This is a genomic window from Bacteroides fragilis, from assembly GCF_019583405.1.
Lineage (GTDB): Bacteria > Bacteroidota > Bacteroidia > Bacteroidales > Bacteroidaceae > Bacteroides > Bacteroides fragilis_B.
This window is the reverse complement of sequence record NZ_SZUU01000001.1, coordinates 346,029-576,714: the sequence shown is the minus strand read 5'-3', so window position 1 is coordinate 576,714 and position 230,686 is coordinate 346,029. Positions and strand designations below refer to the sequence as shown.

At 41.7% G+C, this 230,686-nt stretch carries 205 protein-coding genes, 3 tRNA genes and 4 pseudogenes (1 of these 212 running past the window's edge); 90 read left to right on the top strand and 122 right to left on the bottom strand.

The window, feature by feature from the left end; all coding sequences use genetic code 11:
• A protein-coding gene (locus FDF36_RS02480) for a hypothetical protein (RefSeq protein WP_220390203.1) crosses the window boundary here: on the bottom strand, positions 1-211 show its start. Its footprint begins 344 nt before the window's first position; 211 of the gene's 555 nt are visible here — the first part of the coding sequence; the start codon lies at positions 209-211; its stop codon lies beyond the left edge, outside the window.
• Positions 212-213: 2 nt separating this feature from the next.
• Complete coding sequence (locus FDF36_RS02475; protein ID WP_220390202.1) at positions 214-966, bottom strand: hypothetical protein; 753 nt, start codon at positions 964-966, stop codon at positions 214-216.
• Between the two features lie 240 nt (positions 967-1,206).
• Between FDF36_RS02475 and FDF36_RS02470 the strand changes: the two genes are divergently transcribed.
• The 17 genes from FDF36_RS02470 (at position 1,207) to FDF36_RS02390 (ending at position 8,124) form a co-directional block, all read left to right on the top strand.
• On the top strand, positions 1,207-1,446 hold the full coding sequence (locus tag FDF36_RS02470) for a ribosomal large subunit pseudouridine synthase B (RefSeq protein ID WP_220390201.1): 240 nt from the start codon (positions 1,207-1,209) through the stop codon (positions 1,444-1,446).
• Between the two features lie 36 nt (positions 1,447-1,482).
• Entirely contained in the window at positions 1,483-1,728 is a 246-nt protein-coding gene (locus tag FDF36_RS02465; RefSeq protein ID WP_220390200.1) for a hypothetical protein, read from the top strand.
• 301 nt (positions 1,729-2,029) lie between these two features.
• Positions 2,030-2,236: a DUF3873 family protein gene (locus FDF36_RS02460; protein WP_220390199.1), complete on the top strand. Its 207-nt coding sequence runs from the start codon at positions 2,030-2,032 to the stop codon at positions 2,234-2,236.
• Positions 2,237-2,284: 48 nt separating this feature from the next.
• A complete protein-coding gene (locus FDF36_RS02455; RefSeq protein ID WP_220390198.1) occupies positions 2,285-2,668 on the top strand; it encodes a hypothetical protein in 384 nt (127 codons plus the stop codon).
• 19 nt (positions 2,669-2,687) lie between these two features.
• Positions 2,688-3,827: a hypothetical protein gene (locus FDF36_RS02450; protein WP_220390197.1), complete on the top strand. Its 1,140-nt coding sequence runs from the start codon at positions 2,688-2,690 to the stop codon at positions 3,825-3,827.
• Positions 3,828-3,999: 172 nt separating this feature from the next.
• On the top strand, positions 4,000-4,905 hold the full coding sequence (locus tag FDF36_RS02445) for a hypothetical protein (RefSeq protein WP_220390196.1): 906 nt from the start codon (positions 4,000-4,002) through the stop codon (positions 4,903-4,905).
• 18 nt (positions 4,906-4,923) lie between these two features.
• Positions 4,924-5,118 (top strand): hypothetical protein, encoded by a 195-nt coding sequence (locus tag FDF36_RS02440; RefSeq protein WP_220390195.1) that lies wholly within the window; start codon positions 4,924-4,926, stop codon positions 5,116-5,118.
• An 87-nt stretch (positions 5,119-5,205) separates the two neighbouring features.
• Positions 5,206-5,466 (top strand): hypothetical protein, encoded by a 261-nt coding sequence (locus FDF36_RS02435; protein ID WP_220390194.1) that lies wholly within the window; start codon positions 5,206-5,208, stop codon positions 5,464-5,466.
• Positions 5,454-5,813, top strand: a complete 360-nt coding sequence (locus FDF36_RS02430) for a hypothetical protein (RefSeq protein WP_220390193.1) — start codon at positions 5,454-5,456, stop codon at positions 5,811-5,813. Before FDF36_RS02435 ends, FDF36_RS02430 begins: the two co-directional genes overlap by 13 nt.
• A complete protein-coding gene (locus FDF36_RS02425; protein WP_220390192.1) occupies positions 5,806-6,039 on the top strand; it encodes a hypothetical protein in 234 nt (77 codons plus the stop codon). The genes FDF36_RS02430 and FDF36_RS02425 overlap by 8 nt, the downstream gene beginning before the upstream one ends.
• Positions 6,040-6,051: 12 nt before the next feature.
• Positions 6,052-6,378, top strand: coding sequence for a hypothetical protein (locus FDF36_RS02420; RefSeq protein ID WP_220390191.1), 327 nt, complete (start codon positions 6,052-6,054; stop codon positions 6,376-6,378).
• A gap of 385 nt (positions 6,379-6,763) precedes the next feature.
• Positions 6,764-6,973, top strand: a complete 210-nt coding sequence (locus FDF36_RS02415) for a hypothetical protein (protein WP_220390190.1) — start codon at positions 6,764-6,766, stop codon at positions 6,971-6,973.
• A gap of 2 nt (positions 6,974-6,975) precedes the next feature.
• On the top strand, positions 6,976-7,242 hold the full coding sequence (locus tag FDF36_RS02410; RefSeq protein ID WP_220390189.1) for a hypothetical protein: 267 nt from the start codon (positions 6,976-6,978) through the stop codon (positions 7,240-7,242).
• A complete protein-coding gene (locus FDF36_RS02405; protein ID WP_220390188.1) occupies positions 7,235-7,408 on the top strand; it encodes a hypothetical protein in 174 nt (57 codons plus the stop codon). The genes FDF36_RS02410 and FDF36_RS02405 overlap by 8 nt, the downstream gene beginning before the upstream one ends.
• 19 nt (positions 7,409-7,427) lie before the next feature.
• A complete protein-coding gene (locus tag FDF36_RS02400) occupies positions 7,428-7,649 on the top strand; it encodes a hypothetical protein (RefSeq protein WP_220390187.1) in 222 nt (73 codons plus the stop codon).
• 17 nt (positions 7,650-7,666) lie between these two features.
• Positions 7,667-7,864 carry a hypothetical protein gene (locus FDF36_RS02395; protein WP_220390186.1) on the top strand — a complete coding sequence of 66 codons (198 nt, stop codon included), beginning with the start codon at positions 7,667-7,669 and terminating at the stop codon, positions 7,862-7,864.
• 17 nt (positions 7,865-7,881) lie between these two features.
• Complete coding sequence (locus FDF36_RS02390) at positions 7,882-8,124, top strand: hypothetical protein (protein WP_259281352.1); 243 nt, start codon at positions 7,882-7,884, stop codon at positions 8,122-8,124.
• Positions 8,125-8,163: 39 nt separating this feature from the next.
• Here FDF36_RS02390 and FDF36_RS02385 read toward each other — a convergent pair whose 3' ends face one another.
• From FDF36_RS02385 to FDF36_RS02250, 28 genes are all read right to left on the bottom strand, one after another.
• Positions 8,164-9,231, bottom strand: coding sequence for a structural protein (locus FDF36_RS02385; protein ID WP_220390185.1), 1,068 nt, complete (start codon positions 9,229-9,231; stop codon positions 8,164-8,166).
• Positions 9,232-9,240: 9 nt separating this feature from the next.
• Positions 9,241-10,647 (bottom strand): phage portal protein, encoded by a 1,407-nt coding sequence (locus FDF36_RS02380; RefSeq protein WP_220390184.1) that lies wholly within the window; start codon positions 10,645-10,647, stop codon positions 9,241-9,243.
• Between the two features lie 13 nt (positions 10,648-10,660).
• Positions 10,661-12,250 carry a hypothetical protein gene (locus FDF36_RS02375; protein WP_220390183.1) on the bottom strand — a complete coding sequence of 530 codons (1,590 nt, stop codon included), beginning with the start codon at positions 12,248-12,250 and terminating at the stop codon, positions 10,661-10,663.
• Complete coding sequence (locus tag FDF36_RS02370) at positions 12,237-12,809, bottom strand: hypothetical protein (protein ID WP_259281351.1); 573 nt, start codon at positions 12,807-12,809, stop codon at positions 12,237-12,239. Before FDF36_RS02370 ends, FDF36_RS02375 begins: the two co-directional genes overlap by 14 nt.
• A gap of 1 nt (position 12,810) precedes the next feature.
• Complete coding sequence (locus tag FDF36_RS02365) at positions 12,811-14,058, bottom strand: radical SAM family protein (RefSeq protein WP_220390182.1); 1,248 nt, start codon at positions 14,056-14,058, stop codon at positions 12,811-12,813.
• 27 nt (positions 14,059-14,085) lie between these two features.
• A complete protein-coding gene (locus FDF36_RS02360) occupies positions 14,086-14,634 on the bottom strand; it encodes an AAA family ATPase (protein ID WP_220390181.1) in 549 nt (182 codons plus the stop codon).
• Positions 14,631-15,305: a hypothetical protein gene (locus tag FDF36_RS02355; RefSeq protein ID WP_220390180.1), complete on the bottom strand. Its 675-nt coding sequence runs from the start codon at positions 15,303-15,305 to the stop codon at positions 14,631-14,633. Before FDF36_RS02355 ends, FDF36_RS02360 begins: the two co-directional genes overlap by 4 nt.
• A gap of 4 nt (positions 15,306-15,309) precedes the next feature.
• Positions 15,310-16,095, bottom strand: coding sequence for a hypothetical protein (locus tag FDF36_RS02350; RefSeq protein ID WP_220390179.1), 786 nt, complete (start codon positions 16,093-16,095; stop codon positions 15,310-15,312).
• 82 nt (positions 16,096-16,177) lie between these two features.
• Complete coding sequence (locus FDF36_RS02345) at positions 16,178-16,681, bottom strand: hypothetical protein (protein WP_220390178.1); 504 nt, start codon at positions 16,679-16,681, stop codon at positions 16,178-16,180.
• Between the two features lie 182 nt (positions 16,682-16,863).
• Positions 16,864-17,217, bottom strand: a complete 354-nt coding sequence (locus FDF36_RS02340; RefSeq protein WP_220390177.1) for a hypothetical protein — start codon at positions 17,215-17,217, stop codon at positions 16,864-16,866.
• The gene (locus FDF36_RS02335; protein WP_220390176.1) at positions 17,214-17,627 is read right to left on the bottom strand and encodes an ASCH domain-containing protein; all 414 of its coding nucleotides are present in this window, start codon (positions 17,625-17,627) and stop codon (positions 17,214-17,216) included. The genes FDF36_RS02340 and FDF36_RS02335 overlap by 4 nt, the downstream gene beginning before the upstream one ends.
• A 135-nt stretch (positions 17,628-17,762) precedes the next feature.
• Complete coding sequence (locus FDF36_RS02330; RefSeq protein ID WP_220390175.1) at positions 17,763-18,521, bottom strand: hypothetical protein; 759 nt, start codon at positions 18,519-18,521, stop codon at positions 17,763-17,765.
• A complete protein-coding gene (locus FDF36_RS21115) occupies positions 18,518-18,865 on the bottom strand; it encodes a hypothetical protein (RefSeq protein ID WP_259281350.1) in 348 nt (115 codons plus the stop codon). The genes FDF36_RS02330 and FDF36_RS21115 overlap by 4 nt, the downstream gene beginning before the upstream one ends.
• Positions 18,856-19,773: a DNA (cytosine-5-)-methyltransferase gene (gene dcm / locus FDF36_RS02320; protein ID WP_220390174.1), complete on the bottom strand. Its 918-nt coding sequence runs from the start codon at positions 19,771-19,773 to the stop codon at positions 18,856-18,858. Before dcm ends, FDF36_RS21115 begins: the two co-directional genes overlap by 10 nt.
• Positions 19,770-20,534: a TIGR02757 family protein gene (locus FDF36_RS02315; protein ID WP_220390173.1), complete on the bottom strand. Its 765-nt coding sequence runs from the start codon at positions 20,532-20,534 to the stop codon at positions 19,770-19,772. The genes dcm and FDF36_RS02315 overlap by 4 nt, the downstream gene beginning before the upstream one ends.
• 21 nt (positions 20,535-20,555) lie before the next feature.
• Positions 20,556-21,290, bottom strand: coding sequence for a P-loop NTPase family protein (locus tag FDF36_RS02310; RefSeq protein ID WP_220390172.1), 735 nt, complete (start codon positions 21,288-21,290; stop codon positions 20,556-20,558).
• 2 nt (positions 21,291-21,292) lie between these two features.
• Entirely contained in the window at positions 21,293-22,246 is a 954-nt protein-coding gene (locus FDF36_RS02305; protein ID WP_220390171.1) for a hypothetical protein, read from the bottom strand.
• A gap of 3 nt (positions 22,247-22,249) precedes the next feature.
• A complete protein-coding gene (locus tag FDF36_RS02300; RefSeq protein WP_220390170.1) occupies positions 22,250-23,404 on the bottom strand; it encodes a DEAD/DEAH box helicase in 1,155 nt (384 codons plus the stop codon).
• Between the two features lie 232 nt (positions 23,405-23,636).
• Positions 23,637-24,389 carry a hypothetical protein gene (locus FDF36_RS02295; RefSeq protein ID WP_220390169.1) on the bottom strand — a complete coding sequence of 251 codons (753 nt, stop codon included), beginning with the start codon at positions 24,387-24,389 and terminating at the stop codon, positions 23,637-23,639.
• Positions 24,390-24,425: 36 nt separating this feature from the next.
• Positions 24,426-24,866 carry a hypothetical protein gene (locus tag FDF36_RS02290; protein ID WP_220390168.1) on the bottom strand — a complete coding sequence of 147 codons (441 nt, stop codon included), beginning with the start codon at positions 24,864-24,866 and terminating at the stop codon, positions 24,426-24,428.
• Between the two features lie 66 nt (positions 24,867-24,932).
• Positions 24,933-25,478, bottom strand: a complete 546-nt coding sequence (locus tag FDF36_RS02285) for a hypothetical protein (protein ID WP_220390167.1) — start codon at positions 25,476-25,478, stop codon at positions 24,933-24,935.
• Between the two features lie 176 nt (positions 25,479-25,654).
• Entirely contained in the window at positions 25,655-26,626 is a 972-nt protein-coding gene (locus FDF36_RS02280) for a YqaJ viral recombinase family nuclease (RefSeq protein ID WP_220390166.1), read from the bottom strand.
• A gap of 1 nt (position 26,627) precedes the next feature.
• Positions 26,628-26,906, bottom strand: coding sequence for a hypothetical protein (locus FDF36_RS02275; protein ID WP_220390165.1), 279 nt, complete (start codon positions 26,904-26,906; stop codon positions 26,628-26,630).
• Positions 26,907-26,942: 36 nt separating this feature from the next.
• Positions 26,943-27,812, bottom strand: coding sequence for a hypothetical protein (locus FDF36_RS02270; RefSeq protein ID WP_259281349.1), 870 nt, complete (start codon positions 27,810-27,812; stop codon positions 26,943-26,945).
• 180 nt (positions 27,813-27,992) lie between these two features.
• Entirely contained in the window at positions 27,993-28,166 is a 174-nt protein-coding gene (locus FDF36_RS02265; RefSeq protein WP_220390163.1) for a hypothetical protein, read from the bottom strand.
• A complete protein-coding gene (locus FDF36_RS02260) occupies positions 28,163-28,312 on the bottom strand; it encodes a MerR family DNA-binding transcriptional regulator (protein WP_259281357.1) in 150 nt (49 codons plus the stop codon). Before FDF36_RS02260 ends, FDF36_RS02265 begins: the two co-directional genes overlap by 4 nt.
• Before the next feature lie 598 nt (positions 28,313-28,910).
• On the bottom strand, positions 28,911-29,489 hold the full coding sequence (locus tag FDF36_RS02255) for a hypothetical protein (RefSeq protein WP_220390161.1): 579 nt from the start codon (positions 29,487-29,489) through the stop codon (positions 28,911-28,913).
• A 4-nt stretch (positions 29,490-29,493) separates the two neighbouring features.
• Positions 29,494-29,883, bottom strand: coding sequence for a helix-turn-helix domain-containing protein (locus tag FDF36_RS02250; RefSeq protein ID WP_220390160.1), 390 nt, complete (start codon positions 29,881-29,883; stop codon positions 29,494-29,496).
• 207 nt (positions 29,884-30,090) lie between these two features.
• On the opposite strand from FDF36_RS02250, the gene FDF36_RS02245 reads away from it, so the two are divergent.
• Together FDF36_RS02245 and FDF36_RS02240 are read left to right on the top strand one after the other, a co-directional pair.
• The gene (locus FDF36_RS02245) at positions 30,091-30,546 is read left to right on the top strand and encodes a hypothetical protein (RefSeq protein WP_220390159.1); all 456 of its coding nucleotides are present in this window, start codon (positions 30,091-30,093) and stop codon (positions 30,544-30,546) included.
• A complete protein-coding gene (locus FDF36_RS02240; protein ID WP_220390158.1) occupies positions 30,519-30,800 on the top strand; it encodes a hypothetical protein in 282 nt (93 codons plus the stop codon). The genes FDF36_RS02245 and FDF36_RS02240 overlap by 28 nt, the downstream gene beginning before the upstream one ends.
• Positions 30,801-31,854: 1,054 nt before the next feature.
• Here FDF36_RS02240 and FDF36_RS02235 read toward each other — a convergent pair.
• On the bottom strand, positions 31,855-32,568 hold the full coding sequence (locus FDF36_RS02235; RefSeq protein ID WP_220390157.1) for a tRNA1(Val) (adenine(37)-N6)-methyltransferase: 714 nt from the start codon (positions 32,566-32,568) through the stop codon (positions 31,855-31,857).
• Positions 32,569-32,752: 184 nt separating this feature from the next.
• Here FDF36_RS02235 and lon point away from each other — a divergent pair, with 184 nt between their 5' ends.
• The 3 genes from lon to FDF36_RS02220 are packed head-to-tail and all read left to right on the top strand — an operon-like array spanning position 32,753 to position 37,450.
• Positions 32,753-35,221: an endopeptidase La gene (gene lon, locus FDF36_RS02230; RefSeq protein WP_220390156.1), complete on the top strand. Its 2,469-nt coding sequence runs from the start codon at positions 32,753-32,755 to the stop codon at positions 35,219-35,221.
• Entirely contained in the window at positions 35,218-36,348 is a 1,131-nt protein-coding gene (gene tgt, locus FDF36_RS02225; protein WP_220390155.1) for a tRNA guanosine(34) transglycosylase Tgt, read from the top strand. The genes lon and tgt overlap by 4 nt, the downstream gene beginning before the upstream one ends.
• A 4-nt stretch (positions 36,349-36,352) precedes the next feature.
• On the top strand, positions 36,353-37,450 hold the full coding sequence (locus FDF36_RS02220; RefSeq protein WP_220390154.1) for an LptF/LptG family permease: 1,098 nt from the start codon (positions 36,353-36,355) through the stop codon (positions 37,448-37,450).
• 167 nt (positions 37,451-37,617) lie between these two features.
• Here FDF36_RS02220 and FDF36_RS02215 read toward each other — a convergent pair whose 3' ends face one another.
• Positions 37,618-38,127 carry a redoxin domain-containing protein gene (locus FDF36_RS02215; RefSeq protein ID WP_220390153.1) on the bottom strand — a complete coding sequence of 170 codons (510 nt, stop codon included), beginning with the start codon at positions 38,125-38,127 and terminating at the stop codon, positions 37,618-37,620.
• Positions 38,128-38,398: 271 nt separating this feature from the next.
• On the opposite strand from FDF36_RS02215, the gene serB reads away from it, so the two are divergent.
• Both serB and FDF36_RS02205 read left to right on the top strand, forming a co-directional pair.
• Positions 38,399-39,622, top strand: coding sequence for a phosphoserine phosphatase SerB (gene serB / locus FDF36_RS02210; RefSeq protein WP_220390152.1), 1,224 nt, complete (start codon positions 38,399-38,401; stop codon positions 39,620-39,622).
• Positions 39,623-39,701: 79 nt separating this feature from the next.
• Positions 39,702-40,958 (top strand): DEAD/DEAH box helicase, encoded by a 1,257-nt coding sequence (locus FDF36_RS02205; protein WP_220390151.1) that lies wholly within the window; start codon positions 39,702-39,704, stop codon positions 40,956-40,958.
• A 69-nt stretch (positions 40,959-41,027) separates the two neighbouring features.
• Here the strand turns inward: FDF36_RS02205 and FDF36_RS02200 are convergent, their stop codons facing one another.
• From FDF36_RS02200 to rfbC, 3 genes are all read right to left on the bottom strand, one after another.
• Positions 41,028-41,831 (bottom strand): DUF4738 domain-containing protein, encoded by an 804-nt coding sequence (locus tag FDF36_RS02200; RefSeq protein WP_220390150.1) that lies wholly within the window; start codon positions 41,829-41,831, stop codon positions 41,028-41,030.
• A 140-nt stretch (positions 41,832-41,971) separates the two neighbouring features.
• The gene (locus FDF36_RS02195) at positions 41,972-43,285 is read right to left on the bottom strand and encodes a UDP-glucose dehydrogenase family protein (RefSeq protein ID WP_220390149.1); all 1,314 of its coding nucleotides are present in this window, start codon (positions 43,283-43,285) and stop codon (positions 41,972-41,974) included.
• Positions 43,286-43,308: 23 nt separating this feature from the next.
• Complete coding sequence (rfbC, locus tag FDF36_RS02190) at positions 43,309-43,857, bottom strand: dTDP-4-dehydrorhamnose 3,5-epimerase (RefSeq protein WP_220390148.1); 549 nt, start codon at positions 43,855-43,857, stop codon at positions 43,309-43,311.
• A 158-nt stretch (positions 43,858-44,015) separates the two neighbouring features.
• Between rfbC and FDF36_RS02185 the strand changes: the two genes are divergently transcribed.
• From FDF36_RS02185 to FDF36_RS02150, 8 genes are all read left to right on the top strand, one after another.
• Positions 44,016-45,077 (top strand): HU domain-containing protein, encoded by a 1,062-nt coding sequence (locus tag FDF36_RS02185; RefSeq protein ID WP_220390147.1) that lies wholly within the window; start codon positions 44,016-44,018, stop codon positions 45,075-45,077.
• Positions 45,078-45,087: 10 nt separating this feature from the next.
• The gene (locus FDF36_RS02180) at positions 45,088-45,621 is read left to right on the top strand and encodes an FHA domain-containing protein (protein ID WP_005793935.1); all 534 of its coding nucleotides are present in this window, start codon (positions 45,088-45,090) and stop codon (positions 45,619-45,621) included.
• Positions 45,622-46,012: 391 nt separating this feature from the next.
• A complete protein-coding gene (uxaC, locus tag FDF36_RS02175; RefSeq protein ID WP_005815898.1) occupies positions 46,013-47,419 on the top strand; it encodes a glucuronate isomerase in 1,407 nt (468 codons plus the stop codon).
• Between the two features lie 148 nt (positions 47,420-47,567).
• Positions 47,568-48,956 (top strand): MFS transporter, encoded by a 1,389-nt coding sequence (locus FDF36_RS02170; protein WP_220390146.1) that lies wholly within the window; start codon positions 47,568-47,570, stop codon positions 48,954-48,956.
• Positions 48,957-49,034: 78 nt separating this feature from the next.
• Positions 49,035-49,838, top strand: coding sequence for an MBL fold metallo-hydrolase (locus FDF36_RS02165; protein WP_220390145.1), 804 nt, complete (start codon positions 49,035-49,037; stop codon positions 49,836-49,838).
• A gap of 88 nt (positions 49,839-49,926) precedes the next feature.
• Positions 49,927-49,999, top strand: a tRNA-Lys gene (locus FDF36_RS02160).
• A gap of 256 nt (positions 50,000-50,255) precedes the next feature.
• On the top strand, positions 50,256-51,467 hold the full coding sequence (locus FDF36_RS02155) for an MFS transporter (protein ID WP_220390144.1): 1,212 nt from the start codon (positions 50,256-50,258) through the stop codon (positions 51,465-51,467).
• A gap of 202 nt (positions 51,468-51,669) precedes the next feature.
• Entirely contained in the window at positions 51,670-53,028 is a 1,359-nt protein-coding gene (locus FDF36_RS02150; RefSeq protein WP_220390143.1) for a transposase, read from the top strand.
• Between the two features lie 315 nt (positions 53,029-53,343).
• On the opposite strand, the gene FDF36_RS02145 is transcribed toward FDF36_RS02150, so the two are convergent.
• The gene (locus FDF36_RS02145; protein WP_220390142.1) at positions 53,344-54,486 is read right to left on the bottom strand and encodes an OprO/OprP family phosphate-selective porin; all 1,143 of its coding nucleotides are present in this window, start codon (positions 54,484-54,486) and stop codon (positions 53,344-53,346) included.
• A gap of 521 nt (positions 54,487-55,007) precedes the next feature.
• Between FDF36_RS02145 and FDF36_RS02140 the strand changes: the two genes are divergently transcribed.
• The 4 genes from FDF36_RS02140 (at position 55,008) to FDF36_RS02125 (ending at position 57,868) form a co-directional block, all read left to right on the top strand.
• Positions 55,008-55,080 (top strand) — tRNA-Lys (locus tag FDF36_RS02140).
• Between the two features lie 585 nt (positions 55,081-55,665).
• Positions 55,666-56,193 carry a hypothetical protein gene (locus tag FDF36_RS02135; protein ID WP_220390141.1) on the top strand — a complete coding sequence of 176 codons (528 nt, stop codon included), beginning with the start codon at positions 55,666-55,668 and terminating at the stop codon, positions 56,191-56,193.
• Between the two features lie 561 nt (positions 56,194-56,754).
• A complete protein-coding gene (locus FDF36_RS02130; protein ID WP_005806070.1) occupies positions 56,755-57,192 on the top strand; it encodes a DoxX family protein in 438 nt (145 codons plus the stop codon).
• Positions 57,193-57,313: 121 nt separating this feature from the next.
• Positions 57,314-57,868, top strand: a complete 555-nt coding sequence (locus FDF36_RS02125) for a DUF3332 domain-containing protein (RefSeq protein ID WP_044300861.1) — start codon at positions 57,314-57,316, stop codon at positions 57,866-57,868.
• Positions 57,869-57,949: 81 nt separating this feature from the next.
• Here FDF36_RS02125 and tamL read toward each other — a convergent pair whose 3' ends face one another.
• Positions 57,950-60,262, bottom strand: a complete 2,313-nt coding sequence (gene tamL, locus FDF36_RS02120) for a translocation and assembly module lipoprotein TamL (RefSeq protein WP_220390140.1) — start codon at positions 60,260-60,262, stop codon at positions 57,950-57,952.
• 120 nt (positions 60,263-60,382) lie between these two features.
• A complete protein-coding gene (locus FDF36_RS02115) occupies positions 60,383-60,901 on the bottom strand; it encodes an energy transducer TonB (RefSeq protein WP_220390139.1) in 519 nt (172 codons plus the stop codon).
• Positions 60,902-61,210: 309 nt separating this feature from the next.
• Here FDF36_RS02115 and FDF36_RS02110 point away from each other — a divergent pair, with 309 nt between their 5' ends.
• A complete protein-coding gene (locus FDF36_RS02110) occupies positions 61,211-61,972 on the top strand; it encodes a TrmH family RNA methyltransferase (RefSeq protein WP_220390138.1) in 762 nt (253 codons plus the stop codon).
• Here the strand turns inward: FDF36_RS02110 and FDF36_RS02105 are convergent.
• The 5 genes from FDF36_RS02105 to ileS form a co-directional block, all read right to left on the bottom strand.
• Positions 61,926-62,258: a hypothetical protein gene (locus FDF36_RS02105; protein ID WP_220390137.1), complete on the bottom strand. Its 333-nt coding sequence runs from the start codon at positions 62,256-62,258 to the stop codon at positions 61,926-61,928. The two genes, FDF36_RS02110 and FDF36_RS02105, sit on opposite strands and share 47 nt — an antisense overlap.
• Positions 62,259-62,266: 8 nt before the next feature.
• Positions 62,267-63,313: a DUF4296 domain-containing protein gene (locus FDF36_RS02100; protein WP_220390136.1), complete on the bottom strand. Its 1,047-nt coding sequence runs from the start codon at positions 63,311-63,313 to the stop codon at positions 62,267-62,269.
• 10 nt (positions 63,314-63,323) lie between these two features.
• Entirely contained in the window at positions 63,324-63,956 is a 633-nt protein-coding gene (locus FDF36_RS02095; RefSeq protein ID WP_220390135.1) for a lipoprotein signal peptidase, read from the bottom strand.
• Between the two features lie 113 nt (positions 63,957-64,069).
• Positions 64,070-64,450: a TraR/DksA family transcriptional regulator gene (locus FDF36_RS02090; RefSeq protein ID WP_005777736.1), complete on the bottom strand. Its 381-nt coding sequence runs from the start codon at positions 64,448-64,450 to the stop codon at positions 64,070-64,072.
• 35 nt (positions 64,451-64,485) lie between these two features.
• Positions 64,486-67,911 carry an isoleucine--tRNA ligase gene (gene ileS / locus FDF36_RS02085; protein WP_220390134.1) on the bottom strand — a complete coding sequence of 1,142 codons (3,426 nt, stop codon included), beginning with the start codon at positions 67,909-67,911 and terminating at the stop codon, positions 64,486-64,488.
• 224 nt (positions 67,912-68,135) lie between these two features.
• Here ileS and FDF36_RS02080 point away from each other — a divergent pair, with 224 nt between their 5' ends.
• Positions 68,136-69,185, top strand: a complete 1,050-nt coding sequence (locus tag FDF36_RS02080) for a DUF2776 domain-containing protein (protein ID WP_193684130.1) — start codon at positions 68,136-68,138, stop codon at positions 69,183-69,185.
• A gap of 66 nt (positions 69,186-69,251) precedes the next feature.
• Here FDF36_RS02080 and FDF36_RS02075 read toward each other — a convergent pair whose 3' ends face one another.
• Positions 69,252-70,517 (bottom strand): S41 family peptidase, encoded by a 1,266-nt coding sequence (locus FDF36_RS02075; RefSeq protein ID WP_220390133.1) that lies wholly within the window; start codon positions 70,515-70,517, stop codon positions 69,252-69,254.
• 270 nt (positions 70,518-70,787) lie between these two features.
• Between FDF36_RS02075 and FDF36_RS02070 the strand changes: the two genes are divergently transcribed.
• From FDF36_RS02070 to FDF36_RS02060, 3 genes are read left to right on the top strand one after another with little or no spacing between them, the layout of a single operon-like run.
• The gene (locus tag FDF36_RS02070; RefSeq protein ID WP_220390132.1) at positions 70,788-71,663 is read left to right on the top strand and encodes a cytochrome c biogenesis ResB family protein; all 876 of its coding nucleotides are present in this window, start codon (positions 70,788-70,790) and stop codon (positions 71,661-71,663) included.
• Positions 71,660-72,445 carry a cytochrome c biogenesis protein CcsA gene (gene ccsA, locus FDF36_RS02065; protein WP_220390131.1) on the top strand — a complete coding sequence of 262 codons (786 nt, stop codon included), beginning with the start codon at positions 71,660-71,662 and terminating at the stop codon, positions 72,443-72,445. The genes FDF36_RS02070 and ccsA overlap by 4 nt, the downstream gene beginning before the upstream one ends.
• Before the next feature lie 15 nt (positions 72,446-72,460).
• Positions 72,461-73,852, top strand: coding sequence for a cytochrome-c peroxidase (locus tag FDF36_RS02060; protein ID WP_220390130.1), 1,392 nt, complete (start codon positions 72,461-72,463; stop codon positions 73,850-73,852).
• Positions 73,853-73,924: 72 nt separating this feature from the next.
• On the opposite strand, the gene FDF36_RS02055 is transcribed toward FDF36_RS02060, so the two are convergent.
• The 3 genes from FDF36_RS02055 to FDF36_RS02045 form a co-directional block, all read right to left on the bottom strand.
• Entirely contained in the window at positions 73,925-74,170 is a 246-nt protein-coding gene (locus tag FDF36_RS02055; protein WP_005777722.1) for an RNA recognition motif domain-containing protein, read from the bottom strand.
• Positions 74,171-74,380: 210 nt separating this feature from the next.
• Positions 74,381-75,013, bottom strand: a complete 633-nt coding sequence (locus FDF36_RS02050) for a peroxiredoxin (RefSeq protein ID WP_220390129.1) — start codon at positions 75,011-75,013, stop codon at positions 74,381-74,383.
• A 115-nt stretch (positions 75,014-75,128) separates the two neighbouring features.
• Positions 75,129-76,670, bottom strand: coding sequence for a carbon-nitrogen hydrolase family protein (locus FDF36_RS02045; RefSeq protein ID WP_005777718.1), 1,542 nt, complete (start codon positions 76,668-76,670; stop codon positions 75,129-75,131).
• 105 nt (positions 76,671-76,775) lie between these two features.
• Between FDF36_RS02045 and FDF36_RS02040 the strand changes: the two genes are divergently transcribed.
• Complete coding sequence (locus FDF36_RS02040; protein ID WP_220390128.1) at positions 76,776-77,984, top strand: alkaline phosphatase family protein; 1,209 nt, start codon at positions 76,776-76,778, stop codon at positions 77,982-77,984.
• Positions 77,985-78,539: 555 nt separating this feature from the next.
• Here the strand turns inward: FDF36_RS02040 and xylE are convergent.
• The 4 genes from xylE to FDF36_RS02020 all read right to left on the bottom strand — a co-directional run bounded on the left by xylE (position 78,540) and on the right by FDF36_RS02020 (position 83,751).
• Entirely contained in the window at positions 78,540-79,988 is a 1,449-nt protein-coding gene (gene xylE / locus FDF36_RS02035; RefSeq protein WP_220390127.1) for a D-xylose transporter XylE, read from the bottom strand.
• A gap of 65 nt (positions 79,989-80,053) precedes the next feature.
• On the bottom strand, positions 80,054-81,373 hold the full coding sequence (gene xylA, locus FDF36_RS02030; protein WP_220390126.1) for a xylose isomerase: 1,320 nt from the start codon (positions 81,371-81,373) through the stop codon (positions 80,054-80,056).
• A gap of 89 nt (positions 81,374-81,462) precedes the next feature.
• Positions 81,463-82,968: a xylulokinase gene (locus FDF36_RS02025; RefSeq protein ID WP_220390125.1), complete on the bottom strand. Its 1,506-nt coding sequence runs from the start codon at positions 82,966-82,968 to the stop codon at positions 81,463-81,465.
• Between the two features lie 51 nt (positions 82,969-83,019).
• Complete coding sequence (locus tag FDF36_RS02020; protein ID WP_005803481.1) at positions 83,020-83,751, bottom strand: NUDIX hydrolase; 732 nt, start codon at positions 83,749-83,751, stop codon at positions 83,020-83,022.
• A gap of 341 nt (positions 83,752-84,092) precedes the next feature.
• Here FDF36_RS02020 and thiD point away from each other — a divergent pair, with 341 nt between their 5' ends.
• From thiD to FDF36_RS01995, 5 genes are all read left to right on the top strand, one after another.
• Positions 84,093-84,926 carry a bifunctional hydroxymethylpyrimidine kinase/phosphomethylpyrimidine kinase gene (gene thiD / locus FDF36_RS02015; RefSeq protein WP_220390124.1) on the top strand — a complete coding sequence of 278 codons (834 nt, stop codon included), beginning with the start codon at positions 84,093-84,095 and terminating at the stop codon, positions 84,924-84,926.
• Positions 84,927-85,029: 103 nt separating this feature from the next.
• Positions 85,030-85,917, top strand: a complete 888-nt coding sequence (fabD, locus tag FDF36_RS02010) for an ACP S-malonyltransferase (RefSeq protein WP_005793967.1) — start codon at positions 85,030-85,032, stop codon at positions 85,915-85,917.
• A gap of 205 nt (positions 85,918-86,122) precedes the next feature.
• Entirely contained in the window at positions 86,123-87,271 is a 1,149-nt protein-coding gene (gene sucC / locus FDF36_RS02005; protein WP_005777701.1) for an ADP-forming succinate--CoA ligase subunit beta, read from the top strand.
• Entirely contained in the window at positions 87,268-88,137 is an 870-nt protein-coding gene (sucD, locus tag FDF36_RS02000) for a succinate--CoA ligase subunit alpha (protein ID WP_220390123.1), read from the top strand. The genes sucC and sucD overlap by 4 nt, the downstream gene beginning before the upstream one ends.
• Positions 88,138-88,177: 40 nt before the next feature.
• Positions 88,178-88,348 carry a hypothetical protein gene (locus FDF36_RS01995; protein WP_005777697.1) on the top strand — a complete coding sequence of 57 codons (171 nt, stop codon included), beginning with the start codon at positions 88,178-88,180 and terminating at the stop codon, positions 88,346-88,348.
• Between the two features lie 74 nt (positions 88,349-88,422).
• Here the strand turns inward: FDF36_RS01995 and FDF36_RS01990 are convergent, their stop codons facing one another.
• Both FDF36_RS01990 and FDF36_RS01985 read right to left on the bottom strand, forming a co-directional pair.
• Complete coding sequence (locus tag FDF36_RS01990) at positions 88,423-90,099, bottom strand: IS1182 family transposase (RefSeq protein WP_220390122.1); 1,677 nt, start codon at positions 90,097-90,099, stop codon at positions 88,423-88,425.
• A 775-nt stretch (positions 90,100-90,874) separates the two neighbouring features.
• Positions 90,875-92,323, bottom strand: a complete 1,449-nt coding sequence (locus FDF36_RS01985) for an IS1182 family transposase (RefSeq protein ID WP_220390113.1) — start codon at positions 92,321-92,323, stop codon at positions 90,875-90,877.
• Positions 92,324-92,650: 327 nt separating this feature from the next.
• On the opposite strand from FDF36_RS01985, the gene FDF36_RS01980 reads away from it, so the two are divergent.
• On the top strand, positions 92,651-92,860 hold the full coding sequence (locus FDF36_RS01980) for a winged helix-turn-helix domain-containing protein (RefSeq protein ID WP_005777689.1): 210 nt from the start codon (positions 92,651-92,653) through the stop codon (positions 92,858-92,860).
• Between the two features lie 82 nt (positions 92,861-92,942).
• Here the strand turns inward: FDF36_RS01980 and FDF36_RS01975 are convergent, their stop codons facing one another.
• The 4 genes from FDF36_RS01975 to FDF36_RS01960 all read right to left on the bottom strand — a co-directional run bounded on the left by FDF36_RS01975 (position 92,943) and on the right by FDF36_RS01960 (position 96,693).
• On the bottom strand, positions 92,943-93,536 hold the full coding sequence (locus tag FDF36_RS01975; protein ID WP_005777688.1) for a phosphatase PAP2 family protein: 594 nt from the start codon (positions 93,534-93,536) through the stop codon (positions 92,943-92,945).
• Positions 93,537-93,739: 203 nt separating this feature from the next.
• Positions 93,740-94,453: an SDR family NAD(P)-dependent oxidoreductase gene (locus FDF36_RS01970; protein ID WP_005806030.1), complete on the bottom strand. Its 714-nt coding sequence runs from the start codon at positions 94,451-94,453 to the stop codon at positions 93,740-93,742.
• Between the two features lie 71 nt (positions 94,454-94,524).
• A complete protein-coding gene (locus tag FDF36_RS01965) occupies positions 94,525-95,103 on the bottom strand; it encodes a Crp/Fnr family transcriptional regulator (RefSeq protein WP_220390121.1) in 579 nt (192 codons plus the stop codon).
• 87 nt (positions 95,104-95,190) lie between these two features.
• On the bottom strand, positions 95,191-96,693 hold the full coding sequence (locus tag FDF36_RS01960; protein WP_101604317.1) for a glutamine synthetase family protein: 1,503 nt from the start codon (positions 96,691-96,693) through the stop codon (positions 95,191-95,193).
• A 222-nt stretch (positions 96,694-96,915) separates the two neighbouring features.
• Between FDF36_RS01960 and FDF36_RS01955 the strand changes: the two genes are divergently transcribed.
• The 4 genes from FDF36_RS01955 (at position 96,916) to FDF36_RS01940 (ending at position 101,863) form a co-directional block, all read left to right on the top strand.
• A complete protein-coding gene (locus FDF36_RS01955; RefSeq protein ID WP_220390120.1) occupies positions 96,916-98,124 on the top strand; it encodes an MFS transporter in 1,209 nt (402 codons plus the stop codon).
• Positions 98,125-98,304: 180 nt separating this feature from the next.
• Positions 98,305-99,105, top strand: coding sequence for a patatin-like phospholipase family protein (locus tag FDF36_RS01950; RefSeq protein WP_005806024.1), 801 nt, complete (start codon positions 98,305-98,307; stop codon positions 99,103-99,105).
• A complete protein-coding gene (locus FDF36_RS01945; RefSeq protein ID WP_220390119.1) occupies positions 99,096-100,154 on the top strand; it encodes a Gfo/Idh/MocA family oxidoreductase in 1,059 nt (352 codons plus the stop codon). The genes FDF36_RS01950 and FDF36_RS01945 overlap by 10 nt, the downstream gene beginning before the upstream one ends.
• Before the next feature lie 11 nt (positions 100,155-100,165).
• Positions 100,166-101,863 carry an alpha-amylase family protein gene (locus FDF36_RS01940; protein WP_220390118.1) on the top strand — a complete coding sequence of 566 codons (1,698 nt, stop codon included), beginning with the start codon at positions 100,166-100,168 and terminating at the stop codon, positions 101,861-101,863.
• Between the two features lie 75 nt (positions 101,864-101,938).
• Here FDF36_RS01940 and FDF36_RS01935 read toward each other — a convergent pair whose 3' ends face one another.
• The 11 genes from FDF36_RS01935 to FDF36_RS01885 all read right to left on the bottom strand — a co-directional run bounded on the left by FDF36_RS01935 (position 101,939) and on the right by FDF36_RS01885 (position 117,186).
• On the bottom strand, positions 101,939-103,951 hold the full coding sequence (locus FDF36_RS01935) for an alpha amylase C-terminal domain-containing protein (RefSeq protein ID WP_220390117.1): 2,013 nt from the start codon (positions 103,949-103,951) through the stop codon (positions 101,939-101,941).
• A gap of 72 nt (positions 103,952-104,023) precedes the next feature.
• Entirely contained in the window at positions 104,024-104,689 is a 666-nt protein-coding gene (locus FDF36_RS01930) for a DUF2461 domain-containing protein (RefSeq protein ID WP_220390116.1), read from the bottom strand.
• 287 nt (positions 104,690-104,976) lie between these two features.
• Positions 104,977-105,573: an aminotransferase class IV family protein gene (locus tag FDF36_RS01925; protein ID WP_220390115.1), complete on the bottom strand. Its 597-nt coding sequence runs from the start codon at positions 105,571-105,573 to the stop codon at positions 104,977-104,979.
• Positions 105,557-106,540: an aminodeoxychorismate synthase component I gene (locus FDF36_RS01920; RefSeq protein WP_220390114.1), complete on the bottom strand. Its 984-nt coding sequence runs from the start codon at positions 106,538-106,540 to the stop codon at positions 105,557-105,559. Before FDF36_RS01920 ends, FDF36_RS01925 begins: the two co-directional genes overlap by 17 nt.
• A gap of 265 nt (positions 106,541-106,805) precedes the next feature.
• A complete protein-coding gene (locus FDF36_RS01915; RefSeq protein ID WP_220390113.1) occupies positions 106,806-108,254 on the bottom strand; it encodes an IS1182 family transposase in 1,449 nt (482 codons plus the stop codon).
• 161 nt (positions 108,255-108,415) lie between these two features.
• Complete coding sequence (locus FDF36_RS01910) at positions 108,416-109,153, bottom strand: hypothetical protein (protein ID WP_005787597.1); 738 nt, start codon at positions 109,151-109,153, stop codon at positions 108,416-108,418.
• A 593-nt stretch (positions 109,154-109,746) separates the two neighbouring features.
• Positions 109,747-109,944 carry a hypothetical protein gene (locus tag FDF36_RS21110; protein ID WP_259281346.1) on the bottom strand — a complete coding sequence of 66 codons (198 nt, stop codon included), beginning with the start codon at positions 109,942-109,944 and terminating at the stop codon, positions 109,747-109,749.
• 401 nt (positions 109,945-110,345) lie between these two features.
• Positions 110,346-110,419: transfer RNA gene (locus FDF36_RS01900), tRNA-Arg, on the bottom strand.
• Between the two features lie 90 nt (positions 110,420-110,509).
• Complete coding sequence (locus FDF36_RS01895) at positions 110,510-111,964, bottom strand: AbgT family transporter (RefSeq protein WP_220390112.1); 1,455 nt, start codon at positions 111,962-111,964, stop codon at positions 110,510-110,512.
• Complete coding sequence (locus FDF36_RS01890; RefSeq protein WP_220390111.1) at positions 111,954-112,682, bottom strand: DUF5932 domain-containing protein; 729 nt, start codon at positions 112,680-112,682, stop codon at positions 111,954-111,956. The genes FDF36_RS01895 and FDF36_RS01890 overlap by 11 nt, the downstream gene beginning before the upstream one ends.
• Before the next feature lie 28 nt (positions 112,683-112,710).
• Positions 112,711-117,186: a DUF5113 domain-containing protein gene (locus tag FDF36_RS01885; RefSeq protein WP_220390110.1), complete on the bottom strand. Its 4,476-nt coding sequence runs from the start codon at positions 117,184-117,186 to the stop codon at positions 112,711-112,713.
• Between the two features lie 130 nt (positions 117,187-117,316).
• On the opposite strand from FDF36_RS01885, the gene FDF36_RS01880 reads away from it, so the two are divergent.
• Entirely contained in the window at positions 117,317-118,255 is a 939-nt protein-coding gene (locus FDF36_RS01880) for a ribose-phosphate pyrophosphokinase (protein ID WP_005787587.1), read from the top strand.
• An 81-nt stretch (positions 118,256-118,336) separates the two neighbouring features.
• On the opposite strand, the gene FDF36_RS01875 is transcribed toward FDF36_RS01880, so the two are convergent.
• The 5 genes from FDF36_RS01875 to FDF36_RS01855 form a co-directional block, all read right to left on the bottom strand.
• Positions 118,337-119,497, bottom strand: a complete 1,161-nt coding sequence (locus FDF36_RS01875; protein WP_220390109.1) for an MORN repeat-containing protein — start codon at positions 119,495-119,497, stop codon at positions 118,337-118,339.
• Between the two features lie 50 nt (positions 119,498-119,547).
• Entirely contained in the window at positions 119,548-120,834 is a 1,287-nt protein-coding gene (locus tag FDF36_RS01870; protein WP_220390108.1) for a M16 family metallopeptidase, read from the bottom strand.
• 62 nt (positions 120,835-120,896) lie between these two features.
• Positions 120,897-121,265 carry a 2-amino-4-hydroxy-6-hydroxymethyldihydropteridine diphosphokinase gene (locus FDF36_RS01865; protein ID WP_005787582.1) on the bottom strand — a complete coding sequence of 123 codons (369 nt, stop codon included), beginning with the start codon at positions 121,263-121,265 and terminating at the stop codon, positions 120,897-120,899.
• 12 nt (positions 121,266-121,277) lie between these two features.
• Positions 121,278-123,611 (bottom strand): transglycosylase domain-containing protein, encoded by a 2,334-nt coding sequence (locus FDF36_RS01860; RefSeq protein WP_220390107.1) that lies wholly within the window; start codon positions 123,609-123,611, stop codon positions 121,278-121,280.
• Between the two features lie 211 nt (positions 123,612-123,822).
• Complete coding sequence (locus FDF36_RS01855; RefSeq protein WP_005787578.1) at positions 123,823-124,290, bottom strand: HU family DNA-binding protein; 468 nt, start codon at positions 124,288-124,290, stop codon at positions 123,823-123,825.
• Positions 124,291-124,984: 694 nt separating this feature from the next.
• Between FDF36_RS01855 and kdsB the strand changes: the two genes are divergently transcribed.
• Entirely contained in the window at positions 124,985-125,815 is an 831-nt protein-coding gene (kdsB, locus tag FDF36_RS01850) for a 3-deoxy-manno-octulosonate cytidylyltransferase (protein WP_220390106.1), read from the top strand.
• Positions 125,816-125,829: 14 nt separating this feature from the next.
• Positions 125,830-126,525: pseudogene (locus tag FDF36_RS01845) on the top strand (histidine phosphatase family protein); the annotation flags it as partial.
• A 188-nt stretch (positions 126,526-126,713) separates the two neighbouring features.
• Here FDF36_RS01845 and FDF36_RS01840 read toward each other — a convergent pair.
• Positions 126,714-127,202, bottom strand: coding sequence for a PepSY-like domain-containing protein (locus tag FDF36_RS01840; protein WP_220390105.1), 489 nt, complete (start codon positions 127,200-127,202; stop codon positions 126,714-126,716).
• A gap of 336 nt (positions 127,203-127,538) precedes the next feature.
• Here FDF36_RS01840 and FDF36_RS01835 point away from each other — a divergent pair, with 336 nt between their 5' ends.
• The 3 genes from FDF36_RS01835 to FDF36_RS01825 all read left to right on the top strand — a co-directional run bounded on the left by FDF36_RS01835 (position 127,539) and on the right by FDF36_RS01825 (position 134,075).
• On the top strand, positions 127,539-130,808 hold the full coding sequence (locus FDF36_RS01835) for a SusC/RagA family TonB-linked outer membrane protein (RefSeq protein WP_220390104.1): 3,270 nt from the start codon (positions 127,539-127,541) through the stop codon (positions 130,806-130,808).
• A 16-nt stretch (positions 130,809-130,824) separates the two neighbouring features.
• A complete protein-coding gene (locus FDF36_RS01830) occupies positions 130,825-132,909 on the top strand; it encodes a RagB/SusD family nutrient uptake outer membrane protein (protein WP_220390462.1) in 2,085 nt (694 codons plus the stop codon).
• 215 nt (positions 132,910-133,124) lie between these two features.
• A complete protein-coding gene (locus FDF36_RS01825) occupies positions 133,125-134,075 on the top strand; it encodes a Dyp-type peroxidase (protein ID WP_220390103.1) in 951 nt (316 codons plus the stop codon).
• Positions 134,076-134,078: 3 nt separating this feature from the next.
• Here the strand turns inward: FDF36_RS01825 and FDF36_RS01820 are convergent, their stop codons facing one another.
• Both FDF36_RS01820 and FDF36_RS01815 read right to left on the bottom strand, forming a co-directional pair.
• Positions 134,079-136,250 (bottom strand): fimbrial protein, encoded by a 2,172-nt coding sequence (locus tag FDF36_RS01820; protein WP_220390102.1) that lies wholly within the window; start codon positions 136,248-136,250, stop codon positions 134,079-134,081.
• Positions 136,251-136,429: 179 nt separating this feature from the next.
• Positions 136,430-137,386, bottom strand: a complete 957-nt coding sequence (locus FDF36_RS01815; protein ID WP_005777627.1) for a hypothetical protein — start codon at positions 137,384-137,386, stop codon at positions 136,430-136,432.
• A 241-nt stretch (positions 137,387-137,627) separates the two neighbouring features.
• Here FDF36_RS01815 and FDF36_RS01810 point away from each other — a divergent pair, with 241 nt between their 5' ends.
• Together FDF36_RS01810 and FDF36_RS01805 are read left to right on the top strand one after the other, a co-directional pair.
• Complete coding sequence (locus tag FDF36_RS01810) at positions 137,628-139,007, top strand: Mfa1 family fimbria major subunit (protein WP_022012783.1); 1,380 nt, start codon at positions 137,628-137,630, stop codon at positions 139,005-139,007.
• Positions 139,008-139,030: 23 nt separating this feature from the next.
• Positions 139,031-139,948 carry a FimB/Mfa2 family fimbrial subunit gene (locus FDF36_RS01805; RefSeq protein WP_220390101.1) on the top strand — a complete coding sequence of 306 codons (918 nt, stop codon included), beginning with the start codon at positions 139,031-139,033 and terminating at the stop codon, positions 139,946-139,948.
• Here FDF36_RS01805 and FDF36_RS01800 read toward each other — a convergent pair whose 3' ends face one another.
• Positions 139,949-140,569, bottom strand: a complete 621-nt coding sequence (locus FDF36_RS01800) for a LysO family transporter (protein WP_005777622.1) — start codon at positions 140,567-140,569, stop codon at positions 139,949-139,951. It abuts the gene before it with no gap.
• The gene (locus tag FDF36_RS01795; RefSeq protein WP_005777620.1) at positions 140,566-140,844 is read right to left on the bottom strand and encodes a LysO family transporter; all 279 of its coding nucleotides are present in this window, start codon (positions 140,842-140,844) and stop codon (positions 140,566-140,568) included. Before FDF36_RS01795 ends, FDF36_RS01800 begins: the two co-directional genes overlap by 4 nt.
• A gap of 431 nt (positions 140,845-141,275) precedes the next feature.
• Between FDF36_RS01795 and pyrB the strand changes: the two genes are divergently transcribed.
• The 6 genes from pyrB (at position 141,276) to FDF36_RS01765 (ending at position 146,340) form a co-directional block, all read left to right on the top strand.
• Positions 141,276-142,202, top strand: a complete 927-nt coding sequence (gene pyrB, locus FDF36_RS01790) for an aspartate carbamoyltransferase (RefSeq protein ID WP_005777613.1) — start codon at positions 141,276-141,278, stop codon at positions 142,200-142,202.
• A gap of 4 nt (positions 142,203-142,206) precedes the next feature.
• Positions 142,207-142,668, top strand: a complete 462-nt coding sequence (gene pyrI, locus FDF36_RS01785; RefSeq protein ID WP_220390100.1) for an aspartate carbamoyltransferase regulatory subunit — start codon at positions 142,207-142,209, stop codon at positions 142,666-142,668.
• A gap of 88 nt (positions 142,669-142,756) precedes the next feature.
• Positions 142,757-143,326, top strand: a complete 570-nt coding sequence (locus FDF36_RS01780) for a flavin reductase family protein (protein WP_005805957.1) — start codon at positions 142,757-142,759, stop codon at positions 143,324-143,326.
• A gap of 4 nt (positions 143,327-143,330) precedes the next feature.
• A complete protein-coding gene (locus FDF36_RS01775) occupies positions 143,331-144,059 on the top strand; it encodes a porin family protein (protein WP_193683855.1) in 729 nt (242 codons plus the stop codon).
• 107 nt (positions 144,060-144,166) lie between these two features.
• Positions 144,167-145,447, top strand: coding sequence for a serine hydroxymethyltransferase (glyA, locus tag FDF36_RS01770; protein WP_005805953.1), 1,281 nt, complete (start codon positions 144,167-144,169; stop codon positions 145,445-145,447).
• A 182-nt stretch (positions 145,448-145,629) separates the two neighbouring features.
• Positions 145,630-146,340 (top strand): TapB family protein, encoded by a 711-nt coding sequence (locus FDF36_RS01765; protein WP_005820180.1) that lies wholly within the window; start codon positions 145,630-145,632, stop codon positions 146,338-146,340.
• Positions 146,341-146,427: 87 nt separating this feature from the next.
• Here the strand turns inward: FDF36_RS01765 and FDF36_RS01760 are convergent, their stop codons facing one another.
• Together FDF36_RS01760 and FDF36_RS01755 are read right to left on the bottom strand one after the other, a co-directional pair.
• Positions 146,428-148,095, bottom strand: coding sequence for a formate--tetrahydrofolate ligase (locus FDF36_RS01760; RefSeq protein ID WP_220390099.1), 1,668 nt, complete (start codon positions 148,093-148,095; stop codon positions 146,428-146,430).
• Positions 148,096-148,390: 295 nt separating this feature from the next.
• Complete coding sequence (locus tag FDF36_RS01755) at positions 148,391-150,502, bottom strand: outer membrane beta-barrel family protein (protein ID WP_220390098.1); 2,112 nt, start codon at positions 150,500-150,502, stop codon at positions 148,391-148,393.
• Between the two features lie 657 nt (positions 150,503-151,159).
• On the opposite strand from FDF36_RS01755, the pseudogene FDF36_RS21105 reads away from it, so the two are divergent.
• The 3 genes and pseudogenes from FDF36_RS21105 to FDF36_RS01745 all read left to right on the top strand — a co-directional run bounded on the left by FDF36_RS21105 (position 151,160) and on the right by FDF36_RS01745 (position 153,407).
• A pseudogene (locus tag FDF36_RS21105) lies at positions 151,160-151,391 on the top strand (hypothetical protein).
• A gap of 190 nt (positions 151,392-151,581) precedes the next feature.
• The gene (locus tag FDF36_RS01750; protein WP_220390097.1) at positions 151,582-152,709 is read left to right on the top strand and encodes a GyrI-like domain-containing protein; all 1,128 of its coding nucleotides are present in this window, start codon (positions 151,582-151,584) and stop codon (positions 152,707-152,709) included.
• On the top strand, positions 152,706-153,407 hold the full coding sequence (locus tag FDF36_RS01745) for an epoxyqueuosine reductase (RefSeq protein ID WP_220390096.1): 702 nt from the start codon (positions 152,706-152,708) through the stop codon (positions 153,405-153,407). The genes FDF36_RS01750 and FDF36_RS01745 overlap by 4 nt, the downstream gene beginning before the upstream one ends.
• A gap of 236 nt (positions 153,408-153,643) precedes the next feature.
• Here FDF36_RS01745 and FDF36_RS01740 read toward each other — a convergent pair.
• The 5 genes and pseudogenes from FDF36_RS01740 to FDF36_RS01715 all read right to left on the bottom strand — a co-directional run.
• Positions 153,644-153,904, bottom strand: a pseudogene (locus FDF36_RS01740) (DapH/DapD/GlmU-related protein); the annotation flags it as partial.
• A gap of 29 nt (positions 153,905-153,933) precedes the next feature.
• Positions 153,934-154,494, bottom strand: coding sequence for a flavin reductase family protein (locus tag FDF36_RS01735; RefSeq protein ID WP_220390094.1), 561 nt, complete (start codon positions 154,492-154,494; stop codon positions 153,934-153,936).
• Positions 154,495-154,500: 6 nt separating this feature from the next.
• Positions 154,501-155,037, bottom strand: a complete 537-nt coding sequence (locus FDF36_RS01730) for a flavodoxin (protein WP_220390093.1) — start codon at positions 155,035-155,037, stop codon at positions 154,501-154,503.
• A 565-nt stretch (positions 155,038-155,602) separates the two neighbouring features.
• Positions 155,603-156,631, bottom strand: a complete 1,029-nt coding sequence (locus FDF36_RS01720; RefSeq protein ID WP_220390092.1) for an alpha/beta hydrolase — start codon at positions 156,629-156,631, stop codon at positions 155,603-155,605.
• 61 nt (positions 156,632-156,692) lie between these two features.
• Entirely contained in the window at positions 156,693-157,238 is a 546-nt protein-coding gene (locus FDF36_RS01715; RefSeq protein ID WP_220390091.1) for a flavodoxin family protein, read from the bottom strand.
• Between the two features lie 266 nt (positions 157,239-157,504).
• On the opposite strand from FDF36_RS01715, the gene FDF36_RS01710 reads away from it, so the two are divergent.
• The 5 genes from FDF36_RS01710 (at position 157,505) to FDF36_RS01690 (ending at position 162,063) form a co-directional block, all read left to right on the top strand.
• Positions 157,505-159,082: an ATP-binding protein gene (locus FDF36_RS01710; RefSeq protein ID WP_220390090.1), complete on the top strand. Its 1,578-nt coding sequence runs from the start codon at positions 157,505-157,507 to the stop codon at positions 159,080-159,082.
• A complete protein-coding gene (locus tag FDF36_RS01705) occupies positions 159,079-159,774 on the top strand; it encodes a response regulator transcription factor (protein ID WP_220390089.1) in 696 nt (231 codons plus the stop codon). Before FDF36_RS01710 ends, FDF36_RS01705 begins: the two co-directional genes overlap by 4 nt.
• Before the next feature lie 11 nt (positions 159,775-159,785).
• Entirely contained in the window at positions 159,786-160,577 is a 792-nt protein-coding gene (locus tag FDF36_RS01700; protein WP_220390088.1) for a hypothetical protein, read from the top strand.
• A gap of 62 nt (positions 160,578-160,639) precedes the next feature.
• The gene (locus FDF36_RS01695) at positions 160,640-161,161 is read left to right on the top strand and encodes a hypothetical protein (protein ID WP_005777571.1); all 522 of its coding nucleotides are present in this window, start codon (positions 160,640-160,642) and stop codon (positions 161,159-161,161) included.
• 11 nt (positions 161,162-161,172) lie between these two features.
• Positions 161,173-162,063: an SDR family oxidoreductase gene (locus tag FDF36_RS01690; protein WP_005777569.1), complete on the top strand. Its 891-nt coding sequence runs from the start codon at positions 161,173-161,175 to the stop codon at positions 162,061-162,063.
• A 112-nt stretch (positions 162,064-162,175) separates the two neighbouring features.
• Here FDF36_RS01690 and FDF36_RS01685 read toward each other — a convergent pair whose 3' ends face one another.
• Genes FDF36_RS01685 through FDF36_RS01675 form a run of 3 tightly spaced genes read right to left on the bottom strand, consistent with a single transcriptional unit; the run spans position 162,176 to position 165,381 of the window.
• Positions 162,176-163,180 carry an ABC transporter ATP-binding protein gene (locus FDF36_RS01685; protein WP_220390087.1) on the bottom strand — a complete coding sequence of 335 codons (1,005 nt, stop codon included), beginning with the start codon at positions 163,178-163,180 and terminating at the stop codon, positions 162,176-162,178.
• Positions 163,181-163,186: 6 nt separating this feature from the next.
• Positions 163,187-164,224 (bottom strand): iron ABC transporter permease, encoded by a 1,038-nt coding sequence (locus FDF36_RS01680; protein ID WP_220390086.1) that lies wholly within the window; start codon positions 164,222-164,224, stop codon positions 163,187-163,189.
• Positions 164,225-164,232: 8 nt separating this feature from the next.
• Entirely contained in the window at positions 164,233-165,381 is a 1,149-nt protein-coding gene (locus FDF36_RS01675) for an ABC transporter substrate-binding protein (protein ID WP_220390085.1), read from the bottom strand.
• Between the two features lie 113 nt (positions 165,382-165,494).
• On the opposite strand from FDF36_RS01675, the gene FDF36_RS01670 reads away from it, so the two are divergent.
• Both FDF36_RS01670 and FDF36_RS01665 read left to right on the top strand, forming a co-directional pair.
• Entirely contained in the window at positions 165,495-166,202 is a 708-nt protein-coding gene (locus FDF36_RS01670; protein ID WP_220390084.1) for a precorrin-2 C(20)-methyltransferase, read from the top strand.
• 148 nt (positions 166,203-166,350) lie between these two features.
• Positions 166,351-168,096 (top strand): SGNH/GDSL hydrolase family protein, encoded by a 1,746-nt coding sequence (locus tag FDF36_RS01665; protein WP_220390083.1) that lies wholly within the window; start codon positions 166,351-166,353, stop codon positions 168,094-168,096.
• Between the two features lie 243 nt (positions 168,097-168,339).
• Here FDF36_RS01665 and FDF36_RS01660 read toward each other — a convergent pair whose 3' ends face one another.
• From FDF36_RS01660 to FDF36_RS01635, 6 genes are all read right to left on the bottom strand, one after another.
• Positions 168,340-169,014 (bottom strand): MarC family protein, encoded by a 675-nt coding sequence (locus tag FDF36_RS01660; protein ID WP_005787510.1) that lies wholly within the window; start codon positions 169,012-169,014, stop codon positions 168,340-168,342.
• Between the two features lie 183 nt (positions 169,015-169,197).
• Positions 169,198-170,535 carry a sensor histidine kinase gene (locus FDF36_RS01655; protein WP_220390082.1) on the bottom strand — a complete coding sequence of 446 codons (1,338 nt, stop codon included), beginning with the start codon at positions 170,533-170,535 and terminating at the stop codon, positions 169,198-169,200.
• 17 nt (positions 170,536-170,552) lie between these two features.
• Positions 170,553-171,227 (bottom strand): response regulator transcription factor, encoded by a 675-nt coding sequence (locus FDF36_RS01650; protein WP_005787506.1) that lies wholly within the window; start codon positions 171,225-171,227, stop codon positions 170,553-170,555.
• Positions 171,228-171,261: 34 nt separating this feature from the next.
• Entirely contained in the window at positions 171,262-174,387 is a 3,126-nt protein-coding gene (locus FDF36_RS01645; protein WP_008660143.1) for an efflux RND transporter permease subunit, read from the bottom strand.
• A 15-nt stretch (positions 174,388-174,402) separates the two neighbouring features.
• Positions 174,403-175,494, bottom strand: a complete 1,092-nt coding sequence (locus tag FDF36_RS01640) for an efflux RND transporter periplasmic adaptor subunit (RefSeq protein ID WP_220390081.1) — start codon at positions 175,492-175,494, stop codon at positions 174,403-174,405.
• Positions 175,495-175,507: 13 nt separating this feature from the next.
• The gene (locus tag FDF36_RS01635; RefSeq protein WP_220390080.1) at positions 175,508-176,770 is read right to left on the bottom strand and encodes a TolC family protein; all 1,263 of its coding nucleotides are present in this window, start codon (positions 176,768-176,770) and stop codon (positions 175,508-175,510) included.
• A 228-nt stretch (positions 176,771-176,998) separates the two neighbouring features.
• On the opposite strand from FDF36_RS01635, the gene FDF36_RS01630 reads away from it, so the two are divergent.
• Positions 176,999-177,355, top strand: a complete 357-nt coding sequence (locus FDF36_RS01630) for a thioredoxin family protein (protein ID WP_220390079.1) — start codon at positions 176,999-177,001, stop codon at positions 177,353-177,355.
• A gap of 157 nt (positions 177,356-177,512) precedes the next feature.
• Here the strand turns inward: FDF36_RS01630 and FDF36_RS01625 are convergent, their stop codons facing one another.
• The 11 genes from FDF36_RS01625 to purT all read right to left on the bottom strand — a co-directional run bounded on the left by FDF36_RS01625 (position 177,513) and on the right by purT (position 189,163).
• Positions 177,513-180,047, bottom strand: a complete 2,535-nt coding sequence (locus FDF36_RS01625; protein ID WP_220390078.1) for a helix-turn-helix domain-containing protein — start codon at positions 180,045-180,047, stop codon at positions 177,513-177,515.
• Between the two features lie 157 nt (positions 180,048-180,204).
• Positions 180,205-181,077 carry a F0F1 ATP synthase subunit gamma gene (locus FDF36_RS01620; RefSeq protein ID WP_220390077.1) on the bottom strand — a complete coding sequence of 291 codons (873 nt, stop codon included), beginning with the start codon at positions 181,075-181,077 and terminating at the stop codon, positions 180,205-180,207.
• Positions 181,078-181,098: 21 nt separating this feature from the next.
• Complete coding sequence (atpA, locus tag FDF36_RS01615) at positions 181,099-182,682, bottom strand: F0F1 ATP synthase subunit alpha (protein ID WP_220390076.1); 1,584 nt, start codon at positions 182,680-182,682, stop codon at positions 181,099-181,101.
• Positions 182,683-182,695: 13 nt separating this feature from the next.
• Positions 182,696-183,256 (bottom strand): F0F1 ATP synthase subunit delta, encoded by a 561-nt coding sequence (locus FDF36_RS01610; RefSeq protein ID WP_220390075.1) that lies wholly within the window; start codon positions 183,254-183,256, stop codon positions 182,696-182,698.
• 9 nt (positions 183,257-183,265) lie between these two features.
• Positions 183,266-183,763, bottom strand: a complete 498-nt coding sequence (atpF, locus tag FDF36_RS01605; RefSeq protein WP_005787487.1) for a F0F1 ATP synthase subunit B — start codon at positions 183,761-183,763, stop codon at positions 183,266-183,268.
• A gap of 15 nt (positions 183,764-183,778) precedes the next feature.
• Complete coding sequence (gene atpE / locus FDF36_RS01600; protein WP_005777530.1) at positions 183,779-184,036, bottom strand: ATP synthase F0 subunit C; 258 nt, start codon at positions 184,034-184,036, stop codon at positions 183,779-183,781.
• A 26-nt stretch (positions 184,037-184,062) separates the two neighbouring features.
• Complete coding sequence (atpB, locus tag FDF36_RS01595) at positions 184,063-185,214, bottom strand: F0F1 ATP synthase subunit A (RefSeq protein WP_220390074.1); 1,152 nt, start codon at positions 185,212-185,214, stop codon at positions 184,063-184,065.
• Positions 185,198-185,626: a hypothetical protein gene (locus FDF36_RS01590; protein WP_220390073.1), complete on the bottom strand. Its 429-nt coding sequence runs from the start codon at positions 185,624-185,626 to the stop codon at positions 185,198-185,200. The genes atpB and FDF36_RS01590 overlap by 17 nt, the downstream gene beginning before the upstream one ends.
• A gap of 30 nt (positions 185,627-185,656) precedes the next feature.
• Positions 185,657-185,902 carry an ATP synthase F1 subunit epsilon gene (gene atpC / locus FDF36_RS01585; protein WP_005787478.1) on the bottom strand — a complete coding sequence of 82 codons (246 nt, stop codon included), beginning with the start codon at positions 185,900-185,902 and terminating at the stop codon, positions 185,657-185,659.
• 11 nt (positions 185,903-185,913) lie between these two features.
• Positions 185,914-187,431 carry a F0F1 ATP synthase subunit beta gene (gene atpD, locus FDF36_RS01580; RefSeq protein WP_220390072.1) on the bottom strand — a complete coding sequence of 506 codons (1,518 nt, stop codon included), beginning with the start codon at positions 187,429-187,431 and terminating at the stop codon, positions 185,914-185,916.
• A gap of 565 nt (positions 187,432-187,996) precedes the next feature.
• A complete protein-coding gene (gene purT / locus FDF36_RS01575; RefSeq protein ID WP_005803416.1) occupies positions 187,997-189,163 on the bottom strand; it encodes a formate-dependent phosphoribosylglycinamide formyltransferase in 1,167 nt (388 codons plus the stop codon).
• 647 nt (positions 189,164-189,810) lie between these two features.
• On the opposite strand from purT, the gene FDF36_RS01570 reads away from it, so the two are divergent.
• A complete protein-coding gene (locus FDF36_RS01570; protein ID WP_220390071.1) occupies positions 189,811-190,056 on the top strand; it encodes an RNA recognition motif domain-containing protein in 246 nt (81 codons plus the stop codon).
• A 68-nt stretch (positions 190,057-190,124) separates the two neighbouring features.
• Here FDF36_RS01570 and FDF36_RS01565 read toward each other — a convergent pair whose 3' ends face one another.
• The gene (locus FDF36_RS01565; protein WP_220390070.1) at positions 190,125-191,642 is read right to left on the bottom strand and encodes a DUF4301 family protein; all 1,518 of its coding nucleotides are present in this window, start codon (positions 191,640-191,642) and stop codon (positions 190,125-190,127) included.
• A gap of 107 nt (positions 191,643-191,749) precedes the next feature.
• On the opposite strand from FDF36_RS01565, the gene FDF36_RS01560 reads away from it, so the two are divergent.
• The gene (locus tag FDF36_RS01560; protein WP_220390069.1) at positions 191,750-193,963 is read left to right on the top strand and encodes a RelA/SpoT family protein; all 2,214 of its coding nucleotides are present in this window, start codon (positions 191,750-191,752) and stop codon (positions 193,961-193,963) included.
• Between the two features lie 2 nt (positions 193,964-193,965).
• Positions 193,966-194,352 (top strand): diacylglycerol kinase family protein, encoded by a 387-nt coding sequence (locus tag FDF36_RS01555; protein ID WP_220390068.1) that lies wholly within the window; start codon positions 193,966-193,968, stop codon positions 194,350-194,352.
• Between the two features lie 80 nt (positions 194,353-194,432).
• Here FDF36_RS01555 and FDF36_RS01550 read toward each other — a convergent pair whose 3' ends face one another.
• The 5 genes from FDF36_RS01550 to FDF36_RS01530 form a co-directional block, all read right to left on the bottom strand.
• The gene (locus tag FDF36_RS01550) at positions 194,433-195,599 is read right to left on the bottom strand and encodes an MFS transporter (protein WP_220390067.1); all 1,167 of its coding nucleotides are present in this window, start codon (positions 195,597-195,599) and stop codon (positions 194,433-194,435) included.
• Positions 195,600-195,606: 7 nt separating this feature from the next.
• Positions 195,607-196,428: a 3-methyl-2-oxobutanoate hydroxymethyltransferase gene (panB, locus tag FDF36_RS01545; protein WP_005787461.1), complete on the bottom strand. Its 822-nt coding sequence runs from the start codon at positions 196,426-196,428 to the stop codon at positions 195,607-195,609.
• A 91-nt stretch (positions 196,429-196,519) separates the two neighbouring features.
• Positions 196,520-197,248, bottom strand: coding sequence for an alpha/beta hydrolase (locus FDF36_RS01540; protein ID WP_220390066.1), 729 nt, complete (start codon positions 197,246-197,248; stop codon positions 196,520-196,522).
• A gap of 14 nt (positions 197,249-197,262) precedes the next feature.
• The gene (locus FDF36_RS01535; protein ID WP_193683582.1) at positions 197,263-198,258 is read right to left on the bottom strand and encodes a quinone-dependent dihydroorotate dehydrogenase; all 996 of its coding nucleotides are present in this window, start codon (positions 198,256-198,258) and stop codon (positions 197,263-197,265) included.
• Positions 198,259-198,329: 71 nt separating this feature from the next.
• The gene (locus FDF36_RS01530) at positions 198,330-198,992 is read right to left on the bottom strand and encodes an HAD family hydrolase (RefSeq protein WP_220390065.1); all 663 of its coding nucleotides are present in this window, start codon (positions 198,990-198,992) and stop codon (positions 198,330-198,332) included.
• 107 nt (positions 198,993-199,099) lie between these two features.
• Here FDF36_RS01530 and FDF36_RS01525 point away from each other — a divergent pair, with 107 nt between their 5' ends.
• Positions 199,100-200,464: an MATE family efflux transporter gene (locus tag FDF36_RS01525; protein ID WP_220390064.1), complete on the top strand. Its 1,365-nt coding sequence runs from the start codon at positions 199,100-199,102 to the stop codon at positions 200,462-200,464.
• Between the two features lie 83 nt (positions 200,465-200,547).
• Here FDF36_RS01525 and FDF36_RS01520 read toward each other — a convergent pair whose 3' ends face one another.
• Genes FDF36_RS01520 through FDF36_RS01500 form a run of 5 tightly spaced genes read right to left on the bottom strand, consistent with a single transcriptional unit; the run spans position 200,548 to position 208,817 of the window.
• A complete protein-coding gene (locus tag FDF36_RS01520) occupies positions 200,548-202,857 on the bottom strand; it encodes an ABC transporter permease (protein ID WP_032539340.1) in 2,310 nt (769 codons plus the stop codon).
• Positions 202,858-202,868: 11 nt separating this feature from the next.
• Positions 202,869-203,543 carry an ABC transporter ATP-binding protein gene (locus FDF36_RS01515; protein ID WP_220390063.1) on the bottom strand — a complete coding sequence of 225 codons (675 nt, stop codon included), beginning with the start codon at positions 203,541-203,543 and terminating at the stop codon, positions 202,869-202,871.
• A gap of 15 nt (positions 203,544-203,558) precedes the next feature.
• Positions 203,559-205,853 (bottom strand): ABC transporter permease, encoded by a 2,295-nt coding sequence (locus tag FDF36_RS01510; RefSeq protein ID WP_220390062.1) that lies wholly within the window; start codon positions 205,851-205,853, stop codon positions 203,559-203,561.
• A gap of 16 nt (positions 205,854-205,869) precedes the next feature.
• Entirely contained in the window at positions 205,870-206,544 is a 675-nt protein-coding gene (locus FDF36_RS01505; RefSeq protein WP_005777480.1) for an ABC transporter ATP-binding protein, read from the bottom strand.
• Positions 206,545-206,576: 32 nt separating this feature from the next.
• Complete coding sequence (locus FDF36_RS01500) at positions 206,577-208,817, bottom strand: ABC transporter permease (protein ID WP_259281344.1); 2,241 nt, start codon at positions 208,815-208,817, stop codon at positions 206,577-206,579.
• Between the two features lie 304 nt (positions 208,818-209,121).
• Between FDF36_RS01500 and FDF36_RS01495 the strand changes: the two genes are divergently transcribed.
• From FDF36_RS01495 to hcp, 6 genes are all read left to right on the top strand, one after another.
• Positions 209,122-209,931 carry a metallophosphoesterase family protein gene (locus FDF36_RS01495; RefSeq protein ID WP_005820090.1) on the top strand — a complete coding sequence of 270 codons (810 nt, stop codon included), beginning with the start codon at positions 209,122-209,124 and terminating at the stop codon, positions 209,929-209,931.
• A complete protein-coding gene (locus FDF36_RS01490; protein WP_220390060.1) occupies positions 209,906-210,616 on the top strand; it encodes a hypothetical protein in 711 nt (236 codons plus the stop codon). The genes FDF36_RS01495 and FDF36_RS01490 overlap by 26 nt, the downstream gene beginning before the upstream one ends.
• A 153-nt stretch (positions 210,617-210,769) precedes the next feature.
• Positions 210,770-212,101, top strand: coding sequence for a sigma-54-dependent transcriptional regulator (locus FDF36_RS01485; RefSeq protein WP_220390059.1), 1,332 nt, complete (start codon positions 210,770-210,772; stop codon positions 212,099-212,101).
• On the top strand, positions 212,098-213,411 hold the full coding sequence (locus FDF36_RS01480; protein ID WP_220390058.1) for a sensor histidine kinase: 1,314 nt from the start codon (positions 212,098-212,100) through the stop codon (positions 213,409-213,411). Before FDF36_RS01485 ends, FDF36_RS01480 begins: the two co-directional genes overlap by 4 nt.
• 118 nt (positions 213,412-213,529) lie before the next feature.
• Positions 213,530-214,195: a Crp/Fnr family transcriptional regulator gene (locus FDF36_RS01475; protein ID WP_005777467.1), complete on the top strand. Its 666-nt coding sequence runs from the start codon at positions 213,530-213,532 to the stop codon at positions 214,193-214,195.
• 106 nt (positions 214,196-214,301) lie between these two features.
• Positions 214,302-215,933, top strand: a complete 1,632-nt coding sequence (gene hcp, locus FDF36_RS01470) for a hydroxylamine reductase (RefSeq protein ID WP_220390057.1) — start codon at positions 214,302-214,304, stop codon at positions 215,931-215,933.
• A 90-nt stretch (positions 215,934-216,023) separates the two neighbouring features.
• On the opposite strand, the gene FDF36_RS01465 is transcribed toward hcp, so the two are convergent.
• Positions 216,024-217,208, bottom strand: a complete 1,185-nt coding sequence (locus FDF36_RS01465; RefSeq protein ID WP_005777463.1) for a uracil-xanthine permease family protein — start codon at positions 217,206-217,208, stop codon at positions 216,024-216,026.
• A gap of 172 nt (positions 217,209-217,380) precedes the next feature.
• Between FDF36_RS01465 and FDF36_RS01460 the strand changes: the two genes are divergently transcribed.
• The gene (locus FDF36_RS01460) at positions 217,381-218,847 is read left to right on the top strand and encodes a potassium/proton antiporter (protein ID WP_220390056.1); all 1,467 of its coding nucleotides are present in this window, start codon (positions 217,381-217,383) and stop codon (positions 218,845-218,847) included.
• Positions 218,848-219,061: 214 nt separating this feature from the next.
• A complete protein-coding gene (locus FDF36_RS01455; RefSeq protein ID WP_220390055.1) occupies positions 219,062-220,726 on the top strand; it encodes a long-chain fatty acid--CoA ligase in 1,665 nt (554 codons plus the stop codon).
• Between the two features lie 5 nt (positions 220,727-220,731).
• Here the strand turns inward: FDF36_RS01455 and FDF36_RS01450 are convergent, their stop codons facing one another.
• Both FDF36_RS01450 and FDF36_RS01445 read right to left on the bottom strand, forming a co-directional pair.
• Positions 220,732-221,115: a DUF3037 domain-containing protein gene (locus FDF36_RS01450; RefSeq protein WP_022012902.1), complete on the bottom strand. Its 384-nt coding sequence runs from the start codon at positions 221,113-221,115 to the stop codon at positions 220,732-220,734.
• Positions 221,093-221,875 carry a HipA family kinase gene (locus FDF36_RS01445; protein ID WP_005777455.1) on the bottom strand — a complete coding sequence of 261 codons (783 nt, stop codon included), beginning with the start codon at positions 221,873-221,875 and terminating at the stop codon, positions 221,093-221,095. The genes FDF36_RS01450 and FDF36_RS01445 overlap by 23 nt, the downstream gene beginning before the upstream one ends.
• A 283-nt stretch (positions 221,876-222,158) precedes the next feature.
• On the opposite strand from FDF36_RS01445, the pseudogene FDF36_RS21440 reads away from it, so the two are divergent.
• A pseudogene (locus tag FDF36_RS21440) lies at positions 222,159-222,332 on the top strand (AAA family ATPase); the annotation flags it as partial.
• 817 nt (positions 222,333-223,149) lie between these two features.
• Here FDF36_RS21440 and FDF36_RS01440 read toward each other — a convergent pair.
• The 3 genes from FDF36_RS01440 to FDF36_RS01430 form a co-directional block, all read right to left on the bottom strand.
• On the bottom strand, positions 223,150-224,481 hold the full coding sequence (locus FDF36_RS01440) for a RagB/SusD family nutrient uptake outer membrane protein (RefSeq protein WP_220390054.1): 1,332 nt from the start codon (positions 224,479-224,481) through the stop codon (positions 223,150-223,152).
• Between the two features lie 21 nt (positions 224,482-224,502).
• On the bottom strand, positions 224,503-227,808 hold the full coding sequence (locus FDF36_RS01435; protein ID WP_220390053.1) for a SusC/RagA family TonB-linked outer membrane protein: 3,306 nt from the start codon (positions 227,806-227,808) through the stop codon (positions 224,503-224,505).
• 130 nt (positions 227,809-227,938) lie between these two features.
• A complete protein-coding gene (locus FDF36_RS01430; RefSeq protein WP_220390052.1) occupies positions 227,939-230,578 on the bottom strand; it encodes a zinc-dependent metalloprotease in 2,640 nt (879 codons plus the stop codon).
• Positions 230,579-230,686 lie beyond the last annotated feature (108 nt).

The window sequence follows — 230,686 nt, the reverse complement described above, 5'->3', positions numbered from 1 at the left end:
TTGTTGTGTCGGCAGAAGCAACAGCGGACAGCAAACGATACGACTTGATGACAGCGAACTTGTCGTTTGCATCTAAGCCTACCGCAGTAGTTTCAGGTGCATCAAAACCCGGCTCAACGACAATTCCGCCGCCCGGTTTTTCGGCAAAGACCTGTTCAATACGAATAGGGTCAGCCGTTTCAGCACCGTTGTAAGAAAATCTATCTTTCATTACTACTCACTTGTTTTTGGTAGCCCAATGATGGCCGGGGCAACCGTTTCGGCCTTTCTTGCGTTTACGCGGGCTTGAACATAGGAGTTGGCTTGGCCTTCTTTCCCGGTTGAAGCACCGCTTTTCGGTCTGCCTACAACGCCGTCACTTGCAGCTTGGCTGGTTGTTGCTTCTTCAACGTCGGGAGTGATTTCCTCAATCCATTCCTCGAAGTCTGCATCATCCTTAAACTGCATACGATTAAAGTTCTTCATGAAGGTGTTGCGCGTCTTTTCGGGAGCATCTTTCAAAAGAGCTTCCAATGTAGACTTGCGGGTGTCAGCTACTTTCCCTGCTTTCAAGGTTGTAACCTCGTTAGTCAGTGCGTCAATTTTGCCGAACAATGATTTTACATAGTCGGGAACCTTTTCGCCGCCTTTTCCTTCACCGCCATTTTTACCGTCATCAGTAGCACCGCCGTTTCCGCCTTCGCCCCCTTCACCTCCGGGTTCTTCCGTCGCATCGGCTTTCTTGCCATCTTTCAGACCGAATTTTTCTTCATAGCTTTTTACAGCCTTCTCCTGTGCGTCAGTTGCCCGGCTGTCGGCGTAGCTATCAATAACCTGTTGTAGAGTAGTTTCCTCAACGAATGTTTTGGCCTCCTCTTCACTTTTTACAGTCTTCACGGCAATGGCCGCTATCCTGTTCAATACTTTTTCGTCTATCCCAGCAAATTTGGTTTTCAACGAATCCAAGATAAAACGTTTTATACTCATAGTTTATCAACTAATTGGTTTATACAAAACTAATGGTTAATTGGCGTTTAGCTTACATTATACGCTTTGTTTTAGTACAAATTACTTAATTAAGACTTTAACACGCAAAAGTAAACGAAAGTAAATAACCTGAAAAGGTTATAAAAATACTTGACAAAAGTATTGCTATTTTAAAATAACTTCCTATATTCGCCATGTACTTAGAAATGAAGCAGTTATAAACCATAATTCACAACAACAATGAAAAAAGGTATATTAAACTACACGAAAACATTCATCAACAGTAACTTTCGTATGAAAGTGTACGGAGTAGATGAAAACGGGGACCGGATAAACAAGCTGGTAGGCGTTGCCGGTTTAATCGCTCTTATCGGGATAGAGCTTTTCAATAAGTTCGTTGACCGCGCTGTAAATGCCGGACTTGACAAGGTTGTTTGTAAGCTCCGCAGAGGACTTCAAATCAGTTTTTACACTAAATAACCAGCAGGGTTTCCACCCTGCATAAATCATACGATTATGACAAAAGAAACATTCAGATTGATTGATGCAGTACAAAGCGAATGCATCGAGGCCTGGGGTGTAGTGGAAAACGTTAACACCCGTGAATATTTTGGCACAGAGGAAAGTATTGAGCTTATTGGGCAGCACTTGTATGTGTACCAAAAGAGAGATTCAGTATTCAGCTTTATAGAGCAGTTCAAGCCAACTTATAAATTGGCTGTGGCAGATGATGAAGATATCAAGATTTACAAGATTGATTAGTTTAATCGTTGGGCGAAAGCCCTGCACAACATATATAATTATGAAAGTAACAAAATTCAAAGGTACTTATCTTCAAAATAATGAGAGAGCAACAAATAGAGTACTTATCATAAAGTCTGAAAAATACTGTACAATCTTACACAAAAAGGTGTTATGTGGCATATCAATTATCAATGGCAGATTGAATGAAGATTTTGAAATGGTGATACCTCGATTGAAACGAGGCCTCAAATCAGGCGAGATAGTAAAGATAGCATAATATTAATCCGTAGCCCGAAGGCTACCATAATGTAACAACAATATGGGAACAATCAACGACAAATACGGATGTAGCGTTTGCGAGGCTGGAAAAGAGAATTACACAACGTTTTCAACACAGTTAGGCCGGAAGCGGATAAAACGGATGCAATACGATTATCGAACGCCGGAAGGCGAGCTATTCAGTTGCATAGGAATAGACTTGGCAGACTGTCGCCGGAAGCGTGATGAATGGTTAGCGAAGAAGTAACAAGGAAACGCCCCGCCCAACCAACGGGGCATAATCCACAACAACGATATGGAAATAAATGAAGCAATGCTAATTGTAGCGGAAGAAGTTGCCCGCGAATTGGATTACATCGAAGTGAGTAAAAATGTAATCAAGGGATTTCAAGACGATTTTTGGGGCAATCGAGCGATAGCCGCAGATAAGCAAGTGAAATCCTGCTTGTACATTCTTCCTCAATGGGATGGCGAAAAGGATGAACGCAAGCGCAGCCCGAAGATTAAAATTGATATGTATTGGGGAAAACCGCGCTTGGGTATTGATTATCCGGACGGTTCTTTTTGCTGCCTCACGTACAAGGATGGGAAGGTATCAGAGGCGCAAGCCTTCGGTGAGAACGGCCTTTCGCGGGCTGTCGAAATCCAACAGAGAATTGACAAACTAATTAATCAATAACATTTAATCCACAACAACAATGGAAAATCAAGTAGTTTTAAGTACAAAGAACTGCCATCGGGCAGCGGTAGTAAAGCAAATAGAACATCCCGAATTAGGGGAATGGGCTTTTGCTTGGAGAGGACAAGAACTTGGAGGGAATTTAATGCATAGAGATTATGCACACACTGCAACAAGTTCTAAATGGAATCGTTCAATTATTGTATATGATAGCAAAAAGTATCTTTCAGAATGGGAAGTTATATCATGGAAGTATGAAGTAAATCTTGAAGAACTATGGGAAGCGGCTTACAATGCCTTCTATTCCACAAGTTTCGTACCGGAAGAACGCGCCGCGCAGTATATTCGCGATTACGAGCAGGAATTGAACGCTGACCTTGCAAATATGCCGGAAAACGAAAAGGAACACTACATAACGAAGTATAAAGATTGGGTTCGTACTCTGTTCAACAAACATTCCCGTATCATGAGCGCGATGATTACCGGGCCAACGCGTTTTCCTACTCGCAGAAACGAGAAGGCCAACAATTCCTACGATGCAGCATACAAGGAGTTCAGAGAATGGCGGGAAAAGGCTCTCAAAGCGATTGCCCGTCGGATTGAAGAAGCTAAACCAGCCGAACAAAGAGAAAACGAAGAATGGATGCGGCTCAAACGTTCAATCTATTCTTCCGCTTGTACAATTAAAGGTATTAATGATGGCATTGAAAGAGGGTACAACAAGTCTCTGTTCGTTTCCAGCATCTACGGGAAGGTTGAAACCTATGCAAAGCGCGGCGATGTTGCTATGGTGGAAAAGGCCATTGCCTACGTTCGTGAACTCAACAAGCAATCATCAATCATCACGGAACGTCACAAGTTCTTTAAACTTGCAGAAATGGCGAAAGCTGCGTGCGAGGCGCAAGAAGTAAAGGCGGACAAAGAAGATGTTGAGATTGAATTTGAAGGCGGAAAAGTCATAAAAAACTTCTCCGAAGACAGGTTGCAAATAATCTTTCCCGGTAAGCCGGATTCAGACACCATTTCCAAGTTGAAAAGTAACGGGTTCCGGTGGTCACCTCGTTTTGTTGCATGGCAAAGACAGCTTACAATAAATGCTTATTATGCGTGTGCACGTGTTGTTCCAGTTACTGTTGAACAATTAAAGCCAGCACAATGAGAAAGAAAGCATTCAAGGCGGCTCGCAAGGAATTACTTGCAGTCGCCAACTGCTATGAACCTATTCGCCGGAAAGTCCTCAAAGGCGTATTCTTTGATAGTACAACCGATTGTTTCCGTTGGGTAGGTCGTGCGCATAATTATAGCATTCATCATTCTAAATTACATTGATTATGAAAACATATAAGCATACAAAATTCCAATACGGAACAAAATTACCTATTGTCGTTTTTGAAATGTTCCAGCAGCGCGTAATGGATTACCATTTTCGCGGTTTGGGCGATGTCATGAACTACTTGTTGGAGGCGTATTGCCGGATGCACAACAAAGAAAAAGTTTCCAAAACGATTAAAAGAGTATTCAGCCATCAGGACACGGGTTGGTTCAGACTTTTCCGTTACGATGAAAAAACCCTTTTCTGTTTTGAGACAAGCCGGGAGCTTTCCGATAGAGTTAAGAGATTGGCAGACCTGCAGGGATATTCAACGCGCAATCAATTAACAAACTTCATCATTGGCGCGTTCATCGCCAGCGCACACGAAACGCTTCGCAATCTTAGCAAAGAAATGAGCGAGCAGGAAGTGGTTGCGGAGATTAAAGGGACAATGATTGCTACCTATGTCAGCGACTATCAATTCATGTTTTTAAAGCAGACGGCGGAGGAACAACGCACAAGTTTAATGAGCCTTCTTGGTTCTACAACCGATATGTTTCTACAATTGGATGAAGATAATACAGACCGCTACGTGCCAAAGGTTCTTCGGGAAATAGCGGAAAGCGTTTTGAACATTGAAGGCTATACAACGAAGGAATTTAGACGCGGGAAGGCCGTTGCAATAACCGTTAATGATGATAAGGCCACGCGAATAATGAAAGCTATGCAGAAGCACAATATCAGAACGCCTCGTGAATTTCTCCGTCGGGTTATTCTCTTTTTCTTCAACGCTCGTTATCTGATTTTTAAAGATAACATTTCCGCTGGGGATGATATGCCGATATGCGAAGAAGTTGACTATGACGATTACTTTAATGAGCAATGCGCCAAAAAAGCCTTCGCCCGTTCTCTGTATGCAAGTTGAACTAAAAATCGTACTGACATGAAAAGAACAACGGTCAAAGTCTATCTGAAAGATAAGGACGGGAAGAAGAACTCATTTGTAACGCCAATCAACCTGCCGGAAGATGAAGCGCACCAATATTACATTGGCAAGTGGTGGAATATGGGAATTGAAGGCGATTACATGATGAAGTGCTACATGGTAGAAACTATCGGCGTTGAAGATGTTCCATGATGCTGTTTTCCCTTGCTCTATCGCAAAATTATACCCGTTCTTGATAAGTTACCAAGGCGGTGAACAAAAGTATCAGAAATCAAAAAAATGGAGAAAATAACTAAGTCATACGTCATCAAAGTAAGGTTCCCGGCTCCGGTAGAAGGAAAGCGGGAACACTTCTTTGGTTCCCTTGCTGCCATTTACGAGAAGTTCACGCCCTATCAGATAGGCTGCAAACTTCCTACATTGTGGAAAGCTGGGATTGAACCGGGAAACCCGAAGAAAACAAGAAAATGCACCATTTCAAAACATGAGGTAGTGCGCAAAGAACAACAAAAAAGGAAAGAAATATTATGGGAGAAATAGCAGAAAGTTTAATAAATGGGGAATTTGATTACATAACAGGCGAATACTTGGGCGAAGCTGTCGGCTATCCAAGAACCCATACCAATAGCAGAAGTGAGTATCTTTCCCCTATACAGAAAAAGCCTATCAGCAAAGCAAATATTTGCATCACGAATATGTGTAAAGATAGAGGGTTCAATAATCAAGAAAAGGTTGAATTGGTTGCAAAGTTCCTTCATAGTAAAGGGTACAAGCAATTGCCTAATTTATCAAAGCAGTATAAAATAATTCATAGTCAGTATAAGAACAATTTTAGAAAGTTCTTAATGAAACAAATGGAGTTGAAAAAAGAAAATACAAATGGCTGAAATCAAAAGAATAACCATTGTCACCGCGCAAGGCGTGAGTGATTATACAGTAGGGAGCAAACATAACTCCGAAGATGAAAAAACCGTCGCAAAGATTGAACGGACATACGGGTACACCGATTTTTACGGTAAATATGTAGGTGGGCATTACTCCGTATTGAGCGAAAGCGGAAAGCTGATTGCGACAATAACGGAATCGTGCCCAATGGTAGTTGATTACTTTTAAATAAGAAAGAGTATGAGTAAAGACGTTTTAATAGCATATGCGTATGACGGAATGAGACATACATATGAAAAAGAAGTAACTTCTATATCTGTATGGATAAACGGAAAATGCGGACACCAAGTTAATGATGAAAGCGTTTCCGCTTTACTTAAGGAGGCAAACAAGTCCGGCAAGATGCAAATATACATTTGTGATAGTAAGAAATTGGACGGAAAAATAGATGCGTTTGGTGATACTCCACTGTACACAAACGGGCAATTAAGTGTAAATAAATTGGTATATAACGGAACTCTTGTTTGGTCAAGGTTTAAACAACAATCGCAAGGAGGTAAATTATGAGCGTAGCTTGTATACAAGACATCTACAGATGCGATACTTGTAAATCTGCATCAGACGAATATGGAAGGGGTTGTAAGCATGGAATGTTATTCCCGCTACTTCTCGTTATGGCAAACAGCCGTAAATGTGAAAACTATGAGTTTGACCCGGAAAAGGTTAAGCTACAATTGAAACGAAAGGAGGAACGGAAAAATGAATCTTGACGAATTTATAGAATATCTTGAAGAAATAAGAGAGGAACACGGAGGGAATCTTGATGTAGCCGCACAAGTTCCGCCTGGTACAAAATGCTGGGAAAGCTCGTGGACGCAGTTTGAAGTAAGGGTTGTCAGCACTGACGGCGGGTCAATTTATTTGCAATGTTCAAATTTAATCAGAAAGGAATATGACTTATAGGGAGAAATATGCTGAAAGAATTTCCAGCTTCACAAAAAATCAGCTTATACAAGAGGAAATAGAGCTAAAAGCCCTTATCGCATTGTATAAAGAGAGGTTGGAGATATGTACAAATGATAAGAAGGTACATGATGCACAAGTAGGGCTTAAACGTACCAATATTCGCTTAGATGAAATAAGAAAACGTAAAACAATTTAAAAATGAAGAATATCACTAATTATGAATTGCTGAATGCTTTAGTTGATACTACAAATATCATGAATAGCTGGATAACAAACTGTAGAACGCGTGAAGAATGTGAAAAATGTGCCCTATTCCCATGTGTCGCTATCAAACAGACGGATAAAAATAAAGTAATTATCAACAGTTGGATAATGAACTGCAGAAAGGGTGAAGAATGCAAAAGATGTGCATTATTTCCATGCGCTTCTGTCAAACCAACAAATAACAACAATAAATATGAGTGAAAAAGAGGAAAGAATAAATGCTATAACAGCAGAAATTCAAAAGGGGATTAATGAAGCAAGAGAAGCTATTAAGCGCTATGGAGCAACCATTCCTAAATCGGATATCGTTGTGATTATCAAAGATGGAAAAGGAATGCTCCAAGCTATTAAAACAATTAACGTATAACAAGATAGAAAGGAATATTATGGCAGTATTTGAAGAAATAGCATACGGAGTACAGTGCGATGTATGTGGTAAGGTATATATGAACAAACATTCCGGCTTTACACTTTTTGTTGATGCAAATTCAGCAAAGGAAGATGCACAGGACTATCATTGGTTAATCGAAGATGGGAAATGTTATTGCCCGGATTGCTTCGAGATTGACGAGGATGATAAAGTGACTATAAAGGAGAAGAAAGAATAATTCAAATCAAGATAGATATGAATAAGAAAGAAGTAATTAAAATGGCGGAGAAATATTCAGGTAGAACTATTTCTCAAGTAGATTATATGGCAGGGTTCCAAGCAGCTTGCAATATTGTAAGACAGAAACTTGAAACTTGCCATAACGAAGATTTTTGCAATGAAATGGAAGAACTTGCGCAGGTTGCATATATGGATTTATCTTTCGATGATTAACGTAAAACAGAACAGAAATGGATGAAATTGAATTTCAAAACAAATCAAGAATATACGCAAGTTTAAGAATAAATTTCACTGTGTGGAATATAGTAGGCGGTGTTTACGGATACAAAGAATTAATAAGAATCCCAAGAAAGAAAAAGAAAGCATTAAAGACAAGCATTCTTCGGGATATTATTAAATTAGATAGAACCTACATAAAAGAATGCCCAAAGCCTAATAAAATGCCAGCATTTAGTTATAAACAGTTAAAATAGCAAGAAAGGAAGGAGCCAACCGCCAGCCGGAAGGCTCCTTTATTTTTCTGCAGCCACCTTATAGAATTGTTCGTTGTCCTTCAAGAAATACGGCAATGTTCCTTTCGCAGTCATCTTCTTTATTCGCTCTTGATTCTCCTTACACCATACTTTGAACTTCTGCGGTGCCTTCTTAATCCTTCCCTTGAATTGATAATTGGAAACATCTTCGCCCGCAAGTATGGCTTCTTCGTACTTGATGAAGTCCTCGAACTTCGGCGTGATAGGAATAGCCACACAACGACATTGCGGATGCCAACCCGTGAACTTGAAAGTTTTCGGATATTTCCCGGCCAATTCATCGCAGATGTCCTGTATCGGGTGATTGTTTGAAAGGATGATTTCAAAGCCTAAAACAAGGTCATTGCTTTTCCAATTCTCGTGGTCTGCCGTATGGTAGGCAATGTTCACTTCGCTACGTGATAGGCGCATGGCGTTCTTGTAAGAAGAACGGTACACACCTTGGCCGGGATGATAATTCTTTGCTCGCTGGGACAAAACAAGGTTCCCGTGCTTGTCGCGTACCCGGCGGAATAACTTCTTGGGTTCCTTTAAGTAGGTTCGCACGTCCCGGCTCAACGTTGCCGCACTTCGCCCGTCCCCCAAAGCAATATCCAAAGCAAGTTCAAATTCGGATTTACTACTTTCTACAATGTTCCAAACACGGGCTGATAATCCCATTCCGTTAATTTTCCGTGATTGAAACGCTTTCAAAGCCTCCAAATTTCGTGGTTTAAATTGCGAAATTTGCTCTTTTGACAGGCGGCTTGATAAAGTTATTGCATCAACCCAAGAATTGTTCTTAGCGCAGCTTAAATCCCACGCGTCTGCATTTCCTTTCGTGATAGCCTCGTAAATACCTTTGTGCAGCTTCTCAAACAACTTCTCAACGCGCAACTTCAATCCCGGAAAATCATCAAATGAAAACGGCTTATTACCGGCAAACCCAGATTGCTCGCCAAGCCGGGAAATTTCACTGATGATTTCCGAGAAAAGAGCATCTATTTCACGTGCCAATCTGTTGAGGTTGGCAATGTGCTTTTTATCAAATTTGCTTGCTTCTGCCATGACTTTGTATTAGATTGTGGGTTCTTCTATGTCTGCCATACTTTCCGCAGCTTCTTCGGCCTCTATCAAGGCCAGTTCTTCGTCTACATCTTCAACCTCGCCAAGTTTTCTTATCGCGGTCTTGCGTGCCATGATAGCCTTTCCGCCCGTTGCGTTGGTGTAGTTGGTAATCTGTTCGGCATCGTCCTTGATATTATAGGGCGTGATGACTACTTCAACATTAAGGCTGTCGATAGCACCAACCAATGACGGGTACATCTTCTTCATGAAGGCTTTCACTACATTGATTTCCCGGTAGAATACATCAAGCCAAATGCCACTTTCATCCGTGACCTTCAACTGACCGTCTATGAACATCATCTTGCGAGCTTCGCCGGACATCGGGCTTGCCTTCATACTTTCCATAGACATATCGGGTAACTGCAATTGAACAAAGAAGTTCTTGCGGATAGTCTCAACATGAAATTTCAGACTATCAATAGCTTGTTCCCATGTCTGATATCCGGCCTTCGCATTGGAAGGATAACGGAGAACGTTTCTTGCCGTCGTATCATCGTCTGATTCATTCCCGAACTTCGCAACATCGTCCTTATCCATAAATACAACCCAATTGGGTTTACTATTCTTTCGCAGGTAGTTCCCATTTCGGGAAAGCGACCATTCAGCCTCGAAAACATTCTTACTTTCATCTTCCCAAATAGGCTCTTCACGACTGCCATAAACGCCTGCAATCTTCCCAATCTTTATGTCCTCGTTCAGTTCTTCAACCCATTCACTACCGCGCCCTGATTGCGCCCAGCGAATATGCTTCTTGTCTGTGTAGGTTTCAAAGTAGGTTGTTCTTTCTTTCCTCACTTCACGGGTGTATTGGATAGAAAGCGCAATCATGTCATCGTATTCATCGAACAACGGGAAAAGGATATCACCTTTCATCGGCGAATAGGTCTTGCAGCGAAGTTTCAAGCGGGTTTTCTCGCCTCCATAGATGGCTTCTTGCTCTTGGCTGTACCAAATTGTAGCAAACTCACACGAGGCGTATAACGCCCGCCCGCGCTCGATATTCATGCTGTCAACCTTGTTTTTCTTGAAGATACCTTCCATTATCTTGGCAACCTTCTTTTCGTTGTCGTTTTCAGCGGTATACACACGCTTGACCGGGATGCCAAAGGCAAGTTCTGTCATACGCTTTACTGAGAGCTTTTGCAATCCCAGCGTGATACGGCACATGCGAATTAAATCACCCTTTTTGTTCACCTTATCGCGGTAGGTCTTATCAGTCATTACCGGATGATATTTGGGTTCGTACTCCTTTTCAAGTTTACTCCAAGGCGGAACGGTGACCGTTTTCAACTTTAAATCGTCTATCTTTTGGGCGGGTGTCCGTTCTTCATTCAAAATTTCATCAATCGTTTTCATAAGCTATCTGTTTTTAATAAAGTTCATCTTCCAAATCTTCGTCATGCCTATCGTAGTCATCTTCACGCACAAGTTGCACTGGGTAGAAGGTGTTGGCAAGCGCGTCAAATTCATCGGTAGAGAAGCCCAAGCGGTCTTTTATGTCCTCTTTGGGTTCAATGATTATTTTCCCGTTTGACAAGAAGCTCCACTTGATTTCCGTTGCTTCTTCGGCGAAGGTTCCGCCGGGCGGCAACATGGCGTTCATTCCATTGTCCGGGTTGAGCCAATCGCGGACGCACCAAAAGAGAAAAGCGCGCATATTGGCGAAGGTGTATTGTCCGGTTATGTCTGTCAAGTCCTTGCCGCTTTTGGTTTTGGCTCCTTCGCTGTATTTACAACTATGGATGTTGAGCTTTGCAACCCTCCAATCTCGCTCGTCGCAAACTTCCAAGCACCGGGAATATACGCCTGCGCCTTCTCCGATGGTATCAATAAATACCATTGTTCCGGTTGAATACTCAACTTTGTGTATGATGCTTCCTGCAACCTTCATGTGGTCGGCCTTGCCGCCGGAATTGTGCTTGTCGAACTTGGCAACGTAGTTGTTGTATCGGAAACAATAAACAGAGCAGTCGCGCCCCATTCCCGCAACGTCCACGCCCAAACGACAATAGTTGTGGTTCCCAAGGCTGTATTGCTTCCAGCGTTCCTGTGCAAGCTCAACCCACTGCATCGGAATTAAAACATCTTCGTCAACCTTCGGGAATTGCCCCAATACCTTCTTGCGGAAAAGGTCTGACGGGCGAAGCCATTGCCCTTCAAATTCAAAATCATCTTCTTTCGCTGTCGCTTCTTCCGAGCGAATTGGAGTACACCAGTTTTCAACTTTATCTTTCACCCATTCATAGTCTACTTGGCCGGGAATGACTGTCTTTTTCAACTTTACATTGGGAGCCGTGAGGCTGTTTAGGCAGAACTTCTTCCAGCGTTTGGCCTTCTGACTGCGGGCAGCATATCCAACAACGGTGTTAGGGTTGAACACAAGCAAAAGGCAGGAGTCACCCTGCAAGTTACCTTCGATGGCCTCGAACGTATCGTCAACAATACCCGTTGCCTCCGTTACGATGAAAAATGTGTGTACGGCATGGAACCCCGACCACGCCTCATGGTTATTTTCGTCGGCCTTGAACCCGGTCAAGAACCATTCTTCATTGTCGGTTCTGATGTCGTAGGCGTTCAGTTTTCCGGGAAGAAGAAAGCCACGACGCTTGGCACGGTTGTAAAGGCGGGAAACTTCCGGCATCATGATATTTTTCACCTGTCGGTCGGTCGGAGCCGTCAAAGCTACTTTGGCATTCTCAATCAATTCTCCCTTGGTGTTCCAGCGCGGTTTTAGATAGAGCCAACAGACCGCACAACAAGCGGCAACGAAGTCTTTCCCGCGCGCTGTCCCGGAACGAACAGATACAAGTTTGTTATGTTGCACGGCGGTAACAATGGCCTGTTGTTCTTCGTCAAGGTTAACGCCAAGAGCCTCTTTGATGAACTTATTCCAATCCGCCCGCCATGATGCAAACAAGGCCGCAGCACGCTTCTTTATTTCAGCCTCATTCCTTCTCATCTTCGACAAGCCCTGTTTCCATTAAGAGAGCAGCGAAGGACATACCACCGGAAATATCTTTCTTTTCCGGTGCATACAGTCCAAGCAGCTTTCTACGCTCAATCAATGCCTTATGAATAATATCGAGGTAGCGCGGGTCACCGTAGCAAATGATTTCTTCTTTCTGTTGTTCGAGTTTTACGGTAACAATGCCGTTATCTTCTTCATTGCCCGGAATACCTTGTTGTTTGGCCTTCTTGCGTTCATAGTCCGTTTTAGACTTTTCCCAAGCCGCCCAAGCCTCCTTTACAATAGCATCCAGCCTTTCAAGTTCTAATTGCAAGGCCAAATCTGTGTTGTCAATACGGGTTTCCCGCCATTCCTCCAACAGTTTGTTGACATCCTTGCTAACGGTGCGCAGAGAATAAGAAACCAAGCCAAGCCGGGCCATAACTTCTTCGCGAATATCCCGGTAGGAATACCCGCGTTTGTACAGCTCAGAAATAATATCCAGCCGGACAATCTGTGCTTGCCGGTAGTCTTTCATTTTGACCTTTTGTTTTCCCTCTGTCCCTGCCATATCAATCGTGACCGTTATACTGATAGATTAAATCCTCGTTTTCATCCTTCCCAACCGGAAGCAAGATGCCTTCAAATAGCTTGTACGGGCTTTGCCCGGCCTGCGGGTTGTTCCAAAGCCAGCGCATATAATCGGCCATTGTCATGGTATCAAACTTCGCCTTCTTCTCCGAACTGTTAGTGTTGAAGCCGATGGCACGAATCCATTCAAAGCTACCAACGAGCTTTTCGATGTCATCTTTGATGTCCGGCCAATGAACAAAACCTTTCGCTTTGGCTATCTGCAACGCCTCGCACCATTGGCCGCGCGAATAGTTCCAGGAAGAAGGAAGGCCGCAGCATGAGCCATTGCAGCACAATTCTTTGAAATGGGCATCAGAAACGTAGAAGCGCATCCCGACTTCTTCGCACAGTGCTTTCATGTTGCGGAAGAAGGGTTCTTTTACTTTCCGGTTCAAACGGAGATAGCCGGATGAAATGCTATATTTGCGGTAGAACTCCATCACGTCAAACCCGCATAGCTCGTTGAAGGTAGGCATAAAGGCTTTCAGCGTCGGGCTTCGTTGCTCCACGCAAAAGAACTCTGTGCTCATGGCCGTTGCGCCTCTGTTGGCAGCTTCGCGAATGAGGTCAAGATATGTCGGCGTTGATACTCCGATGATGAAAGGCCGAAGCCGTAGAGTTGCGCCGCCTGCATCCGCTTTCGCAATCCTTTCCAGCGCGTCAAGACGTTCCTTGGGCGATGGTACGCCCTTCTCGATGATATGCGCCTTCTGTTCGTTCAGCGTGATAATGGAAAACTTGAAATTCCAATTCCTTTGGCCGCGTATCAGTTCCATGTAGCGGTCATCCTTAGTGAACCAAGTGGCCTTTGTTGAGAAGCACAACGGATAATTGATTTCTTTGAAGAAATGGAGCAATTCAAGGGTAACTCCACGGGTGCGCTCAAAACCATCGAATTGGTCGGATAAACCGCCCCATTGCATAACTTTCCGTTGCTTGATGTATTCGGCGAACTGCCCGCCGTATTTGTCCGGGTCAGTAAACATCTTCTTCACCCGGTCTACGGAAACGCCACGGACATCTTTATGCAGATACGTTTCTTTCGGGTTGCCTATTCCTCGCTGGAATTGGGAGAAGCAATACAAGCAACCAAATGAACAGTTGCTATATGTGTCAAATGTCATCGGCATGGAGCAATCCGCAATTTCGTTGCTCCAACGCGGTGATTGATAATACTTTTGTGGCATGATATTCAATCTTTAGGTTAATACTCATTAGGATGCCAAGAGGCTCAAAACTTTGTTGTAGACCGTTTCAATTTCTTCATCCAAAGAAATCTTTCCTGTATCGAAGCACATCACCGGAACACCAATTTCAGCCCATTTCCTTGCCGCCTTACAAGCGTTCTTTTGCTTCGGCATAGTCATGTCTGAAAGTCCTACCTTTCCACGTCCGAGAAGCCGGGAATGAAGCACCGCGCCATCGGCGTAGAGGAATACAACCAAATGTTTTTGAGCCTTGAACATTGCATCGGTAAGGTTCATCCCGAAGGTATCGAGATACGAGCCTTCACAGAAAACGACTTCACAACTTTCAAGACCTTTCGCAACAACATCAGGAAGAACGCGGGTGCAGTTGAATGTATCAACACCGCCGTAGCGGGTTTCATCCTTGTAACGTCCGGCGAAACAAACGCGGCTATCGTTGCAGAAAGTCAGTTCCTTTGTTGTTTCTTTGATACCGCCAAACCGTTGTATCAGAGCTTTGGAAAGCGTTGTCTTTCCAACACTATTTGTCCCGGTTATAAATACGCAAGTTTTCATAAGAGCTTGATAATTAAGTTTTCCCATTGGCACCCCTTAACATCGTCCAAAAGACGCTCTGTGTAGAAGCCATTCCAGCGCGTGCCTTTCTGCAATTTAGCAACAGCGCATAGGCTCGTTTCCAGCGCAAATACATTGTCGTTTGCATCAACTTTCGCCCGTTCTATGAAGGCAGTTAATTTCTCGCGATTTTGCGTTTCCGCAATTATCTCCGCGCCCTTTGTATAGTTCTCATCCGGCTCGAATTTAAGCGCAAGGTCATCAACTATTTGCTTCCCACTTAACTTCGCCCAGACTTCGAGGAAAAGAAACGCGGCGTATCGCCCGAAGTAATACCAGCCGCTAACAACCTTGTATTGCTCTGTCGTAGTCGTGGCCTTGTCAAGTTCTTCAAGAAGGCTTGGGGAAAGTTCGCGCATTATCCGGTCGAAGGTATCGCCAATTCTCACGTATCGTCTGTCAGTACGGAATTTGAGTTCATACTTCGGTGTCCGGTGGTTTTGAAGGAGCATTAAAGCACTTGGAATGTGGTAGGTGGTTGCGTAGTAATACGCCAGCCGAAAGCTGTCCCACCTTGATAGGCCGAAGTGCTTTGCGAGTGAAGCAATCATCTTTTCCTCAACCCCTGCATCCCCGCCGTTGTGGTACTGTATGTATTCTTCGTAGGTCATGGCGTTAATCTTCGGGAATGATTTCGTCAATGCGATACACAACTTTGTCGATGGATGACATACCAAGAAGCGCAAGAAGCTCCGGCAAGCGGTCTTTTGGGTAGGTTATGATAATACGCTCCATAGGTGTATTGTCATCGCCTTGTAGCTTCGGAAGCTCTGCGGGGGTCAAGTCAAGTCCTTGCAGTTCCGGCGGAAGGTTCCCTGCGGGTATCGTGGTTCCTTTTCCGTCATCTTCGCTTTCGTCCGGCTGAGAAGGTGCAGGAGAAGAATTTGAGGCGGCTGGCTGCATCGGAGTAAAGGCAACAGGCGCGGCCTGCCAAACGTCCATTCCCCAATCTTCGAGTTTCTTGTTGTCGAAAGTATTTGCCAACAAATCGTAATCCCATTGACCGTATGAAACATTGTCTTTCACGATGAACTGTTTCTTTTCATCTTCCGTCAATTCGTTCGCCTTAATGATGAAAGCAAAAGGAGCTTCCAGCCATTTCCCCCAATACTCAACAAGCTTGTCACGTTCGGGCTTGCTTTTGCTCTGAAAGTCTGCAAGGGAGGATAGCCGTGTTGCAACTTCTTCCGGTGTCATCTTTGCGATAGCTTTTAAGGCGTTTCCTCTCATGTTACCGCCAAGGGAAAGCATCTTGTTATCAACGACAATTGGACGCAATTCAAGCATCTTTGGGAACACCAAAATAGAGTTTACCAACTTCGTGAATTTATCCGAAGTGATGGTGCGCGGGTTGGCTTTGTTAGCTTTAACCTGCGATAGTTTAACCTGTTCTGTTTTCATAAATTGCTGTTTTTGAACAAAAATAGCCCAAAACGTTTACATTAGAAGCGTTTACGGGCTATGTTTAATAGTAATTATTTAATTAAAGTTTTATCGAAAAACCAGCGTAAACCCATGCGAGTAATGCAGCGTCACGGCCTTCTTGATTTGTGTGTCCTGTTATTCCGGTAAACTTAGCAAGTTCTTCATGGGTAATCTTTTTGTCCTTTCCTTTCCAGTATTTGGTTAACGGCTTAACTTCATCGACGTCTATTTGCCAGTGCCGGCACATTTCAACAATCTTGTGGGCTGTCTCGTGGTTTCTTCCGGTGTGGTTTCCTTTAGCGGCGGCAACAGCTTTTGTGTCTTTCGGATTTAGATGCCAATTCCCCTTGTTCATGTACCCAGCTTCTACGACAACAAGAAGGTTCTTTCCTGTGGTTTCTGCGCGTCTTTTGCTGTAACGCAAGTAATCTAACAGGTCGGGGAAAGAAAGGGCGGAAATCTCCAATATTTTGCTTCCACATTCGAGGTAGGCAACCCCGTTCTTTTCAACGTCCGGGTCAATGCCTATTATGGCATCAATCTTTTTCTTTGGTCTTATCATAATTATCTGAATATTAATGTTTTATGTATAATTTATGCACATTTTAGGCGTTTAATTGGTCAGGTACATCTTTTCAGAAGTGGAAAAGGAGTTTTTGACCTCGCACGCACATGCGCATATACACACACGTATGTACGCCCACTTTATCACCCCCTATAGTCCCCCTCTTTTCCTCCCAAAAGTCAGCGCGGGTTGCTTCGTATTCTTTGCCAATAGGGTTTAGGCTTAAAACAACGCCTTTTATCCGGCTTATGCAGATTAGGCTTGTAGGAGCAATAAACACGCTTTTTTCGGGTGTTGACGAACTCGTAGTTTAATTCCTCAATCCATGCGGCGGCTATCTTTGCAAGTTCTCCGAGTTTTTCAAGTTCCTCAAGTTCCTGCGACATTTGTTGCCTTTGCAGTAGCCTTTGAATTTCTTCTTTGAGTTTTTCAACAGACATATTGAAGGCCGCGGCTGCACGTGAAAGGGCTTCTTTGCTTTCCGGGTCAAACTCTATCGCCTGCCCATGCCCAACAATTGCTATGCGCATCATTCTTGCCCCCTTTCGTATTCTTCCGGTAATTCGTATTCCCAAAAGCTCAATTTCCCTTTTACCCCTTCAATCGGTTTGTCAAAAAATATCGGGTTAGCCAGCACCCAGTTATAAACGCCTTTTTCTGCCCAAATGGAAGGATGGTTCTGAACACAACATACAATTTCCACACTTCCAATAATGGCCGATGTCGGCAACTTTTTAATCGGTATTTCAACCGGAAGGAAAAGGCGTTGTTTGTGGGTTAAAGCGTCCCAACCTTCTCTAACAGGCGTCGCTCCGGCATGAATCAATATTCGTTTTCCGATATACTTGTTAGGGCATTTCCAAGTTCGGTTTTCAATAGGTTTTAAGCCTTGAACAATGAGACTTGCCCACGGTTGTTTTACTGTTATAACCTTATGTATCATAATCAATCTTTTTTGTCGTTCTTATTTCCTAAATAGACATCAAATAAGCGAGCGGATGCAAGAACGGCAACCAATATTACCGTCCCAATCCAATGCCAAAAATCAGTGAATATAAATTTCAGAATTTCAAGCATATCATTCCCCTTTCTCTCCAATAATTTGTAATCTTAAAAAGTTGCACCTTGCCCACTTGATAATTTCCTCTTGAATCGCTTCGTCATCGAGATTGTTAAGAATATCCCGGAAGGAATAAGAAGCACTGCACACCTCTTGGAAATGGGCAACTATGCTTTCCTTTAGCTTCTCTGTTTGTTCGATTTCCCCTTCGTTGATAATCGCTTGGAGCTTTTCAAGGTTATCTTCTCCGTGAGCCTCTTTCAAAATCCAAGCAATTTCTTCATCTTTAGTCATGTTCTTAGGCATTGGGTTGTTCTTGACATCTTCTTTCAGTTCGGCCAGCAGCTTTTCAATTCCTTCCGTCTTGGGTTCCCAGTCCTTCTTGAAACTGGGGAAATTAGCGTAGAAAACTTCGCGTAAACGGTCGGCGTGTTGTGCCCATAGCATGTTTGTATTGGCTCCTTTGCTCGTTTCGGTCATTAGCTTGGAAAAGGCATTGAAGTAGTCGTCATTGCCTCGCTGGGCCTTATTGAACAACATTTTCATCTGTCCCATTTTCAAGCCGTACTTTTCAAGAAGGTAGTCCGCTTCTTCAAAGAATGTAGCGGCGAAGGATTGAAGGAGATAACCGGCAGAAAGCAACTCATTGATTCTTTCCATACCTCCGGTTTCAATCATTATTTTGCGCAAGGCAGCTTCCTTTATGGAAACAGCCTTTTGCGCTTGGGCGGCATTCTTCTGCACGCCCATACGTGGGATAAAAGGTTTCTTTGTCATCTAACTATTTTTTGAGGGTGAACACTAAAATTCCAATCTATAATTTCATCCGGGAGCGTTGTATGAATATCGCCTCCGAGAACCAGCCCGCAGTGCTTTTCTACATATTCGCGGGCTTGTACCTTATCGTGAGCCTTTACGGTGAAGGTTCCTTCAAACACGAACTTTGCTTTAACGGAATACTCCTTTGCAGGTGGTTCCGGGCAATCTTTCAGAAGGCGTTTAATGTTTCGGATAGCCTTCTTGTAGCTATTTATTGCGCCCGGTTCTTTTGCTTTATAAAGAGCTTTTTCCAACTCCGCAAGGCGTTCTTCCAATGCAGAGCGTTTCAACGTCACTTCCATGGTAAATACTTTAAAATATGTTTTATTACTTCTACCGTCCATCCATTACCCAGCATTTTGTAAATTTGGGTGTCCGAACATTTCCATCGGTACCAAGAAGGAACGGTTTGCAACCGTGAACATTCGACGGGACTTAAGCGCCTGATACGTTCGTTTTTTGTACTCAGCAAATTGTTTTGAGATGCAACACAAACATAATCGCCGCCCCAATTTGCATACTGCCTTGCCAAAGCGGGAAGTGCCTTTTCTCCGTTTATTTGAGTATATTTCTTGGCAAGTCTCCATTCGGACTGAATCCAATTAAGCATCGGCCCGTTTATATAATACTTTTCGTCCACTTCGCTTTCAAGTATATCACGAAGGAATATGCCTTTATCTTCCGGCTGTGGGATGTCGGTATGGATTTCACCGAATAATCCTATCTGTTTTGTCCGTATGTTAGTCCAATACCAACGGTCACGATTCTGCGCACTCACCAGATTAGAATTAATATTAACCGGAAATACTCCGCAATACTCTGAAATAATACGCATGTGTGATTTCTTCATTTTCACGTTCTCAAGAAGAAAAAGCACATTCGGATTAAACTTTTTGATGTGATTCAGGATATCAACGAACACAAAGAACAACTTACTTCGCGGGTCATTGAAAGCCAATTGTTTACCCGCAAAACTGAATCCTTGACACGGTGAACCGGCCAACAATAAGTTTATTGAACCCCAGTAAATTTTCCATTCTTTCCATTTCGTCACGTCTCCAAGTTGAATTGTGTCAGGGAAGTTCAACTGTGTTTGCTTGATGGCGTGCTTGTCTATTTCGGATGCATAATACTTCTCCGAAACAATGCCTAACTCCTTTAACGCAATTTGACCGCAACTCATTCCATCGAATAAGCTTAAAACATTCATTTTGCGCCTCCTTTCTTTGCCGGATGATTAACACCGTACCCGAACATTGCGAAATCGCCACGAACGGGGTCGTTTCTGAACACTTCTGACATCGCCTTGGTAATCTCTACAGCCGCGACAAAATCGTTGCTTTTACGTGAGATAATTCCAAGTTCCAAAGCTACGCGGTGAACATGGGTATCTATTGGCATAATTAGCTTCTTCGGGGTGAAGTTCAGCCAAAGACCTAAATCAACCGGGCTATCAGTGCGTATCATCCAGCGAAGAAACATACAGAGGCGTTTGCAGGATGACATAAGGGTGCAGGGTATTCCGTAACATTCTCCAAAGAAGTCTATCAACGGGCGCAGGAATGTTTCACTGTCGCTTGTTTTACGGGTAATCAGCATAGTAGTCATATACATATACATCGAATTGTAGGCCGTATAAAGGTCATGTAGGCGGTCACAAAGGCAGTAGAAATCATGCCATGAATAGAAGCGATAAAGTGTCAAGGCATCGCAATCCATGAAGTCATTGTACTGCTTTTCCATGATGTACTTGTACGGGCTTTCTCCCATGTACTCATGCACTTGTTCAGCGGCTTCAATAATCGCTTCGCGCCTTCCAAACGAAAGCCAAGCGGTAATAAACGCGCTGACTTCAATGTCCTGCAGCAATTTGAAACGGCGCGGAAACTGCACCGGGTCACTCTTTACAAAATCGGGCGTTTCGTACTGATTTGCCCATTCGGTTAATTGTTTTTTTAAGTTTTCTTCCATTGTTGTTGTGGATTAAAGTTTTTATTTTCTTCGGCTTTCGCCATCCATGTGAATTATGTTATAAAATTTTAGCCTATCAACCAGTCGCCCGTATTCGTCGTTGCTGAAATAGTCTTTTATTTCAGATGGTGACATATTTGTTGTTACATGGGTCTTTACCCGATATTGATTGTACACTTCCGTCCGAGCGTGAAAGAAGTCCATTATCAATTGCTTTGTGTCCTGACCGAAATGCTGGGCAGTTTGCAGCCCTACATCATTGAGACAAAGGTTTTCGGGCTGGCATCCGTCAAATCCCTTCCGGTTCGCCTCGTTGTAGGTGTACAAGTCAAGATGTTCATGTTGCTTGAAGTAGTTTATCATCTGCGTAACTGATACGTTATGAAAGGCGTTCGGGTTCCCGGTCATTTTCAGATATTCGGAAAATGCCTGCATGATAAGCGTCTTTCCAACGCCTACATCACCGCAAATTATAAGGCTCTTGTGCAACTTGTATTCTCTATCAGGGAAAACGCTTTCCGCTTCTTTTTGCCCGTTGAAATAAAGCAGGAGAAAACGCAAAAGCGTCCGGTTATTATTGTCAATGACGAAGGTCTTGTTTTCATTCGCAAGTTGAACATTCCCGGCTCCAATCACCAAGTCAGCGTGCTGTTTGAAAACAGCTTCATTGGCAAGGTTGTCAAACGTTCCCTTCGTTCGCTTTTCCCACTGCTTTTTTAGCGAACTGTAATAGGCATCAAACTTCTGCGGCTCCATAATCAGAAAATCTTTTCGTCATAGTTGCGTTTCTTCGGTTCTTCCGGTGCTGGGGAACCGTCTTTCTTTTCGTCATAGTTGCCTTCCCAAACCTTCACCCAATTCTTGGCATTCTCAAAAACCCAATCAAAAGAAGCCTTCCAGCCTCGTTTGCTTTCACCTTTGAGAAACTTGCTTTCCTGCATTTTCTTGAAGATGGTTTGCATTATGGGCATGGCCTTCTCAATTCCGCCCATTTCTTCAACCCGGATGCGAATTTTGTTTTTACGGGCTTCGGATAGCGTGAATATTTTCGGATAGCTCGTGCAAGTGGTATTCCACATATCCGCGATTTTTTTAGCAGGCAAAGGCTTTTTCTTTTGGGCGGGTTCCGGCTGTATAAGTTCTTCATCTTCCGTTTTAGGGTCAGCCTCCTTGCTCGCGGGCGCGGGCATTAAGGCTTCTTCCCCTTTAGGGGGAGAAGAAATATTATCGAGTTTACGAGATAATATATTATTCTTCTTAACATTCTTGTTTACGTCCGTCTGTTGACCTATCTGTTGTCCTTTCTGTTGTACCGTCTGTGGTTCGTCTGTTGTACTATCTGATGTATTATTTGTTGTACCGTTTGATGTACTTTCTGTTGTACTACCACATTGGTAAAGCTCGTAATTAACTATTGATATTAAAGTAATTAGCTTGCTTTTCTGTTGTACTATCTGCCCGCTTTTTTGAAGTTCATCTAAGAAGCGTAAAACTTTCCCGCGCGACCACTTCCAACGTTCCGCCAAAGTGTCTTGCGTCTTGGCAATTTGACCGCGCTTAATTTCAACCTTATTTCCGCGAATATAGATGTAACTCTCATCATGGTTAGCGATAATAAGCAAGTCAATCCAAGCCTGTAAACGGGTGAACGCCTCCGAAAAGTAAAGAGGGTTTTCCGTAATCTTTCTGTATAATTTTATCCAACCGTCCATAGCCTATTTTTTAAAGTAAACATTAGTAAGTTGCCTGCTACCACTAAACACAGCCCATATACCGGGAGAAGTTTCTACCAGGTTCAAGTCATCAACCCGCCCGAAGCGGTCATAATTCCGACACAAATCGACAATCCAGCCTTGCTTGTTTGGGCAAGGACGTATTGCGCGGCCTACCATTTGATAATAAAGAGCAAGTGACATTGTAGGGCGTGCAAGTACGATAGTGTCAAGCTCCGGGTAATCAAAACCCGTCGTTAAGACACCCACATTTGCCACTACATTGATTTTCCCGGCCTTGAATGAAGAAAGTATCATCCTTCGTTTTTCCTTTGGCATTTTGCTGCTAACTACAGCCGAACAACCGCCAATCATTCGTACAAGGTATTCAGCTTCTTCTACAAACCGGGTGAACACGAGAATAGAAGTGCGTCCCGCAACGAGTAATCGCCGGACGATATTTTCAAGATGCGCAGCAAATCCAATCTCCTTATAATGGCGGCGAACGCTGGCATCTGTATAGTCTGCACCTGTGCTGTTAATCCTTAATTTTGAAGTATCTACCACACTAAGACGGTAATAGTTCAAATGAGCCAAATATCCGGCCTCTAACAGCGTTTTTATCTGTATATGATAAATTAGTTGGGAAAAGACGCGCGGTTTGGTACGGGTGAGGAAACGCAGCATAGAGCCATAAAATTGATTTGAATATAGACGGTAAGGCGTTGCCGTTAATCCAAGAACCTTGCATTGAATTGTATTGATGAAGTCAGCGTACATTCCTTCTTCGGAATTAACATAGTGACATTCGTCGATAATGGCATAGCGGAACCGGGCAAAAAGATGTTTGTTGTTCTTCACGCTTCCGATGGTGGCAAACGTAATCCGGCTGATTTTTTTTGAATTGAAAGAGGCTGAAAAGATTGAGCAATCCCACACGCCATAGCTTTGCAGCTTTCCGAAGTTCTGTTCAAGTATTTCGGCGGAAGGCTGGAATATAACAACGGGTTCACCCAAACGGTAGGCAATATCAGCAATTACAAGACTTTTCCCGCTTCCCGTTGGCAACACCATTATGGCGTTGTTCTTGATAGGCGAAGAAAAGAAGCGTATTGCCGCATCGCTGGCGTTCTTCTGATAATCTCTTAATTCATACATTTGCATCAAGTTTAAAATTTCTGCAGGATAAAGCTAAATATCTTGTACCAAGCGGGTATCTTTTGCCTCTCATGTAAGAACGGCGTTTACAGCAACTATTTTCATGGGCGCAATACCCGCAACCAATTCTTCTATCCCATGACTTGTTTCTTCTTCTTTTTCTGCTATTCATAATTTGTTGTTGTGGATTATGCCCCGCTGACCGGGAAAGGAAAGCGGGGCATGGTTAAACTTATTGTTCGATGATTACAATGTCCGGGCAAACTTCCCTGATGCGGGAAAGAACTGCATCCATTTGGCTGTCGCGCATATCTTCGAGCAAGTCGTTTGCATCAGCAGAGACAAGAGTACAAGAGAAGTCCGACGGGTTGATGTAGACTTCTACGTTGACAGTCTGTTTTGGGGTTCCCTTGAAGATAGGAATGTGCAAGTTGAAAGCCTCCGGCAAATTAGACTGAACGACTTGATTTATCAGCAAGCGTTTGTCACCTCTGTTGTTATCTGACTTCTCGATTTCCTTGTCAACCTTCGCACGGAAATTCTGCAATTCAGTAACCAGCTTCATGGCAACGGCTTTTGTTTCGAAGTGCGAACGGTTCATCTTGAATAACTCTGCCATTTCAAAGTTGGTAATGTATTCGCCTTCATTGATACCGAAGCGTCTAAACTCTGGGGAAACAATCAGAGAACCGGAAATTTTGCTACCGTAGTGATTGTTTTCGTTGCACTGCAATGTAATAGTAAGGTGCTCGCGGTCTACAAGCACGTGGTTCGCTCCTTGATTAACCAACCCAAGACGCATACGAGTTTCCAACCAACGGGCGGGAGCATCGAGCGTGCCGGAAATACCAACTTTAACGGGTTCACGAACTTCCATTGCTTTTCCTTCGCGAATAACGATTTCACCACATTGGGAAGGAAGGCCATTTGCCAACATTTCTGCAACTTGTTTCTTAATCTCTGATTTGATTTCTTTAGTTTCCATAAAATTAATTGATTAAAAGTGAATAACTTGATTTCTTTAGCCTTCTGTCCCGGTACGGCGAATTTCCATTTGAATTGTTCCTTGACGTTCGTCCGGGCGCAATGGGCGGCTGTAGCGTAGTATTCCTTCACCGTCGTAATAGCCAACTGACTTGGTTTTTTCGTCAATGAACTTGAAGCAATTTTCTCTCACAAATTCGGCCTTCTCTTTGAGAGTTTTCGCTATTTCCCCGTTTTCTTCTTCCAGGTGCTTGATTTGGTTTTTGTAAGCCTTGTCTTGCTCCTTGTAGATTTCATCAGCCGCACGTTTATCCGCACGAACGTCGCGCAACTGAATGTTCTTGTCAACAAGGGTTTCCTTCAATTCATCGCGTCTTTCCTTGCTTAATTCCTTGGTGTAATCCAATTCCTCCATGCAATCGCAGTTGTCGCGAAGGTAGTTGTACCGTTCATCTTTGTCAGTGTATTCCTGACCCAAAACTTTATCTAACATATTGATTGAATTTATGGGTGCAGGAATAGCCCGCACCCGGTTAATAATGAGTTATCTTGTAGGCAAAAGGTAATCTTGCCAAATTTCGGCAAACTGCTTGCCGAAATAGATTGCGATTTCTCGACTTTCGGAAGCAAGGGCACCCCCGTAGGTCGCGCTCGAGTTCGAGGCAACGTCGTCCGAGTCCAAAACCGACACACCAAGTCCGGCACCGTTGCTCGCACTACCAACACCAGCGGGAGCTTCTTTCTTTTCAAGGTCAAACCAAGGGTAATACTTGTATTCGTCGAAGTTTGCCCAATTAGGACGCCAGCCAAGGTTAAGAGCCTTTGCGATGGTAGCTAACTTCTTGTAAGCGATTTCGTGTGCAGAAAGCGGCTCAAAACCGTTGCTTTCCAATGTGTCGTTCAGTTCCTCAAAGTCAACGGGTTCTTCCCCGATAACGGCGCAAGCGCGCTCGTAGGAATTTACGTCTTTATAGTTGAAGTTGAACGCTTCTTCTCCGAAAAGGTCTTTCAATAACTGCTTGCCGTTTTCGTCAGCCTTATTGTATGCGTTAATCGCGTTTGCTCTCTGAATTTCCAATTTTTCTTTCATCTTGAATACATTTTAATTGTTCGTTACTAATTTGCTGGGCTTTAGCCAGCTTTTTTATTGTTATACCAGCCCGGCGTTGAAGATTGAACATTCTGTTATCTTGCGCCGGGATGCTTTTAAAGGCAGCGAGAAACGTTTGAATGTCCTCTAACTGCTTGTTGCTGATAACGTACATACTACTTCATCAGGAAGCGGCGGGAACCCGGTTTGCTGACTAAATACTTTGCGTATAAATCGGGGTTTTCGTCGGCGAAACGGTTTGCGTCAAATTTCTCGCTATCCTTGGCAGCTTTCCAAGTTGCAAGAACTTTGCAGGCACCGCCTTTCTTCCCGTAATCCTTCACGTTGATGGCAAGTGCTTCGGCATCGCCCATGAACATCTTGATATTGCTTTCAAGTTCTTCTTTCTTCGCGGTGAGGTCATTAAGTTCGTCCTTGATGATTTTGAGTTCGGAACAATCCTTTGCAAGCTGTTCGTCAGCCTCTATCACTTTACCGATGACATGGCGCGGGTTCTTCAAAAGAATATCATCAACGTTAATCAGTGCGGGTTCCTGGTTCCCTTGGATATTATCAACCCAAAACTTGTCTACCTGCTCAACCGTCCAATCAAAGTATTCTTTATCAAAAGCGATGTCGGCAAAGTCAAACTGTCGCCCGGAAACTAACCATGCAAGCGCGCCTTCTTCGAGTTCGGCAACACCAAGCTGATATTGAAGCTGGGTAAACCAATGCATCGGCAAGTTTTCCTTCTCTACGTCCATCTGTGTAGTCTTACATTCCAAGATGCCTTTATTACGGTCACTTTTAGGCCGTCCGGGTATCCAAAACGTGCGGTCGGGAGAAACGCGAAGGTGTTGCTTTTCCTTGTTTACTATCAGCCAATCACCGGCAGACGCTTTAATGATTTGCTTTCCGGTTTCGTCTGCATAGAAAAGGGAAACTGCATCTTCAAGATAATGCCCGGCCTTCATTGCGAAGTTTTCAACCTTCGGAGCGTCAAGCCCCTTCTTTCTTCTCCAAAGCTGATAAGGAGTTTCAAACGGGTTCAACCCAAGTATCGTACCAACTTCTGATGAACCAATGCCCGCTTCGCGGTGCTTCAACCACTCTTGGCGGTCTTTCGGTTTTACGATGATGTAACTCATATTAGTTTCCTCCAATAGCCATTAGTTTATCAATAGCAACTTCCAAATTGGCGTGGCTTATGATTGTTCTAAGCGCATTCCCTTCGCTTCTGTCGGTTATGATAGCCTTCATCGCCTCTTTACATAAGCGGGCTTGGCCGCTGACGTAGGACATTGTTTCAGCTTTACATTGTTCCTCATTCACTTCGGTTGTCTCAATGGCAATAACCATGATTGCTCTACTTTCTTTGCTTTCTTCCTGCCAAGCATCGGCAAGTTGTTTAACTTCTTCTATTTTCATTGTTGTTGTTGGATTATGCCGCTTAAAAGCGGGCGGTTACTTTTTTTTATTTTCATTGTTAAAGATTTCCCCTGTAGCGGGGTCAACATTGGCCGGAGCCGTAGCAGTCTTGGCGGCTGTCGAACGTTTTGCGGCGTCGGCGGCTTTGGCTTTCGCTTCTTCGGCTTTCTTCTGTGCTTCGGCAGCGGCATTCTTCTCCTGCTGGGGCTTGACGAAGGTTTCGTCAACAGTTGTAGTTCCCTCACGTATGGCCGTCCAAAGCGCCTTCAATTCAAACAGCTTTTCTTTGTCGATTTCCTCGCGTTTGGAGATACCCAAGTATTCGCACAGCATTTGTTCTGAAACGCCAGCCTTTGCGAAATTAGCTATGGCGTTCTGACGCCCGGTTTCCAAGTCGATGGCTTGACCTAAAGCAACCTGCTTTACATTGGCTATGATTTTCTTTGTAACGGCCTTCGGAACAACGGCAAGTACAGCGTTGCGGAAGGCTATTGAAGCTGCCGCGTTCCCAGTTACTACTTGCATATCGTCAGAGAAGGTCTTGCCGTACTTGTTGGTTATACGGCGTTTTACTTCTTTCGACACCGCAACGTTAGTTTCCAAGTCGTGGCAGACACCTTGTGCAGTGATAAAACGGCCGTCATTCCCGATTATACGGGTCTGTACACGAAGGTTTCCCCACGCGCTGGCAATTATTTCGGCCATTCTGACAGATAGCCCGTCAATTACTTGCATTCCGCCGTCAGCACCTTGGCGACGAAGCGCGTAGAAACAATCCTCTGCGGTTTCCGTATCCATAGTGGCATACGTTTCAATCTTGTTTAATACGGTTGGCAAATCACGAGGATATTGCTTTGCTGTGGCAATCTGCATATCAACCTCACTTCGGTTAATCGCCTGTAGCATTTCTGCTTGTTTTACTTCAATAATGTCTTCCATTTTACTGTTCTATTATTCGCCTTCTTACAGCTTCCGGCTTTGCTTTGTTCCCGCCCCGGTAAGTTCAACCGGGTTTGAAGGCTTATCTTCACGGGATTTGCTTAACTTTGCGGTGTCAAATCAAAAAATTGAGAATAATGAGAAATTTTATAATGTTCCGCAGCTTGCTTCTTCCATGTGATATTTAAAGCTACGTATTACTCTCAATAGTTCTTTTGCTTCGGGAGTATCGGCCTGCTCCATAAATTCATCAATATTGTACCAATAGATACAATTAATATCCCATGCCTTTTTAATTAGTTCCTGGTCATTCTCTGTCATAGTTGTGCCCTCCAAAATCTTACTATTTCCCGGCCTTCATAGAACTTCCTGCCGTTACCTCTGCGAAAACCGCACTTGATTAGACCTTGCTCTGTATAATTACGAAGAGTATTTCTGTGTATTCCAAGGGCTTCTGATGCTTGCATTACAGAATATCGTCCGCCCTCATTAACCTTTGGTTCAATAACTGTTATCATACTGCATTAAGTGATTTTTGTTGATAAATAGCTGTTTCTTAATTACGCAAATGTTGTTATTTATTCATTTCCCTTTTAACTCTTTAATCATATCCTTAAAAGTAAACCTTACAAGTACAATAGTCAGAGCGAAGATGATTGAAAACACGATTATCGCAAACTCTTTCATAGATGAAGGAGTGATAAAAACATTTACAAGCATAATAGCGGCGCAAATCGACACCAATACAGATAGTATAAATTCAATCTTACTCATGTTGTTGTGGATTATAGATGATTACTAACTTATTCGTCTGATTTTAAACGAGGTTCCAAGCGGGTCAGAGCTAATCGTGAAAACACGATGCTTGCCGCTTTTCAACTGTGAAGCTACCACCCTTGCGCGGGCAAGGGGAAAATCAATGCAGGAAAATTCTCTTTCCTCTCCAATCGAAATACTTAACAAAGTCTGTCTTACGGAGACTTTTTGTATTACTTGCGATTTTTTTTCTTGTTTCTCCTTTGAGTTAATCATAATAAGTATTATCGCCAAAGGGTTTTTTGAGTTTTAAAAATGAAAATCATAGTTAAATTTTTCATTCCAAGAAACCCAATTTATAAACCCGTAGTGGCTAATATCGCAAGGGAATACAACATCTAAAGCAGGAGGGTTGTATGCTTCTTTAACGTCATAATATTTCGCTGCATATTTAGTTGAATACAGCCATAGATAACCGTTTTTGGCTCCTTTGTAAATTGTGGCAACAAAATAGCGACCTATCGGAAGGAATATACTTTTATATTTAGTGTCAGAAGATGATACATACGCTGAATAAGATGCTTCTATTATTTCCCCATTATTGAGCTTTATTTGTCCCTTATTCAATAAATCGAAAGTTTCATCTTTAAGTGATTGATACTCCGAAACTGTGCCGTTGAATGTTTTGCTTTCAGTGATAAATTCCTCACCGTTATTGGCTGAAAAAAAATAGAACTCCGCGCTGGTCTGTTCATAATCAGATTGGGGAGTAAAAGCCGTGTAGCTATTAAGCCAAATTTCTTGTATGCCTTTATCTTTTTCATCATCATCACTACCGCATGAAGTCAGAAAGGCCAATGCCAATGCAAACAATGTAAACTTTTTCATATTATTATTTCTTCTCTAATAAGGTTAATAATCTATCAATCTGTTCGTCCTTCTTCCGAAGTAGTTCATGGCATTCTTTAATAGTATCGAGAAGTTTTTCAATATCAGTCTTTTGCTCGACTTTTACGGAATGACCGTTGATATTATTCCCGTTCTCGTTATTTTGAATTACGGAAGGAGTTGTCATTTCTCCTTCCCCACCCAAAAGCCAAGATATGTTTATATTCAAGTATTTTGCTTTAATTCTTTCCGCTAAATCCTTGGATATACCATGCTTCCCGCTTTTTATATCATAAAAAGTCTGCGGTGATTTTATACCAATAACAGCAGCGAGTTTATTCAAACTCAACCCTGTATACTCTTCAAGTCTCCTAATACGCTCACTATCTGACATATATAAATTATTTAAAGTTTTATACTAAAAAATACTTGAATAAATTTTGTAGTTCAAGTATAATACTTTATTTTTGTACCGTGATTAATTAAAGTCTTAATTAAATCTTTAATTTAAAAAATTAATTGACAAATATAATACTTATTATGTTTAATATTTTGTACAAAAAGAATTAAGGATATTGTACTACTTTTTTGATTAAAGACGATGAATGAAAGATTGCTACAATTTATTCAATATAAGACCAATGGGAACCAAGCTGACTTTGCCCTTCTCCTTGGTTGGCTTCCGCAATACCTGAATAAGTTAACAAAGGGTGAAAGTTTTGGTATTCGTCCGGTTATTGCTATATTGCAGGCGTTTCCAGAGCTTAATGCACGCTGGTTACTCCTTGGGGAAGGTGAAATGTTGTCTTTCAATCCGGCCACGTCCGCGATTAAAAGCAGACTTCAACGCCTTCTTGAACTTGAAAAATATATGCCGGTTATGAACCCGGAAGAACTGCGGCAGGTGACCGAAGGCGAAAACTTGGATTTCCCGCCCGAAACTTTTGAGAAATGGAAGAAGTTACTTGATGATAAACAAAAGGAGTGGCAGGAGCGTAAAGCTGCTGCAATGGAAAAACAAAAGGAGTTATGCAAACAGAAGATAGCCAAAAAGTAATTGGAAGGTTCTTTGATGCATTGGCACAACTCAAATCCGATAAAAGGATTGGAGGCCCAACGCCTTTTGCTGAGAAGTATAATATAAATAGGAGAAACTTATATAAACTTGAAAAGAATAATGAAAAAGATATTTTTGAGGTTGCATGGTTATCCTATTTAGTGAGAGATTATAATGTGTCGGCGGTGTGGTTATTGACAGGAGAAGGCTCTTTTTATAGCGAACCCTGCAAAATCCCTGCGTCCAAAGAATAAGAGTTCTATAATTTAATGATTATCAGGGTTATATACCTTAATCCCTCTTGCTTTGGGAGCAGGGGGTCGTGGGTTCGAATCCCGCTACCCCGACAATAAAAAACACTGGTAATTAAGTTTGCAACTTAACTATCAGTGTTTTTTATTTATCAGATGGGTATTAAAAGGATTTAGGTTCTTCTTCAAATTTGGTGGTAAGTTTTCTTTTACTCATGGAATCTAATTCCGTTTTCGGAAGTGTAAGCCCTCGTTTATAGTTGACAAAAAAGCAAGTATCCTGGCTTTCCACCGAAGAGTCCATCCATAAAGTGAAGAAGCGAATTTTAGAATAAACCATCTGAAAATCAATATCTTTAAAAAGTAAGATTTCTATCCTCAAAAGCTTTGTTTTAACACAGAGTTAAAGCTTGTTCTTTGGATGTGAATAACAAGTTTTTTAAATGCAAAAGCCTTATTATTTGCGCATAAGAACCTGACAAACTGCAAAAGGCGTTAACAATGTTAATTGAAGAAAGGTATAAGGATGAAGATACCGGTTCAGACGGCGCAAATTCACTTCCGAAACTCGAGTTATCTTATTCAGCCGGTGTCTATTTTTTCTTATTAAAGCAAGCAAAAAGGACAATTATCAACTTGAAAATAAAGAAATAAAGAATTTACCACCAAATTTGAAGAAGAACCAGGATTTATGATTCTTCAAGAATGAAAATACTGCAAAAAAACGCAAATTTTAAAATGTTATCCATATAATTCTACTTATGCCAACCTGTGAAACAGAAAGATGAGAAGCTCCCATTGAAAATTAGCATATCGTACATGCAGCAATTTACACTAATAAACTTAAATGCTTTCTTTCTCTTCTAAAATGGGATACAAGAAGGGAATAATTTGTAGAATTATTGCCAAACTCCGTAATAGTACTCTTGTTGATTGTTTCTTGCGGTTTAAAGGTGAATTGGTTATGTAATTGTTGATGCACATCGTATAATACCAAGAATACTACCTGTGACAGAACGCTTGCACGGCTTTATAGATGGAACTTGTATTAGCTTTTTCACATTTTCAGATAAAAATCCCGGGTGAGTTCTATATACTTTTCACTATATTGATGTCGGGAGGTTTCGGTCAATAAATCTTCTGTTTCGCATACCTGCATGGTGAATCTAAATGAAATTAAAGTTCGTTTAGGCGTTCCGCCGGGCTTGGTTATGACGAAGAGTTGACGTGAAGGATATAGCCCATATTTATGAGCAAGTGTTTTAATTTTCTCACCGGCATCCATCGGTATCACTATCGTAAATGTTCCTTCTCGCGAAAGTAGTTCGGATACACCTGCTAACAATTCTTCATAAGTCAGACTGTCGTTGTGGCGGGCTTTATTGCGCTGTTCGTCGGGACACTTTAATGAATCGTTAAAGTAAGGAGGATTAGAAACTATTGTATCAAACTTAGAAATATCATTTTTTTTGCTATAATGTTTAAAATCTTGTTGGATTACCTCTATTCTACTTTTCCAGGGCGAGCGGTTTATGTTTTCTGTTGCTTGAGCAGCAGCGGCTTCATCGATTTCGAGGGCTGTAATGGAGGCCGTACTGCGTTGGGCTAACATAAGTGCCACCAGTCCTGTGCCGGTGCCAATGTCGAGAATGCGGACCGAGGATTTTACGGGAGTCCATGCCCCAAGCAGGACACCGTCTGTACCTACCTTCATGGCACATTTATCGTGCCAAACGGTAAACTGTTTAAACTGAAAAAAAGATTGGCTCATTTAGCTAAGAAATAATTAAGTTCGCCAAAAATAGGTAAATATTGTGATATGACATTCCGTCTACATTATTATTTGGCATTGTTTTTGTGTTTTTATCGAATAGATGTTTTATTCTTAATGAAGAATCAATTAACTTTGCGAACGTTTTATGTTCGCTGATATGACATAAACTAATTTATACGAAATGAAGAAAGAAAGATATTTAAGAGAGATGGATGACCAGAATGATAACGCATTTTCATTAATTGCCGATTTTGAAGGAAACGAAGATCAAGTGTTTGACATAAAGGTTGGTGAAACTCTTCCGGTACTCCCCCTCCGTAATATGGTATTGTTTCCCGGAGTATTTATGCCTGTTTCCGTTGGCAGAAAATCATCTTTGAGATTAGTGAGGGAAGCTGATAAGAAAAAATCCTATATTGCAGTAGTTTGCCAGAAAATGGCAGAAACGGACGAGCCGGCATTCGAAGACTTACATCCGATCGGAACCATAGGTAAGATCGTACGTGTACTTGAAATGCCTGACCAGACAACAACGGTTATTATTCAGGGAATGAAACGCCTGGAACTGAAGAATATTACGGAAACACATCCGTACCTGAAAGGTGAAGTGACCATTATTGAAGAAGAGATCCCTTCGAAAGATGATAAGGAGTTTCAGGCATTGGTGGAAACCTGCAAGGATTTGACAATACGATATATTAAATCATCGGACACTTTGCATCAGGAATCGGCGTTTGCCATCAAAAACCTGACGAACCACATGTTCTTAGTGGATTTTATCTGTACGAACCTTCCGTTGAAGAAGGACGAGAAAATCGAATTGTTGCGCATTGATTCGTTGCGTGAACGTACTTATCGATTGCTTGAAATTCTGAATCGTGAAGTACAATTGGCCGAAATAAAAGCATCTATCCAGATGCGTGCCCGTGAGGATATTGACCAACAGCAACGTGAGTATTTCCTGCAGCAGCAGATTAAAACGATCCAGGACGAACTGGGTGGTGGCGGCCAGGAACAGGAAATAGAAGAAATGCGCCAAAAGGCAGAACACATGAAGTGGAGTACCGAAGTGCGGGAAACTTTCCTGAAAGAGCTTGCCAAGCTGGAACGTACCCATCCTCAATCGCCGGATTACAGTGTGCAGCTGAATTATCTGCAGACAATGCTCAATCTGCCGTGGGGAGTTTATACTACTGACAATTTAAACCTAAAGAATGCCGAGAAAACGCTGAATAAGGATCATTACGGTCTGGAGAAAGTAAAGGAACGCATTCTGGAACATTTAGCCGTACTTAAATTGAAGGGGGATATGAAGTCTCCTATTATTTGTTTATATGGTCCTCCGGGAGTTGGTAAGACCTCATTGGGAAAATCGATTGCCGCAGCCTTGAAACGGAAATATATCCGTATGTCATTGGGAGGTGTACACGATGAAGCGGAAATTCGCGGACACCGTAAAACTTATATCGGTGCAATGCCGGGACGTATTATTAAAAACCTGATAAAAGCAGGCTCTTCGAATCCGGTATTTATTCTGGATGAAATAGATAAAGTGAGTGCCGACCGTCAGGGAGATCCTTCATCGGCTTTGCTTGAAGTGCTTGACCCGGAACAAAATACGGCTTTTCATGATAATTTCCTAGATGTGGATTACGACTTGTCCAAAGTGATGTTTATTGCTACAGCAAACAACTTGAATACCATTCCCGGACCATTGCTCGATCGAATGGAGTTGATTGAAGTGAGTGGTTATATCACGGAAGAAAAAGTGGAAATAGCGCGAAAGCATTTAGTTCCAAAGGAGTTGGAAGCAAACGGAATGAAGAAGACCGACATTAAAATTCCAAAAGATACGCTCGAAGCTATTATCGAATCGTATACGCGTGAAAGCGGTGTGCGTGAATTAGAAAAGAAGATCGGTAAGATTCTTCGTAAATCGGCCCGCCAATACGCAACAGACGGTTTCTTCTTAAAAACAGAAATTAAACCGGCTGATTTGTATGACTTCCTGGGTGCTCCCGAATATACTCGCGATAAATATCAGGGCAATGATTATGCCGGTGTGGTGACAGGATTGGCATGGACAGCCGTTGGAGGTGAAATTTTATTTGTTGAGACCAGTCTGAGCCGCGGCAAGGGCGGACGTCTCACATTAACCGGAAATTTGGGTGAAGTGATGAAAGAGTCTGCTATGCTCGCACTTGAGTATATCAAAGCACATGCTTCACTCTTAAATCTGGATGAAGAGATCTTTGATAACTGGAACATCCATGTCCATGTACCCGAAGGAGCTATTCCGAAAGATGGTCCGTCGGCAGGTATCACAATGGCTACTTCGTTGGCTTCTGCTTTGACACAACGTAAGGTGAAGGCTAATCTGGCTATGACCGGGGAAATCACGTTGCGTGGCAAGGTACTTCCGGTAGGTGGTATTAAGGAGAAGATTCTGGCAGCTAAACGTGCCGGCATCAAAGAAATCATTATGAGTGCCGAGAACAAAAAGAATATTGACGAAATACAGGATATATATCTGAAAGGACTGACTTTCCATTATGTGCATGATATAAAAGAGGTCTTTGCCATTGCACTGACTCAAGAGAAGGTTGCCGATGCCATTGATTTATCCGTAAAGAAAGCCAGCCAGGAATGACATTCGAATTACAATATACAGACGCAAAAAGTAATGCCCGTGCCGGTCTGATTACAACAGATCACGGGCAAATACAAACCCCTATATTTATGCCGGTAGGTACAATCGGCAGTGTGAAAGGAGTACATCAGACTGAATTGAAAGAGGATATTCAGGCACAGATCATTCTGGGAAATACATATCATCTTTATTTGCGGCCGGGACTGGATGTACTTGAAAAAGCCGGTGGATTGCATAAGTTCAATGGATTCGACCGTCCGATGCTGACCGATAGTGGTGGCTTTCAGGTATTTTCTTTGTCCGGTATCCGTAAATTGCGTGAAGAAGGGGCCGAATTCCGTTCGCATATTGATGGCAGCAAGCATATCTTTACTCCTGAAAAGGTTATGGATATCGAACGTATCATAGGTGCCGACATCATGATGGCATTTGATGAATGTCCACCGGGTGATTCGGATTATGCATATGCCAAAAAGTCATTGGGATTGACACACCGCTGGCTCGACAGATGCATTCAACGATTCAATGAAACGGAACCTAAATATGGTTACAGCCAGTCTCTTTTTCCTATCGTGCAAGGATGTGTATACCCTGACCTACGTAAGCAATCTGCAGAGTACATAGCCTCGAAAGGTGCAGACGGTAATGCCATTGGCGGACTTGCCGTAGGCGAACCGGTGGATAAGATGTACGAGATGATAGAATTAGTGAATGAAATACTTCCGAAGGACAAACCTCGTTATCTGATGGGTGTGGGCACGCCGGTTAATATTCTTGAGGGTATTGAACGTGGAGTAGATATGTTCGACTGTGTGATGCCTACCCGTAACGGACGAAACGGAATGTTGTTTACGAAAGACGGTATCATGAACATGCGTAATAAAAAATGGGAAGCAGACTTCTCTCCTATTGAAGCTGACGGTGCTTCGTATGTAGACACGTTGTACAGCAAAGCATATTTGCGCCATTTATTCCATGCGCAGGAACTGCTGGCCATGCAGATAGCGTCTATCCACAATCTGGCATTTTATCTATGGCTGGTAGGAGAAGCACGCAAGCACATTGCCGCAGGAGACTTTTCAACCTGGAAACCAATGATGGTGAAGAGAGTGTCAACAAGACTATAAATTTATGAGAAGCAATCGGTTTATTAAACGCCTGGACTTATATATCATCAAGAAATTCTTGGGGACGTACGTATTTGCTATTGCATTGATTATCTCTATCGCAGTAGTATTCGACTTCAACGAGAAGATGGATAAGTTTATGGAACGGAGTGCGCCGTGGTCGGCAATCATCTTCGATTACTACATGAACTTTATTCCTTATTTCGCGAATCTGTTCAGTCCGTTGTTTGTATTTATTGCTGTCATATTCTTCACCTCTAAACTGGCTGAGAACTCCGAGATTATTGCGATGTTTTCTACCGGTATGAGTTTCAAACGGATGTTGCGTCCCTACATGATATCGGCCGGTATCATTGCGATTTCTACCTTTATATTAGGATCGTATGTGATTCCGAGAGGCAGTGTGACTCGTCTGGACTTTGAAGATAAATACGTGAAAAAGAAGAAGACTACTTATGTACACAATATACAGTTGGAGATAGACACAGGCGTGATTGCTTATATTGATAACTATCAAGATTACAATAAGACAGGAAACCGCTTTTCGCTGGATAAATTCGTAGATAAGAAACTGGTATCCCATTTGACTGCTCGCAGTATTACTTATGATACTACAGCGGTTAATAAATGGACCATCAAGGATTATATGATCCGTAATCTCGACGGATTGAAGGAAACTATTGTCCGTGGAGATAAGATGGATTCCATTATACCGATGGAACCCGCCGATTTTATGATCATGCGTAATCAGCAGGAAATGTTGACCAGTCCCCAGCTTAGTGCATATATAGATAAGCAGAGACAAAGGGGTATTGCCAATATCAAAGAGTTTGAAATAGAGTATCATAAACGAATTGCCATGTCATTTGCATCGTTTATTCTGACTGTAATCGGAGTATCTCTTTCTTCAAGAAAAACAAAGGGGGGAATGGGATTGCATTTAGGAATCGGACTTGGGCTGAGTTTTTCATACATCCTGTTCCAAACCGTGGCATCTACTTTTGCGGTAAATGGAAATATGCCTCCGGTAATCGCTATGTGGATTCCTAATTTACTGTATGCGCTGATTGCATTTTACCTATATAGGAAAGCTCCCAAATGATGGATTGCATTTGAATTCAAAAGGTCTAAAAATAAGAATTTCCGCCTGCTCCTGTGAAATCACAAGTGCGGGCGGAATTTTTTGTTGTATTCATTTCCTCTTTTGTCTCGTTCCCAAGATCGAAATCCTATTGGGAACCCCCACTCTCTTCTTATTACACTTTAAAATCAACCTTTGATTTTGTTTGCATAAGCAGAAAGTTCTGCAGCAGAGATGTTTTTGGCTATAATCACACCATTTCCATCCAATAAATAGTTAGTGAAACCCCGGTTTAATCGGTATTTCTTAAATAAGCCGGAGCTTTCGCCTTTAGTTTCCGCGAAACAAGTGGGCGTAACTATTTGGTCCTTACGAATGGTTTCCTGAAATACCGACTGGTATTCGTCAAATGAAACGGAAACCATTTCCACATTTTGAGAAGTTGATCGAAGCGCATTGCTCAAACTTGCGTTTTGCATCCGGGACTGTGCATCGTAACTTGCCCAAAAACTAAGCAGCACGTATTTGCCTTTTAAGTCGGTCAAATCAAAATTGTGCTGTGCATCTGACATAGATTCGATTGTGAAATCAGGGGCTACGTCACCCACATTCAAACCTCCGGTGGGTTTGTCTTTTTCTACGAAAGAAGTCAAGGAACTAATTAGTAATACAACAAAAATCCATTTTACATGCCTCATGTAATTCGGTTTTAGTTAATACTATCCGGGACTGTCCTCTAAAACAGTGGTCTCTCCCCGAAACATCGTCTTTTTAGGCACAACAGAGAGGAATCTGTTGACTGTCAAGGCCTTTAATTCAGAAACCGGGTGCAAAGGTAAGTAAATATTATTCCAACTTCCAAATAAACAAGTAATTTTCTCTCTTTTTAAGTGCAGTTTTTTATGTTATTTAGCATAAATACTGGGAATTTTCCCCTACTTTTGCAGGATACTTAATGAACATTCAGCTATGCAACCATCAAAAACAGAATTAATCCTGATCCGTATTACCGGTGAAGATCGTCCGGGACTTACAGCCTCCGTAACAGAGATATTGGCAAAATACGATGCCACTATCTTGGATATTGGTCAGGCAGATATTCATAACACCCTTTCACTAGGCATTCTCTGTATGACTGAGGAACAACTCTCGGGATTTATGATGAAAGAGTTGCTTTTTAAGGCATCTTCCTTGGGAGTAACCATTCGCTTCTATCCGATTACTGAAGAAGAGTATGAAAGCTGGGTAAATATGCAAGGTAAGAACCGCTATATCCTTACATTGCTGGGACGTAAACTTACGGCTCGCCAGATTGCGGCGGTTACCCGTATTTTAGCTGAGCAGGACATGAATATTGATGCCATCAAACGTCTGACCGGACGTATTCCATTGGATGAGCGTAAAACGCATACCCGAGCCTGTATTGAATTCTCGGTTCGCGGTACTCCCCGGGATAAAGAAGCTATGCAGGGACAGTTGATGAAATTGGCCAGCGAACTTGAAATGGACTTCTCTTTCCAGCTGGATAATATGTATCGCCGTATGCGTCGCCTGATCTGTTTCGATATGGACTCTACATTAATAGAAACCGAAGTGATTGACGAGTTGGCTATACGTGCCGGTGTAGGTGCTGAAGTAAAAGCAATTACGGAACGTGCCATGCGGGGAGAAATTGACTTTACGGAAAGTTTTCGTGAGCGGGTTGCACTGCTGAAAGGACTGGACGAATCTGTAATGCAGGAAATTGCCGAGAGTCTGCCAATAACTGAAGGGGTGGATCGTTTGATGTATGTTTTGAAGAAGTATGGTTATAAGATTGCTATCCTTTCGGGAGGTTTCACCTATTTTGGACAGTATTTGCAGAAGAAATACGGTGTTGATTATGTATATGCTAATGAACTTGAGATTGTAGATGGCAAGCTGACAGGGCGTTATTTGGGAGATGTGGTAGATGGAAAGCGTAAAGCGGAACTGTTGCGATTGATCGCTCAGGTAGAAAAAGTAGATATCGCTCAAACCATTGCTGTTGGGGATGGAGCTAATGATCTACCTATGTTGGGAGTTGCCGGTCTTGGCATTGCCTTTCATGCAAAACCCAAAGTTGTAGCCAATGCCAAACAATCTATTAATACGATTGGGCTTGATGGCGTACTTTACTTCCTGGGATTTAAGGACTCTTATTTGAATATGTAAGAGTGGAAAGAATAAAAGAACCCGAAAAATTTGTACTACGTAGTGAATTTTCTATCTTTGCGAGCAAATAAAATAAACGATGAAGTTTTCCGAATTACAATTAAATGACAATGTACTTGAAGCACTCGACGCTATGCGTTTTGAGGAATGTACTCCTATACAAGAACAAGCGATCCCGGTAATACTCGAAGGTAGAGATTTAATCGCTGTAGCGCAGACAGGAACCGGTAAGACGGCTGCCTTTTTGTTGCCTATATTGAATAAGTTGTCGGAAGGTGGACATCCGGAAGATGCCATCAACTGTGTGATTATGTCACCTACCCGTGAACTGGCCCAACAAATAGATCAACAAATGGAGGGCTTCTCTTATTTTATGCCTGTTTCAAGTGTGGCTGTTTACGGAGGAAATGACGGAATACTTTTTGAGCAGCAGAAAAAAGGCTTGATGCTTGGTGTCGATGTGGTTATAGCTACACCGGGACGTCTGATTGCACATCTGAGTCTGGGATACGTTGATTTATCCCGGGTTTCTTATTTTATTCTTGATGAAGCAGACCGTATGCTTGATATGGGTTTCTACGAGGATATTATGCAGATCGTAAAATATTTGCCAAAAGAACGCCAGACGATTATGTTTTCCGCTACCATGCCGGCTAAGATTCAGCAATTGGCCAATACTATCCTGAATAACCCTGCTGAAGTCAAACTGGCCGTATCGAAACCTGCTGAAAAAATTGTTCAGGCTGCTTATGTCTGTTACGAAAATCAGAAATTGGGTATTGTGAGAAGCTTGTTTGCGGAAGAGGTGCCCGAAAGAGTTATCATCTTTGCATCTTCAAAGATAAAAGTAAAAGAAGTGGCAAAGGCGCTGAAAATGATGAAGTTGAATGTCGGAGAGATGCATTCTGATCTTGAGCAGGTACAGCGTGAATTTATTATGCATGAATTCAAATCGGGACGTATTAACATTTTGGTTGCTACAGACATCGTATCCAGAGGGATAGATATTGATGATATCCGGTTGGTGATTAATTTCGACGTTCCACATGACAGTGAAGATTATGTTCACCGCATCGGACGTACTGCACGTGCGAACAATGATGGAGTTGCCCTCACGTTTGTGAATGAGAAAGAACAAACTAATTTTAAGAATATCGAGAATTTCCTCGAGAAAGAGATTTATAAGATACCGGTACCGGCTGAATTGGGGGAAGCTCCTCAATATAATCCTCGTTCGTATACTAACGCTGGAAGAGGAGGAAGAAACTTCCGGAACGGAAATAGAAAAAATAATAACGGTGGACGTTCTACGGCACCCAGATCGGGCAGAAGATAAGCGTAAAGCTTTTCTGCCCCCCCCTCTTACACCCTTTTTCTCTTATTGTAATTCCTCAGTCAGGCCGGCTTATTTGTATTTTGCAGCCGTTATATTTAGTTTTCCGTCGAAACTGATGGTAAGATTCACAAGATTGCATACCGGACTTTCCGGAATACAGACGAGTGCCTGATAATGATAGCCTTTGCGGTCAATTCCTGTAAAATTCATATCAGATAGAATGGCCTGTTGCAGAAAATCTGCCGGAATTACATCTACAAACATTTGCTTGGTAATGTCCTTGGCATATAAATTTTTTTTGCCTTCATACACACATATATGCATTACATTGTCATAGTAAATATTGTCCATACTGATACCATCTTCCGAATAAGTTGTTTTCACTACTTTCATTTGTGAGGGGTTGATGTATACATAGGCTCTGTAGCGGATGCCATCGAACATTACCACACTGTCCTTCTTAGTGACTTCTGTATAGGTCGGAATAATTGCAACCGACTTAAAGGAGAATGCCAATGTATCATTAGGATCTTCCGACTTATGGAGCTTGATAATATTATCAGCCAGAGAATGGAACCAAAAAGAATATTCACTCTGCTTGTCAATTTGATAATGGGTTACGTCTTTGCCATAGGTATAGAGCGTATCTTTTAGGATTTTGAAATAAACCGGAGCACTTTGAGCATCGGAATAATAAATCGTATCTCCTATTATACGCATCAAGGGAGTTTCAGTTTCATCATCAAGCCAAATGCCTTGGAGAATCTCTTTGGCCTTGGGGTCTTCATTTTCTTCAGAGGGCTGTTGTCCTTTGCCATTATTGCATGCTACGAATAAGACCGTCAGTAACAATGTTGCAATGTACTTTATCATCTGTTTAATTTTGTGCAAAATTACTCATTTATATCGATAAAGATATAAAAAAAGAGCTGAAAAGTAAGTCGGGAGTTAAAAAAAACTCTTAACTTTTCAGCTCTGTTATCAGGTTTGTGAGGATGCGGTGGTATAAGGTATTATTTGCCGATACAATGGTAAATAAAGCCCTGTTCTTCCATTTCTTTTTTATCATAAATGTTACGTCCGTCCATGACTACCTGTTGTGACATCGTTTTTTTCACAACGGCCCACGAAGGCAGACGAAATTCTTTCCATTCGGTTACCAGCATCAAAGCATCGGCATCCAAAACCGCATCATACATGTCGCGTGCATAATATATGGTTTCACCGATTCGTCTTTTACATTCATTTGCCGCTGCGGGATCGTAGGCGCGTACTTTGCAGCCGGCTTTCAGCAGTTTGCCAATTAGGACCAATGCAGGTGCTTCGCGCATGTCATCTGTTTCCGGTTTGAATGCCAATCCCCACAATGCAACTGTTTTACCTTCCAGATTCCCATTATATTGTTTTACCAGTTTGTCGAATAACAGGCTTTTCTGATTTTCGTTCACTTCTTCTACTGCCTGCAACACACGCATCTGATATCCATTCTGTTCTGCTGTCTTTATCAAAGCTTTTACGTCTTTAGGGAAACATGATCCACCATAACCGATGCCTGGATAAAGGAATTTACGTCCGATACGGGTATCCGACCCGATACCGCTACGCACCATATTTACATCAGCTCCTACTAACTCACACAGATTAGCGATGTCGTTCATGAAACTAATACGGGTAGCCAACATTGAGTTTGCGGCATATTTGGTCATTTCGGCAGAGGGAATATCCATGAATATCACGCGGAAATTATTTAGCATGAATGGCTTATAAAGCTTAGTCATTAATTTTTCTGCACGTTCCGATTCCACACCGATCACAACACGGTCAGGACTCATAAAGTCATTGACTGCATTACCTTCTTTCAGAAACTCAGGATTGGAAGCTACATCAAATTCTATTTTGGCACCCCGCTTATCTAATTCTTCCTGAATAGCATTACGAACTTTGCAAGCTGTACCTACAGGTACGGTACTTTTGGTGACTACAAGTTTGTATTTCTTCATGTTTTGTCCAATGGTACGTGCCACTGCGAGTACATAACTCAAATCAGCACTTCCGTCTTCATCAGGTGGGGTTCCAACAGCAGAGAACACTACTTCTACATCATCCAGGCAACTTTCCAGTGAAGTCGTAAACTTTAGTCGACCGGCTTTGGTATTGCGGATGACCATTTCTTCCAATCCATTTTCATAAATGGGGATAATCCCCTTTTTAAGCGCCTCTATTTTTTCGCCGTTGGTGTCAACACAAGTAACATCCACGCCAATTTCCGCAAAACAGGTTCCTGTGACCAAACCTACGTATCCGGTTCCGACAATTGCAATTTTCATGTTCTTTTATTTATTGAGGGTTTCTATTCAAAATATTCAGCTTCCCGAAAGGCTTCTGCCTGCTTGTCTTTCTCTGACATGACAAGTTGCGAATCGGCAATAGGCCAGTCGATAGCCAATGCCGGATCATTGTATAGGATAGAAGCCTCAGATTGGGGGGCATATATATTATCTACCTTATAAGTAAAGATAGCTATTTCGCTTTTCACTAAAAATCCATGGGCAAATCCACGGGGAATAAAAAGCTGGCGTTTATTTTCATCGCTTAACAATACGCTGATATGCTTTCCAAATGTAGGTGATGACTGTCTTAAATCGACAGCTACATCAAGCACTTCACCTTTAATGACACGTACCAGTTTGGCTTGGCTATAGTCTCCTTTTTGATAATGGAGTCCGCGTAGCGTGCCGAATGAAGATTGAGATTCATTATCTTGTATAAAGTTTATCTGTCCGATAGTAGCATCAAATTCCTGTTGCTTGAATGCTTCCATGAAATATCCGCGCGGATCGAAAAAAATCTTCGGTTCAATGATCCACACACCATCTATTTCTGTTTGTATATAATTCATTCGTTTCTGATGATATTATTAAGTAGCGCAAAAGTAGGCATTTTTTCTAATATGACAGTTATAGATGACTAAGAAAGGAAGCCTGCGTTTAGCATTTGTTAATAATAAAATGTGCGGTTTTATGGCATATCTTGAATTAATCAGTTAATTTTGCACACATGATTGAATTGGCACAGCATATTGAAGTATTATTATTAGAGAATGATTGTGTGATCGTTCCCGGTTTTGGTGGATTTATAACCCACTACGCCCCTGCTATGAGAGTGGCTGAAGAGAATTTATTCCTCCCTCCTACCCGTACTATTGGCTTCAATCCTCAATTGACGTTGAATGATGGTGTTTTAGTACAATCTTATATGGCTGTGTACGATACTAATTTCTCGGATGCTACGAAAATGGTAGAAAAAGAGGTGGCAGAACTTATCTCCGCTCTGCATGAGGATGGAAAAACTGATCTTCCTAATATTGGAGAAATCCGCTATACCATTCATAATACTTACGAGTTTGTTCCTTATGACAATAAAATTACCACTCCTTACCTCTATGGGCTCGACTCGTTTGAGATGAAGGAGCTGTCGGCTTTGCGATGTCCGGAGAAAGAACAAATTCTTCCGACTGTTCTTAAGAAAAAGACAAGTTATGAATTCAGAGCGAACTGGGCCTTTTTGAGAAATGCCGTAGCTATGATTGCAGCGGTTGCATTGTTTTTCTTTATGTCAACACCGGTAGAGAATACATATATTGAAAAAGGAAATTATGCCCGGCTACTTCCAACTGATTTGTTTGAAAAGATAGAGAAACAATCGGTGGCAATGACTCCGGTTATGCTAAAATCAGTTGATGCCATCCCACAAACCAAACCGGCAACCGCGAAGAAAAAGTCGTCTACTGTTCGTAAAGAGTCTGTAGTAAAGCCGGTTGCGGTAAAAGAAGTGAAAGTTAACCAACCGGAAAAGACAATGAAAGCAACCGAAACTAAGGTTGTGGAAAAAACTTTTCCATATCATATAATTATTGCCAGCGTAGCTAATACGAAAGATGCGGAGGCGATGGCAGGTGAACTTAAAGCCAAGGGATATGCAGGTGCCAAAGTATTGATGGGTGACGGCAAGATTCGCGTGAGTATTATGTCATGTGCCGATCGTGAAGATGCCAACCGTCAACTGTTGAAATTAAGAGAGAACGAGGCTTATAAGAACGCCTGGATGTTAGCTAAATAAATATTTTATAATGAAAAGAATTCTTTGTCCTAAATGTGAGAACTATCTTTCTTTTGATGAAACTAAATATAGCGAAGGCCAGTCATTGGTTTTTGTATGTGAACACTGTGGTAAGCAATTCAGTATTCGTCTGGGGAAGAGTAAGATGAAGGCTCCTCGTAAGGAAGAGAAATTGGATGAAGATGTATATAAAGAAGAGTTTGGCTGTATCGTTGTCATTGAAAATGTCTTCGGTTTCAAGCAAGTGTTACCTCTGCAAGAAGGTGATAATATCATTGGTCGCCGTTGCGTAGGTACAGATATTAATACTCCGATTGAAACCGGTGATATGAGTATGGACAGACGCCACTGTATTATTAATGTGAAGCGTAACAGACAAGGAGAATTGGTTTATACTCTTCGTGATGCCCCAAGCCTGACCGGAACTTTCTTGATGAACGAGATCTTGGGGGATAAAGACCGTATTCGCATTGATGACGGAGCCATTATTACTATTGGAGCCACTACTCTTATCCTTCGTGCTGCAAAAAAAGAAGAAATTTGACCTCCTATTAGAAGGTATAGGCAGTAGTATGCGGTGCACACCAAACATTTGGGATATCCGTATTTTAAGAAGTTAACATCTTAAGAATACGATATTAACATCCTATATGTAGGAAGTTAACTTCTTGGAAATAGGAAGTTAACTTCATTGGAGGTAGGAAGTTAACACCTTGTAACCTTCATTCTGATAAAACGTTTTTCCTTTCTTATTTTAAGATCAGAATCCTATAAATATCCGGTTTATTTTTGTATCTCTAAGTAATTTTTTTAATTTTGTGTTCGATAACGATTGATGAAATCAAAATATAAATAGAAGGTATTTTGCTTATAATCAATAGTGTAATCTTAATTATATCTTAGATAATTATTCTATACAATAAAAGCACAAAAGAATGAAAAATTTTATGGATAAAAATTTCCTGCTTCAAACCGAAACGGCTCAGGAATTATATCATAATCATGCGGCTAAGATGCCAATTATTGATTATCATTGTCATTTAAATCCCCAAATGGTAGCGGATGATTATCGGTTTAAGTCCTTAACTGAAATATGGTTAGGCGGTGATCATTATAAATGGCGTGCCATGCGTTCCAATGGTGTGGATGAATGCTTTTGTACCGGTAAAGAAACGTCAGATTGGGAGAAATTTGAGAAATGGGCAGAAACGGTCCCATATACTTTCCGTAATCCACTGTACCACTGGACGCATTTGGAACTGAAAACTGCATTTGGTATTGATAAAGTACTAAATCCGAAAACAGCACGTGAAATTTATGATGAATGTAATGAGAAACTTTCTTCTCAGGAATATTCTGCTCGCGGAATGATGCGGCGTTATCATGTGGAAACCGTATGTACAACGGATGATCCTATCGATTCATTGGAATATCATATTAGAACTCGCGAAAGTGGATTTGAAATCAAGATGCTCCCCACATGGCGACCGGATAAAGTTATGGCTGTGGAAGTTCCTTCAGATTTTCGCACTTATATAGAAAAATTGTCAGAAATAAGTGAGATTACTATTTCTGACTATAATGATATGATCTTAGCTTTGCGTAAACGTCACGACTATTTTGCAGAGCAAGGGTGTAAGCTGTCTGATCACGGGATCGAAGAATTTTATGCTGAGGACTATACGGAAGGTGAGATTAAAACTATTTTCAATAAAATATACGGCGGTTCGGAATTGACAAAAGAAGAAGTTTTGAAGTTTAAATCAGCAATGTTAGTTGTGCTCGGTGAAATGGACTGGGAAAAAGGATGGACACAACAATTTCATTACGGTGCTATTCGGAACAATAACAGCCGAATGTTCAAGCAGTTGGGACCCGATACGGGATTCGATTCAATAGGTGAGTTTGCTACAGCTAAAGCCATGAGTAAATTCCTGGATCGGCTGAATTCAAAAGGTAAGTTGACTAAAACAATTCTGTATAACCTGAATCCTTGTGCAAACGAAGTAATTGCCACCATGATAGGTAATTTTCAAGACGGGAGTATACCTGGTAAGATTCAGTTCGGGTCGGGATGGTGGTTCCTTGATCAGAAGGATGGAATGGAAAGGCAATTGAATGCTCTTTCTCTTCTCGGATTATTGAGCCGTTTCGTGGGAATGTTGACGGATTCTCGCTCCTTCCTCTCCTATCCTCGTCATGAATATTTTCGTCGTACTTTATGTAATTTATTGGGGTGTGATGTGGAAAACGGTGAGATACCTTTGTCGGAAATGGAGCGTGTCTGTCAGATGGTTGAAGATATAAGTTATTTTAATGCCAAAAACTTTTTTCATTTTTAATTAGTGTCATCTTATCTGTTACAATAAACTGAGTCGGAAATTCGCTTTTCAAGCCTTTTCCGGCTTTTATTTTAGATGTGGGGGTGTCGCATTGGCAGAAAATCTTATCTTTGCGTCCTATTATCAATTTTAAAAAAGAAAAACATAAATGAACAATTCCCCTCAGCCTGCTGCCAAAGGGTTCACAAGAGCCTTTTATGTCAGCAACACAGTCGAACTGTTTGAACGCATGGCTTACTATGCTGTGTTTATCGTTCTCACTATTTACTTATCTACTATTTTAGGTTTTAATGATTTCGAAGCAAGTATGATTTCCGGTCTTTTTTCCGGTGGATTATACTTGCTTCCTATTTTTACCGGAGCATATGCCGATAAGATTGGTTTTCGTAAATCAATGCTTGTTGCCTTTTCGTTATTAACTGCCGGATACTTTGGTTTAGGAGTATTGCCTACATTGCTTGAAAGTACCGGGCTGGTGAGCTATGGGGCAAGTACCCATTTTAGTGGATTGACGGATAGCGTTTTCCGTTGGTTGATAGTGCCGGTTTTATTTATAATCATGATAGGCGGCTCATTTATTAAGTCTGTTATTTCGGCTTCTGTTGCCAAGGAAACAACCGAGGCTACCCGTGCACGTGGATATTCTATTTTCTACATGATGGTTAACATCGGTGCTTTTACCGGAAAAACAGTTATCGATCCTCTCCGAAATATGATTGGTGATCAGGCATATATTTACATAAACTATTTCTCCGGATTTATGACTCTTATTGCTTTGTTGGCTGTTTTCTTTTTGTATAAATCAACCCACACCGTAGGAGAAGGAAAAAGTATGCGTGAGATCGGGCAAGGTTTCTTGCGTATTGTCACCAATTGGCGTTTATTGATTCTAATACTTATTATCACGGGATTTTGGATGGTGCAGCACCAACTTTATGCTACGATGCCAAAGTATGTAATTCGTATGGCAGGTGAAACAGCCAAACCGGGATGGATTGCTAATGTAAATCCTTTTGTTGTAGTATGTTGTGTTAGTTTTGTAACTCGTTGGATGGCAAAACGCAGTGCCATTACCTCAATGAATATTGGTATGTTTCTGATTCCGGTCTCTGCTCTATTGATGGCATGCGGCAATCTTTTGGATAATGAAGTTGTTTCTGGAATAAGCAATATTACATTGATGATGATTGCCGGTATCGTAGTTCAAGGTTTAGCAGAATGTTTTATATCTCCCCGTTATTTGGAATATTTTTCTCTACAGGCTCCCAAAGGTGAGGAAGGTATGTATTTAGGGTTTAGTCATCTTCATTCTTTTTTATCTTCAATTTTCGGATTTGGTCTTGCCGGCGTTCTTCTGACCAAGTATTGCCCGGATCCAATTTTGTTTGAATCCAAAGAGGCTTGGGAAGTTGCCAGTGTGAATGCACATTACATCTGGTATTACTTTGCGGCAATCGGTTTGGTTGCAGCAATTGCTTTGCTTATTTTTGCAAAAATCACTGATTTCATCGATAAAAAGAAGAAAACTAACGTCTGATTGTTTCCTTTTTTATGTATATTTGCCGGCAATTTGCCATAAAAGTTGCCGGCAATTTGCATTAAAAAGAAGAGAATAATGAAGATTAGATTTATAAGCCTGGCCAGTGGCAGTAGTGGAAACTGCTATTATATAGGTACCGAAAAATACGGCATACTCATTGATGCGGGTATTGGAATTCGTACAATTAAAAAATCACTGAAAGACATAAATGTGACGATGGACTCGATACGTGCAGTATTTATTACTCACGATCATGCCGATCATATTAAAGCTGTAGGACATTTAGGTGAGAAATTGAATATTCCGGTATATACTACGGCACGTGTACATGCAGGAATCAATAAAAGCTATTGTATGACAGAAAAGTTGCATGGTTCTGTACGCTATTTGGAGAAAGAAGAACCGATGCAATTGGAAGATTTTCGTATCGAGTCTTTTGAAGTTCCGCATGATGGAACAGATAATGTAGGCTATTGTATAGAAATTGACGGAAAGGTTTTTTCATTCCTTACCGACTTGGGAGAGATTACTCCGACTGCTGCCCGATATATTTGCAAAGCCCACTATCTGATTATTGAGGCTAATTATGATGAAGAAATGCTTCGTATGGGACCTTATCCGACATATCTGAAAGAGCGTATCTCAAGCAAAACAGGTCATATGAGTAATATAGATACTGCTAACTTTCTTGCGGAAAACATAATGGAGCATCTTCGTTATATTTGGCTTTGTCATCTGAGTAAAGATAATAATCATCCGGAGTTAGCATATAAGACAGTTGAGTGGAAATTGAAGAGTAAAGGTATTATTGTCGGGAAAGATGTGCAACTACTTGCTTTAAAGAGAAATACGCCTTCGGAGCTCTATGAGTTTGAATAAATGTGAGAAAAAAAGAGTAAAAAACAGGCCTATTTATTTGGCAGTATAAAATAAAAGCCATACTTTTGCAACCGCAAACGAGAAACAAGCACTCTTAGCTCAGCTGGTAGAGCAATTGACTCTTAATCAATGGGTCCAGGGTTCGAGTCCCTGAGGGTGTACAAAAGGAGATTATTTATAATCTCCTTTTTGTTTTTGGTGACATTTTGAAATATTGTTTTATCTTTGCCACCGCAAAAATTAATTTGATGAAAACAACTTATCAGTTTAACATACTCGTCAATCATTTGGAGCTGGCTTAGCTACAGTTTCATCCCGTTTTAGATATATCTTAGGTTTTCCAGGGGTGTATCCTATTCTTTTTTTCTTCTGCATAGATGCAACAGGGAAATAATTTCATTCTTTATCAAACTTATTATGAATAATTGGAAGAAAAAGTTTATCATTATATGGACAGGGCAACTATTCTCCATACTAAGTAGTTCTATTGCCCAGTTTTCTATTGTTTTGTGGATTAGTCTTAAAACGGGATCTGCGGAGGTATTGTCATTTGCAACTATCGCTGCTTTATTACCACAAGCTTTATTAGGTCCTTTTGCCGGTGTCTTTGTCGATCGTTGGAATCGTAAATGGACTATGATTGGTGCTGACAGTTTTGTTGCTCTCTGTTCCGGAGTGATCGCTTTGCTGTTCTATTTGGATATAATCGAATTATGGCATATATATCTTTTACTTATGTTGCGTTCGGTTGGCGGTGCATTTCATACGCCTGCCATGAAATCCTCTGTACCATTGTTGGCACCGGAAAAAGAGCTTATGCGCATTGCGGGTATCAATCAAGCTATCCAGTCGATTTGTAACATTGGTGGTCCGGCTCTTGGAGCCATATTGCTCCTTGCGTTTGACATGAGTCTTGTCATGCTTCTGGACGTATTGGGAGCTATAATAGCTTGTACAGCTTTACTTTTTGTGTATATTCCCAATCCTAAACAAGAAAATACCTCAGCTAAAAATGTACTTTATGATATGCGAGATGGATTTAATGTAATTATGCGTAATAAAGGAGTCAGTTGGGTAATGGTAACTGAAGTTCTGGTTACATTTTTTGTTATGCCAATGGTGGCATTGATGCCGTTGATGACTTTGAAAAATTTCTCGGGAACAGCATATCAAGTAAGTTTGATAGAAACTCTTTTCGGTGCTGGCATGTTGGCCGGTGGTGCCTTATTGGGTGTATGGAATCCAAAGATACGTAAAACTTTGTTGATTTCCATTTCCTATTTTTTGCTTGGTGCGGCATTGGCATTTTGTGGAATACTTCCGGCTGATGGATTTGTACTTTTTGCAGCATTAACAGTGGCACAAGGTATAGTTGTTCCATTTTTTTCCGGACCTTTTACTTCATTACTGCAAACTCAGTTTAAACCGGCATATTTAGGACGTGTGTTTTCCCTTTTTGACAGCGTGAGCTTATTGCCTTCTATCATTGGGTTGTTCATTACCGGATTTATTGCTGATAGTTTAGGAATAGCCAATATTTTTATCTGTTGTGGGATAGCAATTGTATTTACCTCAATTTTGATGATGTGCATTCCGGCTGTCAGAGATCTGGAAAAGCAAAGTAAATAGATATGGGATTGGTTATCCTCTGATCATTTATTAGGGAAAAAGCTGATCACCGTTCGTACTTCTTTACTTAGGGATATTCCTAAAATAAGAAAATTTAAGGCAACTAATTCATTGCGAGTTAGTTGCCTTTTTTGTATCTTTAAGCATTCCCCCTAAAAAACGGTTTGACGGCCAAAACGGGGGTAATCTAAAATAAAAACACATGGTAAAGATACAAAAAATATCAGAAATCGAACCTTGTTTAGGTTTTAGTGAGTTCGATATGCTTAAAAAATATCGTCAAAGTTTTGCAACGAGTGAATTAGGTCGCCTCCATTCTTTATTCCCTTTCTCGGAACTGGCCCGACAAATGCATTTGAAGTCCTCTGCTTTGGGGCGTAAAAGTTATTTTTCTCCCGAAGGTAAAATAGCCTTGATGGTCTTGAAGTCTTATACCAACTTTTCCGATTCACAACTGATTGACCATTTAAACGGTAATATTCATTACCAGTTATTTTGTGGTGTTCAGATCGATCCGCTTCATCCGCTAACCAATCCTAAAATCGTTAGTGCGATTCGTCAGGAACTAGCGGCTCGCCTTGATATTGAGTCCCTCCAGCTTATTTTGGCAGAGCATTGGAAACCTTATCTTGAGAACCTTCATGTCTGTATGACCGATGCCACCTGTTATGAAAGTCATCTGCGCTTTCCTACTGATGTCAAACTCTTATGGGAAGGTATTGTATGGCTTCATCGTCATCTGTGCAAACATTGCCGGACATTGCACATGCAACGTCCCCGTAACAAGTATCTTGATGTAAGCCGTGCCTACCTTGCTTCTAGCAAACTGCGTAAACGCAGGAAATCACAGACCCGTATGATTAAACGCAGACTACTTCAGTTATTGGAAAAGTTACTGGACCAGCTGGAGCAGCTTCATTTATCCTACAGGCACAGGCTTACACTATCCTCTGATTACCAAAGACGTTTCTCGGTCATACGGACGGTCCTTGAGCAAGGGAAGAATTTATTTGCAGGCAAAAAAGTGCCCAACCGTATTGTGAGTATCGACCGGCATTACCTTCGCCCCATTATCAGAGGCAAGGAAACCAAATCCGTTGAATTCGGAGCCAAAGTCAACAATATACAGATAGATGGAATCTCCTTTATTGAACATATCTCCTTTAAGGCTTTTAACGAAGGAGTACATTTGAAAGACTGTATTCATCTGCAACAACAACTGACCGGGGTTAGGGTTAAGGCGCTTGCAGCGGATTCAATCTATGCTAATAATGCCAACCGGAAATTTTGTACTAAATATCATATAAGTACTTCCTTTAAGCGTAAGGGCAGAGCGTCCAAAGATGAGCCACTTCGGAAGATCTTACGGTCGGAACTCAGCCGTGAAAGAGCGACCCGCCTGGAAGGAAGTTTTGGAACGCAGAAACAACATTACTCACTGGCCAGAATTAAAGCTAGAAACAGGAAAACGGAAATGCTTTGGATTTTCTTTGGAATACATACGGCCAATGCAGTATGCATGATAGAAAAGGTTGAAAAGAAAAAAAGAGCGGCTGCATAATCAGACTAAAATAACAAAAGGAAAACAGGAGAGGTTTTTAACTTCCCCTAAAAAGACATATACATAATGTACCGTTGGGGAGAAAATATAAGAATATGTAAATAATATTCTATAAAAAAGATAGAAGACTGGAGACTTTACAGGAAAAAATTAAGAGAAAAGCTCACGTAAAGTAAAACTGTTCTCTTAATTTATAAGAAATACGGACATTTACTGAATATCCCGAATTATCATCGGTAAAGAAGCGCAAATGGTGATCCAGCCTCTATAGGATTACAATAGGAAATATGATCAGAGGATAGAAGCAATAGCCAATTAAAAAATGAATTGAAATCGTCCTTGAAAAACACTAAAGTTTTTGCGGCTGATCTCTTTTATACTGGCTCCGGGCATCAGATAGCTATAGTTTAATTTTATACCTATATATTTATTAATATAATAGTTGAGTCCGATGGAGATATCTTTTTGTTCTCCTCCCCAAATGGCGGCATCCTCATCATTGAGTGTCAAATAGTTAAATCGTGAACAAACCTCCAGACTTTTTCCTTCCGGACGACCGGCACATGCAACAGATTCATCGTACAGATAAGTTTCTCCGGATAAAAGCCAAGAGCACTGAAGGTAGGCTCCTTGTGCCACATAGTTCTTAAAAGCATTGTCTCGTTCCACATGAGCACATATATATTCACTTTGCAGGCAGAAACGGTGATAATAAACCAGTAGTTCTGTGCCAAATTTTATCTGATACGCTGCATGATCAATAGTAGCCATTGCAATATTTCGGTTATCAATCGTACTCACACCAGGAGATTTATAGATAAATATGTTTTTATCTTCTTCATTTAAGGATTCGTTAGGGGTGCGGTAATTGGCCGCAAAACCTATATGAATAAGTTTCTTGCTATCAAAAACCGGACGATATACTACCCTGCCATCCAAAGCATATCCATGTGACGCTTTTTTTAGGTTGTTGACTTCATTATCCATGAATGCCCCTCCTGACATATAATGACGTTTGTTTCGATAACTATAAGTGATTCCCATTCGTCTGCCGTTTGTTAATGCAAGAACAGCTCCTGGAGATTGATTAAAGCGAATGTCGAAAGTGCTGCACATCATTTCTAAACTAAACGGTTCGTAGAATTGTCCGACTTGTATAGAGTGGTTCTTGTATGTGTACTTTGCAAAAGCATCTTTTATTGTCGCTTTATTGCCGGTATAGCCTATTTCAAGTTTCATATCCCAATTTTGATATGCGACTTTTGCACCTATCCGAAGATCACTGAATTCAACTCCATTACCAAAATTATTATCATTCTTGAGATAAACACCGCCATCCAGAAGCATGCGTCCTGTCACTTTACATTGTAGTTTATCCGGATTAGACTGTGCTGAAGATATCAAAGCGTAAGATATACCTAATAGATAAAATAAGGTGTGTTTTAAATATAAATTCATTCGTTATTAGATTTTTAGTTTTGCTGTTTATTTCGACTACAAAAATACATCAAAAGAAATATAGATGAAATGGATATTATAAATTATTGATATAATGGTATGCCCAACCGCTTGAAATATTATAATATTAATGTAATAAAATTGATGTGGAAAATTATCAGCATAGTGGATCTTATAAAATATTATATCCATATCTTTTGAATTATAATAGTTTACGTGAATTATTCGATAGAGATCATTATAAAGCTTATCTAAAAAACTCCTTAGAATATTTTTCTTTATTCAAAGTATAATTTGTTTTTTACTAAATATTGATCTGAAAATTTCTCTTTTGCTATACATTATTGTGAATGAGCTCGTTTGTTTTGTGTGATTATTTGCAACTTGATACTTAAAAACAACAGTTTATTCTTTATACGGAATAAAAGACATTATTCCGTATAAAAAAGTCTCTTGAAAATTTGCTATTTAAAAATAAAGGTTTACCTTTGCACCCGAAATCAAGAACGCTTGATAACAATGCACTCTTAGCTCAGCTGGTAGAGCAATTGACTCTTAATCAATGGGTCCAGGGTTCGAGTCCCTGAGGGTGTACAAATAAAAAAGTAAATCAAATAAAAGCTCTGAAAATCACTCATATTCAGAGCTTTTTCTTTTTAACTATTCTAATAATAGTGGATCCATACCTAAATTCTGAAGGATAGTTTTATCAATATATAAATTTCGAGGTTCTGAATAGAAAGGATACAGCGTCCCTTATTACCCCTAAGTTGGTTGTGCTTAAAGGCTTTAATCTTTGTGTTGAAGGCCTTGTTTGCTGCGCTTGTGGTCAAGTATAGAATAATCAGAAAGCCAACAATTGCATTGTACTCATACTAAACCGGAATCAGACATACTGATGCCATCGTCAGTTAGCAAGTGAAGAAAGATTGGCGCAAATTGGTTTTCTTGTATTGAAATCAGTTCCTCTTTCATAATAATTCCTTTTGTATTGAAAATCATATGTGGAATTGATAGGATATTGATTTTTAGGTATTTGATAGTAAATAGATAGATAATTATGGCAAAAAGACTGGAAAAAAATGAATTTTATTTTGTTTTTGTTATCGAAACTTACTATCTTTAGAAAGTAGATATAATTGGGGGTAATTAATAAGTCCTGGCCCACAGGCGAATGATATGAGAATACAATTTGAAATTAAGGAAAAGTTACCTGAAATTATCGGGGAAATTCTGAATTCCGAAAGATGGACGACCCTTATCAAGGAAGATATTTCAGGTAGGAAATTAGTCGTAATCCGTGATCGGGCATTCGATTCGGAGGCAACTGTGGAGATTTACTCTCGTGAGGTTACTATTAAAACAGCTTGGTCAAGATATACTTATCGGCTGTTTTTATTGGGAGATTGTGTGTGGTGTGAGTACAATGGTGCTTATCGTGGGTTATTAGAACAAAACTTGTTGCCGTCTATAACTCCTAAAGAGAGTTTATTGGATTCGGAAGTTTTGGATAGTTCATTGTATGGGCATGAAAAGAAAAAACTCAGGGAATATGCTGAGGATAATCTTAAGCTGAAAAAATTCAGACGTGAAAATTTCAATGAAAATCGTACTGGTGTAGCTCCGTTTGATCATCCGAAAAAGGTGTATGACGAATTCATTAAAGAAGATTACATTGCTCCTTCTTCGGAAAGTAATAGTAAATAAAAAAATGAAGGAGGATTTATACTATATAAAGTATTAATCCTCTTTCATTTAGAGGATTATTCTGTATCCTCCATTTCCGGCGCATCATGTATACTTTTCATGATAAATGCCCACGTGATAAGCAAAAAAGCTATATAAATAATTATATATTCCATAATCCCTATATTTTAATGCTAATATAACAGGTTGGATTTCGAAAAGATGTTCATATTACATTTTTTTGCATATTCAGATGAAAATAAATGTATTGTTCTTGAGAATACGATCTATTTCCCCAATAATAACATCTGTAAGAGATTTATTTGTCATCAGAGTAACCATATTCTTTAAGAATATTTCTGCCAATCTCTTCCAGACAGCCTTTCAAAAACTTACTTATTTTTTTCATGATCACATTCCTTTCATTTTAGTTGTCATTCACCGATATAACAAAAATGATAATTCATGAGTTGTATTTTGATGTTGCTTTTTAGGAGGGATTTGGCTATTATTTGATCTGTATCAAGTAAACAATACAAAACGGATAGTTGTTTTTATTATAAAATCTAAAAATATAAACTTATGATTTACAAATTTTTATTCCCTCTTAAACCAGACAGTATGGGAGCGTCTGCATTCCTGCTGATTCTAAGAATCTCGTTTGGATTATTGTTAATGAATCATGGCATACAAAAATGGAGTAATTTTCAGGAACTTTCCACATCTTTTCCTGATCCGTTGGGATTAGGTTCTCCCCTCTCCTTGGGGTTGGCCATTTTTGCAGAGTTAGTATGTTCGATGGCCTTTATTATAGGTTTTCTTTACAGGTTGGCCATGATTCCAATGATCTTTACTATGGGAATTGCATTCTTTGTTATTCATGCAAATGATGCATTTGCAATGAAAGAATTGGCATTAGTATATTTGATTGTTTTTATTTTGATGTATATAAGCGGACCGGGGAAATATTCTGTCGATTATATGATAGGCCGGCAACTCCGAAACAAAAGGAAAATGTAAGCAGAAAAGTAACCTAAATTTGTTCTCTTTAGCTAAAAAGAGTATATTTGCAGACTATAATAGGATCGTTTTTATATAAATGATCCATAATATTAACCTAATAACAAATAAAAAAATTAGTATGAAAAAGAACAGATTAACTTTGGTTGCTGCCATTTTTCTCAGTGGTACTATCCTGTTTAGTTCATGTGTAGGATCATTCGGATTGTTCAATCGTATTTCGTCATGGAATCAGTCCATTGGTACAAAATTTGTAAATGAACTTGTTTTCCTTGCTTTAAATATCGTTCCGGTATATGGTGTCGCTTATCTGGCAGATGCATTGGTCATTAACTCAATCGAATTCTGGAGTGGTACCAATCCTATGGCTAATGTAGGTGATGTGAAGAAAGTAAAGGGTGAGAACGGAGATTATCTGGTAAAGACCCTTGAGAATGGTTATTCTATCACTAAAGAAGGTGAAAATTCAGCTATGGAGTTGATTTATAACAAAGAAGCAAACACTTGGAATGTTGTAGCTGACGGAGTAAGCACGGAATTGTTGAAAATGAACAATGACGGTACTGCTGAAATGAATTTACCGAATGGAGAAAAGATGAACGTAACTCTTGATGCACAAGGTATGATGGCTGCACGTCAGGCTACAATGGGCGGATTGCTTTTTGCAGCACGTTGATTATCGAAATAACTATAAAGATAAAGATGAAACCACTCTTAGAGTCAGTTTCATCTTTTTTTATTCCCATTCCTAATAGAATCAGAATGGATAGCCTACAGCAAAATGAAATGCAAAATCACGGCTAAATTTGGGATGAATAATAGGATAACGTTCTTTTGTTTTCTTATATTTAGGATTTACAGCTTTCATACCTCCGTCAAAACGAAGCACAAAAAAGTCAAGGTCCAGTCTGAGCCCTAATCCATAAGCCACTGCGATTTGCTTATAGAACTTGTCGAATTCAAAAGCTCCTCCCGGCTGGTTTTCATATTCACGGATAGTCCATATATTGCCTGCATCGATAAATGCCGCTCCGCGGAACTTCCAAAACAGACGTGTCCGGTATTCAATGCTTGCATCCAATTTGATATCTCCGGACTGATTCATGAAATTTCCATCGCCGGCAAAAGAGCCCGGTCCTAAATTACGTACAGACCATCCTCTTACACTGTTGGCGCCTCCTGAGAAGTAACGTTTCTCAAAAGGAACTACCTTGGCATTTCCATAAGGTACAGCAACTCCTATCCGCGCATGAAACGCAAGCGAATTGCGATGATCGATTATAATATTCTTGGCAAAATCAAAGTCACCTTTCAGATATTGTGCATAAGGTATACCTAAAATAGCATATTCCCCATCTTTATTCTTTCTCATATTAATCATTTTAGAGACTCCGTAAAGAATGTTGCCTGCAGATTCGAAGCCTGCCCGTATGGAATAAGAATTAGAAGTTATCGTATTATTGACAAGGGTTCCTCCTGCACTATTATAGTTATAAGTATATCCCATACGTACAATAAGACGATTTTCATAATTATATCTGAGGATATAGTTGTCTTTGTCCTTATCAATATAGTCTTCCTGGAATTGAGGAGAAATCCAGGGAAGGTAAAGGTAGCTGATATCCAATAAATCGATGCGGTGTTGAATCTTTTGTTTTTGCATCCATTTGTAGCTCCATGAAGCTGAAGCAATGGTACGGGAGAATTCGGGGCGTAATTGATAATTGTATTGTAGTCCGAACTCTGTCGTTGCTTTTATTCGCCGTTTAAAGTCAGAAGTCAGAAAGGGAAATAAGAAACTGGGGAAATTGATACTTGTTTCAACTCCGTATTCAGTATAATTATGGTTTTTATATCCCGGCTGTAATCCGGATATGGCCTCATAAGCTCCTCGGAATTTTACCATGAAAGTTTCTGAACCGCGAAATAAATTTCTATGTTGGAAAGAAACGGATGCGGCAGCTCCCAAATCACCTGCCGAATTAGTACCTTCCAACTCAAAAGAAACGGATTTATGCTTGCTTTTGGTTAACATTACATAGCAATTCAGTCTGGTACTATCGTCATTTTGTGTCTCAAAAAAACGAATGTTAGTATACTTGAGAGCTGAAAGCCTCCCAAAAGAAGTATAGGTCTTTTGTACGTTACGTTCATCATATAAATCTCCGGAGGTGAATCTTAGGTTATCTACCAGCATTTTAGGACGCAAATACAGTTGGTCTTTATAATAGATCGGAAATCCGTTATAATGCAGAGAGTCATTAATTTCAATACTGCTCAGAGCTGATGATTGCAAGACATCATAATCAGTAATAAAATTGATTTTGTTGATCTTGTACTGAGGATGTTCTTTAGGAACGTCACCAACATAAGCTTTATAGGGCAACAGATGTAAAGTCAAATCTACTTGATAGGTATTGCGGGCAGTATCTGCCGTATAAGTAATATAATCCTTATTAAATTTATAATAACCGTTGCACAATAAGTAGTCTGTAATACGTTGCCGTTCCGCATCAAGTGTGTTTACATCGAAAAGCATTCCTTCTTTCAACATTGATTTTGTAGAATCATTTTGAAGATATTCGGCTATTTTCTTATCAGAAATATCATACTTCAGTGTGCGTACAGTATAAGGTTTGCCTGAATTGATTTCATAAAACAATTTTAGCTTTTTCTTTTTAGTTTTTGTGGTTCTTTTTACGGTAGCTCCCATATAGCCGAGATTCTGCACTGCTTTTGCAATTTCTTCTTGCGAACGGATAGCATCGGCTTCATTATAGATAACCGGAGCATCTCCTATCTTGCGCAAGAATTTATTGAGCCATTTCGTAGAATCCCTTCCGGACCAATTATACACATACAGTTGAGTCTTGACTGCGCTGAACCATTTCGAGTTAGGATTCTGTCGTACATAAAGTCGCATGTCCGACGGTTTTATATCTTTATTATCAGTATGTATTTTTACTTCATCCAACAAATAAGAACCCTCCGGCACAAACTTAGTGGCAGAACACGAAGCCAGTGACAAAACAAAATAAAGAAGAATCGTGTAAAGAACCCCTTTCTTCATATACGGTTTTTAATAGATTACGCCAAATAGGTTACAAATATAAACCATATTTTTTGTTTGGGGAAATAAAAATGCCGGAAGAGCATTTCTACTTTTCCAGCATTTTTATAGATGATTACATCATTTAAGTCTAAATCTGACCGGAAGTGTAAATCGTGAGTTTACATTTTCACCTTTGTGTTTTCCCGGAATCCAATCGGGCATTGAGTTTACCACTCTGATAGCTTCGGCATCAAGTAGCGGAGATATGCTTTTTACAACAATCGGGTTAAGCAGTTTACCATTTTTAGAAACAATAAACTGAACTACTACCTGACCTTCTTCCTTGTTTTCAATGGCTTGGGCCGGATATTTGATGTTCTTTGCAATAAACTGTAAGCATGCCTTCATTCCATCCGGAAATGTAGGAGCAGTATCAACGACATCATACACTACGTCTTTTAGTATAGCTACAGAGTCCGGTACAGCTTCTTCTTTGAGAGATTGTGTGGCACTTACAGAGTCTTTCATCTCGGTAGTAGCCTGCTCGTTACTTGTTTTATTTCCGCAATTGCTAAACAATAGCAACATGGCTACTACCGGCAGAAATATCAGAAATTTGCTCTTCATAATTTTTTGAGTTCTTTTTTCGTTCAACATTTTAATTCGTTTTTAAAGGTTATACATTAGGATTAATATCTGAATTTGCTGCAGCCAATCAGATCTTATTTATTTTTAAAAGAAGATACTATTCTTCTTTCTTTATTGTGTTTTATCTGTCTGGGCATATCTTCTTCGTTCTGGATATCAATATAATGATATATTACAAATCTACTAAATTTAAGTAGATAGTTTATATTTATCAATATAAAGTTTGTTAATGATAAGAAAATAAAACCACAAAAAGGATTAGAAGTATAATAGTTAATTGGGAATATCTTTATAGCTTTGCCGTAAAATTAGAGTTAGATGGGAACATTAAGTAAAAATAGAGTTAAATATATCCGATCGCTGGAATTAAAAAAAAATAGGAAAGAAGAAAGAGTCTTTCTGGCAGAAGGTCCCAAATTGGTAGATGATTTACTGGGACATTTCCCCTGTAAGTTTCTGGCGGCCACTTCGGAATGGTTTAGAGAACATTCTACAGTCAAGGCTATGGAGGTAATTGAAGTAAGTCCTGAGGATTTGTCTCGTGCCAGTTTGTTGAAGAGCCCTCAACAAGTATTGGCATTGTTTGAACAACCGAAGTATGAGATCGATACAGAAGTTATTCGTAACTCTTTATGCTTAGCTTTGGATGATATTCAAGACCCCGGCAATCTTGGGACAATCATTCGTCTTGCGGACTGGTTTGGTATTGAACACATTTTCTGTTCGCCAAACACTGTTGATGTTTTTAACCCTAAAGCTATACAAGCTACCATGGGAGGCATTGCCAGAGTAAAAGTACATTATATCGCATTGCCAGAGTTGATTCATGTGCTGGGAAATATACCGGTATATGGCACCTTTCTGGATGGAAAGAATATGTATGAGCAGCCTTTGTCAAAGAATGGAATAATAGTAATGGGCAATGAAGGAAATGGTATTGGAACTGAAGTGGAAAAGCTGGTAAACCGTAAGTTATACATTCCAAATTATCCTCAAGAACGGGAGACCTCAGAATCATTGAATGTAGCCATTGCTACCGCAATTGTCTGCGCTGAGTTTCGGCGACAGGCCGCATTGTAGCAAAGTCAAAGGGAAATAACAAATAAGCCTGCCATTTCATGCATGAGGTAATTTCCGGAATAGTAATACTTTGTTCATCGGTATCGGTTAAGTTGAACAAAGTATTATTTATATCCAGTTTTTTTTGTGAGGTCAATAAAATGACACCGGGAAACCATTCTACAGATTCAATTTCTTCATTACAGGGAAAAATACGATAGACATACTCTCCCTCCATTTCTATAGCATACAGTTTTAAAAATCCACTTTCCGGAATAAATATATAATGTGCAGCAAAACGTTTCATCTCATCTTCTAATTATTCTGACGACGCAATGGTCTCCTCGGATTAGTTCGTTGCTGTCTTTCTAATTGCTGTTTTTCTTTTTCTATTTGTTGCTCTTTCTCTCGTTGTTCCGGTTTAACGGGACGGACATCGTTATTGGGGCGGTTCAAATCCTTTGGATTAGTCCGTTGATGTACCGGCGTCGTTTGAATAGTATCTTGGGGAGCTTTCTTCCGGATAGAATCTACTTTGTTTTTTTCTGTTATTGAGTCGGCATTTAAAGAGTCTTTTCCCATTTGTGTTAATGAGTCATTTACATGATAACGGGTCAACGAAATGTCACTAACCAAAAGTGTTGTTGACTTTTGGGATTGCGGATAGAAAATGAATCCTTTTATTTCCTTGATAGTCATCGTATCTGATTGAAGACGAATGTCCTGAATTCCTGATTCAAATATATGTTTCGTGCAACTATTGGTCACACTGTCGTTCTTATAAACAATCTGCATGGCCATTACCGGAGCCATTGTTGAGTCCGGCATTCCATCCAGGAAGTTATATTGTATTTTCCAGAGCAATACATCACGTTTCTTGAAATTTGTATCAGAAGGTAATGTGAACGTGAACTTATTATTCAATGGAGATTCCGTTAACTGGGCAACCCGCTGCCATGCCCAGACATTGATACTGTCGCCTGGAGCAGACATCTTAGGCTTATTATCACGCAATGCTATTAAGTGGTTGATGGCATCCTGTTGGGCTTTCAGCCTTTTATTTACCTTTTCATAGATTTCCGATAGTATTTTTGTGTTGCGTGTATACCACACCATAGACGAGTCAAAAACTTCTTCTGTTGTACCATATTTCTTAAATACAGCTTCTACATACAATGCTTTTTTGTAATTCTCGCCACCAGGCATGTTCTCACCCATCGCTTTGGCAATGTGGTAATCGTATAGCAGATTTTCCATCTGTGATTCTGATATAACGCTATCAGGTCTTTTCACCTTACAAGCAGATGTTATCAGTACCAAAAGACAGATACAACATAATTGAAACCGGAAATACTTTTTCATTACCTCTTTTTTACTTTTTGGTCACAGAATGATGGTATGAATCATTCAGATATTTGCTATAGAACAGTAATAAGGCAATAATTCCGCAGCTAATGGCGGCATCTGCGAAATTGAAGATCGGACTAAAGAAAATGAAATGTTCTCCACCTACAAAAGGCATCCATGTCGGCCAGTTCGTATCAATTATCGGGAAATAAAACATATCAACTACTTTACCATAGAACCAAGTGGAGTAACCACCTCCTTCGGGCATAAAACTGGCTATCTGTGAATGGGTGCTTTCGTTGAAAAAGACTCCATAGAAAACACTGTCAATAATGTTACCCAGTGCACCGGTCAAGATTAACGATACACAAATGATATATCCGGTTTTTAATCCCCTTTTTACTATTTTATATAAGTACCACCCTATCAGGCCTACTGCGACGATTCGGAATGTAGTCAGAAAGAGTTTTCCAAATATCTCCATTCCAAATGCCATACCATTATTTTCGGTGAAATAAATATAAAACCAATCTGTAATACGGATACTCTCATGCCAATACATATGAGTCTTGATCCAGATTTTAATCACTTGATCAATGATCAGCACAGAAAAAATGACGAGCAGAGCGATTTGTCCTTTCGTGAGTAGTTTTTTCATTTTGTTACGCTATCAGTTATATAAGTTACGAGCTACCCATTACAAGCTAAAGAGAAACACGATATTGCGTGTATACACTTGTCTCTTGCAATAGGTAGCTCGTAGCCTACTATTTATTTCTTTCCACTGTTCTTTGCTTCAATGCTCAGTGTAGCATGAGGCACAGCACGCAGACGTTCTGCCGGAATTAATTTTCCTGTTTCGCGGCAAATACCATACGTTTTATTCTCGATACGTACAAGAGCAGCCTGTAAACCCTGAATAAACTTCAGTTGGCGCTGAGCCAGACGTGTAGTCTCTTCTTTCGACAATGTATTTGCTCCTTCTTCCAAGACTTTATATGTGGGGGACGTGTCATCTGTGTCATTCCCGTCCAGTCCCATTAAGCTCAGTTTTAACTGTTCATAGTCACGTTGTGCTAATTCCAGTTTTTCATTGATGATGGCACGGAATTCTTCTAACTCCGCATCCGAATATCTTGTCTTTTCTGCCATAACTTTTACTGTTTAATAGGTTATTAGTATTAGAATTATTCTTTCACTACATTCACGAACAAAGAGAAGTCGTCAAAATTTAATTCTGTGCCGTCTTTTACTTCGTCTGCCAAAGTAAGGGATGTACCCAAAACTTGGTTACAAATATAACCATTATATTCATTTACCGCATCATCTGTCTGCGGATTTTTAGATAATGTTATTTTTATTTTGTCTGTAATCTCGAAACCACTTGATTTACGGATATTTTGAATGCGGTTTACCAATTCACGTGCAATTCCTTCACGGCGAAGTTCTTCCGTTACAGTAACTTCCAGCGCAACAGTCAATTTCCCTTCATTGGCAACCAACCATCCCGGAATGTCCTCGCTGAAGATCTCTACATCTGCCGCTTCTATAACAGCTTCTGCCCCATCTAAAACAAGGGTATAACGGCCGTTCTTCTCAAGTTCGGCAATAGCTTCCTGTGACATTTCTGCTACAGCTGCCGCAACAGCCTTCATTTGCTTGCCGAATTTTGGTCCCAGTTTTTTGAAGTCACATTTAACCTTTTTCACCAGAACGCCAGCTGCACCATCAACGAATTTAATCTCTTTTACGTTGACTTCACTCATGATAAGTGCTTTTACAGCCTCGATATGCGCCTTTTGTGTTTCATCCACTACGGGAATCATGATACACTGCAACGGCTGACGAACTTTAATATTCACTTTACGACGCAATGCCAATACCATGGAAGTAACGTCTTGTGCCATCTGCATTTGTGCTTCCAGTTCCTTATCTACCATTTTTTCATTGTATTCCGGGAATTTCGCCAGATGGACAGAAACAACATTATCGCGTCCTGTTGCACTGATTAGGTCGCCATACAGACGGTCTGCATAGAAAGGAGCGATAGGTGCCATTAATTTGGCTACCGTTTCCAGGCATGTATACAAAGTCTGATATGCAGATAGTTTATCCTGAGTGAATCCACCACCCCAGAAACGCTTACGGTTCAGGCGGACGTACCAGTTAGACAGATTATCGTTTACGAAATCAGAAATTAAACGTCCTGCTTTAGTCGGTTCATATTCGTTATAACAGGTATCTACTTCCTTTATTAATGTGTTCAGTACGGAGAGAATCCATCGGTCAATTTCCGGACGATCGCTCATCGGAACATCAGCCTCTTTGTATTCAAACCCGTCTACATTAGCATACAAAGCAAAGAAAGAATAGGTGTTGTATAAAGTACCAAAGAATTTACGCCGCACTTCTTCGATACCTTCTACATCAAACTTCAGGTTATCCCATGGAGAAGAATTGGTAATCATATACCAACGCAAGGGGTCGGATCCATATTTCTCGATAGTAGAGAACGGATCAACCGCATTTCCTAAGCGTTTAGACATTTTATTGCCATTCTTGTCTAACACCAATCCGTTTGAAATGACTGCTTTGTATGAAACACTGTCAAATACCATGGTTGCAATGGCATGCAATGTGAAGAACCATCCACGTGTCTGATCCACACCTTCTGCAATGAAGTCTGCCGGGTATACCTGATGGCTATCCAACAACTCTTTATTTTCAAATGGATAGTGGATCTGTGCATAAGGCATCGCACCCGAATCAAACCATACGTCAATCAGGTCCGTTTCGCGTTTCATAGGCTTACCATCCTTTGAAACAAGGATAATATCGTCTACATACGGGCGATGGAGATCTATCTTATTATAATTTTCTTCATTATACTCACCCGGTATGAAACCTCTATCTTTATAGGGATTCGATTGCATATACCCTGCGGCAACCGATTTTTCGATTTCATTATATAACTCCTCAACCGACTCTATACATTTCTCGTCGCTGTTGTCTTCTGTTCGCCAAATAGGCAACGGAGTACCCCAGTAACGGGAACGGCTCAGATTCCAATCATTCAGGTTTTCCAGCCATTTGCCAAAACGTCCGGTTCCGGTAGATTCCGGTTTCCAGTTAATGGTTTTGTTTAACTCTATCATGCGCTCTTTGCATGCAGTAGAACGAATAAACCAACTATCCAGCGGATAATAAAGCACCGGTTTGTCTGTACGCCAGCAGTGCGGGTAATTATGCACATGCTTTTCTATTTTGAAAGCCTGATTATTAACTTTCATCATCATACAGATACTTACATCCAATGATTCATCCTGATCGGACAGATTCGGATCATAAGCATTCTTCACGAAACGACCTGCATATTCTTTGTATAAATCTACGTTAACACGCTGTTTTACAAATTCTTCATCCAACTCATCTAAAGTATAGAATTTACCGGTCAGATCTACCATCGGACGAAGTTCACCTTTTTTATTAATCAACTGTAATGGAGGCACACCGGCAGCTTTTGCCACTTGAGCATCATCCGCACCAAATGTCGGAGCGATGTGTACAATACCCGTACCGTCCTCTGTTGTTACATAATCGCCCGGTATTACACGGAAAGCACCTTCTCCCGGATTTACCCATGGAATTAATTGCTCATATTCCATGTCTACCAAATCAATACCTTTATATTCAGCAATTACTTTGAAAGGAACCAACTTATCACCTGGTTTATAATCTTCCAGTTTCAGTTCGGCTGCTTTCGGGCTGAAATGTGCATTCAACAATGCCTTTGCCAATACTACCGTGATTGGCTGTCCTGTATATGCGTTATACGATTGAACTGCAACGTAGTCAATTTTAGGACCTACACAAAGTGCTGTATTCGAAGGTAGTGTCCATGGAGTAGTAGTCCATGCTATAAAATAAGGAGTACCCCACTCTGCCATTTCGGGTTTAGGGTTCTTCATCTTAAATTGCGCCACTACCGTTGTGTCTTTCACGTCACGGTAGCATCCCGGCTGATTCAGTTCATGTGAACTTAATCCTGTCCCGGCTGCCGGAGAATATGGCTGGATAGTATATCCTTTATAAAGTAATCCTTTTTTATACAATTGTTTCAATAACCACCACAGTGTTTCAATGTAACGGTTGTCATATGTGATGTACGGGTGCTTCATATCCACCCAATACCCCATTTGATGAGTCAGGTCTTCCCATTCTTTTGTGAATTTCATTACATCCTGACGGCAATGAGCATTGTATTCTGCTACAGAAATTGTTTTTCCAATATCCTCTTTGGTGATCCCTAAAGACTTTTCTACACCTAATTCTACAGGGAGTCCGTGTGTATCCCAACCTGCCTTACGTTTCACCTGATATCCTTTCATCGTTTTGTAACGACAGAAAATATCTTTTATAGAACGAGCCATTACATGGTGAATACCCGGCATACCGTTAGCTGATGGAGGCCCTTCGAAGAAAACAAACGAAGGACAGCCTTCACGTTCTGTCATACTCTTGGCGAAAACCTGGTTTTCGTCCCATTTTTTCAACACGTCCTTATTCACCTGCGAGAGGTCGAACTGCGAATATTCGGCAAATTTCTTGCTCATGGCTATATTTACAATTTTACTATTTACAATTTAAGATCGGGATACCCTCCCTATTTTAAGGGTGCAAATGTACAAAAACATTCGTTTTCATACAAGAAAAGCCTTTTTAATTTCAGTCTGACAGGAGGGGTCACCTTGTGAAAAGAGTGTAAAAAGTAGTAAGGGGGGCAAAACAAAAAACTATATGCCTTGTTTATCAGGGAAATTTTAAAACCCTATATGTTATGAATTACGGTATTAGTATATTGTTCAGAGCAATTCCTTTGGCGATGGCTCTGTTTTGTTTCGGCTACGGAGCGTTTATCAGTGTATATGGAGATGATCCTAACCGATTGGTGGCAGGTCCTGTAGTCTTTTCATTAGGTATGATTTGTATTGCATTGTTTGCAACAGCTGCTACTATAATCCGGCAAATCATTCATACTTATGGGCGCGGTTCTCTGTACGCACTGCCTATTATCGGTTATTTAGCTGCTGCCGTTACTATTATTGGTGGAATTTGTATGTTTACCGGATCTACCTCCGCCTCTTCCTTTGTGGCTGGACATGTGGTTGCCGGAGTAGGACTGATAACTACTTGTGTAGCAACCGCTGCAACATCTTCTACCCGCTTTTCACTGATTCCTGCCAACTCAAAAATGATTGGTAATGGTATTCCCAAAGGAGCGTTTACTAAAGGTCAAGAACTTGTATTAAAAACAATAGCTATTATTGTATCGTTGATTGCTTGGATATGGGCTTTTGTTTTATTGGCCAAAAGCGATGTAGATCCTGCTTATTTCGTAGCAGGGCATGTGATGGCAGGTCTGGCTTGCATTTGCACAAGCCTGATTGCTTTGGTCGCTACTATTGCCCGTCAAATCAGAAATGTGTATACCGATAGAGAACGTAAAAGATGGCCAAAACTCGTATTGTTGATGGGAACCGTATCGCTTCTTTGGGGGCTGTCTGTTATTTTTGCCGATTCAAGCACTACTAATGGGGTAATCGGATATATCATGATTGGGCTTGGTCTTGTTTGTTACAGTATTTCAAGTAAAGTAATTTTGCTGGCTAAAATCTGGGGGCGAGAATTTGCTTTGGCCAACCGTATCCCTCTGATTCCGGTATTGACAGCATTAGCTTGTCTGTTTCTGGCCTCTTTCGTCTTCGAATTAGGTACGACGCACGATGATTATTTTATCCCTGCACGCGTATTAGCCGGTTTAGGGGCTATTTGCTTCACCCTCTTTTCAATTGTCAGTATTCTTGAGAGTGGAACATCTTCAAAATAAATGCAATAGGACAATCCTAAAACGAAAGCGGAGTTCACAATTCCGCTTTCATTTTAGAGAGTTCATTTATTCATAGAATTTATTAAGTGAGACATAATATTCTAATCGGGAATTGGGTAATGTGAATGACATATAATTGCCAAAATATACATTTGGGCAGCCGGTTTCACCAAGAATTTTTCCTGCATGAGATTTTTTAATAGCAGATGCAAATGTCGACGCTCCGGAATAAGTGGTTTCATTTACCAATACTGTAACTATTCCTTTATAAATATCTGCTTTATCCCGGTTTCCCGCTACAGAAGAATCTTGAATAGCAAATAAAGATCCGTCAGGCAAATTTTTGATTTCTTCATAAGTTTCCGGATGTTTTTGCTTATTATACAGTTTTGAGTATGAACTGATTTTTAAATCAGTTTTAGTATATAATGTATAAGCATCATGCGATAAGTATGATAGAAGCATGTCAACTCCGGCACTTGACCCTCCTTTGTTATTTCTGATATCTATAACCAAATTGCGTACATGTTCTCTGTTAATCACCGAAAAGACAGAGTCACAAAATTGTTTTAGTTGTGGTAATTGATATAAGTTCATTATTTGCAGAGTAGCAGTCTGTCTATCGGGGCTTAGAGTATAACTAAATTGCGGCAGGCTTTTTCCAAGTTTTGCTTTTAAAACAGGGAGGGCATCTATTTGTCCGATGCCATTCAATGATTCTTTCCAGATCTTATTTCCCCTTTTAATTGTAAAATCATATTTGTCACCCCAATTATATTTATACCATAGCAAAGTAGAAAGATAAAGGGTCAATTGATTTTCCTTAATAGCATTCCCTTTTTCAGCTCCCAGTAAGAGATACAATTGACTTAATATAGTTTGACTATTTATATTATTCATACATGTTATTTCATCATTTTCCTGTATCGAACAGGATATTAAGGGGAAATCAACCACTATCTTATCGTCTACTATTTTTAAGCGTAAAGGCAGAGTCAGTCCTCCATGATTCAAATAGTCTATTCTGTCTGGAGTAGCAGGAATTGCGAAATTAGTATGACCATCTTTTACAGATGCAACAAATGGAGAGACTATAAAGTAGAAATCAGAAACGTTTCGTTCTTTATTTAACAAGCGATATATTGAATCATGCTTTTCTTCGAATTCTTTTTGTGTTTGATACATAAATAAATCCGGATGTACTTGACATAATAAGCTATATAAGGTGTCAAAATCTTCTTTTTGCTGGCGGGAGGTTAGTACTTGAGCATTTATTGGGATGCTGAGATTACATAAAATGATTATCATCAGAATTAAAGATGGAGTTTTCATGTTTTGCCGTTTTTAAGATTAGACATTTAATGATTAAAGCTATTTTGTGAATGCTAATATAGATAATCTCCTGGAAAGCTACTTTATTCTAAGTACTAATTTATATTTTCTTTTATTTTGTATCCCGGTCATCCCCAACCAATATTATAAATAGCAACGTTCCTTTTCAATTTAAATCTACTTCAAAATTGTATTTAATACAAATTAATAGCCCTTTTATACGTTTATTGGCATATTTTTACTTACTTTGCACCATATAAAGGCACAACTATGCACAAAAAACTATTAGTGACTGCATATTTTGTAATAGCAGCATTATTGCAAACTATGACAGGCAATTTCCCCTTATCTTTTTTTGCATTCCCTCTGAATGTGATTGTAGCAGTTATATGGGTCTATTTATTATGGCGTCTCTATAGAGAAGGTAATAAGTTGCCGTTAACCCGTTTTCTGCTGTCTTCCCGGACAAGTATTTTATCAATTTTATTATTAATAGGTGGCAGCTTGGTTATCGGGTTGTTTCCCCAATTATCGGAAGCAGAAGCTGCCTCCATATCAGGAGTCCCAGCCTCACTGGGATGCTATAACTTTATGACTTCCTGGGTATTCATTGCCATTCTTTTTCTTTTATTGAGCAATCTGACAATGGTGGTTATCCATGCTTTCTATCATCGTGTACCGGCGAAGAAGCGTTTTCTCCTGAACCATTTGGGGGTATGGTTCGCTTTATTTGCCGGATTCTTCGGCAGCAGCGATGTGCAGACATTACGGATTCCGCTTTATGCCGGACAACCGGGACGCGAAGCCTATAGTATGGATGGGAAAGCCTATTATCTGGATTATGAATTGGAACTCTACTCTTTCAATACAGAGTATTATCCGAACGGGATGCCTTCGCGTTTTGCGGCAGATGTACGTATTGGAGAGCAGAGAACTACGCTTGAAGTAAATCATCCTCACAGTTACCGTTTGGGAGAAGATATTTATCTGACCGGATATGATACGCATAATGTGGGAAATACCCGATATTGCATTCTTCAGATTGTACGTCAACCTTGGAAATATGTAATGGTGACTGGTATTTTAATGATGCTGGCAGGAGCTGTTCTGCTATTTATTAATGGTCCTAAAAAAGCTAAATCATGATAACCTGGGATAACTTCTATCTGTTTGCAACCGTCTCCGTCTGCCTTTGGCTTATTGGGGCCATATCGGCACTTCGTTCATCGGGACAAAGCAAAATAGCTATTGTACTGACTGTAGCAGGAATTACTTGTCTGGGGATATTCATTGCCGGGCTATGGATATCTCTGCAACGCCCTCCTCTTCGCACTATGGGTGAAACCCGTTTGTGGTATTCCTTTTTTATGGGGATTGCCGGGCTGTTGACGTATATTCGCTGGAAATATCGATGGATACTTTCTTTCTCCACTCTGCTGTCCACTGTCTTTGTTATCATCAATTTGCTGAAGCCCGAGATACATGACCAATCACTTATGCCGGCTTTGCAAAGTGTCTGGTTTATTCCCCATGTCACAGTTTATATGTTCTCCTACTCTGTATTGGGATGTGCTTTCATTATTGCTATTTGCGGGCTTGTACACCACAAAGAAGAATATTTGGTGACAGCAGATAATCTGGTCTATTCTGGTGTGGCTTTTTTATCGATCGGCATGCTTCTTGGATCTTTATGGGCAAAGGAGGCCTGGGGAAATTATTGGAGTTGGGATCCCAAAGAGACCTGGGCAGTGGTTACCTGGATGGGATACCTATTATATATGCACCTGCGTTTACGGGACAGGCTTCGTAAAAAGATGCTGTATGTCATACTTATTTTCTCCTTTTTGGCTTTGCAGATGTGTTGGTATGGAGTAAATTATTTGCCTTCGGCTCAACAAAGTGTACATTTATATAATCGTAATAATTAACTAAAAGAATGCACAATGAAGAAAAGTACAAAATTTATCATCGCATTACTGGTGACGGTCGGAGCTTTGGCTATCACTTACCGCGTCGTAAATCAGGCTCCGTCAAAAGAGCTTGCCGCTGACGCTCAGATGCAAGAGATCATTACTTCCGGTGGCTGCCTGCAATGCCATTCGGGTAGTCCGGATCTTCCTTTTTATGCAAGCTGGCCTGTTGCCGGCGGAATGGTTCAGAAGGACGTGGAACAAGGTTATCGCGCTTTTGACATAACCGAAATGGCTGAAGCCTTAAAAGCCGGTAAGCCTGTAGGAAAAGTGGCTTTAGCCAAAGTAGAGAAAGTGATCATGGACGGAACAATGCCCAAACATGCCTACTATATGGTACACTGGGGAGCCAGTGTGACAGATGCTAAAAAGGAAATGGCTATGGCGTGGGCGAAACAACACCGTCTGGCACATTATGCTAACGGGCTGGCTTCATCCGAATTTGCTAACGAACCGGTGCGTCCCATCGCTGATTCCATTCCGGTAGATATGCGTAAAGTGATTTTGGGAGATATGCTTTATCACGATACTCGCCTTTCGGCCGACAACACCGTTTCATGTGCATCATGCCATGGATTGAATACGGGAGGGGTAGACAACAAGCAATATTCAGAAGGTGTAGGTGGACAATTCGGAGGTGTGAATGCTCCGACGGTATACAATGCTGCCTACAACTTCGTGCAGTTCTGGGACGGACGTGCCGGAACACTTGCCGAGCAGGCTGCCGGTCCTCCGTTGAATCCGGTCGAGATGGCTTGCCAGTCTTTTGACGAAATCATTGCAAAACTCGAACAGGACGCTAATTTCACCAAAGCCTTTTTAGCTGTATATCCCGACGGATATTCGGAAAAGAATATCACTGACGCTATCGAAGAGTTCGAAAAGACATTGCTCACTCCCAATTCTCGTTTCGACCTTTATCTGAAAGGTGAAAAGACTGCTATTAACGATATGGAACTTGCCGGATACGAATTGTTTAAGAAATACGATTGTGCTACTTGCCATGTAGGTGAAACTTTGGGTGGTCAGTCTTACGAGTTAATGGGTGTGAAAAGAGATTATTTTGCAGATCGTGGCATTGAATTGACAGAAGAAGATAACGGACGCTTCAAACAGACCCAAAATGATCGTGATAAACATCGTTTCAAAGTTCCCGGTTTAAGAAACATTGCCCTGACGGCTCCCTACTTTCATGACGGTAGCATGAAAACAATGAAGGAGGCCGTGGATTATATGGCCAAATATCAGGTAGACAAGAATCTGCCGGAAGATGAACTGAATAAAATAGTAGCTTTCCTGGAAACACTGACCGGAGAGTATAAAGGTAAACCACTGACCAATGATAATCAGAGCAAGGCATTGTAATGTCTGCCGGATAAAAACAAGAAAAGGATACTCTTTGCAGAGTATCCTTTTTAGTTTTATGCTATAAATGGATTAGTTACGAGGCAGGGCTTCTTTAACAACCATCTGACGGCCTTCGTATTCAGCACCGTTCAACTCAGCGATAACATTTTTTGCTTCGTCGTCGTTCGGCATTTCAACGAATGCGAATCCTTTAGATTTACGAGTCTCGCGGTCGGTGATCAGTTTTACTGAATCAACTGTTCCGTACTCTTCCATTACTTGTCTCAAATCTGCTTCCTTAACACGATAGCTAAGGTTTCCAATGTACATGTTCATAAAATAAAAAAAATAAAAATTGATAAATAAATTTAGAAACAACAGAAGTTTGAGATTAGATCCGGATTCGACTGATTCAGTAGAAAATAGAGTAAAATAAAACGATCAATTGTTTTCGGCAGCAAAGAACGCCATAATATTTGGATTATCAACTATAAAAGGGCATTTATTTTTCAATAAACGCCCTTTTTTCTTACAGATGTGTCTCTATTAATGTTTACTCAGATAGCTGGCCACTCCGTCTTCGGTTGCTTTCATGGCATCTTTACCTTTCGACCAATTGGCCGGACAAACCTCGCCATACTCTTCAAAATGTTGCAAGGCATCCACCATACGCAGTACTTCATCTACGTTACGTCCCAATGGTAAGTCGTTGATGACACAATGTCTCACTACACCTTCTTTGTCAATCAGGAACAGACCGCGGAAAGCCACCGGTGCCCCTTCGCATACCCAATTGCCATTTTCATCGGGAGCATAGCTTCCGGCCAGTACTCCGTAACTTTCAGAGATTGATTTAGAAAAGTCGGACACAATAGGATACTTCACGCCTTGGATACCTCCCTTGCTCTTGGGCATCTGCAACCAGGAGAAGTGAGAATATTCAGAGTCGACCGAGCAACCTACCACAGCTACGTTCCGTTTTTCAAACTCGTCGAGCTTTTCCTGAAATGCGTGCAGTTCGGTGGGGCATACAAAAGTAAAGTCCATCGGATAGAAGAAGAATACTACATACTTTTTCCCTTTATACTGATCCAACGAGAAGTCCTGAACGATTTCATGCCCATTGATTACGGCCGTGGCATCAAATTTCGGCGCTTGTTTTCCAATTAATGATCTCATAATTTTCTTATTTTAGAAGTTATTAAACGATTCATTTCGGAAACAAAGCTATCAGAATCTTTGTTTGCTACCAAAGTTTAACGATTTATAATATCTATCGGATAATAGACAAAATCTATTGCGGCTTCTTAAATCTCACTTCGTATACATCGTTCCGGCGATCTTTCAGGTTACGTACACTGCCATAAGTATGCAATTCGTTCAGCAAGTCGAGATCTACGTCCGAAACCAGGATCATTTCCGTATTCGGAGTGGCTTCGGCGCGCTTTCCGTCCGTCGGGAAGGCAAAGTCGCAAGGTGTAAATACCCCAGACTGGGCATACTGAATGTCCATGTTATGTACACGGGGAAGATTGCCTACGCTGCCGGCTATTACAACAAAACATTCGTTCTCAATGGCACGTGCCTGTGCGCAGACCCGTACACGTGAATAAGCATTTTGAGTATCGGTGAGGAACGGCACAAACAGAATCTGCATTCCCTGGTCGGCCATCAGGCGGGAAAGTTCGGGAAACTCTACATCATAACAAATCAATATGCCGATCTTGGCACAGTCTGTTTCGAATGTTTTCAACTGTTTGCCCCCGCTCAGTCCCCAGCTCTTTATCTCGTCCGGAGTGACATGAAGCTTTTCATACATTTCGTAAGTTCCGTCACGCCGGCAGAGGAAACCGGCGTTGTACAACAGTCCGTCCTCTTTTATTAGCGGCATGCTGCCCGTAATGATATTGATATTGTAGCTGATTGCCAGATTGATAAATCGGTCACGGATTTCCTCGGTATATTGGGCCAGTCCGCGGATAGCTTGTGATTCGCCTTTATCATTGTACTTTGACATCAGTGGCGCATTAAAGTATTCGGGGAAAAGCACAAAGTCGCTTTTATAGTCGGATACGGCATCAACGAAAAATTCTACTTGTTCGAAAAGGTCGTCCAAAGTTTTGTAACTGCGCATCTGCCATTGCACCAATCCTACGCGAACCGTCGTTTTGGGAGCGAGGTATTCCTGTGTAGGGGGCTGGTAGTAAATGTTGTCCCACTGCAACAGGCAAGCATAATGTTTGGATTCTTCATCATTCGGCAGATAATTGGTCATCACCTTCCGAACGTGGAAATCATTGGAAAGTTGAAAAGTGAGCACCGGGTCGTAGATTTCCCGCTGGCGTACACGGTCAATATACTCTTTGGGACGCATCTTGTCAGCATATTTATGGTAATTCGGAATACGTCCGCCAAACATGATCGCTTTCAGGTTAAGCGTTTCGCAAAGTTCTTTGCGATATTCGTACATGCGCCGTGCCAACCGTAATCCGCGATATTCGGGATGAATAAAGACCTCGATGCCATATAGGATATTTCCTTGGGCTGTGTGGGTATTGAAAGTCTCCTTTCCTGTGACTTGGGCATAAGTGTGGTCGTTCTTCACTTTATCGTAATCTACAATGATAGAGAGTGCACAGCCAACGATCTTCTCGTCGACTACGGTTACAATCTGCCCTTCGGGGAAAATCTTGATTAGTTTCTCAATCTGTCCGTGTGTCCAGAAGACATCGCTTCCGTCCGAATATACACGTGTAAACGATTGGGATAATTGAGCGTAATCTTCAATCTGGAGGTTACGGATCTGTACCTTATTGATTTTATGAGGATAATCCATAGTAACTTGTATTAAAAAAACATTGCAAAGGTAAGCTTTATCTTTATAACCGGACAGCTTTCATATAATTTTATACCTTTGCATTTCATAACAACTATCAAGAGTATGCGTAAATTTATTATTTCTTTCTGCTGCTATGTCTTCTTTATTTTTACTTTAGCAGCGCAGGACAAGGCTCCGCATTACACCGTAATTGTTTCATTGGATGCCTTCCGCTGGGATTATCCGGCAATGTATGATACCCCTAACCTGAACCAGATGGCCCGCGAAGGGGTTAAAGCAACTATGCTCCCCTCCTATCCTGCATCTACTTTCCCCAACCATTATACATTGGCTACGGGATTGGTGCCTGACCACAACGGTATTATCAACAACACTTTCTGGGATGTAAAACGGCATCGGCAATACTCCATGGGAGATCCTGCCACACGAAACAATCCCGACTATTATCTGGGTGAACCGATCTGGATTACGGCTCAAAAACAGGGAGTGAAGACAGGAAATATTTATTGGGTTGGTTCGGATATTGCCATCAAAGGCGGTTATCCTACTTACTACCGGGAATATGCCGAAAAACCCCGTCTTACTTTTGAACAGCGGGTGGATTCGACCGTCGCTCTTCTGAAAAAGCCGGAAGCGGAACGTCCCCGTCTCGTTATGCTTTACTTTGAAGAGCCGGATGGAGTCACCCATCATCATGGTACCCGTAGTGTAGAAGCTGCTGCCATTGTACACCGTATGGATAGTTTGATCGGAATGTTACGGCAGGGAATTGCATCGCTTCCTTTCGGTAAGGATGTTAACCTGATTGTCACCGCCGATCATGGAATGACCGAGATCAGTGATGACCGCGTGGTAGACATGAATAAGTATCTGCGTCCGGAATGGTGTGAGGCTGTGGATGGACGGACTCCGACCTCTATCTTCACAAAACCGGAATACCGTGACTCGGTATACCATGCCTTGAAAGATGTGCCCCATATTCATGTGTGGAAAAAGGAGGAGATTCCTGCCGAATTAAACTATGGAAGCAGTGACCGTATCGGTGATATTGTAGTGGCTCCCGAGTTAGGATGGCAATTTACCGATGTACCGCGTGCCTTGAAAGGTGCTCATGGATATTTTCCGCAAAGTCCGGATATGCAGGTAATGTTTCGTGCCTGTGGTCCCGACTTCAAGGCAGGGTATGAATCGAAGGGATTTGTCAATGTGGATATCTACCCGCTGTTGGCCCATTTATTGAAAATTACTCCGGAGAAGACAGATGGACAGTTCGAAAGAATAAAAGACATTCTGAAAGATGTGTCTTTTTGATAATTTATTGCGTGTAAAATCGCATCTTTCCGTCCATCGGGCAAGATGACTAAAAAAATCGTCTGCAATTTGAATCAGTGTTTTTAAAAAGGAAATCCATCTATATGTATTTACTGAAATATATATAGGTGGATTCTTTTTTTTAATATCTCTATGATAAGTAAATAGAGTAAACAGTAATCATTCTTCTATTTTATTTCTATCGTACGGATATAACCAAATAGAGAAATATCGTCCTCGTTTTTGCTCCCATTCGATATCATTAGACCATACGGAGCATATGTAGTAACCATCCGGACCGGATGGTTACGCCTTAATGAGTGGATGAAGTAAGCTTTTTGCCCGTTTGCTTACTTTAATTCATCTAAAAGTCGGTAGCTCCACCCCTTTCAGCTTGCTTCTGAAAGGGGTGAAACTACCGACTATGGTTTGCTACGCTTCCGGTTTACCGGATTCTGAAGAAGTGCATGTTAGCCAAAAGGATGTATATGCTGCATTCGGTCGGCATTTACTTCGATTTGCTTTCAATGTGGAATGACGTAAGATTTACTCCGGTTAACGCTTCTTCCAAAGTTTGCTCATATCCTCCAATGTTTTTCCTTTGGTCTCCGGCACCCAACGCCATACGAAGAGGGCGGCAAGCACACAAATGATACCGTAAAGACTGTAGGCAAACATCGGACTGAAATCATAGAGCGCGGGGAACGTAGATGAAACAATGTAGTTGAATATCCATTGAAATGCCACAGCAATGGCCACCGCTTTGCCACGGATGGTGTTGGGAAAGATTTCGGATATCAGTACCCAACAGATGGGCCCCCATGACATCATGAAGAAAGCTGCATATACAATGACCGACAGTACGGGAAGTATCCCCTTGATGCCCATACTGTCACACAAGGCGACTGCAAAGGCTCCGACAGCCATACCGACGGAACCGATGATAAGCAACGGTTTCCGTCCGAAACGGTCGACGGTGAAGATAGCTATCAGTGTAAAGACTATATTGATAATGCCCATGATGACGGTTTGCATCATTCCTCCGCCTTCGGCACCGGCATTTTCGAATATTCGCGGCGCATAATAGAGCACGGCGTTGATGCCGATGGCTTGCTGGAAGACAGAAAGCAGAATACCGATAACAATCACCGCCGCACCGTAGGTGAACAGCTTCTCTGTCTTTTCCTGCGAAGTGGCTTTTATTTCGGCAAGAATCTCTTGTGCTTTTGTGGCTCCGTTCACTTTTTTGAGAATGGAATAAGCCTTCTGATCCTGATCAATCATCACCAGATAACGGGGAGTTTTGGGTACGAAGAAGAGTAACATGCCGAAGAAAGCTGCCGGAAAGGCTTCGGAACCGAACATATAGCGCCATCCTTCGGTAACAGTCCACATATCCGACTCGCTACTTACAGAAAGTGTGCCGGCAGCATCTTTCAGGATAACAGGATTCTGGTGGTCGCCCAAGATCAGGTAGTTTACAAAGTAAACCACAAGCATGCCGAAGATTATGGCAAACTGATTGCACGACACCAGCGTACCGCGAATGTTAGAGGGAGCTATCTCGGCAATATACATGGGACAAACAGCGGACGCCAGTCCCACTCCGATGCCTCCCAGAATGCGGTAGAGATTAAAGGTGATAAGCAGGTTCATATTAGCCTCCCCATATTCAAAGAACAGGAATTCAGGATAATAAGACCCCAGTGCCGAAAGGAAGAAAAGTACGGCGGCCAGCCGTAGTGAGTTGCGGCGTCCCAGCCGTGAAGCGAAGATGCCGGACAATGCACCACCCAAGACGCAACCGATCAGTGCACTCGAGGAGGTGATGCCGTGCATCACTTTGTCGTATTGAAAATCTGTGGCTGTGAGGAAGAAGGCTTCGAGCCCTTTCTCAGCTCCTGAAATTACAGCGGTATCATAGCCGAACAGCAATCCGCCCAGGATGGCTACCGATGTAATGGAATACAGGTAGAGCTTGCTACCCTCGTTGGTATGATTCATGGCATTAGCTTTTTTTGAATTACGGTCTGCAGGCAACAAGAGCCTGCAGACCGTGAAATACGGACTTATAATGAGTAGATATTAACGAGTGCTTCATACAGTTCCTGTTGGCCGCTGGTCTGCTTCGGTTCTCCGTTGGCTTTGGCATAAGCAACCAGTTCCTCCAGGCTGAGTTTTCCTTCTTCGAACTCCTTGCCTTTGCCCGCATCGAACGAGGCATAACGGTCGGACAACATTTTCTGGTAAGGTGACTCGTTGAGCAGATTGGCTGCGCTTTCCAAGGCACGTGCCATGGCATCCATTCCGGCAATATGTGCGATAAAGATATCTTCCGGGTCAGTAGAGTTCCGGCGAGTTTTGGCATCGAAGTTTGTACCGCCGTTACCCAATCCGTCGTTACGGATAATCTGCATCATGGCTTGTGTCAGTTCGAAGTTGTCAATCGGAAATTGATCCGTATCCCATCCGTTCTGATAATCGCCGCGGTTTGCGTCGATAGATCCCAACATTCCGTTGTCTACGGCCACCGCCAGTTCATGTTCGAACGTATGTCCCGCAAGGGTGGCATGATTCACTTCGATATTCACCTTGAAGTCTTGATCCAGTCCGTGAGCCTTCAGGAAGCCAATAACTGTCTCTGTATCGACATCATACTGATGCTTTGTCGGTTCCATGGGTTTCGGTTCAATCAGGAAAGTGCCCTTGAAACCACGTGCACGCCCATAATCACGGGCGATGGTCAGCATCTGTGCCAGATGTTCTTTTTCGCGTTTCTGATCAGTATTCAGCAACGACATATACCCTTCGCGTCCACCCCAAAAGACATAGTTCGTACCTCCCAGTTCAATGGTGGCATCAATCGCATTCTTTATCTGGACAGCGGCGCGGGCCACAACATCAAAATCGGGATTGGTGGCTGCGCCGTTCATGTAACGTGCGTGGCTGAATACATTGGCCGTTCCCCACAACAGTTTGATGCCTGTCTCGGACTGTTTCTGCTTAGCATAAGCAACCAGTTCTTTCAGGTTGGCCTCATAGGCTTCGATGCTGTCGGCTTCCGTAACCAGATCGACATCATGGAAGCAATAGTACCCGATGCCCATTTTCTGCATAAACTCGAAACCGGCATCCATTTTATTCTTAGCTGCCTGCACGGGATCAGGGTCACCGTTCCATGGGAACTGTTTGGTTCCGCCCCCAAACTGGTCACCGCCTTCGGCACAAAGTGTATGCCACCACGCCATTGCAAACTTTAACCAATCTTTCATACTACGCCCGTTGATCATTTTCTCGGCATCATAATAGCGAAATGCCATCGGGTTCTTACTGTCTTTACCTTCAAATTTAATTTTCCCTATACCCGGGAAGTACTCTTTTGTTGCCATCTTATTTAAAATTTTAAGGGCTTTGCCCTTTCTTCTTCCTTTGGGAAGAAGAAAGAAAGCCGGAATGATTAATATTCTATTCTTAATGATTACTTATTCTCTGTTTCTGTCTGCATGGACTGAGTCAGACATTGTTTCCACCGTGCGTATGCATCAGTGTATTCCTGTTGTTTGCCGGCATCCGGTTCTACGACTGTCAGCTTATCGAGAGTGGCGAATGCTTCTTCATGGTCTTTATATATGCCCGCTCCCATTCCTGCTCCTTTGGCTGCACCAACGGAACCGTCTGTGTCATAGAGTTCGATGGTGGCTCCCGTCGTACCGGCCAGTGTCTCGCGAAAAACGGAACTCAGAAACATATTGGCGTGTCCGGCATGGATCTTTTTAATGGGGATGCCCATCTCTTCCATAATGTCGATGCCATATTTAAATGAAAAGACGATTCCTTCCTGTGCCGCCCGGATCAGATGTGACTTGTCATGCCTGTTGAAGTCTACGCCGTGTATACCGCAGCCGGTTGCCCGATTATCGAGCATTCGTTCTGCTCCGTTGCCGAAAGGAAGGATGCTGATACCTGCACTGCCGATGGGAACGGATGAAGCAAAACGGTTCATCTCGGCGTACGAAATACCTTCGGGGGCAACATTGCGCCTGATCCACGAGTTGAGAATCCCCGTTCCATTAATACAGAGCAATACGCCGAGGCGGGGATCGGCAGCAGTATGGTTGACATGGGCAAAGGTGTTGACACGTGACTGCGGATCATAATTGATTTCACCGTTTACTCCGTATACGACTCCCGATGTTCCGGCTGTGGAAGCTATCTCACCCGGATTGAACACATTCAGGGAAAGAGCGTTGTTGGGCTGGTCTCCTGCACGGTAAGTGATCGGAGTGCCTTCTTGCAACCCGAGTTTCCGGGCAGCCGCACCTGTCAGTCGTCCCTGTTCGGCGAAAGTAGGCCGGATGTCGGCGATCAGCGAAGGATCGATTCCGTAATATTGCATCAGGAAGTCGGCCGGACGGTTGTTTCGGAAGTCCCAAAGCATTCCTTCGGAGAGTCCCTCTATTGTCGTACATACTTCACCGCTCAGTTTCATGGCAATGTAATCTCCTGGCAACATGATTTTATCGATCTGTTCATAGATATCCGGTTCGTTTTCTTTCACCCATGCCAGTTTTGAAGCAGTAAAGTTTCCGGGAGAGTTAAGCAAATGTGCCAGACAGAACTTCTCACCGATTGCCTCGAATGCCCTCTGCCCGTAGGAGACCGCACGTGAATCGCACCAGATAATAGCCGGACGCAATGCGCGCTGCCATTTGTCCACACACACCAGACCGTGCATCTGATAAGAGATGCCGATGGCTTTGATGTCTTTGGCATCTACCCGTGATTCCGAGAGAATGGATCGGGTGGAGAGTTTCAAGTTCTCCCACCAACTTTCCGGTTCTTGCTCTGCCCATCCCGGACGTACGGCAATGATGCCCGCCTCTGTTTTCGGAAAGAACGCAGAAGCGACACATTTACCTGTTTCTGCATCTACCAGGCTCGCCTTAACCGAAGAGCTGCCTATATCATAACCTAATAAAAACATGATACTGTTTATTAATTTATTTGTAGTTTAATATTAAATCCCGATTGGGGGTTATCGTCTTGTCTTATTATATATCTTCCTGTCGAACTTATAATAACGGGCTGCCCGATGGGCTACTCCGGTTTGTTTCTCTTCCAGCGGTACAACGTAGTCCATCAGAGCTATCTTTTTATGGAAGTTACGCACATCCACTGCTTTGTCATATACCAGTTCGAACAGGATTCGTAACTGAGATGCGGTGAACTTACGCGGCAACAAGTCGAATAGCATCGAAGGATTAAACTCTACGAATTGCCGGATATAAGTCAGCGCCTCTCTGATTATCAAGTTATGGTCGAAAGCCAATGTCTTTATGTCTTTCAACGCTACCCAACAGGCTTGAAATTCATCCAGATTCTTGTCCAGTGCCCGGTCTATCTTTACCATCGACAGATAAGCTATGGTGACTATGCGTTCCACTTTCGATTGCATAGCCCGTTCCAACCAATGTACATCTTTGGGATTGCTCGTCCGGTTTTTGGAACCGAATGCCTTAAATTGCATCAGGTTGACGTTTCGGATACCGGTCAGTTCGAATAAGACCCGCTGGGCTGCTTCGTCCAGGTCTTCATCCATATAGATCAGGCTTCCGGGAAGTTTCATGTCACGATAAATTTTTCCGTTTTCCTCTCCTATCCGATTAATCAGCAGAACTTTGAGTTGTTCTCCGTCAAAACCGATCACTACACAGTCCACTGAGATGTGATTGTTTGCCAATGGGATTTGTTTGGGTATGTCATGCATAATATTGAGTCTTTGATTGCTGCAAATATAGAGATATTATCACACGGTAAACAAATAAATAATATGCTATAAAGCATTGTTTTTCATATATATACATATCGTAAATTTTACACTAAGAAGTATTCATCTTATTGTATCGATAACAATATGTATTTCTACCCTCGGTGAACGATAGTAATTGTAGAAAGTACAGAAAGCCGGGGAGTCTTTATAATCAGTTCCTTCGGTAGTCGCATACCCTCGAGCGATACGAGGGACTTATTGTATTTTATAGGGTATGTCATTTTGTATCTTCTTTGTTTTTATCCTATCTTTGCCTCCAAACTATTAAAAAAACTAAAATGAAAACTTATCCGGTCGTTCTTTCCATTGCCGGCTCCGACTGTTCGGGCGGGGCAGGCATTCAGGCAGATATAAAAACGATTTCTGCCTTGGGAGCATATGCGGCATCGGTAATTACTGCTGTTACCGTGCAGAATACAAAAGGAGTAAAAGCTGTGCATACAGTTCCCGCTGAGATAGTGCAGGGACAGATTGAAGCGGTTATGGAAGATTTGCGTCCGGATGCCCTGAAAATAGGTATGGTGAGTGAACCGGTGCTTGTGAAGATTATTGCCGGATGCCTGCTAAAGTATCCTCATTGTCCGATAGTTTATGATCCCGTCATGGTTTCAACCAGTGGACGGAAGTTGATGGTAGAAGATGCAATACAGTTGATCAAAGAAGAACTTTTTCCACTTACAAGCCTGATCACTCCCAATCTGGATGAAACGGAGGTACTGACCGGAAAGAAAATCACAACAGCAGAAGAGATGAAGGAAGCTGTCCGGCAACTTTCAGAAGAGTATCATACAGCGGTATTGGTGAAAGGAGGACATCTGGAGGGAAACGAAATGCAGGATGTGTTGTTTACCGATGGGAACACCTATATATATAAGGAGAAAAAGATAGAGAGCCGGAATTTGCATGGGACGGGATGCACCCTTTCTTCTTCGATCGCCACTTATCTGGCATTAGGACTTCCTATGGACCAGGCAGTTGGCAAGGCAAAGAGTTATGTAAGCAAAGCTATTGATGCCGGCAAGGAAATAATTATCGGACATGGCAACGGACCGTTATGTCACTTCTGGGGCCCTGAGAAAGCCCGGATATGGGACGATAATAAGGTAGAATAGGCTGAAAAACATATTGTCCATTGCACAATTTCACCAAATCTGTGCTATGATATTGCAAAAATATATAACTTTGCACCCGCAAATTAAATTAAAAAACAAAAATATGAAAGCATTTGTATTCCCCGGTCAAGGTGCCCAGTTCGTAGGTATGGGTAAGGACCTGTATGAAACTTCAGCTTTAGCAAAAGAATTGTTTGAAAAAGCAAATGATATCCTGGGATATCGCATTACAGATATTATGTTCAACGGTACGGACGAAGATCTTCGTCAGACCAAGGTTACTCAGCCTGCTGTATTCCTCCACTCTGTTATTTCTGCACTTTGCATGGGTGACGACTTCAAACCTGAAATGACTGCCGGACACTCACTGGGTGAGTTTTCTGCATTGGTCGCTGCCGGCGCTCTGTCTTTTGAAGACGGCTTAAAATTGGTTTATGCACGTGCCATGGCTATGCAGAAAGCTTGTGAGGCAACTCCTTCTACAATGGCTGCTATTATAGCTTTACCGGATGAGAAAGTAGAAGAAATCTGTGCTTCTGTTACCGCTGAAGGAGAAGTTTGTGTACCTGCCAATTACAACTGTCCGGGACAGATTGTAATTTCCGGATCTGTACCGGGTATCGAAAAAGCTTGTGAACTGATGAAAGCAGCCGGAGCTAAGCGTGCGCTTCCGTTGAAAGTAGGCGGTGCATTCCATTCTCCTCTGATGGATCCTGCCAAAGTAGAATTGGAAGCTGCCATTAACGCGACTGAGTTCCACACACCGAAATGTCCGGTTTATCAGAATGTAGATGCCCTGCCCCATACAGACCCGCAGGAAATCAAGAAGAATCTGGTTGCTCAGCTGACTGCTTCTGTACGTTGGACACAGACCGTAAAAAATATGGTTGCCGATGGTGCTACCGACTTCACAGAATGTGGACCGGGTGCCGTATTGCAGGGATTGATCAAGAAGATCGACTCTACAGTTTCGGCTCACGGAATAGCATAAGTCTATTGATAGACCACTCTTAACACACAGCATCGGAATCTTTATGTAGGATTCCGGTGCTGTGTGTTTTTGTTTTAAGGTCATAAGTTACTCTCATCGTTCTATCTGTAAAGATCGCTCTGGGCTGCAATGAAGGGACGCGGACAGTTTACAACTTTTTTGCCAACACTTTTGTTATAATTGGATAATAAACCTATTTTATCCAATGAAAGTACACGAATATCAGGCAAAGGAGATTTTCTCCACTTACGGAATACCTGTCGAGAGGCATGCTTTATGCCATACGGCAGATGGGGCTGTGGCTGCTTATCACCGAATGGGGGTAAACCGGGTAGCCATAAAAGCCCAAGTGCTGACCGGCGGGCGGGGAAAAGCCGGCGGAGTAAAGTTGGCCAATAATGATAGAGATGTCTACCAATACGCTCAAACTATTTTGGAGATGACTATAAAAGGTTATCCCGTCACCAAGATTCTTCTTAGTGAGGCTGTCAACATTGCAGCCGAATATTACATCAGTTTTACGATAGACCGTAATACGCGCTCTGTCACGCTGATTATGAGTGCGGCCGGTGGTATGGACATCGAGGAAGTAGCCCGCCAATCTCCGGAAAAGATAATACGTTGCAGCATTGATCCTCTAATCGGAGTTCCCGATTATCTGGCACATAAGTTTGCTTTCTCTCTCTTTGAACAAGCTGAGCAAGCTAACCGGATGGCAACTATTATTCAGGATCTTTACAAAGCATTTATTGAAAAAGATGCTTCACTTGCTGAAATTAATCCATTGGTACTTACCCCTGTTGGGACATTATTGGCTATTGATGCCAAAATGGTTTTTGATGATAATGCACTTTATCGTCATCCGGACTTACAGAAGTTATCAGAGCCCACAGAAGATGAGAAGTTGGAAGCGATTGCCAAAGAAAGAGGATTCAGCTATGTGCGTATGGACGGCGAGATAGGCTGTATGGTTAATGGAGCCGGTCTGGCTATGACAACTATGGATATGATCAAGCTTTATGGAGGAAATCCGGCTAATTTCCTTGATATTGGCGGTAGTTCAAATCCTGTCAAGGTGATAGAAGCTATGAGATTATTGCTGGATGACAAAAAAGTCAAAGTAGTCTTTATCAATATTTTCGGAGGTATCACCCGATGTGACGATGTAGCCATCGGACTATTGCAGGCGTTTGAGCAGATACAAACGGATATTCCTATTATTGTGCGGCTTACAGGTACCAATGGAAATATGGGACGTGAATTATTGCGCAAAAATAACCGTTTTCAAGTGGCCCAAACAATGGAAGAAGCCACTAAAATGGCTATAGAATCATTAAAGAAAGAATCGATATGAGCATACTTATTGATAAATCTACCCGACTTTTGGTGCAGGGTATCACAGGCAGGGACGGACTCTTTCATGCCAAAAAGATGGCTGAATACGGAACAAATGTGGTGGGCGGTACATCGCCCGGCAAAGGAGGAACAATGATAGATGATACCTTTCCGGTATTCAATACCATGTATGAGGCTGTTCGCCGAACGCAAGCCAATACATCTGTCATTTTCGTACCGGCACGCTTTGCTGCCGATGCTATAATGGAGGCTGCCGATGCCGGTATCCGGCTGATAATTTGTATCACAGAAGGAATTCCTACATTGGATATAATAAAGGCCTACCGATTTGTCGAACTGAAAGGAGCTAAACTCATTGGGCCGAATTGCCCCGGTCTGATCTCTCCTGGGAAAAGTCTGGTAGGTATTCTTCCTGGGCAAGTGTTCACTCCGGGCAATATAGGAGTGATCAGCCGTAGCGGGACATTGACCTATGAAATCGTATCGCATTTGACTGCTAAAGGTATGGGACAGTCCACTGCCATTGGTATGGGAGGTGATCCGGTTGTCGGACTTTATTTTCGTGATCTTTTGGGAATGTTGCAAAATGATCCGCAAACTGATGCCATTGTGATGATTGGTGAGATTGGGGGCAACGCAGAAGAGGTGGCCGCAACATACATTCGTGAACATGTGACTAAACCTGTGGTGGCATTTATTGCAGGAAAATCTGCTCCGCCAGGCAAACAGATGGGACATGCCGGAGCTATTATATCCGGAAGTTCAGGTTCTGCAGCCGAAAAGATTTCAGCATTGGAAGCTGCAGGAATCAGAGTTGCCGGTGAACCTTCGAAAATACCGGATTTACTAAAAGGCAGTTTCTAAACAATTCTTTTTTAATTTATCAAACTACAAATTAAAAGTTATGAGTAGACGTAGACAATTAGAGCATGAAGTATCTCTTGCTCAGGAAAGAATTAAGAAAGCTCCCAAAGATACCCCCAGAGAGATACTGAAGATATGGGAGCAAGAGTTGGTTGATCTGGAAGTGGAACTTAATAATTTGGTCGACGACGAGGAAGATAATAACGATTGAATCACTTTTCTGCATAATAAAAGGGGGTTGTGTCAAAATGTTGGCACAACCTTTTTTTATAGTTTACAGTTCTGCTATATTTTCTTTTGCCTATGCTGCTTTTTTTCATCCATTTGGCAACAAGTTGCTATATTCCAATTATACCGGGTTATAAATAGTCTGATAAACATATATTTGACAACTGTAATGAGCCCCTTCCCTGCTTTTAGCAGTTTAGCACACATTTTTTTGATATTAAAGGCTATAGCAAAGAAAGCAAAGTCCATTGTAACCTTGTCTTCTCCAACATGCCGGAAGCGTCGGTATGCCATGTTGTATTTCATTTGTCCAAACACAGCCTCCGGTTCTACACACCTCCTGCCTCTATGCTTGATACCTTCTTCTGAGAGCAGCCTTTCCCGCGCCTGCCGTTTGTATTGATTTAACCGGTGGTTGACTTCTATAATACGGTTCCCCCGGGCTTTAAAACAACTGCCACGCAAAGGGCAACCTTCGCATCTTTTTGCTTTATACCGGGCACTTTCGGTGATGTATCCGCCCGCTGTTTTGTCACATTTGGTTCCTATACGGTTCATGTGCTGTCCCATAGGGCAAACGTAATAATCCTCTTCCGCATTGTAATGGAGACTTTCCGCCTGGAATGGATTGGGAGTATAATGGGGACGCTGTTCTTTATGAAAGTAGTTGTACTTGACAAAGGCTTCTATCCCATTCTCCTGCATGAACCGGTAATTTTCTTCCGAGCCGTAACCGGAGTCTGCCACACCGATACTGGGTAAGCGGTTATAGCGGTGCCGGAAGGAGTGGAAAAAAGGTATGAGGGTCAGTGTATCGGTAGGGTTGGGAAACAGCCGGAAGTCTATGATGAATTGGTTCTGGGTACCTGTTTGCAGATTATATCCGGGCTTGGTCTGCCCGTTCCTCATGGCGTCTTCTTTCATGCGCATGAATGTGGCATCAGGATCGGTTTTAGAATAGGAATTACGTTCCCCCAGGGTATCAAGGTGATTATCGTATTCTAGCAGCTTATCACGGTACCCCTCGAGTTCCCTGATCTGTTTCTTCTTTTCGCGCAGGGCTTTCTTTTGTTCCTTATCCTTTGTTATCGGGTGGTGTTCCAGGGCTTCTTTAAGTTCATCCACTATGTCTGAGAGCATGGAGGGAGTGAATTGAACGGGCGTGTCTTGTACGGAGTTCTCCTGTGCAATGGCCTCATTCACCTGCTCCAGAAGGATGCGAATCTTATCCATCAGCTTTGGACGGTTCCTTTCGACAGTCTTGCGCCAGACAAAAGTATATTTGTTGGCTTTGGACTCAATCTTGGTGCCATCGATATACTCCACGTTAAGACTGATGAAACCTTTATCGGCAAGGACAAGAACCAATTGCGTGAATACGGTATTTATTTCCTCTTTTACACGATTACGGAAACGGTTGATGGTAATAAAATCCGGATGCTCGTTGCCGGAAAGCCAGATATAATGAATATCACGCAAAAGAAGACTCTCTATTTTACGGCACGAATAGATATTGTTCATATAGGCGTAGATAATCACCTTAAGCATCATTTTAGGATGATAAGGACAACGACCGGTTGCCTTATAAAGCTTCTTGAAATTATCAAGATTGAGATTATCTACAATAGCATTGACAATGCGCACCGGGGCGTTCGCAGCTATGTTTTCATCAATTCTTTGTGGAAAAAGAACGGTTTGGTTGGGAATGTAAGGACGAAAATGTAACTTTGCCATAACGAAAACTTTATGCCTAAAGTTACAAAAACTTTGGGTAATAACAAAGCCCGGGCTTGAGAAAGTCTGGGCTTTGTGCAGAAAAAAGGTTGTGCCAACGTTTTGACACAACCTCTTTTTCAAAGGAAATAGAATACTCCCGGCTACCTTCGGGAATGGCTACGCATAAAGGGTGTACGGCTCCCTCACTTTATCAGTTGTATAACATTTATAATAAGACGGTATTTTATCTACTTTGTTCCGTTTTCATCCATCTTTTAACTATTTATTTTCACATTTACTCTTTGTCGGGTTATTCTTTGATAAGATGTAACAGGATTATCCTGCAATCATTGACATACATCAAAAACAAACAGTTTAAAACAGCCTTTTTATCCTACGTCAATTCAATCGTCATATTTCTCCCTTACATTTGTAATGTTTTCAAGGTATAACATAAAAATTTGAGATTATGAAATGGGTAAAAAGATTGTTTGATAGAATCGGTAATTCCGATTCTATGATTTGGGGCTATGTAATGCTCCATGAATAAAGGATTATAAAACAGAGTTTGATTGAAAAAAACGTTTGAAAAAGGAGGCCGGGATTATCGGAGGGCACTGAAAAAGTGATCTTTTTTTAGCTTCCAATCCTTTTTAGAAATTACCGGAAAAAGTTGTATGTTGAATGCTGCATTTCATTCACATGCAACTTTTTCTTATATTAAGGAGAATAACTCAACTCTTTGGTTTATACAAGCCGTATTTGTCGTCCACGGACATGGATTACATTTACTTTAACTCAGTTTGAGTATTCTCTTGAGATTTGCTGCAAAAATAGCCATTGCTCCTTGCATTTTCATACATGACAATCCGTAGGACTGCGCCCTGTCATATCCATATACCTGTTTCAGTTCCGCATTTTTAGCTTCAATCTTATAACGTTCGGCAGCCTTCTCTTTGAACCGTTCGGTTTGTTGGAACTCTACCTGTTGTTGCTGCTCATCGGTTTTTATGGGAACAGAATAGGTTTTAGATTTAGCTCCCGGCTTATAACACCCCTCTCGTCTTGAGCAGCATTGACACTTATGCACATCAAAATAATAAGTATACGCCTGATTCCATGCTCCATTTTTTCTCCCCTGTTTTGCCCTCCGTATAGCTATGTGACCGGCAGGGCAAACAAACATGCCGGCATCCTTATTGTAATCAAACTTGTCTTCTTCCTTTCTGAAACCCTGGCTGATACCGGGATTCAATTTAGCTACCAACTCAAAGTGTTCATCACGAGCTTTCTCCAGATTATCCTTTCCCGAATAAGCTGAATCACCAATCACTGTTTGTACATCGATACCATTCTTTCGGCTTTGTTCAATCAATGCGGGTAGCTGGGGGCCGTCTCCCTTCTCACCGGAAGTTATGACAGCCGCTGCTATGATGCGCTCCTCGGTCATTCCGATATGCGTCTTATACCCAAAGAAAGAACTATCTTCCGATTTGTGCCCGATACGTGCATCCTCATCTTCAGAGACAGTGTAATGGTCGCTGATATCATCCAATGTCTCTTTTAAGAGGTTCAATTTTTCCTTTATTTTGGGAATACAGACGAAGGGGGCCTGTTCTTTTAATGTATCAATCAGTGTTTGCGTATAAGTCAGCTCATGTTCCAGAACGTCATCAGAATTCTTCTCGGGTAATAGTTCCTTTATCTTTTCATCCACTTCATAGAGACATTTACGTAACTGTTTGGAACGCAACTTCAGTATCTCAATAGGAGAATGGGGATTTGAACGCGAACCGGTATGTGTGGCATCAACGATTACAGAAGTGGATTTTATAATGCCTTTCTCTATTGCCAAAGTTACCGTCTTGTTGATAAGCAGGTTCAACAAGTCCATATCTTTCAGACGGAGCTTACGAAATTTGCATAAAGAGCTGGCGTCTATCACATCCTCTTCCGGTACCATTCCTAAAAAGTATTTAAAGGACATATCATAGCGTGAACGTTCAACCACATCAATATCAGACAAATCATAAATTGTTTTTAAAAGAAGGTACTTGAACATACGAATAGGGCTCTCGGCGGTACGACCATTGTTCGGACAATATTTGGAAACAAGCTCATTATAAACAAAGGAAAAGTCTATCAGCGAGTTGATACGTCGAAGTAGGTTATCCTGAGGGATGATCAAATCATAAAGACTTGAATAATCACTAAAAGTCAAACGTTCTTGAGATGCTAGCATTGCGGTATTCTTTTGGTGACTCTAAGATACAAAAAAACGGTATAAAGCCGTATTATTTTGGATTTATACCGTCATTTTTTAAGTAGAAGAGATACAGCAGGACTTTTTCAGTGCCCTCGATTATCGTGGGCTCCTTTTTTAGTTAATCCCCCTTATTATTTGCACAAATATGGTTTATTTTACTCTTCTTGTTCCAAAGCCGGATTATCCGGTAAAGAGTATTTGAGATTTACACTAAAAAATGCAAAACCAGAATAAAAACATGACTTAAAAATTCTGTATTTGAATGTTTTTCTGTATATTAGGAACATAACCAAATAATGTAAAATGGAATTAGAAACAATTGGAGAAAACGCCGGCAAAGTATGGCGCACCCTGAATGAAATGAGGGGAAAAATATCTATTCAGGAACTTAGTCGGAAAATTAACCTCAGCGCTGAAGATGTTGCACTTGCAGTAGGTTGGTTAGCCAGAGAAAATAATATTTTTATTCAGAGACACAACTACCTGCTATATGTCAGTCATGATGCTTTCTGATTTTACTTTAAGAGAATTGACTGTCAGAGTCTAAGAAATATAATAGGGATTATTCGTCACCGGATAATCCCTATTATATTTCTTACGATTTAGGACAAGTATGCGTGTCACTCTCTTTCCTAAAAATTAAATTTGTCAGAAAATAAGCTAACTCTACCATCATGATGCCAATGGTAGCACCGGCCAATACGTCACTTAGCCAATGACGATTGTTTAATTGGCGTGTGAAGCCGGTAACAACAGCCGGCAGGAAAGTGGCAATGGTGGCTAAAGGAGTCTTGAAGCCATATTCTTTATATAAAAGAGTAGCAGCCGTAAAAGCAGTAGCCGTATGGCCTGAAGGGAAGGAAAGAAAATCCGAACCGTCTGGACGGAGAACACCCGCCAATGATTTCATGGAGATGACTACTGCTCCCATCAAGACATACGCAAATGCAGTTGAAACGAGCATACGTTTCCAGTTACTACGACTTTTTACTCCTGCAAGTTTCAATATAAACATGACAACAATCGGTAGATAGGGTAGAAAATCATCATACCGATATGCAAAAGTCGAAGCATGCATATTCCGCAGATGATAGATATATTGATCTGCACTTGTCAATAACCCGGCCCGCAGGGCACATACTATAAGGGTACAGGCAAATAGCCAAAGTATTAATTTACGTGGACTCATTTCGTTCTATTATAGGTTTATAGTATATGCCTACAAAGATAATTCTTTTGATGCAGAAGACATTAGGAACAATTAATATGAAAATATTATTTGTCTTATTATAACATTCATATTAATAAATATTCCGGGAGCTGCAAAGATCGAACGAAAGTAGATAACTCAATCTGTCAAATGTCAGAAAAACCGGAGCCCTACTTCTGCTGTCACATTTTACAATAAATAGAAGCAGGCATTATTCTCAAAAGCATTGCTACATATCTCCATCTTCTTGAGATGTATACAACTTTTCTTTTCCGAAAGATCGCCCGGTATATCTGTTGTACGGCTTTCTGTAGTGGAGTGACCCAAAACAACCCCTCTCCTTTAGCCATCGCTGTATCTACGAATCCTGGACGTATGTCCGTAATGTGAATGGGGTAAGATAGCTTGGCTGCTTTCTTCCTCAAGCCTTCCGTATAATTGATTTGATAGGCTTTCGAAGCATTGTATGCCGGTGCTATTCCTTCACCACGCATCCCGCCTACAGAGGAAATTGTAACCAGATGCCCCGATTCTTGTCTCTGGAAAAAATAAAATGCCCAGTCTGCCACATTGGTGAATCCGATAACATTGGTCAAAAGAGCCGGTCTCTCTAAATTATAATCGAGCTCAGGGTTTAGTTCCCCTACCCCCGAACAGAACACGAGTATATCCATACCTCCCATTCTGTCCACAAGATTATTGAGTTGCCGGATTGTATCAGTTTCCTTTGTAACATCTGATATGGTATAAAAACAGTTTTTATTTTGTGAACAAAGCTCTTGCAGTTTATTTTCCCTTCGTCCCGTTATGCCAACCATATTCCCTTCCTGAATAAACCGTTCTGCCAATCCTCTGCCGATCCCGGATGTAGCTCCTATTATGATAACCTTTTTCATTTTTATTCTTTTTAATGCTTACACAAAGGTATTGGGATCGGAACAAATGAATCTTGACTGAAATCAAGATTTTATTTTTGTACTAACTTTCTTCGAAGACGGCTGAGTGTTTCCGGACATATCATCAGATAGGATGCCAGTTCCTTCAATGAAATCAAATTCAACAGTCCGGGACAACGTTCAAGTATCTCCCTATATCGTTCTTCGGGCGTCATGCTGTACATCAATATCATCCGTTCATATACTTCCCATAACAATATTTCAGCTATATGTCTGGCCAATTTCAGATTCGTGTCGTCCCGGTCATAGAATTCCTCTAACTGTCTGTTGTTTACTATATAAACAGTGCAGTTACAAATGGCTTGTATATCTACATTTGAATTATCTCCTAAACGGAAAGCCGGATAATTACCCACAAACGAGTGGTCAAATGTATAGCCTACAATTTTATTTTCTCCCCGACCGTTGGTACAGCAATAGCGGAAAGAACCTTCTGCCACATATCCCATCAATTTGCAGGATTCATTTTGCCGGCAAAAGAAGTCCCCTTTTTGATATCGGGTAAGTTGCCCATTTTGAAGTACAAAATCTGTAATAGGGGCAAAGTTAACCTTCGATGTATACTTATTGAAATCTTTTGCTTCTTCCATGATATAATTTCATTTTGAAGTGCGAATATAAATAATGCGGACTGAACTATGATACTCAATCCGCATTAAAATAATCTTTGGGGAACTTTATCCGCAATGGAAGTACTTGCTTACTAATGCCAGCATCTCTTCCGGTTTGCCCTGTATCTCTATACGCAGGGTAGCATCATTATAGCTTCGTAATCTACTGATAATGCCATCAATCATAGCAGGGCTGAATACATTATACTGTTCAAATACAGTTCGTTGTTTCTGTAAGCAATCTGCTGATGCCACACAGCTATCTGGTAATTGTGCTAAGTTTTTCAGTTTATCAGCATTTTCTTTCTGATGGATATTTACGTTAACGTATGTATTTTCTGCAATGGTTAAGGCGTTGTCTATTTCAAAACCATGACGACAGGCCACTGCAAGTCCTGCCAGTAATTGATAGAGATCGGCTGATCCGTCCGGTGAACGCATTTCCACTGTCTGTTTTTGCGTCGTGTCATAGTGGCTGTCCGATTCCAATGGATTGGCCAATGCACACATATCCGTCTTAGCAGACCATCCTAATGGAACTCGTACCAATACAGAACGGTTTCGATCGCCCCAACAAACATTAGTCGGTGCCTCTTGATGTGGTACAAGCCGGAAATATGAAGTAGGATTTGTATTTCCGAAAGCCGTGATGGATGGGGCAAGCAGCATCATGCCCGCAATGGCTCTACGAGCTGTATCAGAAAGAATCCCGTCTTTTAGCATTTGGTTCCGTCCGTCTTTCATCATGCGCATATGGATATGTAATCCGGATCCAGCTTTACCCACTGTAATTTTCGGAGCAAATGTAATATCATAACCATATTGGTAAGCTAAGTTGCGGATAACCCATTTGGCTATTATCAATTGGTCGGCAGCATCTTCAGCACGGACTGGCAGAAATTCTATTTCATTTTGCTCGTAGACTTTATCGTCAAGCATAAAATTACCGACTTCAGAATGTCCGTATTTTATTTGTCCTCCCGTTTGAGCTATGTAAGACATACATTGTGTACGGAAATCATTGAATTTAGCATAAGGTCCTGATTCATGATAACCGCGCTGATCGGTTGCCGGAAACATTCCGTCGTCCTCGGCAATCACATAATACTCCAATTCTCCCATAGCCTGAAACTCCATGCCTGTTACTTCCGTGAACGCTTTACAAGCTTTGTGTAAGGTATATTCGGGAGAACTTTCCAGAGGTTCTCCATCTTTATTAAAAAAAGAGCAAAGCATCACGAGTGTAGGTAATTCTGCAAATGGATCAACGAATGCGGTACGGAAGCGTGGAATTACATACAAATCACTGCTCCCTGCCTCTATAAAAGGAAACAGGCTTGATCCATCCACTCGTTCACCACAAGTCAGGATAGCATCCAGATAGGCAGCGTTGTTTATTACAAAATTCAATGTTTTAAGTCGTCCGTCCGCAGCAGGATACATAAAGTTGACCATGCGGATTTCATTTTGTTGGATATAGGAAATAATATCTGCTTTTGTAAATTCAGCAGCAGGCTTTTGCAAAAATGTCACCAGATGATTGGGACTCATTAATAATTCTTGATTCATCATACGTTGATTGTTGTTTCATTAATTGTTTGGGTTAACAGATTATTTTATGAACCAAAGATACACAAAAAGTTAGCAAATCAAGATTTATTCCCATGAAAAATAATAGTTCCCTTTCATCCGCTGACGATTCGGCTATTCTTTAATTTAGACTCACTCCTATGCTACTTACTTCTTTGTTTTTTATACCTTTGCATCCGATTTTAATAAGGTATAGAATATATGGTACAAAATCAGGTCCAACCGGTTCGTAGGATTGCATTTCCTATATTGATCGCATTAAGTATTTCTCACTGTTTAAATGATCTTTTGCAGGCTGTCATTTCGGCTGTATATCCTCTCTTTAAAGAAGATCTCTCGTTAAGTTTTGCTCAGATTGGATTGATAACTCTTGTTTACCAGATGTCCGCTTCCGTGTTTCAACCACTGACCGGTCTTATTTTTGACAAACGTCCTATAGCATGGTCACTTCCCATCGGAATGAGTTTCACACTGGTAGGTATGTTGAATCTGGCTTTTGCATCCAATTTACACTGGTTGCTTGCATCCGTTTTTATTATTGGAATCGGTTCTTCTGTCCTTCATCCCGAAGCATCACGTATAACCTTTTTAGCTTCAGGAGGAAAACGGGGATTAGCGCAATCACTCTTTCAGGTGGGCGGCAATTTGGGCGGATCATTAGGCCCTTTGTTAGTGGCGTTGTTAGTGGCTCCTTACGGCAGGCATTATATTGCTTTGTTTGCAATTCTTGCTTTAGCGGCTATCTGTGCAATGTTCCCTATTTGTCGTTGGTACCAGGCCTATCTGAACCATCTTAAAAAACGTCCCATACTTGCAAGAACCTATATTGAACGCCCGCTCTCTCCAGGCAAAACAGTATTTGCCATTACGATACTGATGATCTTGATCTTTTCTAAATATATTTATATGGCGAGTCTGAACAGCTATTATACTTTCTATCTGATACATAAGTTTAATGTAAGTATTCAGCAATCACAACTCTTCTTATTTGTATTTCTGGTAGCTACTGCCATCGGTACATTAATGGGAGGCCCTATCGGTGATAAGGTCGGGCGCAAATATGTAATTTGGGGATCAATCCTTGGCACAGCACCGTTTAGTTTGTTGATGCCACATGCCGGACTTGTATGGACTGTACTTCTTAGTTTTTGCGTCGGACTGATGTTATCGTCCGCTTTTCCCGCTATTTTGCTTTATGCGCAGGAACTGCTTCCTAATAAATTAGGGCTGATTTCGGGACTCTTTTTTGGATTTGCATTTGGTGTTGCCGGTATCGCCTCTGCTGTCCTTGGCAATATGGCCGATAAATTTGGAATCGATGCGGTATACAATGTTTGTGCATTCATGCCGTTATTAGGATTGGTAACTTGGTTTTTACCGGATTTAAAAAAAACGAAAAAAGAAAAATAAGAATAATTGAAAAGTAGTCTGTATCTGCTTTTTATATTTGAATAAATAAAATCCGGAAGCACTTTTCCGGATTTTATCCTTTTTAATGCTATTTTCTACCAGTTTTTTTCTTATATCAATTCTCCCTCTTAATTATTTTACTAATTTCGTGGCGTACATATATGAATCAAGTAAATGAAAATGGAGAATAACGCATTAACCGGAAAACCTTATAACATTGGATATGCCTTAAGCGGAGGCTTTATTAAAGGATTTGCCCATTTGGGAGTTATCCAGGCCTTATTGGAGCATGATATTAAACCGGATATCATTTCAGGAGTAAGTGCCGGAGCTTTGGCCGGAGTTTTTTACGCCGACGGTAACGAACCCTATAGAGTGTTGGACTACTTTTCCGGACATAAATTTCAGGACTTGACCAAACTTGTGATTCCCAAAGTCGGTTTATTTGCACTGGGAGAATTTATAGACTTTCTGAAGTCGAATCTTAAAGCACAGAAACTGGAAGACTTAAAACTTCCACTTATCATCACCGCCACTGATCTGGATCATGGGCGCAGTATGCATTTTCATAAAGGGAATATAGCCGAACGAGTGGCAGCTTCATGCTGTATGCCGGTATTGTTTACGCCTGTAAAAATAGGAAATACACACTATGTGGACGGAGGGCTTTTGATGAATCTACCGGTTTCTACCATCCGAAATGAATGTGAAAAAGTAGTGGCAGTAAATGTCAGTCCGCTGATGGCAGAGAAATATAAAATGAATATTGTCAGTATTGCCATGCGCTCTTATCATTTTATGTTTCGCGCCAATACGTTTCCGGAGCGCGATAATTGTGATTTACTAATAGAACCTTATAATCTGGAGGGTTACAGCAATACTGAGCTTGAAAAAGCTGAAGAGATTTTTGAGCAAGGCTATAACACAGCTTCCGAAGTTTTGGATCAACTGATTGAGGAGAAAGGAAAGATATGGAGATAATAAAAACCGGATTGGCAGCTTTTGGTATGTCGGGACAGGTATTTCATGCCCCGTTTATCAGTACGAATCCGCATTTCAAACTTTGTAAAATAGTAGAGCGTACCAAGGAACTCTCTAAAGCACGTTATCCGCAAGCAACGATTGTACGTAGTTTTAATGAGTTGACAGAGGATCCCGAAATAGATCTGATTGTGGTTAATACCCCAGACAGCACACATTATGAATATACCCGAATGGCTCTTGAAGCCGGAAAAAACGTGGTAGTTGAGAAACCTTTTACTTCTACTACAGAACAAGGAAAAGAATTAATAGCTTTGTCTGAACAAAAAGGACTAATGCTTAGTGTGTATCAAAACCGCAGGTGGGATGCAGACTTTCTGACAGTACGTGATATTCTTGATAAGTCGTTGTTAGGTCGCTTAGTGGAATATGAATCAACTTTCGCCCGTTACCGAAACTTCATCAAGCCTAATACATGGAAAGAAACCGGAGTATCGGGAGGTGGACTGACATATAATCTGGGATCACATCTGATTGATCAGGCAGTTCAGCTTTTCGGAATGCCTGAAGCTGTTTTTGCCGATTTGGGTGTACTTCGTAATGGAGGAAAAGTAGATGATTATTTTATAATTCATTTGTTACGTCCTTCCTTGGCACCTGATGTGAAGATCACCCTGAAAGCAAGCTATTTGATGCGGGAAGCCGAACCACGTTTCATGTTGCATGGGACGTTAGGATCGTATGTCAAATATGGAGTCGACAAACAAGAAGCTGCCTTATTGGCTGGTGAAATGCCTGGCAGCCCTAATTGGGGAGAGGAATCGGAACAAGAATGGGGATTACTGCATACAGAAATGAATGGAAAGGAAATCTGCCGGAAATATCCGGGTATATCCGGTAATTATGGTGGTTTCTATCAGAATATATATGAACACTTGTGTTTAGGAAAAACGTTGAAAACGCATGCACAAGACATCTTGAATGTAATACGAATAATCGAAGCGGCTTATCAGAGCCATCGGGAAACTAAAATAGTTAATCTTAAATAGCTTTTATAAAAATGAAGAACGAAGAAAAAATGATTATTTATCAAGTGTTTACACGCTTGTTTGGAAATAATAATAACCACTGCATCAATAACGGAGACATCTTACAAAACGGTTGTGGAAAAATGGCTGATTTTACAGCCAAAGCTTTGGGTGAGATCAGAAAGCTCGGAGCGACTCATATTTGGTATACCGGTATTATCGAACACGCTACTCAGACTGATTACAGAAGATATAATATCCGACCGGATCATCCGGCTATTGTAAAAGGCAAAGCGGGTTCTCCTTATGCCATTAAGGATTATTATGATGTAGATCCGGATTTGGCTACTGATGTTCCCGGACGAATGAAAGAGTTTGAGAATCTGGTAAACCGCACACACAGGGCAGGACTAAAAGTGATTATCGACTTTGTGCCGAATCATGTAGCGCGCCAATATCATTCGGATGCACAGCCGGATGGTACCAGCCAACTCGGAGCCAACGATGATCCTAATTACTCTTTTAGCCCATATAATAATTTCTACTATATTCCGCAATCGGAATTGCATGGACAGTTTGATATGACAGGAAATGCCTTGGAACCCTATCATGAATTTCCTGCCAAAGCAACCGGAAATAACCGTTTTGATGCTTACCCTAATATTAATGACTGGTATGAAACCGTAAAGTTAAATTATGGTGTGGATTATCAGAACGGCGGAACTTGCCATTTCTCCCCTACTCCGGATACTTGGATTAAAATGTTGGATATCCTTTTTTTCTGGGCTTCCAAGAACATTGATGGATTCCGTTGTGATATGGCTGAAATGGTTCCGGTAGAATTCTGGGAATGGGCTATTCCACAAGTGAAACAAACCTATTCCAATATTTTGTTTATTGCTGAAGTATACAATCCTCACGAATATAAAAATTATTTGTTTCGTGGTAAGTTCGATTATCTCTATGATAAAGTAGGACTGTATGATGCCTTGCGTAACGTGGCTTGTGGTTACGATTCAGCAACTGCCATCACCCGTAGTTGGCAGTCTTTGGGGGGGATTGAAAAGCGGATGCTTAACTTCCTTGAGAATCATGACGAACAGCGCATTGCATCTGATTTCTTTGCCGGAGACCCACGCAAGGGCATTCCCGCACTAATCGTATCAGCTTGCATGAATACGAATCCGATGATGATTTATTTTGGTCAGGAGTTCGGAGAAATGGGAATGGATAGTGAAGGTTTCAGTGGACGTGATGGACGTACTACTATTTTCGATTATTGGAGTGTAGATACAATTCGGCGCTGGCGAAATGAAGGAAAGTTTGACGGGAAGATGCTAACTGAAGAGCAAAAACATTTATATGCAATTTATCAGAGAGTTTTGACGTTGTGCAATAAAGAGCAGGCAATATCAAACGGTGTATTCTTTGATTTGATGTATGCTAATGAAAATGGATGGAGATTTAATGAGCACAAGCAATATACATTTATGCGTAAGTACAAGAATGAATTGTTATTTATTGTCACAAACTTTGATAATCAGCCAGTGAATGTTGCGATTAATGTGCCTTCTCATGCCTTTGACTTTTTACAGATTCCTCAATTTGATTCTTATAAAGCGGTTGATTTACTAACAGATAAAGTAGAAGAAATCAGTTTACTGCCATATAAGGCAACAGAAATCGCTTTAGGAGCTTATACGGGTAAAATATTGAAGATTAAATTTTAATATTCTGAATATAAAATAGCCCTTGCAATCAAAATAATCGATGCAAGGGCTATTCTTTTATTTATTTACTTTTTCTTATTTGGTTCTTCTCAATACCATTGCTGTACGTGCAGGAATATAGAGTTTCAACCATTCCTTCTTTTCCTTCTTATACAAGGGATCGGGTAATGTGAAATGTTTCACACTATCATCTGACAAGCCATTTCCTCCATAAATTATGTTATCCGTATTCAATATCACCTCATAAGTTCCGGGCGTTACTAAAAAGCCATAATCGGTGAATGATTGACTTGGATTAAAATTGAATACAAAAATAAGATCTTTACGTTGGTACGCCAACACTTGGTCGCCATCGTTGTGCCATATTTCTTGTATAGGGGTTTGCTGGATGTTTTTTACGCTCTTAATTACTTTCAACATATCTGCATCAAAATCGCCCAGATAATGATAAGTCAAGTTTTTATTATCAACTAAATCCCATTGGCGGCGAGCATATTTACATGACCATCCATTGCCTTCCCGCGGAAAATCAATCCACTCCGGATGTCCGAATTCATTTCCCATAAAGTTCAGATATCCACCGTTAATGGTACTTGCAGTTAGTAAACGAATCATTTTGTGGAGAGCAATGCCTCGATGAACCATATAGTTTTCATCACCTTTCTGCATATGCCAATACATATCTGCATCAATCAGGCGGAAAATAATCGTTTTATCTCCTACCAATGCCTGATCATGACTTTCAGCGTATGAAATTGTTTTTTCGTCTTGCCGACGGTTAGTTACTTCCCAAAACATGCTGGATGGTTTCCAATCTTCGTCTATCTTCTCTTTAATTGTCTTGATCCAATAATCGGGGATATTCATAGCCATACGATAATCAAATCCATATCCTCCATCTTCCACCCTGGCGGCAAGTCCCGGCATACCCGAAACCTCTTCTGCAATGGTAATAGCCTTAGGATTTACTTCATGAATCAATTCGTTTGCCAATGTCAGATAGCAGATGGCATTATCATCTTGATGTCCATTAAAATAGTCGCCGTAATTGCAAAATGCTTCTCCCAATCCGTGGCTATAATAAAGCATGGACGTCACCCCGTCAAAACGGAAGCCATCAAAATGATATTCTTCCAGCCAATATTTACAATTGGAAAGTAAAAAATGCATCACTTCATTTTTACCATAGTCAAAACAAAGTGAATCCCATGCCGGATGTTCCCTTCGTCCTCCTGGATAGAAATATTGGTTTGGATCACCTGCAAAGTTTCCTAATCCTTCTACTTCATTCTTCACTGCATGTGAATGGACGATATCCATAATGACAGCAATACCCAATCCGTGTGCGGTATCAATCAACTGCTTAAGTTCTTCTGGAGTTCCAAAACGAGACGATGCTGCAAAAAAACTCGATACATGATAGCCAAAACTACCATAATATGGGTGCTCCTGTATAGCCATAATCTGAATGCAATTGTATCCCTCTCCGGCAATACGCGGCAGAATTCTTTCACGAAACTCATTATAAGTTCCGACTTTTTCTTCCTGTTGTGCCATACCGATGTGACATTCGTAGATCAACAGTGGATCTATACTAGGCTTGAAAGTTTTCTTTTTAAATTTAAATGGCTTTTCCGGTGCCCATACCTGAGCACTGAATATTTTTGTATTGTCATCTTGTACTACCCGATTAGCCCAAGCAGGGATTCGTTCTCCCTGTCCACCTTCCCAGTAGACGTGTAATTTATATAAGTCGCCATGTTGTATAGCGTCGGTCGGTAATTTGATTTCCCAACTACCATTTTTCAGGCGTTTTAGTTTATAAGCAGGCTTTTCTTCCCAATTACTGAACGTACCCACCATGTAAATGTGTGATGCATTCGGTGCCCACTCACGGAATATCCATCCTTTATCAGTGCGGTGCAAACCGAAATAAAGATATCCGGAAGCGAAGTCCGATAACGTAGATTTTCCCCCATTGGTCAATTCGGCCTTCTTATCCATAGCATGCTCAAAACGTCCAACGATAGCGTCTTTGTAAGGTTCCAGCCAAGGATCATTTTTAATAAGATTAAGAGTCTTTTCCATAAAAAGGATGTATTATTGTGTTTCAGAATTAATTTTTTATAGTCACTCAAGAAATGTCTACCCGATTATTATTCAAAAATCATCGATAGTGAAATTCGTAAAGTCTGCAAAACGTTTAAATTGCCGGAACACTTCTTCTGTCTTGTCCAGAATATCCGGAGTCAAAAAGAAACTGTCCGGGACGGAATAAGCACAAGTGAATTCTTTAGGTTTCAAATAATCAATGTATTTAAAATCTTTCGGGAATCCTTTGGGAGCTGTTTTTAGGAAATCTTCACCTACAATGGGGAAGAATTGCTGAAATTCAGGATCTTCCACTATCGAACGATATTCATCAATGTTATCATAGATAGACTGGCGAAGTGCTTTCAAAATATTAGAAGGCAAGCATAAACTTCCTCCGGCCAGCATGCAACCCTCAGGTTGTATATGTATATAGTACCCACTGTGATAGGATTTTTTCCCTTTTGCGTTAATATATCCCCCAAAATGATTCTTATAGGGAGTTTTATCGGAAGAAAAGCGGGTATCCCGGTAAATGCGATAAGTGCATTCTTTAGGTTGAATACCACGAATACTTTCATCAAAAAGTGAAATACGGGCAATTACTGTGGAAAGGAAATTTTCAAATTCTAAACGGGCTATTTCATACTCTTCCCGATGTTCATTAAACCACTCGCGATTGTTGTTCGCAGTAAGGTCCTTTAAAAAACGAAAGATAACAGGTATATTACTCATTGTGTCATTCTTTTCTGTTTATATCCTACAAATATATAAGAATTATTTGTAACTATCCATAAAACGAAAGAAAAACAGGTATAAAAAAAGCGTCGGCTGCAAAGAGCCGACACTTTAACACATTTATCAATAAAACAGACGCCTCTGTTTCTGACGTACTTACTTATCACAAGCTGGTACAATCTCTTTAATTAATCTTATATCTAATACTATGAAAAACACATCTATATAACATGCCTAAAATGGGTTTTGTTCAAACAGATCGAAAATAAACTTGTTAATAATCGTTATATCCGTATTCGCTCTCTATTGACATCAATCTTTATCTTACCAAAATCAATCATTGCATTGAATAAACAAATCTGGGAATAGTTAAACAATTGGTCTACGGTTATTTCTTTTTCTCTGATTAGATGTTTGTCAATCAATGCCGCTCTTTGGACACCTTTGAGGAGAGGTTGTTTGGGAGTGTGCCACTCTTTTCCGTTAAAGAGAGCAATATTAGCTATAGATGTATCTGTCAACAGTCCATTTCTAACAATTAATATTTCATCTTGCCCCCGTTTATGCGCATACAGTTCGTTGATTGCACTCCGATCTGTACTTTTGTAAGTGTAATCGATATTATCCGAATGAATAATCTGTAAAGAATGTACTGGACGTATTTGATAAGGTGTGTATAGGATCTCTTCTATCCATCGACTGTAGACTACTCTACACTTTATCATTTCTACATTCATTATTGGTTGCAGGTTTTCCGATAGATTTAATGGCGGTTCGTCTGGCCAAAAAACAGCACGCGTCTGGTTCATTCGCTCTGTGTGATAATCCAAATTATACACTACTCCTCTCTCTATACGTATCGTTTCAATAAATTGGCACATAAACTTTCTGCTTCATTTCGTTATATTCATTTTCCAAATCGCTTTTGCAGGTGATCCCTCCCCCACTTTTAAAAAAGATTTGCCCATTCTGCTCCTCAATAAAGCGGATCATAACGGCACTATCCAGTTTTCTCCCGTCAAAGTATCCGGTGATGCCTGTATAGAATCCTCTCTCATATTCTTCTGCTTGCTCTATTATTTCCATTGTCTTGTGCTTAGGAGCTCCTGTAATAGAACCGGCTGGAAGAAGTCTGAAAAGAATTTCTCCCAGATGATCAACATAGTTTTTCGGTAAAACTCCACTTATTTCAGAGCTGGTCTGCAATATGGGACCATGATTGGTATAGAGTGTATCTACATATCGATAGCGGGTTACAGATACATTATCTGCCACTATACTTAAATCATTTCGTATCAGATCAACGATTGTGGCATGCTCTGCTGCTTCTTTTTCATCCTCCATCAGTAAGCTTGTGGCAGAAGGTAAAGTTGCATCTATTGTTCCTTTCATTGGATAAGAACTGATTCTTCCATTTTCTATACGAATAAATATTTCCGGGGAAAAAACGACAAAAGTCTCTTTCAACCAAAGTTTGTATAAGGCCCGAGAATGATAAAATATATCTTTTAACCCTAGATTAGTGTTGACGAAGGTCATACAAGTGAGATTCGTTAAGAAGCTATTTCCACTCAAGATATTTTTCCGTATAATATCAAACGATCTTTTATATTGGCTTAAAGAAATAGGTTGGGGCTGCCATATTATTGGGTATATTAAAGGCGTAACAACAGACGTGCAGTTTGTAAAACCGTTCAGATTGTAAAGAAGCTCCGATGGATCAATATCATCCACTTTCTCTATAAAAGAACATTCTTGTTTATAATCTATAATAAACAGAAATGCTTTTCCTGCTCCAGCCAGTTTGTTTATACGGTTAATAGCTTCATTTCTACTATAGAATTGCATTATTCTTTGTTTTACTGTTTATTCGGGTGACAAACTTACAATAAAAACAGATGCATACAAAAAAATAGGGTTGCTGATTTGAGAGGGCACTGAAAAAGTGATCTTTTTTTAGCTTCCAATCCTTTTTAGAAATTACCGGAAAAAGTTGTATGTTGAATGCTGCATTTCATTCACATGCAACTTTTTCTTATATTAAGGAGAATAACTCAACTCTTTGGTTTATACAAGCCGTATTTGTCGTCCACGGACATGGATTACATTTACTTTAACTCAGTTTGAGTATTCTCTTGAGATTTGCTGCAAAAATAGCCATTGCTCCTTGCATTTTCATACATGACAATCCGTAGGACTGCGCCCTGTCATATCCATATACCTGTTTCAGTTCCGCATTTTTAGCTTCAATCTTATAACGTTCGGCAGCCTTCTCTTTGAACCGTTCGGTTTGTTGGAACTCTACCTGTTGTTGCTGCTCATCGGTTTTTATGGGAACAGAATAGGTTTTAGATTTAGCTCCCGGCTTATAACACCCCTCTCGTCTTGAGCAGCATTGACACTTATGCACATCAAAATAATAAGTATACGCCTGATTCCATGCTCCATTTTTTCTCCCCTGTTTTGCCCTCCGTATAGCTATGTGACCGGCAGGGCAAACAAACATGCCGGCATCCTTATTGTAATCAAACTTGTCTTCTTCCTTTCTGAAACCCTGGCTGATACCGGGATTCAATTTAGCTACCAACTCAAAGTGTTCATCACGAGCTTTCTCCAGATTATCCTTTCCCGAATAAGCTGAATCACCAATCACTGTTTGTACATCGATACCATTCTTTCGGCTTTGTTCAATCAATGCGGGTAGCTGGGGGCCGTCTCCCTTCTCACCGGAAGTTATGACAGCCGCTGCTATGATGCGCTCCTCGGTCATTCCGATATGCGTCTTATACCCAAAGAAAGAACTATCTTCCGATTTGTGCCCGATACGTGCATCCTCATCTTCAGAGACAGTGTAATGGTCGCTGATATCATCCAATGTCTCTTTTAAGAGGTTCAATTTTTCCTTTATTTTGGGAATACAGACGAAGGGGGCCTGTTCTTTTAATGTATCAATCAGTGTTTGCGTATAAGTCAGCTCATGTTCCAGAACGTCATCAGAATTCTTCTCGGGTAATAGTTCCTTTATCTTTTCATCCACTTCATAGAGACATTTACGTAACTGTTTGGAACGCAACTTCAGTATCTCAATAGGAGAATGGGGATTTGAACGCGAACCGGTATGTGTGGCATCAACGATTACAGAAGTGGATTTTATAATGCCTTTCTCTATTGCCAAAGTTACCGTCTTGTTGATAAGCAGGTTCAACAAGTCCATATCTTTCAGACGGAGCTTACGAAATTTGCATAAAGAGCTGGCGTCTATCACATCCTCTTCCGGTACCATTCCTAAAAAGTATTTAAAGGACATATCATAGCGTGAACGTTCAACCACATCAATATCAGACAAATCATAAATTGTTTTTAAAAGAAGGTACTTGAACATACGAATAGGGCTCTCGGCGGTACGACCATTGTTCGGACAATATTTGGAAACAAGCTCATTATAAACAAAGGAAAAGTCTATCAGCGAGTTGATACGTCGAAGTAGGTTATCCTGAGGGATGATCAAATCATAAAGACTTGAATAATCACTAAAAGTCAAACGTTCTTGAGATGCTAGCATTGCGGTATTCTTTTGGTGACTCTAAGATACAAAAAAACGGTATAAAGCCGTATTATTTTGGATTTATACCGTCATTTTTTAAGTAGAAGAGATACAGCAGGACTTTTTCAGTGCCCTCTGATTTGAGCAACCCTATTTTCTTCATCATCTGAATATTCTTCTTACTTAATCATCGCTTTTACTTGATCTTGCATCTGTTTGATTTCAGTTCTATTAGGCGATAAAGTAACTGCCTCTCCCAAATAGTCAACAGCTTTCTTGAAAGCTGCATCCGCCTTTGCTTTTTCAGAAGCATATTTTTCTTTGTTCGAACTAGCTAAAGGAGTTGCTTTCCGTAGAACATCGGCTCCATTATTATAGAACAATACTCCAAGGCTATATAAAGCGTCAGTCTTCCACTTCTTACTAGTCACATCAGTGGCATGTTTATAGTTCTCTTCTGCTTTCTCGATATTGCCAGCCTGTTGGAATTTCTGTCCTTCTTTCAAATAATAAATAGCATATAGTTTTTCAATAGTAGCATTGCCCGGAACAGCTTTGATACCTTCTGTCAATGTAGCAATATACTCTTGATTATTTTTCATATCGCGATAGGCAGCAGACTTACCTATATATGCATTTGCAAGATTATAATTTTTTTTAATCGCAATATCAAAGTAATCGGCGGCTTCTTTATATTTCTTTATGTTATCTGCACATACACCACAATTATAGGCTGTGACAGAATCCTGATTATTAGTCAGTTTCAGATATTCGCTGTATTTTTCAAAAGCAACGGCATAATTTTTTGCATTCAAAGCATCATTACCTTCATTCTTCAACTGATTCGGATCTGTGGTTTGCGCAAAGAAATTATTTGCAGTAAAACATAAAGCAAGTAATAAAATAATTTTTTTCATGGTTATTGTGTTTTTTAATTGTTTATCGTTCAAATGTAATACGAATCTGATGTAAACACAATATATTTTTCATCTTTTGACTTTTTTGAAAAGTCAGTAACGATAGTTATTTTTACGTTAAAGAATGCAACTAAAAGCCAATTGACCGGTATTCTTTTGTGATAAAGGTATCGTACCCGTATTTTTCGATTGCGTTGTACTACAGGGATAGTTTGGTATGTGCTACATCTTTATCTGTATAATCTATGAAAATCCTTCCTAACCTTAATGCGTAATGACATATCTCCTTTAAATTCGAAAATTGTTCAAATAGAATCTCTGTTCTTTGCTTTTGCCCGCCAGTCCACTTATGAGGTGCTTTAACAACAAATACCGACTCTTGTCCAGCAACAATCTGAGCATATTCCCGTTACAAAATACCTCCAGTTCATAGTATTTTCGTTTAGCTTTGACCTCTCTCTTTTTTATTCTCTTTTTATTATTTGCCATCGGTAGGCCGTGTGTAGGTCTTGCACCGCTTCGTATACCAGTTTGAATACATGAATCCTATCCACTATCTGCAATGCCCTAGAGAAACATTTCCGAGCAATCTTTTACATGCTGTTTGCCATGTCAGGTGTAAACTCTTTCACCATATTGCACAGTTTTATGCCAATGAGCATCAGTACTTTTATTACATCTTCAGCCTTAGTTCCCCGATGACGATTAGAATAGAGCCTGTACCCCCCTTTTTTATCCCTATTAATCAAGTATAGTGTAAAGTTCTCCTTTGCCAGTGCCATCTCGTCCATACAGAATGGTATCCTATGTTTTTAAGGCAAAGAAGGCATCATTAAATTGATCCTAATCATTATAATCACACAGATGTTGTTTATACTGATTCTGTAACTGCTTTCTATCTAAGCCATAATTGCTCTGTAACAATTTGACAGCTAATTGCATGATTGCCTAAGTAATACTTTTAACATACCTCTATTCTGAATGTTGTTGCCATAGTATATGATTTTAGTTATGTCGAAACAATGTTGAAACAACAGCAAGCAAAAGTAGCATCTTAGATCAAAAGTAACAAGAATGATGATTGAAAAGAAATAGCTGTAAATCACTCCTCCAAAGGGCTTTATAGACAGTAAAATGCTGATATTCAGCATAAACCACAAAAAGACAGCCCAAATAGACTGCCTTTACGTTGTGATTCCGAAGCGATTCGAACGCTTGACCCACGCCTTAGAAGGGCGTTGCTCTATCCAGCTGAGCTACGGAACCATCCTTTATTGCGAGTGCAAAGGTAGTGCTTTTTCTGAAATCTCCAAAAAAATCTGTGTCTTTTTTTACTTATATTTTCACATATATATTCTATAATCCTAAAGGTAAGCCAGTTAAGTACCAAATAAAAAGTAACATTGTCCAGCCTATCAGTATATATACCGAATATCGCCAAGTGTATTTTAAGAGTGAACCATAAGTGGCTTGCTTATCATATTGTTGCATGTAGGTCAACACCAAAGGCATATAGAACATGAATGGAGTAATAGCATTAGTTGCGCTGTCACCTATCCGGAAAGCACATTGCGTCATATCCGGTTCAATTCCCATTCGTGCAAATACCGGTACGAAGATAAATGCCATAAATGCCCACTTAGCAGTAGCAGAGACCATAATCAGATTAATGGTTGCAGTGAACAATATAAATAAAATCAAAGTCCATAAAGGACCTGCCTGCACAGAAGAAAGTAAATTAGCACCTATGATAGCCACACATTTATCTAAATGTGAATATTCCAGGCAAGCAAACATCTGGGCCGCAAAAAAGGCAATAACAAGATAGCCACCCAATAATTTCATGGGGTGTGCCAATCCTTCTATCACATCGTTATCCGAACGGTAACGTCCGGAACTAAACCCATAGACCATTCCCATAATAGCAGCCCCCAGAGACAATAAGAACAAAATCCCCATAATGAATGGTGAACGTATCAACCCTCCATTTACTCCACGCAAAATACCCCAGGAAGAAAAAGTGGCCCATAAAATGATTGCAGCATAAAGCATTCCCACAACGATCGCCATTGTCATGGCCCGGCGTTCTTTGCGTGACAACTGTTTATAGCCTTCAAATATCTGTTTTCCTTCATATTGTCCCAGAGAAGGAATCAGTCGTTTGCAGGTTATCCTGTAAATTATGGCTCCGATAACGAATGTAGAAACAGACATAAAATAATAATTGCACAATGGTCCCGTATTTCCCTGATATACTCCGGAGTCAATGGCTGCTTCCTGTGTCGTACGGGCAATTAATGGATCCATGGTGCTCAGCACTACATTGGCACTGTAGCCACAAGAAACCGAAACATATGCGGTAATAATTCCCGCTACCGGATTTAATCCTACCGAATAAAACAAAGTGGCTGCTATCGGAAGCAATATTATATAACCCGCATCTCCTACTATATTCGATAGTAATCCAAGAATAATCACCCACAGGATGATCCTCCTGGTGTTTTTTCGTTTTTTCACCCCTTGCCGGACACAAGCGTCAATAAAGCCGGAATGTTGAGCTACCCCGATACCAAACATTGCTATCAACACCATTCCCAATGGTGCAAATCCTGTGAAATTAGTAATTGCATTTCGCAACATCCAGCGAATACCCTCCGGACTCAGCAGACTTTGTACACGAATCTCTGCTCCTGTCTGCGGTAGTTGCACCCTTAATCCATAAATATCGAATATCCAGGATAGAAAGATGACTGCCAGCGTAAACAGGAAGAACATCGTTGCCGGATGCGGCATACGCCATTTACTCTTCATCTGCATCCAGATTGTCCAGATCGATTATACGAAGTTCTAATGCACGGACCACCAGTCTGGTTGCATTTACTCCTACCCGTTCACCCTGTGGAAATAACCTTCCGATCAGATCATTCTGCCGTTTCTCTAACGATTTCACTCCGAAAGGCATACCCTTTAGGTTAGCTATCATTTCTTTGGTATACCCCAACGCCAGATGGCGGAGGAAGCGTTCGTCATATTCATCAATATCATAACTGATGACAGCCTCTTGACGCTTAGCATCGTTAGCTACTGATTTTTTAAACCGCTCCACTATTTTTTCCAGAATCGGATAATTGAATACCAACTTCTTCCCATCCATTACGGCCTGTACATCCGTCTTGGTGAGTAATTCACCTGTTTTCAATATAATTCCGTCTGCTCCGGCGTTCAGCACATCTACCCATAGCTTCTCATTCAAAATTTCTCCGGTGAATATCAATACTCTCACTCCCGGATAACGTTTAAAGATATTCCGGCATATATCGACACCGATTGTTGTAGAGCCTCCCAATCCCAAATCCAGTAACACCATATCAGGTAATTGCGTTTCCATCAAAGGCCAGAATTCATTTTCAGTCATTGCCGTACCTATTACCTCAGCATTAGGTATTTCATGGCGAAATATTTCTTCTGTTCCTTTCAGTTCCAGTTTTACATCTTCTACAATAATTACTTTAAATTTCTTATCTTCCATACTATTTTATCTGTGTATATTTAATTTTTTATCTTTTGGGTACTGTAAAATAGACTGTGAATCCTCCTCCCTGTGCCGGCTCTGCATTAATGCGACAACCGCGCCTTCCGGCAAATTCATCATGGTCACGAATAATTTGTTTGCAGATCAGATATTCAGTTCCTCGTAATTCACCTTTCTCTCCCGAAGTCATACGTGCCAGATTCGGATAAAATAATTGATTCAATTCCTCTACTTGCTTCTCACGCCTTCTGTCTGTGAACAAAAAACGAACATATTCTCCATCCATAATGGCTTTTAAAACCAATTCTCCATCCTCATGGAAGGAAAGGGCTTCATCAATCAGGTTCTCTATAAGAAAACGCAACTGATTGATATCTCCAATGACTTTGCCTTCAAGAGGCTCTACAGTCAACGTTATCTTATTATCAACCCCTCTACTTATTCTTTTGAAGTATTTGCCGGCATATACCATTATATCCGTAACAGGTATCGTAGCTCTTCGGAATGTTACTTCTTCCAGTTGCCGGGAAGCACAGGAACTCAATATCCTAAAGATTCCTTTATAATATTCTATCAATTCACTGATAGTCTCCACACATTCCTTTTCCTCCTCTCCAGATAGGGAGTGTGTATTCAGCCTGCCGATAATCTGTTTGATTTTGTTTGGATAATAAATTGTTTCATGCTTGATGGTCGAGAGACAGTTGTCCAACACCATATTCTGTACATGCAACATACTGTCTTCCCACGAAGCTCTCCTGGTCTCCTCGTGTGCCGCCTCAATGTCACGGTATTTTGTGGCAAGTCTGACAACCGCATTGAATACCACAATGCCTACATACCTGGAGATTAACTGAAACAACAAACGATCCGCTTCTTGCATACTGTCCTCTTGTCTTTCCAGATACAATACACCGACACACTGATGTTCTCCTCCGGCATCAACCAGCAAAGGTAATACCTGCATATCTCCGTCCGAAAGATAAGTCTGATTATCAAAACACTGTTGTATGATTTCCGGAGGTTCATCCATACGGGGACTGGAAGCAAATTCAAGCCGATGTCCCATTTCATTATAAACAGCAATCCCCAAACATTCTATAGTCAACAGCTCATTCATCGAGTCGAATGATTCGTTTACGATTCGTTGTGGTATCTCTTTCAATGTATCTTCTTCGCGTTGTAAAGCTTCTGCCGACTCCTGTGTGCGCACCAATGAAGAAGCGAATACCTTTTTATTAATTTCCAAGACCTGTTCCAAATTTAATCGGTTCAAAAGTCTCTTACGAACATACAAAAGATAGTAACCGCAAAGGGATGCCACCAATAAGAGGATACATAAGATAATTCCTACCGTCTTATTGGTTGTTGAACGTTCCAATTGTCGGCAATAACCTTCTAAAGACTGATCTTCCCCTGTCAATTTATACAATGCTGTATAGGCAACATTATTATATGTATAGGCATCTAACTTTTTAAGTCCCAAAAAGGCAACAGATGCTTCATTACGCACATCAAGTATCACATGAAAATCCGTATTATAAGGTTCTACCCACCATTCCAGTTCGGCCGGAATCCCACTTCCCACCAATTTCATAAATCGTTGGGGATGGCGAGCATATTTTTTATAATGTGCATTGAGCCGGTTTAATGCTGAATCGGCATACTGCAACGCAAGCTCAAAGTTTTCTATAACATTGCAATAATAAACTGTATCAGCAAATCTGGATGCTTCGTCCAACAGGTGTTCATATTCAGCTTCAGCTGCTAAGGTTACGGAATCTACCGGAATATCTTTCAACTTTTCAGGCATCGGTTCGCCTTGACAGGAGAATGAGCTGAACAATCCGACCAGACATAAACAAATCCCAATTATTTTACGGACTCCGGAAGGTAATCGGAAGTAAAAACGACTGCCTTTGCCCGGTGTACTTTCTATGTTAAATGTACATATTCGGAACAGATCATTGGTCTTTTTATATTTTTCAATAATTCCCTTACAGTTCATCAGCCCGAAGCCACTGCCCTTACTCCGTTTCAGTTCCTCTTTATCCGGATTGTTTTTCATTCCTATCGATTGGGAATCATAAACCTTCTCACCGATAATCTTGGCTATATCTTCAGTCGAAAGTCCACGTCCATTATCCTCTACGGAAATCTCAACATATTCATCAGTCCGCTTAGCATATATCTTCACTATACCCCCTTTCGGAGTATATTTCCGGGCATTCTCGGCTAATGTATTAATCATAAACAAAGTCAACGCTTTATCAGCCTTCACCAATGCTTTTGTCGGTTCTATTTCAAGCCTTTGTTTCTTCATTTCAAAGGCTTTGCGTCCTTTGCTTATCAATTCAAAGAGTTCGTTCAATTCAAAATTCTCTATATTCAGACTAAGCGAACCTTGTTTCATCTTAATCCACAAAGCCAATATATCATTATATTCATTGATTGTAGTTACCAACTCGTCGATATATTGATACTTTTCTTTCTTTATCCGATTGTTGTTTATAAAGCCCTTTTCCGTCAATTTATGAACTTCATTGATAATCCGGTCTATATACGGATTGATTCCATCCACAATGGCCAAGCAAGATTTTTTTATAAGGTTCTGGCGTTTGTTCCCGGCAATATGCTGTTCGTAGACATACCTTTGTTTTTCCAACTTATTCCGTTCATCCCCCAATGAAATAAATGTCATTCCATTGTCCAGTGCCCAAGCAATATAGGGAGTGATAACTTTCACCAATGCCTGTTCATCCTTATTCAAGCGATGGCGGGTAAATAGTTTTAGAATCCCGATCGGTTCCGTTTTATCAGGTACATACAGATCAAACACTGCCCCAATAGCAACCTCTCCAATCGACTTGGATTCATCCGTCTGTCCACTCTTACACTCTTCATTAAATTCGATGTCTCCCGTTTCTTCATTTCTTATTCCGATACGGATTTCTGTAGCACCAAACAATTGCTCCATATCCGGCTGAATGGATTCTGAGATAGCGTGTACAATTTCGCTTTCATCTGTTACATCTACCGGTATGGAAGCAGTGATTTTTTGACAAACATCTAAAGTCTGTCGTAGACGTGCAATATGTATCCGGTTCCGTACTTTTGATCTCTTATTGAATAACCAAAACATAACGGTCACCAGTATAAGTCCTATAATCACGAAAAACAATACCACGTTCAATTGTCTGGACTCTTGCTCTAATGAAAGATAACGGCTTTCCAATTCCTTATCCTGGCGGGTATACCGTAAAATATCCAAATAAACATTTCTGTTATAATCCGATGCCGGTTTCATTCCCAGGCAAGCATACGATACACTCAACTGTTCGCGTATTCTGGAAATCCATTCCGGCACGGTTTTCACCTTTTCTTTTCCAAGCCAAGTTACTTCTGTATATGCCACATCTTTATTAGGAACAAACACCTGTAACTTGTCGAGCGTATCCGCCACAGAATGATAGTATGACATATGATGTTGGTTCACACAGTCCAAAGCTTTTGCCAATGTATCCAATGCTTCTGTATACCGTCCGTGAGCATTCAAATATTTACCGATCGACACATACGCACCCGCTATCTGATAAAGGTCATTATATTTGCGAAAACGCTCCAATGCCATCTGCCCCAAACGCAACGGTAACAATGAATCCACTGGTATGCCGAACCTTGTCAGAGCGTGTGAACGCCTGTTCAGAAATAGCTCATAACTCTCCTGAGAGGCCATTAAATTGGTGAGTCCTTGCAAACCATTTCCTTCAAAATACAAATATCCTTGCTCCGAGGCCATTTTCCAGGTTGTATATAACTCATCGAATTCTTCAAGTTTTCGTTCATCCGGTGTTTTACCCTCACACAGTCCGGCCGAACCTTTTATATAATGGAAATAAAGAATTTGATTTGTATCAGTCGCCAACTCCTCATTTAATTGTATTTCATTCAGCGAAGCCATAGCCTCGGCACGTTGTTGCAGATAATAGTAATAAACTGCCGAAACGATAAAAAACTCTGTAAAGGCATAATCCAACCGGGCACTCTCATGACGGTCGACAAACAGATTATTTTCTTCATCAATCCGCTTCATCCTCCTGATTGCACTGTTCCGGTAGTCATAAAACTCCTTGTTCATGGCCGTCCGCTGATAAATCTTCATCAACCCGATGTCAGCAATCAAAAGTTCCAATTCATTTTTCGTCAGGTTATATACCCCTTTATGCAGACGTTCAGCTGTATCAAAATCCATCCGCATAAAAGCGCAAAAAGCAAGATTATTGGAGGCTTCCGCTTTCCCCTGACTGTACATGCTAACTTCTTTGTACGCTTGCGATGCAGCCCTGCAGGAAGAATCCAGATCTTTATACCGGTATACATAAGCCCGTGAGTTCAGCGAATCAATGTGCTGTACCTCCTTAGTCGGAGCTGTATCGACACAAGAGAAAAATGTCGTCAACAACAACATACAGAAGAGTGGTATAAGCAAACGCGGATTCATTTCTTTCAGATACAATTAGTGTTCAGGTAGCAAAACTACAATTTTTTCTACAATAAGTCTTTTAAAATGCCTAGATAATTCATACCTTTGCGCGCAAATTATAACCAATAGGTAACAACTATTACACACAATGAGCGAAAAAGCACCCTTTATGGTATTCTCGGGAACTAATTCGAGATACCTGGCAGAAAAAATCTGCGCAAGCCTCAATTGTCCTCTGGGAAACATGAACATCACCCACTTTGCCGATGGTGAGTTTGCCGTTTCTTACGAAGAGTCAATTCGTGGCGCACATGTATTCCTGGTTCAGTCCACTTTCCCTAATTCCGACAATCTGATGGAACTCCTTCTGATGATTGATGCAGCTAAGAGAGCGTCAGCAAAGAGCGTTGTTGCAGTTGTCCCTTATTTCGGATGGGCGCGTCAGGACAGAAAGGATAAACCACGTGTTTCTATCGGCGCCAAGCTGGTAGCAGACCTGCTTTCAGTAGCAGGCATTGACCGTCTGATCACAATGGATTTGCACGCGGACCAGATTCAGGGCTTCTTCAATATTCCGGTGGATCACTTATATGCTTCGGCTGTGTTCCTCCCCTATATTCAGTCATTGAAGCTGGATGAACTCGTGATTGCGACTCCTGACGTTGGTGGTTCAAAGAGGGCAAGTACATTCTCCAAATATTTGGGTGTACCTCTGGTACTCTGTAACAAATCACGTGAAAAAGCAAACGAAGTAGCTTCTATGCAGATCATTGGTGATGTAAAAGGCAAAAATGTAGTATTAATCGATGACATTGTTGATACAGCCGGTACCATTACCAAAGCTGCCAACATCATGCTTGAAGCCGGTGCCAACTCAGTACGTGCCATTGCCAGTCACTGTGTAATGTCCGATCCTGCTTCATTCCGTGTTCAGGAATCAGGATTGACCGAGATGGTATTCACCGACAGTATTCCTTACTCTAAGAAGTGTGCCAAAGTAAAGCAGTTGAGCATTGCCGATATGTTTGCCGAAACAATCAAACGTGTGATGAACAACGAATCCATCAGTTCACAATACATTATCTAAAAAGATAGAAGAATCAAGGACAATAAAAAAACGTAGAACTTTTCAGTTCTACGTTTTTTTATTTATTAATTTCTGTTTTAATTATTCCAACCGTCCGAATTTATAGGTGCCTTTACGAATCACTTTTCCATTTTTATCTGTTTCTACAAACGGACCATTCTTTTTACCTTGTTTGAAAAAGCCCTCATAGCGATTCCCGTTTTTATCTTCCTCCACACCATTACCTTCCTGCATTCCATTTACAAAACCACCTTTATATTTGGTTCCGTTCGTTAAAGTAAGAGTGCCTTTGCCGTTTGGCTGGTTATTCTTCCACTCGCCTTCGTACACGTCTCCATTACTCCATTTGTAAACCCCGTGTCCGTTACGTTTATTATCTTTCCATTCACCTTCATATACAGCACCGTTAGCCCAGGTAAATGTACCTTCACCGTCTTGCATGCCGTCTTTAAAGTTTCCTACATATTTATCCCCATTGGCATGATAATAGATACCCGGACCGGTTCGTTCTCCTTGTAGATATGAACCTTCATAGCGGTCACCCCCTAGAAAGAAAATACCTTTTCCGTGTTGCAAATCATCTTTCCAGTCTCCTACGTATTTCTCACCGTTGGTATATTCAAAGGTCCCTTTGCCCTCACGAACGTCATTCTTCCAGTCGCCGTCATATTTACACCCGTCGTTCCATACCAATACGCCTTTGCCATCTTTCTTATCATTTTTCCAGTCACCGACGTATTTGGAACCGTCTCTCCAAGTATAGGTACCTTTACCTTCACGTTTATCGTTTACCCAATCACCCACATAGATATCTCCATTATGGTAATACATCGTACCCGGACCATGCTGATAATCCTGAAACCACATACCGTCGTAACGGTTATTATTCATAAAATAGTAGATTCCATTACCATGCTGCTGGTCTTGATACCATTGTCCTTCATATCGTTCGCCGTCCGGGAAGGTGTAAACTCCGAATCCTTCTCGTTTACCTTTTACGTATTCCCCTTCGTAAACGTCCCCATTCTTAAAAACAGTTTTCCCTTTACCGTTTGGCTTACGCCCTTTCATTTCTCCAGTATATACGGAACCATCTTTAAACGTGTAATTTCCTATCTTGATTTCTGTAGAGAAGGTGTCCCGCACTTTGCTGAAGAATCCACCTTTATTTTGTGCGACAGCATTCCCTTGCGAAAGAGCCGCTAAAATGAGTGCTGTATAGATGTATCTTGTTGTTTTCATTTGGCAAATATACAATTTATACACTAAAGCTACTTTCTTTTGACAGATTTTTATGCTAACTTTTTACCTGCAATGACCTCTTTTAAACTCTCTTTACACAAATAGCGGCCTGCCAACTCCCGTATTTCTTCCGGAGTAACCTCCTTCACAGCTTGTAGCGAACGGGCAAAATAATCATCGTCCAGACCTGATGTCAGAATAAACATCCAGGCATCTGCCAGTGAGAAAGGCGACTCATAATTACGGCACATTTCTCCAAGCATATAGTTGCGCACCATGGCCAGTTCTTCCGGAGTTACTTTGTCATTCTGCAACTTATCAATCTCTTTGTAGACTTCCTGTATCAGAGGTTCTACATATTCATTAGCTGTTTCTGTACTGATACCCAGCAACCCGCTGCCCGGATAAAACATGATTCCGGCAGAAATTCCATACGTGTATCCTTTCTCTTCCCGGATATTAGACATCAGTCTGCTTCCAAAATATCCGCCGAACAGAGTGATCAGTACCCGGAGTTTCAGATAGTCCGGATGTGTCCTCATAATAGTAGTGGTACCCAGCTTTACTGCGCTCTGCATCGCATCTTCTCTTTCTATGAAAAGGCGTTTCTCGGGTATGCTAACAAATGGAATATCTTTCTTAACCGCCACTTGCTGATGATTTCCAAAGTGTGCCGTGCCGAAAGCGGCTTCTATATGGTGGGTAATCTCGTCCGTCACTTTACCGGAAAGGTAAACATAACAATTTCCCGAATGATAATATGCATCATAAAATTCACGTAATAAAGCCGGAGTTATATGATGATAGTCCGTTTCCTCCACATAGCGTCCACACGGATGCTCCTCTCCGTAAAGTGCTCTCAATAAACTTCTATGTGCCAGAAAATCTACTTTTGATACATTTACCTGATACTGCTGAATATTGGCATCTATTACCGTACCCAGTTCTTTTTCCGGAAAGAGAGGTTCTTTTATGATCGATTCGAGTACATCAAGCGTTTCGGCAAAATACTTATTTAACGAATACAGTGTGATATATGCATATTCCGCCGAACTGGACAGTTCAAGCCATGCGCCATAATAATCCAACTTTTCGGCTATCTCCGCCGCGGTATATTTTCGGGATCCTTCACGCAACATGCGATTGGCAAATAATGCCTGCAATTTTTGTGATTGTTGCCATCGTCCGCCTCCAAACAAAATATCGACACGTACCACATCCTGTTCACCTGCGTTGATAATTGTCAATGGTACTCCGTTCGGCATGACAGTGCGCACCGGAGGAAGAATATTAAATTGGACCAGTTCCTGAATTTCGGGTTGAAGTGTCCGGTTCATAATAAACTATTTTTCTGTAAAAAACTCATATATTCTTATATTTAGTTGTGAGCCCGAGAGGGCTATTTCAATTCTTCAAGTCCTTTGCGAACATATTCTCTTTGCAGATCTTCCGGCCTCAAGATCCGGTCATCAAAAACAAGCAGATCAATATCCAAGCATACCTTTTCTTTCTTTTTATCTTCCTGCTCCCTGCCGGCCTCTCTTTCGATTGTTTTCAACTCCTTCACTACCCGTTCAGCATCTGCATCGGTATAGAAACGGGCCATTTGGTTGGAGAATAGTGCCGGGTTACGAAAGAATAACGGCCTTGTCTCCTGCTCACCCGTAAAACGGATAGAGGGGAACAGAGCCGTCAGTCTCCTGCGAGCCAGAAGGAGATTCTCCTTCCGGTTATAATTGCTTCCTATACAAATCAGACAGGAGTGCATCGCCCACATTCATTAATTAAACAGATCGTCCAACCCTGATTCCGGTTCATCTATGATGCTGTCTCCCGAAATATTGAAATCTTTGCATGGATCAAATCCGTCAGGCAGTTTAAAAGTCTCTTTCGGATCATATCCCAATGTCTGGTCTGCAAACACCTTATGCATGTATTTTGTCCAAATAGGTAATGCCAGCGCAGCCCCTTGCCCATCTCTCATAAAGTCGAAATGGATATCACGTTCTTCACCGCCTACCCAGCATCCGGATACCAGCGAAGGAGTGAATCCCATAAACCATCCGTCCGAGTTGCGGTTAGTCGTTCCGGTCTTACCACCCATATCGGCTGTTATTCCATACCTGCGGACACGTCCTCCTGTACCTTCATTGATTACGGCACGCAACATTACCAGCATCTTATAAGCACTCGATGCACTGATAACCTCTTCCATCTGTGGCGAGAAGGTGGCCAATATATTACCTTCGCTATCCTCTATTTTAGTCACAAACAATGGAGCCATCCGGATTCCTTTATTGGCAAATGCCGTATATGCACTTACCATCTCTCCCACCGAAATTTCACACGGACCGAGGCAGAGAGATACTGTAGGTTGAATGTCTTTATTGCGTACACCGAAAGTGTGGATCAAACGTGCCAGAGCATACGGATTCAGCTTACTCATCAGGTATGCCGAAATCCAGTTATTTGAGTTTGCAAGTCCCCATTTCAAAGTCACCATTTCACCATAATGTCCTTTTGAAGTGTTTTTGGGTGACCAAGGTTTTCCATTTTCATCAATTAGAGTGATTTCTACATTACGTGTCTCATCACAAGGTGAGAATCCGTTTTCCATAGCCAATGCATACAGATACGGTTTAATGGTAGATCCCACTTGACGACGTCCCACCATTGCCATGTCATATTGAAAATAAGTATAGTTCGGACCACCTACATACGCCTTCACTTGTCCGTTTATCGGGTCCATCGACATAAATCCGACACGCAGGAAGTGTTTATAATAACGGATGGAATCCATTGGAGTCATAATGGTATCTTTTTCACCATGCCATGTAAAGACTGACATCGGCTCCGGTTTGTCGAATGCCTTCTTGATCTCCGATTCCGAAGCTCCGGCTGCTTTCATACTCTGATAACGACTGGTCTGTTTTACAGCTCTGTCCAGGATGCGGTCAATCTCCTCTTGAGTCAGTTGATTACTGTATGGTGCCTTTTTGCGTCCTTTTTTCTCTTTAAAGAACAGAGGTTGCAAATGCTCCCCAATATGTTCTTCTACTGCTTCCTCGGCATAGCGCTGCATGTGTGAGTTGATAGTTGTATAAATTTTCAGTCCATCCGTATAAATGTTATAGTTTGAACCGTCCTTTTTCTTATTCTTCTCACACCAACCATACAACGGATTCATTTCCCAGTCGATCGAATCTTCATAAAACTTCTGCATTTGCCAGCCACGATAATTACTGCGGACCGGTTTAGGAGAAGTCATCACACCACGTAGATATTCGCGGAAATAAGTTGCCAATCCTTCTTTGTGATCCACCCGGTGATATACCAACTCCAACGGCAGATTCTGCAATGAATCACACTCTTCCGCTGTGATATATCCGGCCTTTCTCATTTGATCCAGCACCGTATTCCGTCGTCCGCGCGAACGCTCGTTGAAGCGCACCGGATTGTAAAGCGAAGGATTTTTACACATACCAATCAGCGTAGCAGCCTGTTCTATTTTCAGATCTTTGGGCTCGCATCCGAAATAGGTATATGAAGCCGTTTTAATTCCCACTGCATTATTCAGGAAGTCAAACTTATTGAGATACATACTCAAAATTTCTTCCTTTGTATAATAACGTTCCAGTTTTACGGCAATCACCCATTCTATCGGTTTCTGAAACAGGCGCTGCAGCGTATTTCTGGCAACTTCATCTGTGAACAGCTGCTTGGCAAGCTGCTGCGAGAGCGTACTGCCTCCACCTGCATTTTTCTGCATCAGCAACCCACGCTTTACCACAGCACGTATCAGCGCTTTGGCATCGATACCCGAATGTTCCGTAAAGCGAACGTCCTCCGTAGCGATCAATGCATTGACAATGTTGGGTGAAAGTTCATTATAAGAGGTGTATACACGATTTTCCTTACTAAGCGACCACGTACCCAAAACCTTGCCGTCCTCCGAAAGAATTTCGGTGGCAAATTTGTAATTCGGATTTTCCAGTTCTTCTACAGGAGGCATATATCCAATCCATCCGTAAGCGATAGAGGCAAACACTGCAATTCCTGCCAGCACCATCAGTGCAAAGAAAGCCCAAAGGCCTTTTACTATCTTTTTAATCATTTTATTCCGTAGTTTTATTCGAAGTTGCAAAGATAATCATTCCCGTCCATCTGACAAGTGTTCTTTTCCATGTTTGCACACAAAAAAGTCTAAGCGAAGCAAAAAAAGGCTCCCGGTTGTCCCCGTTTATTGGGGAACCAACCGGAAGCCATACACTCATGCCCTTTATCCGTCCGTTGGCTGCGGTGCCGCAGCCAGCCTATCGATTGATTTAGGCTGTGGGATCATCCACGATATCTCCGTTTCCTCCATCGGCCGCCCCTTTCAGATAATCATCCAGACTGATCAGGTCCAGCTTCTCACCTGCACGGGTAGCTGTTTTAGTAATTTTCAGTTCTTTATTAGCCTGAAAATAGATACGCACACTATCCACGCTTTTAGCAGTGATGTCCTCTTGTTTTTCGGAGCCTTTCGATTTGGCAGCCAACATAAATACACCCAATCCCTCGATATTTACCGCTTTGCCTTCCAGCAACTGCTCTTTCAGTTTCTCCACAAAATTCTGAATCGTACTCTTGATATCACCTACCGAAAGTGACGAACGGTCCTGAATCTTTTGTGCAATAAACTTTAAGTCAACCGACCTTCCCAGTGTGATAAGTTGCGGATAATACCTTTTGGGAGAATTCTCAACGCGCGGATCTGACGGGCGCTTTACTGTTTTAAAAATTACACTCATACTACGTTTCTTTTTAAAGATTTAAATTTCATTTTTTACTCTCGTTTTGTTGATCAACAATGCAAATGTCCGCTTTTACGCAGAGACTGCCAAACAAAAAGGGCCTTCCGGAGCATGTTTTTCCAAAAAAATCATAAACGACTGACCATAAGATATATACAGAATGTGTGTTTCGAAGCATTCCTGTTTCCCACAAACTTATACAAAATAGACAAACATCTTGCCACGCGAAAGTTCTGTTAAGGGAGCACAATATCTATTCCTATCATCTTAATATCTGTTATGGATGTGAACTTGACTATATATCTTGTATGGGTGTAGCTATCCGGAGCAAAGGGTGTAACCATAATGACCGGATAGCTATACCTAAGTAATGGTAGGGCTACACCCCTACTACTTCTAAAAGAATTCACAATTCAGCTTATCAATCCCTCATGCCGGGAATTTGGCTTCCACCCAATAGATGCATTTAAATATAGGACGAAAAGAATGTTTTTGCTCACATTCTTTGTCATCTGAAAGATTTTCCATAACTTGCCGCTTTTATCGGTCAAGCTTATACGATGTCCCATTATGTTAATCTTTCAATAGTATTGAGCCATCATACTTAATGATAGAAAAAAGGCAATATTGTCAACTAATAAACACTTTTGTTAAATCAAAATAGTTTTTTAATATCATAAATAATTATAGCATGGAGAAAAGTAAGATTTTAATTATTATACCTTCAAGGTTTGCGTCAACCCGTTTGCCGGAGAAGCCCTTAGTGAAAATAGCGGGAAAAGAAATGGTTTTGCGTGTTGCAGAGATTGCCGACTATGTTTGTAATAAGGTAGAAGGATGCAATTATATCGTCGCGACAGACCACGAAAAAATCGTTAATTTCTGCAAGGAGAATAATATAGCCGTAATGATGACTTCCGAGAACTGCAAAAGTGGAACAGAAAGATGCTGGGATGTCACAACCAAAATCGCTGAAAAACCGGATTTTATAGTCAATCTGCAAGGTGACAATCCATTATGCCCACCTTGGTTTATAGAACAGTTGATTGAAGCTTGGAAAAATGATAAGGAAGGACAGGTTTTCACTCCCAGCCTCCATTTATCTTGGGAAGAGTATGACCGGATGAAAGAATCAAAGAAAATCACGCCATATAGCGGGACGACGGTTGAAGTCGATAAATTTGGATACGCACTTGCATTCAGCAAAGCTATAATTCCCGTGATAAGAAATGAAGAAAAGGTCAGAAAAATTCTTGACAAATCTCCTGTCAGACGTCATATCGGCCTTTATTCGTATACTTACGACGCACTCAAAAAATATTTTGAAGTAGAAGCTTCTCCTTATGAGCTTCCTGAAGGATTAGAGCAAATGAGATTTTTACATAACAGGATACCTGTAAAAATGATAGATGTAGACTATAGAAACCGTAAATCCATGTCCGGAGTTGATTCACCGGAAGATATCGAAAGAGCAGAGAAAATAATCGCCGAATTTGGAGAATTCAATCTTTCACCGGAATGAAAAACGGAAGATATCGAATTTGTACCACTTTTAAACAAATAAAACCAATGAGAACCAGACTTATCATAGCCCGTCACGGGAATACGTTTCGTCCGGAAGAAACTCCGACAAGAGTCGGAGCAAAAACCGATCTACCATTAGTCGAAGAATTTAAGGGAAGAAGTATCGGAAGATATTTAAAAGAACATGATATGATCCCTGACGTAATCTATGCGGCTCCACTTTTGCGCACTATGCAGACAGCCCGGTTAGCTGTTCAGACCATCGGTCTGGATTCAAATGTTTCTCCATTAAACGCTTTTGTCGAGATCGACTATGGTGTTGACGAGAATAAAACGGAAGAAGAAGTGAGGCTACGTTTAGGAAATGGAAATATCGAAAAAGGGAAAAAAATAATTGAAGATTGGGATAAAAATGCAGTTGTACCTGATGGATGGAAGGTAGATCCGGACCAAATCATTCATACTTGGCTGGATTTCGCAGAGAAGACTGTGATACCTCACCGGACAACTTTACTTGTCACGTCTAATGGGATTATACGCTTTGCTCCCTATTTGACGGGAGATTTTGAGAAGTTCGCCCAAGAGCATAAAATAAAGGTGGCTCCGGGAGGACTTTGCATATTTGATAAAAACGATGGCGACTCATTCTGGACTTGCTCTGCCTGGAATGTCAAGCCTTATGAATTATATGCAGATAGCCGCTACTGAAAATACAATTTACACCTCTCCTGACGCATCAAAGATTTTTTGTTATACGCTTTCCATTATTGTCACACCAACGGGCGTTTTAATAATTTCTTTCGATTTAGAAGGAGAAGGTGTAAAAAGTATAGATGATCAAAAAATCAACATAGATATAATAGTATCTTTCCCGACATCATCTCTACAAACTTTGCCTAAAACAATCCCGGGTAAATCTCTCCTCCGGTATCGCTCACGTTAAGGGTCTGCAACAGTTTGCCGTCCGGAGCATAAAACAACTGAAACTCAGAATCTGTATTATACTCTTCCACTTCTATCACAATTACTGTCGGCTGCTTAGGAAAAGTGATGATTCTTACATCTTCCAACTGCATAGATGCCATCGTACTTTGCATAAAGGCCTTTGCCACAGCAGCAGGAACAGCCTCCAGAGTTTCGACATCGACCTCCGTCATTAACCACTTACCTTTATCACTAAACCAGACGTTTAATTCCCGTCCGTCTACCCTGATATCTGCAATATGATAGTCTCCCTTTCGTTGCCAATCAACCGTAGTAACTTTGGGATACATTTTTTGAAAGGTTTCCTGTACCTTATCGGGAGGTGGAAAGCCGGCTGCAAAAACAGAGACGGAAATCAGCAACAGCAATCCTGTCAATAAATTGAATTTAAGCTTTTTCATAATGAGGTTCTTTTTAATTTCAACTTTGATAAGTAACAATGAGAGGAGTATTTTGTTTGTGGAATAATTCCACAAATATGTGGTAAATTCCACATGCTTATCCCCCAATTATACTTCATTAGCGGCTCATACGATTCTTTCACAGCTGGCATAATCTTTGTCAATTTCATCAATTGGTTTCTTTTCAGAGAAACCCAATAATTGTATCACTTAAAAGAAAAATTATGAAAAAGTAGAAAAAGCAAAAACTAACTATACTCCGATTCGGAAGCAAGAACGGAGTAGTAAAAGAAGTAGAAAACTGAAAAACATGTTTAACTCAAACCTATTTTATTTATGACAAAAAAAAGTAACCTATCCTTAAGGTTTACAAGAGTATGGGAAAAACACTGCCTGAAAACAGCAGCCGCAACTTTATTACTGTGCTGCGTGCTGCCCGTACAAGCAGAAGCCGATACTTACAAAACACAAGAGACTGCAAGTATACAACAACAAACAGTGAAAGCCACCGGTGTCATCATCGACAACACGGGGGAACCTCTTATTGGAGTTTCCGTAAAAGTGCAGGGCACCAATACCGGAACCATCACCGACCTGGATGGAAAATTCTCAATTGACACTCCCAAAGGAGCTGTCCTTGAATTTTCATTTATCGGTTACAAAACCATTACCATGGAAGTGACCGGAAAGGAACTCCATATCACCATGCAGGAAGATTCAAAGCAACTGGATGAAGTGGTAGTTGTGGGCTATGGTTCACAAAAGAAAGTAAACGTTACCGGATCCGTAAGCATGGTCAATGCAGACGTTCTGGAATCACGTCCCGTACAAAATGTGTCACAAGCATTACAAGGGGTTATTCCCGGACTAAATATGTCTGTAGGCAATAGCGGTGGCACGTTGGATGGCAAACTCAACGTAAATATCCGCGGAGCGGGTACGATAAGTGACGGATCGAGTAGTAGTCCGCTGGTATTGATCGACGGAATCGAAGGAGACATGAACACTGTTAACCCGAACGATATTGAATCGGTATCTGTACTGAAGGATGCAGCCTCTTCATCGATCTATGGTGCGCGTGCGGCATTCGGGGTCATCTTGATCACTACGAAGAGTGGTAAAAGTGGCAAAACGCGTGTAAACTATTCAGGTAATGTACGTTTCTCAGATGCTATTCAATTGCCCGATATGGTGGATTCTTATACCTTTGCGCAGTATTTTAACCGGGCTTCGACCAATGGTGGAGAATCTCCTACCTTTGACGAAAAAGCATTGCAAAATATTCTGGACTTCCAAAACGGAAAATTTACCGACCCTTCTACTCCCGAATATTATGGGGTGGAAGCCGGACCGGACGGAAAATGGAAAAGCTATGCAGGATCTTTTGCCAATACAGACTGGTTCAAAGAGTTCTATAAAAGCTGGACACCTTCTACGGAACACAATCTGAGTATCAGTGGAGGAACAGAGAAACTGACCTACATGATCAGCGGCAGTTTCCTGAATCAGAATGGCCTTATCAAGCACGGCGAAGATAACTTCAACCGTTATACGATGAATGCTAAAATCTCGGCAAAACCTGCGGAGTGGGTCACGTTAAACTACACGAGCAAATGGACACGTGAAGACTATGACCGTCCTACCTACATGACAGGCGCATTTTTTCATAACATTGCCCGCCGTTGGCCGACCTGTGCTCCAATGGATCCAAACGGCCATTACATGCCCAATATGGAAATCATCCAGTTGGAAGAGGGTGGTGTGCAAACCAGCCAGAAAAACTGGTATACCAATCAGTTGCAAGCCATCTTCGAGCCCCTCAAAGACTGGCGAATCGTAGTAGAGGGAAGTATGCGTACGTATACGCGAAAACAACATTGGGCCGTATTACCGATCTATGGATATGACGTAAATAATAAACCCTATTTATTGTCATGGAATGGTGGAGCAGCAGGATATTCGGAGGTTCAGGACGAGCGTGAAGATGAAGACTACTTCTCCGGTAACATTTACAGTGACTATGCAAAAACAATCGGTGATCATTATTTTAAAGTGATGGGCGGTTTCAATGCCGAACTCTTCCGGCCAAGTGGAATGACCGGGTTTGGGACGGATCTGATCAGCTCGAATGTTCCCTCCTTAGGACTGACACAGGACAATCAGAAAGCAAATGCATGGGCACGCGAAAGAGCGATTGCCGGTTTCTTCGGACGTGTGAACTATAACTATAAAGAACGATATATGTTAGAAGCCAATCTGCGTTATGACGGTTCTTCACGGTTTGTTGGCGATAAGCGCTGGGGGTTGTTTCCTTCATTCTCCGCCGGATGGAATATCGCACGCGAAGATTTCTTCCGCCCGCTGGCCGGTCTTATCGGTACGCTGAAGTTGAGAGGTTCTTGGGGACAACTTGGTAACAACAATACGGATAAGGCCAATGCTTGGTACCCGTTTTACCAGAATATGATTACAGGAGCCTCCAATTCGGGATGGCTGATTGACGGTAAAAAACAAAACACTGCTCAACTTCCGGGTATCGTCAATTCACTGATGACATGGGAAACCATTGAATCGTGGGATCTCGGTCTGGATTTTGGTTTACTCAATAATCGCCTGACAGGATCGATCGGTTATTATAACCGTTATACATACGATATGATTGGCCCTGCTCCTATATTACCCCCTGTACTGGGAGCTCTGCCTCCTCAAGTGAACAACTGCGACATGAAGTCATACGGTTGGGAGTTGGAACTCTCTTGGAGAGATCGCATCAGCGAATTTGATTATAGTGCGCGATTCGTTTTATCTGACGGGAAGCGTAAGATATTGAAATATCCGAATCCTACGAACTCACTCTCTTCGGATGTATACTATAATGGACAAATATTGGGTGACATCTGGGGATATAAAACGATCGGTATTGCACAAACCCAAGAAGAAATGAATGCACATTTGGCCAATGGAGGTACCCCAAACTGGGGAACGAACTGGGGAGCCGGCGATGTTATGTATGCCAATCTTGATGGAAAGGAAGGGGTTAACAATGGTTCGAATACTCTGGAAGATCATGGTGACCTGACAATTATAGGTAACAACACTCCAAGATATAATTTCGGCTTGACACTGACCGGAGCATGGAAAGGATTCGATTTCTCAGTATTCCTGCAGGGGGTGATGAAAAGGGATTACTGGTTGGACGGTCCGTACTTCTGGGGAGCAAATGGCGGATTATGGCAATCAACCGCATTTAAAGAGCACATGGACTATTGGCGTCCGGAAGGTGATCCTCTCGGTGCAAATACCAATGCTTACTACCCTAAACCCTATTTTAATACGGATAAAAACCAGAAAGTACAAAGCGGATATCTACAGAATGCCGCATATTGCCGTCTGAAGAATGCCCAGATTGGCTACACTCTGCCCAAAACATGGACCCGGAAAGCAGCAATGGAATCGGTACGTATTTATGTGTCCGGAGACAATCTGCTGACCTTCTCGGGAATCAGCGGAGTATTTGATCCGGAATTATTGGGTAGCGACTGGGGAGACGGTAAGCTCTATCCTTTGCAGAGAACGATTTCTATCGGCTTAAATGTTAACTTCTAATTTTACCAGACAAATGATGAAACTAAAACTGAAACATATCTGTTTCTGCTCGTTAATCGGAATGGGCGGACTGGCACTGACTTCATGCAACGATTTCCTGGACCGTTCGCCAATCAGTGATATCACTCCGGAAGATTACTTCAACACAGTAGATCAGGTGGGAAGCTATGTTATCAATTACTATGATGACTACCTTGAAAATTCGAATACAACCAAGATGTATCACCAAAGGGCATGGAACTCCGGAGTGGTAAGAAATGATGCTAACACCGACAATTTATTGAGTGATGATGGAAACCTTGATTATTTTGCGGGAAACAAACAGGTGCCCGAAGGGAAAAACATTCAGGAACCTCTGAACCGTATTCGTGTGTGGAATTATCTCTTTGAACAAGTACTGCCGAAAGAGAAAGAGGGTACGATTCCCGGAGATGCAGAATTGTTGAAGCAGTATATCGGAGAGGCTTATTTCTTCCGTGCCCTGGCTTATTATAACGCATTGGTACGTTTTGGCGATTATCCCATCATTACCGAAGTATTGCCGGACGACTCCGAAACACTGATCAAAAAAAGTCAGCGCGCACCACGCAATGAAGTGGCACGCTTCATTCTAAAAGATCTTGACGAAGCTATCAGCCGCCTGAAAGAACGTGGTTTCCAGAATAACCAGCGTATTAACAAACAGGCTGCATTGGTGCTGAAATCAAGAGTTGCACTGTTCGAAGCAACCTTTGAGAAATATCATCAAGGAACGGGGCGCATACCGGGTGATCCAACATGGCCCGGAGCCGTAATGAGCTATAACAGTGGAAAAACATTCGATATAGCAGGAGAAATAAACTTCTTCCTGACGGAAGCGATGCAAGCAGCGGCAGCAGTTGCCGATCATGTTCAACTGACAGAAAACTCGCATGTCATGAATCCTCCATACAATACACTTTATGGGTGGAATCCTTATTTCGAAATGTTCAGCCAGCCGGATCTTTCGAACGTGGAAGAAGTACTGCTGTGGAAACAATATAACCTGTCACTTACCGTATCACATTGTGTAGGTGCACGCCTTAAAAACGGAGACCGCACCGGACTGACACGTTCACTGATCAAAACATTTCTGATGAAAGACGGTATGCCTATCTATGCAAGCAACAATGCTATTGATGACAGAACGGTTTCTGATGAAAAGAAAGACCGCGACGAGCGCTTGCAACTGTTTGTGTGGGGAGAAAAAGATGCGTGGATGACAGACGAAAGGGCAGATACAGTGAAGAATTACAATAAGGACCAGGCGGGAAACATGGTGACGAATCCGGTACCTGTACCTTGGGTAAAATCTACCGTAATCAGTGATCAGGAACAGACACGTGATATCACCGGTTATCGTTCCCGTAAGTTCTATCCGTATGATGACGAACAAAGCAGATCGGACGAATTGCTGGGGACCAATGCCTGTCCTATTTTACGTGCTTCCGAAGCATATCTTAACTACATAGAGGCTTGTTATGAGAAGAATGGTTCGTTAGACAGTAAGGCACAGGACTACTGGAAAGCCATTCGCAGACGTGCCGGTGTCGATGAAGACTATCAGAAGACGATCAATAGTACGGATCTGAGCCGCGAAGACGACCTCGGAGTCTACTCGGGAGACCGAATGGTAGATGCAACGCTTTACAACATTCGCCGTGAACGCCGCTGCGAATTTATCGCCGAGGGCATGCGCTGGGACGACCTGAAGAGATGGCGCTCTTGGGACCGGTTATTTACACAGCCGTATATTGTAGAAGGTATCAACTTTTGGGATGAAGCCTATAAACTCTACACAACCACGGATAAAGACGGAAATGAAAAGTCTGTTGTAGTAGCCGATGGCAGCACATCTGCTAACATGTCGCCGAAATCGGACGGAAAATACGTACGACCACTGCGAAGGACACAAACGAATAATCAACTTTATGACGGATATACCTGGAAAAAAGCTTATTATCTGGAACCACTCGGATTACAGGACTTGCAATTGTCGGCCACCAATCCGGAAGATATCAATACATCCATGATGTATCAGAATCCATATTGGCCTGCCGGTACAGGAAAAGCGCTTGAGTAGTGTCGCCAAATACGTAAAACCGTAATATAACAAAGTTCACCACAGAGTTTATACAAGGTATGTTTTGCCGATGTATCCTGTGGTGAACAAAATCAAATCTCCGAATGAACCTAAGCCACGTCTTTTAAGTTATATGATATATAGAAAAGAATAAAATCTGATTTGATCAGATCAGACCGACTACAATAAACAACAACTTAAAAATATAGGAAAGTATGAATGCGCATGAAGAATTATTCGGTGGAAATATACCACAAGATGTAACTGAGAAACAAGGCGAAAACGCTATTTTTATTGTTTATGGACTGAAGCAATCGGACGATGCAATCAAGCAAGTAAAAGATGTATGTGCTAACTTCTCCGCCCTGATACGCAGTATGCGTAACCGTTTTCCTGATATGCAATTTAGCTGCACGATGGGGTTTGGTGCCGATGCCTGGAGCAGACTTTTTCCGGAATTGGACAAACCTAAAGAGTTAAGTACCTTTGAAGAGATAAAAGGAGATAAATATGTAGCTGTATCTACCCCGGGCGACCTGTTACTGCACATCCGGGCTAAACAGATGGGTCTCTGTTTTGAATTTGCTTCTATAATTGACGAAAAACTCAAAGGTGTGGCAGAATCTATCGATGAAACACACGGGTTCAGATATATGGACGGAAAAGCGATCATCGGTTTCGTAGACGGTACGGAGAATCCAGCCGTAGATGAAAAACCTTATCATTTTGCGGTTGTCGGTGACGAAGACCCGCAATTCGCAGGAGGCAGTTACGTTTTTGTGCAGAAATATATCCATGACATGGTAGCGTGGAACTCGCTTCCGGTCGAAGCACAAGAAAAGGTGATTGGCCGCCGCAAATATAATGATGTGGAATTGTCGGACGAAGAGAAGCCGCAAAATGCCCACAATGCTGTAACCAATATCGGTGACGATTTGAAAATCGTACGTGCCAATATGCCGTTTGCCAACACTTCGAAAGGAGAATATGGAACATACTTTATCGGCTATGCCAGCACCTTCAGTACTACCCGCAAAATGTTGGAGAACATGTTTATTGGTGATCCTGTGGGGAACACCGATCGTTTGTTGGACTTCAGTACTCCGGTAACAGGCACATTGTTTTTTGTACCTTCGTACGATTTGCTGGCTAAACTAGGAGAATAGTAATCACTCTCCATACAGTACAGTCTCCGCTATCCAGGCGAAAACATTGGCTATCAGTTTGGAAGCATTATTATTAATGGTCCCGGAATTATTGTTTATACGGTTATCGGTAGTAGACGTTGAACTGGATGCCGAACTACCAATATCCGTATCTCCCCAATAAACGATTCTCCTTGAATAGTCAACGCCCAAAACAATACCTCCTGCAGGCCCCATCAATATAGGAGTAATACCTTTGGATGCATCTGTATTGAGTTGTATCTCGCCATGATAAGCATCATAATTGCGTAAAGAGAAGTCAGTATTGACAGGAGTATATGGAGCAATGGTAAAAGGCCCGTTAGTAGTAAAGTAGCTATTACCATCCTCAAGAGTTGCCAAAGGATAGGAACCGGTATTACTCGTTAAAAAAGAAATGCCACTATTTCCACCCAATATCTCTTTTAATAAATTCTGGCTGACATCACTGGCATCATAAGAAACAATCAAGACACGGTTCCTTTTAGCTTTCACCCAATTGTACGCTTTCTGGGCATCCGAGATCCCGAATAAAGAATTGCTCATATAATGGACATAAACGACATCAAAAGCCGCGAAAAGAGCATCTGTCAGATTATTATTGCTCGCACTCACGCCAATCAGATTATATCCTCCGCATTCAACTGTTCCGGCCGGACCGAAATTATTTTGATTATTGAGTATTCCGCGAAGACCGGTTGCGCGCGCCTCTGCATTGCCAGAGCCAATGATATTCGTTCCCAGATATCCCAAACCGGCATTGAATGTTAAAAGATCAATTGTTTTGTAGGCAGCTACATCATATCTCTGCTGTATATTCACTAAAATACGCCAGCGATGGGCTGTAATCACAAAGTTTTGAGTACGACGGATATTGCTTGCCGAATTGTTCTGCAGAGCTGTAATCACCAGTTGACTCCCATTCTGTGTTTTTTCTACTTTAAAGAATTCATTTGCCAATGACTGGTCGGCGGTTCCTTGGGGAGTTCCTGAGGCATCGGCCCATTGTAAAGTATAATCCGGAAGATCGGTATTCACACTAATGATTCCTGCCGAACCGGCTTTGTTCTTGAGGATGATCTCTCGCGAAGACACCCCAAAATGATGTTCTCCATCGAAACTCATGTCAATGGTATAATCATCCCATGCCTGTACTTCGGCTACGATATGGGCGGAACGATTATTCGCCGCTTCGTCCGGACTACCCCACCCCGGACCTGAAACCTTCTTTATATTGAATATGTACTTATGATTACGAAGTACTTGCCCGAAAGCATTTTCAACATTATCGGGATCAAAATCCATACGGTAGTAACCCGGTTGATCACTCCCTTCATAATAACCCTCCACAACAATACAGGTTGCCTGGCTTACCCGGTTGTCCGGGGTTGGTGAATCGGCTTCAGGCAAGTAAAGTTGGGCTGAAAATTCATTCAGGTTCTCAGCAGGTACAGGATACAGGACACTGTTTACATTTCCGGTAGTTCCGACAGGTACGCTCGGAAGCGTAACCCTGACGACTCCGGTTTCATCGGGTATTATCTGCAAGTGGTCATTGGCACGATATGCTTTTACCCCTGACAACTTAAAGTTTGCCACTTCCGTAGCTTTCACATCTACCCGTGCAATGGAACGTAACATCTTTATCCCGGTAATATTATTTATAACCGTTGCTTTTAATCCGCCGGGCAATTCATACTCCCCATACATTGGAAAATCGGAAGTGATATTGTTGAACCGGAGATTGATGTTCTTTTTCACCAAATCTTCGCTATCATCCACCAAAGGCTCATTGGCTATTACCGCATCGGTAGCATTGGCCAATATGAGTAATTTTAAAGGCAAACTGCTTGATTTTAATAAAGCTTTAAAAGAAGCAGCGGATGAAGTGTTGTTGATGGATATGCCTGGTACACGGTACTTATATTTACCTTCTTCAAACACTAACACTTGAATCTCACTGATTTTAGACTCATGATCGGTCGTCGCAAATGTTCCTCGCGTCCGGGCATATGTAGTGGAGGCCGGTATGGTTATCACTAACCTTACCGATACATCCTCTGTATTATTTCTATCTGCATCTCCGGACACTTCCATACTGTCGGTACACGACATATATAAAAGGCCGGTTATCAGAATTACCATTAATTTTTTCATTAGGGTTTAGGTTTATTTTCTCAGATACAAAGATGGACTTTTTCAGGAAGGAATCCGTGGCGTTTAATGAATGGTGTAAACAAAGATTTTTCTATTATCACATCTCACATGAATTTATTGTCCAATTATGCAACAATCGGAAATGTGTGTAAAGACGTGTATCCATTTTCGAAACTTCATTATAAACTTTTCACCAGTTCTTGTTGCCGGTTAAAGAAATGGATTCGCTGAACCTCGCCACTCTGCGAAATCAAAGTTGAATACTTCTTTAATGACTGTATCCATAGCTTCAAATGCTGAAATAGAAAATCATCTTTCGAAGTTATGGAATTAATGGAAAAGACCCCTATCAGGCATTGATGGTAAATATCTGTTTCTACATAACTATATGTAGACTCAAAATTGATATCGGATATATATATTTTCACATCTTTTCCGGATGAATATTTTCCCTGAGCTGAAATTTTCTCCAATTCATTCAGCAATATCAATAATTCCTTCTTTATTCTTTTTACACTGTCTTCTGATATCAGATTGATATTTAAGAAAAACTTGACCTCATTGACCAATCTGATAAATATCTCTTTATCCCATACATAATTGGTTGACTGGAATAGCTGAGACAGATTTACAAATTCTTTTTGCTTGTCAATCAATTTTTCCGGAATCTCCAAATCTTCATAATGTCTGCCTGCATATGTACTTTCATGCTGGTAAATCCATTTGAAAAGCTGGAATTTGGATAAGGCTTCATACTTTAAATACAGGGTTTGCGGAACGGTATTTGAGGAGGTGCTTCTTTCCGAACTTTCCCGTTCAATCAATTGACCGAACAACTTTATATACGAATCGATAATAGAATAATAGGTCTCCGCAGGGCGTTGGCATTGCAACATATTCAGATTAACGATAGCGTTGTCATTCAAATCGGCCCCTACTATTTTATCAAGAGAGATGCCCATGTGTTGAGATATGGTGGCAACTTCGGCAAAAGTGAACGGTACTTCACCCCGCAACCGCCTGTAAGTAGCTTCTTTGCCAAGGTAAAGAATATCCATCAGCGCATTTGCAAGATTGTTCCCCTTGGGTAAGTATATTTTCATTGCATCTATTAAATCTGTATTTATATTACGCATAATCATTGTTTTTATATTTTTATCTGTAAACAAGTAGTCTGTAACTTTTGTTTCGCCTATCGAAACGAACAATTTCTTTGATGACGGTGCGTTGCATTATCAGAGCTTTCTTTTTCAGGGGTTGCTTCAATAGACACTTTTTGTTTATAAATACATTTTTAAAGTCACAAATCGTTGCTGTCTGGAAGGTATATTTGTTATCTGAAAAAAAACGTAGTATATCCACCTAAATAAAAAGATAATGAAAACAAGTAAAATCTTTATGACTACACTGGTTGCATTGACTATGACTGCATGCAGCAATGACAATGATTGGGTTGACCAGCCCAGCAATCCGGACGTAATTGCCCCGGATGCATATGCCTCTTTTTCCATCAGCATTCCCCACGCATCGAAGACACGTGCAGTATCTACAGATCCGGGAATTGCAGCGGAAAGCACAGTGAAATCCCTACATGTGTTTATTTATGACGCAGAATCTCCCAATACACCTACTGTAGCTGAATTTACGGTCGCAGGAGGTACGCTCACACAGAAACCAGCCGGGAGTTCTACCTGGGTAACCAGCCAACCGGTCAGCACCAAAAAGACGGATAAATATATTTTTGCGGGAGTAAACCTTAATGCAGAAATAGTGAACTATATTACTTCTAACGGATTGGGTGCATTCAGCTATAAAGATTTCACACAAGAAATAACAAAATTGGCGGATCAAACAAATGGATTTGTCATGTTCAATAGTGCTTATCCGACCCTTACGCCCGCTGCTGATTTATATGAGAAGAAAAGTGAAGCCGAAAACAATCACATAACCATTTCTGTGAATCGCGTCACTGCAAAAGCGGCGGTGTTCCAATCACAGAGCTTTGTGGTGAACGGAGGCGGAACGATGACAGATCTGAAGTTCGGCTGGAGAAACCTGAATAAAAAATTCTACTTTATTCAGGATAACAGGGACGCTCTCATCAAAGACTATAACTGGGCTAATTATACCGCAGAAGATTTTACGAGGGGAACAGATGCCATCAACGTTTATGCTTCGGCTGATGTGCCTACCTCTTTTTCCTATGCTACGGAAAATGCATTCCAGTATATTTCGGGTACATCCAATGTGGATGCAGCAACTTTTATCAGTGTCAGTGGGGTATTTACACCCAATAACATCATATCTGCCAAAATAAATCCCCCCGTAGTTGCGGCTGATTTTGAAATCATCGTCAATCCGAAACCGGCGGATAAAACATTCTTTGTCGTGCGGACTGCAGATGGTGTTGCCAATTACTTTATAGATGGACCTACGGCAGAAAAGTTTGCGGAGCTATGTGCCGCAAATACTCCGCAAATGCCATCTATCAATGGGAACTACCTATTATCGGAGAATACGTATAGCAACGGATTGTGTTACTATCATATTTTTGTTAACGGTGACGCAGTCACACCACAGGCTCCTTATAATATCTACAGAAACCAATATTTCAAGATCAACATCAATTCTATACAAGCACCGGGAAATCCTTCGGACAACTTTGACAGAGGAGAACCAATCAAGCCTAATTCATGGATTGGGGTCGACATCCAGATTATCCCTTGGGAGGTGATTGAAGAAGATCACGATTTATAACCAGCTAATTAATGCCCCACAGAATGTTTACTTGCAAGATAGAAGCCGGATTCAGAGTATTCATATTCATTATATTGCCTTTCGTACTCACGAATTGCATCCGGGAAGATATGTCCGGATGTCCCCAAGATGATGGAGGGCTGGCCCTCAAATTCAGCTATGACACAAATGCAGACTCAAGGCAGAGCACTGCGCAAGGTGTCGATCGATTGGCTGTTTTCATATTCGATGAAAAAGGACTTTTTATCTCTCAGGTAAACGATTCTATGACTTCAATCAATGACAATTATGTCATGGAGCTGCCTTACAAACAGGGCAGTTACCAATTTGTAGTATGGGATGGCTATGATAAAAGCACTTATCAAACTTCTGAATGTGTGCCGGGGAAAACTTATATCGATGATTTCTTTCTATCTGTAAAACGTCAGGAGGACAACCGGGTAACCAATCAGCCCAAACTGCTCTATCACGGTATGCACGATATAGTGGAGCTTAACAGTAAAGAAAAAACAATCGTATTGATAAACTTGAAACAAATGACGAATCATATCCGGGTCATTGCCCATAATTTGAATCAAGACAGAAGTGACAACATTTATATAGAGGATAATAACGGTAAGTATGGATATGATTCACAATTCTCCGATGATGACCGGATAACCTATATTCCCATTTATGAAGCATCATCGGGACAATCAGATCCGCTGATTGCCGACTTCAATGTAATGAGGCTGGAAAAAGATAGAGAACCCCGGCTGCGAATTGCCGACAAAACAGGTACAATCCGCTATGATGAGAATCTTATTGGTAAACTTATAGGCGGAAATCCCAATATTGATTTTGAGCATAACCATGATTTCACCATTGAAATATCCTTCGATAACTACATCCCGGTCATTATCAAGATTAATGGCTGGGAGATAGTTAATGAAGAAATATGACTATAAACTGCAGAACAATGAAACAAAGAAAGGTACACTCATATCAATGAGGATTCCGTGAAAGATGGCAACAGGTATCATGTCCTTCCCCGAATAGTGAGTAATGGACGGCAACAATACATCCATTGAATTTACACCGGCAGCAGAAATAGGGGCCAGTTTCCCAAAATATTTCCTGATCAGTGGTGCGCCCAGCAATGCCATCATTTCGCGGAAAATATTGGCCAGCAAAGCAATTGTACCAAGTTCCGTTGCCAACTGTAATCCTACGGAAGCCTCCTTGAACTGAGTAATCAAGATGGATGAAAGGGAATAATATGCAAATCCGCTTCCCACTGCCATACAATCGAATACACTCCACTGACTCAGTAATAAACTGGCAAAAGCTGAAAAAAGAAGGGTTCCGACAATGGTAGCTATCGGCACTAAAAGCATATTGGGGCGTAGGCTTTTGATCAGAAATTTCAGATTCTTATTGCTTCCGATACTGATGCCAACCTGCAACATCAATGCATAAAGTATGTACATAGAAAGATTGTGCATGTCAAACTGGAAATCATTGAAAATTCCGACCAGACAACCTATACAGAAAAATGCGACAACAATCAGACTGCCTTTCATGATTTTCCTCCTTTCTTGAAAAACAGGCGTAATACGAGAAAAGAAGCCAACATGCTGCCCAAGATACTTGAAGTAGCCAACACAATGGCTTGCCATCCGAATTTACCCAGATTGTTTACGATTAAACTATTGGAGCCTATCGAAAGGCCCAGCACGAAAAGTAGCAGGAATATCGTAAGCGAAGTACTCTTTTCTACTTTCTCCAGAAATTTCAGGTTACGCAGCAAATAACCGATGCCAATACCTAAAAACATGATAGATATAATGGAAAACATACTCGTATATTTTAAAAAGTTACACAATGCACTTCCTGGCAACTTTTATGTATAAGCTGCCGGACATATCCTCCCTTTCACCTTATATTAATAAGGGAACGAAAAGAGATAAATCAAACTACAAAACAGGGAGTAATTCAGATAAATCCGCTAAACCAATGTACATGCACAATGCAGTGTCCGTACAGAATCTTATTTTCTTGCACGGCATTATGTATGCTATATGTAGTAAACAATCGGTTCATATTATTCATTAATTACAGTGCAAAGGTAATACTATTGCGCATATTTTCCAAATAATTATGCAAAATATAAATAATCATAGTAGTGGAATTACTCATAAAAAGACGATGAAAATCTTGCAGAACCTGTATTTTTCTTCGTATCTTTACAAACCGAAATAAAGGATATATCAATAAACATATAACGATATGGAAAACAGAAGTTTAGTAACCATAGCGGAGCATTCGAAAGAAAAAATCCTCTATATGCTCGAAATGGCGAAACAATTTGAGAAGAATCCCAACCGCCGGTTATTGGAAGGTAAAGTAGTGGCTACCCTATTTTTTGAACCTTCTACCCGCACCCGGCTAAGTTTCGAAACTGCTGCCAATCGCCTGGGCGCACGGGTTATCGGATTCTCGGATCCTAAAGCTACCAGCTCATCCAAAGGGGAAACTCTGAAAGATACAATTATGATGGTTAGTAACTACGCTGACGTGATTGTAATGCGGCATTTTCTGGAAGGAGCAGCACGCTATGCAAGTGAAGTGGCTCCGGTGCCTATCGTAAACGCCGGGGACGGAGCCAATCAGCACCCTTCACAAACAATGCTCGATCTCTACTCCATTTATAAAACACAAGGTACACTGGAGAATCTGAACATCTATCTGGTAGGTGACCTGAAATACGGACGTACAGTACACTCTTTGTTGATGGCAATGCGGCATTTTAATCCGACTTTCCACTTCATTGCTCCCGAAGAGCTGAAGATGCCGGAAGAATATAAGATTTATTGCAAAGAACATAACATAAAATATGTGGAGCACACAGACTTCAACGAAGAGGTAATTAAGGATGCGGATATTCTTTACATGACCCGCGTACAACGTGAGCGTTTCACTGACCTAATGGAATATGAACGGGTGAAGAATGTATATATCCTAAAAGCGAAAATGCTCGAAAACACTCGTCCTAACCTCCGCATCCTGCATCCATTGCCACGTGTTAACGAAATAGCTTATGACGTGGACGATAGTCCGAAAGCTTACTACTTTCAGCAGGCACAGAACGGTCTCTATGCCCGTCAAGCTATACTTTGCGATGTATTAGGAATCACTTTACAAGATATTTTATAAAATCATGAGCGAGAATAAACAAGAACTACAGGTGGCCGCACTGAAAAACGGCACTGTTATCGACCATATCCCTTCGGAGAAACTCTTTACTGTAGTTTCACTGCTTGGGTTGGAACACATGACGACCAATATTACTATCGGATTCAATCTGGACAGCAAGAAACTGGGTAAGAAAGGAATCATCAAGATTGCCGACAAGTTCTTCTGTGACGAAGAAATCAACCGTATTTCCGTAGTAGCACCTCATGTAAAACTAAACATTATCCGTGACTACGAAGTGGTAGAGAAGAAAGAGGTACGTATGCCGGACGAGTTGAAAGGTATAGTGAAATGTGCCAACCCGAAATGTATTACGAACAATGAACCGATGGCCACGTTATTCCATGTGATTGACAAGGATAATTGCGTTATAAAATGCCATTATTGCGAAAAAGAACAGAAAAGAGAAGATATCACAATCATTTAGTTACGTGACATAGCGCTACGAGTTTTAAAATACTGTGCTATGGCGTAATAGCACTTGTAGCGCATATAGCACGCTGTTAATAAAAAAGATGAAGCAAGACTGGAAACCCGGAACCCTGATTTATCCGTTACCTGCCGTACTGGTAAGTTGCGGAAACAATGAAAGTGAATACAATATACTTACGGTGGCTTGGACCGGAACCATTTGTACCAATCCACCGATGTGTTATATTTCTGTCCGTCCCGAACGCTACTCCTATCCTATTATAAAAAAGAATATGGAGTTTGTGATCAACCTGACAACCCGGGATATGGCTTTTGCAACAGACTGGTGTGGGGTACGATCGGGTAAGGATTATCACAAATTTGAAGAAATGAAACTGACACCGGGTAAATGCACAGTGGTGAGTGCGCCTCTCATTGAGGAATCTCCCCTTTGTATCGAATGCCGGGTGAAAGAAATTGTATCTTTAGGATCACATGATATGTTTATTGCCGATGTGGTAAACATCCGGGCGGATGACCGTCACTTAAACCGGGAAACCGGAAAACTGGAACTGGCAGAAGCTAATCCGCTTGTATATGTACATGGGGGATATTATAATCTGGGAGAAAAGATCGGTAAATTCGGTTGGTCAGTAGAAAAAAAAACAAAGTGAAGCTATGAAACGAGTGATTCTCCTTTTTATATATATGTGGATTACTTTTGCCGCTTATGGTGAAGGTGATCATAAAAAGGAAAAACGCCCGGATGACCGCAAAATAAATATAGGAATCAGGGGCGGTTTTAACTCTTCGATGTTTTTGGTTTCCAATCTGAAAATCAAGGATGTAACCATTGACGAGATTCAGAATAATTATAAAATCGGTTATTTCGGTGCCCTCTTCATGCGCTTCAACATGAAGAGACACTTTATACAGCCCGAGATATCGTATAATATCAGCAGATGCGAAATCACTTTCGACAAACTGGGTTCACAACATCCCGATATCGAACCTGACTATGCATCGGTTAATTCAACTATTCACAGTGTTGATTTTCCGTTGCTTTACGGCTATCACGTAGTAAGACAAGGGCCTTACAGCATGTCTCTTTTTGCCGGACCGAAACTAAGATATCTGTGGAATCAAAAAAATAAAATCACCTTTGAGAACTTCGACCAGCAAGGCATCCATGAGAGCTTACATCCCTTCAATGCCAGTGCAGTAATCGGAGTAAGCGTCAGCATTTCACGTATCTTTTTCGATTTTCGTTATGAACAAGGACTTCACAACTTGTCGAAGTCTGTTACTTACGATAATATAGACGTCGAGGGTAAGCCGGAAGTAAGTAATATCACTTTTCGACGCCGTGATAATGTACTTAGTTTTTCACTCGGAGTTATATTTTAAATAACTTTTTTAGCTAAAAGGTTGCACACTCTTTAAATATTACCTAAATTTGTGCGATTATAATAATAAAGGTTTCAAGATATACTTTAATCTTATTATAACAAATAATGAAAAGAGACGATTTAATTTTCGAGATTATCGAAAAAGAACATCAACGTCAGTTGAAAGGCATTGAGCTGATCGCATCAGAGAATTTCGTGAGTGATCAGGTGATGGAGGCAATGGGATCTTGTCTTACCAATAAATATGCGGAAGGATATCCGGGCAAACGCTATTATGGCGGCTGTGAGGTGGTAGACCAGAGTGAACAAATTGCCATCGACCGCTTGAAAGAGATTTTCGGTGCAGAATGGGCCAATGTACAACCTCACTCAGGAGCACAGGCTAATGCTGCTGTATTTCTTGCTGTGTTGAACCCGGGCGACAAGTTCATGGGACTGAATCTGGCACACGGAGGTCACCTTTCACATGGTTCATTAGTAAATACTTCGGGAATCATTTACACTCCCTGCGAATATAATTTAAAACAGGAAACCGGTCGCGTGGATTACGACCAGATGGAAGAAGTGGCATTACGTGAGAAACCCAAAATGATAATTGGAGGAGGTTCAGCCTACTCTCGTGAATGGGATTACAAACGTATGCGCGAAATTGCCGACAAGGTGGGTGCAATCCTTATGATTGACATGGCACATCCTGCCGGATTAATTGCAGCAGGGCTGTTGGACAATCCTGTGAAATATGCTCATATCGTAACTTCAACTACCCACAAGACCTTGCGGGGACCTCGTGGCGGTGTAATCATGATGGGTAAAGATTTCCCCAATCCATGGGGAAAGAAAACTCCAAAAGGAGAAATTAAAATGATGTCTCAGTTGCTCGACTCAGCTGTATTCCCCGGAATACAGGGTGGCCCGCTGGAACATGTAATTGCAGCTAAAGCCGTAGCTTTCGGTGAGTGTTTGCAACCGGAATATAAGGAATATCAGAAACAAGTGCAAAAGAATGCTGCCGTATTGGCACAAGCCTTAATTGACCGTGGCTTTACCATCGTTTCCGGCGGTACGGATAATCATTCGATGCTGGTGGATCTACGCAGTAAATATCCTGACTTGACAGGTAAAGTTGCCGAAAAAGCACTTGTATCTGCTGATATAACAGTCAATAAAAACATGGTTCCGTTCGATAGTCGTTCTGCATTCCAGACTTCAGGTATCCGTTTGGGTACTCCCGCTATCACAACTCGTGGTGCAAAAGAAGATCTGATGCTGGAAATTGCAGAAATGATCGAAACCGTTCTATCGAATGTAGAGAACGAAGAAGTGATAGCACAAGTACGTGCACGTGTCAATAAGACAATGGAAAAATATCCGATCTTCGCTTATTAAATAGCACATTTTAGTATTAAACAATAACATACGTGGGCTCGCAATTCTCTGTGAAGAAAGTTGCGGGCATTTTTTTGCTCTTTTAACATGGCATTAACAGCCTACCCTAAAACCTTTCCTTCCTAAGAACCGTTGTTAAGTAGTTAAAAAAAAGAAGATATTCACTTAATACCTAAACTGATATGAAAATAAGAAATTTAATGGTTGCAACTACATTATTTGTTGCTGCAGGAGCTATGGCTCAAAATCAGGATTGCGCCTTCTTCTTTCCTAACCAAGAAGGTGAGCAAATCACTCGTAATTGTTATACCGCTGATGGTAAACTCACCAACATCCTTGTTTACAGAGTAGACCAAGCCTACGATTACCCTTCAGGAATGGAAGTAGTAGCCAACTATACATTTACTGATGCTTCCGGAAAAACACTCAATTCCGGGCAAATGGTGGCTCGCTGCAATGACGGTAACTTCTCTATGAGTATGGGAGATGTGGCCACATTCCCCACTGCACTTAATATGATGAATGCCGATGTATATATGATGGGAGATTTAATGAATTACCCGAATGCATTTTCCGATCCAATGAGTCCGGGAGACGATGATGAGTTTGATGACGGCACTCTGCGTCTTTATCAAAAAGGCAATAAAAATAACCGCGCCGAAATTTCTATCTTCGACCGGGAATTTGTTGCTACCGAAACGGTAAACACTCCAGCAGGAGCATTCTATTGTACCAAAGTAAAGTACGAAATGAATATCTGGACTCCTCAGGAAACAATAAAAGGTTATGGATATGAATGGTATGCACCCAATATTGGAATTGTCCGCTCCGAACAATACAACAATAAGAAGGAACTACAATCGTACAGTGTGTTAGAAAGAATCAAAAAGTAGCACACTGGACTCTATATATCCGTCATCCCCGCCATTCTTTCAAGAAGAATAGCGGGGATTTATTTATTACTTTATATCGGACTTTTTTTAACTCAATCCTTCAATATTACCATCCACGATGTCAATATGCAGAGCTTGTGGTTCTTTAGGTAAACCCGGCATACGCATTATTTCGCCCGCAATCGCTACGATCATCTCGGCACCGTTATTTATAACGATATCTTTAATATGAAGTTCGAAATTATCTACCACACCATATACTTTCGGATCGGCAGAGAAAGAATATTGGGTTTTAGCAATACATACAGGATAATGACCAATACCCATTTCTTCAATCAATTTAATCTTGTTACGGGTCAGTGTACTATAAGTCACGATACTTGCACCATATAGATTGATTGCGATTTTCTCTATTTTCTGCTGTACGCTGTCCTCATCATTATATGTAAACCGTAAAGGTTCAGACGGCTTATTCTCAATTGTTTCAGCCACAAGGTTCGCCAGTTCGGCAGCACCCTCACCTCCTTCCGTAAAGGCATTATTGATAGCATAGCCTACTCCTAACTGCTCACAGTGCTCACGAAGCAACTCCATTTCTTCATCCGTATCACTCGCAAATTTATTGAAAGCAACGATAACCGTCTGACCGAACGAACGAAGATTACGAACATGCTTGTCCAAATTGCGCAAACCTTCTTTCAATCCTTCAAGATTCGGTTCTTTAATTCGGTCCAGACTTACTCCTCCGTGCATTTTTAGCCCTTGTGCTGTGGCAACAATCACTGTCAGACGTGGTTGAAGCCCGCTCTTACGACATTTAATATTATAAAATTTCTCTGCTCCCAGATCGGCACCGAAGCCGGCTTCAGTGATAACATAATCTCCAAAAGTCATCGCCATTTTTGTTGCCAAAATAGAGTTACAGCCATGAGCAATGTTTGCAAATGGACCACCATGTACAAATGCAGCGGTACCTTCGGTAGTCTGTACCAGATTAGGATGTATAGCATCTTTCAGCAAGACAGTAATAGCCCCTGCCACGCCCAGATCTTTTACAGTAAACGGTTTGTTATCATAGGTGTAGCCTAAAAGAATATTCTCGATACGACGGCGGAGATCATCTACATCCTTTGAAAGACAAAGAATAGCCATAATTTCCGAAGCCGGTGTAATGTCAAATCCGGATTCCTGTGTAATACCATTTGTTTTCGGACCAAGACCAACTACGATATTGCGTAATGAACGATCGTTGACATCGAGTACGCGACGCCAGAGAATCTCTTTCAGACCAAAACCTTTAGATTGATTCTGGTATAAATAATTGTCCAGTAATGCAGAGATCATGTTGTGAGCCGAAGTGATGGCATGGAAATCACCGGTAAAATGCAAATTAATCTTTTCCATCGGAAGTACCTGGGCATAACCTCCTCCAGCTGCCCCTCCTTTCATACCGAAACATGGTCCTAAAGAAGGTTCACGCAAAGCAACAATTGCCTTTTTACCTATCTTGTTTAATCCTAATGCAAGACCTATGGATACAGTCGTTTTACCAATCCCTGCTTTCGTTGCGGTAATGGCAGTGACCAAAATCAGATTGCTCTGTTTCACCTTTTCTTCATCAATCAGATATTCAGGGATTTTTGCGATATACCGGCCATAATTTTCTACTTCATCGCGAGGTATGCCGATGCTTTCAGCCACTTGTTTTACTTTCTTCAGTTCAACACCACGTGCTATTTCTATGTCTGATTTCATATTGAGAGTTATTAAGTTTGTAAATGGAGTTGCAAAATTAACAATTAACTCCATATCAAAGTTGTCTTTATTACCTTTTTTTAGTAGAGATAAAAAGATGCCACATGATTGCTGGATTTTTCACCAGAGAAGACCAATATTTACTACTTAATAGACAAGCAATATGGTACGATGTATTATCTTCGTGTCTCTGTGTCAACTAATCATCTGCAGATTATTCGAAAATATAGATCCAACACATCAGAATAACAATAACTTTATCTGTCCAATAGCCCCCTAAACCTCAAGAGCAAATCTACTTGAAACGTGAAATATCCACACCCTCACGTTTTTTCTCTTTATATCCTCCAAATTTATAGGTAAATGAAATACCAAATTCACGGAAAGCAGAATAATGGTTTGTTACGTTTTGGGTAGCATAACGAATGCGTGGAGAAATTTGAGCCGTTTCAAACAAGTCGTTGCACCGAAGGGTCAGTAACGCTTTCTCACCGGCAAAGGCATACCTGAGTGCTACATCTAAATTGCCGGATACCGGCAAATCATAAATGCCCTGTATTGCCCTACTGCGTATCATTCCATTCACAATCAACCTGAGATCCGGATGGGAAGAAAGGGTCAGCGTATGATTCATATTCAATATGGCATAATATACTTTCCTGTCAAAAGGAATATTCCAGAAGTCATTGTCTTTCTGACGATCGTAAACACCCGTCAACGTAAAACGTGAACTTAACCAGCGACCTACAGTAAGTGGAACAACAGCTTGTATACCTGCTTGTTGCTCAAAATCAAAATTAAAGTATTCATAGATCTCAACCAATCGGTCAGGGGACTGATAAAGAGTTTGTGTTGCATTATCTTTAGTATAGCTATACCAGGTATTGAACATATATTTACTCTTCAGAATATAAGTCAATTGTAGCTGATAATTGATTTCCGGTTTCAGATAAGGATTTCCATGAATTTCTGAGTATCCACCTCCCATATAGGACACAGCATCTTGAGTAGCCCAATAGTCGGGATAACTTTTATCACTACTGAGCGACAATTGCCATACGTTTCCCGGTATCGGAGCATAATTGATATTAAAAGCCGGATATAGACTCCATTCATTCCATACAGTCGTATGGAACTGTTCGGCAGCTAACGAAACATCCAAAGACAATTTATCGCCAAAACTCTTGTTAAATCCCGCATAGAAATTCAATGTTTGTTCTCGCCTACGAGACTTCATGTTGTTGCTTTCCAACATCATTTTGTCATTCTCTGAATTATAATAGTATTGATAGCTGTTGTCTAAACTTGTAGTATAGACAGCTCCATAGTTTACTCCCCATCCATCGGTCAATTCATGCTTTTGATAAAGGAAAAGTCTCCAACGGTTGATACGTTGAGAATCGTTGCTACGAAAATTCAATTCATCGCTTTCTAACCGGCTATGCAGTAATTGTGAAGAAGGCGAAAGATAATAAGTATATTCCACTCCTGCTTTCATTCCGAACGGGGCTTGATAATCGATCCGCCCGTTATGTAGTTGATCGGCCATCCGGGTACGAGCATTTGATGTTTGTGTACCATTCACTGTACTTAAATTAAAGCCATTCATATACTGAGCATTGTATGTAAAACTGAGTTGATGATCGTCAGTAAAAAGATAATCACCGCCCAAACGTAAATTGTGCCTGTTAAAACGGCTTTTCTGAGATTCATAGGTGTTCATGGGATGTATCGTACCGTCCGACAAAGTGTGCAAGGCCTTCTTATCCGTCAAGAAATAGTTCCGTCCATGACCGTAAGAGTAAAGAAAATCCACAGAAAATTTATGTCCGGAATACAGAAGGCTTGCACGCTCAGTCAGACTCTCATAATGCTTTTGCCGATAATCACTGAAAAATTCTCCTTGCAAGGAGGATTCTTCTAAACCACTTTGCTTCAAACAAATGTTTATCATGGCCCCACGCACTTGATAACGTGCAGGAGCCGAATACATTACTTCAGCTTTTTCAATACGACTGACAGGTATACTTTTTAATAAAGTGTTCAATTGTTCGGGTGTCATTGTAGTCACCTTGCCATCCAATACAACAGTGACGCTCTTTCCACCTAAAGTCAGATTGTCGTTCATTTCCGTGACACCAGGAAGTTCCTTCACTGCATCATAAGCATTATCCACCGCCACATTTTTGAGAAGCCGTGGTAAATCATATACAAGTTTGCCCTGCATAGCTTTTACTACCGGACGTTCACCTACCACCATCACTTCGGGTAAGGATCTGTATAAACTGTCTAAACATCCATCCATTGTTATCAGGCTATCCGCAGAAAGTATCTGGTCTCCATTTTGCGCCGTCATCTGACAACAGACAACAGCAACAAACACTAAAGTTACGTAAATTCGTTTCATCTTTTCGTTCTTTGTTTGAGTTACAGCCACAAAGTACGGAAGAAAAGACAAAACAATGAGTTATCACTGGCTTATGTAGTGTTATCTAATGTTATTGATATTAATGAGAAAATTGAAGCGAAACAAAGACGATAAAGAGTTGACAGCTTAATAATATCCCCATGAATCCTGGGGTTAAAGTTCATTTATTCAAATAGTTTCTATTATCAAGAATTCGGTTACAAGTTAGGTAGAGATAAAGTTTTCAGCTCTTGCAGACCATATATGGTTATTCCCTTTTTTCATTAATGATCCCCTGACACAAAATTAGGAAAAACACTTTAATTAAATGATGCAAGAAAAATAAATAACGCTGATTTATAGTTAAGAGCATCTTTAAATTATCAAATAGAATTCTAACAGAAAAAATAGGGTTACTCGTCAAATTTGGTGGTAAATTTTCTTTTACTCATGGAATCTAATTCAGTTTTCGGAAGTGTAAGCCCTCGTTTATAGTTGACAAAAAAGCAAGTATCCCGGCTTCGCCCAAAGAGTCCATCCGTGAGGTGAAGAAGCGAATTTCAGGCAAAACTATCTGAAAATCAATACATTTAAAAAGTAAAATTTCTGTCCTCAAAAGCTTTGTTTTAACACAGAGTTAAAGTTTGTTCTTTGAATGTGAATAATAAGTTCTTTAAATGCAAAAGACTTGTTATTTGCGCACAAGAACCTGACAACCGAAAAAGGCGTTAACAATGTTAATTGAAGAAAGGTATAAGGATGAAGATACCGGTTCAGACGGCATATAAATTCACTTCCGAAACTTGAGTTATCTGATTCAGCCGGTGTCTATTTTTTCTTATTGAAGCAAGCAAAAAGGACAATTGTCAACTTGAAAATAAAGGAATAAAGAATTTACCACCAAATTTGAAGAAGAACCCAAAATTGCACTAATGAAAACATAATCACCTATTATTATATGTGAAGTATTGAATCTATAATTATTAAGGCATTCACTATTTCCTTTCAAAAGAAGGCTATTAATGGTAACCTTTAGCACAATCTATTGATTAACTTTGCACCCAAAGAACAGGAAATATATGAAAATCAATACTGAAACAAAATATTGCCAAACGTGTGGAATACCTTTAGACATAGATTATACCAATCTTAAGGCAAACCAAAATGTGGAATATTGCGACTATTGCTTGCACAACGGGGTTAAACTCTATGATTTCTCAATGGATTATCTTATTTACCTTTGGGGGCTTTTCCCCGAAGAATATTATAAAGAGACGGGAGTCAATCTCACGTCGGAAGAGTTGAGAGCGGAAATGTCCAAACGACTTCCAAATATCAAGAGGTGGAAACAAAAAATCAATACGGCTCATGTGCAATATGGTCTGATTATAAAAGTTCAGGAATATATCAACCGCCATTTGTTTGACGACCTTGATTCCGACAAGCTATCTCATGTTGCAGGTATCTCCAAATATTATTTTCGCAGGCTTTTCAAGGCTGTTTGTGGCGAAAATATGGGAATGTACATTCAACGACTGAGATTAGAGTACATTGCATTTAAGCTAATAACAACTGACGTAAGTGTTCCGAAGCTTCTCGATCAAATCAATTATCAGAACAAACACACACTTTCGAGGGCATTCAAGAGTTATTTCAATTCTTCCATTCCGGAATTTCGCAAAAAGCATTCAAACGTCAATCCCGAAAGGAAGAATCCGATACGAATTGAACCAAATATTGAAAAAGTACCAGGTATCCGAATCGCATACTTGAAATTGGAAAGAACAAATAATGTCATTCATAGCTTCTCGGTTTTGTGGAAGCAGTTGCTACAATTTTCAGAAAAATACGAATTGTCTTCAAAAGGATGTAAATACGTGAGCTTGACTCTCGATTATCCGTATATCACGCCTGAAGAACAAAGTCGTTTTATGATTGGGATAACATTACCGGAATCATTTGAAACGCCGAAGGGCTTTGGCGTTTATGAAATTCATGCGGGAGAATATGCAATCTTTCGTTTCAAAGGATTTTATCATGAACTGAATAAGGTATACCGCCATATTTACCTTGACTGGTTGCCGACAAGCGATTATACCTTGCGGGAACAGTTCACCTTTGAAACTTACATCAACACTCCCGAAAAAACCCCGGCTTCGGAGCTAATAACAGATATTTATATTCCCATTACAAAAAAAGAAGCATGAAATATTTAAACCAAGAAATAGAAAACGAATTAAGAAATCAAGGAGCAAAATTGATACGTTTTGTCGATATATCGCATTTAGACGAAAAGCAAAACAGACAACTCCCGATCGCCATTGTTTTTGCGCTTCCGCTAACCGCAGAATATGTTAAAATGGTATTTAATATTCCCGACTACGTACAAGCACGGATAGCGGATAATTACAATTTTGACGATGATGAATATTCGCAAACCGAACATAAGGCAGGAGAAATAGCAGACGAATTAGCCAAGTTCATTACCGGGAAGGGCTATAAAGCCATATCACAATCCGATACAGGATTAGTGGCTGATGGCGTATTCGATAATGAAACAAAAGAATCAGTATTGCCCCACAAAACCGTCGCACTACTTGGCGGATTAGGATGGATTGGGAAAAATAACCTGTTAATTACTCCTGAATATGGCGCAGCGCAATGTCTCGGCACGGTTTTAACTGGCGCTCCACTGAAAACGCTATTGCATGAACCCCTATCTCCAAAATGCGGAAATTGCATTACTTGCGTCAATATCTGTGAGGAAAAAGTCCTTAAAGGCAAAGTTTGGAGTAGATCTGTTTCAAGAGATGAAATCGTTAACATACATAGATGCAGCACCTGTTTGAAATGCCTTGTGCATTGTCCCAGAACACAAACATATATAAAGAGAAATATTGTCTGATTTCCACAAGTAACAAACGAAGAATAACAAATAGAAGAAGCCCAAACGAGGGTTCACAAAAATAAAAGAGGATGTGTCAAAATCAACCACAGAGGACACAGAGTAACATAGAGGTGATTTTAAGTTGTTGATTATTAGTAAAAAGACTCTGTGATACTCTGTGCTACTCCGTGGTAAAAAGAGTTATGACATCCCCTTTTTATTCTTATATTTTCCACAACCAATAATCGAAAAATCTAAATCCTCCGAATTACCATAGCAGGATTACCTGCCACAATCGTGTTCGGTTCTACATCCTTAGTCACAACACTGCCCGCTCCTACAACACTATTCTCACCGATTGTAACTCCCGAAAGGATCGTAGCCCCTGCTCCTATCCATGCCCTGTTACAAATATACACCAGCTTACAAGTAATAATCGAGCGATTGTCAAGATCATGATTATTCGATATAAGTTGCACGTTGGCTGCTATCTGAACATCATCGTCAATTGTAATCTTATTTCTTTCATATATAATGCTACTCCTTATTTCAATCTCTTTCCATCCGAAAAGGCATTACCTACCTTTTTACCCACTTCCAGGTAATCGTTATTGAATGGGTCGAATATAATAGGAGACACTTTGGATATATCCACTTTACCGTTTTCGTCAAGAACACGTTCATCTACACTTACGTTTATTATTTCACCACGTAAAATACAGGTTTCTGGATTATAATCCTTCAACTTACACTCCAGCACTACGGATAATTCGTCGATCAACGGTGCATCTACAAACTCCGAACGAGTAGCATGGAAACCTGCACGAGTAAATTTATCCGAAACCTTATTACCGGAAACAATACCTACGTAATCACAGGCAACCACCTGTCCGACCTCTGCCATACTCACGGTAAAAGCCTTACGCTTCAGTATATTTGCAGTCGTTTTATGTCCCTCACTAATACAAATACTAATTTCATGCATCTCGCTGATACCTCCCCAAGCTGCATTCATAGCATTGGGAATACCATTTTCATCATAAGCAGCGATAATAAACACCGGCTGCGGATAAGTAAAGGGCTTTGCCCCAAAATTCTTTCTCATAACAATTTATTTTTTAGTCCATTTCTTAATATCTTCCTTCGTCGCACCATTCAAAAGGCAGCCCTTTTGCCATTTCATATCAGGATAGGCTTCCTGCAACTCTTTTTCCGCATTAAAAATACTGCTGCTACCCGATGTAGCAAACGGAATAATCATTTTACCTGCAAAATCATCGCTTTCAATAAAAGTATTGATAATTCTCGGAGCTGAATTCCACCAAATAGGGAAACCTATATAAATGATATCGTAATCTGCAAGATTCTCCGGTTTAGATTTTAATGCAGGGCGTGATTTAGCATTTGACATCTCAACACTGCTACGTGAGGATTTGTCATGCCAATCCAAATCAGCAGCAACATATCCCTTTTCAGGTTGTATCTCGTAGAGCGTACCACCTGTAACTTCTACAATCAACTTCGCTGCTTTTTCCGTCGTTCCTGTTGCCGAGAAATAAGCTACCAATGTCTTATTACTCTGTTCCTGTGCATTTATAGTGATACATAACATCATGATCACTACCATAATCATACTTTTAATCTTCATTGCCCTTTATAGTTTTAATTTCTATTATCATGGTACAAAATTACAGAATAATATCTATCATAAAGGTATATAAATCACTGATTATCTAACCAAAATCACTGATAAAAGAAAAAACGAAGGACGAGCTTAAATCTATATCTGGGTTGCCGGTAACTTCAATGATGCGAAAAGTCTTTTAGTTGAGAAATACCCGATCATATTATACTAATTTAATATCTTATTAAGGACAGCAGATCCATTATAAGATCTGTAACTTCAGTATAGATGAAGCATGGAAATAACAGCCGTCGTTAAAAGGAACCTAAATTTAGTGGTGCAATTTATACATATAATCTAATATTGATATTCTTGGAAAAATTAAAGCCAAAACGTTTCCAACGCATTTGGAGGTTATACATTTGCTAATTTGATACCATCCATTTCACGAAACATTTTCAGAGCTTCCACCACGGTATCCATCATCTGGAAATGTTGTGAAAGTACTGCAGGAGGTGAGTCCAACCATCAGTATCAACATCCCTCCCAAGAATGATTATATCATATTTCATTCCCATATCCTTCTTTATTATTTCAAATATGTCTCAAAGAAACTCTCCAGTTTGTCGAACGGAATAAGATTCACTTGGTCGTAAAGATCCACATGACCCGCACCAGGCACAATATACAATTCTTTTGGTTCGGCGGCAAGTCGGTAGGCATCTTCACTGAATTCACGCGAATGTGCATTCTCTCCGGTAACAAAAAGCATCGGACGTGGTGAAATGGTTTCAATATCGGCAAACGGATAAAAATTCATAAACTTGATATTGCTGCTGAGTGTGGGATGTGTAGTGGTCAATGGAGTTGCTCCTTCAGGAGTATATTCTCCCCGCGAAGTACGGTAGAACTCATAGAACTCACGTGCTACCGAGTCGGAGTTTTCTGTTATTTCATGAGGAGTTCCACCGGTATATCGGGTTTCTCCGCCCAAGAACTCTATATAGCGTTGTTCGGCGGCTTCGAGCATGATTTGCTTCCGTTGCTCCAAAGTCAAGGCATGCTTCAGACCATTACGACTGGCTGTCCCCATGTTGTACATACTCATGGTTGCAATGGCCTTCAGACGAGGATCTATTTTTGCCGCACTGATGGCAAAGCTCCCACTACCACAAATCCCAATCACACCGATATGCTCACGTTCGACAAATGAACGTGTTCCCAGGTAATCGACCGCAGCACTGAATGCTTCCGCATAAAGCTCCGGAAGGACTGCATTGCGAGGTTCTCCTTCGCTGCTTCCCCAGAAAGATAAGTCGATGGATAAAGTTACAAAACCGCGTTCGGCCATTTTCGTAGCATAAAGATTAGCACTCTGCTCTTTGACGGCTCCCATAGGATGTCCTACAATAATTGCCGGACGTTTCTCGTCCGCTTTCATCTCTTTAGACAAAAAGAGATTACCTGCCACTTTCATTTTGTACTGATTGGGAAAAGATACCTTCTCCATATTTACCACATTGCTTTTATAGAAATTATCTGTATAGGTTTGAGCAAAAGAAGGATTTACACTGAGCATCGTAAACGATGTTGCTGCCAATAATAAATTTCGTTTCATATCTTCTTTGATTTTAGTAATTCATATAATTGATTATCTATTCTGCGCTAATCTATAATTATTAAATCTGTTTCCCCATTTCATATGCTTCTGCCGATGCCGGATTACCTTTTATTTCACCCACATGCCAAACACCGGTAGCAAGCACTTTACCTTTCACTACCGGATTTTCCAGACAATCGATAAATCCCATGAGGTTATCGAATACATGTTCTAAATAAGGAAGTCCTTCTTTACCCTCGGCAGCAGAAACGAGAAAATAAAACTCCTTATTAATCATTTCGGCATAAGGACCGCAACAGCGGTCAAGTAACGTTTTCAACTGTGCGCTCATTGCATAAAAATAAACGGGTGTCGCCAAAACGATAACATCGGCTGTTAACATTTTCTCAATAATTTCCGCCGCATCATCTTTCTGAGGGCACGGCTTCTTATATTGGCTGCATACACCGCATCCCGTACAATAGTGGATGGTCTTGTCCCGTAGAAAAACCTTTTTCACTTCGTTCCCTGCCTCTGTGGCTCCACGCATAAACTCATCACAAAGTGTATCAGAATTTCCCCCGCGTCGCGGACTGGATGATAAAATCAATACTTTCTTGCTCATAATTATCTATTGTTTAAATTGTTGTTTTTCATGTTACAAAGGTATGTGGTTAAGAGAATATACTTAGTAGATAAATTACGGGGAATATAACCCGAATTACAGATTCTTGTAAATAAATGCAGATAGAACCTGACAAACTCAAAATCGTTATGGAAAAGCTAAATTATTTATAATAACTTTGCTGTACATTTTTACGTCCCAATTTTAGTGTTATTTAGTCTTATCAGATGTGCTAATTCAAAAAGTTTACTATTATCTTTGTTTGCATGAAACTCCCCATAAAACATATTGCCATACTCGTAATAGCCTCTTTGATAGCTATTTTTGCCTACCAGACCTATTGGTTGGTCAGCATGTACCATACCATGAAAACAGACATGGAGCATTCCATTACCGAGGCTATGCGCACATGTGATTATAAAGAAATGATGCTACGCATAGAATGCATGCGTCGTGATGACAACGATCATGGTGAGATCTCTGTCTCTGCCGGGTACAATGATGAAGGTGGAACACTGGTTCGCAGCAGTACTACAGTTCATAAAGAGAAGGTTCCCAAAGGTATGGATATACAACAGGACACCATTCTTAGAACCGAAAAAAAACGGGACACCCTGATCGTAGTCCGTAATGATCAGAGGGAAATAAAAGTAATCCCCAAGGACTCTACTTCGCAGGAGGTGAAAGCTGCCATGCTACAAACGAAAGGGGGGCTGGACCTATTATTGAAAGATCAGAGTAGCATGCTCGAACTGGCTACTTATTTTCAAAGGGGATTACATTCGGGACTTGACATAATCATGGATCCCAATTTTCAGTCCTACGACAGCCTGCTGACACTAAGCCTGCAAGAAAAGGGAATAACACTTCCATATCGGATAGAATATCTGCGTTTCAGCCACACTCTCGATTCTACTCAGTTTTTTACCGATACCTTGGGAGTTGCCGGTACAGCGGACTACATCCCCGGACCGGATGCACATACTTACGACTATACTTTCGACATCCATTCACACTCGCTCTACCGCCTCCGGATGGATTCTGTAGCCGGAGTTATTGTCCGGCAGATGGCCGGTATACTTATTACTTCATTTATTATTTTGTTAATATTAGGATTCTCCTTCTGGTACTTGATCCGTACATTGCTGAAACAGAAAACACTGGAAGAAATGAAAAGTGATTTCACCAACAACATCACGCATGAATTAAAGACCCCTATAGCTGTGGCATATGCCGCCAACGACGCATTACTAAACTTCGGACAAGCTGATGAGAAAGAAAAGCGAGACAGATATCTAAATATCAGCCAGGAGCAGCTGCAAAGACTCAGTGGGCTGGTCGAACAGATACTAACGATGAGTATGGAACAGCGTAAGGCTTTCCGACTCCGACCGGAAGAGATAACTCTTATCCCTTTGCTCGAAACATTAGCAGAGCAACACCGACTCAAAGCAAAGAAACCCGTCAGCATTGACTATAAAACAGAACCGGAAGATCTTACGGTATTCGCCGACCGGACTCATTTCAGCAATATTCTGAGTAACCTGATAGACAATGCCGTGAAATACTCACCGGAGAAAGCCGTTATCCATATCCTCTGTCGTGAAACAGAAGTTAACGGAAAAGTAGAAATTTCAGTCACCGATGAGGGAATAGGTATCGCACAAGAGAAACAAAAACATATATTCGACAAATTTTACCGTGTACCGACCGGAAACCTCCATAACGTAAAAGGATACGGTCTGGGACTCTACTATGTGAAAACAATGATTGAGAAGCATGGAGGAACAGTTTGTGTAGAAAGCGAACCAGGACACGGTAGTACATTCACCATTATGCTATGAAACAGAAAATTAAAGTATTATTAGTGGAAGACGAACTGACCCTCGCCATGATTATCAAGGATACACTTGAAGAGAATGACTTCACCCTCACCATTGCTGCCAACGGTGAAGAGGGATTGCGTATGTTTTTCGATATACGTCCGGATGTACTGGTAGCCGACGTGATGATGCCGCGTATGGATGGCTTTGAGATGGTAAGACGTATCCGCCAGACCGATAAACAGACCCCGGTACTTTTCCTGACAGCCCGTTCGGCCATCAACGACGTAGTAGAAGGTTTTAAATTGGGTGCCAATGATTACCTGAAAAAGCCATTCGGAATGCAGGAACTGATCATCCGTATAAAAGCATTGGTAGGTAAGGCATTCAGTTTTGCAGAAGAAAAGAAAACAACCACACGGTTTGAGATAGGCAACTATTTGTTCAATACTCTTGCACAAACACTGACACATGCCGGATTGAAACAAGAGCTCTCCCATCGGGAAACAGAAATTCTAAAACGACTTTGCGAAAATCAGAATCAGGTAGTCAACACACAGAATGTACTACTCGACCTTTGGGGAGACGATAGCTTCTTCAATTCACGGAGCTTACATGTTTTCATCACTAAACTCCGACATAAATTATCGGCTGACGAACGTATACGCATCGTAAATGTCAGAGGAATCGGATATAAATTGATATTAAACTAAAAAAACACAATATGATAACTCAAAAGATATACAGCACATTTGTACTGGCAATCATGTCTACGATAGCCTTTGCACAAACGGAACAACCGCAAGACAGCGTCACAGGTCATCGCAGGACTGTGCCCGAAATCCGTCAGGAATTACATCACAGCGACAGAAAGATTCAATCAGACAATAATCTCCCCGAAGAAACTCTGCACTTTGCAACCGGTAACAGTATGACTTTCCGTATGCCACACATAGAGAATATTCTATCCGGATGGATTATTCCCCAACTGGGTACTTCTTTCAATCCTTTCATCTGGGACTACAACCGCTATAATGAGTTCGACCTTTCCGGAAACAGCTATCTCAGTACTTTCAGCAACCACAACACTTATCTCAGTATAGGAACCATAATAAAAGCAGGTGCTGTCTATTCCTTCACCCCCAACGACCGCTGGACTTTCTCGGGAGGAATATATGTAGCCCAATATACAATGCCAAGCTTGCGTATCCCCACTGCTCCAATGGCAGGTTCACGCTTCGATGCCGGCATCAACGGGAACATCACTTACCGACTTACAGACCATCTATACTTGAACGTATTCGGACAATATTCACTTAATGGCCAACGTAACTCTAAAATGGGGTATATGGTTCCCGATCTCTATATGCAAAGCCATTTCGGAGGTACACTCGACTACATGTTCAATGATAAATTCGGTATTACCGGGGGAGCTGTCCATGAATTTAATCCAATAAAAGGGCACTGGGAAACCACCCCTGTTTTCGGTCCCGTAATTCATCTAAAAAAGAAATAAAGGATTCACGGCAAGCTGATTATTTTCATATCTTTGCGACACTAAAGATAAACCCAACGGATATGAAGAAGCTGATATTCTTTTTGCTGCTGTTACTGAGTACGGCCTCACTTTCTGCACAGTCGGAATCACCGTCCGACAGCATCCGGCATTTGCCCTCTACCGTCAAACAATACGGAGACTTCCTGATCGACATGGGACTGTTTATGGCAGCTCCTCCCAAACTACCGGAATATAAATTCGAGCTGCCCGATGCGAGCAAAGATTATAGCCGAATATTCAGTCTAAATCCCGACATTATAATGACACAAGGGTTATCCAATGTATTCACGCCCTCTCTTTCATACGGATTTGGTGGTTTCTTCTCGTCTCCACAACAACTCCAGATGGGATCGTTTAAACTGAAAAACGGCATGCGCATGAATACATACGGAGAATATAATGCCAAAGGCCAGAAGGTGCCTAACCATGGTGCCATGCCATGGGAAAAGAATAACTTCAAAGGTGCTTTTGAAATGAAATCTTCCGATGGTAATTTCGGTATCCGCATCGAGGTTCAACAAGGACGCTACTATCCATATTAAAAAAGAAAGAAATGAAAAACATACTGATTATCGGTGCAAACGGATTTACGGGTCGCCGGATACTGAACGATTTGTCGGCTAAACCTATCTACAATGTCACCGGATGTTCTTTAAGAGATGATATCTGCCCCGGAAAGGGTTACCGTTTTGTACGTACAGATATTCGGGACACAGATGCCGTACAAAGGTTATTCAATGAATCCCAACCGGACATTGTAATCAATACTTCTGCCCTTTCGGTGCCGGATTATTGTGAAACCCACCATGCAGAAGCCGAAGCCACGAATGTAACGGCTGTTGAAACCATTTCACATGCCTGTGAACAGTATGGCAGCCGTTTCATCCATCTGTCAACTGATTTTGTATTTGATGGTAAAAGCAATCAACTCTACAAAGAAGAAGATGAAGCCTCTCCGGTCAATTATTACGGAGTTACGAAACTGAAAGCTGAAAAAGTGGTGGCTGATTGCTGCAGCAATTATGCAATAGTGCGTGTAGTTGTTGTTTATGGAAAGGCCCTCACGGGGCAGCATGGCAACATTCTTCAGTTAGTTGCCAACCGGTTGAGAAAAGGGGAACCAATTCGCGTTGTGTCCGACCAATGGCGTACACCGACTTTTGTAGGAGATATTTCGGAAGGAGTAAAAAAACTGATGTTTCACCCCTCCAACGGAATCTATCACATTTGCGGGAATGAATGTCTCACGATTGCCGAAATCGCCTACCGGGTAGCCGATTTTCTGAAACTGGACCGTTCTTTGATTGAGCCCGTCACTACCGAAGAAATGCAAGAGGCTACTCCCCGTCCCCGCTTTAGCGGATTGAGCATTGAAAAAGCTAAAACTGAAATCGGATACAACCCACACACGTTGGAAGAAGGTATGGCAGCCTCCCTGTTTTAACCCTCTACTGACTTATTCACCACAAAGGACACAGAGTTTAACTTTTTGTTTTGGCGAGTACCCCCTCCCTAATATATCCTCTCCGTGCCCTCTGTGGTGAAAAGGAACTGATTTAGCCTAACTTCTCCAACAATTCTTCAATGCTCCCCACCGTCACCACTTCTCCTTCCTGCAGATGCATAATGAATCCATTACCCTTTTTCAAATCACCGGTTTCGATATAAATATCAGACTCGATATTACGATTTGCCAGAATTCCATTACGCTGCAAGGCTTTACGTACCATGGCATATTTCTGTCCGTGCCCTACCAGACGTATTCGTGATGTATATTCATTATCTACTCGGAACAAACCAGTCTCCAGATCGAATACAATACCTTTACGAGCGAAGAAACTACTCAATTTACCACTTAAGGAAAGATCCTCGGGAGTGCCGATAGTCACTCCATTCATCTTATCCATCAGCCATATTTTATCGGCAATCTGTAAAGCCAACTCTAAGTCGTGGGTAGAAAGGAAAATCGTTTTGTTGGTCTGCCGGCTCAGTTGGTGGAGCAATTGCATCATCTCCACTTTACTGGGAAAGTCGAGAAAGGCTGTCGGTTCATCCAGAAAAATCACCGGGGTTTCTTGTGCCAGTGCTTTGGAAATCATTGCTTTCTGGCGCTCACCATCACTCAGGGTATGTACCATGCGGTGCGCCAGATTCTCAATCTTTACCAGAGCGATGGAACGTTCAACCACCTCTTTGTCTTCTCCACGGAGTGTCCCCCAAAAACCGGTATACGGACTCCGGCCTAAACCTACAAGCTCGTGTACCGTCATATTGCGTATGTCACATTTCTCGGTGAGCACCACACTAATCACAGTCGACAACTCTTTGTCGGTATACGCATCGATTTCCTTACCCACAATCTCTATCTTGCCTCCCAGTTTAGGCTGAAAAGCCGAAAGTGTACGCAACAGGGTGGACTTCCCCACTCCATTAGCTCCCAACAGGCAAGTCAGTTCGCCACAGTTAATGCCGGCATTGATACGATCGGCCACAACTTTAACATCGGTCTTACCCAGGTAGCCTATCGAAAGATTCTCTATATGAATGGTTTTTTGCTTCATGATTCTTTATTCACTTAATTCACTTTTACGCTTACGGAACAACACTGATGCCACGACCGGCGCGCCTACGAGCGCAGTCACGGAGTTGACCGGAAGAGCTCCCTCAAAGCCCGGCATGCGGGCAACCAGATTGCATACCAAAGCCAACGAAGCACCTGCCAGCAAAGTGGCCGGCATCAGGATGCGGTGATCCGAGGTATGAAAGATGGCACGGCAAAGATGAGGAACCGCCAAACCAATGAACATAATCGGTCCGCAATAAGCGGTCACAATGGCTACAAGCACTCCCGAACATGAAATGACCAACAGGCGGGCGCGCTTGATGTTCAATCCCAAGTTACGTGCATACCCATCGCCAAGCAGCATCAGGTTCATGGTTTTAATCAACAGGAAAGAGAGCGGAATCAGCACAACCATGATACAGACAAACAAAGTCATCTGATCACCGGAGACGCGGGCAAAGCTACCCAACCCCCAAATGACGTAAGCGCGGATGTCTTCTTCTACACTAAAATATTTGAGTACACCGATAACGGCACTCGCCACATAGCCAATCATCACACCGATAATCAACAAAGTTACATTTCCTTTCACTTTTTGGGATACATACACAATAAGCGCCATCACCGACAGGGCACCGATAACGGCCGCCAACGAAAGAGCCACCTCGCCCATATATCCCAGTTTGCTAAGTGCCACGCCTCCAAATGATCCGGACAACAATACCACGAAAGCCACTCCCAAGCTGGCACCGGAACTGATACCAAGTACAGAAGGTCCTGCCAGCGGATTACGAAATACGGTCTGCATCTGCAAGCCACTGATAGAAAGTCCGGCACCCGCCACCAAAGCGGTCAAAGCCTGCGGTACCCGTGACTTCCAGATGATATTTTGCCAGATAACGGATTCATCCGTTCCGCCCCAAAGTATGTTCCATACCGAACCGATAGGGATGGAAACCGAACCCAAAAGAAGGTTCAACAGGAAAAAGACAAAAATAGATGCGGCTATAAGCAGCATAAGAGGTATTATCGGTCGTTTCATCGGACAGATTAATTGAGTCGTTCGTAATAGACAGGCGCATAATCGGGCAACAAGTCCGGATGAAAAGCCTTAATCAAATCCTCCAGTACCACTTCCGGCTGGGTAGGCATACTTTCATAAAACGGCTTTTCACGCATGTTGCAATATATCACCCCTTTCTCACGGAAAGCATGAAAATCGGCATATCTCGGATCTTCACTCTTCAATACATCATAAGAGAAAGTCCCGTCGAAACTATTGACAATACGCCAATAGTCGGCACTTTCCGCCTGGCTGTACACTGTTTCGAAGTCGAGTGTGACACCTCCCGACCGGGGATCGTCTTTCAGAAAATAATCGGCACCCGCATCACGGAAGAGCTGTGCCAGAAAACTTTTACCGCCCACGGCATACCAGTTGCCCCCGCGGATCTCTCCACTGAACACCACCGGACGCTTCTTTACATGGGCAACCCTTTCTTTCAATTCATTATAATGCTTTTCTATGGCTGCAAATTTCCGGTTGGCAGTCTCTTCCTCTCCGATGAAAAGTCCGATAAACTTAATCCATTCGGCCTGTCCCAACGGAGTCATCTCTTTGTATCCCAAATGCGGCACCAGCGGAATGCCCACTTCACGCATGGCATCGTATCCGCCGCGCTTGAAAGGAGAAATGAAGATGACATCGGGATTCACACTCATGATCACTTCATTATCAAAGTTCCCCTCGATACCTATCTTAGCCGTTTTACCCTGCTTCAAGCGTTCGTTCATTTCTTTGTTGAAGAGATGGCGAGTACTCGTGATACCCACTACATGATTTAAAGCATCCAGTTTAATAAAGTTGGATAACTGCAAGGAAGTCATACAGATAACACTCTTCACGGGAGTCTCTATCACTGTATAGCCAGTAGGAATATTTTCAGGTTTCTTCCCTCTGGGCACAAGAGCGTAATGAAAAGATTCACCTCCTTCTTTCTGCGGATCGCTGATATCGACCAAGCGGCATGTAGGAGTATAGGTCACTTTAAAACCTTTGGCATAAACTGGTGTGATACGGACAGAAGATGTATCGGACACCTCACCGGTTACTATCGTTGCATTCTGGTTGTTCTTCGGACGACAACCGGCTAAAGAGATACAGGCCAGCAGTGCGCATCCGATCAGGAATTGTTTCATCGGTATTTGTCTTTTAATTCAGATTACAGCGGTCAAAGATACTTAATAATTCTTGTTTCATAGAGATATTTTCCTCACTTTTGCAGAACATTAAGATGATAAACCGATAACAAATGATAACTACACATCCCATACGTTTCGTATCTTTAGGCCCCGGCGAACCGGATCTGATTACATTGAAAGGACTCAAAGCACTGCAAGGAGCCGACTGCATCTTCTGTCCGGCCACCATGACTCAAGACGGCAAGTCCTCTTCCCGGGCACTCTCCATCCTGAACACTCTCGGATTCTCGGACACCGTACAGTGTTTCCGGCTCCCTATGGACAAGGACAGGACACTGGCATTAAGATCTTATGAAGCTGTATATGAAAGCAGCAAAATACTCCGTGCAGAGGGACAAAACGTTGTAATTGTAGCCGAAGGAGATGCGGGTCTTTACTCTTCCATCCACTACATCTACGACAAGCTGCAACAAGACGACATCTCCGTTGAACAGATTGCCGGTATTCCTGCTTTTATTGCTTCCGGAGCGATGGCGGGCCTGCACATTGTCAGTCAGGAAGAGCGGCTGATCGTGATACCGGGTCACGTCACCGCCAAGGAACTGGACGACTACCTGAAGCATCAGACGGTAGTAGTCATAATGAAGCTATCGCAATGTATAGACGAGGTACACCAATGTATAATTAACCATCCGGAATACCAATACCACTACTTTGAAAATGTAGGGACCGAGAAGGAATACTACTCTTGCTCCACCGAAGAACTTCGGGAAAAAAGCTACCCTTATTTCTCGGTAATGATTATCAGATTCGGATAAGGTTACACCTCGTTAAAGTCCCCGACCAATCACGTACCAGCTATACATCCCGGCACATACGAGTTGTACAACTCGTCTACGGTTGCATCGGATGATCGCATATTCAAGATAGAATGATTACATTTATATCCCCTAATACTCAATGATCATGAAAACTACCAGACTCCAATTTTCCCTTTTAGCCCTTTTTCTGGGGTGCGCTTCTCTACAGGCACAATACAAATGGGCAGACCCACTCAAACAAGACTTTCATACAGTACGCGGACAAGCATGGCAGAACGAACTGAAAGATTCTTATGCCCGCCTCCCGCAAAGGGCAGAAGATAAAGTACGCAAGCCTTTATGGGATTTGTCGCGGCAAAGCGCAGGGCTGTCTGTCGCCTTCCGTTCCAACGCATCCGAAATAAAGGTCCGCTACGTAGTAAAGGGCGGGCTCTCTATGCCCCATATGCCGGCTACGGGAGTTTCGGGCATCGATCTGTATGCTACAGACAATAACGGGCAAGAACGCTGGTGTGCCGGAAATTATTCCATGGGAGACACCATTGTCTACAATTTCAGGGGACTTTCATACGCGGCTAAATCCGGCAACGGATTTGAATACCAACTATTCCTGCCACTATACAACAGTGTATCATGGATGGAGATAGGTGTTCCTGCCGACGCTTCTTTCCGTTTCCTTCCGGTTTCACAAGAAAAGCCTCTGGTCATATACGGCACTTCCATTGCGCAAGGAGCCTGTGCTTCGCGTCCCGGCATGGCATGGGGCAATATACTGAACCGGAAGTTGGGACATCCGGTCATCAATCTGGGGTTCTCCGGCAACGGAAAACTGGAAGAAGCACTCTTCGATCTTCTGTCAGAGATCGATGCACGGCTATATATCATTGACTGCATGCCCAATCTGGCAGGAAAAGAAGCATCGGCCGTAGTGTACCAACGCACTTTGGAGGGAGTGAAAAAACTTCGTGAAAAGAGCCGGGCCCCCATCCTGTTGGTAGAACACGACGGATATAGCAATGAATTCAGTTCCGAAAGCGCGGAGGAATCCTATCGTGTGGCCAATGCAGAACTACGCAAGGCATACGAGACGCTGCAAAAAGAGCAGGTTCCTGCTGTCTATTATCTGACCAAGGAAGAAATCGGTATGCCGATGGATGCCATGGTAGACGGTGTTCATTCCACCGACCTGGGTATGCAGCAATATGCGGACAGTTACCGGAAGAAGATAGGTGAGATCTTACACGAAGAGAGTGAAGGGCCTACTTCATGTATCCCCTGCAAGCAGCAAAGAGATCCATACGACTGGTACGGACGCCACGAAGAGATCTTGAAACTAAATAAGCAAAGTGCTCCCGAAGTGGTGATGATCGGCAACTCGATCACGCATTTCTGGGGAGGCGAACCTATTGCACACAATCAGTTTGGAACAGAATCCTGGGATAAACTTTTCAAAGGAAAGCGGGTCCGTAACCTCGGATTTGGCTGGGACAAAACAGAAAATGTACTGTGGCGTATCTACCACGGTGAGCTGGACGGTTTTCAGGCACAGAACATTTTCCTGCTGATAGGCACCAACAATCTCTTGTTCAACACCGACGACGAAGTCATAGAGGGAATCTGCCGGGTCGTAAAAGCGATTCGCGAGCGTCAGCCCCGTGCAAAACTCTGCGTGATGGGCATCCTGCCGAGAAAAGAGATGGAAACCCGCATTGCCCAAATAGATGCGGCATTGCAAGAGCGACTGAACGGCAAAGATTGTACTTTCATTAATCTTGCTCCGCAACTGACGCATAAAGACGGAACAATAGACCATTCACTGTTCCGTGACGGGCTTCACCCGAATGCCGAAGGATACAAACGCATCGCAAAAGTGCTGAAAGGCTACTTATAAACAAAGGACTCAATCCTTAATAATTATGCATCCTCCCCCTTAAAGTGCCACTGCATTTTTCCAGAGTCTGACAATGGTATATATTCGTTTTCATCATGAACCGTATGTTGCTCATACTGATCCGGACAAACGGATAGAAACGGGTAAATATCATTGCCGGCTGCCGGACACTTCATACAAGCCTGTTCTTCCGCTCCCCTATTATACGAGGTTACTGCCGCAGCCGCTCTGTAACGGCTGTAATCATAAGATACTCAAATGAAATATCTGAGATATACCTGTCACGGAAATCTGTATGCCGATGCAGAATGTAAAAAAGGCAACGAGCTTGTTAATGATCTGATTCCCCACCGGCCCGAGTTTCTGAATAATTCTTTGCCCTTGGGAAAGAAAGATATAAAGTATGGCTGCCATACAAACTATAACAAGTGCGATCACAAAATAATTGATTCCGGTTTGCAACAATTTACCTTTGACGCTGGCAGAAGCCATCAGAGTAAATATAACGGATATACTGCCCGGACCGATGCTGATGGGAAACGTGATGGGATAAAATATCTTCTGTTCTATATTCTTCCATTTGAGGCTATCCATGTTCCGGCTCGATTCTTCCTGATCCGGAGAGTTAGAATCGCCGAGCAACTCCATGGCCGTCTTACAGATAAGTATCCCACCGCCCAACTGAATGACAGGGATGGCCAGACCGAACATTAACAAAAACAGGTGGCCTATGACCAAAGTACCCACACCGATTATTATAAAGTTAAGAATCAGTTTCCGGATGGCGGTTTTCCGCTGCTTGGGATCCAGGTCGGTAAAAAAGCCATTCACCACAAAACCGTTTCCCAAAGGATTCACCACGGGAAACAAAGCCATAAAAGAGGAAGAGAATATAATTAGCAAATTACTCAGTGACATAGTTCTTGCATTTTTTAAAATACTCCATTAAGAATACAATACCTATGTAAAAACACAGATGGACTCTTATTGATGCTGCAATTGCAAGAAACATTTTCTTATTGTGATATTTTAACGGACTAACACTAATGGGAAACATACATACGTGTGTATCCACACTTCCCCGGAAAAGTAAATCGTATATTATGCGAAGACAACTCTCACTTCCGTCCCCTTCCCTTCTTCGGAACGAATGCTGACCTTCCCCCTGTAGACAGAAAAGATTTTCATGGAAAGACTTAACCCGATCCCTTGACCGGTGTATTCTCTCGTATTACTTCCCCGGTAGAATGACTGGAAGATAAGTTCCATTTCATCCGCCGGGATGCCGATTCCGGAATCTTTGACAGCTATCCCCCATCGCTCATCTTCTTTGTAAAGCCGGATAAGCACCTCGCCTTGCGAATACTTGCAGGCATTGTCTATCACGTTTTGCAAGGCTATTTTAAACAAGTAAGGGCTGGCACTGACCACAGCGTACCTTGCGGCATCTTCCGAATATTGCAGCCGGATGCGCGGGTTAGCAGCCCCTGCCTCTTCCAACAGGTCTGCCAGACGAATCTCTTCTACGTTATTCTTCCGGATGTCCTCTTCTTGTCTCGACAGAAACAGCAGATGCCTGATCAGATTGGACAGGCGTTTACTTTCCCCGGCTATCCGCCGGAGTGCTTCGATGTACTCATCGGTACTCCGTTCTTTCAGGAGACTTATTTCACATTCACCCTGAATGGCGGTAATAGGATTATTCAGTTCGTGAGAAGCATGGCTGACAAATGATTTTTCTGCTCTAAATGCCGTATCGATACGGTCGAGCATACTATTTAAGGTTTCTATCAGATGGTCCAGTTCATCTTTATTGCCGGTGGTCTTCAATCTGCGGTTCAGACTGTTGCCGCGGATCTGTTTCAACTGTAACAGGACGTGCTGCAAGGGAATCAATATTCTCGTAGAATAGAGTTGTCCGATGAAAAAGATCAATACCGAGCTGCATAATACCAGAAATGCGGACAAGAGCAGCAAGTGTTCCTGTATCTTGACCCCATAACTGTTATGCGACATGATAATTACGATAAAATTGCCTTCATTATCGGGATAGTATAGTGCGGCTCCCAGCATATCCTGATATACGAAAGAGACCGATGACATCTCTTTCGACTCAAGAAGCTGCTTCTGCTGGCCGGCGGAAAGATATTTATTCAGCGTATCACGCACCACGGCATCACTATCCATATCCAATAAAATCTCTTTGGCCTCTGGTAGCAGCTCATCATATTTCCGTTGAATGGTCTGATAGCTTTGCTCATCCACTTCATCTCGCTCCCAGTGTTTCTGAGCGGTCAGAAAAGCTTTTTCCCGAAGGTATGACCTGTACAATCCATCGATATACCTTGAACTGAACAGGTAGAACACTCCGATAACTGCCATGGTGGTCAGTACCGTTACCAACGTATAAAAGAGTGCGATTTTACGTCCTATTTTCATAGTCTGGCTTGTTAAAGTTAAGCATACATGATATATCCCGAACCTACCACCGTATGAATCAATTTCTTGTCATGCTCCTTATCTATTTTACCACGAAGATAGTTCACATAAACATCTACCACATTAGTATTCGTATCGAAATTCTTATCCCATACATCTTTCAATAATGTCAGGCGCGAAAGCACCATGCCTTGATGGGTCATGAAATACTCCAGCAAGCGGTACTCCTTAACAGTGAGTTCTATCTCCACCTCCTTACGTCTGGCACGGCGGGTGTTGCAGTTAAGCACCAGATCATCACATACCAGCTGCTGGACAGAGTCTTCCCGCCCTCTGCGCAGGATGGCCTTGATGCGCGCCTCCAGTTCCTGAAAGCTGAATGGTTTCACCAAATAGTCATCCGCCCCCGAATCAAGCCCTTTCACGATATCCTCCGTGGTGCCCAATGCAGTCAACATTATAACCGGGGTGAGATAACCGTATTGCTGCCGATAAAGCCGGCATAGCTCCAGACCGTTCATCTTAGGCATGATAATATCCAGGATCAACAGGTCGAATGCTTCTTGCCGGATGAATTCCCATCCGGCATCACCGTCATTAGCCACCGACACAGAATGTCCAAACTCCTTCAAACCCCGTTCTATAAACGAAGCTATATTCACTTCATCTTCTACCAATAATATCTTAGCCATCCTTCTTTAGTTTTTAAAGTGGCAAATATACTGTTTACACTCGTCTTTGCCGCAATTTACCTTCTTTATCATACAACGTTTTACCATAAATAACTTCTACAATCAACGGAAAAATGAATAGAGTAAAGAAAGTATCGCACAATACGCCCCCGATAATGACAATGGCAAGCGGGCGTTGTGACTCAGAACCGATGCCATGACTCAAGGCGGCCGGCATTAATCCGATGGCAGCCATAGCAGCCGTCATCACGACCGGACGAACACGCGAACGGACGGTATTCTTTACAGCTTCCGATAAAGGTATGTGCGAACGTACGTTCGATTTAATGCCCGAGATCATAATCACTCCATTCTGGATGCAGATACCGAACAGGGCAATGAAACCGATCCCCGCAGAAATCGAAAAGTTGAAATGGGTAATCAACAAAGCAATAATTCCCCCGGCAGCTGCAAACGGCACATTCAGTAGCACCAGGCCTGCATCTCTCGCATTCGAAAAAAGGATGAAGAGAATGACGAAAATAATGGCAATGCTGACAGGAACCACCTGGGCAAGCCGCTTACTGGCACGTTGCTGATTTTCAAAATCTCCGGTCCATTTCAGCGTATATCCGTCCGGCAGATGCACAGAAGCCGCCACTTTCTTTTGTGCTTCGGCGACAGCAGACCCCATAGCACGTCCGCGTACGGAGAACTTAACGGCACAAAAACGGGCATGACTGTCACGGAATATAAGTAGAGGTCCCGTAATAGTCCGGATATCCGCCAGCTCTTTGATCGGTATCATCGTACCATCCATCGCGGGTACCAGAATCTTACCTATTTGCTCTTCGTTCCGGCGAAACTCTTCATTGTAACGCACCATGATATTGAATTTACGCTCGTCTTCATAAAGCAGGGAGGCCGATTTACCTCCTATAGCCATCTCGATAATAGACTGCACGTTCTCTTTAGACACACCGTAACGCGCCAGTTGCTTTTCATTCAACTCGATGCGAAGTTCCGGCTGGCCAATGTTGCGGATCACTCCCAAATCCTCGATACCTTGTACGGTTCCCAATACTTTGTCGATCTGCACAGCCAGTTTCTCCGCTTCATATAAGTCTTTGCCGAAAACTTTGACGGCAATAGATCCTTTTACACCCGAAGCCGCTTCCTCTACATTATCAGTGATCGGCTGCGAGAAATTAAAATCGGTGCCGGGATAAAGAGCAAGGGCAGATTGCATTTTCTCAATCAGTTGTCCTTTGCTAAGTCCGCTTTCCCACTCCTTCTCCGGGAAAATATCGACATGAAACTCCACATTATAAAAACCGGTGGCATCGGTTCCGTCATTTGGACGCCCGGTTTGCGAAAGCACCTGTCTTACCTCGGGAAATGCCAGTAATTCTCTGCGCATTCTATTGGCAAGGGATACTGACTCATCCAAAGAAATGCTCTGCGGAAGGGTAGCGCGAATATAAATAGCCCCTTCATTCAACTGCGGCAAAAATTCCATTCCCAGAAACGAATAGAGAAACAGACCGACTCCTCCTGCCAAAGAAGCCAATCCGATAGACAATTTACGATGGGCATGAAAAATCGCAAACAAAGCAGCACTCTTCTCTCTGATAAAGTGCACCAAAAAATTACTTCTCTCACGCACATTCTTCTTCAAAAGAATAGACGACATGACCGGAACCAGCGTCAATGTGAAAATCAATGCTCCCAGTAAAGCAAATCCCAGAGTATAAGCCAAAGGAGAAAACATTTTTCCTTCTACTTTTTGAAACGAAAAGATGGGAATCAGCGCTGTAATGATAATCAGCTTAGAAAAAAAGACAGCTTTGGCCTTTTCTTTGGCTGTACTTCGGATCAGGCCCATTTTTGACATCCTGTTGAATACGGGCATTCCCACCTCTTTCGCTTTTCGGTCGAGGGCAACGAATATTCCCTCCACCATCACTACCGCTCCGTCTATAATGATCCCAAAATCAATAGCTCCCATTGAAAGCAGGTTGGCAGACATCCCCATTATGTGCAAGCAGATAAAAGCAAATAACAGGGCTAACGGTATAATGACCGCAACTACTGCCGTCGTCCGCCAGTCTGCCATAAAAATAAATACAATGAAAGTTACCAGCAATATGCCCTCTACCAAATTGTGTGTCACCGTATGAACTGCAAGATCCACCAGATCTTCCCGGTCATAGAAAGGTACGATCTCCACATCCGACGGCAGGATATTCTCATTCAGTTCGTCTATTTTCGCTTTCAACCCGGATATGACTTCTCCCGGATTCTCTCCTTTGCGCATCACCACAATGCCTTCCACTACATCATCTTCATCCATACGCCCCACCTGGCCCAAACGGGGTAAACATGATTCGCGTACATCGGCCAGATTTTTCACCAGTATGGGAGTCCCATTAATGTTTTTTACTACAATGTTCCGCAGTTCTTCCAAGTCATTAATCAATCCGATACCTCTCACAACATAGGCCTGCGAACTTTTGGTAATCACATCTCCCCCGACATTGATATTGCTTTTCGCTATGGCATCATAAAGTTCAAGCGAAGTGATGCCATAATTGATTAACTGATTCGGATTGACACTGACTTCAAAAGTCTTCACTTCCCCGCCGAAACTGACAATATCCGCCACTCCCGATACGGCACGCAAGTTACGGTCGATCACCCAATCCTGAATCGTTTTCAGTTCGCGTACACTCCGTTTGTCACTTCGCAAAGTATAACGGTAAATCTCACCCGTAGGTCCGTAAAGAGGTTGTACTTCCGGAGTCACCCCATCCGGAAGATCTGCGTCATTCAATAAATTGTATACCTGCTGACGGGCAACAAAATCATCCACATGATCTTCAAACAACACATTGATGACCGACAGTCCGAATAGGGTTGTCGAACGGATGTCCGTCTTCTTCTGTACCGAGTTCATGGCTATCTCCACCGGAATCGTAATGAACTTCTCCACCTCTTCCGCACTGCGTCCCGCCCATTGGGTAATGATGGTCACTTTCGTATTCGTCACATCGGGAAATGCATCTATCGGTGTATGCTTGAACGAAACCACACCGGCAATGACGGCAATCGCCGTACAAAAAAAGATGAAGAACTTATTTTTCAACGAAAATGCCACAATATTGTCTATAAACTTATGCATAGTATTCTTCCGTTTTTAGTCTGCATTTAAACTATTGTAGACCAATAATACATTCTGATTCAGCACTCTGTCACCCTCGGAAAGCCCGGAACGGACATAGCATTCCTGATTCTGCCGTTTGTATACATCGACTTCTTTCACTTTCAGGCGGTTGTCGGGGGTGACGGTTACGACGTAATTCTTACCTCCTTCAAATATCAAGGCATGTGCATTGATCCGAGGCATCTGTTTCCCGGAAGATTTGCACTCAACATTGACCGTGGTGAACATACCCGGCTTCAGCAGATAGTCTTCGTTACACAGCTTTACCCGTACGTTCATTGTCTTACTTTCAGTATTCAACATGTGGTATACTTTATCTATATTTCCGGAGAACACCTTACCCGGATATGCCAGCGTAGTGATATGTACCGATGCTCCTTCTGCTACTTTACTGATGTCGCTTTCATAAACATCTGCCATCACCCATACATGCTCCAAACCGGAGACAGTAAATATCTCCTCACCCTGATCGGGACGAAGCTGCATACTTCTGCTCACACTCTTTTCCACAATAAAACCGCTAACGGGAGATTTGACTTCATAGAATGACCGGCCCCTGAAGTTATTTATGGAAAAAATTTCTTTGATGCGATCCTCTTCCGCTTCAGCATTGATCAATTCCTGACGCGCCTGCAATACATCTTTATCGGATGCCAACCCGGAATCGAACATATCCCGGGTAGCATTTACATTTCTGCGGGCAATAATCACCTGTTGCTCCGCCTCTTTCATCTGTCTTTCGTAATCGGCCACTTCACCGCTACGCAATATGGCAAGTATGTCTCCTTTTCGTACATAATCCCCTACTTCAGCGCGAAGCTCCGTCACTGTTCCGCCAAACATCGGATAGACGTGTGCCACCTGTTCCTGATTAAAAGTAACACGTCCGTTCAATGTCAATTCATCTGCCACATCATGCAGATGCACCGTATCGACGGAAACTATTTTCAGTAAACTGTCTGTCAGACACAGATCTTGATTTTCTCCGGGGTGCTTCACTTCTGATGAGCAACCACTCCCCATACCCAAAATCAATAGGCATGGAAGGTATTTTGTCCAATTCATAAATTATATGGATTTAGTAGTTAAAAATAGGTTGTCCGGCCACCGCATTCAGGTTCTCTATACCGAGCAGTACGTTTTTCTTGATTTCGTAAAGCCGGATGCAAGTCTCTTTGTAGCTATCATAAAAGTCGATGAACTCTAAAAGACTGATGTTACGTTTGATAAAGTTCTCGTTGGCTCCGGCTATCAGTTTCTCAAAATTCTGTTCCAGTCCCATATCAGTCGACTGATACAACTGACATGCTTTCTCTAAAGCAGTATAAGCTGCGTACAGTTCGGCCTCGGCTTTATTTCGGGAATACTCTTGCTCCCGATCCGCCTTCAGAAGATTGAAACGGGCCATTTTAATATTCCCTTGGTTACGGTTAAAGATAGGCACCGACATACTGAATCCGATTGCAAAGTAGTTATTAATAAAATTACCTTGCCGATCATAACTACCTTTTACTGCAAATTCCGGAAAAGCCAACGCTTTCTGCAATTTCAGATCGGCTTGCGAAGCAGTGACACAGCTGCGTGCCAACTTCTGGTCAGGTCTCCCGTGTACCCTCTCTTGTAAATCGGCATAAGACAACCGGTCCATGTTTAATTGTCGAAGATCTCCTTCATCTATTACAGGTTCTGTCCGAAAGTCGGTAGGCAGATTCAGTAACAGATTCAATTCTCCTCGCCGGGACAAATAGTTGCTTTCGCATTCGTTCTTGTCTTTCTTCAGAGAAAGCAGCATAGACTCGAGTCTCGCCATCTCCATTAAAGAGATATTTCCCTTTGCGTGCTGCTCTTTTATACCTGTCAGCAAATGTTCCAGCGAATTGATTTCTTTATCATAAACGGACAATGACTTTGAGAGATAGAAAACTTCTGTAAATGCCTCGCCAAGTTCCTGGCGTAAAGTCCTCATCACTTCTTCGAACTGATAACCGGCAATTTCCCTGTTTATCTTTTCCAACCGTATCTGCTTATTCCGTTGTCCGGCAAGGCGTATCACCTGCTCTATTTCGACTACCGACTCACCTTTTTTGCCGAAGTCAAAGTACTTTCCATTCAATCGGTTATACACATTTTGTTCGAATGAAATTACCGGATTATCGAACAGTCCGGCCTGAAGCAACCTGGCTTGTGCGATGTCTACATTGTAGCGCTCGGCCAATAGGGATAAATTACATTTCAGGAAACGTTGCTCTGCCTCCTTCAGAGTCAAGCCGACGGACGGCTGTTGGGCTTCGGCAAATCCGAAAAAGCCAAGAAAAAAGAGAATAAAAAACTTTCTGATCATAGTCCTTGTTATTTTGGAAGCAAAAGTACAACTCCCCCATGAAACAAACCGTTTGAAAGCAATTATAAGATACTCAGATAAGATTAGAAAGTTATTAGAAAGCAGAAAAAACGGGACAAGGAAGAATTGCTAATATAATAGGAGAAATAGCTATCTGACAATGAGATCTATCTTCCTATCTTTGCAACATCAAAGAAATAAATAAGTAATCACTAAAAAAGTAAAAATATGAAAGTCATTGATTTAACAAAAGAAAGCTTCGTAGAGAAAGTGGCCGAATTCCAAGAATACCCGAATAAATGGGATTTTAAAGGTGATAAACCTTGCCTGGTAGATTTTCATGCTCCCTGGTGTGTATATTGCAAAGCCCTGTCACCTATACTCGACCAACTGGCTGTAGAATATGATGGGAAAATAGATATTTATAAAGTGGATGTAGATCAGGAACCGGAACTGGAGGCTGCTTTTGCCATTCGTACAATCCCTAACCTGTTGCTTTGTCCGATGGAAGGAAAACCAAGTATGAAATTAGGAACTATGAATAAAACCCAGTTAAAAGCATTGATAGAAGAAGTTTTGTTATAATTTACCGGATCAATCATTTAATGAAGAGGAGTCGCCCCCTATTCACCACAGGATTACACGGATTCACACAGATAAATAGATATAGATTAAACTTACTCAGTGTGACCCTATGTAACCCTGTGGTGAGTTATGAAACACTCTCTTGAAATTAATATGACTATTTTATTCCGGTAGCAAGCACCAACCTTATATCTGCGTATGAGACATCATCCCCCAAAGCTGCTTTAATAACCGTCAGTCCTTTATCACTTCCATGAGCCTGTACGTAACGGATGATTTTCGTGATTTTCTCTCTTGCCACCAACTGCTCTATTTTAACTTCACCGGAGCGTACATAGTGTTCCAGATGTCCTGCTATGGTTCCGGAAACCAGCTCGCGTTCTTTAGCTATTTCTTCAATACTCTTCCCCTGCCTGAAAAGACGATACGTTACCTCTTTCGTATCAGGCTTCGGTTCTTTCACCGATTTAGCCTCTTTTAAAGGTTTGGGCTCTTTCGACGTTTTAATCCCATTATTGACAGTCAACATCGCTGTTGGTATTTGCGGACGTTCTATGCCATGCTCCTCTACGTATCGGTTCACCATTTCAAGCAAGGCATCACCGTATTTTTCGGCACTGCGTTTTCCGAAATACGGAATACGTATCAGTGAAGCCGCATCATTCGGCAAAAGGTTTACAATACCCAGAATTGCTTTCTGCTGTATGATGGTATATACAGGCAAACCAGCTTTTGCAGCTTCAGAATTTCTCCAGGCAATCAATTGCTTATACAATTCCGGATGAAGAATATCAGTCGGTACTTCTATTTTCTCGGCTGTCCGGGATTTACGCTCCGATCTTCCGGAAGAGGACGCAGCTTCTCCTCCCGAAACAGACAACGTAAGAACAGCCTTCTGTTTTAGAAAAGCGGAAACAGAAAAACCTTCCTTCTCAGTATAACACAAGGTTCCCAACTTTACGTGCAATGCTGTCTTCATTGCATCTGCCGCTTCGGAGAATTTCTTTTTCAGTTCTTTATTATCCGTTTCTACTTTTGTAGAAGTAATCAGCGGAGTTAACAAATCTTCCAGATGTTGACGGAAATAGTGGGCACCGGCCATAACCCGTTCATTCAATTTCGGGTTGGCGGCATAATCTTCAGCCTCCATCAATAAGGCGGAATATTGCAGTTTAAATGTATCGGCGACTTTCATTATCTGCGTTTTATACAGATCGGCAGTTGCCTTATATCGTTCCAGCAACTTAGGATAGAGACGATATAAATGCTCGTCAAGCAAGCGAAGCAAACGTAAAAAATGCTGTTCAATCGAATGAAAATCAAACTGTTCGCACAACAATTCATAGAAGTAATGTTGACGCAATAGAGCCAATTTATGCTTGTCGGGAGTCATCTCTCCGGCATTACGGGTAAATTCATCAATCGTATCGTCACTGATAATGGACTCTCTCCTTAAAGGAGAACTAAGCACCAATCCCTGAAGCGACTTACAACGACTCAGAGCTACATAAACCTGTCCATGGGCAAAAGAGGCATTTGCATCAATGATTGCACGTTCGAAAGTTAACCCCTGGCTTTTATGGATGGTTATTGCCCATGCCAGACGAATGGGATATTGCCGGAAAGTACCTTCCACCTCTTCGGTAATCTCTTTCGTCTGCGGATTCAGGCTGTATTTACTATTTGTCCATTCTTCGGTTTCAAGCAGAAAGTCCTGTGATTCTCCGTTCCCTTTCACCCGAATGCCATCTTTACTGACAGCCGTAACCAAACCGATCATTCCATTATAATATCGATGTTCACCGGAAGAATCGTTTTTAATAAACATTATCTGAGCCCCTTCCTTGACGGTAAGCATTTCATCAGCCGGGTATGCCGATTCCGGAAAAGTGCCTTCCACCTTCGCATGGAAACTGAAAGCTCTTCCTGAAAGAGAAAGCAGTTGTCGGTCGTTATATTGCTGAGCCTGATAGTTATGTGTAGTCAGTCGGATATATCCTTCTTCCTCTCTCGGACGGAATCCCGGAAGATAACGTTTGTTCAATTCTTCCAGAACAGCGTCGTCTGCCTCTTTCTCTCTGATTTTATTCAATAATCCGACAAATTCCGTATCACTTTGTCGATAGACTTTCTTTAACTCTATCGTGATATATTCCGTCTCTTTCAGTGAATGGCTACCAAAGAAAAATGCTGTATCATAGTAAGAGCTCAACAGGCTCCAGTCCTCTTCTTTCACCACGGGAGCCAATTGCTGCAAGTCACCTATCATCAGGAGCTGAACACCACCGAAAGGTTTCGAGCGATCACGATACCGACGCAGTACAGCATCAATTGCATCCAGTTGATCGGCACGTACCATACTGATTTCATCGATCACCAACAAGTCCATACTACGGATAATGTTGATTTTCTCTTTTCCGAATTTATGAAAACCTTGTTGAGCTGAATTAAATGTGCTTTCCGGAATGTAAGGTGCGAAGTTCAACTGAAAAAAGGAGTGTATAGTGACACCTCCGGCATTAATGGCAGCAATCCCCGTAGGTGCAACCACTACCATACGCTTTGGGGTAAGTTCTTTTAACCGACGGAGAAAAGTTGTTTTTCCGGTTCCGGCCTTTCCTGTCAGAAAAAGATGCGTACCGGTATTTTCAATGACTTGCCAGGCTAATTCTATTTCGTGGTTCTCTTCCATGCAATAATACTTTGCGACAAAGTTAAAGCAAAAGAAAGAAGAAAGCAATATAATAATAAGTTATTTCACAGTAGAAACCACAAAGGTCACGGAATGAAGGTTATTAACTTTTCATTAATAACCATTCCGTAACCTTTGCATACTTTGGTGTGGAAATCTATGCCATACTGCCACCTACAATATCGAGCAATTCATTTGTAATGGCCTGCTGGCGGGTTTTATTATACTGCTTTGTCAACTCCTGAATCAGTTCGTTGGCATTGTCCGTCGCTATCTGCATAGCCAAAGTACGTGCAGCATGTTCGGATGCATTAGAATCGAGAGCAGCTGTAAATATCTTCTGACTCAACACCTGCGGAATCAAGTCTGCTATCAATTGAGCTGCAGAAGGTTCTATGATATAGTCATTCACTACTCCACCTCTCTCTTCGTCATTTTGAACGGCAGAAAAGTCAATCGGCAAATATCTTTCACGCAACAGTTCTTGTACCCCCATTGACTTGAAATGGTGATAAATCAACTCCACACGGTCGATATTTTTTTCCAGAAAAAGTTCCATCAACAATTTGGCCAATGCAGCGGCTTCATTATACGACGGTTTATCTGCCAACTTCTGATAACTGCCTTGAGGAAAGAATCCTAACTTCTTGACAGCCTCCTCTATTTTTTTGCCCACCGGATAGATCAGGATATTATCTTGTCCCAACTCGCGATATTCTCCCACCGTCTGCAAAAACATTTTCAGTACATTCGCATTGAAAGCACCGCATAAAGAACTGTTGGAAGAAAAAGCCACAATAGCGACCCGCTTGACGGGACGTTCCACACAGAACGGAGACTCTACCGGAAGATCAGCACTCAGAAAGTTAGTCAGAATCTTATTCAACTTCCTCTGATAAGGCAGCATATTCTCAATGGCTCCCTGCGCCTTGTGTAACTTGGCAGAAGCCACCATCTTCATTGCTGAAGTGATTTTTCGGGTACTTTGTACCGAATTTATTCTGGTTTTTACTTCTTTTAGTGAAGCCATAATCTTCTAAATGATTTATAATTAACTATACTGTTTGGCAACCATTGCCGCCGTTTCTTCAATGGCCTTCGTTACCTCGTCATTGATCACTCCGGTTTTCAATACATCCAACACATCTGCCTGATGATCGAGAGCGAGTGTATTGAGGAACGCTACTTCAAAATCTTCTACCTTATCCAACGGAACATTTCGCAATAATCCGTGGATACCGCAATAGAGAATGGCAATCTGCTTCTCTACCGGCATTGGAGAGTATTGAGGCTGAACCAGCAAACGGGCGTTTTTTTGCCCTTTGTCAATGGTCAGTGCGGTAACCGGATCCATATCTCCACTAAATTTGGAGAATGCTTCCAATTCGCGATATTGTGCCTGATCGATTTTCAATGTACCGGCCACTTTCTTCATAGCCTTAATCTGCGCATTACCTCCCACACGGGAAACCGATATACCTACATTAATAGCCGGACGATTACCTTGATTGAATAAATCCGTATCAAGGAATATCTGACCGTCTGTAATAGAGATCACATTAGTCGGAATATAGGCAGAAACATCTCCGGCCTGAGTTTCAATAATAGGCAATGCTGTTAGCGACCCCCCGCCTTTCACTTTACCTTTCAGGCTTTCGGGCAAATCGTTCATCTCACGGGCCACTTCTTCCTGATTAATAATCTTGGCTGCACGCTCCAGCAAACGGGAGTGTAAATAGAAAATATCACCCGGATAGGCTTCACGTCCCGAGGGGCGACGGAGAATCAAAGACACTTCACGGTAAGATACTGCTTGTTTCGACAAATCATCATAAACAACCAGTGCATGTCGGCCGGTATCACGAAAATACTCACCGATGGCGGCCCCCGCAAACGGAGCAAAATATTGCAATGCAGCCGGGTCGCCAGCTGTAGCCGCCACCACAATAGTATAATCCATCGCACCATATTGGCGTAAGGTGTTTACGATAGAAGCTACCGTGGAACCTTTTTGTCCGATAGCTACATAAATGCAATATACAGGATCACCAGCTTCATAATTACTTCGCTGATTGATGATCGTATCAATGGCTATCGATGTCTTACCCGTCTGTCGGTCACCGATTATCAGCTCACGCTGTCCACGGCCGATAGGGATCATTGCATCAACAGCCTTCAGACCCGTTTGCAAAGGTTGATTCACCGGCTGACGATAGATGACCCCGGGAGCTTTACGCTCCAGCGGCATTTCATAAAGTTCACCGCCTATCAGACCTTTTCCGTCCAATGGTTCACCCAACGGATCAATAACGCGTCCCAACATACTTTCTCCCACACGGATAGAAGCAATTCGCTTGGTACGTTTCACCGTAAATCCCTCCTTGATTTTATCCGTCGGTCCCAGCAACACGGCACCTACATTATCTTCTTCCAGGTTCATCACAATGGCCTTGATACCATTGTCAAATTCAAGTAGTTCGTTGGCCTCGGCATTGCGCAGACCATAAATACGCACTACACCATCGCTTACCTGTAGCACCGTACCTATTTCGTCAAGCTGCACTTTGGTCTCGATCCCTTCAAGCTGCTGACGCAGAATGTCGGATACTTCGCTTACTCTTATATTTTCAGACATAATTTTTCACTAATTATACAATTCTTCGATTCTTATCAATGAATTGTTGTTTCACTTTCTTCAACTGTGTAGCGATACTGGCATCCAGTCGGTAATCGTTAATATCGAAAACGAAGCCGCCTTCTATAGAAGGATCAACCACTGTTTCCAACTCCATATATGCATGCAAAATATGTGCAGCAGTTTGTCGGATACGCTCTTCAGTAGCTTTGTCTACCGGAACAGCAGTGATCAGTTTCCCTACACCGATGTGTTTCTTCTTCCGATAAAGATCCAGATACATCAGACTCATAAATTGCAGATAAGTCTCCCTTCTCTCCTTGAGTACCAACCGAATGAAACGAATAAACTCTTCACTCGGTTTATGGTTCCCATCGGCTGCCGTACAGATCAGATTAAACTTTTCATTAACAGAAACAATAGGATTGTCAAGCACGGCACAAAATCCCTTCACAGTACGGAAACTGTGCGCCAGTGTGACAAGCTCATGATAAAGCCTCTCCTCCGCTCCTCTCTCTTCGGCATAAGCCATCAGAGCTTTCGCATACCGCATTGAAATTATTCCGACTTCCATCTTCTTCTGTTAGTTCTTCGTTAATACTTCATCAAGCATACGGTCAATCATTCCCATCTGCTCTTGCTTATCATCCAGATTTTTGCGAATGACCTTCTCGGCTATATCCACAGAAAGCAGAGCTACCTGCCGACGGATATCACGTATGGCCTCGTCTTTTTCAATCTGAATCTGTCGTTTTACTTCATCCAGTTCTTTCTGAGCAGCTATTTCAGCTTGTTTGCGGGCCTCGTAAATAATCTTTTCACGTTCCTGCATAGCCTCTTTCATGATACGTCCCTGTTCCTTGTTAGCGGCAGCCACAATAGCTTCGCCCTCCTCTTTCAGTCGTGACAACTGGGCGTTTGCTTCTCTGGCTACCTCCAATGATTCGTCAATGTAGGTTTTACGGCCTTCCACCATCTTAATAATGACGGGGAAGCCGTATTTTGCCAATACTGCGAATACAATTCCAAAAGAAAGGAGCATCCAGAATATCAGGCCACTATCGGGTAGTAACAATGACATAATCTTCTTTGTTTATTATAAGAAAAGTACCAATAGACAAACAACTAATGCCAACAACGCTACACCTTCAACCAAGGCAGCGGCAATAATCATATTCATACGGATATCTCCCGATGCCTCCGGTTGACGCGCAATACCTTCCATGGCCGAGCCACCGATCTTACCAATACCGATACCTGCTCCGATAACAGCTAAACCAGCTCCGAGAGCTGCTCCCAATTTACTTAATCCTACTCCTGCAGCAGCAGCTTGCAATAATACTGATAGTAACATAATTTTCAGTTTTAAAATGGTTTATATTATTCTTTTACTTCTTCTTTTTTACCGCCTTCCTGAGCCAGTCCGATGAATACAGCAGATAGCATCGTGAACACATAAGCCTGAATAAAGGCAACCAACACTTCCAGTAAATTCATAAAGATGTTGAATAATACGGAAGCCACCGTAAGCGACCCATTGATAGCCGGTCCCATGCTTGCCGATATAAATATCAGGCAGGTAAGCACCAACATGGCCATGTGTCCGGACAACATGTTGGCAAACAGACGGATCATCAAGGCAAACGGTTTAGTAAATACACCGAAAAATTCGATAAACGGCATCATGGGTATAGGCACCTTCAGCCACCAGGGAACATCAGGCCAGAAAATATCTTTCCAATAGTGTTTTGTTCCGAATATATTAACGATGACAAATGTAAATAAGGCCAATACCAGCGTTATAGCGATATTCCCAGTCACATTCGCTCCTCCCGGGAAAATCGGTATCAGTCCCATAATGTTATTGATGAAAATAAAGAAAAAGGCTGTCAACAAATAAGGAGCGAACTTTTTATAGTTAGGCCCTACACAACTCTTAATCACATCATCATGGATCATCATAATAAACATCTCCATAAAACCGACAAATCCTCCCGGAGCATAAGCTCCCTGTTCACGCTTACGATACCAATGCGCTACACTCAGAATGATCGCCAGTAAAATAGCGCTATTGATAAAGAGAGACAAAGTTACCTTTGTAATGGAAATATCCCACGGACGTACTTCCTCTCCCGTCGCATTACGTTCTACAATTTTCCCCTCATACTTACTCCCGGCAGGAGCTATATAAAATCCCTCGTATTTGCCGCCATTCTCTTCAAGGCGCGAAGACAGAAAAGCATGCCAACCAGAAGTTTCGCTATACACGATAATTGGCAACGGAATGCAAATCGAAGTTTTTCCTATATTCGTGATATGCCACTCGTAAGAATCTCCAATATGGCCGAACACAATGCCTTTTACATCTACCTGATTAGCTTCCTGATTGATTGTGTCTTTCCCTACAATAATCTCCTTCTGCAAAGTAGCGGCGGTATCACCCGGTACAGGCTCCTGTGCAAAGGTTGTAGCAGGCAACATTCCTCCTATCAAGACAAGCATTCCGGCAACTATGTTACGCAACTGTTTCATATTTTTTTGATTTCTTTTTAAGTTTCTGATTCCACTCGAAAACGAAGAAAAACCAGCTTTCATATATAAGATAGCCCAGATAGAACGCCAGGAACGTCAGCAGAAATTCAATAGCGGAATCGGGCACAGCCACACAATAGATTATCAACAGAAAGACTGATATAATCATCTTCAGAACCTTTGCCACCAAAAAAAGCATCACCATCTTGTCTGGTGCATGACACCTGCAGGCATCAAACATATAAATGTAAAATACACCAAATATATAAAAGTATACCGGTATCAACGGATAACCTCTGAAATAGTGTCCGGGCTCAAGATAATGCAAAACCAAAGCTCCCAACCCACCTCCGACAAGAGTCAAAATGGTAAGATAACTCAGGAAATTGCGTTTTGTAATGCTCATATTCATAGTAAAAACAGGTTCTTGTGTGAATCAAGGTCAGGATACACAAACGGAGGCTTCTCCGTTACTTAGCTCCACAAAACCGCTGTGAATATCCAACGTATGCTCTTCGCCATCCGTTGTCGTGTAACTAACTGTTCCTTCTTGCAGGGAAGAGACAATCGGTGCATGCTGCGGCAGAATAGAAAAGACTCCACTGGTGCCCGGAAGGGTAACACTCTTCACTTCACCATTAAAGACCTCTTTTTCCGGCGATACAATATTCAAATGCAGTTCTTTCATGATTTCTTATTTTATTTGTTAGCCTGTTCAAGCAGTTTCTTACCTTTTTCGATAGCTTCTTCAATGGTTCCCACATTCAGAAACGCCGGTTCAGGCAGATAATCCACTTCACCATCCAAAATCATCTTAAACCCTTTGATGGTGTCTTCAATAGAGACCATTGCTCCCGGCACACCGGTAAACTGTTCGGCTACAGTAAACGGCTGAGACAGGAAACGTTGTACCCTGCGCGCACGGTTTACAACCAAACGATCGGCATCGGACAGCTCCTCCATACCCAAGATGGAAATGATATCCTGCAATTCCTTGTTTCGTTGCAGAATCTGCTTCACACGCTGAGCTACATCATAATGCTCTTGCCCCACAATATGTGGGTCAAGGATACGAGAAGTAGATTCCAACGGGTCTACAGCCGGATAAATTCCGAGTTCAGTGATTTTTCGACTCAATACAGTTGTTGCATCCAAGTGAGTAAAGGTGGTTGCCGGTGCAGGGTCGGTCAAGTCGTCAGCCGGCACATATACAGCCTGCACCGAAGTGATAGAACCCGTTTTTGTCGAAGTGATACGTTCTTGCATAGCACCCATTTCGGTAGCCAACGTAGGTTGATAACCTACCGCAGAAGGCATACGCCCCAACAAAGCCGAAACCTCGGAACCTGCTTGAGTAAAACGGAAAATATTATCGATAAAAAACAATATATCTCTCGCTCCCGACTTTGCCCCCATATCCCGGAAAGATTCAGCGACAGTCAATCCTGACAAAGCAACTGAAGCACGTGCTCCGGGAGGTTCGTTCATCTGTCCGAACACCAATGTAGCCTGTGACTTTTCTACCTCATTATAATCTACTTTCGAGAGGTCCCAATGTCCTTTTTCCATACTTTCTTTGAATGCTTCTCCATAACGGATTACACCCGATTCAATCATCTCACGAAGCAAGTCATTACCTTCACGGGTACGCTCTCCCACTCCGGCAAATACGGAAAAACCATTATGTTTCTTGGCAATGTTATTGATGAGCTCCATAATAAGTACAGTTTTACCCACTCCGGCCCCACCAAACAAACCGATCTTACCTCCTTTTGAATAAGGCTCAAGCAGGTCTATCACCTTAATTCCGGTAAACAGAACTTCCTGTACAGTGGTTAAATCTTCAAATTTGGGAGGATCACGGTGAATAGAATATGCACCGTCGCGATTGAGTTCTTTCATTCCATCAATGGAGTCACCGACTACGTTCATCAAACGTCCTTTGATTTGTTCGCCTACCGGCATTGTGATAGGGCCTCCCGTCGGAAATACCTTCATCCCGCGCTGCAAGCCGTCGGTACTATCCATGGCAACCGTACGTACGGTATTTTCACCAATGTGTTGTTGAACTTCTACAATCAGCTTTTTGCCGTTGTGCCTTTTTATCTCTAATGCGTCGTGGATACTTGGCAATATCAAGTCCGATTCTGTACCTTCAAAATACACATCGACCACAGGGCCAATTACCTGAGAGATATGTCCGATAATCTGTGACATAAGCAATCTTTTTATATATTATTCTTCTAATACTCTAAAGCGTTATAGCGTGGTAAGTCGCGTTTTTACCAGTTTCACTATTAACATAACGTTCGATATTCGGTTTTGTTCACACAGATAGTTAAACAAACAACTTCGCAAATGTAGAAACTTTTTTTTCCCGTTGTGCCATTTTTCTATATTTTCTCTTTAGATAACATTCATTAAACTTACAGCAGCGTGAAAATGAACATTATTAGTACCCTTTTTACTATTACAGAAAGCATGTTCAGGCAATTATACTCTGTCCCCAATCTAATAAACCGACAGATTGAGTTTTCAAGTAGCTATAGTGTTTTCAGTCAATTAGTCAAATGTTAGATAGTATAATATGCAACGAGTTTTATATTAATAAAAGAGAGTTGAGTTTGGAGGTCATTGTTCGGCCTCTGCATACTTAACCGGACAGAGTATTAACAATTGCAAAAGAAGAGAAAAGACAAAGACAGAGACAAAAAAACAGGTCTCTGCCACCTCTTAAGCGACAAGGACCTGCTATTGAGTTTTCAGAAAGAAATATCCGTATTTAATATACTTCTACTTTATCGGCTATCCGTTTTGCCTTATCACGCAAAGCATCCAGATCAGAACCGTTCGGAGCATAACAAAGCACTACTCCCATACGACGATTCACACGCGTATACGGCTTACCAAATATACGCAGATAAGTATCCTCTTCTCCGGTAACTTCCTCCATACCTCTATACTGCGGACGTTCCTGACTGGCAATCGGTGACAGAATAACGGCACTCGCTCCTATTCTTTCTTGTTTTATTCCCGGAATGGGCAACCCCAATACAGCACGTAGGTGAAGTTCAAATTCATTCAGATTTTGTGTTCCGGCCAATGTTACCATTCCCGTATCATGTGGACGCGGCGACAGTTCCGAGAAGTAAACTCCATTTTCATGGCTCAGGAAAAATTCTACTCCCCACAATCCTGCACCGGTCAATGCACGAGTTACTTTTTCAGCCATATCTTCTGCTTCCTTCAAGTGTGCAGGATCAATGTGTGCAGGTTGGAAACTTTCCCGATAATCCCCACCCTTTTGTACATGCCCGATAGGTGGACAAAACAGGGTCGGACCATTCTTCTGTGTCACTGTAAGCAAAGTTATCTCACTATCGAATTTGATAAATTCTTCAATGATTAGTTCACGAATATCTCCACGGCTGCCATTGCACCCATATTCCCAAGCATGTTCCAACTCAGCAGCACTCTTGACCAATGACTGCCCTTTACCCGATGATGACATTAAAGGCTTCACGACACAAGGAAAACCGATTTTCTCAGCAGCTTCCTTCAGTTCTTCCAATGACTTGGCATAATAGTATTTCGCAGTTTTCAGTCCCAGTTCCTTAGCGGCCAAATCACGGATAGCCTTACGATTCATTGTGTAATTAACGGCACGTGCACTCGGCACTACCTGAATCCCTTCCTTTTCGAAATCGTATAAACGTTCCGTACGAATGGCTTCAATCTCGGGGACGATAATGTCCGGCCGATGCTTTTTTACAATACGCTCCAGTTCTTCACCGTTCAGCATATCGAATACTTCGCATTCATCAGCAACCTGCATGGCAGGTGCTCCGGCATATGAATCACAAGCAATGATGTGTTGACCTTTACGTTGAGCAGAAATTACAAATTCCTTTCCCAATTCGCCCGATCCGAGTAAAAGTATTTTCTTCATGATTGAATATTTTAAGATATAATGACGCAAAAATACTACTTTTCTTCCAATAAACCCCGAACGAGCTACTAAATGATTACGATAAAAGAGAGAAAAAGACAATTATATAGAAAAAGATTAACAGGTCACAGAACTGCAATCTGTTTTTCAAGAACAAAGCCCTCCTTTAAAAGAGAACGGGAACATTATCTAATAGCATTTTAATTCTAATTATCAGGTACTTACGCCGATAGTAAAAAAGGGATTTTACGAAGTTAATATCGTAGTTCCAAGAAGCTAACTTCTTGCAGATACGATATTAACTTCGTATAAATACATTGTTAACATCATACATGACAGGATGTTAACAACGTAAATGTCATAATATAATTTCCAATATTATAACAAATAAGACACATATAGCCAAAGAGAAATGTTAATTTTTGGTCTAATTATACAATAAAGAATATTTAAAAGGATAAAAAGAAGCGGATATGGTGTATTATCCGGAATTAATGCCTTACTTTGCAACATCAAACAATAAGAGGTTTTTATTGGTTTAACTCTCACATGTATTTCCTCAATGTTCGCATTGAGAACTTTCATCTCTGATTTACACTTCCTAAAGCTTTATTGTTATTTTATTAATTTTTTATTTTTGTATATTTATGAATATGTACGTTGGAAATCTTAGCTACAATGTTAAGGAGTCAGATTTGAGACAAGTTATGGAAGAGTATGGAGTAGTAGAATCAGTAAAACTGATCACAGACCGCGAAACAAGAAGATCTAAAGGATTTGCGTTTGTCGAAATGCCGGAATCTTCAGATGCGAGCAATGCCATTAAAGAATTGAACGGCGCAGAATATGCCGGTCGTCCGATGGTAGTAAAAGAAGCTTTGCCAAGAAATTGATCTGAAAAGCAATAAATAATAAAAAGGGGATATTCACAAAAAATATCCCCTTTTTTATTTTCCTTTGATTACTGATGCTGTTCACGCAACAGGTCGTTCACTGTCTTCACCGGATTGAAAGTGGAAAGTGGAACCTCCACAAATACCGTACTCCAATCGCTCATAGCACCATTCCACAAACCGGGGAGTTCAAGAGCTTTCAGCTCCTTACCGCTCTTCGACTTATAAGAGATAAAGCCGGTAGCTTTATCCACATATTTCGCTAAATCAAATTTATGACCCTTATAATCACGTACGGCGCAAACCAAATCGACCGGATTGAAATGCGTACCCTTTTCAAACATTTCCTTTGCTTCCGGATTATTCATATCGATCTGTGAACTTTCAAGGATTTGCAATGAAATCGTTCCGTCACTGTTATAAGCAAGGAACGGACCGCCACCCGGTTCACCCACATTCTTCACCATACCACAAACACGCATCGGGCGGTTCAATTTATTCTTCAGGTAAATGACCAGTTCAGCATCTTCCAGATCCTTCGTTTCTGGATTCTTGCAGAAAAGTTTCTTCTGCACAAATTGCAAAATATCCATTATCTGTTCGTGTGTGTAACGACCGCTATCCAAAAGCTCCAGATATTCAAAAGCCTGCTTCTGGAGGGATACCAGTACACCGGCAATCAATTTCTTATAAAGCACCGTATCACCTTTTAATCTGTCCGGAACGACATTGTCTATATTCTTAATAAAAATCACATCCGCATCCAAATCGTTCAGGTTCTCAATCAGCGCTCCATGACCACCGGGGCGGAACAAAAGCTTGCCATTATCGCGGAAAGGCTGGTTTTCCATATCAGCGGCAATCGTATCGGTACTTGGTTTCTGCTCGGAGAAACTAATATTATAATCTACTCCATAACGTTTGGCAAAGGCATCGGCTTTCTCGGCTACCAATGATTTAAAGAGTTCACAATGTTCGGTTGAAACAGTAAAGTGGACATTCACCTTTCCGCTTTTACCGGCAGCGTACATAGCACCCTCCGCCAAATGTTCTTCAAGCGGAGTACGCGAGCCTTCTTCGTATTTATGGAACTTGAGCAAACCTTTCGGAAGTGCACCATAGTTTAACCCCGCTACGTTCAGCAACCCTGAAACAACCGCCTTGTAGTTGCCGTCTGCAATCAAACCGGGAATGTCTTTACCTTCTATCCTCATACAGGCAGTATTCAGATCATCATAGAAAGCAAATTTCTCAATTGAGGCAAAGAACGTTTGTTCGAACTTTGTAGTCGGCTCAGAATAGTCAGCATCCAGAAATTCAAAAAGATTTTTGAACATACGGCTGGCGGCACCCGAAGCGGGTACAAACTTTACAATCGTTTTGTCAGAATTGGTATAAGCATCCCAAGCTGCGAGATAAGCTTTCTGTTCTTCGGCATCGGGAGCCAGAATACCTTTTTCTACAGATGCGGCAGCATCTAACTTCAAATAAGGAAAGCCTTTTTGGAAACAAGTCAACTGTTCAGCGATTTGTACTTCCGAAATGCCTTTTTGGGCAAGCAATTCTTTGTCTTCAGGTGTTATCATACTATCTAATTTTATTAATTCATGCCCAAAAATACAAAAAAAGGAAGAGGACACCCTACAAAACCCGGAAAAAAACTATCTTTACCGACGATAAATTTGAGATGATTATGGAAAGAGATGAATTCTTTACGAAAGAAGAGAGAGAATTATTGTTCTCACTATACAAAAAACTACTGCGACTCACCGGAGAAACCTTACAAAAAGGAGACTGCAGAAAGCTGAAAAAGCATCTTATCAACTCCACACAGAACAATGCGATGCAAAGGGACAGTTTCGGTCTGAATCCTGTCATTAAAGATATGCAGACTGCTGTAATCGTGGCCGAAGAAATCGGTATGAAACGGGCATCTATTCTGGGCATCATGTTACACACACCGGTGCGTTGTCACTCGTATACAATAGAATATATTCAACAGGAGTATGGTGAAGATGTAGCCGGAATTATCCGGGGACTCATTAAGATTAATGACCTTTACGATAAGAGCCCGACTATCGAATCAGAAAATTTCCGTAACCTGTTGTTGTCTTTTGCCGAAGACATGCGTGTGATCCTGATCATGATCGCCGACCGTGTAAACGTGATGCGACAAATAAAGGATGCCGAGAATGACGAGGCCCGCAGACGAGTGGCTAATGAAGCCGCTTATCTGTACGCTCCGTTGGCTCACAAACTGGGATTGTATAAACTGAAATCGGAACTGGAAGATTTATCATTGAAGTACACCGAACATGACATTTATTACCACATCAAAGAAAAACTGAACGAAACGAAAAAGTCGCGTGACCGTTATATTGCTAACTTCATCGCTCCGATACAACGGAAGCTGGAGGAAGCGGGACTGCATTTTCACATGAAGGGGCGCACCAAATCCATTCATTCCATCTATCAGAAAATGAAGAAACAGAAATGTCAGTTCGAAAACGTGTATGACTTGTTTGCCATACGTATCATTCTGGAATCCCAGTTCGAAAAAGAAAAGCAGGAATGCTGGCAAGCTTACTCCATTGTGACGGATATGTATCAACCTAATCCGAAACGTCTGCGTGACTGGCTGTCGGTTCCCAAAAGCAATGGTTACGAATCATTGCACATCACTGTAATGGGGCCGGAAGGAAAATGGGTCGAAGTGCAAATCCGTACGGAACGTATGGACGAGATAGCCGAGCGCGGACTGGCCGCACATTGGAGATACAAAGGCGTGAAAGGTGAAAGCGGGCTGGACGAATGGCTAACTTCAATACGCGAAGCATTGGAAAATACAGAAAACGACCTGGAAATGATGGATCAGTTTAAACTGGATCTGTATGAAGACGAGGTATTTGTATTTACGCCGAAAGGAGACCTCTTCAAACTGGCAAAAGGAGCTACGGTACTTGATTTCGCTTTCCACATTCACAGCAAATTGGGGTGTAAGTGCATCGGTGCAAAGGTAAACGGTAAAAATGTACAACTGAGACAAAAGTTGAATAGCGGAGACCAGGTAGAGATTATGACATCGAACACACAGACTCCAAAACAGGACTGGCTGAACATTGTCACTACCTCAAAAGCCCGTACGAAGATCCGCCAGGCCCTGAAGGAAATGGTGGCACGCCAACACGATTTCGCCAAAGAAACATTGGAACGGAAATTCAAAAACCGGAAGATGGAATATGACGAAGCAGTAATGATGCGTCTGATCAAACGCCTGGGATTCAAGAATGTGACAGAGTTTTATCAGAATATTGCCGACGAAGTGCTTGACGTGAACGACATTCTGGATAAATACATCGAACAACAGAAACGGGACAGTGAACGTGATGAAGTGATCTACCGGAGTGCCGAAGAATACAACCTGCAAAACCAAATAGACGAAACCACTGTCACTAAAGAGGATGTACTCGTCATTGACCAAAACCTGAAAGGACTGGACTTCAAATTGGCCAAATGTTGTAACCCCATATATGGAGACGACGTATTCGGATTTGTCACTGTATCCGGGGGGATCAAGATTCACCGCAGCGACTGTCCCAATGCGGGACAGATGCGCGAACGCTTCGGATACCGTATTGTCAAAGCACGCTGGGCCGGAAAATCGGAAGGTACTCAATATCCGATCACACTCCGTGTAGTGGGTCATGATGACATTGGTATTGTGACCAATATCACCTCTATCATATCAAAAGAGAATGGCATCTCACTACGTTCCATTGGAATTGATTCGAACGACGGACTCTTCTCGGGCACACTGACCATTATGGTGAGTGACACCGGACGACTGGAGGCACTGATTAAAAAGCTACGCACAGTGAAAGGTGTTAAACAGGTTAGCAGAAACTGAGAATGGAAAAATTCTGTATAAAAAAAAGGATACAGAGCTTCGGATATGCCTGGAAGGGCATTCGGAGTTTTGTAAGCAAAGAGCATAATGCCTGGATACACTGTGTAGCAATCATCACAGTAACAATCGCCGGATTTTACTTTGGTATCACCCGGAACGAATGGATAGCCATCATACTTTGTTTCGGAATGGTACTGGCAGCGGAAGGATTCAATACAGCTATAGAAAGATTAGTCAACCTCGTATCCCCGGAACACAATCCGATCGCAGGTGATGTGAAAGATATTGCGGCAGGTGCAGTGCTGATATGTGCCATAGTTGCCGCCATCATAGGAGTCATTATCTTCACGCCTTATGTGCTTGCGTTTTTATTGTGCAACATGGGATAGACAATAAAAACGAACTCCATAGTTTTGCGACAATTCATCACAAAACTACGGAGTCTGTTTTTCAGATATACATATATCGTTTATCTCACCTTCTTCCTTTTAAAATAAGGATATGTAATCAGGACAAAGAAAGCCAGAGCCACGATTGCCGCCAACAATCCTACCCGAAAAACCACATGCTCATTAGCTGTGAGATGTAAGTGACAGGCAGATGCAATACCTAAGCCGACTCCAAGTTCCCATGCAAGTAAATGGGTTGTATTGGCTGTACCACGCTGGCAATGTTGCGACAACTTGACAAACATCATCAAGAACTCCGGAGTAACCAATCCAAGTCCCAATCCCATCAATATTGCTGCCAGAGCATTCCAATCGGTTTCAGGAGAGAATAACAAAGCCATCGCTCCGATCATTGTTATCAATCCGGTAACTATCTGCAACCATATCTTGTTATCATAACGGAAAAACAGTCTCACCACCATTACTGATAAAAGAAAACCAACTCCGGCCAAAGCAAAGAAGGGTATCAGTTCACCTCCCACGGGCACGTCACTTGGCGCACCGGCAAGTACAGGAAGCAATAATCCGGGCACAAAAGCGATCAACATCAAGTTAAATGCCGGAATAAATCCGCGGGGAAGCAGAAAGCGGTCCATCGAACATACCTTCATCCCGATTGGTGCACGGAAAGGTACATATACCCTTGATACAAACAGCATTCCCAAGGCTCCCGATGCAACAGAAACATACAGCAAGGTTTCAAAACCATGTGTCCGATATAAAAACACTCCCAATGCCGTTCCGAGAATCATCCCCAGACGTGCTGCCCAGGAGAAGACCACGTTGCCGGCACTGCGGAAAGTGGAATTGGTGACATCAATAGCCAATGTGACACCTGCCGTAGCAGCCATTCCAAAGGAGATTCCCTGCACCATGCAAAGCAACAACAAGTGTGTGGTATTTTGCACAAGCGTGTAACCGGCAGTCGCCGCTACCATTATCCCAAACGAAAGCATACATATATATTTTCGCTTGTAGACATCGACCAGATATGCATGAAACGGGCCGATAAAAAACATGGCAAGCGTAAAAAGTATATATATTCCCCCTGTCTGACTGACTGGCACGCCCAAACGTGAAGCCATCACTACCGGAAGCACAGGGTACAACAGGTACAGGGATATGAACAACAATAAATTAGCAAGGCATATCCGCATAAAATGCAATGTCCATAATTTAGTTGCCATACGACAATTAATATTGTTCTTTCTCGTTCGGGAAGTCGCAGTTCTTTACGTCCGAAACATAGTGGCTGATTGCATCAGTCATCACCGTATAAAGGTCGGCATAACGGCGAAGGAAACGGGGACGAAAACCATTGTTCATACCCAACATATCTTGAATTACCAATACCTGTCCGTCCACATCGCCACCGGCACCAATACCGATCACCGGAATAGTCAGTTCACTTGCGACACGTGATGCCAATGCTGCAGGAATCTTTTCAAGGACAAGCCCGAAACATCCGGCTTCCTCAAGCAGATGTGCATCACGAATCAATTTCTCAGCTTCAGCATCATCCTTAGCACGAACCGTGTATGTACCATATTTATTAATAGATTGCGGCATCAGTCCGAGATGCCCCATCACCGGAATACCGGCACTCAGGATACGCTTCACTGTGTCGATAATCTCTTCACCGCCTTCCAGCTTCAAAGCATCGGCATGGCTTTCTTTCATAATACGGATAGCCGAAGCAAGTCCTTCCATCTCATTTCCCTGATAAGAGCCAAAAGGCATGTCGACTACTACCATTGCACGCTTCACACCGCGCACAACCGATTTTCCATGATAAATCATCTGATCCAGGGTAATAGGAAGTGTAGTTACATTACCTGCCATCACATTTGATGCAGAGTCTCCTACAAGGATAACATCGATACCGGCACCATCTACAATCTGCGCCATAGTATAATCATACGAAGTAAGCATAGATATTTTTTCGCCTCTTTGCTTCATCTCGATCAGGCGATGAGTCGTCACTTTTCTTGTGTCATCTGATATATAACCAGCCATATCCAATCTTTTTAAATTAAAAATCGGGCGCAAAGGTATAACTTTTAATTCATACCATACAAGTAAAAGCAAATAAATTAGTGCGTCCGCATCAAAAGGTCAGCAACCATTTTTGCAGTTCATCAGTCCATATCTTTTTATATATAAAGCTATCGCGAAATCCGAAGCTATGTCCGCCTTCCGGATAAATATGCAGTCCGGCAGAAACTCCATGTTTCAATAATGCTGTATAATAGACAATACTGTTGAGAGGAGATACGGCCTGATCATCCTCAGCTAAAACAATAAATGTACGAGGGGTATCGGCTGTGACATGAAGCTCAAGAGATAATGTCTCTTTCAAACTTTCCGGAATAGTTTCTCCCAACATACGTCCGCGTGAAGGCAAATGGGTCAGCCGGTCGTTCATGCTGATGACAGGATAAAGCAATACCTGAAAGTCGGGCCGGTCTGTCCCGGTATAAAGAGTAGCGGCAGTAGCAGCAATATAGCCTCCGATAGAAGCTCCCATAACACCCAGTTGATGGATTCCCCACTCTGCCGACTGATGCCGGATCAGGCGAATCGCTTCACGAATATCCTCACGAATCACTTCAACATCACCGTGAGGCATGCGATAATTCAATACGGCGTATATGATGCCCTGATTATTAAACCACGCAGCAAAATCACGTCCTTCATGATCTGAAGCTACTTGATTGAATCCGCCACCGGGACACATAATAATGGCCTTACCTACTGGCCTGCAAGCCGGATAAATCCAAAGAGTAGCCGAAGAAGCATTTTTTCCTAATGAATATTCAATAAAACTCTGTTCCATAACTTTATTCCTTATTATTTAATTTCCTGAATCATCTTTTTCACTATGCCCGGCCCTTCGTAAATAAACGAAGAATAGATTTGTATCAGATTAGCCCCTGCATCCAACATTCGACGAGCATCGGGGGGAGTAATAATTCCGCCAGCTCCTACTATCAAAAGGCTTTTTCCGGCATGGGCACGCAAATAGCTGACTGCTTTTAATGACTTCTCTCCTATCCCACGTCCACTGATTCCACCGGTTCCAATCTTCTGCAACTGTACAGGTGAATAACCTTTTAAACAGGTACGCTCCATGGTAGGTCCGGTAGCTATTACTCCATCTACCCGGTACTGACGAGTGCAGTCGATCACATCATCCATTCCTTTTTCAGTTATATCGGCAGGAAGTTTGAGTAGCAATGGAACATGTATGTTCTGCTCCACACGAAAAGCTGCCAACACCTGGAGTACCTGTTTCATCAGAGCAACATCCACAGATCCCCAATTAAGAGTGAAATAACCTACATAAGGATGTAACTCCTTGTACAGACGCAAAAAGTCCGCCACAGCTTGTTCTCCTTCCGAAGAGGGATTCTTATTGATATTTACACCTAAAACATACGAACTGCGTTTCTGTTCAAGACGACGTTTAATAACATCCAACCCTGGATTATTGAAACCTGTACGGGAAATTAAGGACTCACACTTAGGTAAGCGAAAAATACGGGGACGGGGATTTCCGTCCTGAGCATCAGGAGTGACAGTACCTACTTCAATAAATCCGAAACCATAATCGGCCAATTCATCAAAAACCTCGGCACCTTTATCAAAACCAGCCGACAGACCGATACGGTTTCGGAAAGTAAGATGGTTCCATATCAACTGTTTGTCGGAACAAGTATAGAGATGACGTATCCAGCATTTGCACCATGGCAAATGCCGGTAACATTTGAGGAAGGAAACCAACAAGGTGTGTACCTTTTCGGGTTCCATCAGAAATAAAACAGGGCGAATCGTTTGCTTATACATGATTTTCTCTCTTTTTAAATACCATGCAAAGCTAAGGGATTCTTCCCTGAGATACTATTCAATCTTTCTTATCAGATATAACGTGAAGTTATAGTCAGCAGCTTTTCGTAAGTCATTCCTTTAAAATCGTCTATCACATAGTCTGTCTTATCAGCAATAGCTTCGCGTGGATTTGTAGTTGCCAATCCGACAACAGTGGCACCGGATGCTCTGCCGGCCTGTAAACCATGAAATGAATCTTCGAACACATAGGAATCTTTTGAATCGGAACCGAAAATCGTCATTCCCAATAAGAAACATTCCGGATCGGGCTTAGAACGTTTAAAACGCTCAGCAGTCAATATTTCATCAAAAAGGGATTTAAACTCGGGATGTGCACGATAAACATTCTCCATTTTAGCTGTATTGGAACTGGTGACCAAGGCTATTTTTACACCATGCTGACGCAGATCTGCTATAAACTCAACTATTCCGGGAACATAGTCATAACTCATTTCTATTTCAAAACGATTCAATGCCTCGGTTATATCCCTTTGTTTTTCCGGTTCTCCCGTAAAGTACTTATCATAAATCTGTACCAGCGTCTGACCTTTAACCTTGGAACTGAAGTTTTCATCGTTTACGTACTTTTCTCCCATTTCATTCCAGAAAACAGTATATTGCCCTTCTGTATCGATAATTACACCATCACAATCGAATAATGCCGTAGCCTTCTTTGTTGTATCCATAAACATTCTTTTACCTGTTTGTTAAACTCTATGGGCAAAGTTCAGAATAATCATCGAATCAGGCAAATTATTTGTACCTTTGCTGCACTTAAAAATATGTAACGCTTCACTATATGGCACAACAAACCGATCCTCGTATACTGGGTACAGAACCTATTGGCAAACTTCTGTTACAATACTCCATCCCGGCCATTATCGGAATGACTATTACGTCACTTTATAATATCATCGACAGTATTTTCATCGGGCACGGTGTCGGTCCCATGGCTATCTCTGGACTGGCCATTACTTTTCCGCTAATGAATCTGGTCGTGGCTTTCTGTGTGCTGATTTCGGCAGGAGGCTCCACTATCTCATCCATACGCCTGGGGCAAAAAGACATCAAAGGAGCAACCGATGTCCTGGGAAATACATTAATGCTTTGCCTGACGAATGCAGTCCTGTTCGGCGGACTGGCTTATCTGTTTCTGGACCCGATATTGTTTTTCTTCGGTGCCAGTACCGGTACACTTCCCTATGCCCGCGATTTTATGCAGGTAATTCTTTTGGGAACTCCCATCACTTATACCATGATCGGACTTAACAACGTGATGCGTGCCACCGGATATCCGAGAAAGGCAATGCTGACATCATTGGTAACGGTTATAGCGAATGTTATCATCGCCCCTGTTTTCATTTTCCATTTCGGTTGGGGAATTCGGGGAGCTGCCATGGCTACAGTCCTGTCACAGTTTATCGGAATGGTATGGGTAGTAAACCACTTCCGTAACAAAGAGAGTTTCGTCCATTTTATGCCGGGCTTCTGGAAGATGAAGAAACGCATCATCGGCAGCATTTTCTCTATAGGAATGTCTCCCTTCGCCATGAATGTCACGGCATGTATCATCGTCATCCTCATTAATAATAGTTTGCAAAAATACGGTGGTGATATGGCCATCGGTGCCTACGGTATCATTAACCGCCTGCTGATGCTGTATGTGATGGTAGTTATGGGATTAACAATGGGAATGCAACCCATCGTCGGATACAATTATGGTGCACAGAAGATTGACCGCGTGAAACATACGCTTCGTCTGGGTATCATCGTCGGTGTATTGATTACGAGTAGCGGCTTCGTTATCTGTGAACTTTTTCCGCATACAGTTTCGGCTATCTTTACCGACAGCGATGAACTGATTGACATGGCATCGTCCGGACTACGCATTTGCACGCTGATGTTCCCGTTCGTAGGTGCACAAATCGTTATATCAAACTTCTTCCAAAGTATAGGGATGGCTAAGATCAGTATCTTCCTGTCACTCTCACGCCAGTTAGTATACCTGCTTCCGGGATTACTTTTGCTTCCCCCTTTATACGGTGTAAAGGGAGTATGGATCAGTATGCCTGTCTCTGACGGATTGGCTTTCATAACAGCGGTAGTGATTTTGATGGTATATATTAAAAAGGTAAAAGAGAAAGCATCCGGACAGAGCCTCTAACCCTATGAAACAGAGGCTTGGTATAGATACGACAGAGGCTCAGTTTCAGTGAAATCGAGCCTCTGTCCTATAGTCTTGAAACATTACTCAGATTTAATGCTGTTCACCGGATTTTCGTTGGCCACTTTCCATGCCCGCAGCATTACGCTGACAACAATCAACAGCAACACAACCAATGCTATGCTGAGGTATAACCAGGCACTGGGAACAATGGCATCACTAAACTGCTCAAGCCATTTGCCACCGACAAACCAGGCTACTGCTGCACCCAATAGTACAGCAGGCAAGGCTGTCCAGAAAATATCTCTTGAAAGAAGTTGCAAAACATCTCCGGCCTCAGCCCCATTCACTTTACGGATCGCAATCTCTTTACTACGACGACTGACTTCATCGTTAGTATAGCCGAAAAGTCCCATCAAGGTAATCAGCAGGATGGAAATAGAAGCAATGATTACCGAATCGCGGAAACGACGAATCGCTTCGTATTGCTGATCGATTATTTCCTGCAAAGGGATAAACACAATATCCTTCGTAGTAAACAGTTCTCCCATCTTTTGATTGAGAGCTTTCAAATTTTGATCGAATGGTTCTTTCAAACGTACATGGGGAGCTCCGGAAGCAAAGGGACTGCTGATATACATCACTATATCCTGAGGAGTATATGCACTTCGTATCGGAAAATCCTTTGCGACTCCCACAACAGGAAGAGAAGTCCCAATATTGACCTGTTTACCTACCGCACTGTCTTCCCAATGCATCTTCCGCACAAATTCTTCATTTACAATAGCCTGTTTGGGAGAATCAAAATTTTTACCATCAATAAGCTGAACTCCCATCATTGACAAAAAGTGGTAATCGCACATTGAAGTATGTGCATCGAAAAGCAACTTTCCTGTACTGTTGTAGACACTGAAACCACTATAGTAATCGGAAATAGGAAACCAGGCAAAAGCAACATCTTCTACCATCGGCAAACGACGTATATCAGAACGGGCATTATCAACTTCGTCATCGCTGAAGTAACACCTCGCAACAGCTATCCGTTCAGGATTATAATTCAACTCACGATTCATCACACTATAGTATTGAAGCAATACGACTGCCAATAAACCAAAGACAAAAGGTACTCCGGCAAACTGAACAAAAAGTAACGGGCGCTTCCAGGTTGTCTTCCGTTCGGTATAACGACGAAAAACCTGACTCACCGGAATAGACGAAAACATATATCCGGGTATCACTCCTGCCACGAAGAAAACAACTGCTATCACAAGCAAAGGCACCCATAAGGTCTCCCAAGTGAAAAGTGCACCGACCGAGGCGTTCAGCGTATCCTGAATCAGTTCTCTAAGATTCAGAATCAACAGGCCGACCAATACGAGTGCAGACAATATAATAAACATGGTTTCCCATAAAAACATACCGAATATGTTACCATCACTGGCCCCACTGCATTTATGGACTCCCACTGCTTTTGCACGACGTGCCAAGGACGATACGGAAATCAATACATAGTTCAAAGCAGCTATCAATAAAATGGCAAAAGCAAGAACCGACATGATAAGCACCATTTTTCGAACCTCCGGCTGACTACTGTGGTACTCAGATATAGGTTGAAAAGAATACTCTTCAGAAAAACCATCCTTCCCCTGCGGAAGATACTTTTTCTGCATTTCCGGTAACCGTCCGGCAACCCTTTCAGGAGCTTCCGTATCATTATGGAAACGAACCACCCCCATGTAACTGATATCATATCCCCAACCGGCACGATCCTCTCCCATCCGCTTATATAAAGTGGCGAACGATACGATTACATCATATTTTAGATCTGTATTCTCCGGCTGATCGGCAAATACTCCCCGTACAGTGACTGGATAGTTCTTTTCCCATAACATGGTTTGCCCGATAGGGTCTGCATCACCAAAAACACGTCGTGCCAATGATTCATTAATGAAAATAGCGTCGGGAGCCACTAAATCAGCTTTGTTCCCTTTCAACACTTCTACCCCCATAGTTGGGAGGAAGTGATCGTCTGCATAAATAGTCTGCTGTTGATCAAAACGTTCGTTTCCTTTAAAAAATATTTGCTGACCAACATTACGCAGCACAGTAGCCTCTTCCACCTCATCAGGAAAGTTCTCCCGGATAGCAGCAGGCATTGCACCATAAATATAAGGACTTGGCTTCTCCTGCTTTCCTTCATAGGAGTAAGAAGCCTGTATCAGAAACAGGTTTCTTGACTCCGGATAAAAATGGTCATAACTCAGTTCAAACGCGACCCGGGCAAACAGTAGAAGTCCGACAAACAGTCCCAAAGTTAACGAAATAATCTTAATGACATTTGAACTGCGTCCACGGACTAAGGTCCGAATGGTATAATATATGTGTCTTAGCATATTGATCTTTATTAAGCCTTTACACTTGCCACCACGCTACCGTCAAACAGATGCACCGTGCGATGGGCAAATGAAGCATCATGTTGGGAGTGGGTCACCATAATAATTGTTGTTCCCTCTTTATTCAATTCGGTCAACAGATTCATTACCTCCGCACCATTCTTGGAATCAAGGTTACCCGTCGGTTCGTCAGCAAGAATCAATTTCGGGTTAGTCACAACTGCACGGGCTATAGCCACGCGTTGTTGTTGTCCACCGGAGAGTTGCTGTGGGAAATGCTTGGCACGATGACTAATATTCATCCGGCGCAGCATATCTTCTACCATCTGACGCCGTTCAGAAGATTTTATACCCAAATAAGTGAGAGGAAGTTCCACATTTTCGTAAACATTCAGTTCATCTATCAAATTGAAACTCTGGAAAACAAAGCCCAGTTTACCCTTACGTACCCGTGTACGCTCCTTCTCCTGAAGACCGGCTACCTCCTGGCCCATCAGCTGATAAGAACCTTCTGTCGGGTTATCAAGTAATCCCAAAATATTGAGCAACGTAGACTTGCCGCAACCGGAAGGTCCCATAATGGCAACAAACTCGCCCTCCTCTATATCCAGGCTCACATGGTTTAACGCTACGGTTTCTACTTCAGAAGTACAAAAGACTTTACTAATGTCATTAATCTGTATCATAATTTATTTTATTTGTTATTCACTCTTAATACTATTCACCGGATTTTCATTGGCGATATGCCAGGATTTCCAAATAATGCATATAATGATAAAAGCCAATAGGCAAATAGCTATTGCTACATACCAGCCTATACTTATACATACCGTATCCCGAAATTGGCTTATCCATATTTGACTCACCAAGTAAGCTCCATATGTACCGATAGCAATTGAAGGAATAGCTACCCAGAAGATATCTTTAGATAACAAAAGCAAAACAGAACTTACTTCGGCGCCATTTATCTTACGAATAGCTATCTCTTTACCACGTCTGCGAACTTCATCATTCGTATACCCGATCAATCCCATCAAAGTGATAAACAGAATCGTTATAAATGCCAATATAGTAGTATCACGGAATATCATTGTGGGACGATATCCCCTTTCCAAATCCCGCTCCAAAGAGGTGAACTCTATTTCTTCTTGTGGATATATCTTTTTCATTTCATTATTCAACATACGCAGATTATCAGCAAAAGGTTCTTTAAGACGCACATGCATATTCACTAAATTAGTCCCCCATTCAATTTCTATGGGTTCATAGTCAGGTGGGAGCGTACCAAAACAGAAAGGAGCGAGTACTCCTACCACCGTTCCTCGATTAGGAATTATTTCACCAACGCCACTACTCGTCCAACCCATCTTTTCTACATAGGGTTGATTGACCAGAAACTGCCTTTCACCAGTGAGGTTTTGTCCGGCCTTAAGCCGAAGCCCCATAAGCGGGACAAAATCCCTGTCAAATATACCGCAACGGGGAGTAAAAAGAGCATTCCCGTTCTCATCAGTCACCTGTCGGTTCCCAAGCCACATCATACCTCCCTCAGCAGTGGCTACCCCTTCTACATAAGGCAACGATTTCAAATTATTACGTGCATTATCCGGCTCAGCAAACTTATGCCAACAAGATGCTATACGTTCCGGTCGATACCCCATATCTCTATTTGTAATATAATGGAACTGAAAAAAAGTCACACACATCAATCCAAAAATAAAAGCTACTCCTGCAAATTCTATAAATAGAAGTGTCCGCTTCCAACCCATATTCCCTTTAGTGTAATGATGGAAAACCTGCGTTACCGGAATTGAAGAGAAAACTTTTCCCGGCAATACACCTCCAATAATAAACAAAAAGGCAACTACCGACAATGGAGCCCATAGATTGTGCCAAGTGAAAAGGGATGATAACGACACTCCCGCCAATTCTTCAATTTTTTCCTGGAACTGGAATAAAAGTACTACCATGAAAAGCAGAGAGATCCCTATAATCAAAGCTGTTTCATATATAAACATCGAAAGTATAGCACTATCAGACGCACCATTACACTTGTGAACGCCGATCCCTTTTGCCCGGCGAGAAAGTGAAGAAATAGAAATAAGTACATAGTTCATAGTGGCGGCAAAAAGGATGGCAAAACCCAATAAAGACATTATTAAAATTGTCTTCCGCACATTAGATTGCTCCAAATGAATAGTACGTAAAGGTACTACAAACATATGTAAATGCAGATTCATTTCAGGAGGAATGTGCTTTGCAATCACCTTATCAATACCGGCATTGATAACATCAGCGCTTCTTTCTCCGTCTTTTAAGCGGATAAAAGCATTATAATTACCACCACTCGTCCAACCCGAACGTCCCCAACCATATTTATTATGGCTGGCAAAAGAAAGAACCATTTCGTGACGTTCCAGCGATACATTATCCGGAAGATCGGCATAAACTCCTCTCACCAAAGCTTCAACTTGAGTGCCCCAAATCATCAGATGTAAGGTTTTTCCTATAGGATCCTCTTCACCAAATACTTCTCGTGCAACAGACTGTGACAGAAAAACCACATCTGGGTTGGTCAAATCATTCGGATTGCCATTAATAACTTCTATCCCCATGGTACGAAAATAAAGAGAGTCAGATAAAATGAAAGACCTATTCAACTTTCGGTTACCTATCTTTAAAGTAGTTCCGAAAGACAAACTCGAAAAAGCTGCACTTTCTACCTCTTCCGGAAATTCCTCAGCAATGGTAGAGGCTACCGGAATCAATGTATATACTCCGGCATTCCCTTTAATCACTCCATTCTCAACCCACTCCGTTTTTACGATGTAAAGATCATCCACATCCTGAAAAAAGTTATCATAACTAAGCTCAAAAGCAACTCGAGAGAATAAAATAATAGACACTAATAACCCCAACGTCAGAGATATTACTTTAATGACATTACTTCCACGTCCGCGAATCAATGTCAAAATGGTATAATAGAATTGTTTCATCGTATGATCCTTTTTATTAAACAGTTACACTCGCCACAATACTGCCATCGAACAGATGTACCGTGCGATGGGCGAACGAGGCATCATGTTGGGAGTGGGTCACCATAATAATTGTTGTTCCCTCTTTATTTAATTCGGTCAACAAATTCATTACCTCCGCACCATTCTTAGAATCGAGATTTCCCGTAGGTTCGTCAGCAAGGATCAATTTCGGATTAGTTACTACCGCACGGGCTATAGCCACACGTTGTTGTTGTCCACCGGAGAGTTGCTGTGGGAAATGCTTGGCACGATGACTAATATTCATCCGGCGCAGCATATTCTCTACCATTTTTCTCCGGTCGGAAGCCTTATACCCCAGATAAGTGAGAGGAAGTTCCACATTCTCGTAAACATTCAGTTCATCTATCAAATTGAAACTCTGGAAAACAAAGCCCAGTTTACCCTTACGTACCCGCGTACGCTCCTTCTCCTGAAGACCGGCTACCTCCTGGCCCATCAGCTGATAAGAACCTTCTGTCGGGTTATCAAGTAATCCCAAAATATTGAGCAACGTAGACTTGCCGCAACCGGAAGGTCCCATAATGGCAACAAACTCACCTTCCTCTATATCCAGGCTCACATGGTTTAACGCTACGGTTTCTACTTCAGAAGTACGAAAAACTTTACTAAGATCATTAATTTGTATCATAATTCTTTTTATTTTAATCGGTTTATTTTTGTTTATTCATTCTTTATACTCTTTACAGGATTCTCGTTGGCTATGTGCCAGGATTTTATCATCACACTAATCACAATTACAGCCATTATAGCCAAAGCAATCAGTACAAACCAATATACCTTCAAATGAATCTGTTCGGTAAATTGTCCCAACCAATGAATACCCATAAAATAGGCTCCTGTAGCACCTAACAATACGGCTGGCAGAGCTACCCAAACGACCTCCTTGGAAAGTAATTTTAATATATGGGAAGCTTCGGCACCATTCACCTTACGAATAGCTATTTCTTTGCTATGACGACGTACTTCATCATTAGTATATCCTATCAGTCCCATCAGTGAAATCAGCAAGATAACAATAAAAGCCAATATCACGGCATTGCGAAAGCGAAGTACGCTTAAATATTGGTTATCAATGGTTTTCTGTAATGATATAAATACAATATCTTCAGTAGGATACATTTCTCTTATTGTTTTATTAAGCAGACGAAGATTTTCCTCGTAAGGTGCATTGAGCCGGACGTGATAACAATCATTCACATCCTGTTGCCCCATAAATACCACCGGTTTTAATTCATCATAATAACTGCTTACCGGAAAGTCTTCCATCACTCCCACAACTGTAAAATCCTCATATCTCATGCCCACAGCCCCATCAGTCCAATGGACAGATTTTACAAACTTTTCATTTACCAGAACTTGATTGGGACCATCCAAATTCTTCCCTTCTTTAATACGAATCCCCATAAACGGAGCATAATTATATGAACAAACATTCAGACGTGCTGTGAATACAACCGCTCCGTTATCATCAGCAACAGGCTGACCGCTATAACCGGAAGTTATGTTTGACCAACAGACAGCAACATCTTTTACCATTGATAAACGACGGAGATTATCCAAAGCAGATTCCGGATCATCAAAGCTGTGATAAGTGAAAGCCACTCCGTCAGCATTATACCCTAAAGGTTTGGTTGTAATCCGATTGTACTGTATTAGAACCACACACAATACACCAAGAATAAAAGTCATCCCGGTAAACTGTACAAAAAGCAGAGACCGTTTCCAACCTTTCCTCCCTTCAGTATAACGTCGGAACACCTGAGTGACAGGAATAGAGGAAAATAGATAACCGGGAATGATACCGGCAAATAAAAACAGAACCAGAATGACACAAACAGGTACCCAGAGAGTTCTCCATGCAAAAAGAGAACTTAAAGAAGCGGAAGCAATATCCTCTATTTGCTCATCAAAATTTAAAACCAAGATGCCGACCAATATCAAAGATACCAAAATGATAATGCTTGTCTCCCAAAGAAACATCGAAAAGATGTTTTCGCCACTGGCTCCACTGCATTTATGTACACCTATCGCTTTGGCACGACTTGCAAGTGACGAAACAGAAATCAAAACATAATTCATTGCAGCTATAAAAAGGATAACAAATCCCAATAAGGACATAATCATTATCATTTTATGTACAACGGGAGTCTCTGCGTAAACTTCACGGATCGGTTGAAGTGAATAGCGCATTCCAAAGCCGTCATTTTCAAGATCGAACGGCAAGTACTTTTCAATCACCTTATCTATCCGAGAGTTCACTTTCTCCAAACTGCCGGCCTCTTTCAGGCGAATATATCCTTCGAAGCTATCGCCACAAGTCCAGCTGACACATTCCCACTCATGCTTTATGATGGTAGCAAAAGATATTACCACATCATGACGTAAAGAACTATTCTCCGGAATATCCGCATAGACACCTTTAACAGTCATGGGAAGGGAACGTTTATAAAGTAGTACTTTCCCTATCGGATCTTCATTGCCAAATGCTTTTCGGGCAAAACTCTCGGAAATGAACATGGTTTCCGGATTACCCAGTTCATGCGGGTTACCTTTTAGGATCTCAATACCCATCGTCCGAAAAAAAAGAGAATCGGCAAGAATGACCTTAGGCTCCAAACGAGTACTTCCATTGAACAAAGCATTACTACGACTTTGCACACGCACCACTGTAGCCGATTCAATATCTTCGGGAAAGTTTTCACTAATAGCAGCCGGAACAGGAGCCATCACTGTCGGGTAAGGACCTTTCTTTTCACCATCCTTATAATGCACTGTAACATTGACGGCACATAATTTATCAGCCTCGTAATAATGGTTGTCAAAACTCAATTCAAAAGTAACCCGTGCAAAAAGCAGTATCCCCATAAATAATCCCAAGGTCAACGAAATAATTTTAGCCAAATTTAAACCCCGCCTATTAAGAAGAGTCCGGAAAGTGTAGTAAAGTTGTCTCATATCTCTGTCTGTATATTATTATTTTAGAAAAACAGAAGTAACCCAATAATTATAAAGTTATTTATCTATTATAAAGCAGAAAGCGTGCCAAGAGAATTTATCTATTGACAATCAAACCGTTACATTTCACCATATTCATTCTACCTGTCTAATTCTTAGACACTGCTGTCTATTTATTAGACAACAATATTTGCTTATCGAGAAGAAAACTCTAACTTTGCATCGAGTTTTCAATTCAAAAGAATAGTTTATGGATAAGAAAAAAGGAATGATCGGAATCTTTCTCTCTTGCTTGTTACTTACCGGTTGCGACATGATAGACTACCATCCCTACGATGTCAAAATCAAAGGCGAAAGAGATATTAATAACAAAAACATTGAGAAAATAGAAGCCAAATGTCTGAATAAGACCACTATCCGCTTTATAGCTATGGGTGACTCGCAACGATGGTATGACGAGACAGTAGACTTTGTAAATGCCGTAAATAAACGAAACGACATCGACTTTGTAGTGCATGGAGGAGATCTGAGCGATTTCGGACTAACAGACGAATTTCTATGGCAAAGAGATATCATGAACAAACTAAATGTGCCGTATGTCGCTTTGATTGGTAATCATGACTGTTTGGGAACAGGAGAAGAAGCATTCAGGAAGATATTTGGAGATACTAATTTTTCATTTATCGCAGGAAGAGTAAAGTTTGTATGCCTCAATACGAATGCAATGGAATATGATTACTCGGATCCGATTCCGGATTTCAATTTTATCGAAGCGGAATTGACAGAACGTTCGGACGAGTTTGACAAGACGGTATTTTGCATGCATGCCCGCCCTTTGTGCGACCAGTTTAATAACAATGTAGCCAAGATCTTTCAAATGTATATACGTCAATTTCCAGCCCTGCAATTCTGTACTGTAGCCCATGAGCATCGTATCAGTGCTTCGGATGTATTTGAGGACGGAGTAATGTATTACGGCAGCAATTGTATGAAAAACCGCAGTTATTTAGTATTCACCATAAAACCTGAAGGATATGATTATGAAGTGGTTGAATTTTAAATACACTCTTTACACTGTATTGGCACTATTCTTGTCTTGTCCGGAAGACGCTTTGGCACAGGCAGACAAAAGTGATGAAGAAGAAACCAAAGATACTGTTCTGGTCTCCAAATCGGAGCCCAGCAAATATGATAAACGCATCCACCGTTTCCGGAAAGGATGGAACTCTTTGATACCGACTCACAATAAAATACAGTTTGCCGGAAATATGGGCATGTTCTCTTTCGGAACCGGATGGGATTACGGACGGAGGGATCAGTGGGAAACCGACCTTTTTCTGGGATTTATTCCCAAACATGACTCACATCGCACGAAACTGACTATGACCCTCAAGCAAAACTATATGCCTTGGAGTCTTGAGTTGGGGAAAGGCTTTTCTACGGAACCTCTGTCATGCGGGCTCTACTTTAATACGGTATTCGGACACGAGTTCTGGGTAAAAGAACCCAGCCGCTATCCGGAAGGGTACTATGGCTTCTCTTCCAAAATCCGTACCCACATCTTTTTGGGACAACGGTTAACCTATAACATAGATAAAGACCGTCGTTTCTTTACCAAGTCTGTCACACTCTTTTATGAATTGAGTACTTGCGACTTGCTGCTGATAAGCCGTGCCACAAACCGTTACTTACGGGCACGTGACTATTTAAGCCTATCTTTCGGATTAAAATTCCAGTGGCTATAATGACATAAACAAAAGATAAAATTTTATCTCCCCTCTTTCTCCTGTCAGGAGGGGAGATAATAAGATATTTCCCGGATTTAGATTCATTTTGATCCTCTGTAATAGAGAATTGTTATTAACTTTGCCGCTAACAATTAAATTTCAATCTTCTAAATGGGAACCATTATCATTGTCGACGATAACAAAGGAGTACTGACAGCAGTGCAGCTATTACTGAAAAATCATTTTTCGAAAGCCATCACCCTCTCTTCACCAGTCAGCTTGTCATCTGTTCTGAGAGAAGAAAATCCGGAAGTCGTCTTATTGGACATGAATTTCACTTCCGGCATCAACAACGGCAACGAGGGCCTATTCTGGTTGCACGAAATCAAACGCCAATACCCCAATCTTCCGGTAGTACTTTTCACCGCATACGCCGATATTGATTTAGCTGTACGAGGTATCAAAGAAGGCGCTACCGACTTTATCGTAAAGCCATGGGATAACCAAAAGTTAGTCGAGACTCTGCTAAACGCTGCTTCACAGGCCAAAGAAGGCAAAAAGAAGAACCGAAAGAAAGAAAATCCTTCTATAGCTGCCATGTACTGGGGTGAAAGCAGTGCTATGCAACAACTTCGCATGCTGGTAGAAAAAGTAGCTACAACCAATGCCAACATATTGATTACGGGAGAAAACGGCACCGGAAAAGAAATGCTCGCCCGGGAGATTCACGCCCTGTCATCCCGTTATAAAGAAACGATGGTCTCCGTAGACATGGGGGCAATTACCGAGTCTTTATTCGAAAGCGAGCTTTTCGGACATGTGAAAGGTTCTTTTACCGATGCACATGCCGACCGCACGGGTAAATTTGAAGCAGCCAACCATAGTTCTCTCTTTCTTGACGAAATCGGGAACCTCCCCTACCACCTGCAAGCCAAACTGTTGACAGCCATCCAACAAAGAAGTATCGTACGGGTAGGTAGTAACGAACCTGTTCCTGTAGATATCCGGCTGATTTGTGCTACCAACCGGAATCTACAGGGAATGGTTGATAAAGGAGAGTTCCGCGAAGACTTACTTTACCGTATCAACACCATTCATGTAGAGATTCCGCCTTTGCGTAATCGCAGGGAAGATATTGTCCCACTGGCCGAACGCTTCATTACACGTTTCTGTAAACAATACGGCAAAGCTCCCATCAGCCTGACTGCATCTGCTTGTGAAAAGCTGACCGCACACTCCTGGTACGGTAACATCCGGGAACTGGAACATGCCATCGAAAAAGCAGTCATCATCTGTGACGGCAATTCGATACCTGCTGAAATGTTTCAATTGGTACAAAAAACAGAAATACAGCAAACCGAAGCTTCCACACTTGAGGAGATGGAAAAAGCCATGATCCGGAAGGCATTGGATAAATGCGGAGGCAACCTTTCGGCAGTAGCTTCCCAATTGGGAATCACCCGCCAGACACTATACAATAAGATGAAAAAGTTCGGCTTATGAAGACTCACATCAGACTACTTACCGAACGATATTGGTTCCGCCTCGGAGTGAGCCTCTGTTTTGCCATAACAGCGGCTCTGTTTTACTCAAACAGAGACTTCGTTTGGATGATATTGAGCCTCTGTTTTTTAATCTTCAGCATCTGGTGGCAATTATCTCTATACCGCATCCATACCAAGCGGGTTCTTTTCATGATCGATGCGCTTGAGAACAACGACAATGCCATTCACTTCCCGGAAGAAAAAACCACACCCGAAACCCGGGACATCAATCGTGCACTGAACCGGGTGGGACACATATTATATAATGTAAAATCGGAAACGGCACAACAAGAGAAGTACTATGAACTTATTCTTGACTGTATAAACACAGGAGTATTAGTGCTCAACGATAATGGAGCCATCTATCAAAAAAATAACGAAGCACTCCGTCTGTTAGGATTGAATGTACTCACTCACATCCGCCAACTGAGTAAAGTAGATGTGACATTGATGCAAAAGGTGGAATTCTGCCGTACCGGAGAAAAACTACAGATTACTTTTAATAATGAACGGGGCACAGTCAATCTTTCCATTCGCGTATCGGATATTACAATACGCAAAGAACATTTACGCATCCTCGCCCTCAGCGACATCAACAGCGAATTGGACGAAAAGGAAATTGATTCGTGGATACGCCTGACGCGTGTATTGACTCACGAAATAATGAATTCGGTAACTCCCATCACTTCACTGAGCGATACCCTGCTCTCACTTTCCGATGCCCATGACGAAGAAATACGCAGTGGTCTCCAGACCATCAGCACTACAGGGAAAGGGTTATTAGCTTTTGTAGAGTCTTATCGACGTTTTACCCGTATCCCCACTCCCGAACCATCTTTGTTTTATGTAAAAGCCTTCATCGATCGCATGGTAGAACTGGCACGGCATCAGAACACTTGCAAAAACATCACGTTTCATACAGATATTTCTCCTGCCGACTTAATTGTTTATGCCGATGAAAATCTAATCTCACAGGTTGTCATCAATCTGCTCAAAAATGCAATTCAAGCTATTGGTACACAAGCTGACGGAAAAATAGAAATCAGTGCCCGCTGTAACGATTCGGAAGAGGTACTGATAGAAATCAAGAACAATGGTCCCGTCATTCCCCCGGAAATAGCAGACCATATCTTCATCCCATTCTTTACGACCAAAGAGGGAGGTAGCGGCATCGGACTTAGTATCTCTCGCCAGATCATGCGTCTGTCCGGAGGAAGCATCACCTTATTACCGGGTAAAGAAACTAAATTTGTGCTGAAATTTAAGTAAAACCATTGTTTCCAAAATGCCATATCAGTATTATTAGCAACGCAATAGCAACAGTTGCCGGCAAACAATGAGAAAAGATTCCTGTTATTAATAATATATCAATTCAATCTTTAAAGCCATGACCTATCTTGCTAACAACCCTTTATTCCATGGAATTTCGCCCGAAACGCTATCCCGTGACTTTGACGGAATCGTTTCTCACCTCCGTATGTTCCGCAAAGGTGACATTCTTGCCAGACAAGGTGACGTATGCAACCGACTGATGATATTGCTAAAGGGCAGTGTCCGGGGAGAAATGATCGATTATTCGGGCAGGCTGATTAAAGTGGAAGATATTATCGCCCCTCGTGCGATAGCCCCACTTTTCTTGTTTGGTGCCGACAATCGTTACCCGGTAGAGGTCACAGCAAACGAAGCTACTGAGATTTTTGAAATTCCTAAAGAAAGTGTACTGAAGCTATTCCGGAGAAATGAGAGATTCTTAGAAAACTATATGAACCTTTCGGCCAATTATGCCCGGACACTTGCCGACAAACTATTTTTTATGTCTTTCAAGACGATCCGGCAAAAACTGGCCTCGTACCTACTCCGGATTTCAAAACAGCAGGAGGGAAATCCTATACTACTCGATCGCTCACAGCAAGAATTGGCCGATTATTTCGGAGTGTCACGCCCCTCACTGGCACGCGAACTGGCACACATGCAGGATGATGGCCTGATCAGAACAGACCGGAAATTAGTGTATATCCTGAGAAAAGAAGATTTAATGCAGTTGATACAATAAAATCTCCAATCTTTTTTCTATTGTTTGTAACATTGGTTACAGAACTACCTCAAATCCTACACCTATCTTTGCCTTCAATTAAGAAACCAATTAATACGTAAGAATTATGAGTATGTTCTGTTATCAGTGTCAGGAAACCGCAAAAGGTACAGGCTGTATCCTTAGCGGAGTATGCGGGAAAACTCCCGAAGTAGCCAATATGCAAGACCTCTTGCTTTTTGTTGTACGCGGAATCGCAGTCTACAACGAGGCATTACGCAAAGAAGGACGTTCTTCTGCCCAGGCAGATAAGTTCATCTTCGATGCCTTGTTTGTCACTATTACAAACGCCAATTTTGACAAACGGGCCATTATTGAAAAAATAAAGAAGGGCCTCGAACTCAAAAAAGATTTAGGTAGTCAGGTTACTATCGAGTCCGTCCCCGATGAATGTACCTGGTATGGCGATGAATCAGAGTTTGAAGAAAAAGCCCAAACTGTAGGCGTACTTCGCACTCCGAACGAAGACATCCGTTCACTGAAAGAACTGGTTCACTATGGCATTAAAGGTATGGCGGCATATGTAGAACATGCCTATAACTTAGGATACGAAAACCCGGAAATATTTGCTTTTATGCAACATGCACTGGCAGAACTGACCCGCGAAGATATTACGGTAGCTGAACTGATAACCCTCACACTCACTACCGGAAATTATGGGGTACAGGCAATGGCCCAGCTTGATACTGCCAACACCAATCATTACGGAAATCCGGAAATATCTGAAGTGAATATTGGCGTCCGGAGCAATCCGGGTATCCTTATCAGCGGGCATGACCTGAAAGATATAGAAGAATTGCTACAGCAAACAGAAGGTACCGGTATAGACATTTATACCCACAGTGAAATGTTGCCGGCACATTATTATCCCCGGCTGAAGCAATACAAGCATTTAGTAGGAAATTACGGCAATGCCTGGTGGAAGCAAAAAGAGGAATTTGAGAGTTTCAACGGTCCCATCCTCTTCACTACCAATTGCATCGTTCCACCACGCCCGAATGCCACTTATAAAGATCGGATTTACACAACGGGAGCTACCGGTTTGGAAGGTGCTATCCACATCCCCGAACGTAAAGACGGAAAGCCCAAAGACTTCTCCATCATCATTGAACATGCACGACGTTGCCAACCACCGGTAGCAATAGAAAACGGTACGATTGTAGGCGGATTCGCCCATGCCCAAGTAATCGCATTGGCCGATAAGGTGGTAGAAGCAGTAAAAAGCGGTGCTATCCGCAAGTTCTTCGTCATGGCCGGATGTGACGGCCGAATGAAAAGTCGCAGTTATTACACAGAGTTTGCAGAGAAACTTCCCGCAGATACAGTGATCCTGACAGCAGGATGTGCCAAGTATCGATATAATAAGTTGCCTTTAGGAGACATCAACGGCATTCCCCGAGTACTGGATGCCGGACAGTGTAATGACAGTTATTCGCTCGCTATCATCGCTATGAAATTGCAGGAAGTATTCGGACTAAAAGATATCAATGATCTGCCAATCGTTTATAACATTGCGTGGTATGAACAAAAAGCCGTTATTGTTCTGCTGGCTTTGTTAGCACTTGGGGTGAAAAAGATTCATTTGGGACCGACACTTCCTGCATTCTTATCACCTAACGTAAAACAGGTACTGATCGATAACTTCGGAATCGGAGGTATCAGCACAGCGGACGAAGATATTGCAAGGTTCCTGGCATGATATGAACGGTAAATGATGAACAGTAAACGATAAACGGAGGACTCTTGCCCATGGCACACAACCGGTTTATCGTTTACCCTTCATCGTTTATCACTCTTCTCTCGGGAGCACCAGGTTCAACCCTACTCCTACCAATGCGGCGAGACCGATTCCTGACAATGAAAACTCTCCCCATGTCAACACGGCTCCGCCTATACCTATTGTCAAGGTCAGAGAAACAATTATGATATTGCGCGTCCGGCTCAAGTCAATGCAATTATTGACAAGATTGGCAATTCCCGCACAAGCGATCGTACCGAAAAGAAGCAGCATGATTCCTCCCAATACAGCCGAAGGGATAGACTTTAGCAAAGCACTGACTTTGCCGATCACTGAAAACAGAATTGCCGTGACCGCAGCAATTCGTATAACCTGAGGGTTTGTCACCTTGGTAAGTGACATCGCTCCGGTTACTTCCGAATATGTAGTCACAGGAGGACCTCCCAACAAGCCTGCACAAAGACAGGCCAAACCATCTCCCAAGAGCGTTCGATGCAATCCGGGATCTTTCACATAGTCCTTTCCGGTTACAGTATTTACTACATACACATCACCGATATGTTCTATCACCGGAGCAATCGCTACCGGCATCATAAACAAAATAGGCTCCCAGGAGAACTTAGGAAATACAAACTGCGGAAAGCCCAACCATGCTGCATCTCTCACTCCCGACAGGTCGACATCATAAAAGACCAATGCGGCAACATACCCCACGATAATTCCGCAAAAGATAGGTATTAGCTTCAATAATCCTTTAGCACGGATAGATACAACCACGGCAGTCAGTAATGAAAGTAATGCAAGAGTCCAGTTTTCTTTTGCCATATTGACTCCGGTTCCGGCAAGTGAAAGCCCGATCAAGATAATTACCGGACCAATAACCACCGGAGGGAACAGGCGTTCAATCAGTCTGATTCCCTGCCATTTGACCAAAGCACTCATGACAAAGTATACCAATGCAACCCCCACCATTCCGGAAAGCGTGCCGGCGAGTCCGTATAATTCGGTTGCTTTAATAATGGGAGCAATAAACGCAAAGCTACTGCCCAGGAAGATAGGAACTTTCCCCTTTGTTACCAAATGAAAAAGAAGTGTACCGATACCGGCCGTAAATAAGGCTGTAGAGGGGTCAAGTCCGACCAATAAAGGTACGAGAACAGTAGCGCCAAAAGCCACAAAAAGAAACTGTACTCCTACCACGCCCTTACGTAAAGGAGAAAGATGATTTGAATCCATATAGATATAGAATGATATTATTTTGGCTGCAAAAATAACATTTTTAAACTATTTTACGGCAATTTGGGACATAAATACATCCAAAGAGGATTTCTATTTGTTACATAATTTAAGTAACTTCGCACAGTGAAATGTAAAATAACAAATTAATAACCTTCAGCACTCATTGCTTATGATATTTACCGCAGAAAACATTCTACTCATTGGTTCTATCTTACTATTCGTTAGCATTGTTGTCGGAAAAACCGGCTATCGTTTCGGAGTACCCGCTTTATTATTATTTCTTCTCGTAGGCATGTTTTTCGGAAGCGACGGTCTGGGACTACAGTTCCACAACGCCAAAGTCGCTCAATTTATAGGTATGGTAGCTCTTAGCGTCATCTTGTTTTCCGGTGGTATGGATACTAAGTTCAAAGAAATCCGTCCCATCCTGTCACCGGGAATTGTACTTTCTACTGTAGGAGTATTCCTCACAGCTCTTTTTACAGGTCTGTTCATTTGGTACCTTTCCGGAATGGGTTGGACGAATATCCATTTCCCGCTGATTACTTCCCTACTGCTTGCATCTACCATGTCGTCCACCGATTCCGCCTCTGTATTCGCTATCCTCCGTTCACAGAAGATGAATCTGAAACATAACCTGCGTCCCATGCTTGAACTGGAAAGCGGAAGCAACGACCCGATGGCTTATATGCTGACCATTGTCCTGATACAGTTCATCCAATCGGATGGTATGGGTACAGGCACCATTATCGGCTCATTCATCATCCAGTTTCTGGTAGGCGCAGCCGCCGGATATATACTGGGAAAGCTGGCAATACTGATTCTTAATAAAATAAATATCGATAACCAGTCACTTTATCCCATTCTGTTATTGTCATTTGTATTCTTTACTTTTGCCATAACCGACCTGCTCCGCGGCAACGGATATTTGGCTGTATACATTGCCGGTATGATGGTAGGTAACCATAAAATAACCTTTCGGAAAGAAATTGCAACGTTTATGGACGGACTCACATGGTTATTCCAAATCATCATGTTCCTCATGCTGGGACTACTTGTCAATCCGCACGAAATGCTTGAAGTTGCTGTTGTAGCATTACTTATCGGAGTATTCATGATCGTTATCGGACGACCATTAAGCGTATTCCTTTGTCTGTTACCTTTCCGAAAAATCACTTTGAAATCGCGTTTATTCGTTTCGTGGGTAGGTCTGCGGGGAGCTGTGCCCATCATTTTTGCAACTTATCCGGTCGTGGCAAACGTGGAAGGATCGAATATGATTTTCAATATCGTATTCTTCATTACAATCGTTTCATTAATTGTGCAAGGAACAAGTGTCTCGTTTGTAGCCCGCTTGTTACATCTGTCCACTCCACTCGAAAAGACCGGAAATGACTTTGGTGTAGAACTTCCGGAAGAAATAGATACTGATCTTTCGGATATGACCATCACTACGGAAATGTTGAATGAGGCGGACACTCTGAAAGATATGAATTTGCCCAAAGGTACTTTAGTAATGATCGTAAAACGTGGTGATGAATTTCTTATCCCCAACGGCACACTAAAATTACACGTAGGAGACAAACTGTTGCTGATCTCAGAAAAAAATAAGAAAGAAGCGGTTGAAAATGAATAGAAAGTTATGACACGAAACACAGAGAACGTAAAATCCACATATCATTTTCGATATTGGTAGAACGTATCTCTGTGTTCCTCCTATTTTAGATAATCAATAAATATAGTTATCTATCCCTCCGTTAATTTAACGTAAAACTTTACGAAAGAATTCGGTTTCCGTTAATAGAATATTAATTTTGCGCAGTTTTTAACTGAATGTGCAAAATTACAAAATGGAACAAGAACAACGGTTCATTGGTTATATTGAACAAAGCATCATAAAAAACTGGGATGCAAACGCCCTGACAGACTACAAAGGAATCACCCTTCAATATAAGGATGTAGCCCGTAAAATAGCCAAATTTCACATCATATTAGAAATGGCCGGTATTCAGCCTGGAGATAAAATTGCCGTCTGCGGGCGCAACAGCGCTCATTGGGCCGTAACCTTTTTGGCTACTGTGACTTATGGTGCAGTTATTGTTCCCATTTTGCACGAATTCAAGGCTGATAATATCCATAACATTGTCAATCATTCCGAAGCAAAGTTACTTTTTGTAGGTGATCAGGTATGGGAAAACCTTAATGAAGACCGGATGCCGCTACTTGAAGGTATATCTTCTTTAACAGATTTTGCCCCACTTGTGTCACGCAACAATAAACTGACGTACGCACATGAGCACCGCAACAAAATATACGGACAACGATATCCCAAGAATTTTCGTCCGGAACACATCTCTTATCGTAAAGATATGCCGGAAGAATTGGCCGTTATCAATTACACATCAGGAACAACAGGCTATTCTAAAGGGGTGATGTTACCCTATCGTAGTCTTTGGTCAAACATTGCCTATTGCCACGAAATGCTCCCTGTGAAACCAGGTGATCATATTGTTTCGATGCTTCCCATGGGACACGTATTCGGTATGGTCTACGATTTTCTTTACGGATTCTCTGCGGGGGCACATCTTTACTTCCTGACGCGTATGCCGTCTCCTAAGATCATCGCACAATCATTTGCCGAAATCAAACCGAAAGTGATTGCTTGTGTACCTTTGATTGTGGAGAAGATTATTAAAAAAGATATTCTCCCCAAACTGGATAATAAAATAGGTAAGTTGCTGCTGAGAGTACCTATTGTTAATGATAAAATTAAAGCTGCTGCCCGACAGGCCGCCATGGAAATCTTCGGAGGAAATTTTGATGAGATTATTATCGGAGGAGCTCCGTTCAATGCAGAAGTGGAAGCCTTCCTTAAACAAATAGGATTTCCATACACCATTGCTTATGGCATGACAGAATGTGGGCCCATTATCTGCTCAAGTCGCTGGGAAACTTTGAAACAGGCTTCGTGCGGAAAAGCAACCAGCCGTATGGAAGTGAGAATCGACTCCCCTGATCCGAAAAGCATTGCCGGAGAGATCATTTGTAAGGGTATGAACCTAATGTTGGGGTACTACAAAAATCCGGAAGCGACTTCACAAATCATCGATGTAAACGGATGGCTCCATACCGGAGACTTGGCCACAATGGATTCGGAGGGATATGTCACAGTACGTGGACGAAGTAAAAATATGTTACTAACTTCAAGCGGACAGAACATTTATCCGGAAGAAATAGAAAGTAAATTCAACAACATGCCTTATGTATCCGAATCATTAGTCCTGCTTCAGAAAGATAAACTTGTGGCATTAATCTACCCTGATTTCGATGATGCCTTTGCACATGGACTGTCACAAACAGATATTGAAAGGATGATGGAAACCAACCGGATTGAACTCAATCAGCAATTACCCTCTTATTGCCAGATTACTAAAATAAAGATTCACTTCGAAGAATTTGAGAAAACTGCGAAGAAGAGCATCAAACGATTTATGTATCAGGAGGCAAAAGGATAAAAGCATTAAAGTACCAATTCCCGGAACAATCGCTCCAATGTCTCCTCCAGATCACCGGAATAACCCACATGAGGTCTTGAAGTTTGAATACACGAACTCCGGTGTGCAGTCAACCATCGAAAACGTTCCGGGATTTCCAATTGGGCAATAGCTCCTCCTGTACGGCAACCGGCACAAATTTTGCTAAAAGCTTCCAGATGTTCACGGAAAGAATCAATATCAAGTTCCGGTGCAAATAGCCTCAGTCTTTTTTCATTGATATCATAACGCATCTTGATAAAGCATGCTTGTTTGGAAAACAGGATAACTCCAACATTGATAAACTCCTCACGTTCCACTTTCGGAACAATCCGGATAACGGCGTATTCATAAATATGCTTCTCTGGCATGTTTTGCTTCTTTTACAAATGTTTCAGAATGTTCTATCCTTTCTATAAGAAATTGGTAATAGATATCACGGATATCTTGGGGAGTTTCATTTTTGTCACGCCACTCCACCCAGTCATCCGGAATCAAATTTACGATCTCACGAATCTTCTCCGATGTCAGTAATACCCGAAATTCGGCATCCACCTCCTCCAACTTATCGGCTTGCGGCAATAGAGCATGATCTTTAATCTGAGTAAAAGGACTCATTGCATGTTTGTGCCAATTGACCCACGAATGCTGAAAAAAGAGAGAGGCACCATGATCTATCAGCCACAACTCTTTATGCCACATAAGCATATTGGTATTTTTCGTGGTACGGTCCACATTAGTCAATAACGCATCCAGCCATACAACCTGTGACGCCAGTTTGCCGTCGATCTCAGTAACAACCGGATCGAATGGTAAAGCGCCTGAAAGAAAATGCAAACCCAGATTCAATCCCCGGCTTCCCTGCAATAAGTCCTGTATCTCTTCGTCGCCTTCCGAACGTCCAAAAGCTTCATCTAAATTCAAAAAGACCAACTCCGGCAGACGAAAGCCCAACATCCGTGCAATCTCACCACCAATCAATTCTGCTATCAGTGCTTTAGTTCCGTGCCCTGCACCCCGAAACTTAACAACATATTTAAAACCATCATCAGCTTCGGCCAGCGCCGGTAGAGAACCACCCTCACGCAGCGGCATAATGTAACGAGTGACATCGACTGTACGCAACTCCATAATTCAAACTCCTTCCTGTATACTGTTACAGGTGATAAAGATACAATAATGTTTCCATTTCACCAACTTCTGTTTATAACACTCCGTACGAATATATGTTTATACAAGCCGTTGACATACAAAAATACAACTATGCCTCAATTTGGCAGAAAAATCCCTTATTTTTGCACAAAATTCAGAAGTACATGAAAACAGTAAAATCACATATTACCCAATTATTTTATGCCATGAACGAGGGAATCTTTGAGAAAGAACATCCCATCGCATTATCACTTTTATCAGCAAGCGCATAACTGACATCGAATTACAATATTGCAAGGAACATTTATTTATGGACGACAAACAACGCAGTATGATTAAACGAGTATTAAACAGCCGGAAGAAATGCTGAACATCTGCCAGAATGAAAATCCGGGAAATAGCGTATACACATGGATTGGAAAATAAGGAATATTAGGCTGCAAGAACTTAGAGACATCTATCTGGAAAAGTTGGAATAGGTAACTTACCCAATATACGGGTCACATCTCCGTAAAGAAAATAAAGCAAAACAATACCTACCTATATGCTCTTTCTGTACGAAAACAATGTGAAAAAACTTATTTAGATAGCTGCGATAGATTCTGATTTGTTTAAATTATGTTATAAAGCATGTTTTTTTTCTTGGATAGTTTGCAGATTAATTTATCGTGTGTATATTTGCATTGTGTTTTTCATAGTATTAGATTTTAAGGTTAACAAAGGTTGGAGTACGGCGGTACTCCTTTTTTATTTATATGCCTTAAATAAGTTATATAAAGCTGACTTTAATAGTGATTTTTTCACATCAACATTTATACTATAAAAATAGAATAACGTGATTCCTAATTTCGGAAAGATTCCCAATTAACAATGTTAATACCATTCTTAAAGAATTCTATTCTTTAATACAAAGAATAAATCTTTTGCACTTAAAAGACTTCTTCTTTATCATCAAAAGCCTTGCTTTAACACTGTGTTAAAACAAAGCTTTGACCGACAAGCAACAAAGCATTCTAATCATCTAATTTGCAGATATATAAATAAAATAATCAATTTGTATCCCCTGAATTCCGTTCATACATTCTGAAAGGAGATAATTACTTTTCTGACAAGTAAAGTTTCATTCTAAATCAATACTAACGTAAGCTACGTTATTAGGGCACAGCGATAAATTACAAATAAAAAAAGCCGCAAAGTCTTTTTATAGACTCTGCGGCTTGGGTTGTGTGTGCTTTTTTAGATCTTCATGTGTATTAGTTGGCTAATCCCGGATTGGCAGCAATAGCATCTTTCGGAATAGGAATCGTATAGCGTGGATCATCCTGTTCCAGTATATAGGTTTCGCCTTGGAGGACTTTCACAATCCGTGGACGCGTAGTACGACGAAGGTCAAACCAGCGATGTCCCTCAAAAGCAAGTTCACGGGCACGTTCATTCAATATTTCACCAATCAAAGCATCTTTATCCATTGTATTCACAGCATTTTTTTTCTCAACATAAGCTACGGGAGTGTAACGTTTCTGCATCAGTTCCAAAAGACGTGTACGTGCCTGCGGCAATTTGTCCAGACGCGCAGCAGCCTCGGCTGCATTAAGATAAAGTTCACCTACACGGAAAGTACAGGAGTAATCTCTTTTCCCTCCTTTAGAACTCTTTCTATTTCCATTTTCATCGGGAGCAGCAAAATAGGCAGCCAATCTCCTGTCACCTTCCTGATAAATAGTAAGAAAAGAGGCAGGAGCCCATGCGGCGTTATTGACCACTGAACTCATAACTTGCTCCAATGCCGTTATGGTTTCAACTGATTCAAAATGATTAGGCAGAACAAAGGAGTCTTCGTTCATATCAACAAGAACAGATTTTTTTGCTAATACTGCTTCGGCAGATTCAAGACATTTCTGCCACTCACCCATATATAGGCTGACACGAGCCTGCAATGCATCTACTGCCAAAACGCTGAACCGATAAGAGAAAACCGTTTCCCATTCTTCTTTGTTTATCAGTTCACGAGCCCGTTCGATATCTGACAAAATAGAAATATAAACTTCTTCTACAGTATTGCGTCCTAATGTCTTTTCAATATCCGTATCCAACTTCAAAGGTACTGACTTTGAACTTAAGGCTCCGGGCTTAGTATATGGCTGACCATGTAAGTTTACCAAAACAAAATGCATATAAGCACGAAGCAGATAAGCCTCCCCCACCAGCTGGTTCACTACTTCAGGAGTACCCTCTGTAATTTCTTTTTCATTCTCGATCAATTGGTTAGCTATAAAAAGTACATTATAGAAATTGGACCAGGTAAACTGACTCGTTCCCGGAAACGGAGAAACATCATTCCAACGTTCGATGTCTCCGAATGAATTCCGGTCGTATTCATTATCATTCACCATCATCTCGTCCGAACGGAAACAAGCTTGTCCGCGGTCCTTCGGTACATTCAGATAAGCACGCGCCAATAAAGCGCGATACTCTTCAGCAGTTTGGGGGATCACGCTTCCCACCGGTTTTATGTCCAGATAACTATCACAGGCAGATAGCATCAACAGACAACTCAACAAAGTCAAAACATATATTTTTTTCATCTTCTTTTTTCTGCTTAATGATTAAAAATTCAAATTCAAGCTAAACGTTACTGATTTAGGAATGGGCGGTGCATACGGATTGTACATTGATTCCGGATCGAGGAAATTCTTGTAGCTTGAACCAAATACAAGTAGATTACGTCCTTCAATAGCTACCGAAGCTGATCCCATTCCCAAAGCTTTGGTCATTTTCTCCGGTAAACGATAACCTAAACGCAGATTTTGCAAACGGAAATAGTTCAGCTTCTTCACCCAAATATCCAGATGCCGATATATATCACTCTTTTGATCATACCAATAATACTCATCAGCACGTTTTTCACTGGTAATCAATGCCGGTAAATATCCGTCGGTGTTTTCCGGAGTCCAACGATCCAAAATGTCACGATTCACATTCTGTCCCCGATCAAAATTGATAGAGTTATAAGAAGGGGTCGTACGTACATATCCTCCTAAATTAAAGGATAAATTCGCTGTCAATTCCCAGTTTTTATAACTGAATGTATTAATCAGACCACCGGTATAAGGAGTATCTCCCGAGCCCATATATGAATAAAATCCACGTTCTTCTGCCGGAGTTACATCCGAACTAACCGTAAAACCTAATCCATAAGGATCCTGTAAGCGATACAGTTCTTTCAAAGTAACCTTCTTCCCTTCTTTATCATAGAACAGAGGATAACCATCCGCATCCAATCCGGCAGTCTTTATCGCAAAAATAGCACTGACCGGATATCCTTCACGCCCCGGAGTAGTCTGAGCCTCCGGAATAGCTTCCTGCAATACCTTGTTGTTATTGTAGGCAAAGTTGAAGTTCGTATACCATGAGAAATTTTTGGTAGCAACGTTTCGTGTGGAAAGAGATACTTCCACACCTTTATTGGTCATACTCGCCCAATTGACACTGGTCGAAACAAAACCGGTTTCAAGAGGCAACATTTGTCTTCCGATCAGATCTGTACCTTTACGATAGTAATAATCCACACTCAGGTTAATTGCCTGATTGAGTACCGAGAAATCAAACCCAACATTCACGGATTGAGTTTTCTCCCAACGAAGCTTCTTGTTCGGAGCCGAGTTTATATCGATCATATGTTCGGATCCACCCGGTAAAATATTGTCTACCACATATTTGCCCAACAAGAAAGGAGAAGTGTTTTTATCTATATTTCCCTGAATACCATATGAAGCACGGAATGCAAGATTATCCATCCACTTTCTGGCTCCCTGCATAAAAGGTTCATTCGATAACCGCCATAATCCACTTATTGAATACAGAGGGAGATAACGGTACTTCTTATCGACACCAAATAAATCCGAACCGTCAAAACGGATGCTTCCTCCGAATGTATAACGGTTCATCAACGAATAGGAAGCTGTGGAGAAGAAAGAAACATAAGCATTCTCTTTATACGTTTTCTTATGGAGTGGAAATTGTTTGGCACGATCTTCGTCCGGAAAGATAACCGGCTTCGTAGTCAACGTCTGTCTGTCGAAGCCATATCCCGCGGAAAAGAGTGTCTCATACCAGGTTTTACGCAATTCAGTACCCACCATTATTTCCAGTTCATGAATATCATTGAAGCTATCCCGATATTCTCCCATTGCCTTCCAGGTAATCTGAGAATTCGTGTTTTCATATGCTTTGTGCACGCCTCCGTCCGGTATGAAGTATTTGTTGCTTTGAGAAGCAGAATCCCAATATTTACTGTTCTTACGGGTTAAACGCATTGAGAAACTTTCCTGGTCGGCAATCTGTTCTTTTGAGGCCTTATCTAATTGCAACCCAAGCTGGGTAGTAAACTTCAGCTTATCATTGAATCTCAGTTCAGCATCGAAAATAGATGAAATCGCATTGATCGTCTCTTCGTTCGATGTATTTTTACGTTCCTCAAAAATATTAAAACCTAAATCTGTATCAGAAGTATTTTGTACATCGAAATCGTACACGTAATTTCCATTTGCGTCGAAAGGCTGATAATATGGATTAGCCTTGCGTGAATAGTAAACCGGATTCACTAATCCGTACGTATCTGTCAGGTAAGTTTTGTTATTACGACGGTTGGCAAACAAAGAAGCACCGAACTTTAACATGCGGTTGACTTTATACGAAGTCTTCGCTACAATATTCAAACGATCCAACCCAACACCTTTTACGTTACCGTTTTCTTTATAATATCCGATAGAGGTATAATAGGTTACACGTTCGTTACCTCCCGAAAGGCTCAAACTATACTCCTGATTAAAAGCATCACGAAAGAGAATATCATTCCAATCGGTTTCAGTATCCCGTAACCGGTTGATATCGGCTTGCGCTTCAGAAGTCAATGCTCCCCAGCCCCCGTTTTTGTATGCATCGGTCAGACCGTAGCCGGAAATGATTTTAGAGACTCCACCCTTATTATTCCCATAGGCAAAATTAGAACGGAGCAGTTCAAGTTCCAGATCTACTTTCTCCTGAGAGTTCAACAGATTCAAACGCTTGGAACTCAGTGTAGGCATATAAGTAAACTTTGAAGAAAAGTTAATCACCGGCTTCCCTACTTTTCCTTTTTTAGTAGTTATCACAATCACACCATTTGCAGCACGAGCCCCGTAAATGGCAGTAGCAGCCGCATCCTTCAGTACGGTAATATTTTCAATATCCGCAGGATTCAATCCGGCAATAGACGACTGTTGTATATTAGAAATATCATTCAAGATCTCCGACTGAGGTACATCCGTACCTTCCAATGGAATACCATCCAGAACCCACAACGGATCCTGAGTTCCATTTAATGACGAAGTTCCACGAATACGTATTTTTGCCGGTGCACCGGGTGCACCGGAAGTAGAGGTTACGGAAAGTCCGGCAATTTGTCCGGCCAATGCCTGGTCGATACTTTTTACAGCACCAATAGTTTCATCCGAAATGTTCAGCTTCCCAACGGCAGCTGTCAGTTTACGACGTTCTACAGTTTGATAACCGGTCACTACTACTGCATCAAGCATTTGTGCCGATGGAGAAAGAGTTATTTCATATTGATTCTTCCCGGGAACAAGCTTAATTTCCTGCACATCATATCCTACATAGCTACAGAATAGACGAGTTACTCCCTCGGGTACTGAAATATTGAATTTACCATTTATGTCGGTAATCACTCCTGTCATTGTCGGAGAGTTGCCGTCTTTTGACAGATCCTCTGCCTTTATATAGACAGAAGCACCTATCAACGGCATATTATCTTCCGATGAGATCACCACTCCTTGAACTTGCCTGTCGGCGGCAAATGCAGAAGTCAATGCTCCGACAAAAGACAATAAAAGAATAAAAACGTGTCTTTTCATTTGTTACATCCTATAAAATTAATACTCATTTTGAAAACTGTCTTTTATTTATATAAATACACAAAGCCCCTCGCTCAGCAAATAAAATCGTTGAGTGTTTGTCAGAGGGAACTTTGTGTTTTTGGTGTATTTACTTAGAAATGCCTAACGCAGTGTTGATACGCAAAATCAAATCTTTATAATGATATTTGGTGGCTACATCCGATGTACCCAGACGGCTCTGGAGCAAATCTTTAATGCGGAGCAGCTCTCCCCGTTTCACTGAAATGGCATCGGAAATACGATTTATCTGAGAACCATAAAAATTCAGTTCACGGCGTGCCCCCATACGGTCGGCGTATGCCGAACGATGTGCATGATCGTCACAACTGCAAAGCGGTGCCTGATGATCGAACAAGAAATGGTTATCGGTCAACTTTTTGTTCACCTTCACTCCTTCGCTTTCGGCAGCAGCAGTAATCAATGCATCTACAAAGCCTTTTTGCAAATTGCGGGTCATCACATCGGGCAATCCACCACGCTCTGTTACAGCAAAAATACTTTTATGCAAACCATCCATCAATTCAACAGCCGTGAACGCTTTTTTCCCGTTTACTGATTCATTTTCAAGCATACGCATCAGGCGATTATTCGACAGTAAATCCCAGAAAACATAAGCCTGTGCATTTTTCAGCACTTGTGTCGGGGCATTCTCTACTACTCCCAAAGGAGTATTTTTAAGCAGATAAGTATATTGAGCTATTTCAGGGTCAAACAACCATTTCGGATAGCATAGCACCTCATCAAGCAAAAACTTCAAGGCGGCCTGCTGCTTCTCCTTTTCCACAAACGTATAAGTTTTCTCACCATCACCCACCGTTGTATTCTCAATATAAATACCTCCGATATTCGCCATTACATGATAGAGATAATTATTCCATTGATTAATAACGGCATAATACAAACGAGAAGCCTCTTCGTACGTCTGTCCTTTCTCTCCGGTAGTTGTCCATTGAATAATTTGAGGGACAATACATTTCAAATTAGCAATGCCGTACTGTGAAGAACGGATCGGATCATCGCCAAGATCTTCGTTCTGTGCACGAGGATCAACGGCATCCCGCGGATCTTGTGCTTCACTATATTTATAAAGCCTATCGGTATGTTTCGCTAAAAAGTCCTGTAACAGTTCTTTTTCTTCCTCCGGTGTTTGCTTGCCATACCAACGATAACCATATTCTATGGCAAAAATATCATACGCCCCGATGTGAGGAGAAAGCGCCTTTATACCATCACCCGGCTGTGCCACATAGTTGAAGCGGGCATAATCCATGATAGACGATGAAGTCGAATTCATTCGGTCGGTAAATGTTTTCGAACGAAGAGAATCTGTAGGAAAAGCCCATGAACCCATCATGTTATGGCGCAGTCCGAGCGAATGTCCAACTTCATGGCAGGCAACAAAACGCATGGCATCCCCCATCAGGCTATCCGGTAAAGCAACACCACGAGCTTCGGGACGTACTACGCCTGTTTGTACTGTAATCCATTCCTGAAGCATTGAAAGTACATTGTGCCACCACATGATATCAGCCTCAAGGATTTCTCCCGAACGCGGATCAAGAATAGAAGGTCCCATTGCATTGGCTTTGGTAGATGCAGCATAAGTCAGCACCGAATAGTTCACATCGTCCATATCCACCTCCATATCTTCGGTAATATCTTTAGCGATAATGGCATTTTTAAATCCGGCACGCTCAAAGGCTACTTGCCAGTCCTCAATCCCTTGTTTAATATACTTCCTCCAACGACAAGGTGTCGAGTTCTCTATATAAAAAACAATCGGTTTCCGGGGTTCTACCAACTCTCCACGTAAATACGCCTCCCGGTCTTCAGGCTTAGGTTCAAGACGCCATCGAGTGATAAATTGTTTTTTATTCACCCGTTGCTGTCCGTCACTGAAGTTAGTCAAAGGATTAGTGAAGTATCCCACACGCGGATTATCCAGACGTCCGGTCATCGGCACTTCAGGAAGCAACAAAATCGAGGAACTAACCTCCACCGTCACATATATAGTAGTAGTGCCTTCGGTCACACGAGTAGTTAGTTCCGAGGTTGCTACCACATTATTATCAAAGGATTTAATAGATAAAATTCTTGATAAGTTCTTAATGGCTGATGTGCCAAGATTAATATTGGTAAATACATTATTTATGCTTGTCTCTGTACCATCATATATATCGTTCACCTTAATCAATACGCTGGTAGAATCATTATTATATGCTTCTACCTTAAACCCGGCTATCAACGGAGAAATATAATTATCCTTCACCGATTGGCTAATGGCATCTTCAGATGGTGAAATAGGTAACGGACGACTTTGACGGATTAATAATTTATTAGCTGATTTATCCAGTTCAAAGCGAATCATCTGATTCTCATAATTAGTTCCACGATTCACTCCGGCCTCATTCAGCTCTGCTGGTACCCGTTGCAGTTTATTCACCACCAGCATATCACGCCCAAACAAGGCGGAAGGAACCTCAAAATAGTAATCGTTCTTCTTTTGGTATATATTGAACATACCACGACGAACGACACTATCGCTTCCCGTTAATTTCTCATACTCATTCTTAACCTCAACACTGTCTTGGGGATTACTCCTTTTTCTCTTTTTCAAAAACCATCCCATTTCAGAAGTTGCGGGAGGCTCAATACACATAGCAGCAACAGGCTCGCACAAAAATGAACCGGTGGCCATAGTGGTCAGTAGGATTGTTTTTAGTCTCATGTTAAATCTAATTAGCACTTAACCTTATTCTACGCTATGGAATAAGGGGGCGCAAAGGTAACAAAATAGCTCATATTACCTAATAGGAATGATACATTTTTGTTTTTT

Bases quoted from the DNA above. Each gene is read 5' to 3' on its own strand.
- FDF36_RS02475 (WP_220390202.1), bottom strand. From the start codon at position 966: ATGAGTATAAAACGTTTTATCTTGGATTCGTTGAAAACCAAATTTGCT.
- FDF36_RS02470 (WP_220390201.1), top strand. From the start codon at position 1,207: ATGAAAAAAGGTATATTAAACTACACGAAAACATTCATCAACAGTAAC.
- FDF36_RS02465 (WP_220390200.1), top strand. From the start codon at position 1,483: ATGACAAAAGAAACATTCAGATTGATTGATGCAGTACAAAGCGAATGC.
- FDF36_RS02460 (WP_220390199.1), top strand. From the start codon at position 2,030: ATGGGAACAATCAACGACAAATACGGATGTAGCGTTTGCGAGGCTGGA.
- FDF36_RS02455 (WP_220390198.1), top strand. From the start codon at position 2,285: ATGGAAATAAATGAAGCAATGCTAATTGTAGCGGAAGAAGTTGCCCGC.
- FDF36_RS02450 (WP_220390197.1), top strand. From the start codon at position 2,688: ATGGAAAATCAAGTAGTTTTAAGTACAAAGAACTGCCATCGGGCAGCG.
- FDF36_RS02445 (WP_220390196.1), top strand. From the start codon at position 4,000: ATGAAAACATATAAGCATACAAAATTCCAATACGGAACAAAATTACCT.
- FDF36_RS02440 (WP_220390195.1), top strand. From the start codon at position 4,924: ATGAAAAGAACAACGGTCAAAGTCTATCTGAAAGATAAGGACGGGAAG.
- FDF36_RS02435 (WP_220390194.1), top strand. From the start codon at position 5,206: ATGGAGAAAATAACTAAGTCATACGTCATCAAAGTAAGGTTCCCGGCT.
- FDF36_RS02430 (WP_220390193.1), top strand. From the start codon at position 5,454: ATGGGAGAAATAGCAGAAAGTTTAATAAATGGGGAATTTGATTACATA.
- FDF36_RS02425 (WP_220390192.1), top strand. From the start codon at position 5,806: ATGGCTGAAATCAAAAGAATAACCATTGTCACCGCGCAAGGCGTGAGT.
- FDF36_RS02420 (WP_220390191.1), top strand. From the start codon at position 6,052: ATGAGTAAAGACGTTTTAATAGCATATGCGTATGACGGAATGAGACAT.
- FDF36_RS02415 (WP_220390190.1), top strand. From the start codon at position 6,764: ATGACTTATAGGGAGAAATATGCTGAAAGAATTTCCAGCTTCACAAAA.
- FDF36_RS02410 (WP_220390189.1), top strand. From the start codon at position 6,976: ATGAAGAATATCACTAATTATGAATTGCTGAATGCTTTAGTTGATACT.
- FDF36_RS02405 (WP_220390188.1), top strand. From the start codon at position 7,235: ATGAGTGAAAAAGAGGAAAGAATAAATGCTATAACAGCAGAAATTCAA.
- FDF36_RS02400 (WP_220390187.1), top strand. From the start codon at position 7,428: ATGGCAGTATTTGAAGAAATAGCATACGGAGTACAGTGCGATGTATGT.
- FDF36_RS02395 (WP_220390186.1), top strand. From the start codon at position 7,667: ATGAATAAGAAAGAAGTAATTAAAATGGCGGAGAAATATTCAGGTAGA.
- FDF36_RS02390 (WP_259281352.1), top strand. From the start codon at position 7,882: ATGGATGAAATTGAATTTCAAAACAAATCAAGAATATACGCAAGTTTA.
- FDF36_RS02385 (WP_220390185.1), bottom strand. From the start codon at position 9,231: ATGGCAGAAGCAAGCAAATTTGATAAAAAGCACATTGCCAACCTCAAC.
- FDF36_RS02380 (WP_220390184.1), bottom strand. From the start codon at position 10,647: ATGAAAACGATTGATGAAATTTTGAATGAAGAACGGACACCCGCCCAA.
- FDF36_RS02375 (WP_220390183.1), bottom strand. From the start codon at position 12,250: ATGAGAAGGAATGAGGCTGAAATAAAGAAGCGTGCTGCGGCCTTGTTT.
- FDF36_RS02370 (WP_259281351.1), bottom strand. From the start codon at position 12,809: ATGGCAGGGACAGAGGGAAAACAAAAGGTCAAAATGAAAGACTACCGG.
- FDF36_RS02365 (WP_220390182.1), bottom strand. From the start codon at position 14,058: ATGCCACAAAAGTATTATCAATCACCGCGTTGGAGCAACGAAATTGCG.
- FDF36_RS02360 (WP_220390181.1), bottom strand. From the start codon at position 14,634: ATGAAAACTTGCGTATTTATAACCGGGACAAATAGTGTTGGAAAGACA.
- FDF36_RS02355 (WP_220390180.1), bottom strand. From the start codon at position 15,305: ATGACCTACGAAGAATACATACAGTACCACAACGGCGGGGATGCAGGG.
- FDF36_RS02350 (WP_220390179.1), bottom strand. From the start codon at position 16,095: ATGAAAACAGAACAGGTTAAACTATCGCAGGTTAAAGCTAACAAAGCC.
- FDF36_RS02345 (WP_220390178.1), bottom strand. From the start codon at position 16,681: ATGATAAGACCAAAGAAAAAGATTGATGCCATAATAGGCATTGACCCG.
- FDF36_RS02340 (WP_220390177.1), bottom strand. From the start codon at position 17,217: ATGATGCGCATAGCAATTGTTGGGCATGGGCAGGCGATAGAGTTTGAC.
- FDF36_RS02335 (WP_220390176.1), bottom strand. From the start codon at position 17,627: ATGATACATAAGGTTATAACAGTAAAACAACCGTGGGCAAGTCTCATT.
- FDF36_RS02330 (WP_220390175.1), bottom strand. From the start codon at position 18,521: ATGACAAAGAAACCTTTTATCCCACGTATGGGCGTGCAGAAGAATGCC.
- FDF36_RS21115 (WP_259281350.1), bottom strand. From the start codon at position 18,865: ATGGAAGTGACGTTGAAACGCTCTGCATTGGAAGAACGCCTTGCGGAG.
- dcm (WP_220390174.1), bottom strand. From the start codon at position 19,773: ATGAATGTTTTAAGCTTATTCGATGGAATGAGTTGCGGTCAAATTGCG.
- FDF36_RS02315 (WP_220390173.1), bottom strand. From the start codon at position 20,534: ATGGAAGAAAACTTAAAAAAACAATTAACCGAATGGGCAAATCAGTAC.
- FDF36_RS02310 (WP_220390172.1), bottom strand. From the start codon at position 21,290: ATGGAGCCGCAGAAGTTTGATGCCTATTACAGTTCGCTAAAAAAGCAG.
- FDF36_RS02305 (WP_220390171.1), bottom strand. From the start codon at position 22,246: ATGGACGGTTGGATAAAATTATACAGAAAGATTACGGAAAACCCTCTT.
- FDF36_RS02300 (WP_220390170.1), bottom strand. From the start codon at position 23,404: ATGTATGAATTAAGAGATTATCAGAAGAACGCCAGCGATGCGGCAATA.
- FDF36_RS02295 (WP_220390169.1), bottom strand. From the start codon at position 24,389: ATGGAAACTAAAGAAATCAAATCAGAGATTAAGAAACAAGTTGCAGAA.
- FDF36_RS02285 (WP_220390167.1), bottom strand. From the start codon at position 25,478: ATGAAAGAAAAATTGGAAATTCAGAGAGCAAACGCGATTAACGCATAC.
- FDF36_RS02280 (WP_220390166.1), bottom strand. From the start codon at position 26,626: ATGAGTTACATCATCGTAAAACCGAAAGACCGCCAAGAGTGGTTGAAG.
- FDF36_RS02275 (WP_220390165.1), bottom strand. From the start codon at position 26,906: ATGAAAATAGAAGAAGTTAAACAACTTGCCGATGCTTGGCAGGAAGAA.
- FDF36_RS02270 (WP_259281349.1), bottom strand. From the start codon at position 27,812: ATGCTACAGGCGATTAACCGAAGTGAGGTTGATATGCAGATTGCCACA.
- FDF36_RS02265 (WP_220390163.1), bottom strand. From the start codon at position 28,166: ATGACAGAGAATGACCAGGAACTAATTAAAAAGGCATGGGATATTAAT.
- FDF36_RS02260 (WP_259281357.1), bottom strand. From the start codon at position 28,312: ATGCAAGCATCAGAAGCCCTTGGAATACACAGAAATACTCTTCGTAAT.
- FDF36_RS02255 (WP_220390161.1), bottom strand. From the start codon at position 29,489: ATGAAAAAGTTTACATTGTTTGCATTGGCATTGGCCTTTCTGACTTCA.
- FDF36_RS02250 (WP_220390160.1), bottom strand. From the start codon at position 29,883: ATGTCAGATAGTGAGCGTATTAGGAGACTTGAAGAGTATACAGGGTTG.
- FDF36_RS02245 (WP_220390159.1), top strand. From the start codon at position 30,091: ATGAATGAAAGATTGCTACAATTTATTCAATATAAGACCAATGGGAAC.
- FDF36_RS02240 (WP_220390158.1), top strand. From the start codon at position 30,519: ATGCAAACAGAAGATAGCCAAAAAGTAATTGGAAGGTTCTTTGATGCA.
- FDF36_RS02235 (WP_220390157.1), bottom strand. From the start codon at position 32,568: ATGAGCCAATCTTTTTTTCAGTTTAAACAGTTTACCGTTTGGCACGAT.
- lon (WP_220390156.1), top strand. From the start codon at position 32,753: ATGAAGAAAGAAAGATATTTAAGAGAGATGGATGACCAGAATGATAAC.
- tgt (WP_220390155.1), top strand. From the start codon at position 35,218: ATGACATTCGAATTACAATATACAGACGCAAAAAGTAATGCCCGTGCC.
- FDF36_RS02220 (WP_220390154.1), top strand. From the start codon at position 36,353: ATGAGAAGCAATCGGTTTATTAAACGCCTGGACTTATATATCATCAAG.
- FDF36_RS02215 (WP_220390153.1), bottom strand. From the start codon at position 38,127: ATGAGGCATGTAAAATGGATTTTTGTTGTATTACTAATTAGTTCCTTG.
- serB (WP_220390152.1), top strand. From the start codon at position 38,399: ATGCAACCATCAAAAACAGAATTAATCCTGATCCGTATTACCGGTGAA.
- FDF36_RS02205 (WP_220390151.1), top strand. From the start codon at position 39,702: ATGAAGTTTTCCGAATTACAATTAAATGACAATGTACTTGAAGCACTC.
- FDF36_RS02200 (WP_220390150.1), bottom strand. From the start codon at position 41,831: ATGATAAAGTACATTGCAACATTGTTACTGACGGTCTTATTCGTAGCA.
- FDF36_RS02195 (WP_220390149.1), bottom strand. From the start codon at position 43,285: ATGAAAATTGCAATTGTCGGAACCGGATACGTAGGTTTGGTCACAGGA.
- rfbC (WP_220390148.1), bottom strand. From the start codon at position 43,857: ATGAATTATATACAAACAGAAATAGATGGTGTGTGGATCATTGAACCG.
- FDF36_RS02185 (WP_220390147.1), top strand. From the start codon at position 44,016: ATGATTGAATTGGCACAGCATATTGAAGTATTATTATTAGAGAATGAT.
- FDF36_RS02180 (WP_005793935.1), top strand. From the start codon at position 45,088: ATGAAAAGAATTCTTTGTCCTAAATGTGAGAACTATCTTTCTTTTGAT.
- uxaC (WP_005815898.1), top strand. From the start codon at position 46,013: ATGAAAAATTTTATGGATAAAAATTTCCTGCTTCAAACCGAAACGGCT.
- FDF36_RS02170 (WP_220390146.1), top strand. From the start codon at position 47,568: ATGAACAATTCCCCTCAGCCTGCTGCCAAAGGGTTCACAAGAGCCTTT.
- FDF36_RS02165 (WP_220390145.1), top strand. From the start codon at position 49,035: ATGAAGATTAGATTTATAAGCCTGGCCAGTGGCAGTAGTGGAAACTGC.
- FDF36_RS02155 (WP_220390144.1), top strand. From the start codon at position 50,256: ATGAATAATTGGAAGAAAAAGTTTATCATTATATGGACAGGGCAACTA.
- FDF36_RS02150 (WP_220390143.1), top strand. From the start codon at position 51,670: ATGGTAAAGATACAAAAAATATCAGAAATCGAACCTTGTTTAGGTTTT.
- FDF36_RS02145 (WP_220390142.1), bottom strand. From the start codon at position 54,486: ATGAATTTATATTTAAAACACACCTTATTTTATCTATTAGGTATATCT.
- FDF36_RS02135 (WP_220390141.1), top strand. From the start codon at position 55,666: ATGAGAATACAATTTGAAATTAAGGAAAAGTTACCTGAAATTATCGGG.
- FDF36_RS02130 (WP_005806070.1), top strand. From the start codon at position 56,755: ATGATTTACAAATTTTTATTCCCTCTTAAACCAGACAGTATGGGAGCG.
- FDF36_RS02125 (WP_044300861.1), top strand. From the start codon at position 57,314: ATGAAAAAGAACAGATTAACTTTGGTTGCTGCCATTTTTCTCAGTGGT.
- tamL (WP_220390140.1), bottom strand. From the start codon at position 60,262: ATGAAGAAAGGGGTTCTTTACACGATTCTTCTTTATTTTGTTTTGTCA.
- FDF36_RS02115 (WP_220390139.1), bottom strand. From the start codon at position 60,901: ATGTTGAACGAAAAAAGAACTCAAAAAATTATGAAGAGCAAATTTCTG.
- FDF36_RS02110 (WP_220390138.1), top strand. From the start codon at position 61,211: ATGGGAACATTAAGTAAAAATAGAGTTAAATATATCCGATCGCTGGAA.
- FDF36_RS02105 (WP_220390137.1), bottom strand. From the start codon at position 62,258: ATGAAACGTTTTGCTGCACATTATATATTTATTCCGGAAAGTGGATTT.
- FDF36_RS02100 (WP_220390136.1), bottom strand. From the start codon at position 63,313: ATGAAAAAGTATTTCCGGTTTCAATTATGTTGTATCTGTCTTTTGGTA.
- FDF36_RS02095 (WP_220390135.1), bottom strand. From the start codon at position 63,956: ATGAAAAAACTACTCACGAAAGGACAAATCGCTCTGCTCGTCATTTTT.
- FDF36_RS02090 (WP_005777736.1), bottom strand. From the start codon at position 64,450: ATGGCAGAAAAGACAAGATATTCGGATGCGGAGTTAGAAGAATTCCGT.
- ileS (WP_220390134.1), bottom strand. From the start codon at position 67,911: ATGAGCAAGAAATTTGCCGAATATTCGCAGTTCGACCTCTCGCAGGTG.
- FDF36_RS02080 (WP_193684130.1), top strand. From the start codon at position 68,136: ATGAATTACGGTATTAGTATATTGTTCAGAGCAATTCCTTTGGCGATG.
- FDF36_RS02075 (WP_220390133.1), bottom strand. From the start codon at position 70,517: ATGAAAACTCCATCTTTAATTCTGATGATAATCATTTTATGTAATCTC.
- FDF36_RS02070 (WP_220390132.1), top strand. From the start codon at position 70,788: ATGCACAAAAAACTATTAGTGACTGCATATTTTGTAATAGCAGCATTA.
- ccsA (WP_220390131.1), top strand. From the start codon at position 71,660: ATGATAACCTGGGATAACTTCTATCTGTTTGCAACCGTCTCCGTCTGC.
- FDF36_RS02060 (WP_220390130.1), top strand. From the start codon at position 72,461: ATGAAGAAAAGTACAAAATTTATCATCGCATTACTGGTGACGGTCGGA.
- FDF36_RS02055 (WP_005777722.1), bottom strand. From the start codon at position 74,170: ATGAACATGTACATTGGAAACCTTAGCTATCGTGTTAAGGAAGCAGAT.
- FDF36_RS02050 (WP_220390129.1), bottom strand. From the start codon at position 75,013: ATGAGATCATTAATTGGAAAACAAGCGCCGAAATTTGATGCCACGGCC.
- FDF36_RS02045 (WP_005777718.1), bottom strand. From the start codon at position 76,670: ATGGATTATCCTCATAAAATCAATAAGGTACAGATCCGTAACCTCCAG.
- FDF36_RS02040 (WP_220390128.1), top strand. From the start codon at position 76,776: ATGCGTAAATTTATTATTTCTTTCTGCTGCTATGTCTTCTTTATTTTT.
- xylE (WP_220390127.1), bottom strand. From the start codon at position 79,988: ATGAATCATACCAACGAGGGTAGCAAGCTCTACCTGTATTCCATTACA.
- xylA (WP_220390126.1), bottom strand. From the start codon at position 81,373: ATGGCAACAAAAGAGTACTTCCCGGGTATAGGGAAAATTAAATTTGAA.
- FDF36_RS02025 (WP_220390125.1), bottom strand. From the start codon at position 82,968: ATGTTTTTATTAGGTTATGATATAGGCAGCTCTTCGGTTAAGGCGAGC.
- FDF36_RS02020 (WP_005803481.1), bottom strand. From the start codon at position 83,751: ATGCATGACATACCCAAACAAATCCCATTGGCAAACAATCACATCTCA.
- thiD (WP_220390124.1), top strand. From the start codon at position 84,093: ATGAAAACTTATCCGGTCGTTCTTTCCATTGCCGGCTCCGACTGTTCG.
- fabD (WP_005793967.1), top strand. From the start codon at position 85,030: ATGAAAGCATTTGTATTCCCCGGTCAAGGTGCCCAGTTCGTAGGTATG.
- sucC (WP_005777701.1), top strand. From the start codon at position 86,123: ATGAAAGTACACGAATATCAGGCAAAGGAGATTTTCTCCACTTACGGA.
- sucD (WP_220390123.1), top strand. From the start codon at position 87,268: ATGAGCATACTTATTGATAAATCTACCCGACTTTTGGTGCAGGGTATC.
- FDF36_RS01995 (WP_005777697.1), top strand. From the start codon at position 88,178: ATGAGTAGACGTAGACAATTAGAGCATGAAGTATCTCTTGCTCAGGAA.
- FDF36_RS01990 (WP_220390122.1), bottom strand. From the start codon at position 90,099: ATGGCAAAGTTACATTTTCGTCCTTACATTCCCAACCAAACCGTTCTT.
- FDF36_RS01985 (WP_220390113.1), bottom strand. From the start codon at position 92,323: ATGCTAGCATCTCAAGAACGTTTGACTTTTAGTGATTATTCAAGTCTT.
- FDF36_RS01980 (WP_005777689.1), top strand. From the start codon at position 92,651: ATGGAATTAGAAACAATTGGAGAAAACGCCGGCAAAGTATGGCGCACC.
- FDF36_RS01975 (WP_005777688.1), bottom strand. From the start codon at position 93,536: ATGAGTCCACGTAAATTAATACTTTGGCTATTTGCCTGTACCCTTATA.
- FDF36_RS01970 (WP_005806030.1), bottom strand. From the start codon at position 94,453: ATGAAAAAGGTTATCATAATAGGAGCTACATCCGGGATCGGCAGAGGA.
- FDF36_RS01965 (WP_220390121.1), bottom strand. From the start codon at position 95,103: ATGGAAGAAGCAAAAGATTTCAATAAGTATACATCGAAGGTTAACTTT.
- FDF36_RS01960 (WP_101604317.1), bottom strand. From the start codon at position 96,693: ATGAATCAAGAATTATTAATGAGTCCCAATCATCTGGTGACATTTTTG.
- FDF36_RS01955 (WP_220390120.1), top strand. From the start codon at position 96,916: ATGGTACAAAATCAGGTCCAACCGGTTCGTAGGATTGCATTTCCTATA.
- FDF36_RS01950 (WP_005806024.1), top strand. From the start codon at position 98,305: ATGGAGAATAACGCATTAACCGGAAAACCTTATAACATTGGATATGCC.
- FDF36_RS01945 (WP_220390119.1), top strand. From the start codon at position 99,096: ATGGAGATAATAAAAACCGGATTGGCAGCTTTTGGTATGTCGGGACAG.
- FDF36_RS01940 (WP_220390118.1), top strand. From the start codon at position 100,166: ATGAAGAACGAAGAAAAAATGATTATTTATCAAGTGTTTACACGCTTG.
- FDF36_RS01935 (WP_220390117.1), bottom strand. From the start codon at position 103,951: ATGGAAAAGACTCTTAATCTTATTAAAAATGATCCTTGGCTGGAACCT.
- FDF36_RS01930 (WP_220390116.1), bottom strand. From the start codon at position 104,689: ATGAGTAATATACCTGTTATCTTTCGTTTTTTAAAGGACCTTACTGCG.
- FDF36_RS01925 (WP_220390115.1), bottom strand. From the start codon at position 105,573: ATGTGCCAATTTATTGAAACGATACGTATAGAGAGAGGAGTAGTGTAT.
- FDF36_RS01920 (WP_220390114.1), bottom strand. From the start codon at position 106,540: ATGCAATTCTATAGTAGAAATGAAGCTATTAACCGTATAAACAAACTG.
- FDF36_RS01915 (WP_220390113.1), bottom strand. From the start codon at position 108,254: ATGCTAGCATCTCAAGAACGTTTGACTTTTAGTGATTATTCAAGTCTT.
- FDF36_RS01910 (WP_005787597.1), bottom strand. From the start codon at position 109,153: ATGAAAAAAATTATTTTATTACTTGCTTTATGTTTTACTGCAAATAAT.
- FDF36_RS21110 (WP_259281346.1), bottom strand. From the start codon at position 109,944: ATGGACGAGATGGCACTGGCAAAGGAGAACTTTACACTATACTTGATT.
- FDF36_RS01895 (WP_220390112.1), bottom strand. From the start codon at position 111,964: ATGAAGAGTAAATGGCGTATGCCGCATCCGGCAACGATGTTCTTCCTG.
- FDF36_RS01890 (WP_220390111.1), bottom strand. From the start codon at position 112,682: ATGGAAGATAAGAAATTTAAAGTAATTATTGTAGAAGATGTAAAACTG.
- FDF36_RS01885 (WP_220390110.1), bottom strand. From the start codon at position 117,186: ATGAATCCGCGTTTGCTTATACCACTCTTCTGTATGTTGTTGTTGACG.
- FDF36_RS01880 (WP_005787587.1), top strand. From the start codon at position 117,317: ATGAGCGAAAAAGCACCCTTTATGGTATTCTCGGGAACTAATTCGAGA.
- FDF36_RS01875 (WP_220390109.1), bottom strand. From the start codon at position 119,497: ATGAAAACAACAAGATACATCTATACAGCACTCATTTTAGCGGCTCTT.
- FDF36_RS01870 (WP_220390108.1), bottom strand. From the start codon at position 120,834: ATGAACCGGACACTTCAACCCGAAATTCAGGAACTGGTCCAATTTAAT.
- FDF36_RS01865 (WP_005787582.1), bottom strand. From the start codon at position 121,265: ATGCACTCCTGTCTGATTTGTATAGGAAGCAATTATAACCGGAAGGAG.
- FDF36_RS01860 (WP_220390107.1), bottom strand. From the start codon at position 123,611: ATGATTAAAAAGATAGTAAAAGGCCTTTGGGCTTTCTTTGCACTGATG.
- FDF36_RS01855 (WP_005787578.1), bottom strand. From the start codon at position 124,290: ATGAGTGTAATTTTTAAAACAGTAAAGCGCCCGTCAGATCCGCGCGTT.
- kdsB (WP_220390106.1), top strand. From the start codon at position 124,985: ATGGAGAAAAGTAAGATTTTAATTATTATACCTTCAAGGTTTGCGTCA.
- FDF36_RS01840 (WP_220390105.1), bottom strand. From the start codon at position 127,202: ATGAAAAAGCTTAAATTCAATTTATTGACAGGATTGCTGTTGCTGATT.
- FDF36_RS01835 (WP_220390104.1), top strand. From the start codon at position 127,539: ATGACAAAAAAAAGTAACCTATCCTTAAGGTTTACAAGAGTATGGGAA.
- FDF36_RS01830 (WP_220390462.1), top strand. From the start codon at position 130,825: ATGAAACTAAAACTGAAACATATCTGTTTCTGCTCGTTAATCGGAATG.
- FDF36_RS01825 (WP_220390103.1), top strand. From the start codon at position 133,125: ATGAATGCGCATGAAGAATTATTCGGTGGAAATATACCACAAGATGTA.
- FDF36_RS01820 (WP_220390102.1), bottom strand. From the start codon at position 136,250: ATGAAAAAATTAATGGTAATTCTGATAACCGGCCTTTTATATATGTCG.
- FDF36_RS01815 (WP_005777627.1), bottom strand. From the start codon at position 137,386: ATGCGTAATATAAATACAGATTTAATAGATGCAATGAAAATATACTTA.
- FDF36_RS01810 (WP_022012783.1), top strand. From the start codon at position 137,628: ATGAAAACAAGTAAAATCTTTATGACTACACTGGTTGCATTGACTATG.
- FDF36_RS01805 (WP_220390101.1), top strand. From the start codon at position 139,031: ATGTTTACTTGCAAGATAGAAGCCGGATTCAGAGTATTCATATTCATT.
- FDF36_RS01800 (WP_005777622.1), bottom strand. From the start codon at position 140,569: ATGAAAGGCAGTCTGATTGTTGTCGCATTTTTCTGTATAGGTTGTCTG.
- FDF36_RS01795 (WP_005777620.1), bottom strand. From the start codon at position 140,844: ATGTTTTCCATTATATCTATCATGTTTTTAGGTATTGGCATCGGTTAT.
- pyrB (WP_005777613.1), top strand. From the start codon at position 141,276: ATGGAAAACAGAAGTTTAGTAACCATAGCGGAGCATTCGAAAGAAAAA.
- pyrI (WP_220390100.1), top strand. From the start codon at position 142,207: ATGAGCGAGAATAAACAAGAACTACAGGTGGCCGCACTGAAAAACGGC.
- FDF36_RS01780 (WP_005805957.1), top strand. From the start codon at position 142,757: ATGAAGCAAGACTGGAAACCCGGAACCCTGATTTATCCGTTACCTGCC.
- FDF36_RS01775 (WP_193683855.1), top strand. From the start codon at position 143,331: ATGAAACGAGTGATTCTCCTTTTTATATATATGTGGATTACTTTTGCC.
- glyA (WP_005805953.1), top strand. From the start codon at position 144,167: ATGAAAAGAGACGATTTAATTTTCGAGATTATCGAAAAAGAACATCAA.
- FDF36_RS01765 (WP_005820180.1), top strand. From the start codon at position 145,630: ATGAAAATAAGAAATTTAATGGTTGCAACTACATTATTTGTTGCTGCA.
- FDF36_RS01760 (WP_220390099.1), bottom strand. From the start codon at position 148,095: ATGAAATCAGACATAGAAATAGCACGTGGTGTTGAACTGAAGAAAGTA.
- FDF36_RS01755 (WP_220390098.1), bottom strand. From the start codon at position 150,502: ATGAAACGAATTTACGTAACTTTAGTGTTTGTTGCTGTTGTCTGTTGT.
- FDF36_RS01750 (WP_220390097.1), top strand. From the start codon at position 151,582: ATGAAAATCAATACTGAAACAAAATATTGCCAAACGTGTGGAATACCT.
- FDF36_RS01745 (WP_220390096.1), top strand. From the start codon at position 152,706: ATGAAATATTTAAACCAAGAAATAGAAAACGAATTAAGAAATCAAGGA.
- FDF36_RS01735 (WP_220390094.1), bottom strand. From the start codon at position 154,494: ATGAGAAAGAATTTTGGGGCAAAGCCCTTTACTTATCCGCAGCCGGTG.
- FDF36_RS01730 (WP_220390093.1), bottom strand. From the start codon at position 155,037: ATGAAGATTAAAAGTATGATTATGGTAGTGATCATGATGTTATGTATC.
- FDF36_RS01720 (WP_220390092.1), bottom strand. From the start codon at position 156,631: ATGAAACGAAATTTATTATTGGCAGCAACATCGTTTACGATGCTCAGT.
- FDF36_RS01715 (WP_220390091.1), bottom strand. From the start codon at position 157,238: ATGAGCAAGAAAGTATTGATTTTATCATCCAGTCCGCGACGCGGGGGA.
- FDF36_RS01710 (WP_220390090.1), top strand. From the start codon at position 157,505: ATGAAACTCCCCATAAAACATATTGCCATACTCGTAATAGCCTCTTTG.
- FDF36_RS01705 (WP_220390089.1), top strand. From the start codon at position 159,079: ATGAAACAGAAAATTAAAGTATTATTAGTGGAAGACGAACTGACCCTC.
- FDF36_RS01700 (WP_220390088.1), top strand. From the start codon at position 159,786: ATGATAACTCAAAAGATATACAGCACATTTGTACTGGCAATCATGTCT.
- FDF36_RS01695 (WP_005777571.1), top strand. From the start codon at position 160,640: ATGAAGAAGCTGATATTCTTTTTGCTGCTGTTACTGAGTACGGCCTCA.
- FDF36_RS01690 (WP_005777569.1), top strand. From the start codon at position 161,173: ATGAAAAACATACTGATTATCGGTGCAAACGGATTTACGGGTCGCCGG.
- FDF36_RS01685 (WP_220390087.1), bottom strand. From the start codon at position 163,180: ATGAAGCAAAAAACCATTCATATAGAGAATCTTTCGATAGGCTACCTG.
- FDF36_RS01680 (WP_220390086.1), bottom strand. From the start codon at position 164,224: ATGAAACGACCGATAATACCTCTTATGCTGCTTATAGCCGCATCTATT.
- FDF36_RS01675 (WP_220390085.1), bottom strand. From the start codon at position 165,381: ATGAAACAATTCCTGATCGGATGCGCACTGCTGGCCTGTATCTCTTTA.
- FDF36_RS01670 (WP_220390084.1), top strand. From the start codon at position 165,495: ATGATAACTACACATCCCATACGTTTCGTATCTTTAGGCCCCGGCGAA.
- FDF36_RS01665 (WP_220390083.1), top strand. From the start codon at position 166,351: ATGAAAACTACCAGACTCCAATTTTCCCTTTTAGCCCTTTTTCTGGGG.
- FDF36_RS01660 (WP_005787510.1), bottom strand. From the start codon at position 169,014: ATGTCACTGAGTAATTTGCTAATTATATTCTCTTCCTCTTTTATGGCT.
- FDF36_RS01655 (WP_220390082.1), bottom strand. From the start codon at position 170,535: ATGAAAATAGGACGTAAAATCGCACTCTTTTATACGTTGGTAACGGTA.
- FDF36_RS01650 (WP_005787506.1), bottom strand. From the start codon at position 171,227: ATGGCTAAGATATTATTGGTAGAAGATGAAGTGAATATAGCTTCGTTT.
- FDF36_RS01645 (WP_008660143.1), bottom strand. From the start codon at position 174,387: ATGCATAAGTTTATAGACAATATTGTGGCATTTTCGTTGAAAAATAAG.
- FDF36_RS01640 (WP_220390081.1), bottom strand. From the start codon at position 175,494: ATGAATTGGACAAAATACCTTCCATGCCTATTGATTTTGGGTATGGGG.
- FDF36_RS01635 (WP_220390080.1), bottom strand. From the start codon at position 176,770: ATGATCAGAAAGTTTTTTATTCTCTTTTTTCTTGGCTTTTTCGGATTT.
- FDF36_RS01630 (WP_220390079.1), top strand. From the start codon at position 176,999: ATGAAAGTCATTGATTTAACAAAAGAAAGCTTCGTAGAGAAAGTGGCC.
- FDF36_RS01625 (WP_220390078.1), bottom strand. From the start codon at position 180,047: ATGGAAGAGAACCACGAAATAGAATTAGCCTGGCAAGTCATTGAAAAT.
- FDF36_RS01620 (WP_220390077.1), bottom strand. From the start codon at position 181,077: ATGGCTTCACTAAAAGAAGTAAAAACCAGAATAAATTCGGTACAAAGT.
- atpA (WP_220390076.1), bottom strand. From the start codon at position 182,682: ATGTCTGAAAATATAAGAGTAAGCGAAGTATCCGACATTCTGCGTCAG.
- FDF36_RS01610 (WP_220390075.1), bottom strand. From the start codon at position 183,256: ATGGAAGTCGGAATAATTTCAATGCGGTATGCGAAAGCTCTGATGGCT.
- atpF (WP_005787487.1), bottom strand. From the start codon at position 183,763: ATGTCATTGTTACTACCCGATAGTGGCCTGATATTCTGGATGCTCCTT.
- atpE (WP_005777530.1), bottom strand. From the start codon at position 184,036: ATGTTACTATCAGTATTATTGCAAGCTGCTGCTGCAGGAGTAGGATTA.
- atpB (WP_220390074.1), bottom strand. From the start codon at position 185,214: ATGAAACAGTTGCGTAACATAGTTGCCGGAATGCTTGTCTTGATAGGA.
- FDF36_RS01590 (WP_220390073.1), bottom strand. From the start codon at position 185,626: ATGAATATGAGCATTACAAAACGCAATTTCCTGAGTTATCTTACCATT.
- atpC (WP_005787478.1), bottom strand. From the start codon at position 185,902: ATGAAAGAACTGCATTTGAATATTGTATCGCCGGAAAAAGAGGTCTTT.
- atpD (WP_220390072.1), bottom strand. From the start codon at position 187,431: ATGTCACAGATTATCGGACATATCTCTCAGGTAATTGGCCCTGTGGTC.
- purT (WP_005803416.1), bottom strand. From the start codon at position 189,163: ATGAAGAAAATACTTTTACTCGGATCGGGCGAATTGGGAAAGGAATTT.
- FDF36_RS01570 (WP_220390071.1), top strand. From the start codon at position 189,811: ATGAATATGTACGTTGGAAATCTTAGCTACAATGTTAAGGAGTCAGAT.
- FDF36_RS01565 (WP_220390070.1), bottom strand. From the start codon at position 191,642: ATGATAACACCTGAAGACAAAGAATTGCTTGCCCAAAAAGGCATTTCG.
- FDF36_RS01560 (WP_220390069.1), top strand. From the start codon at position 191,750: ATGGAAAGAGATGAATTCTTTACGAAAGAAGAGAGAGAATTATTGTTC.
- FDF36_RS01555 (WP_220390068.1), top strand. From the start codon at position 193,966: ATGGAAAAATTCTGTATAAAAAAAAGGATACAGAGCTTCGGATATGCC.
- FDF36_RS01550 (WP_220390067.1), bottom strand. From the start codon at position 195,599: ATGGCAACTAAATTATGGACATTGCATTTTATGCGGATATGCCTTGCT.
- panB (WP_005787461.1), bottom strand. From the start codon at position 196,428: ATGGCTGGTTATATATCAGATGACACAAGAAAAGTGACGACTCATCGC.
- FDF36_RS01540 (WP_220390066.1), bottom strand. From the start codon at position 197,248: ATGGAACAGAGTTTTATTGAATATTCATTAGGAAAAAATGCTTCTTCG.
- FDF36_RS01535 (WP_193683582.1), bottom strand. From the start codon at position 198,258: ATGTATAAGCAAACGATTCGCCCTGTTTTATTTCTGATGGAACCCGAA.
- FDF36_RS01530 (WP_220390065.1), bottom strand. From the start codon at position 198,992: ATGTTTATGGATACAACAAAGAAGGCTACGGCATTATTCGATTGTGAT.
- FDF36_RS01525 (WP_220390064.1), top strand. From the start codon at position 199,100: ATGGCACAACAAACCGATCCTCGTATACTGGGTACAGAACCTATTGGC.
- FDF36_RS01520 (WP_032539340.1), bottom strand. From the start codon at position 202,857: ATGCTAAGACACATATATTATACCATTCGGACCTTAGTCCGTGGACGC.
- FDF36_RS01515 (WP_220390063.1), bottom strand. From the start codon at position 203,543: ATGATACAGATTAATGACATTAGTAAAGTCTTTTGTACTTCTGAAGTA.
- FDF36_RS01510 (WP_220390062.1), bottom strand. From the start codon at position 205,853: ATGAAACAATTCTATTATACCATTTTGACATTGATTCGCGGACGTGGA.
- FDF36_RS01505 (WP_005777480.1), bottom strand. From the start codon at position 206,544: ATGATACAAATTAATGATCTTAGTAAAGTTTTTCGTACTTCTGAAGTA.
- FDF36_RS01495 (WP_005820090.1), top strand. From the start codon at position 209,122: ATGGATAAGAAAAAAGGAATGATCGGAATCTTTCTCTCTTGCTTGTTA.
- FDF36_RS01490 (WP_220390060.1), top strand. From the start codon at position 209,906: ATGATTATGAAGTGGTTGAATTTTAAATACACTCTTTACACTGTATTG.
- FDF36_RS01485 (WP_220390059.1), top strand. From the start codon at position 210,770: ATGGGAACCATTATCATTGTCGACGATAACAAAGGAGTACTGACAGCA.
- FDF36_RS01480 (WP_220390058.1), top strand. From the start codon at position 212,098: ATGAAGACTCACATCAGACTACTTACCGAACGATATTGGTTCCGCCTC.
- FDF36_RS01475 (WP_005777467.1), top strand. From the start codon at position 213,530: ATGACCTATCTTGCTAACAACCCTTTATTCCATGGAATTTCGCCCGAA.
- hcp (WP_220390057.1), top strand. From the start codon at position 214,302: ATGAGTATGTTCTGTTATCAGTGTCAGGAAACCGCAAAAGGTACAGGC.
- FDF36_RS01465 (WP_005777463.1), bottom strand. From the start codon at position 217,208: ATGGATTCAAATCATCTTTCTCCTTTACGTAAGGGCGTGGTAGGAGTA.
- FDF36_RS01460 (WP_220390056.1), top strand. From the start codon at position 217,381: ATGATATTTACCGCAGAAAACATTCTACTCATTGGTTCTATCTTACTA.
- FDF36_RS01455 (WP_220390055.1), top strand. From the start codon at position 219,062: ATGGAACAAGAACAACGGTTCATTGGTTATATTGAACAAAGCATCATA.
- FDF36_RS01450 (WP_022012902.1), bottom strand. From the start codon at position 221,115: ATGCCAGAGAAGCATATTTATGAATACGCCGTTATCCGGATTGTTCCG.
- FDF36_RS01445 (WP_005777455.1), bottom strand. From the start codon at position 221,875: ATGGAGTTGCGTACAGTCGATGTCACTCGTTACATTATGCCGCTGCGT.
- FDF36_RS01440 (WP_220390054.1), bottom strand. From the start codon at position 224,481: ATGAAAAAAATATATGTTTTGACTTTGTTGAGTTGTCTGTTGATGCTA.
- FDF36_RS01435 (WP_220390053.1), bottom strand. From the start codon at position 227,808: ATGAAAAGACACGTTTTTATTCTTTTATTGTCTTTTGTCGGAGCATTG.
- FDF36_RS01430 (WP_220390052.1), bottom strand. From the start codon at position 230,578: ATGAGACTAAAAACAATCCTACTGACCACTATGGCCACCGGTTCATTT.